This window comes from Streptomyces sp. R35 (assembly GCF_041053035.1).
Classification (GTDB): Bacteria; Actinomycetota; Actinomycetes; order Streptomycetales; family Streptomycetaceae; genus Streptomyces; species Streptomyces lutosisoli.
This window is the reverse complement of sequence record NZ_CP163440.1, coordinates 9541573-9772258: the sequence shown is the minus strand read 5'-3', so window position 1 is coordinate 9772258 and position 230686 is coordinate 9541573. Positions and strand designations below refer to the sequence as shown.

The 230686-nt window shown below is 69.7% G+C and carries 196 protein-coding genes and 10 pseudogenes (2 of these 206 running past the window's edge); 120 read left to right on the top strand and 86 right to left on the bottom strand.

Going from position 1 to position 230686, the window contains the following annotated elements; all coding sequences use genetic code 11:
• Positions 1 to 261, top strand: partial view of a non-reducing end alpha-L-arabinofuranosidase family hydrolase gene (locus AB5J50_RS43890; RefSeq protein WP_369264166.1) — the final stretch only. 1782 nt of this gene lie to the left of the window's left edge; 261 of the gene's 2043 nt are visible here — the last part of the coding sequence; the start codon falls outside the window, past its left edge; it ends in the stop codon at positions 259 to 261.
• A gap of 98 nt (positions 262 to 359) precedes the next feature.
• A complete protein-coding gene (locus tag AB5J50_RS43885) occupies positions 360 to 1325 on the top strand; it encodes a glycoside hydrolase family 6 protein (protein WP_369264165.1) in 966 nt (321 codons plus the stop codon).
• Positions 1326 to 1372: 47 nt separating this feature from the next.
• Here AB5J50_RS43885 and AB5J50_RS43880 read toward each other — a convergent pair whose 3' ends face one another.
• Positions 1373 to 2161 (bottom strand): FadR/GntR family transcriptional regulator, encoded by a 789-nt coding sequence (locus tag AB5J50_RS43880; protein ID WP_369264164.1) that lies wholly within the window; start codon positions 2159 to 2161, stop codon positions 1373 to 1375.
• Between the two features lie 374 nt (positions 2162 to 2535).
• Here AB5J50_RS43880 and AB5J50_RS43875 point away from each other — a divergent pair, with 374 nt between their 5' ends.
• The 15 genes and pseudogenes from AB5J50_RS43875 (at position 2536) to AB5J50_RS43805 (ending at position 16424) form a co-directional block, all read left to right on the top strand.
• Positions 2536 to 3900: an ABC transporter substrate-binding protein gene (locus tag AB5J50_RS43875; RefSeq protein WP_369264163.1), complete on the top strand. Its 1365-nt coding sequence runs from the start codon at positions 2536 to 2538 to the stop codon at positions 3898 to 3900.
• The gene (locus AB5J50_RS43870; protein WP_369264162.1) at positions 3897 to 4811 is read left to right on the top strand and encodes a carbohydrate ABC transporter permease; all 915 of its coding nucleotides are present in this window, start codon (positions 3897 to 3899) and stop codon (positions 4809 to 4811) included. Before AB5J50_RS43875 ends, AB5J50_RS43870 begins: the two co-directional genes overlap by 4 nt.
• Positions 4812 to 4866: 55 nt before the next feature.
• Positions 4867 to 5769, top strand: coding sequence for a carbohydrate ABC transporter permease (locus tag AB5J50_RS43865; protein ID WP_369264161.1), 903 nt, complete (start codon positions 4867 to 4869; stop codon positions 5767 to 5769).
• Between the two features lie 66 nt (positions 5770 to 5835).
• A complete protein-coding gene (locus AB5J50_RS43860; RefSeq protein ID WP_369264160.1) occupies positions 5836 to 7818 on the top strand; it encodes a hypothetical protein in 1983 nt (660 codons plus the stop codon).
• A complete protein-coding gene (locus AB5J50_RS43855; protein ID WP_369264159.1) occupies positions 7818 to 8162 on the top strand; it encodes an L-rhamnose mutarotase in 345 nt (114 codons plus the stop codon). The genes AB5J50_RS43860 and AB5J50_RS43855 overlap by 1 nt, the downstream gene beginning before the upstream one ends.
• A complete protein-coding gene (locus AB5J50_RS43850) occupies positions 8159 to 9061 on the top strand; it encodes an amidohydrolase (protein WP_369264158.1) in 903 nt (300 codons plus the stop codon). The genes AB5J50_RS43855 and AB5J50_RS43850 overlap by 4 nt, the downstream gene beginning before the upstream one ends.
• Positions 9058 to 10101: a zinc-binding dehydrogenase gene (locus AB5J50_RS43845; RefSeq protein WP_369264157.1), complete on the top strand. Its 1044-nt coding sequence runs from the start codon at positions 9058 to 9060 to the stop codon at positions 10099 to 10101. The genes AB5J50_RS43850 and AB5J50_RS43845 overlap by 4 nt, the downstream gene beginning before the upstream one ends.
• A complete protein-coding gene (locus tag AB5J50_RS43840) occupies positions 10098 to 10859 on the top strand; it encodes an SDR family oxidoreductase (RefSeq protein WP_369264156.1) in 762 nt (253 codons plus the stop codon). The genes AB5J50_RS43845 and AB5J50_RS43840 overlap by 4 nt, the downstream gene beginning before the upstream one ends.
• Complete coding sequence (locus AB5J50_RS43835; RefSeq protein ID WP_369264155.1) at positions 10856 to 11488, top strand: bifunctional 4-hydroxy-2-oxoglutarate aldolase/2-dehydro-3-deoxy-phosphogluconate aldolase; 633 nt, start codon at positions 10856 to 10858, stop codon at positions 11486 to 11488. Before AB5J50_RS43840 ends, AB5J50_RS43835 begins: the two co-directional genes overlap by 4 nt.
• Positions 11485 to 12522: a PfkB family carbohydrate kinase gene (locus tag AB5J50_RS43830; RefSeq protein WP_369264154.1), complete on the top strand. Its 1038-nt coding sequence runs from the start codon at positions 11485 to 11487 to the stop codon at positions 12520 to 12522. Before AB5J50_RS43835 ends, AB5J50_RS43830 begins: the two co-directional genes overlap by 4 nt.
• 35 nt (positions 12523 to 12557) lie before the next feature.
• Positions 12558 to 13598 (top strand): aldo/keto reductase, encoded by a 1041-nt coding sequence (locus AB5J50_RS43825; protein WP_369264153.1) that lies wholly within the window; start codon positions 12558 to 12560, stop codon positions 13596 to 13598.
• 11 nt (positions 13599 to 13609) lie between these two features.
• Positions 13610 to 14461 (top strand): fumarylacetoacetate hydrolase family protein, encoded by an 852-nt coding sequence (locus AB5J50_RS43820; RefSeq protein WP_369264152.1) that lies wholly within the window; start codon positions 13610 to 13612, stop codon positions 14459 to 14461.
• A gap of 12 nt (positions 14462 to 14473) precedes the next feature.
• A pseudogene (locus tag AB5J50_RS43815) lies at positions 14474 to 14632 on the top strand (fuconate dehydratase); the annotation flags it as partial.
• Positions 14633 to 14661: 29 nt separating this feature from the next.
• Positions 14662 to 15426 carry an SDR family NAD(P)-dependent oxidoreductase gene (locus AB5J50_RS43810; RefSeq protein ID WP_369264151.1) on the top strand — a complete coding sequence of 255 codons (765 nt, stop codon included), beginning with the start codon at positions 14662 to 14664 and terminating at the stop codon, positions 15424 to 15426.
• Complete coding sequence (locus tag AB5J50_RS43805; protein ID WP_369264150.1) at positions 15423 to 16424, top strand: aldo/keto reductase; 1002 nt, start codon at positions 15423 to 15425, stop codon at positions 16422 to 16424. The genes AB5J50_RS43810 and AB5J50_RS43805 overlap by 4 nt, the downstream gene beginning before the upstream one ends.
• A 148-nt stretch (positions 16425 to 16572) precedes the next feature.
• Here the strand turns inward: AB5J50_RS43805 and AB5J50_RS43800 are convergent, their stop codons facing one another.
• Both AB5J50_RS43800 and AB5J50_RS43795 read right to left on the bottom strand, forming a co-directional pair.
• Entirely contained in the window at positions 16573 to 19263 is a 2691-nt protein-coding gene (locus AB5J50_RS43800; protein ID WP_369264149.1) for an RICIN domain-containing protein, read from the bottom strand.
• A gap of 370 nt (positions 19264 to 19633) precedes the next feature.
• Positions 19634 to 21103: a non-reducing end alpha-L-arabinofuranosidase family hydrolase gene (locus AB5J50_RS43795; protein WP_369264148.1), complete on the bottom strand. Its 1470-nt coding sequence runs from the start codon at positions 21101 to 21103 to the stop codon at positions 19634 to 19636.
• Between the two features lie 480 nt (positions 21104 to 21583).
• Here AB5J50_RS43795 and AB5J50_RS43790 point away from each other — a divergent pair, with 480 nt between their 5' ends.
• Positions 21584 to 23533 carry an alpha-L-fucosidase gene (locus tag AB5J50_RS43790; RefSeq protein WP_369264147.1) on the top strand — a complete coding sequence of 650 codons (1950 nt, stop codon included), beginning with the start codon at positions 21584 to 21586 and terminating at the stop codon, positions 23531 to 23533.
• 66 nt (positions 23534 to 23599) lie between these two features.
• Here the strand turns inward: AB5J50_RS43790 and AB5J50_RS43785 are convergent, their stop codons facing one another.
• The 13 genes from AB5J50_RS43785 to AB5J50_RS43725 all read right to left on the bottom strand — a co-directional run bounded on the left by AB5J50_RS43785 (position 23600) and on the right by AB5J50_RS43725 (position 35075).
• Positions 23600 to 24025 carry a substrate-binding domain-containing protein gene (locus tag AB5J50_RS43785; RefSeq protein ID WP_369264146.1) on the bottom strand — a complete coding sequence of 142 codons (426 nt, stop codon included), beginning with the start codon at positions 24023 to 24025 and terminating at the stop codon, positions 23600 to 23602.
• Positions 23974 to 24165 (bottom strand): hypothetical protein, encoded by a 192-nt coding sequence (locus AB5J50_RS43780; protein WP_369264145.1) that lies wholly within the window; start codon positions 24163 to 24165, stop codon positions 23974 to 23976. The genes AB5J50_RS43785 and AB5J50_RS43780 overlap by 52 nt, the downstream gene beginning before the upstream one ends.
• On the bottom strand, positions 24162 to 24884 hold the full coding sequence (locus AB5J50_RS43775; protein WP_369264144.1) for a FadR/GntR family transcriptional regulator: 723 nt from the start codon (positions 24882 to 24884) through the stop codon (positions 24162 to 24164). Before AB5J50_RS43775 ends, AB5J50_RS43780 begins: the two co-directional genes overlap by 4 nt.
• Positions 24875 to 25888, bottom strand: coding sequence for an aldo/keto reductase (locus AB5J50_RS43770; RefSeq protein WP_369264143.1), 1014 nt, complete (start codon positions 25886 to 25888; stop codon positions 24875 to 24877). Before AB5J50_RS43770 ends, AB5J50_RS43775 begins: the two co-directional genes overlap by 10 nt.
• Positions 25889 to 25923: 35 nt before the next feature.
• Positions 25924 to 26961, bottom strand: coding sequence for a sugar kinase (locus AB5J50_RS43765; RefSeq protein WP_369264142.1), 1038 nt, complete (start codon positions 26959 to 26961; stop codon positions 25924 to 25926).
• On the bottom strand, positions 26958 to 27587 hold the full coding sequence (locus AB5J50_RS43760; RefSeq protein ID WP_369264141.1) for a bifunctional 4-hydroxy-2-oxoglutarate aldolase/2-dehydro-3-deoxy-phosphogluconate aldolase: 630 nt from the start codon (positions 27585 to 27587) through the stop codon (positions 26958 to 26960). The genes AB5J50_RS43765 and AB5J50_RS43760 overlap by 4 nt, the downstream gene beginning before the upstream one ends.
• The gene (locus AB5J50_RS43755; protein ID WP_369264140.1) at positions 27584 to 28345 is read right to left on the bottom strand and encodes an SDR family oxidoreductase; all 762 of its coding nucleotides are present in this window, start codon (positions 28343 to 28345) and stop codon (positions 27584 to 27586) included. Before AB5J50_RS43755 ends, AB5J50_RS43760 begins: the two co-directional genes overlap by 4 nt.
• The gene (locus AB5J50_RS43750; protein WP_369264139.1) at positions 28342 to 29385 is read right to left on the bottom strand and encodes a zinc-binding dehydrogenase; all 1044 of its coding nucleotides are present in this window, start codon (positions 29383 to 29385) and stop codon (positions 28342 to 28344) included. The genes AB5J50_RS43755 and AB5J50_RS43750 overlap by 4 nt, the downstream gene beginning before the upstream one ends.
• Positions 29382 to 29819 (bottom strand): RbsD/FucU domain-containing protein, encoded by a 438-nt coding sequence (locus AB5J50_RS43745; RefSeq protein ID WP_369264138.1) that lies wholly within the window; start codon positions 29817 to 29819, stop codon positions 29382 to 29384. Before AB5J50_RS43745 ends, AB5J50_RS43750 begins: the two co-directional genes overlap by 4 nt.
• Positions 29820 to 29951: 132 nt before the next feature.
• Positions 29952 to 31277, bottom strand: coding sequence for an L-fuconate dehydratase (locus AB5J50_RS43740; RefSeq protein ID WP_369264137.1), 1326 nt, complete (start codon positions 31275 to 31277; stop codon positions 29952 to 29954).
• Between the two features lie 95 nt (positions 31278 to 31372).
• Positions 31373 to 32410, bottom strand: a complete 1038-nt coding sequence (locus AB5J50_RS43735) for an ABC transporter permease (RefSeq protein ID WP_369264136.1) — start codon at positions 32408 to 32410, stop codon at positions 31373 to 31375.
• Positions 32403 to 33965, bottom strand: a complete 1563-nt coding sequence (locus AB5J50_RS43730; protein ID WP_369264135.1) for a sugar ABC transporter ATP-binding protein — start codon at positions 33963 to 33965, stop codon at positions 32403 to 32405. The genes AB5J50_RS43735 and AB5J50_RS43730 overlap by 8 nt, the downstream gene beginning before the upstream one ends.
• Before the next feature lie 45 nt (positions 33966 to 34010).
• The gene (locus tag AB5J50_RS43725) at positions 34011 to 35075 is read right to left on the bottom strand and encodes a sugar ABC transporter substrate-binding protein (RefSeq protein WP_369264134.1); all 1065 of its coding nucleotides are present in this window, start codon (positions 35073 to 35075) and stop codon (positions 34011 to 34013) included.
• Positions 35076 to 35499: 424 nt separating this feature from the next.
• Here AB5J50_RS43725 and AB5J50_RS43720 point away from each other — a divergent pair, with 424 nt between their 5' ends.
• From AB5J50_RS43720 to AB5J50_RS43655, 14 genes and pseudogenes are all read left to right on the top strand, one after another.
• Positions 35500 to 37731 carry an alpha-L-fucosidase gene (locus AB5J50_RS43720; protein ID WP_369264133.1) on the top strand — a complete coding sequence of 744 codons (2232 nt, stop codon included), beginning with the start codon at positions 35500 to 35502 and terminating at the stop codon, positions 37729 to 37731.
• 84 nt (positions 37732 to 37815) lie between these two features.
• Complete coding sequence (locus tag AB5J50_RS43715; protein ID WP_369265676.1) at positions 37816 to 39369, top strand: RICIN domain-containing protein; 1554 nt, start codon at positions 37816 to 37818, stop codon at positions 39367 to 39369.
• A gap of 168 nt (positions 39370 to 39537) precedes the next feature.
• On the top strand, positions 39538 to 40644 hold the full coding sequence (locus AB5J50_RS43710) for a ricin-type beta-trefoil lectin domain protein (RefSeq protein ID WP_369264132.1): 1107 nt from the start codon (positions 39538 to 39540) through the stop codon (positions 40642 to 40644).
• Between the two features lie 514 nt (positions 40645 to 41158).
• A complete protein-coding gene (locus tag AB5J50_RS43705) occupies positions 41159 to 43294 on the top strand; it encodes an alpha-galactosidase (protein ID WP_369265674.1) in 2136 nt (711 codons plus the stop codon).
• Between the two features lie 44 nt (positions 43295 to 43338).
• Positions 43339 to 44853 carry a glycoside hydrolase family 43 protein gene (locus tag AB5J50_RS43700; protein WP_369264131.1) on the top strand — a complete coding sequence of 505 codons (1515 nt, stop codon included), beginning with the start codon at positions 43339 to 43341 and terminating at the stop codon, positions 44851 to 44853.
• Between the two features lie 131 nt (positions 44854 to 44984).
• Entirely contained in the window at positions 44985 to 46754 is a 1770-nt protein-coding gene (locus AB5J50_RS43695; protein WP_369264130.1) for a cellulase family glycosylhydrolase, read from the top strand.
• A gap of 183 nt (positions 46755 to 46937) precedes the next feature.
• Positions 46938 to 47906: an expansin EXLX1 family cellulose-binding protein gene (locus AB5J50_RS43690; RefSeq protein ID WP_369264129.1), complete on the top strand. Its 969-nt coding sequence runs from the start codon at positions 46938 to 46940 to the stop codon at positions 47904 to 47906.
• A gap of 242 nt (positions 47907 to 48148) precedes the next feature.
• A pseudogene (locus AB5J50_RS43685) lies at positions 48149 to 48343 on the top strand (transposase); the annotation flags it as partial.
• A gap of 283 nt (positions 48344 to 48626) precedes the next feature.
• Positions 48627 to 49826, top strand: coding sequence for a serine hydrolase domain-containing protein (locus AB5J50_RS43680; protein ID WP_369264128.1), 1200 nt, complete (start codon positions 48627 to 48629; stop codon positions 49824 to 49826).
• Between the two features lie 422 nt (positions 49827 to 50248).
• Positions 50249 to 51430 (top strand): hypothetical protein, encoded by a 1182-nt coding sequence (locus AB5J50_RS43675; RefSeq protein ID WP_369264127.1) that lies wholly within the window; start codon positions 50249 to 50251, stop codon positions 51428 to 51430.
• A 252-nt stretch (positions 51431 to 51682) separates the two neighbouring features.
• Positions 51683 to 51928: pseudogene (locus tag AB5J50_RS43670) on the top strand (IS256 family transposase); the annotation flags it as partial.
• Positions 51929 to 52077: 149 nt separating this feature from the next.
• Positions 52078 to 52475, top strand: a pseudogene (locus AB5J50_RS43665) (dihydrofolate reductase family protein).
• The gene (locus AB5J50_RS43660) at positions 52472 to 52885 is read left to right on the top strand and encodes a VOC family protein (protein WP_369264126.1); all 414 of its coding nucleotides are present in this window, start codon (positions 52472 to 52474) and stop codon (positions 52883 to 52885) included. Before AB5J50_RS43665 ends, AB5J50_RS43660 begins: the two are co-directional and overlap by 4 nt.
• 107 nt (positions 52886 to 52992) lie before the next feature.
• On the top strand, positions 52993 to 53388 hold the full coding sequence (locus AB5J50_RS43655) for a VOC family protein (protein WP_369264125.1): 396 nt from the start codon (positions 52993 to 52995) through the stop codon (positions 53386 to 53388).
• A gap of 423 nt (positions 53389 to 53811) precedes the next feature.
• Here AB5J50_RS43655 and AB5J50_RS43650 read toward each other — a convergent pair whose 3' ends face one another.
• From AB5J50_RS43650 to AB5J50_RS43640, 3 genes and pseudogenes are all read right to left on the bottom strand, one after another.
• On the bottom strand, positions 53812 to 54678 hold the full coding sequence (locus tag AB5J50_RS43650) for a GNAT family N-acetyltransferase (protein ID WP_369264124.1): 867 nt from the start codon (positions 54676 to 54678) through the stop codon (positions 53812 to 53814).
• Between the two features lie 57 nt (positions 54679 to 54735).
• Positions 54736 to 54891 (bottom strand): annotated as a pseudogene (locus AB5J50_RS43645) (IS630 family transposase); the annotation flags it as partial.
• 116 nt (positions 54892 to 55007) lie between these two features.
• Positions 55008 to 55091: pseudogene (locus AB5J50_RS43640) on the bottom strand (winged helix-turn-helix domain-containing protein); the annotation flags it as partial.
• A 147-nt stretch (positions 55092 to 55238) separates the two neighbouring features.
• Between AB5J50_RS43640 and AB5J50_RS43635 the strand changes: the two are divergent.
• The 6 genes from AB5J50_RS43635 (at position 55239) to AB5J50_RS43610 (ending at position 60788) form a co-directional block, all read left to right on the top strand.
• Positions 55239 to 56258 (top strand): DNA-directed RNA polymerase subunit alpha, encoded by a 1020-nt coding sequence (locus AB5J50_RS43635; protein ID WP_369264123.1) that lies wholly within the window; start codon positions 55239 to 55241, stop codon positions 56256 to 56258.
• 224 nt (positions 56259 to 56482) lie between these two features.
• Entirely contained in the window at positions 56483 to 56749 is a 267-nt protein-coding gene (locus AB5J50_RS43630) for a hypothetical protein (protein ID WP_369264122.1), read from the top strand.
• Positions 56750 to 57596: 847 nt separating this feature from the next.
• On the top strand, positions 57597 to 58364 hold the full coding sequence (locus tag AB5J50_RS43625) for a hypothetical protein (protein WP_369264121.1): 768 nt from the start codon (positions 57597 to 57599) through the stop codon (positions 58362 to 58364).
• Positions 58365 to 58428: 64 nt separating this feature from the next.
• Entirely contained in the window at positions 58429 to 59073 is a 645-nt protein-coding gene (locus AB5J50_RS43620) for a hypothetical protein (RefSeq protein WP_369264120.1), read from the top strand.
• Positions 59070 to 59276 carry a hypothetical protein gene (locus tag AB5J50_RS43615; RefSeq protein ID WP_369264119.1) on the top strand — a complete coding sequence of 69 codons (207 nt, stop codon included), beginning with the start codon at positions 59070 to 59072 and terminating at the stop codon, positions 59274 to 59276. Before AB5J50_RS43620 ends, AB5J50_RS43615 begins: the two co-directional genes overlap by 4 nt.
• A gap of 144 nt (positions 59277 to 59420) precedes the next feature.
• A complete protein-coding gene (locus AB5J50_RS43610; RefSeq protein WP_369264118.1) occupies positions 59421 to 60788 on the top strand; it encodes a ferric reductase-like transmembrane domain-containing protein in 1368 nt (455 codons plus the stop codon).
• Positions 60789 to 61099: 311 nt separating this feature from the next.
• On the opposite strand, the pseudogene AB5J50_RS43605 reads toward AB5J50_RS43610, so the two are convergent.
• The 5 genes and pseudogenes from AB5J50_RS43605 to AB5J50_RS43585 form a co-directional block, all read right to left on the bottom strand.
• A pseudogene (locus AB5J50_RS43605) lies at positions 61100 to 61525 on the bottom strand (family 1 glycosylhydrolase); the annotation flags it as partial.
• Between the two features lie 156 nt (positions 61526 to 61681).
• Positions 61682 to 62281, bottom strand: a complete 600-nt coding sequence (locus AB5J50_RS43600) for a carboxymuconolactone decarboxylase family protein (protein ID WP_369264117.1) — start codon at positions 62279 to 62281, stop codon at positions 61682 to 61684.
• Positions 62282 to 62290: 9 nt separating this feature from the next.
• A complete protein-coding gene (locus tag AB5J50_RS43595) occupies positions 62291 to 62872 on the bottom strand; it encodes a carboxymuconolactone decarboxylase family protein (RefSeq protein WP_369264116.1) in 582 nt (193 codons plus the stop codon).
• A gap of 131 nt (positions 62873 to 63003) precedes the next feature.
• Positions 63004 to 64728, bottom strand: coding sequence for a thiamine pyrophosphate-binding protein (locus AB5J50_RS43590; protein WP_369264115.1), 1725 nt, complete (start codon positions 64726 to 64728; stop codon positions 63004 to 63006).
• Positions 64729 to 65003: 275 nt separating this feature from the next.
• Positions 65004 to 65966, bottom strand: a complete 963-nt coding sequence (locus tag AB5J50_RS43585) for an MBL fold metallo-hydrolase (RefSeq protein WP_369264114.1) — start codon at positions 65964 to 65966, stop codon at positions 65004 to 65006.
• Positions 65967 to 66246: 280 nt separating this feature from the next.
• Here AB5J50_RS43585 and AB5J50_RS43580 point away from each other — a divergent pair, with 280 nt between their 5' ends.
• Both AB5J50_RS43580 and AB5J50_RS43575 read left to right on the top strand, forming a co-directional pair.
• The gene (locus AB5J50_RS43580; protein WP_369264113.1) at positions 66247 to 66885 is read left to right on the top strand and encodes a TetR/AcrR family transcriptional regulator; all 639 of its coding nucleotides are present in this window, start codon (positions 66247 to 66249) and stop codon (positions 66883 to 66885) included.
• A 408-nt stretch (positions 66886 to 67293) separates the two neighbouring features.
• Positions 67294 to 67836: a cupin domain-containing protein gene (locus AB5J50_RS43575; protein WP_369264112.1), complete on the top strand. Its 543-nt coding sequence runs from the start codon at positions 67294 to 67296 to the stop codon at positions 67834 to 67836.
• 194 nt (positions 67837 to 68030) lie between these two features.
• Here AB5J50_RS43575 and AB5J50_RS43570 read toward each other — a convergent pair whose 3' ends face one another.
• Positions 68031 to 69362 (bottom strand): MFS transporter, encoded by a 1332-nt coding sequence (locus AB5J50_RS43570; protein WP_369264111.1) that lies wholly within the window; start codon positions 69360 to 69362, stop codon positions 68031 to 68033.
• 534 nt (positions 69363 to 69896) lie between these two features.
• Here AB5J50_RS43570 and AB5J50_RS43565 point away from each other — a divergent pair.
• From AB5J50_RS43565 to AB5J50_RS43525, 9 genes are all read left to right on the top strand, one after another.
• Complete coding sequence (locus AB5J50_RS43565; protein ID WP_369264110.1) at positions 69897 to 71225, top strand: amidohydrolase family protein; 1329 nt, start codon at positions 69897 to 69899, stop codon at positions 71223 to 71225.
• 203 nt (positions 71226 to 71428) lie between these two features.
• Positions 71429 to 72022 (top strand): TetR/AcrR family transcriptional regulator, encoded by a 594-nt coding sequence (locus tag AB5J50_RS43560; protein WP_369264109.1) that lies wholly within the window; start codon positions 71429 to 71431, stop codon positions 72020 to 72022.
• Positions 72023 to 72161: 139 nt separating this feature from the next.
• Entirely contained in the window at positions 72162 to 72959 is a 798-nt protein-coding gene (locus AB5J50_RS43555) for a TetR/AcrR family transcriptional regulator (protein WP_369264108.1), read from the top strand.
• Between the two features lie 253 nt (positions 72960 to 73212).
• A complete protein-coding gene (locus tag AB5J50_RS43550) occupies positions 73213 to 74715 on the top strand; it encodes an FAD-dependent monooxygenase (RefSeq protein WP_369264107.1) in 1503 nt (500 codons plus the stop codon).
• A 75-nt stretch (positions 74716 to 74790) separates the two neighbouring features.
• Positions 74791 to 75459 carry a TMEM175 family protein gene (locus AB5J50_RS43545; protein WP_369264106.1) on the top strand — a complete coding sequence of 223 codons (669 nt, stop codon included), beginning with the start codon at positions 74791 to 74793 and terminating at the stop codon, positions 75457 to 75459.
• Positions 75460 to 75703: 244 nt separating this feature from the next.
• Positions 75704 to 76636 (top strand): zinc-binding alcohol dehydrogenase family protein, encoded by a 933-nt coding sequence (locus AB5J50_RS43540; RefSeq protein ID WP_369264105.1) that lies wholly within the window; start codon positions 75704 to 75706, stop codon positions 76634 to 76636.
• Between the two features lie 220 nt (positions 76637 to 76856).
• On the top strand, positions 76857 to 78035 hold the full coding sequence (locus AB5J50_RS43535; protein WP_369264104.1) for an alpha/beta hydrolase: 1179 nt from the start codon (positions 76857 to 76859) through the stop codon (positions 78033 to 78035).
• Between the two features lie 11 nt (positions 78036 to 78046).
• Positions 78047 to 78853 carry an amidohydrolase gene (locus AB5J50_RS43530; RefSeq protein ID WP_369264103.1) on the top strand — a complete coding sequence of 269 codons (807 nt, stop codon included), beginning with the start codon at positions 78047 to 78049 and terminating at the stop codon, positions 78851 to 78853.
• Between the two features lie 233 nt (positions 78854 to 79086).
• Complete coding sequence (locus AB5J50_RS43525) at positions 79087 to 79326, top strand: hypothetical protein (RefSeq protein WP_369264102.1); 240 nt, start codon at positions 79087 to 79089, stop codon at positions 79324 to 79326.
• Between the two features lie 155 nt (positions 79327 to 79481).
• Here AB5J50_RS43525 and AB5J50_RS43520 read toward each other — a convergent pair whose 3' ends face one another.
• Entirely contained in the window at positions 79482 to 80147 is a 666-nt protein-coding gene (locus tag AB5J50_RS43520) for a TetR/AcrR family transcriptional regulator (RefSeq protein WP_369264101.1), read from the bottom strand.
• A gap of 325 nt (positions 80148 to 80472) precedes the next feature.
• Between AB5J50_RS43520 and AB5J50_RS43515 the strand changes: the two genes are divergently transcribed.
• Together AB5J50_RS43515 and AB5J50_RS43510 are read left to right on the top strand one after the other, a co-directional pair.
• Complete coding sequence (locus tag AB5J50_RS43515) at positions 80473 to 80688, top strand: hypothetical protein (protein ID WP_369264100.1); 216 nt, start codon at positions 80473 to 80475, stop codon at positions 80686 to 80688.
• Positions 80689 to 80742: 54 nt separating this feature from the next.
• A pseudogene (locus tag AB5J50_RS43510) lies at positions 80743 to 81375 on the top strand (hypothetical protein); the annotation flags it as partial.
• A gap of 250 nt (positions 81376 to 81625) precedes the next feature.
• Here AB5J50_RS43510 and AB5J50_RS43505 read toward each other — a convergent pair.
• Together AB5J50_RS43505 and AB5J50_RS43500 are read right to left on the bottom strand one after the other, a co-directional pair.
• On the bottom strand, positions 81626 to 82744 hold the full coding sequence (locus tag AB5J50_RS43505) for a DUF3500 domain-containing protein (protein ID WP_369265673.1): 1119 nt from the start codon (positions 82742 to 82744) through the stop codon (positions 81626 to 81628).
• Positions 82745 to 82797: 53 nt separating this feature from the next.
• A complete protein-coding gene (locus AB5J50_RS43500; protein ID WP_369264099.1) occupies positions 82798 to 83895 on the bottom strand; it encodes a zinc-binding dehydrogenase in 1098 nt (365 codons plus the stop codon).
• A gap of 239 nt (positions 83896 to 84134) precedes the next feature.
• Here AB5J50_RS43500 and AB5J50_RS43495 point away from each other — a divergent pair, with 239 nt between their 5' ends.
• From AB5J50_RS43495 to AB5J50_RS43475, 5 genes are all read left to right on the top strand, one after another.
• Complete coding sequence (locus AB5J50_RS43495; protein WP_369264098.1) at positions 84135 to 84920, top strand: SDR family oxidoreductase; 786 nt, start codon at positions 84135 to 84137, stop codon at positions 84918 to 84920.
• A gap of 32 nt (positions 84921 to 84952) precedes the next feature.
• On the top strand, positions 84953 to 85888 hold the full coding sequence (locus tag AB5J50_RS43490; RefSeq protein WP_369264097.1) for a dihydrodipicolinate synthase family protein: 936 nt from the start codon (positions 84953 to 84955) through the stop codon (positions 85886 to 85888).
• A gap of 76 nt (positions 85889 to 85964) precedes the next feature.
• On the top strand, positions 85965 to 86870 hold the full coding sequence (locus AB5J50_RS43485; RefSeq protein ID WP_369264096.1) for a LysR family transcriptional regulator: 906 nt from the start codon (positions 85965 to 85967) through the stop codon (positions 86868 to 86870).
• Between the two features lie 51 nt (positions 86871 to 86921).
• A complete protein-coding gene (locus AB5J50_RS43480) occupies positions 86922 to 87185 on the top strand; it encodes a hypothetical protein (RefSeq protein ID WP_369264095.1) in 264 nt (87 codons plus the stop codon).
• Positions 87186 to 87306: 121 nt separating this feature from the next.
• Positions 87307 to 88257 carry an aldo/keto reductase gene (locus tag AB5J50_RS43475; protein WP_369264094.1) on the top strand — a complete coding sequence of 317 codons (951 nt, stop codon included), beginning with the start codon at positions 87307 to 87309 and terminating at the stop codon, positions 88255 to 88257.
• A gap of 621 nt (positions 88258 to 88878) precedes the next feature.
• Here the strand turns inward: AB5J50_RS43475 and AB5J50_RS43470 are convergent.
• The 10 genes from AB5J50_RS43470 to AB5J50_RS43425 all read right to left on the bottom strand — a co-directional run bounded on the left by AB5J50_RS43470 (position 88879) and on the right by AB5J50_RS43425 (position 98677).
• Complete coding sequence (locus AB5J50_RS43470) at positions 88879 to 89223, bottom strand: zinc-binding dehydrogenase (RefSeq protein ID WP_369265672.1); 345 nt, start codon at positions 89221 to 89223, stop codon at positions 88879 to 88881.
• A gap of 199 nt (positions 89224 to 89422) precedes the next feature.
• Positions 89423 to 90190, bottom strand: a complete 768-nt coding sequence (locus AB5J50_RS43465; RefSeq protein ID WP_369264093.1) for an enoyl-CoA hydratase/isomerase family protein — start codon at positions 90188 to 90190, stop codon at positions 89423 to 89425.
• 8 nt (positions 90191 to 90198) lie between these two features.
• Entirely contained in the window at positions 90199 to 91443 is a 1245-nt protein-coding gene (locus AB5J50_RS43460; RefSeq protein WP_369264092.1) for an MFS transporter, read from the bottom strand.
• 155 nt (positions 91444 to 91598) lie between these two features.
• Positions 91599 to 92534 (bottom strand): LysR family transcriptional regulator, encoded by a 936-nt coding sequence (locus tag AB5J50_RS43455; protein ID WP_369264091.1) that lies wholly within the window; start codon positions 92532 to 92534, stop codon positions 91599 to 91601.
• Between the two features lie 10 nt (positions 92535 to 92544).
• Positions 92545 to 93699 carry an FAD-dependent monooxygenase gene (locus tag AB5J50_RS43450; protein ID WP_369264090.1) on the bottom strand — a complete coding sequence of 385 codons (1155 nt, stop codon included), beginning with the start codon at positions 93697 to 93699 and terminating at the stop codon, positions 92545 to 92547.
• A complete protein-coding gene (locus tag AB5J50_RS43445; RefSeq protein ID WP_369264089.1) occupies positions 93696 to 94664 on the bottom strand; it encodes a fumarylacetoacetate hydrolase family protein in 969 nt (322 codons plus the stop codon). The genes AB5J50_RS43450 and AB5J50_RS43445 overlap by 4 nt, the downstream gene beginning before the upstream one ends.
• 34 nt (positions 94665 to 94698) lie before the next feature.
• Positions 94699 to 95691 (bottom strand): cyclase family protein, encoded by a 993-nt coding sequence (locus AB5J50_RS43440; protein ID WP_369264088.1) that lies wholly within the window; start codon positions 95689 to 95691, stop codon positions 94699 to 94701.
• A 9-nt stretch (positions 95692 to 95700) separates the two neighbouring features.
• On the bottom strand, positions 95701 to 96639 hold the full coding sequence (locus AB5J50_RS43435; RefSeq protein ID WP_369264087.1) for a VOC family protein: 939 nt from the start codon (positions 96637 to 96639) through the stop codon (positions 95701 to 95703).
• Positions 96636 to 97691, bottom strand: a complete 1056-nt coding sequence (locus AB5J50_RS43430; protein ID WP_369264086.1) for an amidohydrolase family protein — start codon at positions 97689 to 97691, stop codon at positions 96636 to 96638. The genes AB5J50_RS43435 and AB5J50_RS43430 overlap by 4 nt, the downstream gene beginning before the upstream one ends.
• Positions 97691 to 98677, bottom strand: a complete 987-nt coding sequence (locus tag AB5J50_RS43425) for a fumarylacetoacetate hydrolase family protein (RefSeq protein WP_369264085.1) — start codon at positions 98675 to 98677, stop codon at positions 97691 to 97693. Before AB5J50_RS43425 ends, AB5J50_RS43430 begins: the two co-directional genes overlap by 1 nt.
• Before the next feature lie 153 nt (positions 98678 to 98830).
• Here AB5J50_RS43425 and AB5J50_RS43420 point away from each other — a divergent pair, with 153 nt between their 5' ends.
• Positions 98831 to 99742, top strand: a complete 912-nt coding sequence (locus AB5J50_RS43420; protein WP_369264084.1) for a LysR family transcriptional regulator — start codon at positions 98831 to 98833, stop codon at positions 99740 to 99742.
• 8 nt (positions 99743 to 99750) lie between these two features.
• On the opposite strand, the gene AB5J50_RS43415 is transcribed toward AB5J50_RS43420, so the two are convergent.
• Genes AB5J50_RS43415 through AB5J50_RS43400 form a run of 4 tightly spaced genes read right to left on the bottom strand, consistent with a single transcriptional unit; the run spans position 99751 to position 102455 of the window.
• Positions 99751 to 100368, bottom strand: a complete 618-nt coding sequence (locus tag AB5J50_RS43415) for a TetR/AcrR family transcriptional regulator (protein WP_369264083.1) — start codon at positions 100366 to 100368, stop codon at positions 99751 to 99753.
• A 34-nt stretch (positions 100369 to 100402) separates the two neighbouring features.
• Positions 100403 to 100957 carry a carboxymuconolactone decarboxylase family protein gene (locus AB5J50_RS43410; protein ID WP_369264082.1) on the bottom strand — a complete coding sequence of 185 codons (555 nt, stop codon included), beginning with the start codon at positions 100955 to 100957 and terminating at the stop codon, positions 100403 to 100405.
• Positions 100954 to 101628 (bottom strand): CoA transferase subunit B, encoded by a 675-nt coding sequence (locus AB5J50_RS43405; RefSeq protein WP_369264081.1) that lies wholly within the window; start codon positions 101626 to 101628, stop codon positions 100954 to 100956. Before AB5J50_RS43405 ends, AB5J50_RS43410 begins: the two co-directional genes overlap by 4 nt.
• Complete coding sequence (locus AB5J50_RS43400; protein WP_369264080.1) at positions 101625 to 102455, bottom strand: CoA transferase subunit A; 831 nt, start codon at positions 102453 to 102455, stop codon at positions 101625 to 101627. Before AB5J50_RS43400 ends, AB5J50_RS43405 begins: the two co-directional genes overlap by 4 nt.
• A gap of 74 nt (positions 102456 to 102529) precedes the next feature.
• On the opposite strand from AB5J50_RS43400, the gene AB5J50_RS43395 reads away from it, so the two are divergent.
• The 5 genes from AB5J50_RS43395 (at position 102530) to AB5J50_RS43375 (ending at position 107508) form a co-directional block, all read left to right on the top strand.
• Positions 102530 to 103666, top strand: coding sequence for a 3-hydroxyacyl-CoA dehydrogenase NAD-binding domain-containing protein (locus tag AB5J50_RS43395; RefSeq protein WP_369264079.1), 1137 nt, complete (start codon positions 102530 to 102532; stop codon positions 103664 to 103666).
• Positions 103663 to 105123, top strand: coding sequence for an aldehyde dehydrogenase family protein (locus tag AB5J50_RS43390; protein WP_369264078.1), 1461 nt, complete (start codon positions 103663 to 103665; stop codon positions 105121 to 105123). Before AB5J50_RS43395 ends, AB5J50_RS43390 begins: the two co-directional genes overlap by 4 nt.
• Positions 105120 to 105602: a nuclear transport factor 2 family protein gene (locus AB5J50_RS43385; RefSeq protein WP_369264077.1), complete on the top strand. Its 483-nt coding sequence runs from the start codon at positions 105120 to 105122 to the stop codon at positions 105600 to 105602. Before AB5J50_RS43390 ends, AB5J50_RS43385 begins: the two co-directional genes overlap by 4 nt.
• The gene (locus tag AB5J50_RS43380; RefSeq protein WP_369264076.1) at positions 105599 to 106378 is read left to right on the top strand and encodes an enoyl-CoA hydratase/isomerase family protein; all 780 of its coding nucleotides are present in this window, start codon (positions 105599 to 105601) and stop codon (positions 106376 to 106378) included. Before AB5J50_RS43385 ends, AB5J50_RS43380 begins: the two co-directional genes overlap by 4 nt.
• Positions 106379 to 106812: 434 nt before the next feature.
• Entirely contained in the window at positions 106813 to 107508 is a 696-nt protein-coding gene (locus AB5J50_RS43375) for a prolyl oligopeptidase family serine peptidase (RefSeq protein WP_369264075.1), read from the top strand.
• A 346-nt stretch (positions 107509 to 107854) separates the two neighbouring features.
• Here AB5J50_RS43375 and AB5J50_RS43370 read toward each other — a convergent pair.
• Positions 107855 to 108007 (bottom strand): annotated as a pseudogene (locus AB5J50_RS43370) (IS481 family transposase); the annotation flags it as partial.
• A gap of 178 nt (positions 108008 to 108185) precedes the next feature.
• Positions 108186 to 109208, bottom strand: a complete 1023-nt coding sequence (locus tag AB5J50_RS43365) for a hypothetical protein (RefSeq protein WP_369264074.1) — start codon at positions 109206 to 109208, stop codon at positions 108186 to 108188.
• A gap of 995 nt (positions 109209 to 110203) precedes the next feature.
• Between AB5J50_RS43365 and AB5J50_RS43360 the strand changes: the two genes are divergently transcribed.
• From AB5J50_RS43360 to AB5J50_RS43350, 3 genes are read left to right on the top strand one after another with little or no spacing between them, the layout of a single operon-like run.
• A complete protein-coding gene (locus AB5J50_RS43360; RefSeq protein ID WP_369264073.1) occupies positions 110204 to 111268 on the top strand; it encodes a Rieske 2Fe-2S domain-containing protein in 1065 nt (354 codons plus the stop codon).
• Positions 111265 to 111435: a hypothetical protein gene (locus tag AB5J50_RS43355; protein ID WP_327433522.1), complete on the top strand. Its 171-nt coding sequence runs from the start codon at positions 111265 to 111267 to the stop codon at positions 111433 to 111435. Before AB5J50_RS43360 ends, AB5J50_RS43355 begins: the two co-directional genes overlap by 4 nt.
• The gene (locus AB5J50_RS43350; RefSeq protein ID WP_369264072.1) at positions 111432 to 112367 is read left to right on the top strand and encodes a 2Fe-2S iron-sulfur cluster-binding protein; all 936 of its coding nucleotides are present in this window, start codon (positions 111432 to 111434) and stop codon (positions 112365 to 112367) included. Before AB5J50_RS43355 ends, AB5J50_RS43350 begins: the two co-directional genes overlap by 4 nt.
• On the opposite strand, the pseudogene AB5J50_RS43345 reads toward AB5J50_RS43350, so the two are convergent.
• Positions 112318 to 112593: pseudogene (locus AB5J50_RS43345) on the bottom strand (IclR family transcriptional regulator C-terminal domain-containing protein); the annotation flags it as partial. The gene AB5J50_RS43350 and the pseudogene AB5J50_RS43345 overlap by 50 nt on opposite strands.
• A gap of 209 nt (positions 112594 to 112802) precedes the next feature.
• Between AB5J50_RS43345 and AB5J50_RS43340 the strand changes: the two are divergent.
• From AB5J50_RS43340 to AB5J50_RS43325, 4 genes are read left to right on the top strand one after another with little or no spacing between them, the layout of a single operon-like run.
• A complete protein-coding gene (locus AB5J50_RS43340; protein ID WP_369264071.1) occupies positions 112803 to 113774 on the top strand; it encodes an ABC transporter substrate-binding protein in 972 nt (323 codons plus the stop codon).
• On the top strand, positions 113771 to 114544 hold the full coding sequence (locus AB5J50_RS43335; protein ID WP_369264070.1) for an ABC transporter permease: 774 nt from the start codon (positions 113771 to 113773) through the stop codon (positions 114542 to 114544). Before AB5J50_RS43340 ends, AB5J50_RS43335 begins: the two co-directional genes overlap by 4 nt.
• A complete protein-coding gene (locus AB5J50_RS43330; protein ID WP_369264069.1) occupies positions 114541 to 115320 on the top strand; it encodes an ABC transporter permease in 780 nt (259 codons plus the stop codon). The genes AB5J50_RS43335 and AB5J50_RS43330 overlap by 4 nt, the downstream gene beginning before the upstream one ends.
• Before the next feature lie 20 nt (positions 115321 to 115340).
• Positions 115341 to 116159 carry an ABC transporter ATP-binding protein gene (locus tag AB5J50_RS43325; protein ID WP_369264068.1) on the top strand — a complete coding sequence of 273 codons (819 nt, stop codon included), beginning with the start codon at positions 115341 to 115343 and terminating at the stop codon, positions 116157 to 116159.
• Here AB5J50_RS43325 and AB5J50_RS43320 read toward each other — a convergent pair.
• From AB5J50_RS43320 to AB5J50_RS43265, 12 genes are all read right to left on the bottom strand, one after another.
• On the bottom strand, positions 116128 to 118278 hold the full coding sequence (locus tag AB5J50_RS43320) for a discoidin domain-containing protein (RefSeq protein WP_369265671.1): 2151 nt from the start codon (positions 118276 to 118278) through the stop codon (positions 116128 to 116130). The genes AB5J50_RS43325 and AB5J50_RS43320 overlap by 32 nt on opposite strands.
• A 120-nt stretch (positions 118279 to 118398) precedes the next feature.
• Complete coding sequence (locus AB5J50_RS43315; RefSeq protein WP_369264067.1) at positions 118399 to 119991, bottom strand: glycoside hydrolase family 13 protein; 1593 nt, start codon at positions 119989 to 119991, stop codon at positions 118399 to 118401.
• Positions 119992 to 120021: 30 nt separating this feature from the next.
• Positions 120022 to 120897 (bottom strand): carbohydrate ABC transporter permease, encoded by an 876-nt coding sequence (locus AB5J50_RS43310; RefSeq protein ID WP_369264066.1) that lies wholly within the window; start codon positions 120895 to 120897, stop codon positions 120022 to 120024.
• Positions 120894 to 121862, bottom strand: coding sequence for a sugar ABC transporter permease (locus AB5J50_RS43305; RefSeq protein WP_327433514.1), 969 nt, complete (start codon positions 121860 to 121862; stop codon positions 120894 to 120896). The genes AB5J50_RS43310 and AB5J50_RS43305 overlap by 4 nt, the downstream gene beginning before the upstream one ends.
• An 8-nt stretch (positions 121863 to 121870) precedes the next feature.
• The gene (locus AB5J50_RS43300; RefSeq protein ID WP_369264065.1) at positions 121871 to 123211 is read right to left on the bottom strand and encodes an ABC transporter substrate-binding protein; all 1341 of its coding nucleotides are present in this window, start codon (positions 123209 to 123211) and stop codon (positions 121871 to 121873) included.
• A gap of 152 nt (positions 123212 to 123363) precedes the next feature.
• Positions 123364 to 124374 (bottom strand): LacI family DNA-binding transcriptional regulator, encoded by a 1011-nt coding sequence (locus AB5J50_RS43295; RefSeq protein ID WP_327433512.1) that lies wholly within the window; start codon positions 124372 to 124374, stop codon positions 123364 to 123366.
• A 90-nt stretch (positions 124375 to 124464) separates the two neighbouring features.
• The gene (locus tag AB5J50_RS43290) at positions 124465 to 125154 is read right to left on the bottom strand and encodes a GntR family transcriptional regulator (protein WP_369264064.1); all 690 of its coding nucleotides are present in this window, start codon (positions 125152 to 125154) and stop codon (positions 124465 to 124467) included.
• 201 nt (positions 125155 to 125355) lie between these two features.
• On the bottom strand, positions 125356 to 126357 hold the full coding sequence (locus tag AB5J50_RS43285; RefSeq protein WP_330308842.1) for a proline racemase family protein: 1002 nt from the start codon (positions 126355 to 126357) through the stop codon (positions 125356 to 125358).
• Between the two features lie 31 nt (positions 126358 to 126388).
• Positions 126389 to 127288 (bottom strand): dihydrodipicolinate synthase family protein, encoded by a 900-nt coding sequence (locus tag AB5J50_RS43280; protein ID WP_369264063.1) that lies wholly within the window; start codon positions 127286 to 127288, stop codon positions 126389 to 126391.
• A gap of 119 nt (positions 127289 to 127407) precedes the next feature.
• Positions 127408 to 128820 (bottom strand): FAD-dependent oxidoreductase, encoded by a 1413-nt coding sequence (locus AB5J50_RS43275; RefSeq protein WP_369264062.1) that lies wholly within the window; start codon positions 128818 to 128820, stop codon positions 127408 to 127410.
• Positions 128813 to 129112 (bottom strand): (2Fe-2S)-binding protein, encoded by a 300-nt coding sequence (locus tag AB5J50_RS43270; protein WP_369264061.1) that lies wholly within the window; start codon positions 129110 to 129112, stop codon positions 128813 to 128815. The genes AB5J50_RS43275 and AB5J50_RS43270 overlap by 8 nt, the downstream gene beginning before the upstream one ends.
• Entirely contained in the window at positions 129109 to 130263 is a 1155-nt protein-coding gene (locus AB5J50_RS43265) for an NAD(P)/FAD-dependent oxidoreductase (protein ID WP_369264060.1), read from the bottom strand. The genes AB5J50_RS43270 and AB5J50_RS43265 overlap by 4 nt, the downstream gene beginning before the upstream one ends.
• Before the next feature lie 77 nt (positions 130264 to 130340).
• Here AB5J50_RS43265 and AB5J50_RS43260 point away from each other — a divergent pair, with 77 nt between their 5' ends.
• Positions 130341 to 131750 (top strand): aminopeptidase P family protein, encoded by a 1410-nt coding sequence (locus tag AB5J50_RS43260; protein ID WP_369264059.1) that lies wholly within the window; start codon positions 130341 to 130343, stop codon positions 131748 to 131750.
• A 22-nt stretch (positions 131751 to 131772) separates the two neighbouring features.
• On the opposite strand, the gene AB5J50_RS43255 is transcribed toward AB5J50_RS43260, so the two are convergent.
• From AB5J50_RS43255 to AB5J50_RS43240, 4 genes are read right to left on the bottom strand one after another with little or no spacing between them, the layout of a single operon-like run.
• Complete coding sequence (locus tag AB5J50_RS43255; RefSeq protein WP_369264058.1) at positions 131773 to 132588, bottom strand: ABC transporter permease; 816 nt, start codon at positions 132586 to 132588, stop codon at positions 131773 to 131775.
• 10 nt (positions 132589 to 132598) lie between these two features.
• Positions 132599 to 133489, bottom strand: coding sequence for an ABC transporter permease (locus AB5J50_RS43250; RefSeq protein WP_369264057.1), 891 nt, complete (start codon positions 133487 to 133489; stop codon positions 132599 to 132601).
• A gap of 7 nt (positions 133490 to 133496) precedes the next feature.
• Positions 133497 to 134690: an ABC transporter substrate-binding protein gene (locus AB5J50_RS43245; protein WP_369264056.1), complete on the bottom strand. Its 1194-nt coding sequence runs from the start codon at positions 134688 to 134690 to the stop codon at positions 133497 to 133499.
• Between the two features lie 39 nt (positions 134691 to 134729).
• Positions 134730 to 135767, bottom strand: coding sequence for an ABC transporter ATP-binding protein (locus AB5J50_RS43240; protein WP_369264055.1), 1038 nt, complete (start codon positions 135765 to 135767; stop codon positions 134730 to 134732).
• Between the two features lie 77 nt (positions 135768 to 135844).
• Between AB5J50_RS43240 and AB5J50_RS43235 the strand changes: the two genes are divergently transcribed.
• A complete protein-coding gene (locus tag AB5J50_RS43235; RefSeq protein ID WP_369264054.1) occupies positions 135845 to 136699 on the top strand; it encodes a FadR/GntR family transcriptional regulator in 855 nt (284 codons plus the stop codon).
• A complete protein-coding gene (locus tag AB5J50_RS43230) occupies positions 136656 to 137435 on the top strand; it encodes a cache domain-containing protein (protein WP_327433498.1) in 780 nt (259 codons plus the stop codon). Before AB5J50_RS43235 ends, AB5J50_RS43230 begins: the two co-directional genes overlap by 44 nt.
• Before the next feature lie 78 nt (positions 137436 to 137513).
• Here AB5J50_RS43230 and AB5J50_RS43225 read toward each other — a convergent pair whose 3' ends face one another.
• Positions 137514 to 138170 (bottom strand): hypothetical protein, encoded by a 657-nt coding sequence (locus tag AB5J50_RS43225; RefSeq protein ID WP_369264053.1) that lies wholly within the window; start codon positions 138168 to 138170, stop codon positions 137514 to 137516.
• A 273-nt stretch (positions 138171 to 138443) separates the two neighbouring features.
• Between AB5J50_RS43225 and AB5J50_RS43220 the strand changes: the two genes are divergently transcribed.
• The 4 genes from AB5J50_RS43220 to AB5J50_RS43205 are packed head-to-tail and all read left to right on the top strand — an operon-like array spanning position 138444 to position 142368.
• Entirely contained in the window at positions 138444 to 139100 is a 657-nt protein-coding gene (locus AB5J50_RS43220; RefSeq protein WP_327433496.1) for a helix-turn-helix transcriptional regulator, read from the top strand.
• 32 nt (positions 139101 to 139132) lie between these two features.
• Positions 139133 to 139663: a toxin-antitoxin system, toxin component gene (locus AB5J50_RS43215; protein ID WP_369265670.1), complete on the top strand. Its 531-nt coding sequence runs from the start codon at positions 139133 to 139135 to the stop codon at positions 139661 to 139663.
• Positions 139664 to 139679: 16 nt separating this feature from the next.
• Entirely contained in the window at positions 139680 to 140906 is a 1227-nt protein-coding gene (locus tag AB5J50_RS43210) for an MAB_1171c family putative transporter (RefSeq protein WP_369264052.1), read from the top strand.
• Positions 140890 to 142368, top strand: a complete 1479-nt coding sequence (locus AB5J50_RS43205; RefSeq protein WP_369264051.1) for an FAD-dependent monooxygenase — start codon at positions 140890 to 140892, stop codon at positions 142366 to 142368. The genes AB5J50_RS43210 and AB5J50_RS43205 overlap by 17 nt, the downstream gene beginning before the upstream one ends.
• Before the next feature lie 28 nt (positions 142369 to 142396).
• On the opposite strand, the gene AB5J50_RS43200 is transcribed toward AB5J50_RS43205, so the two are convergent.
• Positions 142397 to 143440 carry an alpha/beta fold hydrolase gene (locus AB5J50_RS43200; protein ID WP_369264050.1) on the bottom strand — a complete coding sequence of 348 codons (1044 nt, stop codon included), beginning with the start codon at positions 143438 to 143440 and terminating at the stop codon, positions 142397 to 142399.
• Positions 143441 to 143701: 261 nt separating this feature from the next.
• Here AB5J50_RS43200 and AB5J50_RS43195 point away from each other — a divergent pair, with 261 nt between their 5' ends.
• A complete protein-coding gene (locus AB5J50_RS43195) occupies positions 143702 to 143938 on the top strand; it encodes a hypothetical protein (RefSeq protein ID WP_327433492.1) in 237 nt (78 codons plus the stop codon).
• An 85-nt stretch (positions 143939 to 144023) separates the two neighbouring features.
• On the opposite strand, the gene AB5J50_RS43190 is transcribed toward AB5J50_RS43195, so the two are convergent.
• Both AB5J50_RS43190 and AB5J50_RS43185 read right to left on the bottom strand, forming a co-directional pair.
• Positions 144024 to 144713, bottom strand: a complete 690-nt coding sequence (locus tag AB5J50_RS43190; protein ID WP_369264049.1) for a 4'-phosphopantetheinyl transferase — start codon at positions 144711 to 144713, stop codon at positions 144024 to 144026.
• On the bottom strand, positions 144661 to 145569 hold the full coding sequence (locus AB5J50_RS43185) for a metallophosphoesterase (RefSeq protein ID WP_369264048.1): 909 nt from the start codon (positions 145567 to 145569) through the stop codon (positions 144661 to 144663). Before AB5J50_RS43185 ends, AB5J50_RS43190 begins: the two co-directional genes overlap by 53 nt.
• 333 nt (positions 145570 to 145902) lie before the next feature.
• Between AB5J50_RS43185 and AB5J50_RS43180 the strand changes: the two genes are divergently transcribed.
• From AB5J50_RS43180 to AB5J50_RS43170, 3 genes are all read left to right on the top strand, one after another.
• Positions 145903 to 147078, top strand: a complete 1176-nt coding sequence (locus AB5J50_RS43180) for an ATP-grasp domain-containing protein (protein ID WP_369264047.1) — start codon at positions 145903 to 145905, stop codon at positions 147076 to 147078.
• 130 nt (positions 147079 to 147208) lie between these two features.
• Positions 147209 to 148891 carry a carbohydrate binding domain-containing protein gene (locus tag AB5J50_RS43175; RefSeq protein ID WP_369264046.1) on the top strand — a complete coding sequence of 561 codons (1683 nt, stop codon included), beginning with the start codon at positions 147209 to 147211 and terminating at the stop codon, positions 148889 to 148891.
• 116 nt (positions 148892 to 149007) lie between these two features.
• Positions 149008 to 149997, top strand: a complete 990-nt coding sequence (locus AB5J50_RS43170) for a D-cysteine desulfhydrase family protein (RefSeq protein ID WP_369264045.1) — start codon at positions 149008 to 149010, stop codon at positions 149995 to 149997.
• 25 nt (positions 149998 to 150022) lie between these two features.
• Here the strand turns inward: AB5J50_RS43170 and AB5J50_RS43165 are convergent, their stop codons facing one another.
• From AB5J50_RS43165 to AB5J50_RS43150, 4 genes are all read right to left on the bottom strand, one after another.
• Complete coding sequence (locus AB5J50_RS43165; RefSeq protein WP_369264044.1) at positions 150023 to 150886, bottom strand: sulfotransferase; 864 nt, start codon at positions 150884 to 150886, stop codon at positions 150023 to 150025.
• Between the two features lie 230 nt (positions 150887 to 151116).
• The gene (locus AB5J50_RS43160; protein WP_369264043.1) at positions 151117 to 154164 is read right to left on the bottom strand and encodes an alpha-mannosidase; all 3048 of its coding nucleotides are present in this window, start codon (positions 154162 to 154164) and stop codon (positions 151117 to 151119) included.
• A 28-nt stretch (positions 154165 to 154192) separates the two neighbouring features.
• A complete protein-coding gene (locus tag AB5J50_RS43155) occupies positions 154193 to 155530 on the bottom strand; it encodes a 6-phospho-beta-glucosidase (protein ID WP_369264042.1) in 1338 nt (445 codons plus the stop codon).
• A 52-nt stretch (positions 155531 to 155582) separates the two neighbouring features.
• The gene (locus AB5J50_RS43150; protein ID WP_369264041.1) at positions 155583 to 156332 is read right to left on the bottom strand and encodes a DeoR/GlpR family DNA-binding transcription regulator; all 750 of its coding nucleotides are present in this window, start codon (positions 156330 to 156332) and stop codon (positions 155583 to 155585) included.
• 126 nt (positions 156333 to 156458) lie between these two features.
• Here AB5J50_RS43150 and AB5J50_RS43145 point away from each other — a divergent pair, with 126 nt between their 5' ends.
• From AB5J50_RS43145 to AB5J50_RS43115, 7 genes are all read left to right on the top strand, one after another.
• Positions 156459 to 157466: a carbohydrate kinase family protein gene (locus AB5J50_RS43145; protein ID WP_369264040.1), complete on the top strand. Its 1008-nt coding sequence runs from the start codon at positions 156459 to 156461 to the stop codon at positions 157464 to 157466.
• A 101-nt stretch (positions 157467 to 157567) separates the two neighbouring features.
• Positions 157568 to 158854 carry an ABC transporter substrate-binding protein gene (locus AB5J50_RS43140; protein ID WP_369264039.1) on the top strand — a complete coding sequence of 429 codons (1287 nt, stop codon included), beginning with the start codon at positions 157568 to 157570 and terminating at the stop codon, positions 158852 to 158854.
• Positions 158854 to 159816, top strand: coding sequence for a carbohydrate ABC transporter permease (locus AB5J50_RS43135; protein ID WP_369264038.1), 963 nt, complete (start codon positions 158854 to 158856; stop codon positions 159814 to 159816). Before AB5J50_RS43140 ends, AB5J50_RS43135 begins: the two co-directional genes overlap by 1 nt.
• Positions 159817 to 159828: 12 nt before the next feature.
• Positions 159829 to 160665, top strand: a complete 837-nt coding sequence (locus AB5J50_RS43130) for a carbohydrate ABC transporter permease (protein ID WP_327433479.1) — start codon at positions 159829 to 159831, stop codon at positions 160663 to 160665.
• On the top strand, positions 160665 to 163616 hold the full coding sequence (locus AB5J50_RS43125; RefSeq protein WP_369264037.1) for a glycoside hydrolase family 2 TIM barrel-domain containing protein: 2952 nt from the start codon (positions 160665 to 160667) through the stop codon (positions 163614 to 163616). The genes AB5J50_RS43130 and AB5J50_RS43125 overlap by 1 nt, the downstream gene beginning before the upstream one ends.
• Before the next feature lie 37 nt (positions 163617 to 163653).
• Positions 163654 to 165498: a LamG-like jellyroll fold domain-containing protein gene (locus tag AB5J50_RS43120; RefSeq protein ID WP_369264036.1), complete on the top strand. Its 1845-nt coding sequence runs from the start codon at positions 163654 to 163656 to the stop codon at positions 165496 to 165498.
• 69 nt (positions 165499 to 165567) lie between these two features.
• Positions 165568 to 167235, top strand: a complete 1668-nt coding sequence (locus AB5J50_RS43115) for a histidinol-phosphatase (RefSeq protein ID WP_369264035.1) — start codon at positions 165568 to 165570, stop codon at positions 167233 to 167235.
• A gap of 90 nt (positions 167236 to 167325) precedes the next feature.
• Here AB5J50_RS43115 and AB5J50_RS43110 read toward each other — a convergent pair whose 3' ends face one another.
• Genes AB5J50_RS43110 through AB5J50_RS43095 form a run of 4 tightly spaced genes read right to left on the bottom strand, consistent with a single transcriptional unit; the run spans position 167326 to position 171148 of the window.
• Positions 167326 to 167781 (bottom strand): MaoC family dehydratase, encoded by a 456-nt coding sequence (locus AB5J50_RS43110; RefSeq protein WP_369264034.1) that lies wholly within the window; start codon positions 167779 to 167781, stop codon positions 167326 to 167328.
• Complete coding sequence (gene menE / locus AB5J50_RS43105; protein WP_369264033.1) at positions 167778 to 169304, bottom strand: o-succinylbenzoate--CoA ligase; 1527 nt, start codon at positions 169302 to 169304, stop codon at positions 167778 to 167780. The genes AB5J50_RS43110 and menE overlap by 4 nt, the downstream gene beginning before the upstream one ends.
• 51 nt (positions 169305 to 169355) lie before the next feature.
• Complete coding sequence (locus tag AB5J50_RS43100) at positions 169356 to 170231, bottom strand: amidohydrolase family protein (protein WP_369264032.1); 876 nt, start codon at positions 170229 to 170231, stop codon at positions 169356 to 169358.
• The gene (locus AB5J50_RS43095; RefSeq protein WP_369264031.1) at positions 170231 to 171148 is read right to left on the bottom strand and encodes an SDR family NAD(P)-dependent oxidoreductase; all 918 of its coding nucleotides are present in this window, start codon (positions 171146 to 171148) and stop codon (positions 170231 to 170233) included. The genes AB5J50_RS43100 and AB5J50_RS43095 overlap by 1 nt, the downstream gene beginning before the upstream one ends.
• 264 nt (positions 171149 to 171412) lie before the next feature.
• On the opposite strand from AB5J50_RS43095, the gene AB5J50_RS43090 reads away from it, so the two are divergent.
• The 8 genes from AB5J50_RS43090 to AB5J50_RS43055 all read left to right on the top strand — a co-directional run bounded on the left by AB5J50_RS43090 (position 171413) and on the right by AB5J50_RS43055 (position 181036).
• On the top strand, positions 171413 to 171841 hold the full coding sequence (locus tag AB5J50_RS43090; RefSeq protein WP_369265669.1) for a MarR family winged helix-turn-helix transcriptional regulator: 429 nt from the start codon (positions 171413 to 171415) through the stop codon (positions 171839 to 171841).
• Positions 171838 to 172605: an IclR family transcriptional regulator gene (locus AB5J50_RS43085; RefSeq protein WP_369264030.1), complete on the top strand. Its 768-nt coding sequence runs from the start codon at positions 171838 to 171840 to the stop codon at positions 172603 to 172605. Before AB5J50_RS43090 ends, AB5J50_RS43085 begins: the two co-directional genes overlap by 4 nt.
• A 182-nt stretch (positions 172606 to 172787) precedes the next feature.
• Positions 172788 to 174029 (top strand): sensor histidine kinase, encoded by a 1242-nt coding sequence (locus AB5J50_RS43080; protein WP_369264029.1) that lies wholly within the window; start codon positions 172788 to 172790, stop codon positions 174027 to 174029.
• Positions 174026 to 174694: a response regulator gene (locus tag AB5J50_RS43075; protein WP_369264028.1), complete on the top strand. Its 669-nt coding sequence runs from the start codon at positions 174026 to 174028 to the stop codon at positions 174692 to 174694. The genes AB5J50_RS43080 and AB5J50_RS43075 overlap by 4 nt, the downstream gene beginning before the upstream one ends.
• 136 nt (positions 174695 to 174830) lie before the next feature.
• Positions 174831 to 177008 carry an MMPL family transporter gene (locus tag AB5J50_RS43070; RefSeq protein ID WP_369264027.1) on the top strand — a complete coding sequence of 726 codons (2178 nt, stop codon included), beginning with the start codon at positions 174831 to 174833 and terminating at the stop codon, positions 177006 to 177008.
• Between the two features lie 291 nt (positions 177009 to 177299).
• Positions 177300 to 179165 (top strand): ABC transporter ATP-binding protein, encoded by a 1866-nt coding sequence (locus tag AB5J50_RS43065; protein ID WP_369264026.1) that lies wholly within the window; start codon positions 177300 to 177302, stop codon positions 179163 to 179165.
• Positions 179162 to 180070 carry a serine/threonine-protein kinase gene (locus tag AB5J50_RS43060; protein WP_369264025.1) on the top strand — a complete coding sequence of 303 codons (909 nt, stop codon included), beginning with the start codon at positions 179162 to 179164 and terminating at the stop codon, positions 180068 to 180070. The genes AB5J50_RS43065 and AB5J50_RS43060 overlap by 4 nt, the downstream gene beginning before the upstream one ends.
• Positions 180071 to 180595: 525 nt before the next feature.
• Positions 180596 to 181036, top strand: a complete 441-nt coding sequence (locus tag AB5J50_RS43055) for a cupredoxin domain-containing protein (protein WP_369264024.1) — start codon at positions 180596 to 180598, stop codon at positions 181034 to 181036.
• Positions 181037 to 181146: 110 nt separating this feature from the next.
• Here the strand turns inward: AB5J50_RS43055 and AB5J50_RS43050 are convergent, their stop codons facing one another.
• Both AB5J50_RS43050 and AB5J50_RS43045 read right to left on the bottom strand, forming a co-directional pair.
• Positions 181147 to 182214, bottom strand: coding sequence for a hypothetical protein (locus AB5J50_RS43050; RefSeq protein WP_369264023.1), 1068 nt, complete (start codon positions 182212 to 182214; stop codon positions 181147 to 181149).
• 85 nt (positions 182215 to 182299) lie between these two features.
• Positions 182300 to 184990 (bottom strand): FAD/NAD(P)-binding protein, encoded by a 2691-nt coding sequence (locus AB5J50_RS43045; RefSeq protein WP_369264022.1) that lies wholly within the window; start codon positions 184988 to 184990, stop codon positions 182300 to 182302.
• Positions 184991 to 185286: 296 nt separating this feature from the next.
• Here AB5J50_RS43045 and AB5J50_RS43040 point away from each other — a divergent pair, with 296 nt between their 5' ends.
• The 8 genes from AB5J50_RS43040 to AB5J50_RS43005 all read left to right on the top strand — a co-directional run bounded on the left by AB5J50_RS43040 (position 185287) and on the right by AB5J50_RS43005 (position 192412).
• Positions 185287 to 186558: an Ig-like domain-containing protein gene (locus tag AB5J50_RS43040; RefSeq protein WP_369264021.1), complete on the top strand. Its 1272-nt coding sequence runs from the start codon at positions 185287 to 185289 to the stop codon at positions 186556 to 186558.
• A 175-nt stretch (positions 186559 to 186733) separates the two neighbouring features.
• Positions 186734 to 188134, top strand: coding sequence for a glycoside hydrolase family 16 protein (locus AB5J50_RS43035; protein ID WP_369264020.1), 1401 nt, complete (start codon positions 186734 to 186736; stop codon positions 188132 to 188134).
• A gap of 15 nt (positions 188135 to 188149) precedes the next feature.
• Positions 188150 to 188596: a hypothetical protein gene (locus tag AB5J50_RS43030; protein ID WP_369264019.1), complete on the top strand. Its 447-nt coding sequence runs from the start codon at positions 188150 to 188152 to the stop codon at positions 188594 to 188596.
• Positions 188597 to 188747: 151 nt separating this feature from the next.
• Entirely contained in the window at positions 188748 to 189074 is a 327-nt protein-coding gene (locus AB5J50_RS43025; RefSeq protein WP_330308792.1) for a hypothetical protein, read from the top strand.
• 5 nt (positions 189075 to 189079) lie between these two features.
• Positions 189080 to 190477, top strand: coding sequence for a putative T7SS-secreted protein (locus AB5J50_RS43020; RefSeq protein WP_369264018.1), 1398 nt, complete (start codon positions 189080 to 189082; stop codon positions 190475 to 190477).
• Entirely contained in the window at positions 190471 to 191067 is a 597-nt protein-coding gene (locus tag AB5J50_RS43015) for a hypothetical protein (RefSeq protein ID WP_369264017.1), read from the top strand. Before AB5J50_RS43020 ends, AB5J50_RS43015 begins: the two co-directional genes overlap by 7 nt.
• On the top strand, positions 191064 to 191711 hold the full coding sequence (locus AB5J50_RS43010) for a hypothetical protein (protein WP_369264016.1): 648 nt from the start codon (positions 191064 to 191066) through the stop codon (positions 191709 to 191711). Before AB5J50_RS43015 ends, AB5J50_RS43010 begins: the two co-directional genes overlap by 4 nt.
• Positions 191708 to 192412 carry a hypothetical protein gene (locus AB5J50_RS43005; protein WP_369264015.1) on the top strand — a complete coding sequence of 235 codons (705 nt, stop codon included), beginning with the start codon at positions 191708 to 191710 and terminating at the stop codon, positions 192410 to 192412. The genes AB5J50_RS43010 and AB5J50_RS43005 overlap by 4 nt, the downstream gene beginning before the upstream one ends.
• Before the next feature lie 146 nt (positions 192413 to 192558).
• Here AB5J50_RS43005 and AB5J50_RS43000 read toward each other — a convergent pair whose 3' ends face one another.
• Positions 192559 to 193470 (bottom strand): AraC family transcriptional regulator, encoded by a 912-nt coding sequence (locus AB5J50_RS43000; protein WP_327433458.1) that lies wholly within the window; start codon positions 193468 to 193470, stop codon positions 192559 to 192561.
• 146 nt (positions 193471 to 193616) lie between these two features.
• Between AB5J50_RS43000 and tkt the strand changes: the two genes are divergently transcribed.
• Genes tkt through AB5J50_RS42965 form a run of 7 tightly spaced genes read left to right on the top strand, consistent with a single transcriptional unit; the run spans position 193617 to position 202608 of the window.
• On the top strand, positions 193617 to 195692 hold the full coding sequence (tkt, locus tag AB5J50_RS42995; RefSeq protein ID WP_369264014.1) for a transketolase: 2076 nt from the start codon (positions 193617 to 193619) through the stop codon (positions 195690 to 195692).
• A 19-nt stretch (positions 195693 to 195711) separates the two neighbouring features.
• Complete coding sequence (gene tal, locus AB5J50_RS42990) at positions 195712 to 196842, top strand: transaldolase (RefSeq protein WP_369264013.1); 1131 nt, start codon at positions 195712 to 195714, stop codon at positions 196840 to 196842.
• Positions 196839 to 198539, top strand: coding sequence for a glucose-6-phosphate dehydrogenase (gene zwf, locus AB5J50_RS42985; protein WP_369264012.1), 1701 nt, complete (start codon positions 196839 to 196841; stop codon positions 198537 to 198539). Before tal ends, zwf begins: the two co-directional genes overlap by 4 nt.
• On the top strand, positions 198536 to 199471 hold the full coding sequence (gene opcA / locus AB5J50_RS42980) for a glucose-6-phosphate dehydrogenase assembly protein OpcA (RefSeq protein WP_327433454.1): 936 nt from the start codon (positions 198536 to 198538) through the stop codon (positions 199469 to 199471). Before zwf ends, opcA begins: the two co-directional genes overlap by 4 nt.
• Positions 199464 to 201113, top strand: coding sequence for a glucose-6-phosphate isomerase (gene pgi / locus AB5J50_RS42975; protein ID WP_369264011.1), 1650 nt, complete (start codon positions 199464 to 199466; stop codon positions 201111 to 201113). The genes opcA and pgi overlap by 8 nt, the downstream gene beginning before the upstream one ends.
• 5 nt (positions 201114 to 201118) lie before the next feature.
• Positions 201119 to 201997, top strand: coding sequence for a phosphogluconate dehydrogenase (NAD(+)-dependent, decarboxylating) (gene gnd / locus AB5J50_RS42970; protein ID WP_369264010.1), 879 nt, complete (start codon positions 201119 to 201121; stop codon positions 201995 to 201997).
• Between the two features lie 5 nt (positions 201998 to 202002).
• Positions 202003 to 202608, top strand: a complete 606-nt coding sequence (locus tag AB5J50_RS42965) for a histidine phosphatase family protein (RefSeq protein WP_369264009.1) — start codon at positions 202003 to 202005, stop codon at positions 202606 to 202608.
• Positions 202609 to 202647: 39 nt separating this feature from the next.
• Here AB5J50_RS42965 and AB5J50_RS42960 read toward each other — a convergent pair whose 3' ends face one another.
• A complete protein-coding gene (locus tag AB5J50_RS42960; RefSeq protein ID WP_369264008.1) occupies positions 202648 to 203940 on the bottom strand; it encodes a lipase family protein in 1293 nt (430 codons plus the stop codon).
• A 375-nt stretch (positions 203941 to 204315) separates the two neighbouring features.
• Between AB5J50_RS42960 and AB5J50_RS42955 the strand changes: the two genes are divergently transcribed.
• On the top strand, positions 204316 to 207183 hold the full coding sequence (locus tag AB5J50_RS42955; protein WP_369264007.1) for a peroxidase family protein: 2868 nt from the start codon (positions 204316 to 204318) through the stop codon (positions 207181 to 207183).
• Complete coding sequence (locus tag AB5J50_RS42950; protein WP_369264006.1) at positions 207180 to 208550, top strand: hypothetical protein; 1371 nt, start codon at positions 207180 to 207182, stop codon at positions 208548 to 208550. The genes AB5J50_RS42955 and AB5J50_RS42950 overlap by 4 nt, the downstream gene beginning before the upstream one ends.
• Before the next feature lie 7 nt (positions 208551 to 208557).
• Here the strand turns inward: AB5J50_RS42950 and AB5J50_RS42945 are convergent, their stop codons facing one another.
• Together AB5J50_RS42945 and AB5J50_RS42940 are read right to left on the bottom strand one after the other, a co-directional pair.
• Complete coding sequence (locus AB5J50_RS42945) at positions 208558 to 209520, bottom strand: hypothetical protein (protein ID WP_369264005.1); 963 nt, start codon at positions 209518 to 209520, stop codon at positions 208558 to 208560.
• A 10-nt stretch (positions 209521 to 209530) separates the two neighbouring features.
• Positions 209531 to 211015: an APC family permease gene (locus AB5J50_RS42940; protein WP_327433447.1), complete on the bottom strand. Its 1485-nt coding sequence runs from the start codon at positions 211013 to 211015 to the stop codon at positions 209531 to 209533.
• A 339-nt stretch (positions 211016 to 211354) separates the two neighbouring features.
• On the opposite strand from AB5J50_RS42940, the gene AB5J50_RS42935 reads away from it, so the two are divergent.
• Positions 211355 to 213973 (top strand): TIM-barrel domain-containing protein, encoded by a 2619-nt coding sequence (locus AB5J50_RS42935; RefSeq protein WP_369264004.1) that lies wholly within the window; start codon positions 211355 to 211357, stop codon positions 213971 to 213973.
• A 9-nt stretch (positions 213974 to 213982) separates the two neighbouring features.
• On the opposite strand, the gene AB5J50_RS42930 is transcribed toward AB5J50_RS42935, so the two are convergent.
• The gene (locus tag AB5J50_RS42930) at positions 213983 to 215776 is read right to left on the bottom strand and encodes a bifunctional sugar phosphate isomerase/epimerase/4-hydroxyphenylpyruvate dioxygenase family protein (RefSeq protein ID WP_369264003.1); all 1794 of its coding nucleotides are present in this window, start codon (positions 215774 to 215776) and stop codon (positions 213983 to 213985) included.
• Between the two features lie 226 nt (positions 215777 to 216002).
• Complete coding sequence (locus AB5J50_RS42925; protein ID WP_369264002.1) at positions 216003 to 216875, bottom strand: shikimate dehydrogenase; 873 nt, start codon at positions 216873 to 216875, stop codon at positions 216003 to 216005.
• Positions 216876 to 217048: 173 nt separating this feature from the next.
• On the opposite strand from AB5J50_RS42925, the gene AB5J50_RS42920 reads away from it, so the two are divergent.
• Positions 217049 to 217714, top strand: a complete 666-nt coding sequence (locus AB5J50_RS42920) for a TetR/AcrR family transcriptional regulator (protein WP_330308771.1) — start codon at positions 217049 to 217051, stop codon at positions 217712 to 217714.
• A 266-nt stretch (positions 217715 to 217980) separates the two neighbouring features.
• Entirely contained in the window at positions 217981 to 219333 is a 1353-nt protein-coding gene (locus AB5J50_RS42915; RefSeq protein ID WP_369264001.1) for an MFS transporter, read from the top strand.
• 225 nt (positions 219334 to 219558) lie between these two features.
• Here AB5J50_RS42915 and AB5J50_RS42910 read toward each other — a convergent pair whose 3' ends face one another.
• Positions 219559 to 219915 (bottom strand): hypothetical protein, encoded by a 357-nt coding sequence (locus tag AB5J50_RS42910; protein WP_369264000.1) that lies wholly within the window; start codon positions 219913 to 219915, stop codon positions 219559 to 219561.
• A 123-nt stretch (positions 219916 to 220038) separates the two neighbouring features.
• Between AB5J50_RS42910 and AB5J50_RS42905 the strand changes: the two genes are divergently transcribed.
• A complete protein-coding gene (locus AB5J50_RS42905) occupies positions 220039 to 221352 on the top strand; it encodes a hypothetical protein (protein ID WP_369263999.1) in 1314 nt (437 codons plus the stop codon).
• A 15-nt stretch (positions 221353 to 221367) separates the two neighbouring features.
• Here AB5J50_RS42905 and AB5J50_RS42900 read toward each other — a convergent pair whose 3' ends face one another.
• Positions 221368 to 223494, bottom strand: a complete 2127-nt coding sequence (locus tag AB5J50_RS42900) for a tetratricopeptide repeat protein (protein ID WP_369263998.1) — start codon at positions 223492 to 223494, stop codon at positions 221368 to 221370.
• Positions 223495 to 223647: 153 nt separating this feature from the next.
• On the opposite strand from AB5J50_RS42900, the gene AB5J50_RS42895 reads away from it, so the two are divergent.
• On the top strand, positions 223648 to 224871 hold the full coding sequence (locus AB5J50_RS42895) for an MFS transporter (RefSeq protein ID WP_369263997.1): 1224 nt from the start codon (positions 223648 to 223650) through the stop codon (positions 224869 to 224871).
• 51 nt (positions 224872 to 224922) lie between these two features.
• Here AB5J50_RS42895 and AB5J50_RS42890 read toward each other — a convergent pair whose 3' ends face one another.
• Positions 224923 to 225360, bottom strand: a complete 438-nt coding sequence (locus AB5J50_RS42890) for a PPOX class F420-dependent oxidoreductase (RefSeq protein WP_369263996.1) — start codon at positions 225358 to 225360, stop codon at positions 224923 to 224925.
• Positions 225361 to 225434: 74 nt separating this feature from the next.
• Here AB5J50_RS42890 and AB5J50_RS42885 point away from each other — a divergent pair, with 74 nt between their 5' ends.
• From AB5J50_RS42885 to AB5J50_RS42875, 3 genes are read left to right on the top strand one after another with little or no spacing between them, the layout of a single operon-like run.
• Positions 225435 to 226013, top strand: a complete 579-nt coding sequence (locus AB5J50_RS42885) for a TetR/AcrR family transcriptional regulator (RefSeq protein ID WP_369263995.1) — start codon at positions 225435 to 225437, stop codon at positions 226011 to 226013.
• Positions 226010 to 227419, top strand: coding sequence for an MFS transporter (locus AB5J50_RS42880; RefSeq protein WP_369263994.1), 1410 nt, complete (start codon positions 226010 to 226012; stop codon positions 227417 to 227419). The genes AB5J50_RS42885 and AB5J50_RS42880 overlap by 4 nt, the downstream gene beginning before the upstream one ends.
• 30 nt (positions 227420 to 227449) lie before the next feature.
• Complete coding sequence (locus AB5J50_RS42875; protein ID WP_369263993.1) at positions 227450 to 228676, top strand: serine hydrolase domain-containing protein; 1227 nt, start codon at positions 227450 to 227452, stop codon at positions 228674 to 228676.
• Between the two features lie 6 nt (positions 228677 to 228682).
• Here the strand turns inward: AB5J50_RS42875 and AB5J50_RS42870 are convergent, their stop codons facing one another.
• A complete protein-coding gene (locus AB5J50_RS42870) occupies positions 228683 to 229828 on the bottom strand; it encodes an NAD(P)/FAD-dependent oxidoreductase (protein ID WP_369263992.1) in 1146 nt (381 codons plus the stop codon).
• Between the two features lie 49 nt (positions 229829 to 229877).
• Positions 229878 to 230686, bottom strand: the 3' portion of a protein-coding gene (locus AB5J50_RS42865) for an ornithine cyclodeaminase family protein (protein ID WP_369263991.1). Its footprint extends 190 nt past the window's final position; 809 of the gene's 999 nt are visible here — the last part of the coding sequence; the start codon falls outside the window, past its right edge; it ends in the stop codon at positions 229878 to 229880.

Here is a 230686-nt window from a genome sequence, read left to right as displayed (position 1 = left end):
CTCGCCGGCTCGTGGACACCCCTGGCCGCCACCGAGAGCAACCCGTTCGCACGGGCGAGCAACGTCACCTTCCCCGCAGGCGCGTGGACCAAGGACATCAGCCACGGCGAAATGATCCGCGCCGGCTACGACCAGACACTCACCATTCCCGCCTGCCGACTCCAGTACCTCTACCAGGGCAAGGACCCCAACGCGAGCGGCGACTACAACAGCCTCCCGTGGCGGCTCGGCCTCCTCACCCAGACCAACTCCACCTGCTGACCGACCGTGCCGTGGGGAGCGCTTCCGGTTTGGGAGCGCTCCCCCATGCTCACCGCCGACCTTCGGACACATCCCTGTCAGAAAGCCGAGGCACTGTCATGCGCCGCAGACTCCTCGCCCTGGTGGCCGCTCTCTCCTCGCTGCCCCTGGCGCTCGCCACCGCACCGTCCGCCCACGCGGCCGACCCGACGACCATGACCAACGGGTTCTACGTGGATCCCGACTCCAGCGCGAAGCGGTGGGTCGCCGCCAACCAAGGTGACGGCCGGGCGCCCGCGATCAACGCCTCCATCGCCAACACCCCGACGGCCCGCTGGTTCGGCTCCTGGAGCGGCACCATCGGCACCGCCACCGGCGCGTACGTGGGCGCCGCCGACTACCGGGACAAGCTGCCCATTCTCGTCGCCTACAACATCTACAACCGCGACTACTGCGGCGGGCACTCCGCGGGCGGAGCCTCTTCGCCGTCCGCCTACGCGAACTGGATCGCCCAGTTCGCGGGCGGGATCGCGGGCCGCCCGGCCGTCGTCGTCCTCGAACCGGACTCCCTCGGGGACTACGGCTGCATGACCCAGGCCCAGATCGACGAACGCGAGGGGATGCTCACCGGCGCGCTCGCCGAGTTCAACCGCCAGGCTCCCAACACCTGGGTCTATCTCGACGCCGGCAACCCGGCCTGGGCGAGCGCGGCGACCATGGCCCAGCGCCTCCACGAAGCCGGCCTCCGGCAGGCCCACGGCTTCTCGCTCAACGTCTCCAACTACCTGACCACGGCCGAGAACACCGCGTACGCCAACGCCATCAACAGTGAACTCAGCGCCCGGTACGGCTACACCAAGCCGTTCGTCGTGGACACCAGCCGCAACGGCAACGGCTCCAACGGCCAGTGGTGCAACCCCTCAGGTCGCCGTATCGGCACCCCCACCCGCCTGGGCGGAGGCGCCGAGATGCTCCTGTGGATCAAGGTCCCGGGCGAGTCCGACGGCAACTGCGGCGCCGGAACCGGCTCCTCGGCCGGACAGTTCCTCCCCGAGGTCGCCTACAAGATGATCTACGGCTACTGAACGGAGGTGTGCTTCCACTACCGGGGCAGGTCGGAGCACTTCTACGTCTATCCGAACAGGCGTCGCTGAATCTCCCGCCGGTAGTCCTCGAGCGTCCTGTCGAGGTGTGTCGCCGTGGCCTCGGCCGCCTCGTCGGGCCGGCCGTCGCGGATGGCCCGGTAGATCACCTCGTGCTCCACGACCGCGGCCTCGGTTCCTTCACCGAGCGTGTCGTGGATCCCGATCGCGCTGGACTGCCGCTGCAGTCGGCGCGCGTCACGGACGGCGCTGACGAGGAAGGTGTTGTGCGAGGCGACGGCAACGCCCATATGGAAGTCCTCGTCCGCCTCGTTGAACACTTCGACCTGACCGTTGACGAACCCGTGGCGGCACTGCTGCATGGCCACCTCGATGGTCCGCAGCTCGGCGGGCGTGGCACGGGTGGCGGCCAGACTGCTCGCGGCCATCTCCTGAACCCTGCGGAACTCGAACAGCATGAGCACGTGATCGAGGTCGACGGGGCGGAAGAAGCCGCCCCAGCGGCTGGTGATGAGCATGCCCTCGTCGTCCGCGACGAACAGCCCGCGCCCCTTGTGCGCGCGGACCCGGCCGAGCGCCGAGAGGATCTTCACGGCCTCCCGCACCACCGCCCTGCTGGTGTTCAGCCTCTGGGCCAGATCGATCTCCGTGGGCAGCCGATCACCTGCCACCAGACGGGCCTCGGCGATGAATTCGAGGATCCGCTCCGCCACGACCTCGTAGCCGGGCCGGTAGTCACGCCGCTCGTCCGCGCCGTTCACCGCTGCCGCCGCAACGGGGCGTGCCTGCGCCGGCTGGGCCGCGGGCGTGTCGTTCATCTGTCCTGCCTCCTGGCTGACGCAACTGGAGCGGCTGATCGCTGTAGTGCCGCGCTCATCGTATCTCAAGCATCAATGAGTCGTACTCATTAAGCAAGTAGATCCACATCATAGAGCGGGGTCTCTAACTGGTGTAAACAGTCTCTTATTGAACATTTCTCGTTCTAAGACACCGCATCGCACGCGATTCACTGAGATGAAGCCCGCACAAACCCTTGACGGAACCCTCGATAGGGCGGCTAATTTCATCCGCGACGGCAAGCGGAACGGCCGTCGCGATCCCCGACGCCCGACCGGTTCGGCCCGGCGTCGACCCATCCACGCGCCACCTGCCCATCTGCTCGGGGCGCCCTGTGAAACCAGTGGAGTCGCACATGACCGTCAACAAGCCTTCGTCCAGCCGGGAGAGTGCGTCCAGCAAGCGGCGCGCGGCGCTGCTGGCCGGCTGCGCGGCCACCGCAGCGCTGGCCCTGACTGCCTGTGGAGGCGGCGGCGCCACGGGTACGACGAACAAGGACGGCTTCGCCCAGGTGTCGCAGAAGGACGGTGCGTTGACCGTCTGGGTGGACGCGACCCGTGTCGAGGCCGCGAAGCTGTACCAGCAGCAGCACCCGGACGTGAAGCTGGACATCGTCACCTACGACGGCGACGCCAACGGCTCGAACTACCTCCAGACCAAGGTCCAGCTCTTCAACCGCACCGGCAAGGGCTGGCCGGACGTCGTGTTCAGCTCCCAGAACAACGAGGCGAGCTGGGCGGTCGACGCGGGCTTCGCCGCTCCGCTCAACAAGGGCCTGATCCCCTCGGCGTCCCTGGGGAAGTTCGCGAGCGGGGCCAACGACGTCTGCACCGTGGGCGGCACCGTCTACTGTCTGCGCAACGACCTCTCCCAGGCGGTGCTCTGGTACAACGCGCCGCTGCTGAAGAAGTTCGGCTACTCGGTGCCGACGACGTGGGAGGAGTACCAGAAGCTCGGCGAGAAGGTGGCCAAGGAGCACCCGGGCTACCTCGTGGGTGACGCCGGCGACTCCTTCACGCCCGAGATCTACCTGTGGGCGAGCAAGTGCGGCGCCAACCACATCACCGGCCCCAAGGCTGTGTCGGTGAACACCTCCAGCGAGGCCTGCACCAAGATGGCCAAGCTCATGGACGTACTGATCAAGAACAAGTCCATGTCCATCAGCGGGGTCTTCAGCACCGACTTCGGCAAGAACAAGGCCGACAAGGTCCTGCTCATGCCGGGTCCGGCCTGGTACGGCGGCGCGCTGTTCGAGGGCACCTTCAAGACGCCGGCCAAGCAGATCGCGGCCGCACCCATCCCCCAGTGGCAGGGGGAGACCTCGCCGTCCACCGGCAACGTCGGCGGCGGCACCTGGCTGCTGTCCAAGCACTCCGCGCACATCAAGGCCGCCACCGACTTCCTGAAGTGGGTCACCACCGACGAGGCCTACCAGGGCAAGAAGGCGCCGGGCTTCCCGGCGTACACGCCGGCGGCCGAGACGTGGCTGAAGGGACAGGACGCCTCCGGCTACTTCGCCAGCGACCTGAGCGCCCTCAAGAACGCCTCCTCCCAGGTCTGGAACGGCTGGGGCTCGGGCCAGTTCAGCCAGGAGGCGATCTGGGCCGCCACCGTCAAGCCCGGCCTGACCCAGGGCAAGAGCGTCGTCTCGCTGCTGCCGGCCTGGCAGGACTCCATCGTCAAGTACGCCAAGTCCAACGGATACAAGGTCGCCCAGTGACCCTCTCCCACTCTCCGGCCGGCTCTGCCAACCGGCGCCGTCGCGGCGCCGGACGGCAGAGCCGGGCCGGTATGGCCTTCGTCGCCGCCTACGTGGTCCTGCTGGTCGCCTTCGGCGTCCTTCCGACCGCTTACGCGATCTACTTCGCCTTCACCGACGCCGGGGGCAAAGTCACCGGCTTCTCCAACTTCGTGACCACGGCGCAGGACTTCCGCTTCATGGACGCCGTGGGCCATGTCGCCGTCTACCTCGCCTTCTGGCTCCTGTCCCTGGTGGTGTTCGTGGTGGCGCTGGCGCTACTGCTGCACCGCCTGGCCTCGGGTGGCGCCAGCAAGGCGCTGCGCTTCTTCTACTACATCCCGGGAGCGCTCGCCGGCGCCGCCAGTGTGCTGGTGTGGCTGTTCATGCTCGACCCGACGGTGAGCCCGGTCAGTTCGCTCCTGGGCGTGCTGGGGTTCCACACCTTCGGCGAGGTGATCGCGCCCGGCCACCTCCCCCTGCTGTTCACGATCATCGCGTTCTGGACCGGCGCGGGAGGCTGGATCGTCGTCATGTACGGCGCGCTCAACAACATCCCCACGGATGTGATGGAAGCCGCGCGCATCGATGGCGCGGGCGCCTGGCAGACCGCCTGGCACGTGCAGATCCCGATGCTCCGCAAGTGGATCGTGTACATGGTGATCCTGGCTTTCGCGGGCGGCGCCCAGTTGTTCGTCGAGCCGCAGTTGCTGTCCCTCGCCAGTGTGGGCGTGGCCGGACGCGACTACTCGCTGAACCAGTTGACATACGACTTCGCCTTCCAGATGAACAACATCAACGGCGCCGCCGCGGTCTCGGTGGAGCTCCTGGTCGTCAGTGTGTCTGCCGCCGCCGTCTTCGTCGCACGGTCGGGGTTCTTCGATGCCGACTAGTACCCCTGTCAGTCGAGTCGCCGCCACGGCGAGCTCGGAACGGGAAGCACCCCTCATGAGCCGATCTCACCACCAGCCGCCGCACCGCCGGACCGTTCGGCACCTGGGCTCCCGGCTGCTGACCGGATCCGTACTGGCCGGCTTCCTCGCCTTCTTCGTGCTGCCGGTGCTGTGGCTCGTCCTCGCGGCGACCAAGACCGACCAACAACTGGTCCACGACAATCCGCTGTCCTTCGGATCCTTCCATGCGCTGAAGACCAACTGGGACGCGCTCACGGCGTTCCAGGACAACGCCGTCATGCAGTGGCTCGGCAACTCCGCGCTCTACGCGGTGATCTCGCTGGTCATCACTCTCGGTGTCGCCATTCCCGCGGGATACGCCCTGGCCATGACGGAGTTCCGCGGCCGGCACACGCTGCTGGTCGCGACGCTGGTCGTGATGCTCATGCCGAACGCCACCCTGGTGGTGCCGTTGTTCCTGGAGATCAACGCGGTGCACCTGATCGGCACGATGTGGTCAATCATCCTGCCGTACTCCTTCTACCCGTTCGGCGTGTACCTGACGTACATCTACTTCACTACCGCCGTACCCAAGGACCTGCTGGCGGCGGCACGGATGGACGGCTGCTCGGAGCTCCGCGTCTTCTGGCACATCGCGCTGCCGCTGGCGACCCCGGTCATCGCGCTCGTGGGCTTCTTCAGCTTCGTCGCCAACTGGACCAACTACTTCCTGCCGTACGTCATGCTCCCCGAGAGCGACCAGATGCCCATCCAGGTGGGCGTCGGATCCCTGCTCAGCAACGTGCCGTCCTTCAATCCGGCCGTCGGCAACCTCGCGATCGAGCGGCCGCAGCTGGCTCTGGCGACGCTCGTGGCCATCATGCCCGTGCTGGTCGTCTTCCTCTTCGCCCAGCGCTTCCTGGTCAGCGGGATGCTCGCGGGCGCCACCAAGGAATAGCGGCCCGTCCCGGCCGTCGTCCCCGGCGCGCGCCGTCCCGCCGCCCGCCCCGAACGGAGATCTCCCATGCCCTTCAGCTCTGCCGACCGCACCACGGCCGAGGACACCCCCGGCGACCGCCCGGTCGCGCCACCCGAGGTCGAGGCGGGGGTGCCGCTGCTGGAACCGCCCGGCTGGGCCGTGGCCCAGCGGTCCCTGTTCGATCTCCTCGACCACGCCTGGCGGCGCTTCGCCCGCGACTTCACCGGTCCGGACGGACGGCTGAACTACTCCGGCCCGCTGACCACTCGTGACGGTGTGGACGACTTCTACGAGGTGTTCTTCAACTGGCCCCAGCTGTATCTCCTCGGCGGCGCCGACGATCTGCTGCCCGCCAGTGAGAAGCACTGGGAGGGCGTGACCCGGCAGCTCACCGAACTGGGCATGCTGCACGACGAGTTCGAGCGCGGATACGACTGGTTCCACCAGGGCGAGAGCCTGCTCCTGCTCTACTTCCTCAGCATGGCCGCCCCCGACCGCTGGTCCGAACGCGCCCTGCGCTTCGCCGAGTTGTACGTCGACCCGGCCAAGGGCAACTACGACCCCGAGCACCGCGTCATCACCCGCGCCCACAACGGCAGCGACCCCGACCGCACGGGCCTGTTCGACGGTGACGTCTATCCCTGGCTGGAGAAGGAAGCGCAGACGTACGGCTTCCCGCTCGACTGGATTCCCGAGGCCGGCGACGGCCCCCACCCCCTCTCCGCGGACCCGCGTCTCGGCGCGCAGATGCGGGACCGGATGGGCGTCGGCGACACCGCGGTCAACCTCGCCGCGGCCGGGCTGGTCCTCAACGCCTGGATCCTGTCCGGCGAGGACCGCTACCGCGACTGGATCGTCGAGTACGTCGGCGCGTGGCGGGAGCGCACCGAGGCGAACGCCGGTCTCATCCCGGACAACGTCGGCCCGGACGGCGTCGTCGGCAGCCTGCTGGAGGGCCGCTGGTACGGCGGCCACTACGGCTGGTCCTGGCCGCACGGCTGGCACAGCGTGGGCCACGCGGCCTGTGTGGCGGCGCTGGCGGCGGCCACGGTCACCGGGGACGACGACTACCTCTCCATGGTCGCGACCTCACTCGACACCCTTATCGGCCGCGGCAAGGTGATGCCACACACCGAAGCGGACTCCAGCCTCCCCTCCAAGTGGACGGCCGAACTCGGGCCCGACATCCACACGCCCACGCTCCACCTCCCCTTCCGCCACAAGGACACGGGCTGGTTCGACTACAACCCGTCCACCCCACCCGTCCCGGTGGCCCTGTGGCACCACACGGCCTCCGACGCCGACCGCGCCCGGCTGGAGGGACTGCGCGAGGCCGACGGCATCGACTGGCGCACCGTCCGGCCGTTCCGCGCCAAGGAGGAGTCCGGGCACGAGAAGGCGTGGTTCGCCTTCCTCGCCGGCGACGACCCCGACTACCCGGAACGCATCCTCGCCACCGCCCAGGCCCAGATCCGCCACCGCATGCGGCGCATCGAGCGCTACCGCGACCTGGACGTGCCCGAGGCCGACATCCACGTGTGGCAGCAGTCCAACCCCGTGGTCACCGAAGCCCTCGTCCAGCTGACCTGGGGCGGCCCCCAGGTGCTCTACAACGGTGGCCTTCAGCAGGCCCGGCTGCGGTACCACGACGCCGAGGCCCGCCGTGCCGGTCTGCCGCCGGACGTGGCCGCCCTGGTCACCTCCATCGACCCCGAAGCGACCACCGTCGAGCTGGTGAACCTCTCCCCCGACTCCCCGCGCACGGTGATCGTCCAGGCGGGCGCCTTCGCCGAGCACACCATCGCCACGGTCCGGTACACGACCTGCGCGGACGACACCTGGATCGGGGACATGTACGACTACGGCCACACCGAGCCCGTCGTCACCGAGTCGGAGCAGGTCTGCGACAGCGCCTTCCTGACGGTCCGGCTGCCCGCCTCCAGCCGCGTCAAGCTCACTCTGCGCCTCCGGCTGCGCGCCAACACACCCAGCTACCGGACACCCTTCACCTCCCAGGAGCGTGTGTGATGAAGCGCATCGCCCAGACCATCGGGCTGCGGCCCGAACACCGCACGGAGTACCTCGAACTCCACTCCGCCGTCTGGCCCGGAGTCGAAGCCGCCCTGCACCGGGCACAGATCCGCAACTACAGCATCTTCCTCCACGGTGACGTCCTGTTCGCCTACTTCGAGTACCACGGCGACGACTTCGAGGCCGACATGGCGGCACTCGAAGCCGACCCCGAAACCCAGGACTGGTGGAAACTCACCGATCCCTGCCAGGAGCCCTTGCCCGACCGGGGCGATTCACGCCAGTGGACGGAACTCCCCGAGATCTGGCACCTGAGCCCGCCCCCTCGGCCCCTGTCATGAACGCCATCACCGCCCCCGTTCTCATCGACGCCCACCACCACCTGTGGGATCTCGGCCGGCGTCCGCAACCCTGGCTCGACGACCCCGCCCTGGCGACGATCCGCCGCACCTTCACCCCCGACCACCTGCGTACCACCGCCACTCACCTCATCGCGGGCCGCGGTCTGCACAGCACGGTGGCCGTGCAGTGCCTTCCGGACGTACCCGAGACGGAGGACCTGCTCGCGCTCGCGGAGCGGGAGCCGCTGATCGGGGCCGTGGTGGGCTGGGCGGACCTGACGTCCCCCGGGATCGGCGACCAGCTCGACGGCTTGCTCGCCGGACCGGGCGGCGCGTATCTGCGGTCCCTGCGCCATCTCGTGCAGGGCGAGACGGATCCGGAATGGCTGCAACGCCCCGATGTCGAACGCGGGTTGGCGGCGGTACGGGACCGCGGGCTCTGCTACGACGTGCTCGTGCGCAGCCACCAGCTCGACGAGGCGATCCGGCTGGCCGAGCGGTTCCCGGGCCTGCCCCAGGTGCTCGACCACGCCGGCAAACCGTCGATCGCCGACGGTGACCTGGCGGGCTGGGAACGCCAGGTGCGTCTGCTGGCCGTACACCCGCACGTGGTCTGCAAGGTGTCGGGGCTGATCACCGAGGCGGACCACGAGAAGTGGACCGCCGACGACATCCGCCCGGTGTGGGACGTCCTGCTCTCCGCCTTCGGCCCCGACCGGTTGATGTTCGGCTCCGACTGGCCGGTCGCGAACCTCGCGGGCGGCTGGAACCGCTGGGCCGCCACGGTGGACGAACTGCTCGACGGATGTTCCGCCGACGAGACCTCGGCGATTCTCGCGGGCACCGCGACCACCTTCTACCGCCTCACTCGTACTGAACGGACCTTGGGATCACGATGACGCTTGCTGTCCGATATATGTCCGCCCGAACGCTGGAGACGGCTCCGGTCGAGTTCTCCGAGCCCGGTCCCGGGGAGGTGTTGCTGGCTCCCGCCTATGTGGGGATCTGCGGTACCGATCTGCACATCTTCCACGGCGACATGGACGCCCGGGTCGATGCGCCGGCCGTTCTGGGACATGAGATGTCCGGCCGCGTGCTGCGGGTCGGCGCCGGGGTGGAGGGCTGGCGGGCCGGGGACGCGGTGACCGTGATGCCGCTGCGCTGGGACGGCACCTGCCCGGCTTGCCTGAGTGGCCATCAGCACATCTGCCAGCGCCTGGACTTCATCGGTATCGACTCCCCGGGTGCGATGCAGCAGCGCTGGACGGTGCCCGCCTCGACGTTGATCAGGCTGCCGGAGTCGCTTGCCCTGGACCGGGCCGCGCTCGTCGAGCCGACCGCGGTCGCCGTACACGACGTGGGCCGCGCCGCCGTGCGGGAGGGCGAGAAGGTCGTGGTGGTCGGTGGCGGGCCGGTCGGGATCCTGATCGCGCTGGTGGCGCGGGCGGCCGGGGCCGAGGTCCGGGTGGTGGAGCTGAGCGCTCACCGGCGGACGCTGGCCGAGGAGTTGGGGCTCGCTGCCTGGGACCCGGCCGCCGAGGACGTGTCCGAGGCGGTGCGGCAGTGGACCGGGGACGCGGGCGCAGACGTCGCGTTCGAGGTGTCAGGTGCGGCGGCCGGCGTGGATACGGCGGTCGACGTGCTGGGAGTGCGCGGCCGGCTGTGCCTCGTCGCCATCCATCCCCGCCCCCGCGAGGTCAACCTGCACCGCTTCTTCTGGCGCGAACTCACCCTGGTGGGAGCCCGGTTGTACGACCGCTCGGACTTCGAGCGGGCGGTGGCGCTGGTGGCGGACGGCACGGTCCCGGCCGAACGGCTGATCAGCAAGGTCGTGCCACTCACCGAGGCGCCCGCCGCGTTCGAGGCCCTGGAGGGCGGCGGCGACGTGATGAAGATCCTCGTGGACTGCACCGACGACGCCCGGGGAGTGGCCGTATGACCGCCTTCGACCTGACGGGCAGGCTCGCCGTCGTCACCGGGGCCCGGCGCGGCATCGGCCGGGCCATGGCCCGCGCGCTCGCCGGGGCCGGCGCGGACGTCATCGGCGTCAGCGCCAACCTGGAGGAGTCCGGCAGCGCGGTCGAGAAGGACGTGCACGCCGCCGGCCGCACGTTCGAGGCGATCCGGACCGACTTCGCCGACCCGGAGGCCGTACGAGCGCTGGGCGCGGACCTGGCCGGGCGGGAGCGGCCGGTGGACATCCTGGTCAACAACGCGGGCACGATCCGCCGCGCCCCAGCCGTCGAACACACCGATGCAGACTGGGAGTTGGTACTCCAGGTCAACCTGAGTGCGCAGTTCGCGCTGACCCGGGCGGTCGGGGCGGCGATGGTGGCCCGAGGCCAGGGGAAGGTCATCTTCACGGCGTCGCTGCTCAGCTTCCAGGGCGGCATCACAGTGCCCGGCTACACCGCCGCCAAGCATGGCATCGCCGGTCTGACCAAGGCCCTGGCCAACGAGTGGGCCGGGCGCGGCGTGAACGTCAACGCGCTTGCGCCGGGCTACATCGCCACCGACAACACCCAGGCCCTGCAGGACGACCCGGTGCGCAGCAGGGCGATCCTGGACCGTATCCCGGCCGGCCGCTGGGGCAACGCCGACGACTTGGCCGGTGCCACCGTCTTCCTGGCCTCCGACGCCGCCGCCTACATCCACGGCACCGTGCTGCCCGTCGACGGCGGATGGCTGGGCCGATGACCGGCACCGACCTGGCCGCCGCACTGGCCGGCGCCCGCGTGATGCCGGTACTGACGGTGCCGTCCACGGCGACCGCAGCCCCGCTGGCCGACGCACTCGCGGCGGGTGGTGCCCGGTGCGCCGAAGTCACCTTCCGCACCCCGGACGCCGAGCAAGTACTCAAAGCGATGGCGGCCCACGGCGGCCTGGCCGTCGGTGCCGGCACGGTCCTCGCGCCCGAACAGGCCGAGCGGGCCGTGGCGGCCGGGGCCCGCTTCGTGGTGTCGCCCGGCTTCGACGAGGAGGTCATCGAGAAGTGCCGGGAACTGGGGGTGCCCGTGGTGCCCGGTATCGCCAACGCCACCGAGTTGATGCGCGCCCAGAAGGCGGGCATCACCACCGTCAAGCTCTTCCCCGCCGAGTCCCTCGGTGGCCTGCGTGCGCTCCGCGCGCTCGCAGCGCCGTTCCCAGGAGTGCGTTTCGTGCCGACCGGTGGGATCGGTGCCGACCAGCTGGCCGGCTACCTCGCCGACCCGGCGGTCCTTGCCGTCGGCGGCAGTTGGATGGCCACCACCGACCACCTTCGGCGGGGCGACTACGACGAGATCCGCCGGCTGACGGCCGCAGCCGTGGAGGTGTGTACGCCGTGACCGATGTGGTGGCCCTCGGCGAGGTCATGCTGCGTTTCGACCCGGGGGAAGGGCGGATCAGCACCGCCCGTACCTTCCGTGTGTGGGAAGGGGGCGGTGAGTACAACGTCGTACGCGGGTTGCGCCGCTGCTTCGGCCTGCGGACGGCTGTCGTCACTTCGCTCGCCGACAACGCGGTGGGCCGGCTCGTCGAGGACCTGATCCTCCAGGGCGGCGTCGACACCTCGCTGATCCGCTGGATACCGGACGACGGCATCGGCCGCACCGCCCGCAACGGCCTCAACTTCGTCGAACGCGGCTACGGCATCCGCGGCGCACTCGGTGTCAGCGACCGCGCCCACACAGCCGCATCCCAGCTGCGGAAGGGGGACGTCGACTGGAACACGGTCTTCGCGGCAGGGGTGCGCTGGTTCCACACCGGCGGCATCTTCGCCGGCCTGTCCGACACCACCGTCGACGTCGCCGACGAGGCGATGGCGGCCGCCCGCCGCCACGGTCTCACCGTCTCCTACGACCCCAATTACCGCCCGAGCCTTTGGGCCGGCCGCGGAGGACCGGAGCGGGCCCGCGAGACCGACCTGCGGCTCGCCCGGCACGCCGACGTCGTCGTAGGCGCACTGGGGATGGCGGGCCGCCATCCCGGCGCCGACCGCATCAGTACCGACGAGGTGCCGGACGCACTCGCCTCGGTGGCCGACCTGCTCCCGGACGCGCGGGTGCTGCCGACGACCCTGCGCGAGGTCCCTTCGGCCGGAGTGAACGACTGGAGCTCAGCCGCGTGGTCGGCGGAGACCGGTTACGTCATCGGCCCCAGGATGCCCGGACTGCACGTCCTGGACCGCATCGGCTCCGGCGACGGCTTCGCCGCCGGCCTGATCCACGGCCTGCTCGCCGGTGCTGATCTGGAGCGCGCCCTCGCTTACGGCACGGCCCTCGGCGCCCTCACCATGACCACGCCCGGAGACGTCGCCATGGCCTCGATCGCCGAGGTCGAGGCACTGATCGCGGGCGCCTCCGCTGCTGTCAGACGCTGACCGGCGTCTCCGCCCGTACCAACAGGGAGCATCACTTGCGCCTCCGGCAGATCCAGAACACTCCGGTCGCGGTCACCGAGCTCGGTTTCGGCGCCTCGGTGATCGGCAACCTGTACCGCGTCACCCCGAGTTCCGACGCGACGGCCGCCATCGACGCGGCCTGGGACGCCGGCATCCGCTACTTCGACACCGCACCGCACTACGGTCTCGGTCTCTCCGAGCTACGCCTCGGTGCCGTTCTGAAAGGCCGTCCCCGAGAGGAGTACGTCGTCTCCTCGAAGGTGGGCCGACTGCTGGTACCCAACGAGCAGCCACGCGGGGTCGACACCGAGGGCTTCGTCGTCCGCGACGACCTGCGCCGCCAATGGGACTTCAGCAGTGACGGGGTGCTCCGCTCCATCGAGCACACGCTCCGGCGCACGGGCCTGGACCGCCTGGACATCGTCTACCTGCACGACCCCGACGACCACTGGCAGCAGGCCGCCCAGGAGGCCATGCCCGCTCTCGCCGACCTGCGTGAGCAGGGAGTGATCGGTGCCATCGGTGTCGGCATGAATCAGTCGGCGATGCCGGCCCGCTTCCTGCGCGAGACCGCCGCCGACGTGGTGATGCTCGCCGGGCGCTACACCCTCCTCGACCAGTCCGCGTTGGACGACGTCCTTCCCGCAGCGCAGGAACTGGGCAAGAGCGTCGTCGCGGTCGGCGTGTTCAACTCCGGACTGCTCTCCCGAGACAGGCCCGTGCCCGGCATGAAGTACGACTACCGGAGCGCCCCGGTCGATCTCGTCCACCGGGCGTCGGCCATCGCCGAAGTCTGCGAGCAGCACGGCACCACCCTGCCCGCCGCCGCCATCGCCTTCCCCTACACCCACCCCGGCGTCGTCAACGTCACCCTGGGCATGCGAACCGCCGAACAGGTCGAACGCAACGCCGAGCTCCATCGCCGACCCGTCCCCGCCGACCTCTGGGACCATCTCCGCGCCGAAGGCCTGATCAGACCGGACGTACCGACCTCGGGCTCTCGGATTGCGCCGTCTCCTACGGTCGGGACGCCGAAATTTCATCCGATGTCTTGATAGGAGTCCCTATGAAACTGCTTCGAATCGGGGCCACGGGAGAGGAGATCCCGGCAGTCCTCGGCGAGGACGGACGCATATTCTCCCTTGCCGAGCTGACGGGCGACATTGACGGGGCGTTCCTCGCCACTGGCGGGACCGACAGAGCCGCGGCAGCGCTGGCCGCCGGACAGCTGCCCGAGGTCGACCCGGCCGGGCTGCGCATCGGCGCGCCGGTCGCCCGCCCGGGCAAGCTGGTGTGCGTCGGCCTCAACTACCGCGACCACGCGGCGGAGACCGGTGCGGTCGTCCCCGAGCGGCCGGTGGTGTTCATGAAGGACCCGGCGACCGTCGTCGGCCCGTACGACCAGGTGCTGATCCCGCGCGGCTCGGTGAAGACCGACTGGGAGGTGGAGCTCGCGGTCGTGATCGGCCGGGAGGCCCGCTACCTGGCGAGCCCGGACGAGGCGGCGGCGCACATCGCCGGATACACCATCAGCAACGACGTCTCCGAGCGCGAGTTCCAGCTGGAGTACTCGTCGCAGTGGGACCTCGGGAAGTCATGCGAGACCTTCAACCCGATGGGGCCCTGGCTGGTCACGCCGGACGAGGTGGCTGACCCGCAGGCGCTCGGCCTGCGGCTGGCCGTCAACGGTGAGACGAGGCAGGCCGGCGACACCAAGAACATGATCTTCGAGGTCGGGTACCTGGTCTGGTACCTCAGCCAGTACATGGTGCTGCGCCCCGGTGACGTCATCAACACCGGCACCCCCGCCGGCGTGGCCCTCGGCCTGCCCGGCACCCCGTACCTGCGCGCGGGCGACACGGTCGAACTGTCCATCGACGGCCTCGGCACCCAGTGCCAGGCGTTCATCAACGCGTGAAAGGCCCCCATGTTGGCAACATCCGCCGCGCGGATCACGGCCGTCGACACCCACGACATCCGTTTCCCCACCTCACGCGAGCTCGACGGGTCGGACGCCATGAACCCCGACCCCGACCACTCCGCCGCCTACGTGATTCCGCGCACCTCGGCCGGCGGGCACGAGGGCCACGCCACCATGCGCCAAGAGGAGTCGCAGGCATGACGACGACAGACCTCGAAGGACTCACGGCGGTGGTCACCGGAGGCGCCTCCGGGATCGGCCTCGCCGCCGCGTCCCTGCTCGCGGAACGCGGCGCGCGGGTCGCCGTCCTCGATCTCGACCCCGCATCGCTGAAAGAACCGCTTCGGGGCTTCACCGCCGACGTCTCCGACGACTCCTCCGTGCGCGCGGCGGTCGACGCCGCGGCCGCGGTACTCGGCGGAATCGACATCCTGGTCAACAGCGCCGGCATCGGTGCGATCGGAAGCATCGAGGACAACCCGGACGAGCAGTGGCACCGCGTCCTGGACGTCAACCTGCTCGGGGTCGTCCGGGCCACCCGGGCCGCCTTGCCGTACCTGCGCCGATCCGCCCACGCCTCGGTGGTCAACATCGGCTCCATCGTCACCACTACCGGTCTGCCGCAGCGTGCGCTGTACTCGGCGAGCAAGGGCGCGGTGCTCTCGCTCACCCTCGCCATGGCAGCTGACCACGTTCGCGAGGGCATCCGGGTCAACTGCGTCAACCCCGGCACCGTCGACACCCCGTGGGTCGGCCGGCTGCTGGAGGCCGCTCCCGACCCGGCCGCCGAACGCGCCGCCCTGAACGCCCGTCAGCCCACCGGCCGCCTGATCACCGCCGAGGAGGTGGCCGCTGCCATCGTCTACCTGGCCTCCCCCACGGCCGCCTCGGTCACCGGCACCGCCCTCGCGGTCGACGGCGGCATGGCGGGCCTGCGCCTGCGATCCGGCGTGAAGCCATGACAACGCGCCAGAGCATGCTCGGGCCCGGGCCGGTGCGGGTCAGTGAACTCGCCTTCGGCGCGGCGGCGATCGGCAATCTGTTCACCCCGGTCACCGACACCGAGGCCGAGGAGGCCGTCATCGCCGCCTGGGAGTGCGGTGTCCGGTACTTCGACACCGCCCCGCACTACGGCCTCGGCCTGTCCGAGCGCCGGCTCGGCACCGTGTTGCGCGGCATGCCCCGCGAGGAGTACACGATCTCCACCAAGGTCGGCCGTCTCCTGGAGCCCACTGGCTCCGGTGACGGGGACGACCTGGCCCACGGCGGCTTCGCGGTCCCTGCGACGCACCGCCGCCGATGGGACTTCAGCGCCGAGGGCGTACGCCGCTCATTGGAGGGCAGTCTCGAGCGCCTGGGCGTGGACCGGATCGACATCGCCTACCTGCACGACCCGGACGACCACGCTGAATGGGCCCTCACCGAGGCCTACCCGGAGCTGGAACGCCTGCGCGCCGAGGGCGTGCTCGGCGCGATCGGCGTCGGCATGAACCAGGCCGAGTTGCCTGCCCGGTTCGTCCGTGAGACGGACATCGACGCCGTGCTGCTGGCCGGCCGCTACAGCCTGCTCGACCAGCGAGGCCTGGCCGAGCTCCTGCCCCTCGCCGCCGAACGCGGCGTCGGCGTGGTGGTCGGCGGTGTCTTCAACTCCGGCCTGCTCGCCGACCCGAAGCCCGGCGCCACCTTCGACTACGCCGCAGCCCCCACCGAACTCCTCATCCGGGCCACGCAGTTGAAAGAAGCGTGCGAGCGGCACGGCGTCCCACTGCGCGCCGCAGCGCTCCGGTTCCCCTTCGGACACCCGGCCGTCGCGTCGGTCCTGGTCGGCACCCGCAGCGCCGACGAGGTGCGGGACGCCGCCGCGATGGTCGACCACCCCATTCCCGGCGCGCTCTGGGCGGAGCTCAAGGAACGCGGACTGCTGCCCGCCCACGCACCGACCCCGGCCGAGGAGGAGTGATGCGGATCGCCCTGTTCATCACCTGCTTCAACGACACCATGACCTTCGCGCTCAGGGGCTGATGCCATGCCGAGGAGTGGGTACGGTGAGGCCGGAAAGCCATCGCTTTCCGGCCTCACCGCCTACTGCCCCGCGTCGGGTCACCCTGTCACTGGATCGTCCAAGCCTGGTTGGACTGGTTCAGGGGCATCCACTGATCGATGGCGGCTCCGTTCGCCGTCGATCCGTTGCTGACTTCCAGGATCTGCCTGTTCTCGAAGTTGCGGATGAGGTACCCACCGCTGGTCGGCTCGAAGTACCACAGCTGGTTGTTGCCGCCGCCGTAGGTGTACTGCTGCAGCGTGGTCCCCCTCCAGTGGCTGGCGGCGTTGATGTCGAGGGCCTTGCCGCTGTTCCTGTTCACGATCTTGTAGAGCTGCCCACTGACCGGAACGATGTTCCACTGCTGGTTGGCGCCACCGGTGCTCGGCCACTGCACGACGCTCGCGCCGTCGGCAGTGGACCACCCGTTGACATCCATCAGCTGCCCGCTGTTGACGTTCTTGATCGTGTAGTACGTCGACGCGTTGGTGTTCGGTGTACCGGTCGCGTCCTCCAGCGCCCCGCCGGCCTGCTGCACGCTGAAGTCCGTGATGAAGAAGTACGCGCCGTCGGTCTTGGCGACCCGCACATAGCGGAACTTCTGGCGGATGTCGACGTTGCTCGTGAGCGTCGCGGCGAGCGGCAGGGTGTCCGTCTGACGTCCCAGGACGGTGTAGCTGCCGAAGGACGGGTCGTTGGAGGCCCGGACCTCGAAGTTACCGCGGGTCTCGGACTGGTCCAAGTCCTGACGGGTCGTGAGGGAGAACTGTCCGAGCTGGTAGGCCTGCCCCAGGTCGACCTGCCACCACGCCGAGGAGTCACTCCCGGTGGGCGACCAGCCGGTCGAGCTGTCGTTGTCGACGGCGTTCGAGGCCGGTGTGAAGGAACCGTAGACCGACGACGAGGACGCCGACTTGTTGTAGGCGAGGTTGAGCTTCGCCGCCAGTCCCTGATGGGAGAACTCAAGACCGGAGGCCTTGATCACCGTGTCGCCGGACGTCGTGTTGTTGGTGAGCGTGACGTTGGAGCCGTTGCGGTTCTGGTTGATGAATCCGTCGGTGTGCGACAACACGTTGTTCGAGACGGTCATGTTGTTCGACCCCTCGTCCAGGTAGATGCCGTGGACGGGCGAGCCGCAGGCGGCCGGACCTCGTATCACGTCGTGGATGTAGTTGCCGTTGAAGACCGTGCCCGGGTCGTTCGAGAGGTGGTAGATACCGGCGGAGTCGCAGAGCCGGTTCATCACGTTGCCGATCCGGTTGTAGCTGACGCTGTTGTTCCCCAGGGCGTTGGCCGCCGACTGCCAGCCCCAGCCGAGCGAGATGCCGGCCCACGGGGTGTCGGAGATGTCGTTGTGGTCGATGGTGGTGCTGTTGACGAAGCCCGCGTTGATGCCCGCGGTTCCCACGTAGTCCTCGCCGATCCGGGTGATCAGGTTGTTCTTGACGGTGACGTTCTTGACCACCTCCCGGGCGTCCTCACCGGACGGTGTGGTGGGCGGGTTGTAGACGGAGTGGTACTCCACGCTCGGGTCGGAGAACTTGCCGACCATGATTCCGTTGCCGGCGATGTCATGGACGAGGTTGCCGGTCACGGTGCTGTCATGCACGCCGTGGTGCAGGTCGAGGGCGGTGGAGCCCATCTGCGTGAAGGTGTTGCCGGTGAAGGAGACGCGGTCGGCGTACGAGGCCTGGACCCCGGCCGGCGGACGGTCGACGTACTGGTTGTTGGAGTTGTCGGCCGAGAGGTTGTAGTTGCCGCCCTGGGCGTTGAGGAGGCCGTTGTCGGTCGCTTCCATCCAGGTGGTCTGGGTGAAGGTGATCCCGGAGAAGCGCAGGTCGTGGGCGGGACTGTCGAGGTTCGTGCCCTTGATGTCGAAAAGCGTCTTGAGCGTCGGCGCCTGCACGGTGGCCGTGGACATGTCCTCGCCGGGGCGGGGCTTGTAGTAGACGCTCTGCGCGGCCGTGTCGACGTAGAACTCGCCCGGTTCGTTGAGGAATTCGTGGGCGTTCTCGAAGTGCAGGGGGGAGCCGTCGGAGAGCTGCGGCCAGGGGCGCTGGAACAGGATGCCCGCCTCATGGTCCTGGATCGACACGTTGGCGGTGCCGTTGCTGGAGTTGATCGACTTCAGCCGCAGGAAGCTCTCGCCCCACTGCGTTTCCAGCATCATCTCGACCTGGTTGAGGTGGTCCCAGTTGGAGACCTGCGAACCGAGCACCTTCAGCAGCTTGTTGGGCTTGTCGCTGCCCTGCAGCTGAAAGTCCGAGCCGACGTCGGGGTAGCGGGCCCGGGTGGCGCGGACCCCGTTGACGTACAGCTGCCGGAAGTTGAAGGTGCCCACGGGTGCCTTGTACTCGCCGCCCGCGGCCGAGGTCCAGCCGGTGACCGCCTTGCCGCTGGTGATCACGGGCGTGTCACCGTTGTACGCCTGGTAGACAACCGTGTGGCCGTTCGTGCCCGAGTCACTGGTGCCGAAGGTGATCGGGGCAGTGAGGGGGTAGGTGCCGCCGCGCAGGTTCACGACGATGTCGTCGGACATGCTCGCGTTGACGGCTCGGACCGCGGCCTTGGCGGCCTGGACAGTCTTGAAGGCCGCGGCGGTGCTGGTTCCTGAGTTGCTGTCACTACCGTTGAGAGGGTCGACGTAGAAGTTCGTCGTGGCCGCGTAGGCGGGTTGAGCGGGCAGCACGGCCGCGAAGACGACGGTTGCCGCTGCGAGCGCCTTGACCGTCCCCGCGCCGATGCGTAGGGGTCTCATCTGTGGTGTCCCTCCTCCAAGCCCCGCTTCTTATGAGTTGCATTTATCGAGGCAAGATGGCGCCACAGTCAAGACGATAGGCATACTTATTTTTCACTGGCGCAACACCGATGACACGCGCATGCGTCAAGGCTCGGCGCCACGCGCACTATCCGCTGCGCAGTAACATCCCAGGTAGAAGCGCAGTTGACCGCAGCGATCGGCATGGCTATCGCCGCCCACCCGGCCTGTTCAGCGAAACTGTTAGCGAAATGAGTAGTACTCATTTCAAGGTGCTCTGCCGCCTTCAATCTCTTACATCACAACGCCGTCACCCCGCCGGGCGAGTTGCCCGGCGGGGTGCGTGGATCCTCGGCGATGGTTCAGTCGGTCAGCAGGGGGAGTTGGTCTGGGTGAGCAGGCCCATCCGCCACGGCAGGCGGATGTAGTCGCCCCCGGCGCCGGGGTCCATGCCCTGGTAGACGTACTGCATTCGACACGGATTGATGGGCAGGGTCTGGTCGTTGCCGGCACGGACCATCTCGCCGTGACTGATGTCCTGGGTCCAGGCGCCGCCGGGGAAGGCGACGTTGTTGCGGCTGGCGAAGGGTTCGTTCTCCGTGGCGGCCAGGGGTGTCCAGTTCCCGGTGAGGCTGCTGGAGGTGAAGGAACGGAAGTAGCGCCGGCCCGAGGTGTTGCTGATGGCCTCCTGGAGGAGCAGGTACTGGTCGCTGCCGGCGACCTTGTACACATTGGTCGCCTCGAACAGGTTGTTCTTGGTGTCCGACATGACCATCTGCGTGTTCCCGAACCCGTTCGGGAAGTTCGCCAGGCTGGTCTGGGCGCGGTAGATGTGGCCGTTGTCGTCACTGAAGAACAGGTGGCAGTTGGCTGTGTCGCAGATGACCCAGAAGTCGATCCAGGTGCCGTTTCCCTTGTTCTGGGTGACGATCGGCGGCTCCTGGGAGATGAGGGTGCGCGGCGCGGACCAGGAGTGCGGGTCGGCGGGGTTGGTGCTGGTGGAGTAGGTGGGCGGGCCGGTCTGGTAGACCATGTACCAGAGGTTCTGCGGCGCGAAGTAGAACACCTGGGGCGCGGCCCGGTAGCCGCCGCCCATGGGCGAGGTGTCGAGGTAGGTGTGCGGCGCGGAAGCGGCTTGGGACCAGTCGTCGAAGTTGAACTGCACCAGACCCCAGCCGGACGGACTGGCGGTGGTCGCGAAGGTCAGCCACTGGTTGTTGTACCGCACGATCGAGAAGTCCTTGATGGCCGCCGCGTCCGGGTGCTGGGCGTCCGGCTTCGGGCCGGCCAGAACGCCGCTGGAGGACCACCGGAACGTCGACGGCAGCGTGCTGGAGTTGTTGCCGACGCGGACCAGTTGCCACTGCTGGTTGGCGCCGCCCCAGTCGGTGTACTGCACGACCTTGGCGCCGTCCGCGGTGGAGGCGTTGTCGACCTCGACGGCCTTGCCGCTGTTGCGGTTGATCAACCGGACGTAACCGTCCGGCGAGTCGGCCAGCCGGAACTGCTGGTTGGTACCGCCCGCGTCGCTCCACTGCGCGATGTCCGCGTGGTCGGCGGTGGAGTAGTTGAGCACGTCCAGCACTTTGCCGGAGTGCTGCGCCCTCAGCCGGTAGTAACCGCCACCCGAGTCGACGAACTGGAACCGCTGGTTGGCACCGTCATGGCGGGTCCACTGCGTGAGACCCGCCCCGTCGGCGGTGCTCGCCCCGGCCACGTCCAGCACCTTGCCGCTGCCCCGGTTGACCAGCACGTACGACGCGTTCGTATCCACCGTGGCCGCCTGCGCCGTCCCGGCGGCGCCAAGTCCGGTCAGTAACGCCGCCAGTAAGGCGGTCACCGCGGTGAGCACTCCCGTACGCCTCCCGCCTGCCCACCACGGGACCCTGCATGCCCTGAACATGCCCTTCATCTGTCTCTCCTTCGCCGGGTGCGGCTGCCCGTCCGCCGGTGCGCGTCCCGAGGCAGGGCAGCCGCGCCAGCATTCGACTCCCAAGGACAGGGCTTCGGATTGTTGGAATCTGTTCGGTTCCGTCGCAGGACACTAGGCACGCGACATGTCCCCGTCAATAGTTACGCTAAGGTAAATACATCCTATGACGAGCGTCCCGGTGACCGGAAGGCAACCTCTCAACTCGCGCGAATCCAGGGATTCACGTCCCACCTATGGACAGCAACCCTCTCTGTACCCGCTAATACATCCCATGTTCTTGGATGGTGCGGTGACATGCGGTTCACCGCGGGGGCGCCCTCCCTGTGCCTGCTCCCACCTACGCCGCACCACCGTCCGTGCTGTTCTGCGAACAGTCAGGAGAGTTCCTTGTCCGAACCGATCAGTCGCCGCACCGTGCTGACCGGCATGGCCGCCCTGACGGTTGCCGCAGCCGTCTCGCCGACGCTGGCGACACCGGCGCACGCCGCCTCCGCCCCCCAGCCGCTGCCCCTTCTCCCGTTGAGGATCCCCAAGTTGGACCTGGGCATCGAGCAGCAGCCCGACGAGAAGATCCAGTGGCTGCAGGACGCCAAGCTCGGCATGTTCATCCACTGGGGCGTCTACTCCGGCCCGGCCAGGGGCGAGTGGTACATGGAGAACTCCGCCGTCACGCCGGAGAACTACCGGAAGTACGTCACTGACGCCACCGGCGAACAGTTCACCGCCACTGCGTACAACCCGGCCGACTGGGCGCAGTTGGCCAAGGACATGGGCGCCAAGTACACGGTACTTACGGCCCGTCACCACGAGGGGTTCGCGCTGTGGCCGTCCACGCACCCGAACGCCTGGCATGCCGGACAGGCGCCCCTGCAGCGCGACTTCATCAGCCAGTACGTCACCGCCGTGCGCAACGCCGGTCTGAAGGTGGGTCTGTACTACTCGCCGCTGAGTTGGCGCTACCCCGGCTATTACGACGTCCGCGGCACCAACTGCCTCCCGAACAAGTGGGGCTACGTCACCGATCCTGCGCACAAGGAGAACGCGCGGATCATGAAGAACGAGGTGTACCAACAGGTCAAGGAGCTGGTCACCCAGTACGGCAAGATCGACGACCTGTGGTGGGACGGCGGCTGGCTCGGCCAGCAGGGCACCGACGCGGACGCCGCCTTCTTCTGGGAGCCCGGCAAGTTCCGCGACCCCTCCAACGAGTGGCCGGTGGACTCCGCCTACAGCGAGACCGACTCCGCCACCGGCAAGCCGTTGGGGCTGACCGGCCTGGTGCGCAAGCACCAGCCCGACATCGTCACCACTCTGCGCTCCGGCTGGATCGGCGATTTCGCCAGCGAGGAGGGCGGTTCCGTGCCGACTGGAGCGATCCGCACCGGCAAGCTGGCGGAGAAGTGCTTCACCATCGGCGGCGCTTGGGGCTACACGGCCGGCGCGCCCGTGATGAGCTTCGGCGACATCATGAACGTCCTGGTCAACGCGTGGGTGCGCAACATGACCGTCCTCCTCAACGTCGGCCCTGACCGTACGGGCGCGGTACCGGCCGAACAGGCAGCAGCTGTGCGCAAGGTCGGCTCCTTCCTGTCCACCTGTGGCCAGGCCGTCTACGGCACGCGCGGCGGACCGTGGCAGCCGGTGGACGGCCAGTACGGCTACACGTACAAGGACAACACCTTCTACGTCCACCTGCTGCCCGGCTACAGCGGCACCTCCTTCGCCACCCCGTCCACCGGAGACGCGCAGGTCACCCGCGTCTTCGACGTCGCCACGGGTGCCGGCCTGCCGTTCACCGTCGGCGCGGACGGCAGGGTGACGATCACCGGCGTCAACCGCACCCGCATCCCCGAGGACAGCATCGTCGGCGTCACGCTGGACCGCCCGGTGCAGCCGGCCGACATCGCCGCCGGCAAGACCGCCACGGCCAGCAGCGAGGAGACCTCCAAGGGCAACATCGCGGCCAAGGCCCTCGACGGCTCCACCGCCACCCGCTGGTGCGCGAACAACGGCAACACGGGCAACTGGCTGAAGGTCGACCTGGGGTCGGAGAAGTCGCTCACCGGCACCCGTATCGCCTGGGAGTTCGCAGCCACGAACTACCGCTACCGGATCGAGGGTTCCACCGACAACAGCACCTGGACCACCCTGGCCGACCTGACCGCCACCACCGGCACCAGCCAGGTGCAGGTGTCCGTCTTCCGCGCGCAGGCACGGTATGTACGGGTGACGGTCACCGGCCTGCCCAGCGGCGCCTGGGCCTCGATCCGCAGCCTGGAGGTCTACGACCGGCCCCTGAGCGCGGATGGCGGCACCTTCGGGCTGGTGAACCGCTAGAGGCGCCAAGTCGGGGTCGGCGAGGGTCCGTACCGCGGTGCGCACGTCTTCGCAGCCCTGCCGGGGTCACGGTGTGCCGTTGCTCCGTCGTACCGCGCGCCGTGTGGACCGGCGAGGCAGCAACACCGGCTGAACGAGCCGGCGCCGGTGCACGCCGCTACGGGCGTTGACGACAGCGATCAGCAGATCGACCGCTTCCGTACCCACCAGGTCCGGGCGGAGGCTGACCGTGGTGACGGGCGGGTTGGTCGTCGCGCAGTCCGGATCCTCGCTGACGCACGCCACCAGCAGGTCCCGCGGCACCCGCAGACCGTGGTGCCGAGCGGCGGCGAGGATGTTGTGACCGGAGTCGGAGTAGACACCGATGACTGCGATCAGGCGCGGGTACGCGTCGTCGTGGAGGGGCAGAAAGAGCCCGATCCGCCGGGCACCGGACTCCGTCAGGTGGCCGAGCAGGAGGCGCGGCCCGAGTCGTGGTCGGAGTCCACCCACGCGTCGCACGCGTGCGGCCTCGGCGGCCGGCCTTCGCTGATCAGGTTCTTCTGGCAGACCATGACCCGGCACCGGACGCCTGCCGCGTCCTGGAAGGCGGGGCGCTCGCCTCCGCCGTGGACGAGCAGCCCGCCCGTCACTTTCGCGCTGTCGTTCCGAAGGGGAGGGGTTCGCCGGAGCGCAGGTGTTCCCTCAGCCACTGCTCGGTGTTGCTCACGTGCAGCAGTGCGGCGGCCTGGCTGAGGGCGGAGTCACGGGTGGACAGCGCGTTGAAGATCGCCTCGTGCTCGGCGAGAGTGCGGCCCGCGGCCTTGTCGTCGACCAGACCGCGCCAGATACGGGCGCGCAGGGTGCGGCCGGAGATCCCTTCCAGGAGGGTGAGGAGGGTCTCGTTGCCCGTGGCCGAGACGACGGCGCGGTGGAAGGCGGCGTCGTGGGCGTTGAGCTGTCCGACATCGTCACGGGCCTCGCGCATGGCGTCCAAGTGCCGCTTCACTTCGGCCAGTTGAGCGTCGGAGATCCGGGTGGCGGCAAGAGCCGTGGCGATCGGTTCGAGGAGCCGCCGTACCTCCATGAGGTCCTGCAGGGCGACCGAGTCGCCCTGCAGCAGTTCCACCGCGCCCCCGAGCCCCTCCAGCAGCAGGCTCGGCTGGAGGCTGGTCACATACGTGCCGTCGCCCCGCCGGACCTCCAGGACCCGCGCGACCGCCAGCGCCTTGACCGCTTCGCGGGCGAGGTTGCGGGACAGTCCCAGCTGGGCGGCCAGGTCCGGCTCCGGTGGAAGCTTCGAGCCCGGAGGCAGGGCACCGGACCGGATCAGCTCACGGATATCCTCAATGGCCTTGTCCGTCAGAGACACCGCTCATCCCTCCCCCCACCGTGCCCCGTAAGCACATCCGATCTGATCAGCCCCTGAGCGCGGAGATCGTCCCAGAGGCCGTCCGGGACCTGCTGATCATGGAGTTGCACGTTTCGTCCGACCTGTTCCGCAGTCCGCATGCCGAGGGTGACGTTGATGATACTGGGATGCGTGTACGGGAAGGCGATCGCGGCGGCGGGCAGAGTGGTCCCGTGGCCTGCGCAGACCTCGGCGATCGCCCGAGCCCGGCTCACCAGGGCCGGCGGGGCGTCCTGGTAGTCGTACTTCATGCCCTCGGCGGGCCGGTCGCCGGAGAGCAGACCCGAGTTGAAGACACCCACCGCGACGACGCTCTTGCCGAGTTCGTACGCGGCGGGCAGGACGTCGTCCAGTGCGGACTGGTCCAGGAGTGTGTAGCGGCCGGCGAGCATGACCACGTCGGCGGCGGTCTCGCGCAGGAAGCGGGCGAGCATCGCCGACTGGTTCATGCCGGCGCCGATCGCGCCGATCAGACCCTGGGCGCGCAACTCCGCGAGCGTGGGCATGGCCTCCTCGGCCGCCTGCCGCCAGTGGGCGTCCGGATCGTGCAGGTAGACGATGTCCAGCCGGTCCAGACCGGTGCGCTCCAGTGTGTCCCCGATGGAGCGGAGCACGCCGTCCCGGCTGAAGTCCCACCGCCGTCGCAGGTCGTCCCGTACGACGAAGCCCTCGGTGTCGACGCCGCGCGGTTCCTCGTTGGGCACCAGCAGCCTGCCCACCTTGGAGGAGATGACGTACTCGTCACGCGGGCGGCCCCGCAGGGCGGCGCCCAGACGACGCTCGGAGAGGCCGAGGCCGTAATGCGGGGCGGTGTCGAAGTACCGGATTCCGGCCTCCCACGCCGCGTCGACAGCGGCTGCCGCCTCACCGGCCGGGGTGACCCGGTGGAGGTTGCCGATCACGGACGCCCCGAAGCCGAGCTCGGTGACGGAGACGGACGTGTTCTGGATCTTCCGGTGGTGCAAGACGTGCTCCTGGGATACGGGCGACGGGGCGCCGGTCAGCGACTGACGTGGGCCGACCCGCCCGCGATGAGCGCCTCGACCTCGGCGAGCGAAGCCATGGAGACGTCGCCGGGCGTGGTCATGGTGAGCGCGCCGTGGGCGGTGCCGTAGGCCAGGGCGCGCTCCAGGCCGGTGTCGCTGAGCAGTCCGTACGTCAGGCCGGCGGCGAAGCCGTCACCGGACCCGATGCGGTCCAGGACATGCAGGCCCGGCATCCGGGGGCCGATGACGAGGCCCGTTTCGGCGGACCAGGCGGCTGAGGACCAGTCGTTGACCCCGGCCGAGGGCACCTCGCGCAGGGTCGTCGCCAGTACTTTCGCCTCGGGGAGCAGGCCGGCCACCTCGGCGAGCGCGTCCGCCACCTCGTCGGCCCCGACACGCGCCTGTCCCGGGTACGTCCCGGCCAGGCCCAGGGCGCCCACCACGACGTCGGCCTGCCGGGCGAGCCGCAGGTCGACCTCGCGCGCGGCCTCGGCGCCGCCCCGGCCTGCCCAGAGGCTGGGACGGTGGTTGGGATCGTAGGAGACGGTGACGCCGTGGCTGCGGGCCGCGGCCATGGCCTCGTCCGCGACGTCCACCGTGGTGTCGGACAGGCCGGCGAAGATGCCGCCGGTGTGGAACCAGCGCACCCCGCCGGAGAACACGGCGTCCCAGTCGACGTCCCCTTTGCGGAGCTGGGACACGGCGGTGTGCGCGCGGTCGCTGACACCGATTGCGCCGCGGATGCCGTAGCCGCGTTCGACGAAGTTGAGGCCATTGCGGGCGGTGCGGCCGATGCCGTCGTCGGGTACCCAGCGGATCAGCGAGGTGTCGACGCCACCCTGAAGGACCAGGTCCTCCACGAGCCGGCCCACCGCGTTGTCGGCGAGGGCGGTCACGACGGCTGTCCGCAGGCCGAAGCAGCGCCGCAGTCCCCGGACGACGTTGTACTCGCCGCCGCCCTCCCACACTTGGAAGGAGCGGGCGGTGCGGATCCGTCCCTCGCCCGGGTCGAAACGCAGCATCACCTCGCCGAGGGCCACCACGTCGATCACGTCGTACTCCTCTCCACCGCATCGGCCGTCAGCCGGCGGATCTCGTCGTAGTCGCCCCGCCGAAGGTGGTCGGTGGTGGCCATCCAGCTGCCGCCGACGGCAAGGACCGCCGGGTCGGCGAGGTAGGCGGCCGTGCGGGAAGCGTCGATCCCGCCGGTCGGTACGAAGCGCATCCCGGGGAAGGGGGCCGCGAGCGCTCGTAGTGTCCGCAGGCCGCCGAGCGGCTCGGCGGGGAAGAACTTGACGGTGTCGAGGCCGGCCCGCAGGGCGCGCATCAGCTCGGTGGCGGTGGCGATGCCGGGCACGACCGGCACGCCCAGCTCGCGGCACTTCACGACGACCTCCTCGTCGAAGCCGGGCAAGACCACGAAGCGGGCCCCGGCCGCCACAGCCCGCTCCGCCTGCTCGGGGGTGAGTACCGTGCCGGCGCCGACGGTGAGCCCACCGTGGGTGGCCATTTCCTTGAGGACCCGCTCGGCGCTCGGGGTGCGGAAGGTGACCTCGGCGCACCGGGCACCGCCCGCGGTGAGTGCGTCGGCCAGTGGGCCGGCCATCGCGGTGGACGCCACGGTCAGCACCGGAAGGAGACGGCACCCGTTCAGCACGGAGTCGAAGCCGGCGGTCATCGGCCGAGCCAGCCGCCGTCGATGGGCAGGATGACGCCGTGGAGGTAGGCGGCGGCGTTCGAGGCGAGGAAGACGGTGGCGCCGGCCAGGTCGTCCGCGGTGCCCCAGCGGCCGGCCGGGATGCGCTCCAGGATCGCTTTGCTGCGCCGCGGGTCGTCCTGGAGGGCCTGGGTGTTGTCGGTGGCGATGTAGCCGGGGGCGAGGGCATTGACGTTGACGCCGTGCGGGGCCCATTCGTTGGCCAGGGCCTTGGTCAGACCGGCGATGCCGTGTTTGGCGGCGGTGTAGCCGGGGACGGTGATGCCGCCCTGGAAGCTGAGCAGAGACGCGGTGAAGATGACCTTGCCCTGGCCGCGGGCCACCATCGCCTGGCCGACCGCCCGGGTCAGCGCGAACTGCGCACTCAGGTTGACTTGGAGGACCAGCGCCCAGTCGGTGTCGGTGTGCTCGGCGGCCGGGGCGCGGCGGATCGTGCCCGCGTTGTTGACCAGGATGTCCACCGGCCGCTCCCGCCCGGCCAGGTCCGCGCCCAGAACGCGTACCGCTTCCGGGTCGGCGAAGTCGGTGCGGATCGCCTCGAACGTGCGGCCGGCGGCGAGGACGTCCTTCTCCACCTGACTGCCGGAGGCCTCCAGCGACGCGCTGACGCCGATGATGTCGGCACCGGCCTCGGCGAGCGCGCGGGCCATGGCCCGGCCGATGCCACGCCGGGCCCCGGTGACCACAGCGAGCTTTCCCGTGAGGTCGAAGAGGGTCATACGACGGCTCCCTCGGTGTCGGTGGTGCAGTCCACGAGGATCTTCATCACGTCGCCGCCGCCCTCCAGGGCCTCGAACGCGGCGGGCGCCTGCGTGAGCGGGACGATCTTGCTGATCAGCCGCTCGACCGGAACAGTGCCCTCCGCGACCAGAGCCACCGCCTGCTCGAAGTCGCCGCGGTCATACAACCGGGCACCCACCAGGGTCAGTTCGCGCCAGAAGAAGCGGTGCAGGTTCACCTCCCGCGGCCGGGGATGAATGGCCACCAGACACAACCGGCCCCGCACCCCAAGCACCTCCACCGCGGTGTCCACGCCGCCCGCCGCGCCGGACACCTCGAACGCGACATCCGCGCCCGCATCCCCCGTCCACTCCCCCACCAGCGCCGGTATGTCGTCATCGGCCGGGTCCCAGGCGGTCAGCCCCAACTCCCCTGCCAGCAGCCGACGGTGGCCGCTCAACTCCACCACCCGCACCTCAGCCCCCCGGGCCTGCGCGACCAGAGCGATCAGGATCCCGACCGGCCCGCCACCGACCACCACCACCCTCTCGCCCTCCCGCACCCCGGCGCGGCCCACGTCGTGCACGGCGACCGCGGTGGGCTCGACGAGCGCGGCCCGGTCCAGGGGAACGGAGTCCGGCAGCCGGATGAGGGTGGCGGCGGGCACAATCCAGCGCTGCTGCATCGCGCCCGGGGAGTCGATGCCGATGAAGTCCAGGTGCTGGCAGACATGCCGGTGGCCCGCGCGGCAGGCCGGACACGTGTCGTCCCAGCGCAACGGCATCACCGTCACCGCGTCCCCGGGCTCCCAGCCCTCCACACCCGGACCCACCCGCACGATCCGGCCGGACATCTCATGCCCCAGAACGGCGGGCGCGGACACCCGGGCATCCATGTCGCCGTGGAAGATATGCAGATCGGTACCGCAGATACCGACAAAGGCCGGGGCCAGCTCCACCTCACCCGCACCGGGCGGCACACCCAGCGCGGGAGCCGTGTCCAGCGTGCGGGCGGAAACGTAACGGACAGCAAGTGTCATCGTGTTGTCAGGGTCCTTTCAGCGCGGACACCGATGGTCAGCAGCAGGTTGGCGTAGGTACGGGTGTCGGCGGTGACGATGGCCAGCGCCAGGTCGGGCGAGCGGGCGGCGTCGTAGAACTCGAAGCGCCCGAGCGTGTCGACCGGGATGGGTGCCAGCATCGAGCGGTACTCGGCGATGGCCGGCGGCTCCGGTTCGCCCTCCGGCGGCACCATCACGTGGGCCGCCTCGACCGGCAGGGCGCGCAGCAGGACGTCGAGCACGGTGGTGACGTCCAACAGGCCGGGCGCAAGGTTGAGGTGGACGGTCCTGGCGCGCTCACCGGTGGCGGTGCCGGCCGGGTAGTGGCCGTCCGCGAGCAGGACGCGGGCGCCGTGACCGGCGCCGGCCAGGGATTCGAGGATGCCGGGATGCAGTAGTTCGGTCAGGAGCACGGGAGTGTCCTCTCGTTCTTGTCAGGCAGCCGGTGGAAGGCGGTCGCTGTACGGCAGCGCTCTGCCTGCTTCGAGCCCTCGGGACAGCCGCCCGGCAACGTTCCGACTGCGGCGGCGCAGCGGTCCGGCACGTCAGACACGGGCGGACCAGACCGGGCCGTCGGGATACGTGAACTCCTTGAGGGATGCGGGGCGCATCTGCGCGCTCAGCCCCGGCAGCGTCGGCGCCCGGTAGTGGCCGTCGACGATGCGCACCGGGTCGACGAAGTGCTCGTGCAGGTGGTCGACGTACTCGATGACGCGGTCCTCGGTCGTACCGGAGACGGCGACGTAGTCGAACATCGACAGGTGCTGGACCATCTCGCACAGGCCGACTCCGCCGGCGTGCGGGCAGACGGGGATGCCGAACTTGGCGGCGAGCAGCAGGATCGCGATGTTCTCATTGACGCCGCCGACCCGTGCGGAGTCGATCTGCACGATGTCCACCGCGCCGGCCTGGAGGAGCTGCTTGAAGACGACCCGGTTGGCGATGTGCTCGCCGGTGGCGACCTTGATGGGGCTGACAGCCTTGCGCACGGCGGCGTGGCCGAGAATGTCGTCGGGTGAGGTGGGCTCCTCGATCCAGTACGGCTGGTAGGGGGCCAGGGCGCGCATCCAGTCGATGGCGGGCTGGACGTCCCAACGCTGGTTGGCGTCGACGGCGATGCGGATGTCGTCGCCGACCGTCTCCCGGGCGGTGCGCATGCGGCGTACGTCGTCCTCCAGGTCTGCGCCGACCTTCAGCTTGATCTGCGTGAAGCCGTCCGCGACCGCCTCGCGGGCCAGGCGGGCCAGCTTCTCGTCGGAGTAGCCGAGCCAGCCGGGGGTGGTCGTGTAGGCGGGGTAGCCCTGGTCGAGCAGCCGGCCGATGCGGTGCTCGCGGCCGGACTCGGCGCGGCGCAGGATGTCCAGCGCCTCCTCGGGGGTGAGGGCATCGCTGAGCCAGCGGAAGTCGACCTGGGCGACCAGCTCCTCCGGCGACATCTCGCCGAGGAACCGCCACACCGGCTTGCCCGCGCGCTTGGCGGCCAGGTCCCAGGCGGCGTTGACGACCGCGCCGGTCGCCATGTGGATGGCGCCCTTCTCCGGCCCCAGCCAGCGCAGTTGGGGGTCGTGGACCAGGGAGCGGGAGAAGGCGCCGAGGTCGGAGCAGACCTCCTCGACGGACAGGCCGACCACGTGCGGGGCGAGGGCCGCGATGGCGGCGGCCTGGACGTCGTTGCCGCGTCCGGTGGTGAAGGCGAGGGCGTGGCCCTCCAGTCCGTCGGTGGAGTCGGTGCGCAGGACGACATAGGCGGCGGAGTAGTCGGGTTCGGGGTTCATCGCGTCCGACCCGTCCAGGTGCTCGGACGTCGGGAAACGTACGTCGAGGACGTCCAGGGCGGTGATGCGGGCGGATGCGGGCACGGCGGAGGACATTGCGGCAACTCCTGAGGAGCAGGCGGGGCACAGGGCCCCGCTGCGACGGAAGGGTGAGGCGGCTGTGGGAGGTCCAGCGGCGACGGCCGCGCGGGTCACTCCTGGACCTTGCCGCCCGTGATGCGCGAGATGGCGAGGGCGACCAGGATGATCAGACCGTTGAGGGCGCCGATCCACTGCGCGGGGACGCCGCCCAGGGTGAGCACGTTCTGGATCATGAAGAGCAGCAGGATGCCGCAGAACGCCCCGAACATGGTGCCCTTGCCGCCGTTGAGGCTGATCCCGCCGATGACGGCGGCGGCGAAGACGGTGAAGATGTAGCCGTTGCCCTGGCCCGAGGCGACGGAGGCCAGCCGTCCGGAGAGCATCAGCCCAGCGAGGGCGGCGAGCACGCTGCCGGTGACGATGACGATCCACAGCACCCGGTCGGTGCGGATGCCGGCCGCCTTCGCCGCGTCGACGTTGCCGCCGATGGCGTACAGCGAGCGGCCGAAGCTGGTCCAGCCGAGGACGACGATGGCGACGGCGAACAGGACCAGGCAGATCCAGATGGAGGCCGGCATCCCGAACCATTCGGCGGTGCCCAGGTAGAGCATCGACTCAGGCAGTTGGAAGAAGGTCTGGCCGCCGGAGATGCCCGTGAGGACACCGCGCAGCACGATCAGCATGCCCAGGGTGACGATGAAGCCGTTGAGACCGAAGCGGATGATCAGCAGGGCGTTGATCACGCCGACCAGCGCGCCCACGGCGAGCGTGACCGGGATCGACCAGGCACCGGGCAGCAGCCCGAGACCGTGTCCCGCGCCGGTCGGCACCACCAGCCAGGCCGCTACACCGGGCGCGAGGCCCATCGTGGACTCAAGGGACAGGTCCATCTTCTTGACGATCAGGATCATCGTCTGGGCGAGGACCAGCAGGGCCATCTCGGACATGGTCTGCAGGACGTTGATGAGGTTGTCGGCCTGCAGGAAGACCGGGTTGACGATCTGGCCGACGATCGCGATGACCACGATGGCAGGGACGAGGGCGAGATCGCGCAGGCGTGCCAGGGGTATCCGGCCGCCGAGCAGCGTGGTCCGCTTCGCTTCCGTTTCCGTGGGGGCGGCGGTGTCCGCGAGGACGGTTTCAGGCATTGAGGTCCACTCCTTCCATCGCGGCCACGAGGTCGTGGTCGTGCCAGCCGCGGGCGATCTCTGAGGTCACACGGCCCTGGAACATCACCAGGACCCGGTCGCACATGCGCAGATCGTCGAGTTCGTCGGAGGCGATGAGCACTCCGGTGCCGGTGTCCGCGGTCTCCTCGACCTTGCCGAGGAGGAACTCCTTGGAGCGCACGTCCACGCCCGCGGTCGGGTTGATCAGGACCAGCAGACGCGGGTCGTTCGCCAGGGCTCGGGCCATGACGACCTTCTGCTGATTGCCTCCGGACAGCGAGGAGACGGGCAGTTCGGGACCGGGGGTCTTGATCGCCAGGTACTCGATCATGCCCTCGGCGAGCCGGTCCCGGCGGCTGCGGCTCAGGAACCCGTTCGAGCCGAGGCGTTTCGGTACGGACAGTGTGGCGTTGTCCGCGATGGACATGTCGGGCACGAAGCCCTGGTGGTGCCGGTCCTGCGGGACGAACCCGGCACCGGCGGCGAGCGCCGCGGGCACACTGCCCGGCCGGGGCCGCCGCCCGGCGATCTCCACCTCGCCCGCCGCTGCCGCCCGAAGCCCTACGACGGTCTCGGCGACCTCGGTACGTCCGCTGCCGGCGGCGCCCGCGAGGCCGACGATCTCACCGGCCCCGACCTGGAAGCTGACGTCGTCGTACGCGTCGCCTCGCAGCGCACGGACGTTCAGTGCGGCCGTGGCGCCGGGGGTGAGGGTGCTCGCCCGTTCCCCTTGCCGGTCGGCCGCCGCCTCACCGGTCATCGCGGCGACCAGATCGGCGCGAGGGAGTTCCGCCACCGGCGCCGTGACGATGTGCCGGGCGTCGCGGAAGACCGTCACCATGTCGCAGATCTCGTAGATCTCCTGGAGATGGTGGCTGATGAACAGGAAGGTCACGCCCTGGCGTTGCAGGTCGCGGATGCGGTCGAAGAGGCGATTGATGGCTGCCCCGTCGAGCTGGGCGGTCGGCTCGTCGAGGATGATGAACCGCGCCCCGAAGGACAGCGCGCGGGCGATCTCGACGAACTGCCGCTGCTCGACGCTCAGTTCGCCCGCCGGGGTGTGCGGGTCGACGTCCACCGACCAGGTCGACAGGAGTTCCTGTGCGCGGTGACGGGTGGCCTGCCAGCTGATGAGCCGGTTTCGTCCGTGGTCGTGCCGGTTCAGGAAGAGGTTCTCGGCGACGGTCAGCGTGGGGATGATCGTGGACTTCTGGTAGACGCAGGCCACGCGTTGCCGCCAGGCGTCCCGGTCGCTGGGCCGGGGGGCAGGCTCGCCGCCGAAGGTGACCGTTCCCTCGTCGGGGACCTGGAGACCGGTGAGAATCGACACCAGGGTCGACTTGCCCGCCCCGTTGCGGCCGACGAGCGCGTGGGTCTCGCCGGGCCTGATGGTGATCCGGGCGCCGTGCAGGGCCACCGTCGGACCGAATCGTTTGACTATGCCCGTCGCCTCGACGACGGGCGGGCCCGCCGGGACCCGTCCGTCGTCCGCCGGGGCGGGCACGGGGGTGACCGCTCGCTCCCCGTCGCTCATCTCAACCGCCTTGTTCTCGTGAGCCGTTGCATGCCGGAGGAGGGATCAGCCGAGGTTGTTGCCCCACAGCGACTTGTCGTCGCTCTTGACACTGGGCACGCCGCCGTAGGCGCCGCCGTCGGCGGTGACGAGCGGGGCGGAGAGCTGGTCCTCCAGCACGCCGTCGCGGACCTTGATGATGGTGCTGTCGTGGTCGGTCTTGCCGGGCTTGAACGTCTTGCCGTCGATCGCGGCCTTGAGGTAGTAGAGGGCGTACTTGGCGTAGAGGTCGGCAGGCTGGGAGACCGTGGCGTCGATCTTCCCGGCGGCGATGGACTTGAGCTCCTCGGGGATGCCGTCGTTGGACACCACGAAGACGTGCTTCTTGTCCTTCGGGTCGACCAACAGGCCCTTCTGCTTGAGGACTTGGAGCGTGCCGGACAGGGCGAAGCTGGCCTCCATGTAGACACCCTTGATGTCCGGGTGGGCGGTCAGGTCGGTCTGCAGCTTCTGCGCGGCGACGGCCCCGTCCCAGTTGGTGGCCTCACCGAACACCTTGATGCCGGGGTAGTTCTCCTTCATGCAGTCGTTGAACGCCTCGGTGCGGTCACGGCCGTTGATGGAGTCGAGACCGCCCTCCAGCATGACGACCTTGCCCTTGCCGTCGAGCTTGGTGCCGAGGTACTGACACGCCTTCTCGCCGTAGGCCCGGTTGTCGGCGCGGACGACCATGTAGACATTGCCGGTGTCGGGACGGGTGTCCACGGTGACGACCGGGATCTTCTTCGCCTCCATCTGCGCCAGGGTCGGCGCGATGGCGGCGGTGTCCTGTGGGGCCATCGCGATGCCCTTGACGCCCTGGCTGATGAACGTCTGTGCGTTGGCGGTCAGTTTGGCGACGTCGTTCTGCGAGTTTGTGGTCTTGAGCGAGAGGCCGAGCTTCTTGCCGTACTCCGGCGTGTACTTGATGTACGAGTTCCAGAAGTCGGTGTCGGAGCGCGGGTAGTCGACGCCGACCAACGGCGCGTCACCCGCCGACGCCGACGGGGTGGAGCCGCTGCCGCACGCGCTGAGCAGCGCCAGTGCGGACAGGGCGGAGACGGCGGAACAGAGGGCGGTTCTCAGTCTCATCGGTGCTTCCTCGCGCCGGTCCCGTAGTGGGAGATATTTCGCTTCGACGACATCCGTGTATCGCCGCGCAGTAGAGATGGGATGTTTATAGAGCGACTTCCGGCCACCTGTCCAGCCCTCTGCACAAGTCACGATGAAATCCCAGCTCGTAGACGTCCCCGAGCACAGGAGAGGCACTCACGGGAGGAGCATCCATCCCATCAATCGCCGTCCCTTGATGGCTCACGGCTAGCCATGAGGCACTGCAAGACATGGCATGTTTACGTGATCGCAATAGACTCCAGATCGAGACAAATCAGTCAACTCACCCGAAGCATTGGGCACTTTCATCCCTGCACGCTGGTTGACATCCCATGGCGGCATGGCCGACCTTCATGCGTGGCCCTGCATTCCCCCTGTCCCCTCACGCATCAGGGATGTGTCCATGTCGAGCTCGATCAACAGACGCCAGTTCCTGGCCTCCGCAACCTGCGTGGCCACGGCGGCCGTTGCCGGAGGTGTGTTCAGTGCCGGCGTCGCCCGGGCGGCGCCCAGCACGTACACGCCCGACTGGAACTCGGTCGACCAGCACCCGCCCGCCCCGGAGTGGTTCCAGGACGCGAAGTTCGGGATCTACTTCCACTGGGGTGTCTTCAGCGTCCCCGCCTACGACAACGAGTGGTACCCGCGCAGCATGTACCAGGCCGGGAGCAACGCGAACCAGCACCACATCGCCACCTATGGCCAGCCCTCGGCATGGCCGTACCACAACTTCATCAACGGAGCGAAGGACCTGGCGGGCAACACCGTGAAGTTCGCGCCGAGGCTGAAGTCGGCCGGCGGGAAGTTCGACCCCGACGAGTGGGTGCAGCTGTTCGTCGACGCCGGCGCCAGGTTCGCCGGCCCGGTCGCCGAGCACCATGACGGTTTCTCCATGTGGGACAGCCAGGTCAACGAGTGGAACTCGGTGGACAAGGGCCCGGGACTGAACCTGCTGCGGCTGTTCTCCACGGCCATCCGCGCCAAGGGCCTGAAGCTACTGGTGGCCATGCACCACGCGTACCACTTCAACGGCTTCTACGAATTCGTCCCCGCCCAGACGGACCCCAGCCTCAAGAAGCTCTACGGGCAGCTGGGTTCATCCGCGGAGAACCAGCTCTGGTACGACAAGCTCAAAGAGGTCATCGACCGCGCCCAACCCGACATCCTGTGGCAGGACTTCAGGATGGACGCCGTCGACGAGACACAGCGCCTGAACTTCCTGGCGTACTACTACAACCAAGCAAACGGCTGGGGCCGTGAAGTCGTCGCCACCTACAAGGACGGCATGAACGGCAAGGGCGAGGTCTTCGACTACGAGCGTGGTGGTCCGGCCGACCTCACCACCCCGTACTGGCTGACCGACGACAGCATCTCCAGCTCCAGTTGGTGCTACACCCAGGGCATCGGCTACTACACCATCCAGCAGATGCTGCACTCGTTCATCGACCGGGTCAGCAAGAACGGCAACGTGCTGCTGAACATCGCGCCGATGGCCGACGGCACCATCCCGCAGGCGCAGAAGGACATCCTGCTCGGTATCGGAGACCACCTGAAGCGCTTCGGCGAGTCGGTGTACGCGACCCGCGCCTGGACGGCGTACGGCGAAGGCCCGACGAAGATGGGCGGCGGTGCGTTCACCACCCCGCACGCCGGCACGCCCCAGGACATCCGCTTCACCCGCAACAAGGCCGACAACGTCCTGTACGCCACCGTCCTGGGCTGGCCCGGCAGCTCCCTGACGATCAAGACCCTCGGCTCGGACCGGATCAACCTCTCCTCGCTCACCTCGGTGAAGCTTCTCGGGAACACCGCCGGCACCTACATCGACCTGCCCACGCCGGCCCAGAACGCCGCCGGCCTCACCGTCACCCTGCCGTCCTCGGCGCCGTACAGCGCGGGCGCCTACGTCCTGAAGCTCACCTTCTCCGGCACGATCCCCGGCCTGCGGCCGCTCGCCGGCGCCATCGCCTTCACGGACGTCAACTACACCGGCAACGCCGCCGTGTTCACCGTCGGCGACTACACCGCGGCCGACCTGACCTCGGCCGGACCGGGCCCGCGCACCCTCTCCTCCCTCCGTCCGGCCCCCGGCTACCAGGTGATCGGCTACTCCGGAGACAACTTCACCGGCACCTCCTGGACCTTCACCGCCGAAAACCCCGACCTGCGCGTCACCGGCAACAACGACCAGATCACCTCGCTGAAGGTCCAGTTCAACCCGGCCACGTACTTCCGGATCACCAACGTCACCAACGGACTCGCCCTGGACAGCGGCGGCAACGTCGCCTCCGGCTCCAACCTCAAGCAGTGGACCTGGGACGGCAGTTCGAACCTGCAGTGGCATGCGGAGGCTGTCGGAGGCGGCTACTACAGGCTGGTCAACCGCACGAACGGCATGGTCGCCGACGGCTGGGGTGCCACCGCCGACGGCTCCGCAGCCAGACAGGCCGCCTGGAACGGTGGCACCAACCAGCAGTGGACGATCACCCACCGCGGCGGCGACCACTATTCGATCGCCAACCGCACCACCGGCCTGGTCCTCGACGGCGGCGGCAACGTCGACTCGGGTTCCATGGCCAAGCAGTGGACCTACGGCAGCAGCACCAACCTGCTGTGGACCTTCACCGCGCTGTAGCCGGTAGAGCCCGCTGCCGCTGACGTGGCGGCGCACATCCGTCGTATGGCGAAGGGGACACGAATGCAGACAGGTGGCATGCATATGACATTAGGCGCGTCGTGGTGGGGCCGCGGGAGGCGTACGGGAGTGCTCACCGCGGTGACCGCCTTACTGGCGGCGCTGCTGACCGGACTTGGCGCCGCCGGGACGGCGCAGGCGGCCACGGTGGATACGAACGCGTCGTACGTGCTGGTCAACCGGGGCAGCGGCAAGGTGCTGGACGTGGCGGGCGCGAGCACCGCCGACGGGGCGGGTCTCACGCAGTGGACGCGCCATGACGGTGCCAACCAGCGGTTCCAGTTCGTCGACTCGGGTGGCGGTTACTACCGGCTGAGGGCGCAGCACTCCGGCAAGGTGCTGGACGTGCTCAACTACTCCACCGCCGACCACGCGGACATCGCGCAGTGGAGCGACGCGGGCGGTACCAACCAGCAGTTCCGGCTGGCCGACTCGCCGGACGGTTACGTCCGGTTGATCAACCGCAACAGCGGCAAGGCCGTCGAGGTCGACAACGCCTCCACCGCGGACGGCGCCAAGGTCGTGCAGTACACCGACTGGGGCGGGGCCAACCAGCAGTGGCAACTGGTCCGCGCGACAGGAGTGCTGGCACAGGTGCACACCGCGGGGCGGGTCAAGGACGCCGGAAACACCGTGCAGTACAGCTGGCCCGGCGTGTACTTCGAGGGCCGCGTCAGCGGCACCGGCGTGGGCATCGTGCTGGGCGACTCGGCCGCCGACTACGACGTCCAGATCGACGGAGCCACCGTCGCCACGCTCGTCACGCCCGGCAACACCACGCACTGGATCAACGGCCTGTCGAACAGCACGCACACCGTCCGGCTCGTCAAGCGCAACGACACCCCGGGGGACACCAGCACCTTCGGAGGCTTCGTCGCCGCGCCCGGCGGTGCCGTACTGAGCAAACCGGCCGCCCGCAACCGCCAGATCGAGTTCATCGGCGACTCCCTCACGGTGGGCTACGGCAACCTCTCGACCTCCCGCACCTGCACCTGGGACCAGGCCAAGCGGAACACCAACTCCGACGTGAGCTACGGCGCCCTCACCGCCCGGCAACTGAACGCCGACTACCAGATCAACGGTTACTCGGGCCTTGGCATGGTGCGCAACTACAACGGAGGCTCGCCGGACGTCACGTACCGGACCTTCTACGACCGTGCCCTGCTGAACGTGTCGGGCGACGTCTGGCAGAACCCGGGCACCTGGCGCCCCCAGGTGGTGGTGATCAACCTCGGCACCAACGACTTCTCGACCGCCATCAACCCCGGTGAGCCATGGACGCCGGACAGCCTCGCGGCCACCTACCGCAGCGCCTACGGCGACTTCATCCAGAAGCTGCGCACGCGCTACGGGGCCGACACGACCATCGTGGCAGTAGGCGCCGGCCAGTACGCCGGCCATGTCCAGCAGGTGGTCAAGGCGCGCAACGACGCCGGCGACAGCCGGGTCCGCTACTGGTCCCTGGACGACTCGGGCCTGGACTTCCTCGGCTGCGACTGGCACTACTCGGCCCATGACGACCGACTGATCGCCGACCGGCTCACCTCGTTCATCGCCGGTCTGCCGACAGGCTGGTGACGGCACCGACCGCCCAGGGACACCACAGGTCCGGCCACGAACGCAGTTCTGACGGTACGTCAGGTAGCCGTACGACGCCAACGGGACGGCACCTCGGCCGAGTTGCTGACTCGAACGACGATTCAGCCCCGTTGATTCAGCACTCACTCGTCATGAGAGGACGCCTGCATGAGAAAGTCCTGGCCTCTATCCCTCATCACTCTCGTCACTGCCGCGCTCGGGGTGACCGCGGCTGCTGTGCCCCCTGCCTCCGCCGCCTCGGCCACGCCCTTACGGGTCATGCCGTTGGGCGACTCGATCACCTGGGGTGAGGGAAGCAGTACGGGCAACGGCTACCGGGGTCCGTTGTGGGACAAGCTTGCGGCGGACGGCCATCCGCTGGACTTCGTCGGCACGTTGCGGGGCGGTTCGATGTCCGACCCCGACAACGAAGGCCACTCCGGATACCGCATCGACCAGATCGCCGCACTCGCCGATGCCTCGCTGACCCGCTACCGGCCCAACGTCGTGACGCTGGAGATCGGCACCAACGACCTCAACGGGAACTACCAACCCTCCACCGCCACCGCCAGGCTGAAGTCGCTGGTCGACCAGATCACCGCCGCCGTCCCCGACGCAACCGTCCTCGTGGCCTCCCTGGTCGTGTCCACCAGCGGCACGGTGGAGCAGTACCGTGCCGCGTACAACCAGGCCATCCCCCAGATCGTGAGCGAGGCACACGCCGCGGGCAAGCACGTCGCATACGTGGACATGAGCAGCCTGACCACGGCCGACCTGGCCGACACCCTGCATCCCAACGACAGGGGCTACCAGAAGATGGCAGACGCCTTCCACCGCGGCATCCAGGCCGCGGACAGCGCCGGCTGGCTGAAGAACCCCGCACCCGCCCCCGCACGCGTGCAGTCCGGCATCGCCGGCAAGTGCCTGGATGTCAACGGCGCCAACACCGCCGACGGCACCGCCGTCCAGATCTGGGGCTGCAGCGACAGCGCCAACCAGCTCTGGTCCGCCTACACCGACGGCACCCTGCGCTCCCTGGGCAAGTGCCTCGACGCCGCCGACGGAGGCACCGCCAACGGCACCAAGGTGCACATCTGGGCCTGCCACGGGGGCGCCAACCAGGTCTGGCAGCCCTACAACGGCGGCTACCGCAACCCCGCCTCCGGCCGTTGCCTCGACGATCCGGGCTTCTCCACGGCCGACGGCACGCAGCTCCAGTTGTGGGACTGCAACGGCGGCTCCAACCAGAAATGGACCACTCTGACGGCCGGATGACCCCCGCTCCCGGGACCCGAACCCTCGCCGCGCTCCGGTCCCGGGAGAACATCGGTGGCGGGCACCGCCAGGAAAGCCGGGTCAGTGGCGGAAAGGACGCCGAGCGCACAGCGCACACCCCTCGGAAGCCGAGTGTGGAGCTGACTCTGACGGATGACTTGTCGAAGCGCTTCGAAGCTGTCATTCTCCCTGACGGACTGCCAATAGACCAGCAGCAGAAAGTGCCTTGCTGGTAGAAGCCCTTGTTTCACATGAGATTTGTCCGTTAACTTGCGGCAAGAGGTGAAGCGCTTCGACAACCGCCGCAAGAAGGCCGTCGGCCTGCCGGCCGGTGTCGAAAGCCGTCACCCGACACACACCCGACGGCCGCCACTGGCAGGTCCTGCTCCACCACATCCCCGAGGCCGTGCCCTTGCCGGACCCCGCCCACGACCTGCTCACCGATGCCCTCGCGCACGAACTACCGCCCGGCGGTGCGCGGTTCTGCGCGGGCACTGACCTAGAAAGGGCCTCCATGACCAAGGAACAAGGAGCTTTCCACTGGGGGCATGAGGCCCTTCACCTCGAGATCGTCCTCGATGACGACGGCAGCCCGCGCCTCACGTACCTCGGACTGCCCGGCGAAGCGCGGAGACTCCCCGGTGCGTCCCTGCCCTTGGTGGAGGTGACGGCCGCGGGTCACGGCCGTGGCTGGTCGGGCAACCACCTCGTGGGCACCGATCTCGGCGGACGTCTGCGCCACCGGACCCACCGCGCGACCCGCGACGGCGACTGGCACACGCTGACCGTGCACCTCCACGATCCGGAGACCGGGCTGGCCGCGGAGGTGACCTACCGATCACCGGACGGCATCCCCGTGCTCCGCAGCGAGGTGACCCTGCGGAACGTTGGGCAGACCACGCTGCACCTGGAGTCGGTCAGCTCGTTCGCGGTGGGCTGCCTCACCCCGCAGGACCCGGCGGCCATCGACGCCGCGGACCTGCTGTGGGCGGAGAACGACTGGCTCGCCGAATGCCGCTGGCAGCGACAGCCGATGCGCCTGACCGCACCGGCCCACAGCGGACGCGTGAGCCACCCGAACCGCAGAGCCGGCTTCGCCCTGAACGGACAGGGCACCTGGTCCAGTTGCGGACGCCTCCCCATGGGCGGCCTGACGGACCGGCGTACCGGCCGCACCTGGGTGTGGCAGATCGAGCACAACGGCGGGGGCTGGCGCTGGGAATGCGGCGAGCAGGACAAGGCGGCCTACGCGGCGCTGTTCGGACCAACCGACACCCACCACGGCTGGCGGCACCCCCTTGAACCCGGCGCCGTCTTCCGCACCGTACCCGCCGCCCTGTCCTTCAGCGACGACGGCGGCCCGGACGAGGCGTTCGCCGCGCTGACCCGCTACCGCCGCGCCCAGCGCCGCCCGCATGCCGACCACCAGCGCCTGCCCGTCATTTTCAACGACTACATGAACTGCCTGATGGGCGACCCCACGACCGAGAAGCTGCTGCCGCACATCGACGCGGCGGCCGACGCGGGCGCGGAGTACTTCGTGATCGACGCCGGCTGGTACGACGGCGAGAACGGCGGCTGGTGGGACAGCGTCGGCGCCTGGGAGCCCGCCGCCTCCCGGTTCCCCGGCACGCGCGGGATCCACGAGGTGCTGGACCGTATCCGGGAGCGCGGCATGGTGCCCGGCCTGTGGCTGGAGCCGGAGGTGATCGGCGTACGCAGCCCCATGGCCAAGTCCCTGCCCGACGAGGCGTTCTTCCGCCGCGACGGCGCCCGCGTCACGGAGGCCGGCCGGCACCACCTGGACCTGCGCCACCCGGCCGCCCGTGCCCACCTGGACCAGGTCGTGGACCGCCTGGCCGGCGAGTGGGGTGTCGGCTACCTCAAGCTCGACCACAACATCGACCCCGGCTCCGGCACCAGCGCCCACCCCGGCGAGACACCGGGCGCCGGCCTGCTCGGCCACAACCGTGCGCACCTCGACTGGCTCGACGGCGTCCTGGACCGCTATCCGCACCTGGTGGTGGAGAACTGCTCCTCGGGCGGCATGCGCTGGGACCATGCCCTGCTGTCCCGGATGCAGCTGCAGTCCACGAGCGATCAGCAGAACCTCCACCTCTACGCGCCCATCGCGGCTTCCGCGCCCACAGCCGTCACCCCCGAACAGGGTGCCGTCTGGGCGTACCCCCAACCGGAGGACTCCCTCGACGAGGTGGCCTTCACGATGGCCAACGCGCTCCTCGGGCGGATCCATCTCTCTGGCCGCATTCCCGAACTCGAGCCGGAGGCCCGCGCCCTGGTCCACGAGGCGGTAGCCGCGTACAAGGCCATCCGCGCGGACCTGCCGCAGGCCGTGCCGTCCTGGCCCCTGGGTCTTCCCGCCTGGGACGACCCCTGGATCGCCCTGGCCCTGCGCACCCCGGCCACCACCTACGTCACCGCCTGGCGCCGCCCCGGAACCGACGCCACGGCGGCGCTTCACCTGCCCCACCTGCGGGACACCGCCGCCCGTGTCGACCTGCTCTACCCCTCGGCCGGCCGGGCCATTTCCGCCTGGCTGCCCGACGCGGCCGAGCTGAGCCTGACCCTGCCCACCGCGCCGTCCGCCGTCCTGCTCCGCATCACCGCCACGGACCGCGGCGCTCCCTGAACCACCTCACACCTGCATCACGAATCGACGAGAGGACCAATCGGGTGCCCCCTCTGCACCAGCCGGACGGACGCTTCGCCAACCCCGTGATCCCCGGCTTCCACCCCGACCCCAGCGTCTGCCGCGTCGGCGACGACTACTACCTGGCCTGCTCCAGCTTCGAGTACTTCCCCGGCGTACCCCTCTTCCACAGCCGCGACCTCGTCCACTGGACGCAGATCGGCAACGCCCTGGACCGGCCCGAGCAGTTGCGCCTGCCGACGGACATGCCGTCCTCCGGCGGGATCTACGCCCCGACCCTGCGCCACCACGACGGCCGCTTCTGGCTGATCGTCACCAACTGCAGTGAGGGCGGCGGCAACCTGATCGTCACGGCCACCGACCCCGCCGGACCGTGGTCGGACCCCATCTGGGCGCCGGGTGTCCCCGGCATCGATCCCGACCTGGTCTGGGACGAGGACGGCACCTGCTGGTGCACGGTCGCCGGGGTCTCGCAGGTCCGTCTCGACCCGTCCACCGGGCAGACGTACGGAACACCGCACAGGCTCTGGTCCGGCGGGCCCGGCGCCAAGGCCCCGGAGGCGCCGCACCTGTACCGGATCGGCGACTACTGGTACCTGCTCATCGCCGAGGGCGGCACCGAGCGCGGCCATGGTGTCTCGATCGCCCGCGGCCGTACGCCCGCGGGCCCGTTCGAGCCGTGCCCGGCCAACCCGATCCTCACCCATCGCGGCACCGACCACCCCGTCCAGAACACCGGGCACGCCGACCTGGTCCAAGGCCCCGACGGCTCCTGGTGGATGGTGCTGCTCGGCGTACGGCCGGGCGGCGGCACGCCGGGCTGGCACGTGCTCGGCCGGGAGACCTTCCTGGCCCCCGTGACCTGGGTGGACGACTGGCCGGTCGTCGGCGAGGTCGCCCTGGACCTGCCCGAGCTCCCGTGGCCGCTCTCCCCCAGCCCTGTCGAGGAGCACCGGGACGACTTCGAGCTCGCCGAACTGCGACCGTCCTGGATCTCCCTGCGGGACCGGCCCGCCGAACACTGCACCACCAAGGAGCGCCCGGGATGGCTGACGCTCCACACGCGGGGCGGCTCCCTGGACGAGCCCGACGTGGTGTTCACCGGCCGCCGCCAGCAGCACCTGTCGTGCCGGGCGCGCACTCTGGTCGATGCCACGGAAGGAGGCGGTGGCCTCGCCGTGCGGCTCGACGAGCGGCACCACTACGAGATCGAGGTGTCCGGCACGCGGGTGCGGGTGGTCACGCGTGTCGGCTCCCTGCGCACGGTCGTGGCCGCACAGTCCGTGCCCGCCGGGCCGGTGGTCCTCGCCGTCACGATCACGCAGCCGCCGTCTCCGCACGGGCCGTGCACGGGACCCGACGTCGTCTCCCTCGGCGTCGAGCAGCCCGACGGCACGTTGACCGAGCTCGCGACCCTCGACGGCCGCTACCTGTCGACCGAGGTCGCCGGCGGCTTCACCGGTCGGGTCATCGGCATGTACGCCGCGGCAGGCACCGTCCACTTCGACTGGTTCGACTACGAGCCCCTCGACGGCTGAACCGGGCCCCTCCCTCTGCATCTCTCTGCATCCCTCCGCCTCCCTCTGCTCACCATGAGCCGACGGTGGCGCCTGATCGCTGCCCGGCCACGGACCGGATCACCCGCACCATCGGCCGAAAGGCATGACACATGAAGGACATACGGAGACCCTCACCCCATCGCAGCCGCGGCCCCGGACGCCTGGCCGGCCTGCTGATGGCGCTGCTCGTCGTCCTGGGGCTGTCCGGCAGCACCGCGCTCGCCGCGACCGACGGGACGGCACAGCAGGCACTCGCCACGGTCAAGGTGCCGGCCGGTGCCAAGGACGCCGTAGCCGCGATGCAGCCCAGTTGGAACCTGGGCAACACCCTGGACGCGATTCCCGACGAGACGTCCTGGGGCAACCCCAAGGCCACCAGGGAGCTGTTCAAGACCATCCGGGCGCAGGGCTTCCGCAGCGTCCGCATCCCGGTGACCTGGAGCGCACACCAGTCCGCCACCGCGCCCTACACCGTCGACGCCGCGTACCTGAGCCGTGTCAAGGAGGTGGTCGACTGGGCACAGGCCGAGAACCTCTACGTCGTGCTCAACGTCCACCACGACTCATGGCAGTGGGTCTCGAAGATCTCCACCGACCACGACAACGTGCTCGCCCGCTACGACGCCCTGTGGACCCAGATCTCCGCGGCGTTCCGGGACGAGCCGCGCACCCTGCTCTTCGAGAGCATCAACGAACCGGGCTTCGACAACGCCACGGCGGCGCAGAAGACCCAGTTCATGAACGAGCTGAACACCTCGTTCCACGAGATCGTCCGCTCTTCGGGCGGCGCGAACAAGGGCCGCCTGCTCGTCCTGACCACACAGGGCGGCACCCCCTCACAGGACCTCATGGACGACCTGTACACGACGATCACCGCGCTGCATGACAGCAACCTGGTCGCCACTGTGCACTACTACAGCTATTACCCGTTCAGCGTGAACGTCGCGGGCGGCACCCGGTACGACACCGCCGCCCAGAACGACCTGACCGACGCCTTCGCCCGCATGCACGACACCTTCGTCGACAGGGGCATCCCCGTCTACCTCGGCGAGTACGGCCTGTTGGCCTGGCCCGACCACAACCATCCCGACCGCGTCGAGCGGGGTGAGGCGCTGAAGTACTTCGAGCACCTCGGATACGCGGCGCGCCAGGCCGGCGTCACCACCGCCCTGTGGGACCCCGGAACCTTCGCCTACCTGAACCGGGACACCCTGAAGTGGCAGGACCCCGCCCTGTTCGCCTGGATCAAGTCGAGCTGGACCACCCGCTCGGGAACCGCCTCCTTCGACAAGGTCTTCGTGGCGAAGTCGAGCCGGATCACGGCCCAGTCGCTCACGCTGAACCCGAACGGCACCAAGTTCCAGAGTCTGTGGAACGGCGACACCAAGCTTGTCGCGGGCAAGGACTACACCGTCTTCAAGGATCGGCTCACCCTCACGGCGCAGGCGCTGACCCGGCTGACCGGCGAGCGGGACTACGGGGTCAACGCGACGCTCCAGGCCCGGTTCTCCCGCGGCCTGCCCTGGAAGATCGACGTGGTTACCTACGACACCCCGGTGCTGTCGAACGCCACGGGCACACCCGATGCGTCCACCCTTCCCACGAAGTTCCAGGGCGACCTGCTGGCGACCATGGAGGCCACGTACGCCGACGGCAGCAACGCCGGCCAGACCAGCTGGACTCCGTACCAGGAGTTCAACGCGGCCTTCTCGCCGGACTACCCGAACGGCACGATCATCCTGACCCCCGATTTCCTGAAGGCACTGCGTGACGGCGAAGCGGCGACGCTGACCTTCCACTTCCACAGCGGCGCCAAGGTGAAGTACAAGGTCACAAAGTCTGGGGACTCCGTCACCGGTACGGCTGTCACGGAATCCTGACCGACCGACCCTCGCCCTGGTTGCCCGCCTCCCGGGCAACCAGGGCACCGACGTCTCTGCGGCGCCGCGGCACACCCGTGCTCGCGCGTGAGCCACTTCCTGTGAGAAATCGTTGGCAACCTTTGCGCTTCCTGTGGCCACTCAGTAGTGCACCATCGGCTCGATCTTGCGAACGGACAGGAAATGAACACATCGAGGCAGGCCGCGCGGCAGCGCAGACAAAGACGCAGGCTCATGCTGGGCGGCACATCGGCACTGATCGCCACGGGCGTTCTCGTCTACCTGGTCATGGCGTTGCTCCCCGACCGCAACGTCGACGCAGGGCCTGCCGCAGCCACACCCCTCGCCAGCACCCAGGTGAAAGCCACCGCCGCCGGCGGCGAGAGGGCCACCCCGGCCGCGACGGCGAGCCCGACCGGCTCGCCCAGCCCGACAGGCTCCCCCACCCCGACGGGTACCGCGACCACCAAGTCGGCGCGACCGTCACCCACTCCCACCCCGGAGCCCAAGCAAAAGCCCGCTACCACAACTGCGCAGGCAGGACGGATTCAGCCGCACACCAGCTACCGGGGCGTCGCCACCGCCTACGAGGCCGCGGACGGAAACGGCGCCTGCCTGTTCGGCCCCAGCCCCGACCTCATGATCGCGGCCATGAACACCACCGACTACGAGACGTCCAGGGCGTGCGGCGCATACGTGCTCGTACACGCGGCCAACGGCAAATCCATCACCGTACGCATCACCAACGAATGCCCCCTGCCCTGCGCACCCGGGCAACTCGACCTCAGCCAACAGGCATTCGCCAAACTCGCCGACCTCAAGGTCGGCCGGATCTCCATCACCTGGAGCCTGGTGAGCCCCAGCATCTCCAACAAGATCTCCATCCGGTACAAGACCGGCTCCAGCCGCTACTGGTGCGGCATCCAGGCGATCGGCCACCGCAACCCGGTCGCCGGGCTGGAAGTCCGTACCGCAGGCGGCTGGCGGCGACTGCCCCGCACCTCCTACAACTACTTCATCTCCGCGGACGGCAGCGGGTGCGGCAGCGCGATCAGACTCACCGACATCTACGGCGAACGGTTGACCATCAACGGAATCGCGGTGCGGCCGAACGTCGTGCAACCCACCCAGGTCCAGTTCGCCCGACACTGATCCCACCGCCCGCCCAAGGCCGACGTCGAGGCCATCTTCGCGGACTGCAACACACTGAGGGCCGAGGTCGACCGCGCCTGAGAAAGGACGCGGACCGACCTCGGCCCTGATGTCACTGCTGTCGGGTCAGCCGCCGCTGACGGTCAGGCCAGGACGAGACAGACTCCGCTGAGTCCCTTGGCCAGGCCGACCGCGGCCTGCCGGTGGCGACGGTGACCGACTCCGGCAGGCCCTGCCAGCCCCGGGAGATCAGACGCCGCACCGACGTCGTGGTCTTCCCCAACCCCGACGCCGTCCTGCGGCTCGCCACCGCCGGCCTCGCCGAGCTACACGACGAATGGATCACCTTCCCCCGCCGCTGCCTCTCCGAAGAGAGCATGGCCGCCGTCTACACCACCACCGACACGGCCACCCTCCCCACCACCACCAACGACTGATCCCCTACACCACACGGTGGACACACGGTGGGACGCCATCGATCACGCATGCCCGGGACTCCACGCGGGCGGCCACCGATCGCGTGTCCGCCCGGGCATCGCCGAGTTGCGGCATCGCACGTAACAGGGGGTTACCCCCACCTCCGATCCGGATGATCACCCCATCGCCGCGCCCCTACCGCTTCGACATGCTGAACCTGCCTGCGCTGAGCGGGGGTTGAAGGCTCAGCGTCACGGGCCACCGTCATCCGCGGTGATCTTGCCGGCTGTCAAGGAGGAACACGTGATCAAGTACAAGCGTTCGCTGGGTGGGGCACTCACGCTGGCCGTGGCAATCGGTGCCGTGGCAGGCGCGCTGCCGGCAGGCGCCGCCACCGCCACGGCCACGGCCACGGCCGAGTCCACCGCCGCACAGCCCGCCACCACCAGCGACGACACGCAGCTGCGTGCGCTCATGCACCGGCTGACCACGGCCGACGGTGCGCCCGGCGCGCTCCTGCAAACGCGGGATCGGCACGGCTTCAGGGTGCTGACCAGCGGCGTCGCGGACGTGAACAGCAACGCTCCGGTGGCGCCCGACAGCAGATTCCGGATCGGCAGCATGACCAAGCCCTTCGTGGCCACGGTCGTGCTCCAGCTGGTGGGAGAACATCGCGTCGCCCTCGACGCGCCCGTAGCGCGCTACCTGCCCGATCTCCTCCGCGGCCACGACAACGACGACCGGAAGATCACCGTCCGTCAGCTGCTCCAGCACACCAGCGGCCTGCCCGACTACCTCACCTTCCTCAGCCCCGCGGAGATCCTCGACGACCCGCTCGCCCACCACGACACCCGCGACCTGGTCAACCTCGCGCTCGCCCAACCCCGGACGTTCAAGCCCGGCGAGGGCTGGCGCTACTCCAACACCAACTATCTGATCGCCGGGATGCTCATCGAAAAGGTGACCGGCCACCCCTACGGCGAGGAAATCCGCCGACGCATCATCGAGCCCCTGCACCTGCGCCAGACATCCGTGCCGGGCGACGCCACCGCGATCAACGGCCCGCACCCGCGCGGCTACGTGCGCCCCGGTGAGGGCGCGCCGCTGATGGACCTCACCGCGATCAACCCGTCGATCGCGGGAGCCTCCGGCGAGATGATCTCCAGCGCCGGCGACCTCAACCGCTTCCTCGGCGCACTGGTTGGCGGCAGGCTGCTGCGCCCGGCCCAGCTCAAGGCGATGATGACGACCCACCCGACCGGCGACAAGGGCCGGGAGTACGGCCTCGGCCTGGAGAGCAAGGAGCTACCCTGCGGCGGCGTGTACTGGGGCCACGGCGGCGACATCTTCGGCTACCAGACCGCGGGCGGCGCCACCACCCACGGCAGGCAGGCCACGGTGATGGCCAACGTCGACCCGGGCGGCACGGACGAGCAGGACGACGACATGGAGGCCGCCGTCCAGACGGCCCTGTGTGAGGGCCGCCCCTCACACCCCCGGTAGCGCAACCCCTCGATGACGGAGGCACCGCCGTCCCGTGTGGGCGGGCGGGATGAGCAGCTGTCATCTGGCCGGAGGGCAGTGCGGCGAGGCGGTGAAAGGCCGTGGCCCGGGGGTACAGCCTGAGACCGGGCTTCGTGAACCTCACGGTTGCGGCGCCTGGCCCGTGCCGCCCCAACTTCCAACCGCTGGACATGATCCGTGAGGTCGACCCTCAGACGTGGGCATGGGTGACGCCCGGCGACTTCTCGTGGCGGCGGCTCAAGACATCCACCGCCGCGGAGCCGGCCGGGATACGACTGGCCGGGATACGACTGGCCGGTCGCCACGCGGTGCGATGCACCACTCGGGTGAAGGCCTTCCCGCCATGATGCCGAACGCGACGAGCACGGTGACCTGTCATATCGACGTGCGTTGAAATCAGCATGGCAAAGCCAGAATCCAACGTACCCAGCACCAGCGGCTCACCAACCAAGAAGCCGACGGTGGAGCCCTTTCTACTGACGGCAGAACAAGGCGAAGCTGCCCGTGCACTTCTCGGCTATGTAAGCTCGCTGCCTCTCAACTCGCCCGACGCGCAACTGCTTGCCGTGGTCGTGGCCATCCGGGCGGCACGGGGCGGCGTCGGCAATCTCACCGGCGGTGACCTCTCCTCGCTGCGTCTGGCCGACCCAGCAGGCGCCATCGGTGAGGTTCGGAAGATCGGTTGGCAGGTGACGGACGAGCTTCTCGTCGGTGACCCGGAGACTCCGGTAGCCGTCACCGTGCCCGACCTCGCCGGAGAGGCGGACCGCAGGCTTCCCTTCGGAAAGCAAAAGCGCTCACGAGTGTCCGGATGGACAACACGAACCCTGGCAGCCAAGCCCGTGAAAAGAGCAACTCCCGCTACGCGCCTGGCTGCCCTGTTCCTTGCCGCACACAGCACATCTCAGTTGCACGGAGATATTCCGTCCGGTCTCCCCGAGGTGTGTCGCACTGCGCTCCCCGAACTTCTACGCAGTGGATTCCTTGCCGAACTAGTCGACGGCCAGTACCGCCTTGCTCCGGCGGTCCGGCACCTCTCGGGGCTACGGCGCGCCGCGACCACTGACGCCCGTAATGTGGCAACCCAGCCCGGTGCCGCAGGCAAGTCTCGGACTGCTGCAGAGGAGGAATTCGACGCGGCTGGTTGGGAGCGGTGGAAAGAACAGGCAAGTCCGGCTCTGCGACGGCATGTTGCAGCCGTGGAGAACTGTGCCTTGTGCGCGCTGCCGGTCGAACGGATCGCGGCAGCGTTCACGGATTCACCTGCTGTGCTTCCCTTCCAGAATGCCGTTCGGGCTGCCTACGGCGCATGGAAGGACGCGCACCCAGATCGCGGCCCCCTGGCAGCAGGGTTCACTGTGACGTTCCGCGCAGAGCATGGGCACGGTCCCTCCTTCACCCAACTCTGCGCGGGCCTGGGCTGGAACCTTCCACGGCCGCTGCGATCCTTCGTCGTTCGCCGCCTCCTCGCCAATGAATGGCTGACCGACACGGCCCCCGTGCCCTGGACGCTTCGCCCGGGACGAACCGCCCAGGCCCAGGACATCACTTTGCCGGGGTCGAAGCCCGTAGCCACCAGTTGAGACCTCGACTGGTGCCTTGACGCCGTACAACCACGGCCAGTTGACCCGACCAGCGCGCTACTCACCGAGGGGCCTCACGAATGGGACGGCAAAGCCAGGAAAACCGCGGCGGCCACGGCACGTACCGGACTACAGCCTCCGCGCATTGCAACCGCCCGGCGCACTCTACGAAGAGTGGATCCGGGTCCCGAGTGGCATGAATCCCGCCGCGGCCCTCGCCGACGAGCGGCTGACCGACGACGCCCGGAAACTCACTGGGTTCACCTGCGCACGACGAATCCCATCGAATCAACCTTCGCGACGGTACGGCTCAGGACCAAGGTCACCAAGGACGCCGGCGGTGCAGCCGCCGCGCTTGCCATGGTCTTCAAGCTCGTCGAGTCCGCCCAGGCCCGCTGGCGGGCCGTGAACGCGCCCCACCTGGTCGCCCTCGTGCGGGCCGGCGCTTGCTTCGAACGCGGTCGGCTTGTCGAACGCCCCGAGGCTCACGCAGCCTGAATGACCGCAACTGATCGACTGCTCTGGATTTACGCCTCGCCAGGGCGATGAGTTTGCCTGGTGCCTGAAGTCTTCCCCTTTGAGACTCCCGCCCTGATGGGGCGAGAAGCGGAGCATCCCCATGCCATGGAGGAGAGATGGAGGCCAGAATGGGCAGTCCGATTCGGCTGTACATGTCGATGTCGCTCGACGGCTACGTCGCCGGTCCGGACGATCCACCGGGCCAGGAGCTCGGACGCGCCGGAGGACGGCTTTTCAACTGGCTCGACGACCGGGAATCCGACGGTCCCAGCGGACAGGTCTATCGCGAGGCGCTGGCGACCGGCCGGTCATGGTCCATGGGGCGGGCGCGGCCCAAGCGCTCCTGCGAGCCGGGCACATCGACGAGATGGAGATCCACCTGGTTCAGGTCCTCCTCGGGGACGGCCGACGACTGTTCGACCACCTGGGCAGTGATCACATCGAACTCGACCTTGTCCGACGGCTCGACGATCGAGACGTTACGCACCTGCGCTACCGGGTGCGTCGACCCGAGGAGGCCGCGTGAAGACGCTCTTCGTCTCCTACCGTGTCACCGACCTGGACCGCTCGCTCGGTTTCTACACCGCCCTGGGCTACGTCGAGCTGGGCAGGGTCCAGGGCGGCGACGCGGGTCACCTCGTGATCCTCAAGTTCCCTGGCGAACCGGCGGCCTCGCTCGAACTGGTCCACCGCCCCGTCGGCGGACGCATCGAGGTGGGCACCGGTTTCGACCACCTCGCGATCCAGGTGGACACGCTGGCCGCCACCCTGGAGCGGCTGACCGACGCCGGCCTGGAGCCGGGACCTGTCCAGTACCCGGGCGGCGCTCGCGGCCCGAAGACGTCGTGGCTCACCGACCCGGATGGCTACCGGATCGAGTTGGTGGAGTGGCCACCTGGACACCCCGACGGCATCACCGCTGCGGACTTCTCCTGACGACTTGGGGATCGATACTGGCGCAGCGGCCTCGCTCCCCCGCAGCGGCCGGGACGTACGGCGCTGGCGATCTCGGGACTGTCAGTGGCGAGCGTTAGCGTGCTGCCATGCAGCCACACTTCACCGGCACCTGTCTGATCAGCGGCGACGTACCCGCTCTCGCAGCGTTCTACGCCACGCTGCTGTCCGCACAGGTCGAGGGCGACGACTCGTTCGCCATCATCTCCGGCCCTGGCGCGGTGCTGTCGGTCTTCTCGACCGCTGGTATGGAAGCAATGGCGCCGGGCTCGATGGCCCACGCAGGCAGCGGGAACTTCACGATCGAGTTCGAGGTCGACGACGTCGATGCGCGCTACGACCGTCTCCGAGTCGGTGGCGTTCGGATCCTCAAGCCGCCCACCACCCAGCCCTGGGGGCGGCGTTCGATGTGGCTGCGCGATCCCGACGGAAATATCGTCAACTTCTACCAGCGCACTCAGACGCCGCCGGCACCTTCTCCGTGACTGAGGCCGGGGGCTGAAGCACCCCGCATGCCCGTCGGCCCGTGTCGTAGGAACGGCCGCACGAGTGGGAGGCCGGGTCGGCGGATCTGCGGGCGTTCAAGCGAGCTCGCCGGCCCGGCCCCCGTGGGTGAGGGGGTGGCGGCCGCGACGTGGAACCGGTTCATCGCGGCGTTGGACAAGTTCGTCGAGTGGGCTCTCGCCGAGGAGCTGCTGGCCGCGGATCCGTTCCGGAGGGTGGACCGGACGGTGTGGAGCCCGCGGGGTGTGCAGGTGGTGCGAGTGAACGCTGAGCGGGAGGTGGACAGAGGATGCAAGCTGCGAGCAGGGGAGCCTTGTGCAACCCTGTTGCTGTAGCTGATTCAGCGGCGTGATCTGGCCATCACAGCGACCACCACCCCGATGGAAGGTCCGCAGGCCCCGACGTCAGACCTTCCGGATCCGGTCGGCGATCTCCGGCCTCGCCGCGAACCCGGCCGCCTTGTACGTGGCGACGCCGCCGACGTTGGAGCTCGGCGTGCACACGCGCACGCTTGACGAGCCCATCTCCCGCAGTGCGGCCGCCCCGGCGACGGTGATCGCCCGGCCATAGCCGCGGCCGCGGTGGTCCGTGTGGACGCCCATCGGCTCGACCAGTCCTGGTTTCCCCGGGCCGGCCGACCAGACCGTCACCACCGCCGCGGGGTTGCCCTGGTCGTCGTAAGCACCCAGGCAGCGGGCGTCGGCGTAGAACGGTGCCGCAGACATCCTGTGCCGGTACTCGCGCGTGGGCTTCGTGGTGTTGAACGCGGACCGCAGGACGTCGGCGAAGTCCTGTGCCTGCTCCAGGCCGATCTCCTTGATCCGCACGCCGGGGTCCTCCACCGCTTCGGCGAGGTCGCGGAAGAGCGGTGTCCACGGCTCGTCGACGCCCCAGCCTTCCTTGCTCAACAGGTCGTGGAGCAGCAGGCCCTGCGGCGCCTCGATGGACACCGCTCCTTCCGGCAGCACGCCGCGCTCGGGCAGCGAGAAATCCTCGACGAGTCGCCGCGCCAAGTCCTCGTCATGGAAAGCGTTGGAAGCGACCGTCATCCGCACGAGCGTCGGTGAATCCAGCATCCCGACGGCGAGAATCCGTCCGTTCCGGCTCCAGGTCCGTACCGCCGCGGCCGTCTCGGCCGTTCCGAACCGGTAGTTCCAGCCGATGTCCCCGGGATGCAGCTGCATCGGCGTTTCGTCGTGCTGCCACTCCCGCAGCGCCGCAATGGCCTCGCGCACTCCGTGGGCCGTCGGCGTCCTCAGCACAATCGTCATAGCCGGGATCAGACATCCCGTCTCGGTGGCGTGCAACCGATTAACTGACCAGGCGCTTCAAGGTGATGGTGGCGGGAGGTCGAGGGCGAGTCCGGTCCCGGCGAGGAAGCCGTCGAGGGCGTCGGGGCGGTACTGGAGGCGCCTGAGTCGGTTGCGCACGAGCGCTGCGAGTCGGTCGAGGGCAGCGCTGGCGAGGTTCGCGAGGCTGTGTTTGAAGCAGATCCAGCCGCCGCAGACCGCCCGAGTGGTTTTACCTCCGCCCGCGTCACCTCCTTCCAGGAGGTGACGGCCTTCTCGTCGCGTTCCGCGGTCCTGCGGGCCGGGACCTGCGGTGTGAACCCGATCCGGCGCATCAGCCTCGCCGCGCCCGAGACGCTGTAGGAGACGTGAAACTTCCTGCCGATCAGCGTCACCGCCCGCGCCCCTCGAAGCCTCCTCGCTGGGTTTTGGGAGACGGGCGGTTCGGCCCCTGCGAAGACCGTATCGCCCGTATCACCCGTACCCTTCGTGGTGTCTACGGCGTCACATAGCGGGCGCCAAACCACTGGAGGCAACACCCCGTGCTGATCGCTCAGCGTCCGTCCCTGACCGAAGAAGTCGTCGACGAGTTCCGCTCCCGGTTCCTGATCGAGCCGCTGGAGCCGGGCTTCGGCTACACCCTCGGCAACTCCCTGCGTCGGACCCTCCTGTCCTCGATCCCCGGTGCGGCTGTCACCAGCATCCGGATCGACGGCGTTCTGCACGAGTTCACCACCGTGCCGGGCGTCAAGGAGGACGTCACCGACCTGATCCTCAACATCAAGCAGCTGGTCGTGAGCAGTGAGCAGGACGAGCCGGTCGTGATGTACCTGCGCAAGCAGGGTCCGGGTCTGGTCACCGCCGCCGACATCGCGCCCCCGGCCGGTGTCGAGGTGCACAACCCCGACCTCGTCCTCGCCACGCTCAACGGCAAGGGCAAGCTGGAGATGGAGCTGACCGTCGAGCGCGGTCGCGGTTACGTCTCCGCCGTTCAGAACAAGCAGGTGGGCCAGGAGATCGGCCGTATCCCGGTCGACTCCATCTACTCACCCGTCCTGAAGGTCACCTACAAGGTCGAGGCCACGCGTGTCGAGCAGCGCACCGACTTCGACAAGCTGATCGTCGACGTCGAGACCAAGCAGGCCATGCGGCCGCGCGACGCCATGGCTTCCGCGGGCAAGACGCTCGTCGAGCTGTTCGGGCTCGCCCGCGAGCTCAACATCGACGCCGAGGGCATCGACATGGGCCCCTCCCCCGTGGACTCCGCCCTGGCCGCCGATCTCGCCCGGCCGATCGAGGAGCTCGAGCTCACGGTCCGCTCCTACAACTGCCTCAAGCGCGAAGGCGTCCACTCCGTGGGTGAGCTCCTGGCGCGTTCCGAGGCCGACCTGATGGACATCCGCAACTTCGGTGCGAAGTCCATCGACGAGGTCAAGGCGAAGCTGGCCGGCATGGGCCTCGGTCTCAAGGACGCCCCGCCCGGATTCAATCCGACCGCCGCCGCCGACACGTTCGGCGCTGACGACGCGGACGCGGGTTTCGTGGAGACCGAGCAATACTGAACGCTGTGCTGCGCCAACCATAGATCCCCAGTCGTCCGACCCTGAGGCAAGAAGTCGGAGCTCACCGGGGCTGGCTCTGGGCGGCCCCGATGCCAGGGACGTACGACCTGACGTGGGTCGAGGACGGCACCGACGAAGAGTGCTCGACCGACGCCTGCCCGTCCGATAGGTCAAGCAACAGGCGTCCCCGACTGACTCGGGCTCGGGGGCGCCTGCGGTCTTCCATGACCGGCGGCCAGCAGCTGCGGAGGGTATCGATCGTCCTTGAAGTCGAACAACGCGATGAGGGCCACGCCGAGCGTTATCAGTACTGCCGCCCACGCGCCGCCGCCGGCCACGACGCTTTCGAGCCGCTCACCGCCGAGCCAGCTGACTACATGGCCACAGACAACGGCAGCAGGGTCCAGGATCAACACAGCACGAAGGCGGCGAGGGCCCTCCAGTTGGGGCTCACCCCGTTCCTCCTTCCCCTTCGGGAGGCGACCGGCTGAGCGCGCGACACACCCGACCGGTCCACCTCAAGGTGACACTCCAGATCGCACGCCCACGAGCGGGCGCCCCGGAACTCCATCGCGAAGACATCGATCACACCTGAACTGCGATGATGCACAAAACTGCAGCTGTACCAGGCCGATGCGATCAGAAAAGCTAGACATAGCCGCCAATTCGCCCATAGTTGTACAAGATCTGAGCACCGAGCGATCCGTTCCGTCTCTGAAGACGCTCATTGCGGCTACCGACCTCATCGGCATCCGACATCGGCCCGCGCGTCCTCATCACTTCTCTGACCAGGCAACTTCCAAAGATGCTTCCGCGAGGCGGAAGCCCCATTGCGCCCCTGCGAGGCCCTTCCCGACGATGTGGCCACCACCCAAAGACGGGAGCCGCATCCATGCCGCACATGACCTCTTTCGCCAGGAACCAGTGGTACAGCTAGCGCATCTTTCTGACCTGCGCTTATGCGAGGCGATGAGGCTGTGACCTGCTAGGACGGGTTGCAGAGGCGAGCGGAGGCAGTCAGAGGAAATCACTCTGATTCGACCCCGGTTCGACCCGGGCCGCTCAGAGGCAGTCAGAGGCATCAGCCTCTGTAACTGGCCTGTGAGGGACACGAGTTGGCCGGTGTGGGTCACGGGTGGGCGACTCTGGCGGTGCTCTGTTTCGACCTCGGTCGAGCTGCGATGGGGACGTCTGCCTCCGCTCGGGGCCAGGCTTGCGAGGGCCTCCAGGACGGCCATCCTGGAGACCTTGCCGGCGCCGATGGAGGTCGGTTCCGGACACCACCCGTGGTTTTAGCGGGCCTGGGTGGCGTCCACGTCTTTGCGAGACGACCCCACCGTGCCAGACAGCACACATCACGCCGTCTCTCAACGAAACTCCACCGAATTCCGCGGAATTCTCAGCCCCGTCCAGCTTCCGTCGGCCGCGACCGATCTCATTCTGCTCGGAGACCTCACCGGCCGCTACGCCACCGGCAGTTACAGCAGGCTCGCCTCCGACGGCCGAAGTCTGGTCCTGCGTGAAAACCGCCAGGGCGCTGCCGAGCACGGGCACCGGATCACCGCGGCCATCGCCTGCCACGTGGCCCGTGCCGGTGGCACCGTCGACCAGCTGACGCAGTTCCTGCTGCACCCGGAGCATGAGGGCGGCAGGCACGCCCGGAGCATCGCGCTGCGTTCCGGGCAGTCGCGTGCCTTGGGCTACATCCGCCGGGTGTGGGCCAGCGCTTCGGAAGCGGTCAGCACCACCAGACTTCTCAGGTCCCGGCACGAGGCGTACGAGGTTCTCGCTGCGCTGCGCGACCGCATCGAGACCACGCCCTGGCGCGGGGAGCGGGGACGTACCGCGTTGCGGGTGCTGCGGGCGCATCTGAACTTCGCCGAGATCGCGGGCGGCCCCCTGCACCACGCCAGCGAACGGCAGACCGCCGAAGAGGCAGGCATCTCCCGCACGACGCTGCGGGCCGTCTACGAGACCGTCCTCAAGCCGCACGGCTGGCTGCGCCGGCTGCGAGTCGGCCACGGTCGCGAAGGCTCGACCTGGTACCTGGACGCTCGGCCGTCTCGTTTCCGGACCACTCAGTACCCCCCCCGACCCGGCACTTGAGGAGTGGACCACCCCTGAGACGGCCACGACCGCCGACATCGAGTCCACCGTCCTCGGCCACCTGATGGGCCACGACGCCTTCGCCCACCACGGCCTCGGCAGCGCCGCCCTCGTGATCATCAGCGCTCTACATGTACGCCAGGATCAGACCGTCGGCGAGCTTGTCGGTACCTCCTCGGTTTCCCGCGCCACCGCCTACCGGTCCCTGCGGCGCCTCGCCGACCACGGCCTCGTGAAGCACACCGGGGAGACCTGGGCCCTCGCGCCACGTGCGCTGGAGGGCTTCGGTATCCGCCTCCCGGACGCCGACAACGGCCACACCGCAGCGCCAGCACAGGGCTGGGACAGGGTCGCCGAGCAACACGGCACCTGGGGTGTCGCGGCCCGGCGCAAGGCCCTGCACGCGGCCGAGCGGGCGGCCTACCAGGAGGCACTGGACCGGCTGGCCCAGCACCGCAGCAGAGCTGTGGCGATCGTCCGCGACGGCCGCCAGGTCCTGGTCCCCGTGCCGCGCCCCGACGAGATCCCGCCCGCGTGGCCCGCCCCGGACGGGCGCGTCCTCGACCCGGTCACCGGTCGTCCGGCCGCCGACTGGCGGGTCGCCACAGATGGCCGACTGATCCTCATCACCCCATCGGACCAGCGCAGTTACGACGAGCTGGCCGCTGCCCATGCCGAAGCCCTCAGCGAATGGGAGTCCGTCGCATGAACGCACATCCCCCACCCGGCCCCGGCACGAGCGAGGCGGTGACGCCCGAGTACCTGCGCAAGCAGTACGAGGCCGGTGCCACCGTCGAGGAACTGGTCACCGCCAGCGGCCTGTCCTACGGCACCGTCTCCCAGTCGCGCGCACCCGATCCGGGCATCGATTGCCCCATCCCACCCGACGTGGCTACACTGCAGCCGAAATAGAAAAGGCTACGATGTAGCCAATAATCCAGTGATCAAAGGTGCGAACCCTCGGCACGCCATCGCCGGAGACGCGGCACTGCCGGGCGGCGACGGCATGCGCCCAGTGCTTCCACGTCCGCACCACCACCGCTCGAGAGGCAGACGATGCCCGTCCTCATCGCGATAGCGATTTACGCGATCCGGCTCGTGCGCGCCCCCATGGACGTGCGGCTGAAGAAGCGCCACGCCGGACCGCTGACAGTGACAGCCGGAGCCGTGGTCCTCTACCTGGCGTGGGACTGGCTCCGCCAAGACGGCATCAGCACCGTGTACTTCGTCGGCGAGTTCGCCGGTGTCGCGGCCGCCTATCTGATGACCTGCACCCTGGTGCTGGCCACCCGGCTCACGTGGCTGGAGCAGTGGTTCGGCGGACTGGACCGCATGTACTTCTGGCACAAGCAGTACGCCCTGGGATCCATGCTCCTGCTCTCGCCCCACCTCCTTCTCCACTTCTTCTCCGGCTTCGACGGCAGCGCGGACCACTACGCCGGCACCCCCCGGGCCGGCCAGCTCGTGGGGATGGGCCACGTCCTCGGCGCCGCGTCCGCCATCGGCCTGCTCGTGCTGGTCCTCATCTCGCTGGGCCAGGTCGGTCGCATCCTCCGGTTGCCCTACGAACGCTGGCTCTTCCTGCACCGCCTCACCGGTCTCCTGCTCCTGTCCGCTCTCGTGCACGGCTGGTTCCTCGACCTCGTCATCAACGGATCCGCGATTCTCCGGGCCCTCTACGTCACCATGGCCACCGTCGGCCTGGCCGCCTACGCCTACGACGAACTGGTGCTACGACGCAGGGAACCCCAGGCCGACTACACCATCCGCCGTGTCTCTCGGCCCGCCACCGACATCGTCGACCTCACTCTGGCCCCCACCGGCTCGCACGCCCTGCCCCTGATCGGCGGCCAGTTCGTCTACCTGCGCGTGGGCGGCCGACGCGCATGGCGCGAACACCCCTTCAGCGTGGCCGGAGTCCAGCCCGACGGCTCGGTCCGGCTCACCGTCCGCGCGCTCGGCCGCGGCACCCAGAAGCTCTACACGGACGTACGCGAAGGACTGCCCGCCACCCTCAACGGCCCGTACGGCATGTTCGACCACACTCTCGGCGGACCCCGCCAGATCTGGATCGCCGGCGGCATCGGCATCGCCCCGTTCCTCGGCTGGCTCACGCACCCGAGCGGCACGCTCCCCCGCGCCGACCTCTTCTACTGCGCTCCGACCGCCGACACCGCACCTTTCCTCGCGGAGCTGACGGAGGCGGCCGAGTGCCTTCCCGGACTCCGCCTCCACCCGACGTTCAGCCGCAGCCAGGGCCATCTCACCGCCGACAGGATCCGGACAACGGCCGGCCCGCTCACGCCCGACACCCACGTCTTTCTCTGCGGCCCCGCGTCCATGGTCGAAGACCTCAGCCGGGACCTCCACCGCCAGGGCATCCCCCGGGACCACGTCCACGCCGAACACTTCGCCTTCCGCTGACGAGCCACCAGTCGGGACCCCCCATAAATGTGGCTCTTCCGGCGCCGTTGACAAAAAAGGCCACGTCGGAAGCCGGGAAGACGATCGTCGTTGCCTTTCCTCCACCGAAGCCGGTCGGTCGACGTCGGCTCCCGTCAACGGGCCAACGGCGGTGGGCCCGGGGGGTTTCTCGTCGGTGTCCACCCGGAGGGTGGTCGCGGTGGGACCGAGGGCGACGGCGTTGGCGCGCGCGTGGAGGCGTCGGGGGCGGACGGGAGGCGCTCATCCGGCCGCCCATCCGGCGAGGGCCCCCTGTCGTGAGCGCCAGCCCCCTAGGCCCCGCCCTCCAAGGCACCGCCCTTGCGGGCGACGCTGCCGAGCCAGGCCAGGCTCGGCTTGGGGGTGCGTTCGAACGTCTCACGGTCGACGGCGATGAGACCGAACGTCGGCGCCCACCGTCCCCATTCGAAGTTGTCGAGCGCGGACCAGTGCAGGTACCCGCGGACGTCGATACCCTCGGCGACCGCGTCGTAGAGGTGCCCCAGCGCCTCCGTCGTGTAGGCGATCCGGCGTGTGTCATCGGCGGTGGCGATGCCGTTCTCGGTGACGAGCAGGGGGATCCCCTCCGTGGCCTCCCAGGCATGTCGCAGCGCGATGCCGAGGGCGTCCGGTCGGTACGCCCAACCGGTAAGCGTGTTGTCGGGACTCTCGGGAGCGGGAACAATGCCGTCCCTGCTCACCAACTGGCTGGTGTACGAGAGCGAAAGAACTGGCCGTCCCTGATCACGGCATGCGTGACGGTCCGCCGAGTCGACGGACCGTCATGCCGTCCCTGCGCTCGACGACCACCAGGACCAGGGCGAGCCCGGCCGGGCAGTACTCGACGAGGCTGCCGGTGAGGCGCTTCGATGTGCCTACTGGTCGAGCCCGACGGCGTTCGAGGGAACATCGAAGGCCATCAGGGTGAGCGACACCGCGCTGAACCAGCCCATCAGGACGGTCACATCCACGATGCCTTCGTCACCGAGCAGTTCCTGCGCCCGCTGGAACATCCCCTGCGGCACGATGCGCGCCGCGGCCAGCGTCGAGGCGAGCTCGTACACCATCTGCTGCCGCGGGTCGTCGAACGCGGTGGGCAGTCCCGCGATCAGCGCCTGCGCCTTCTCCGCGTCGAGCCCTCCGAAGATCACACCGATCTTCTCGTGCTCGTAGCTGGCGTACGCGGCGCCCCAGCGCCCGCAGATCACACAGGTGGCGATCTCGATCTCGGCCTTCGACAACGTCGACTTCGTCTGGAAATACGCCCCGACCGGCGTGACCGTCTTGAGGAGCGTCGGGTTCGCCGCCCAGATCTTGTGCGGACCCGGCACGAGTCCGCGCAGCTTCAGCGTGAAGTCGAACGCCTCGCGCATCTCCGGCGACATCTCGTCGACCGGTGTCTCGGCGAAGCGCCCGAACGTGCCGAAGTCCTCCGGGTTCTCGAGCATGGCCTTGAGTTCGTTGATATCGGGCATGATTCGCTCCTAGTCGGTCTGGGTCACGGCGCGGCCGGCGGGCACGTCATACGCGTTGAGCAGGGTGCCGAGCGCCAGGTAGTGGACGGTGATGAAAGCGACCGCGGCGAAGCCCTGCCGGCCGAGCTTCGCGACCGCGGCGTCGTACAGCGGCCCCGGCACCGCGCCACCGCGGGCCAGGGCGGAGGCGACATCTGCGGCGAGGAGTTCGTCCTCGCCCAGGTCGGCCGGGCGCGAGCCTGCGCTCAGGGCCGCGATCTGGTCCGGGCGCAGCCCGGCGCGCAGGGCCAGCGGGGTGTGCGCGTAGAGCTCGTAGGCGACGTTGAACCTGCCGCCGAGCGTCAGGATGACGACCTGCCGGGCCCGCTCGCTCAGGCCCGGCAGCTTCTGGGCGACGTCGATGAACTGGCCGAGCGGCACCGCGAGGTCGGGGAAGTGGAGCATCACGCCCCACGGCCCGACGAACGCACCGTCGGGGTCGCGGACCTCGAAGCCCTGGTACTCCTCGGCCTGGATCATCTTCTCGAAGGCCTCGTAGAGGGGACGCTGCTCGGCGGTCAGCTCCGTAGGGGGAATCAGTGGCAGTCGCATGGTGATCTCCTTGTGCTCGACAGCCGAACACCGAGCGTTCAGGTGCGTTTCCAGGGCAGTGAGACCCGGTGGACCAGCCGATCAGCACGTCGTCGTGCCGACGATGCCTTGGTCGTGGTCACCGGGCCGGCTCAGACATCGCGCTTGAGCAGCGCGTCGAACGTGGTGACCGGGGCGATCCGTTCCTTGTCGACCACGACGTCGATCAGTGCCGGGCGGGCGCCGGCGATCGCCTGCTTCAGGGCTCCCCTGAAGTCCTGCGCCGAATCGACGCGAGCCGCGAACAGTCCGTACACGGCGGCGACCTTCGCGTGGTCGACGTCGATGAAATCGCAGACCTCGTGCACGACGTCGCCTCCGAGGGCGTGCTGGAAGCCGACGTGCTCGTACCCGAGGCTCGCGTTGTTCAGGACGATGGTCACCGCCGGGATGTCCAGTCGCATCGCGGTCTCGAGGTCGCCGACGTTGTAGCCGAAGCCACCGTCGCCGACCAGCGCGAAGGCACGCTGCCCCGCCGGCGCCGCGAGTTGGGCTCCGAGAACGGCGGGGAAGGCCCAGCCGAGTGTGCCGGCGGCGCGCAGGAACGTCCGGCCGGGCGAGTGGACGGGAAACAGGGCGCCGCCCCAGGCCCCCATGAAGCCCGTGTCCACGACGAGCAGGTCGCGCTCGTGGGTGAGTTCCCGAAGGATCGAGACGATGGCCTCGGGCCGCACGTGCCCGGCGGCAGGTCGGCGTGCCACTGCCTGGAAGTCCTCCTTCCAGGCGGCGCGCCTTTGCTGGACGGACTCGCACCACGTGCGGCGAGCGTCGGTGACCGGCTCCAAGGTCAGCGCCGCGGCGAGTGAGCGGCACAGTTCGCCGGCATCGGCGACCACACCCGCCTGCACGGCGCGCGTCCTGCCGATGGCCTCGGGCGAGAGATCGACCTGGACCACCTCGGTGGTGGCCGAGGGCAGGGTGTATGTGTCGGTCGCGAGACCTCCGAGGTCCGTACCGATGACCAGGACGAGATCCGCCTCACGCGCGATCTCGTTGCTGATCTTGCTTGAGTAGCGTCCCGCGACGCCGACCGACAGCGGATGGTTCTCGGGTATGGCGCCCTTCCCGCCGAGTGTCGTCAGGACGGGCACCGACGCGGTCTCCGCGAGTGCGACCAGGTCGAGCGCGGCATCGGCGAGCAGCACTCCGTTGCCGGCGAGGATCATCGGCCGCTCACTCCGAGCGAGCCTGCTGACGATGTCGTCCACCGCGCTCGCCGACGGGGCCGGCGGCGTGGGCGTGAAGGCAGGCGCGTAGCGGGCGTTCGGCGCGACTTCCATGATCGTGTCGAAGGGGATGTCGAGGTGCACGGGTCGTGGGCATCCCGCGGCCGCGGTGCGCACGGCCTGAGCGACGAGTTCTCCGGCGCGGTCCGCGCGGGTGACACGCGCCTGCCACTTCGTGACCGACTGGAACATCGGCGGCTGATCGAGCTCCTGGTACTCGTTCTTGTACTCGACCCGTGTGGACACCGTGCTGGTGATGGCGACGAGGGGGCTGTGTGCCCACCAGGCGTCCGCGAGCGCTCCGGCGACGTTCGCCGCACCCGGCCCCCACTGCCCGTAGACGACCGCGGGTTTGCCCGTCACCCGGGCGTACGCGTCGGCCATGACGACGGACGCGGCCTCGCTGCGCGCGAGGTGCATGGCGATGCCGTGATCACGCAGCGCCTGCCAGAGGAGCAGATCGCCACCGGTGACCAGGAAGATACGGTCGATCCCGTTGTCTTTCAGGGCCCTGGCCACAGCGTGCGCGACCCGGGGCGCAGCCATCTCGGTCTTGTGTTCCGTTGCGGTGTCACCGCTTGCTTTCGTCACGAGTTTCTCTCTTCATCGGCTCAGAACATGTGGTTGCTTCACCGCTGGGACACGGCACCTTGGCCGCCGTCGAGACCGCAGGGCACAAGAAGGTCGGTACCAGCGGTTTTCGGTGAAGGCTGGGGGCCGGGCCGGGCCGGAAGCCCGAGCGGCAGCGGAACTCGCAGCGCCCAATGGTCGGTCGAAGCTCGGCGTCACCTGCTGTCACGCCCCTCGGACGCCTGCGGTCCGGGACGGGGTGCCGGCGGCCTGCGTCGAGCCACGGCCGAATGCCGTCAGAGGATGAGGCCCTTGGTGATCACGTTGGGCAGGGTCGTCATCTCGGCGAAGGCGCGTTGGTCGTGGGCGGGCACGACGATCATGTCGGGGATGCGCTGGAGGATGGAGGCCATCCGCAGGAGATTGCGTCGGTTGCCGTCCGCGTCCAGATCGGCGAACCTCCGCACCAGCCAGGGACGTTCTTCCAGCCGGGTGAGACCTTCGCGCTGCCACACCAGGTCCCCCACCAGGGCGTACCGCACGTGGTTGGCGAGCGTCACGAACACGATGATGCTGCCCGGGGTGTGCCCCGGGGCGGGGACGCAGACGATCGATCCGTCGCCGTGAACGTCGTGGCTGCGGGGGAAGCCGAGGTAGGGACCGGACTCGAAGCGGATGACGCTCCAGGGGATGCTGGTCTCGCTGAAGGGTGGGCCGAAGTAGCCGTGCATGCCTTCCCTGTCGAAGGCGGCCTTCTCTCGCTCGGTGGCCAGCACCGGTACGTCGGGGAAGTCCGGGAGGCCGCTCACGTGGTCCCAGTGCGCGTGGGTGAGGAGGATGCCTGCGAGTCGACCGAAGTCGTAGCCGGCGGCCTCCAGTTGGTCCCGGGCCGGGTTCCACACCTCGTACTTGGTCATGCGCTGGAACAAGGGCGGCATGGTGGCCATCTGTTGGTCGATACCGCGCCCGAAGCCGGTGTCGACCAGCAGGTCGCCGCTGGGGTGCTTGATGAGGACGGCGCCCATGTTGAAGTCGCGCTTCTCGAAGAACGACCCGCCGCGGTAACCGTAGGCGGCGACGCGCTTGTTGACGCCGGTCGGCACCGCAACGACGTCCAGTTCCGCCGGTGGCCTGGCCTCGGGAATCGGAATCGAGTCGGACAGAGAGGGAGGCACAGGCAGTGGCGACGACGCGAAGCTGCGGGCCAGGCGCGCCACCGGCACCGCGGCAGCCGCGGCGACGATGAACCGCTTCTTCATGATTCCTTCTCCTTCTGGCGGGTCCGCGGTGCCCACGGCTCGGCGGGGGGGTCCAGGAGCAAGGGCACGGGGACGCGAGCGCGCTGAGTGGCCATCCGTGCCTGGCTGATCGGATACGCAGCGCACAGCTGCGTCCTGTGCTTGAGGGAGCCCGGTCGGGGGTTCCGTGGAGGCAGGCCAGGCGTAAAAAAACGAACGCCCGTTGTCTTTGTCAACTGTGCACCGACCGAGGCTCGCCGTCAAGGAGAACGACCGCTCGTTTTTCATGTACGCTGCGAGCATGCCCAAGGTGAGCCAGGAGTACCTAGACGCCCGCCGCGCAGAGATCCTTAGCGGCGCGAGGCGCTGCTTCGTGCGCAACGGCTTCCACGCGACGACCATGCAGGACGTGCTGACGGAGACAGGCCTGTCCACGGGAGCCGTGTACAGGTACTTCGCCGGCAAGCAGGACATGATCGTCGCGATCGCCGAGGAGAACCTGGGCGAGGTGGTCGCCGAAGTCCGCAAACTGGCCGATCAAAGACCCACGGTCGGCATCGGAGAAGCACTCACCGACCTCTTCGAGGTCATCAAGGCGAAGCACGCGGAGAACGGCTTCGCCGCCCTCACGCTGCTGGTGTGGTCCGAATCGCTGTACATCCCGGCACTCACCGAGCGGATCAAAGCCACAATCGTCGAGGCCTGCGGTGAAATCGTCAAGATCGTGCGAGAGCATCAAAGTGCCGGCGCCCTGCCCCAGGGGGCCTCAGCGGACGAACTCGCCCAGTTGATCGCGACGATCATGCCCGGTTTCATCCTCCAGCTGACGGTCCTGGGACCCTCAGGAGTTGACGGGCTGTCGGACGCCGCCCGCGCGCTGTGGCCGGAGGGAGGCACGCACGCGACCACTCCGCACCCCACAGGGCAACTGGGCGAGTAATACGCCCTCAGCATGCACGCGGGCGCGGCTCGGTACCGCGCCTGCACAGTAGGTTCTCCGCCTTCGACTCGGCGGAAGGCATTGACACCGGGAGCAGCGACGATAGCCTCCGCCTCGGTTCCCTTTTCGCACCCAAAACCGCGTACGGAATTACCTACCTCGCGGTTTTTCAACCTGCGAAAAAGCGGACGGGTCAGGTTACCCGGCCGCACCCATCCGCAACCACACGCTATTCATTAGCTGCCTCTTGACGTGACGAATTAATAGTGGCAACAATGTATTCGAAACGCGTGAGCCCCTTCACCGTCGCAGTCGAGGCCACTCTTCCCTCATATCGGCCACCGCTCTGTCCAGCGGATTCTCCGGCGCGTGCTCACCTGCGTTCCGCAATCACTCAAAGGATCACCAATGGCAGACTTGAAGCGTTACGTCGTCGGCCTCGACGACAAGGGCAAATCGGCCGTTCTCCAAACGGGTGTACCCAATCAGCAGGAATTTCCCGGCTTCTTCTGGCGCGCAACGCTGTGGAAGACCCGCGAAACACCGGTCGACAACAGCATCCCCGGAGACCGATCGGTGGAGGGTGGCGCGGCCCGATCCCCGTTCCCGAACGGCATGTTGGTGCGCGCCATGGAGTTCTGGCCGGAGCCCGACCCCGAGACAACCGAGAAGCTGTTCGCCGACCTCAACAAGGTAGCCGCGGAGAACCACCAGCCCGGAGAGGCCGTCAAGCCTCGCCACCCCACGATGCACAAGACCGACACTCTCGATGTCTTCCACATCGTTCGGGGTGAGATATACCTCGTCCTCGACGAGGACGAGATCCTGCTGAAGCCGTCCGACACGGTGGTCATCCAGGGCAGCAATCACGGCTGGAGCAACCGCGGCACCGAGCCGTGCCTGATACTCGGCAGCATGACCGACGCACTGCCGCGGGAATCCTCCGAGTAGGACCCGCGCGCAGGAACCCACATCCGGTGGGACGGTGTCCGGGGCGCCGCGACGTTCGGCAACGCGGTGGCCCGGACCGCCGGCCCCGGATTCGCACTGCGGTCCGAGCAGAGAACGCCCTGCCGCTGCCTCAAGGTCCGAACCTCCGCAGAGGATTCGATAGGACTTCATCATCCACAGCGCCGGGTCGAGGACTACTCCGACGCCGCCCATCCCCCGACCGCATCCAACGGACGGCCGTCGGCGTGCTTGCGAGGAAGTAGCAGGACCAGGACCGCACCCAGCACCGTGGGCACCATGAGGCTGCAGAAGGTCCACCGCAGCGGCAAACCGGCCGCGATGATCCATCCGAGTACCAGCGGCCCGAGGACACTCCCGAGGCGCGACAGCGCAAAGTAGGAACCCACCGCCGAGGCACGGACGGCCGGTGGGAACCATGTGCCGACGAACGCGTTCACGATCGCGGCGGTTCCGCTTCCGCCGACACCGGCGAGGACCACCGCCGCGTAGACGGCTATGGTCGGCGGTCCGACGCTCAACAGTCCCAACGCGATCACGCCGACGCCGAAGCCCACGATCAGGATGTGGCGGGGACCGATGCGATCGGCGAACATCGACATGGCCACGCTGCCGACGATCGCGCCCACGGACATCGTCGCGAGGAAGCCCAGAGAAGAGGCCACCCCGTATCCCGCCGACACCATGATCTGCGGCAACCAGGTGTTGAGGCCGTAGATGAACACCTGACCGACGATCCCCACCGCGCCGAACAGCAAGAGATTCCCGAGCAACGGCCGACGTGCCAGCGCGCGCAGACTCGTCCGTCCGAGCACCTCGGATTCCGACTGGCGAGCCCCTGCATCAGACGAGGGAACCGGCAGGTCGCACCTCCGCGCGACTTCCTGCGCCTCGCGGATCCGCCCCTTGGCCACCAGGAAGTCCACCGACTCGGGCAGCATGACCGCCGCGACCGGGACGAGCAGGAGCGGCAGACCCGCGATCGCGTACATAGGCCGGAACCCGAAGGTCGGTGTGATGGCGATACTGAGCAACGCCGACGCGATCGCCCCCACCGCGAAGCCGGCGTTCCCGATCGCATTGAACAGATAGCGACGCGACTCCGGGGCGAACTCGACCGCCAGCGCGATACAGACGGGTATCACGCCGCCGAGGCCGATCCCACCGAGGAGGCGGAAGAGTCCGAAGGACTCGCTGGTCGGCGCCACGGCACAAGCGAGCATGCACAGGGAGAACCAGCTGGCGCAAAGCATCAACATGCGTTTGCGGCCCAACAGATCCGTGGCAAAACCACACACCAGCGCCCCCAGCAACAAACCGACCAGCCCGAGACTCGCGATCACTCCGACCTCCGCCGCGTCGAGGTCCCATTTCCGATACTTCACCAACTCCGGGATGGTGGCGCCGAAAACCGTGACATCGTAACCGTCGAAGAAGATGATCAGACAGCAAAAAGCGGGTACAAAGGCCCGCAACCTCTTACCCCGCAACGGCCGGAACGGTTTCATTGCATACTCCTCGCCATTGAGGGATTAGCTCGGATAGCAGAATCGGAATGCAATCCGCGCCTTCGCACGCATAATGACCGCAGATCCCATTCCGCTCATGATGCCGCCACCCACAGGCGTAGGTCTAAGTCGAATTTTGAACGTCAGCCATAGGCCTGCCCTATACGAAGGGCGTCGGACCTTCCGGCCAGGGCTCTTGGCCCGTCGGCGAGGACAGCGTCGAGCTCGCGGCTCCCGCCGCGGTCATCGACGACGCTCTACCGGGCAGCAATCGGCCTCGCACGACCGCTGCGCCACGACACCGTTCGTCACAGCCCTCCGCAGCTCAGCCGCGGCATTGACGCGAGCCCTGAATAATGGCAACACTGTACCCGTTACGGCCTCCCGGTCTGCCCACCTCCCGTTTCAGCCGCACGGCTTCACGTAAGGAAGCGGCACCCTGACACGAGCCGCCGATCAGGCAACGACGCCACTGGCAAGGAGCTTCAAGATGTCCGCGATGAGTCGCCCCTCCTCGCATGGGGAGGCAGTTGCATGAGCCGCACACTGCTGCGTGGGGCACGGGTGATCACCCTGGCGCCCGGCCACCCCGATGCCGAGCACATCGACATACTCGTCGACAACGACCGCATCGCCGACATGGGCTGCGGCCTTGACGCCCCCGACGCCGACAGCATCGACTTCTCCGGGCGTATCGTCATGCCAGGCCTGGTCAACGCACACCTGCACACCTGGCAGACCGGGCTGCGGTGCGTGGGCGCCGACTGGACCCTGCTCGAATATCTCACTCACCTGCACGGTGGGCTCGCCGGGCACTACAGTCCCGACGACATGCTCATCGGCAATCTCGCCGGCGCGCTGAACCAGATCAACTGCGGTACCACCACGGTCGGCGACTGGTGTCACAACAACCGGACGCCCCAGCATGCCGATGCCGCAATAGAAGGACTGCTGGAATCCGGGATACGCGCCGTCTTCCTGCATGGCACGCCCTATCGGGCGCCCGATGTCGCCCACCCGTTGCCCGAGATCGACAGACTGCTGGACGGCCCCGTCCGCAGGCACCCCCTGCTCACACTCGGGATGGCCACCCAAGGACCCCAATACTCGACTCCCGACGTCGCGGTGGCCGATTTCAGTGCCGCCAATGAGCGCGGGATCGTCGTGTCCATGCATCAAAGCGGCGGCGAGCCAACGGCCGCATGGGACGCCGTGCGCGCCGCCGGCCTGCTCGGGTCCCGCACCAATGTCGTGCACGGTGCGGGCCTCCCCGACGAGTGGCTCAAGTCGCTGGTCGAGGCCGATGTCACCTTCTCCATCACCCCCGAGAACGAACTCGGTCAAGGCCACGGCACGCCTCTCACCGGGCCGCTGCTGCGGCTCGGCGTGGCCCCCTCACTCGGCACCGATGTCGACAGCGTCGCACCCGGACACCTCCTCACCGCAGCGCGTATCGCTCTGGCCCATCAACGTGCCCTCGACCACGAGCATCATCGGCTATCGACCGGCGCGGCTTCTGAGAATGCATCGGTCACCGGTAAGCAGGCGTTGTCATGGGCGACGGTCGAAGGGGCCAAAGCGCTGGGGCTGGCCGACCAGGTCGGCAGGATCCAGCCGGGTATGCAGGCCGACCTCGTCGTCATCGACACCCGCGCGTTGAACCTCTGGCCCGCCCACGACCCGATCGCTGCGGCGTTGCACGCCGACATTGCCAACATCGAGGCCGTGATGATCGCCGGTCGCTGGCGCAAGCGCGCTCACTCCATGCTCGGTGCAGATCTCCAAGAAGTCATGGGCAAGCTGCTGGAATCCGGCGAGCGGCTTCTGCGCACACTCGGTGCGCCTGCCATCCCGGCGTCCTGACGCGAATGGCACGTACTTCTTCACGAAATACGTATCCAGGGCCGCAGGGCGTTGGGGCCGCCGCGTTGCGGTGACGTTCGCCTTCGCCGTGCCGATGCCGGGCACGACCCCACCGGCGCCGCTGCGCACTCTCTGCCAGAACCGTCTCGCTATCTCGCCCCCAGGTGACCACGGTGCCCCGTCGCCCTGAGAGGGAGACTCGCATGCCACGCAACGCGCTGAGCCGGGAGCAGATCGTCCAGGCCGCCATCGCGCTGCTGGACAGTGAGGGAGCCGACGGCCTGAGCATGCGGCGACTCGGCAGCCGTCTCGGCACGACCGGGGCAGCGGTCTACTGGCACGTCGAGGGCAAGGAGGAAATCCTGCTCCTGGCCACCGACGCGGTCTGGAGAGACATGCCGCTGCCTGACCCTGAAGGCATTGGGTGGCGGACGGCAGCCACGACCATGGCGAACGATCTGTACGCGATGCTCCTGCGGCACCCTTGGCTCGTACGGACCATGCCCCTCCGCTCCCCGTGGGGCCCCGCCAGAACCCACCACGACGACCATCTGCTCTCCGTGTACGAAGCCGCTGGGTTCACCGGAAGCGAAGCGGAGCAGGCCACGAGGACCGTGCTCACCTTCGTGCTCGGCACCGCTCTCGACTCGGCGCCCGACGCCGCGTTGACACGGCGCGCCGTGTGCAAGGACGGCGAGCCCCTCGCGCCGACCGGCCAGGACGTGCATCGAAATCTGGCCTTCGGTCTCGGAGCGATCCTCGACGGCCTCCAAAGCCGGCTGCCAACTCGTTCATGAGCATCGCGGAGGCCATCGCGCCTTGGGCCACGGACAGTCAGGTGCGCGCGACGGCCCGATCCTGGCCGCCGGTCGGCCCCGAAGTTGAGCCTCCCGAGCACACGAGTCCAGAGACCCGTCATTCGAGGGGGACGGCTGCATGACTTCGCAGGCTCAGCCCACTGCGGGCAGTCCCGCCTGGTGGGCGGGCCGGGCACCCGCCCTGACACGTCCACACGGCCGTCCACAGACTGACGTCGGCCGGATCGTCGACACGGCCCTGCAACTCATCGACGATGCGGGGATCCAGGCACTGACCCTCCGCGCCCTCGCCGAGACCCTCGGATCCGGCACGGCGACGCTCTACCGTCGTTTCAACAGCAAGGACGAGCTACTCGCTCTCGTAGCAGAGAGAATCCTGGGCGAAGTGCGCGTCGCACCCGAGGAACTGGAAGGCCTGCCCTGGCGGGAAGCTGTGGCTGTCGCCGCAAACGCCTTTCACGACACCCTTCGTCGGCACCCCCACGCGCTCCCTTTGCTCGCTGCCCAGGTCCCCGTCGGCCCCAACGGCCTGCGCGCCAGAGAATGGCTCGGAAGGCTGCTCCTGCGGCACGGATTCTCGGTCCCCCTGGCCGCCCGCGCGTTCACCGCCATCGGCCACTACGTGATCGGCTTCGCCATCCGACAGCACGATCTCGGAACACCAAGCCCCGAGGACCAAGCCCAGCTGCGGGACTACTACCGCTCACTCGACCCGGCCGTCTATCCGGCGACGACGGCAAGCGCCGACGAGCTGACCTCCGTGCCACTGCACGAGGAATTCTGGTTCGGCCTGGGCCTACTCCTCGATGGCCTGGAGCTGGCCGCACGTGAAGAGCCTCAAGGCTCGACGGGGCCCGGCAGACACCCGCCCTTACGCATCCCGCAAGGCCCCGGGAACGACGAACCGGCCGCGTGACAGGCCAGGTCTCACAGCTTGCCTCCTCCCCCATAAACGGCTACGGTGTATCCGAAAGAGATTGGCTACATCGTAGCCATAATGCGGGAGGCGAGAGGGAGAACAGAACCCCCGACGCCATCCGGGAACTACTCCATCCAGTCGAGTGTCACCCCGCCGCCGAGCGCGGACACATGGTCCAGTTCGAACGCCCCCACAGCACAGCGCGGCCGATCGCCGCCCTGTCCGAGACAAGCAATTGAGGTCGATCACCATGACAGAACTCCACGACATCGACGTCCTCGTCGCCGGGGGCGGCCCGACCGGCTCCACCCTCGCGGCCGACCTGGTCCGGCGCGGTCTTCGCGTCCGTGTGGTCAACAAGGCGCCGCACGCCTTCGAGGGCTCCCGCGCCAAGGGGATCCAGCCCCGCACCCAGGAAGTCCTGGAGGATTTCGGCGTGCTTCAGGAGGCGCACGCGGAGGGCGGGCCCTACCCGCTCGCGGGAATCCACCTCGGGCCTGTCACCGCGCCCTGGAAGATGCAGCAGCGGAGCAAGCCGACCCCGGACGTCCCCTACCCGAACATCCTGCTGCTCCCGCAGCACCGCACCGACGCCATCCTGCACCGGCTGCTCGAACGCCTCGGACTGCACATCGAGTACGGGGTCGCCCTGGAAGGCTTCGAACAGGACACCGACGGCGTCACGTCGACCCTCTCCACCGGCGAGCGGGTGCGCAGCAAGTACCTCGTCGGCGCCGACGGCGGCGCGAGCGCCGTCCGCGTGGCCACCGGTCTCGGCTTCGTCGGGGAGACCGACGACTCCGACAAGACCCTCATCATCGACTGCACGATCGACGGACTGTCCCGCGACCGGTGGCACATGTGGCCCAAGGCATCCGCAGGGGCATGCCCGCTGCCGCACTCCGACCAGTTCCAGGTGATGATCCGGCTGAAGCCGGGCGACACACCGAACCTCGACCACGCCGTCCTGGCCGACCAGTTCCACGCGCTCACCGGCCTCAAGCTCGGCGACATCACCTGGGTCTCTGCGTTCCGGCCCAACGTCCGGCTCGTCGAGCACTACCGCCAAGGCCGGGTCTTCCTGGCGGGCGACGCCGCCCACGTGCACACCCCGGCCGGCGCGCAGGGCCTCAACACCGGTGTGCAGGACGCCTACAACCTGGGCTGGAAGCTCGGCCAGGCGATCGCCGGCGCGCCGGACAGCCTGCTCGACAGCTACGAGGCCGAACGGCTCCCGATCGCCGCAGGCGTCCTCGGCAAGTCCAGCGAGCTCTACCAGAGCCTGAGCAAGCACCGCGTCTCCGGCCTGAAGCGCGGCGACGAAGAGCGTCAGCTCTCCCTCTCCTACCGCGGCGGCCCGCTTGCCCCCGCCGACGCTCCCGCCACCAAGACCCTGCGTGTGGGCGACCGGGCACCGGACGCGCCGTGCACCGCGCCCGGCACCAGCCGCCTGTTCGAGGTCTTCCAAGGACCGCATTTCACCGTCTTGGCATTCGGCCCCAACGCCACCGAGGCCCTGCCCCAACTGACATGGCCGGCCGAGGGTGCCGAACTGCGCCGCTACGCCGTCCGCGGCGGGCGCGGAATCGACAGCGGCTACATCACCGACGCCACCGGCCAACTGGCCAGTGTCTACGGCGTCGACGGCGACGCGTTGATTCTGATCCGGCCCGACGGATACATCGGCGGCATCATCACGAGCGACTGGGCGGCCTCCTTCGCCACCGCGGCCGAGGCGTTCACTCCGAGGTGACAGCGGTCCCGGCGCCGCGAGCGTTGCTCGACGCGCAGTCCGCCCAAACCCACTCGACGACACCAGGAATCGGACATGACCCAGGCGAGCGAGACCACCGACGGCCCTGCCGAAGTCGACAACGAGCGGCTGGTCTTCTTCAGTGACGCGGTCGTCGCGATCGCCCTGACCCTCCTGGCGCTGGAGCTGCCGGTGCCTCACGGGTCAAGCGATGCCGAGGTGTGGCGGGCGTTCCGGGAGCACCTCCCGGACTACGCGATGTTCCTGCTGAGCTTCGCGGTCATCGCCGCGTACTGGGTGGCGCACAAGTGGCTCTTCGGCCGCGTCGGCGGGTTCAGCCCTCGGCTGTTGTGGCTGAACTTCGTCTGGCTGCTGGGGATCATCCTTGTTCCCTTCGCGACGAAGGTCCTCATCGAGGACAGCCCCTACCAGCTCAGCGCCGTCCTGTACGCCGCCGTCGTCGGAGGCACCGGGCTGGCCCTGATCAACTCGCTCCGCCACTGTCGGGCCCGCGGCCTGTTGCGGCCGCACGCCGCGCCCGAGATGATGCGGCGTTTCCAGCTGTTCCTCACGTTCCCGACGGTCGCCTTTCTGCTGTCGATCCCGTTCGCCTTCGTCACCCTGAGCGGCGCCAAGTACAGCTGGGCAGTGGTCTTCGTGCTCTCCGCGCTGGCCGCCCGGTGGGCCACCCGCCCCGGGGCACATCCGGACCGCGAGCAGTCATCAAGCAGTGCGCGTCGCTGAAATCAGCGAGAGCGGGTCCGGGCCGCAGGATGTCGATCCGGCAACCGTCGGCGCTCGAAGGACCAGGCGCCGCCGTTGAGATGGTCCATCTGATTCTTCCCTCGGTTCCCTGCGGGGCATCCGGTCAGCCCCCGTACATCCTCGGTGGACCCACCCCGCCGGCCATTCGGAGAACGGAACCGGACGCAGGGGCCGCCGCTCCTTCCTCGGCGAGCCGAGGCTCTGACTACTGGAGGTTGTTGTCGTGTACGCAGCGGTCGTCACATCGTTCGATACTCCCCCGCAGTACCGTGATCATCCCGATCCCGTCGCCCGTGATACCGACGAGGTCGTCGTCGAGGTCCTCGCGGCCGGCCTCCACCCGCGTGTTCGCTCCCAGGCGTCCGGCTCGCACTACACCAGCACCGACGAGCTCCCGTTCGTCCCCGGCATCGACGGCGTCGTACGCGACCCGAAGGGCCGTATCCGGTACACCGTCCTGGACGACACCGTCCTCGGCACCATGGCCGAGCGCACCGTGATCGACATCCGGCGCAGCGTCGTCCTCCCGGATGGAATCGATCCGGTCCAGATCGCGGCGGCGATGAACCCCGTGATGTCCTCGTGGGTCGCGCTGCGCCGACGCATCGACTTCGGGCGTCGGCAACGCGTCCTCGTTCTGGGCGCGACCGGAAACGCCGGCCGGATGGCGATCCAGGTCGCGAAACGGTTCGGGGCCGCGCAGGTGATCGCAGCCGGACGCGACACGGCTCGCCTGGCCGAACTGCGGGCTCTCGGCGCCGACGAAACCTGCACCTTCGACGAACTCGCCCTGGCGGCCGACGTCGACGTCGTCATCGACTACGTGTGGGGAGAGCCCACGGCCCGAGCCATGGTCGACATGCTCACCGCTCGCGCCGACCGCAGTGCACCGCTGACCTGGATCGAGATCGGCTCGGTCGCCGGCCCGACGGCACCGATCCCCTCCGCGGCGCTGCGCTCGACGCGACTGCAGATCGTCGGTTCCGGCATCGGCTCAGTCCCCGGTCGCGACTTCGTCAAGGAGCTCCCCAAGCTGGTATCCGCCGTCACCCAGGGCGTTTTCGACGTCAGGGCGCGCGCTGTACCCCTTGCGGAGGTCGAGCACGTCTGGACCGCGACCGCCGGCATGTCCGACCGGATCGTCTTGGTGCCCTGAACCGCACCGGACTTTGCACCCGGTGTCCGTTGCGTCGGCGTTTCATTACGGCTACGTTGTAATCGAAAATGCGGCTGTTGGTCATCCCGGACAGGCCGCTTTCCAGCGCTGCACCTTCCCCTACGACGGCTGTTACAAGCGCACCTCACACTGCTGCAGCTCGCCGGACAGCCGCTGGGCGTACCGCCATACGTCAGACCGAACAGGAGGAGCTTCAGGAATGTCAGCACAGCAGGAGGTCGCCGAGGACCGCCCGGCACCGGTCGTGACCCTCGACTTCGTCGGCAGCCGCACGGAGACGGAGGAAGCCACGTCGAAGCTCTCGGTCGAATCGCAGGCCGCGCTGCGCCAGTTCTCGCTGGAGCGCATGACCGGCTACGGCGTCGACTACGCGGACGCCATCGAGGTGCGTGCCCGCGTGGTCGAGGGGCAGGACTGGCGCTCGGCCGCCACGGAGCTCGCGGAGGTGTGCGTGCGTCGCGTCGAGGGCGCCACGGAGGTCGCCGGGAGGCCCACCCGGATCGGGTACCTGCGGCGTGCGTCCGCCCTGCTCCGCATGAGCCAGATGATGATGCTGTCCGACACCGCCGAACGCCGGCAGATCTTCGCGCGGGCCGCGGAGCTCTACGCACAGGCCGCCGTACTGAGCGCCGACCGCGAGCGCGTCACGATCAAAACCGACCGCGGTCCCTTGACGGGGTGGCTGATCCCCGCGTACGACACCGCGGTCGCCTCGGCCATCGTCATCGGGGGCGTCGAGGGCTGGGCCATGGATTTCGACAGCATCGGCGAGGCACTCGCGACGCGTGACGTCGACACACTGATGCTCGACGGGCCGGGGCAGGGCGAAACGCGGCTTACGCACGAGCACTACCTCACGGATCACTGGCGTGACGCTTACCGGCGAGCCCTCGACTTCCTCGCCGAGCGCTCGCCGGGCCGCCCGATCGGCTTCATCGGCAACAGCATGGGCGGCAGCGTCGCCATGGCCGTCGCGTCGCAGGACACCCGGATCCGGGCATGTGTCGACAACGGCGGCATCCACGCCCCGTGGCTCGTGCCGCCAACCATGGGGACCTTCTTCTCGAAGATGGTGGCCGCCTGCGGAACAGAGGACCCGGACCGGGCGATGGACGTGTGGAAGACCATCACCCCGCTCTCCGACGGACCCAACGCCGGCTATCCGCTGCTGGTCGTGCAGGGCGGCAAGGACCCCATGGTCTCGAACGACCTCGCGGAGATCCTCCTGAAAGGCGCCCCCACGGACGACACGCAGATGGTGGTCTTCTCCGACGGCAACCACTGCGTCTACAACCACAAGCACGACCGCGACGCATTCGTCGCCGACTGGATGAGGGCGCGTCTGTGCGGCCGGCCGAGCCCCGCGATCGCGAACTGAGAGGAAAACCCGTGCAGATCATCGACGCACAGATCCACCTCTGGGCCGGCGAGAGCGCGCCGCCCCACCACTGGCGCGCGCCGTACACCGTCGACACCGCCCTGCGTGACATGGACGAGGCCGGCGTGGACCGGGCCGTCAACTGCCCGGCGATCTGGGATGCCGACGCGAACGACTACGCGGTCGAGGCGGCGAAACAACATCCTGAGCGGTTCGCGACCCTCGGCTGGTTCCCCCTCGACGAGGCCGCGGACGAGTCCCTCGTCGATGCATGGCTGGACAAACCCGGCATGTTGGGCCTGCGGTTCATGCTGGCGGCGCCGGAGATGGCTGAAAGCCTTGCGTCGGGCGGGCTCGACTGGCTGTGGGCGGCCGCCGACCGGCGCGGCATCCCCATGGGGCTCATGGTGATGCCCCCGTACCTGCCCGCCGTCGGGGACATCGCCGCGCGGTATCCGCAGATGCGCCTGATGATCGACCACCTCGCGTGCAACCCGTTCGAGAAGCTGCCCGATGCGGCCGCACACCTCGACGCCCTGCTCGCCCTCGCGCGCCACCCCAATATCGCGGTCAAGGCGACGGGCGTACCGAGCATGGCGACGGACCCGTACCCGTTCGCCGGCACCCATGACGTACTGCGGCAGGTCTTCGACGCGTACGGCGCCGAGCGGATGTTCTGGGGCACGGACATCACTCGCCTCCACTGCTCATGGCGCGAGGCGGTGACGATGTTCACCGAGGAGCTGCCCTGGCTGAAGGGGCGCGACCTGGAGCTGGTCATGGGCCGCGCCGTGGCCGACTGGATCGGCTGGCGCTGAGGAGCCGGGCGCCACGGCAGGGCTCGCCGACGTGAATCTGAGCTTTGCCCGAGCAGAAGCCGCTCAGGACCGTCCATGGAGACCGGCTTCCTGCACCCCGGCCTCGTGGCGCGACTTCGCGGTCGAGTCATGGGGGCGGCGGCGTCTCACGGCTCGACGCCCTGATCGCCGGCGCGAAGGGTTCGGAACCCCTGCCCTGCGGCTCCCGATGACTGCTACCGCGCGCTGCGCGGGTGAACGACAACGCCACCAGCCTCGGAGTTGATCCCGCCCATGTCGCCGGCGGGGGGCCAGTCACCACGGTGGTCCAACGCGCGTACGCCACCACTGTCCCGGTCCGCTTGCGACTGCTGCTCCGTCCGATGCTCGACGACCGCACCGTGCTGCATGCCGAGGCGCGCGGCCGAAGGGGCTGTACCGGGGCTTCGCCTGCCTGGATCGGTGTGGGCGACATCGACCTCTTCCATGCCTAAGCCGTCGCATACGCCCGCCGCCTGCCGGTGGGGGCGACGCGTGCGAGCTACACGTCGAACCGGGCATGCACCACGCCGCCGACAAACCGTTCGACCGCAATGCCCCGTCGATGACCGGCCGTTTCCGCAACACCATGTTCGGCGCCCGAGAGCGGCTATCCGGCTGCTCCTGGGCCTTCTTCAGGATCCTGCGACGAGTTGAGACTGGCCTTTTCCAGCCCGTCGAGAAGCAGATCCAAGCCGAACCGGAACTCCTCGTGCAGCGGTACGGAGGTCAACTCCTCGGCCGCCGCCATTGTGGCCGGATAAGCCGTCGGATCAAGCGAGTTGTAATAGTCCCGCAGCTGCAGCTGATCCTCGGGGCGTGGTGTCCCGGGGCCGTGCTGCTGGATGGCGAAGCCGATCACGTAGTGGCCGATGGCCGTGAAGGCCCGCGCGGCCAGGCCGACTGGGAACCCATGGCTCAGGAACAGTGTGATGAGCCGTTCCCGGCCTCGGAGACCGTTGGGACCGACGGGAACCTGGGCCGCCAGCAAAGACAGCGCGTGGGGATGCCGGCACAGGGTGCCGTAGAGAGCCTTCGCCACGACGGTCACGGCTTCCCGCCAGGACAGGCCGTCCAACTCCTCGGACGGGACGTGGACTTCGCCCAGGATTCTGTCCGCGACAAGAGCGAGGAGTTCGTCCTTGCCGTTGAAATGCCGGTAGAGCGTCGCCGTACCCGAGTCCAGGGCATCGGCGAGCATCCGCAGGGTCAGCGCCTGGATCCCGACTTCATCGATGAGCTTCAGGGCCGTGTCGACGATCCGGCCGACGTCCATCGGGGGGCGCCCACGCCGGTACGCAGGGGTGGGTGTCCGGCTCGCCCACCAAGCGGGACTTCCCGGAACCGGCTGGGCCTCCGAAGCCATGACGCGGTCACCCTCTCAGCCAGATCTACTGTCGGCACGTATCCAGAACAGGATTTTCGGCCTTATCGTATCCGTTTTCGACAGCGGCACGACGGATGCCTTCTCGCAAGGGCATCAGGCACCGACGCCGCACGTCCTCGCCCCTCGCTCAACTGCCCTCACATTGACGTCATGAGATCAACCCATCATTACGGATACTACGTAACCATAATGTTCGCCGGAGAGGCAAGAGGCGATGACGCAGGACACAGACTCCACAAGAAGCAGGCTGGGCCCCCGCATGTGGCTCACCCCCTCGATACTCGTCACCATCGTCATGGGGGTGCTGGCCGCGATGTACCTGGGAGGGATGGTCAACTCGTCCGACGACATCGACGACTTCCCGATCGCGATCGTCAACGCCGACACCGGGGGCACCACCTCATCCGGTCAGCACATCGACGTCGGCTGACAGATAGTCGAGAATCTGCGCAAGAACGCCGGCGGCGACAAGTTCGACCTGCGCATGCTCAGCCTCGCCGAGGCGAAGGGCGAAATGGGTAAGGCGAAGATCTACGGCGCCATCGTCCTGCCCGTCGACCTCAGCAAGAAGCTGACGACGCTCACCGCGGAGGCGGCGTCCGTCGGCGCCGTCGAACGGCCCCAGATCACCGTCTACACCAACCAGCTCGCGAGCGCTTCCAGCGCGTCCATCGTCACCTCGTTCGCCGACCGGGCACTGATACAGGCCAACCAGACGGTGGGCGAGCAACTCATCACGGCCGTGACTTCGTCCAAGGCCACCGGCGCGTCTCGCGATCGAAGCCTGCCGGGAACCGCGCGCCTCGTCCTGTCCGCACCCATGGACGTCCAGGTCGCGCCCTTCCAGAGCGTTCCGGACGGCACGGGCAACGGTATGTCGGCGATGTATTACGCCCTTCTCCTCGTTTTGGCCGGCTTCACCGGTTCGCTGATCGCCAGCAACTTCATCGACGCTCACCTCGGTTTCATCCCGACGGAGAGGGGGCCGGTCTACCTGCAGGAGGCCAGCTCGGGATACAGCCGCGTGGCCACCCTCGCGATGAAGTGGGCCCTCATGGCCGGGCTCGCGGTGGTCGTCAGCACGGTCTATCTGGGGGTGGCCTCCTGGGCTGGGATGCCCTTGGAGCATCCATGGACGCTGTGGATGCTCAGTGTGCTGGCGATCACCGCTGTCGCGGTGGTCGTGCGCCGTGATCGCCTCAGTCGCCGCCCTCGTTCTCGGCCTCCTCGTCGACTTCCTCGGCACCCGCTCCTACGACCGCAAGGGCCTGGTCAGACACCACAAGCCGGCTGCGCAGGCATGACCGCCGACCTCGCTGACGGACCCCGTCGCGAACTTCGGACAGAGGGCCCGATCGCGCGGTCCGTCAGTGGGCCGCCCGTGCTCGGTGTTCCGCGAGGACGTCCAGACCGAAGTCGGAGACCGGATCGCGCCACACCGAGTGGGCGTGGTTGGCGCGCCGTTGGGTGTTGTCGTACTCGATGAGGACGCTGGGGCCGTGGAGCCGGTAGTAGTGCGGTTCGCCGGGGTCCAGGCTGCCCGCCCAGCTGAAGTGGACCTCGTCGAGGACGCTGTCGGAGGCGTAGTGGGCTCCGTGTTCCTTGGCAAGGTCCTGCGGCGCCCGGCCGGTGTACAGGGCGAGCAGCCGTCGGAGACCGTGGCGTTGCTCTTCGTCCAGGTCGCGTGCGCTGATGCCTCGAGGAGGGACTGTGATCGCTACGCGCGCGTGGTCGTCCTCGGTGTATCCACTGCCCGCCTCGGCCCGACGGTCGATGTCGTCCACGAGGCGAGCCAGAGCCGGGTCCGTGAAACTCCCCCGCCACAGGTCCTGCATGTGCATCATGGTGTCGCCCTGGCGGACTCGCGGTCTGTTGCCGGAGACGATGTCGGACACGGCTGACGGGTGGAGCAGCGCCTGCCGGAGTTGTGGTGCGCTCAGCGTTCGCGCCAGTTGCCGTGCCTGGTCCTCGATCCCACCCAGTGGGTCCAGGGATCCGCCCAACAGCGCGCTCTTCGCGGGGTCGGCGCCGATGAAACTCGGTGTCGTCGAGACCAGTTGGTCCGCCACGATCAGGTTGTTCAGTGAGATGTGGTGGCCCCCGAACCTCCAGGCCCAGACCGGGGCACCGGGTCGGCCGAAAATCCTCAGCCAGTACAGGCCGGGATCGCGCCCGCGCTCCCGGCCCCAGTCGATCCGCCACCCTTCCACCTGGTCCAGGACGTTCTCCAGACCCATCACCGTGGCGACCGTGGCGTATCCGGCCTGGGACAACCCGCTCGCCACCAACTGCATGACCAGGCTCTGCTGGTAGGCGCTCTGCTCCCGGATGGCCAGTCCGCCGTGATTGGTCGGCGTGTAGTACCACCGCAGCCTCTCCGCCTCGGCTTCGGCGACGAGCGGCGAGTCGTACTGGGCGAGGAGCAGCTGTTCCTGGCTCAACGTGCCCAGCCAGGTGGCGGCGGCTGTCGCCATGGCCGCTGCCACCTGTTCGCGTCCAGGTGCGGAGGCAGTCGGCCGGGCGTTGCGGCCGTCGTTCTTCACCGGCGCACTCCCCCGTCCTCGGACACGTCCAGCATGACTTTGATGGCGTTGCCCCGGCGCTCGGCGTACGTGTCGAAGGCTTCGCCGACATCCTGCAGAGGGAAGTGATGCGTGATCAGTTCAGCGGTACGCAGACGTCCGCGGGCCGCGAGGGAGACCGCCCGGGCCAGCGAGCCGGTGCCCTCCCCGCGGACCGTCTCGATCGAGATGCCGTTCATCACGGCGTGGTTGAGGTCGGCGCGCACCGGCTCCTCGAAGAAGCCCACGAGCACGACCTTGCCGGCCCGCTTTGCCATACGGAGGGCGTCGTCCACCGCGCTGGGAGCGCCCGAGCATTCCAGAACGATGTCGGCGCCCGTACCCTGCGTCGCTTCCCGGACCGCGGCAACGGCGTCCTCGTGCCGGGAATTGAGCACGAGGTCCGCGCCGAATGACTTGCCGATCTCCAGGCGGGCGTCACGTGTGCCGATCAGGGCCACCGTCCGAGCGCCGAGTTCGCGGGCGACCTGGGTGGCGAGCAGTCCGATCGGGCCCGGTCCGATCACCGCGACGCTCGCGCCGACCAACAGGGAGTCGAGTATGTCGAAGGCGTGCATGACCGTGCCCACGGTCGTGAGAACGACAGCGGCCTCGAAGTCGACCGAGTCCGGAAGCCGATGAAGGGTGGAGACATGATTGACCGCGTACTCGGCGAATCCCCCGTTCACGGTCATCCCCTGCACACGGTGGCCCTTGTCCCGGTGACCGTAGTTGAGGCAGTCGGTATAGCCCCCGGCCAGGCAGTTGGCACAGCGCATGCAGCCGCGGTGCGCTTCGGTCACGACCCGGTCGCCGACGCGGAACTCGTCGACGGTATCCCCGACAGCCGCGACGACTCCCGCGTACTCGTGGCCTGGGACGAACACGTCGGGGGCCGGCCCGCCGTCGGGGAAGAAGTGACGGCTGCGGACCTTGAGGTCCGTGCCGCACAAGGATGCTCTCCGGACCTGCACCAGGACGTCTTCCGGGCCCACGTCGGGCACGGGCAGCGTTGCCGTCCTGATGACGCCGGGCCCGCCCAGCACTGCCGCCTGCATGGTCTCCGGCAAGGACATATCGCGTCTCCAACTGCGGGCCATGACGCCACGCGTCAACCTGGGTGAACGGGACGTTCACGACTCGCCACCATCCTTGCCATATTCATGCCGCCTGCCTACCGGTGTCGCATAGGGGTTACCTATAGGGCACGAGGTGAATTCCTATTGGTGACGGCTTGCTCCGCGTGCCACAGTCGTCGGGATATGGCGACTCACCGTATTACCGGTGGGGCAAGGTGCCTTTGAGGAGCGGAACCATGGATCTGGGAATTGCCGGGAAAACTGCGCTTGTGCTGGGGGGAGGCGGAGGTATCGGCGGCGCTGTCGCACAGACGCTGGCAGAAGAGGGTGCCGACATGGCCATTGCCGATATCGATCCGCAGACCGCACAAAAGCGTGCAGAGGCGGTACGGAATGTCGGCGGAAAAGCCTTGGCAGTGGAATGGGATCTCAGCGACCTGGGCGCGATCGACGCGCATGTCGCACTCGTTGAGGATTCTCTGGGCCCGGTCGACATTCTCGTCAACAACACCGGCGGACCTCCCCCCTCCCCCGTGCTGGGTCAGGACCACGAGGTCTGGTTGAGCTACTTCCAGTCCATGGTGCTGTCGGTGATGGCGATCACCGACAAGGTGGCGCCGTCGATGAGGAGTCGCGGCTGGGGCCGGATCATCACCAGCACCAGCTCCGGCGTGGTATCCCCCATCCCCAATCTGGGTCTCTCGAACACGCTGCGCACCGCTCTCCTCGGCTGGTCGAAGACATTGGCACGGGAGGTCGCGGGCGACGGAGTCACCTGCAACGTGGTGGTTCCCGGTCGGATCCGGACGGAGCGAGTGCGGTTTCTGGACCGGTCGAGAGCCGAACGGGAGGGAAAGACCCCGGAGCAGGCATCCGCGGAGAGTGTCGGGTCGATCCCCGTGGGCCGCTACGGCGAGCCGCGCGAGTACGCGTCCACGGTCGCCTTCCTGGCGAGCGTACAGGCCGCCTATATCACCGGCTCTGTCGTCCGGGTCGACGGCGGCCTCATTGCGGGCATCTGAACGTGAAGAGCTGACACGAAGAAGGTTGCGGCATGGCACTGCTGACGCGCACGACCGAAGGTGTTTTCGCTATCGCCCCGACTCCGTTCGACGATGACGGGGCCGTCGATTTCGACTCGCTCAGCCGGCTCACGGAGTTCTATTCACGTGCCGGTGTCACGGGACTGACACTGCTCGGTCAGCTGGGCGAGGCCCCCAAGCTGTCCCACGACGAGAGCGTGGGCATCGTCAGGCATGTGCTCAAGCGGACCGACGTGCCGATCGTCGTGGGAGTGTCGGCGCCCGGCTATGCCGCCTTGCGGGCACTGTCCACGGAGGTCATGTCCGCCGGCGCGTCCGGCGTCATGATCGCACCGCCCAACACACTGCGCACCGACGACCGGATCGTGGCGTACTACGAGGGAGCCGCCGCAGCCATCGGCGAGGATGTGCCCTTCGTGATCCAGGACTACCCGCTGTCGTTCTCCGTGGAGATGTCCCCGTCCGTCATCGCCCGCATCGCGCGCACCCTCCCCGGGTGCGTGATGCTCAAGCACGAGGACTGGCCGGGCCTGGAGAAGATCAGCAGCCTGCGGCAGATGGAGGCGGCCGGTGACATGCCGCGTCTGTCGATCCTGTGCGGAAACGGCGGCCTCTTCCTCGACTTCGAGACGGAACGTGGAGCCGACGGCGCCATGACCGGGTACTGCGTTCCGGAACTGCTGGTGGACGTGGTCCGTCACACGGCGGCCGGTCACCGTGACGCCGCCCATGACGTCTTCGACGCCCACTTGCCCCTGTTGCGGTACGAGCAGCAACCGGGCACCGGTCTGGCCGTGCGCAAGTACGTCATGATGCGGCGAGGGCTGCTGACGTCGGACGCGCAGCGCAGGCCCGGGGCCAGGCTCTCCGCCACGGCCCGCGCCGAGGTCGACTACCTGCTGACGCGGCTGACACGCAGGGACAGTAGGGTCACTCTCGTGGCCTGACGAGCCCGGACCAGCCCCAAGCCGGTAGTACCGAAGCGCAGGCCGACGCCCTGATGAGGCAGGAGAGCTCGATCGCATGCAGCTGCGTCAGCTGGAGTACTTCATCGGCATCTGCGAGGCCGGCTCCTTCAGCGCAGCCGCTGTCCGGCTGTATGTCACACAGCCCTCGCTGTCCCAGCAGATCCGCGCTCTCGAGAAGGAGCTCGGGGCGGATCTACTCGAACGCGGCCGTCACGGCATCACGTTGACCCCCGCCGGCCGGGTCTTCCTGCCGCAGGCCCAACGCGCTGTCCAGGCCGTGCGCGACGCCCAGGACTCCGTTCGCCAGGTTGTCGAGGGCCGCAAGGGTGACGTCCACGTGCTGACGGTGAGATCCGTGGCATCGGGCATCCTGCCGTCGTCCGCCGCACGTTGGCACGCCCTGTTCCCCTCCACCGTCCTGCGCCTGCACGACTTCTCGCACCGCCGCGCCCTGGAGGACGCCGTACGGAGCGGCCAGGGTGACATCGCCGTCGGGCCGCGGCCGTCCTCATGGGAGGGGCCCGTGGTCTCACTCGGCTACGAGGAGATGGTGGTCGTCGGTCCAGTCGGGCACGAGGCGGAAGAGGTTGCCGAGCCCGCCGAACTGGCGGGGACCGACTGGGTGCTCTACGAACCGGAGCAGGGCATGAGCGAGGTGGTGGACTGGGTGGCGGCGCATCTGGGGTTCACGCCACGCGCCGTAGCGCGTACGGGCCAGGTGGCGGCGGCTCTCCTGTTCGCGGTCGAGGGCCTCGGAATGACGGTGGCACCGCAGAACGCGGTGCCTCTCGGGTGGGCCAGGCACGCACGGAGAATCGGCTCCGGGTTCTACCGGGAGCTCGTGGCGTACAGCAGAAGACATCCCTCGCAGCTGGCGGAACGCTATCGGGACATGCTCACCTCTCTCGAGCTGCCACTGACAGCACAGGAAGACCTGCCCGAGGATGCCGTCCGCTGCTGAGGCGCCGCGGTTGTGTGCCGACATGGAGCCGGCCACGGCGCACATCGGCCGGTGCGATCGCACGTCTGCCTGATCGTCTTCGGTGATCAGGCAACGTATCTCCTGGGCGGCGACTCCACTTACGACCAGGATCTCCTCGACGCCGAACTCACAGACGGCGTCAACAACAGTCCGCGCCAGGCCATCGAATCCCTCCGCAAGATCAAGGAATTCGCCCGGCAGCACGACGTCGTCGTCCTGCCCGCCCACGACCCCCGAGCGGCCAGACGCCTGGCCGACTCCGAGACCTTCCGCCCGAGCCCCGGCAGGGCCTGAACAACCGGTGTCCTTTGCGGGGCAGGCACCCTCGCACTCCGCACGCACACCCGAGGAACCATGAGGACACGAAAACGGCTCCGTCTTCCCCACCGGACGCCGACGCGATGACCAGGAAAGGGTGCGCGTAGTGAACCAAGCAGAACAATCGGACGGTCATGGCGAACCTGCGATACGAGAAATAGCCGGACACCGCGTCTGGCCGATCGCTCTCGGAGGAGCGGCGCTGTCCCTTCGACCAGACCTGAGCCGAACAGCGGCCGTATCCACGATCAACGCTGCGATCGACAGCGGAGTGAACCTCATCGACACTGCTCGCGCCTACACGACCGTCGACGAGGAAGCGCACAACGAGCGTCTCATCGGCGACGTACTGACCGCCCGCCAGGACGGAAGCACCGTGATGGTCGCAACCAAGGGCGGCCACTTCAGGGCAGGACCGGCGGAATGGAAGAACGACGCCCGGCCCGCCGCGCTGAGAGCGGACCTCGAAAGCAGCCTTCGGGCGCTGAAGCGTGAGACGGTCGATCTGTACTTTCTGCACTGGCCGGATCCCGACGTACCGTTCACCGAGAGCGTCGGTGCTCTCAGCGAGATGCGCTCGGAGGGGAAGATCCGAGCCATCGGCATCTCCAACGTCGACCCTGCCCTCCTGGCTCTCGCACGCACCGTCACATCGGTCGACGCCGTGGAAAACCCGTATTCCGCGCTCGGCGGAGGCGACGACACGCTCCTTCGTGAATGCGAACGCCAGGGCATTCCGTTTCTGGCCTACTCACCGCTGCGAGGGTGGACCGCAAGCGATGCTTCGCCGCGCCTCCTGGATCTCGCGGCACATCGAAGTGTCTCGCCCCAGCAGTTGCTTCTCGCCTGTCTGCTGCACCGGTCCGACACACTCCTGCCGATCAGCGGCGCCGGACGCCCTGAGACGGCGGTGGATTCGGCCTCCTCGGCCCGGCTCTCTCTGAGCCCGGACGAGCTGCGGATCATTGATGCTGTAGCCGGCGGCCGCCGGGAACCGGCCGTCGAAGAGACGGCCGCTCCGGACGCCGCAGCATCCCCGCAGCCCTGACGATCCCACTGCCGACTGCCCGCCTGCCCACGTTGCCTCGTACCCGCGGGCTGAACTCTCGCGTCCCAACATCACCGCAGAACGGCGACGAGCGACTCCGTGGCCGCCCATCGTGCGTGTACCGGCTCCTGGGTGCCGGGGGCGTGCAGCAACCGGCTCCCCGGTAGCCGGATTTAGCCAGGATGTCCGCCTGTCGCTCCTGAAGATCTCGCCACCGTTCGCTGTCAGCGGCGTGATGATCGTGCGCGCGCCCTGGCGGACTCGGACGTCACGCGCCTCCCAGGACCGGCTGGACACCGCCTCAGGAACTTGGCGGGGTGGACCGCGTGTTCACCCGTGCGCGGCGGCCGTCACCGAGACCGCCACTGTCGTCCTGGCCGGCGGCCCGACCATGTCGCCTCCTCAGTCGCCCAGGCCCACGAACGCCTCGCTCCCACCCGGCCGGTGAGCCGGATCTCCGGTCCCCACGCGACCAACGACATCGAACTCGCCCTCAGGCTGCGCGGACGTGAATGAGTCTGACCACGGAGGGCGGCTCTCACCGCGTGACCCGGCTGCCTGCCTGTTGGGTGGTGCGACCTGCGGAACGCGTGTCCGTGTGGTGCTGACGCGAGGTGATGGTCAGGGGATGAGAGCGAGCTTGCCGCCGGGGTGCCCGGTGGCCAGCCGGGCGATGGCAGCCTGCGCGTCGGCCAAGGAGTACGTCGCGGCCACCGGAACCACCAGTGTGCCGTCGGCTGCCATGTCGATGACTTCCTGCCGAACGACGTTTCGGTAGGCCATGCTCTCAGGCAGCACGCCGATGAGAGCCCGAAGTCCATCCTTCTGGGCCCGGGCGATCGCCGCGATGGTGGCGAACCTGGCGCCGTCCCCGCCCAGTAGACCGAGCGAGGTGTCCACGGCCTCGTCCGTTCCCACGCAGTCGACCGCCGCGTCGACGCCGTGCGGGGCCGCCGCGCGCTCCAGGGTCCAGGGCCGCCAGCAGCATGCCCAGCATGATCGCGACGAAGGCGATGTTGGTCTGTCTGCGGTTGAGAGCCGTCGGCGGGCTCTCCACGGGCGCTTCAGTCAAGTATGTCAGCATTCATGTACGTAAGGCCCTCGCAACCGGACAGCACGAGCGACCTCACCACAGGCCGCCGATGAGCCATCTGGGTGAATCGCCTCAGCGGAACTGGGCCTTGCCCGGCCCTTCCTCGACGAAGCTGCGCATGCCGGTCTCGCGGTCCGCCGTCGCGAACAGCCCAGCGAACCAGTTGCGTTCGAGGGCGAGGCCGGTGTCGATGTCCGTCTCCAGCCCGCCGTCCACCGCTTCCTTCGCCGCCCTCAACGCCAGGGCGGGACCGCTCGCAAGCCGCGCCGCCCACGCGTGCGCCTCTTCGTATACCTCGTCGGCCGGTACCACACGGTCCACCAGACCGAGGACGAGCGCCTCACCGGCCCGCACGTGCCTGCCGGTGAAGATGAGGTCCTTGGCCTTGGAAGGGCCGATCAGACGGGCCAGGCGCTGGGTGCCACCCGCGCCGGGGATGAGGCCGAGCAGGATCTCCGGCTGGCCGAGCTTCGCGTTGTCGGCAGCGATACGGTAATCGGCGCACAGAGCCAACTCGCAGCCGCCGCCCAGCGCGTAGCCGGTGACGGCCGCGACGACCGGCTTGGGGATGCGGGCCACGGCGGTGTAGGCGGCGTGCAGGTCACGGACTCGGAGCACCATGTCCGCGTGGGTCATGTGCTGCATTTCCTTGATGTCCGCGCCGGCCGCGAACACCTTGTCGCCGCCCCACAGGACCACCGCCCGTATGTCGTCCCGACGGGTGCACTCGGCGGCGAGTTCGCCCAGCCGGTCCTGGAGGGCGATGTCCAGGGCGTTCATGGGTGGGCGGTCGAGTCGGACGGCGGCGACGCCGTCAGCCACTTCGAGATGTGCGGTCATGGTGGATCTCAATCGTTCGGTTCGGCGGTGAGAGCGGGGGCGGGGCGGGTGCCGGGGCGTCCCAGGAGGGCGCGCACGGTGCCTGCCGTGGCGAGTGACACCACGCCCACGGCGACGATCGCGCCCGACAGACCGCCCAGCAGGGCCGAAAGGCCGAGCACGGCGAGCGGGCAGAAAAAGTTGCCGATGTTGAAGGCAGCGGTCCACAGGCCCGTACCGCGTCCACGCTCCGCATAGTCCAGGGAGTTGATGGCCCAGGTGAGCATGGTCGGCAGGAGCAGTCCGGTGCCGCCGCAGGCGACCACGGCGCCGACGGTGACCATGGCGATACCGGAACCCAGGGCCATGACGACGAGTCCGACGCCGGCCAGGGTGAAGCCGATCGGGAGCAGGGTGCGGGGGCCCGAGCGGGAGACCCTGCCGAAGAGGAATCCACCGATGGCCGTGGCGACGCCGGTGCCGGCGCTGACCTGCCCGATCGTGGCCGTGGACTCGACGCCGATGTCGTCGAGGACGTACGACAGCTCCACGATCGGGGTGTAGAAGACCATTCCGCCGATGAGCGTGACGACGGACGGCATCCGCAAGGTTCGCCACGGCACGGGGGCCAGCACGGCGGGGCGATCGTTCGCAGCGCGGGGCTGCCAGATGAACACGGCCGCGAGGACGACGAGCAGGAGGCTCATGGCGTACAGCCAGAACGGGGTGCGCCAGCCCGAGTCTCCCAGCGCGCCGCCGAGCCCGAAGAACACGATCGACGCGACGTTCGTGAACACCACCTGCAGACCGAGGTATTTGTCGCGTCTGGCGCCGTCGAAGTAGTCGGCGATCAGCGTCGTGCAGCAGGTCATGATGGCCGCCTCGCACACGCCGACCAGCGCTCGGCTCACCACGATCAGCGGCAGGGAGTCCAGCCAGAGCGGTGCGGTGCCGACCACGGCGTAGGCGGCGAGCGCCCACACCAGCAGCCGTTTCCGGCCGACGCGGTCCACCACCGAGCCGGCCACGAGCGAGAGCAGGCCGATCATGAGGCCGGGGACGGTGACGACGACCGGCACCAGGATCCCGGCACCGGCCGTGCCGGCGAACGCGTCCTCCATCTTGGGCAGAACCGGCGTCAGCAGGACCGCGCCGAGCACGCCCAGACAACTGGCCAGCAGAAGGATCAGAGCCTGCGGGAATCCCGCGGTACGTGTGCCATTGGATGCGGCGGGCTTTTCGCTGCCGATTCCTACAAGGGCCGACTCGGACATGTCCGCTCCCGATGAAGTGATGATGACGGGTGTTAACCAAACTGGTGAGAGAAGTGCAGCAACACCCTGCGACGGGCGGAAATCGTTTCTCTTTCAGGTGCCTATCGACAGCACCTATGTGCAGGCCTATTGACAGGAATTGCGTGGGGCGTGGATCAGAAAGCAATGGGCGGCAGCGTGCTCGCCGCGTCCGCCAGAAGGCCCCGTAGCCACCGGTGTGCGGGATCATCGCGGTATCGGGGGTGCCACCACAGGGTTTCCTTGAGTGGCACCGGGTCGAAGGGGCACGGCAGCACCCGCAGATCGAGCAGGCGGGAAATCCGGGTGGAGATGCGGCTCTGCAGGAGGGCGACACGGCTACTGCCCGCCACCATGGGTGCCAACCCGAAATAGCTGCCGACGACGACCTGGACCCGCGGCTCGATGCCGAGCCTCCCGAATTGACCGAGAGCGGAGGGTCCTGCGGTCGGGTGGGGATAGCAGAGGACCCACGGCAGCTCCGTCAGCTGCGGGAGGGTGAGCACGTCACCGACCGCCGGATTGTCGCGCGCCACCACACAGACCCAGGTGTCGTCGAACAGGTCGAGATGGGGCAGGTCCTCGAGCAGATCGCCCGGCAGAACCATCCCGTCGACCGTGCTCAGCGTCTCGGTGACCTGACGGACGGCTGCCTCCACCACGGGTGGTCGGAAGCACAGCCGTACACCGGGTGCCCGCTCGGCGAGGGCGGTGGAGATCGCCTCGCCGAGCACGGCGGTGGCGTAGTCGGAGAGGATGAGCATGAACTCTCGGTCCGAGGTGGCCGGGTCGAACTCCGCCTCGGCGCCGAACACTCGCCCGACGGCCGCCACGGCGGCCGCGACATCGTCGCTCAACCGGTTGGCGAGCGGCGTGAGTTCATAGCGGTTGCCGACCCGGACCAGCAGTTCGTCGCCGAAGTGCCGGCGAAGCTTGCCGAGGGCCGCGCTGACCGTGGGCTGGGTCAGGCTCAGCCGGAGCCCGGCCCGGGTGACGTTGCGCTCGCTGAGGAGCGCGTCGAGCACGAGCAGCAGGTTGAGGTCGAGGCTCGCGAGCCGGGCGCCGGTCTTCATGGGGCCCGTGTCAGTAGGGCTCGGCGAGTCTCGCCTGAGCCGCCGGGATCGGCAGCTTGAGCAGCTTCTCGTCCTCCGGTGTCGGCACGCCCGACTCGCTGCGCAGCAGTGCGGCCGAATACTCCTGGACGAAGCCCGCCCGCCGCATGCGCCGTTCCCACCAGGTCTGCAGCGCCTTGTCCAGGGGTTCCGCCGAGTCCAGGCACTGGGCGAGGACGACGGCGTCCTCCGCTGCCATCGCAGCGCCCTGAGCCATGTGCGGACTGCTCGCGTGCGCGGCGTCACCGGCCACCGCGATCCGCCCCTGGAACCACGGCTCGCGGACCGTCACCTGTTCGATGGGGCTGTACGCGGCCGATGCCGACTCCTCGGACACCAAGCCGGCCAGTCCGCCGAGCCAGCCGGTGAACTCGCCGAGTAGCGCCCGGATCCGGTCCGCGATCTCCTCGGCGCTGTACCGCGCCCGGAGGTGCTCCTGCGGAACGACCAGGGCCACGTAGCAGTCGTCGTCGCTCAGCGGGATGAGGGTGGCCTTGATCTGGCCGGAGACCGCGTAGACGACCCGGTCGAGCTGCTCGGGCCGGGGCAGACTGATGCGCCAGCACGCGAAGCCGGTGTACTCGGCGGGGTAGCGGTCACCGAACAGATGGCGGCGCACCTGCGAGCGGATGCCGTCGAACCCGAGCAGCAGGTCATACCGGCCGGGGGCAGGCAGGGCGGCACCGTCGGCCGTGACCGCGAAGGCCGCGTCCACGCCGTCCGCGTCCTCCCGGATGGAGGAGATGGTGACGCCGTGGTGGAGGTGGGCACCGGCGTCCCGCGCGGCGCCCAACAGGATCCGGCACAGTTCGCGGCGCTGGATGCCGTTGTTCGGCGGCACCCCGGGGTGGGCCGGCGGCGGCATGTCCACGATGACGCCGCTGTCGGGGGCGACCATCCGTAGATCGCGGTACTGGTAGCCGGCCTCCAGGCAGTCGTCGAGGAGACCGATCTCCTGCATGACACGCAGGGCGTTGCCGGGCTGGTTGAGACCGACGCCGAGGACGGAGCCGGACGCGCGGTGCTCCACGACGTCGACATGGACGCCCCGCTGGGCCAGGGCGGTGGCGGCGACGAGTCCGCCGATGCCGGCACCCTGGATGAGGACTCGGGAAACCTGGCTCATGACGTGCTCCTGATACGACTGGTACGACGGCTGCGGGCAGGCGGCAGAGAGACGGGCGCCGCACCCGGGACGATGCGGTTCTCGATGTGTCCGATGCGTTCGATGGCGATGCGGACGGTGTCGCCCGGCGTGAGCGGCCCGGGTGCAGTGTCGGGGCTGGACACCCACAGCTCGGCCAGGCAGCCGGTGCCGCAGGTGCCGGAGCCGAGCACGTCGCCGGGCCGGACGACAGTGCCGCGCGAGGCGTAGGCGAGGAGCTCGGGGAAGGTCCACGACATGTTCGCGGTCGTGTCGCCGCCGGTGCGGCCACCGTTCAGCCGTACCTCGGTGGTGAGCGAGAGGGTTCCCTCGTCGTCCCACACGTCGGCGAACTCGTCGGCGGTGACCAGCCACGGACCGAGGGTGGTGGCTGCGTCCTTGGACTTCGACGGGCCCAGCGGCAGGGTCAGCTCGCGGCGCTGGAGATCGCGTGCGGACCAGTCGTTCATGACGGTGAAGCCGACGATGTGCTCACGGGCCTGCGCGGGCGTCAGATCAGATCCGGCACGACCGACGACCGCGGCGATCTCCAGTTCGTAGTCGAACCGCTGCGAGCCCGGGGGCACCGGGACAGGATCGTACGGTGCGACGACTGCCACGGGGTTGGAGAAGTAGAAGCCGGGTTCCGCGTACCAGCCTTCGGGGATGGCGCCGTCGGCTGCGTCCTTCGACATCAGGACGGCGATGTGGTTCTCGAAGGTCAGGTAGTCACGAATGGTAGGCGGCTCCAGAAGCGGGGCGAACTGCGCTTCCGCCAGGGGCAGGGCCTCGGCGCCGCGGGCTCGGCGGGCCACGTCGTCCAGGGCCTCCTGGCCTCCCCGGATCACCTGGAGCAGGGTTTCGGGCGTCGGGAGTACGCGGACGGCGTCGCCGTCCGCGACGCCGAGCCGAAGGCCCGCGTCGGTGCGGAGGGTGGTGAGTTTCAACGGGCTGTGTCCTTGCGGCTCGGAGAGGATGCGGTCATTTCACGGCGACGGGGTTCACCGGAGAGCCCACGGCCCCGGTGAAGGGCAGCGGCTGAGCGGCGAGCAGGAACTCGTAGGTGCCGTCCAAGGCGCAGTCCTCAGCCAGCGCGTCGAGGTCCCACATCTCCCCCACCAGCAGCCCGATGTGGGGCAGGGCCACCTGGTGCAGCGGCTGGAAGGACCCGGGAAACTCGTTCGGCCGTACCTCGAAGCCCCAAGTGTCGGTGGCGATGGCGGCGATCTCGGAGCCATACAGCCAGTCCGCGGTGCCGAACGACAGGCCCGGGGCGGGGCCGCCGGCATACGTGCCCCAGCCCTCGCCGTGGTCCATGCCGCGCCTGACCCGGGACAGCTGGCCGGTGCGGACGAGCACGATGTCGCCCCGGCGCACGTCACTCGTAGCGCCCTGTCGTTCGATGGTGGTCCGCAGATCGTCGGCGGTGATGGGGTAGGCGTCGTCGAGTTCGCCGGTCTCACCCGCCAGCGCTCGGCCCACGTCGAGCAGGACGCCGCGGCCGACCAGGGGCGCCGCCAGGTTCTCGATGCCGGTCGCCGAGTCGCCCTCGCTGGTGACGATCTCGGCGCCGCGCCGCCCGTTCCAGCCGATGCCATGGTCGAAGACATGGCCGAGGCCGTCCCACTGGGTGCCGCACTGCAGCGGCATGTAGACGGCGTCGTCGGCCGCGGTCAGGCCGTGCGGTGTGCCCATCTGGGCGGCGGTGTCCTGACCGGTGGACATCATCGTGTGCACCGGGTTGACCCGGCGCTTCCACCCGTTCTGCGGGCCGTTCTCGTCAAGTGGCAGGGACAGGGAGTACGTCGCTCCCTTGCGGACCAGCGTCGCGGCGTGCGCCCTGACCTTGTCGTCGAGGAAGTTGACGGTGCCGAGGGCGTCGTCGGCACCCCAGCGGTTCCAGTTGCTGCAGCGGGCTGCGGCCTGGGCGATCGCCGCCTCCGGGTCGCTGCCGTACTCGTCGATGACGTTCATCGGGTCACCTCACACCGGGGGTGCGACGAAGCAGCCGCGGTCGACGTCGTTGTAGCTCTCCTTGGCCACCAGTTCGTTGAACGGGTTGGCGGTGCCCCACTGGTCCTGGGTCTCCGGGTTGGTCACGTCGTAGTGGCTGGGGTGCCAGTGGTCCTCTTCGAGCAGTTCCAGCTCCGTCGTGTACTCGATGGTGTTGCCGTGGGGGTCGAGGAAGTAGGAGAAGGTGTTGTTGCCGGCCATGTGGCGCCCGGGACCCCACACCTTGGTCACCCCGGCGCGCAGGAGCCGTCCGGAGCCGCGCATGTACTCGTCGACGCCGCGCATCTCGAACGAGACGTGGTGCAGGGAGGTGTGCGGGCCGCGGGCGATGGCCATGCTGTGGTGCTGTGGATTGCAGCGCATGAAGTACATGAGGTCGCCCAGGTGCGGCAGCGTGAGCGCGTCCGACAGGGCGAAGCTGAGGTGCCTCTCGTACCAGGCGCGGGTGGCCTCGGGGTTGGCGGAGTTGACCACGACGTGGGAGATGCGGACCGGGATCGCCTCCTTCTCCTCGATCTTGCGGTGCCGGCGGGTCTCCACGTCGGAGCTGACCTCGATGGTCCGTCCGTCGCCGTCGAAGAACCGGAAGCCGTAGCCGCCGCCGGGCGTGTCCACGTCCCGGGGTTCGTGCACCAACTGCACACCGTTCGCCGCCAGTTGCTCGGCGAGCGTGTCGACGGCGGCACGGTCGTGGGCACCGTAGGAGATGAGGTCGAGTCGCTTCTCGGCATCCTTGCGGAGCCGCACGATGTACTGCTCCGGTGAACCCTCGGCGGCCAGGAACGCGATCCCGTTGTCCTCGGCGACCTGGGTCAGGCCCCAGAGGTTGGTGTAGAACTCGCGCTGCTTCTCGAAGTCGGGTACGGCGAGGTCGACATGGCGCAGATGGGTGATCAGACGGCCCGTCATTGGACACCTCCGATGGACGCGATGGACGGTTCGTGCGGGAAGCCGGGCAGGCGGCCGAGCAGGCGCTGGGCGTTGCCGCCACGGATGGCGGTGACGGTCTCGGCGTCGAGACCGGCGGCGAGCAGCCGGTCGACGGGGTCCTCGACCCCCATATCGAACGGGTAGTCGCTGCCGAGGGTGACCTGGGTGGGCCCCAGTGCCGCGACGAGGTGGCGCAGCTGGTGCGGGGCGTAGACGAGGGAGTCGACCCAGATGCGGCCCAGCTGTGCGCTGGGGGGGGCGGCGGTGGTGCGGGCGTCGGGGCGGTGGTGCCAGGCGTGGTCGGCGCGCCCCAGGTAGGTGGGCAGGTAGCCGCCGCCGTGAGCTGCCCAGATCCGCAGGGCGGGGTGGCGTTCGAGGAGCCCGGAGAAGGCGATGCGAGACAGGGCGAGGGCCGTCTCGACGGGGTTGCCGACCGTGTTGAACAGGTAGTAGGAGTTCAGCCGTTCACCGAGGGTGCATCCCCATGGGTGGATGAGGACTGCGGCCCCCAGTTCCTCGGCCGTCGCCCAGAAGTCGGCCAGAGAAGGATCGTCCAGTTCGACACCGGGCGCGGCGGAGGTGGAAATCTGCACCCCGCGCATACCGAAGTCGAGGACGGCGCTGCGCAGTTGGCGTACCGCCAGGTCGGGATGCTGAAGCGCGACGGCCCCGATGGGCACCAGGCGGTCGGGCCGCTTGGCGCAGTAGCCGGCGACGGCTTCGTTGGACGCCGCGGCTATCCGCGCGGCGAGCTCGCGCCCCGCCCAGGAGTGCGGGAGGGGGACCGCACTGACGGCCTGGATGTCCACGCCGGCGCGGTCCATGGCCTCGATGCGCAGGTCCAGGTCGGTGAGGCGGGCGGCCAGCGCACCGATCTGTGCCACGTTCACGGCCTGCGATTCCGGACCGAGCGCGGCGGCGTCGATCTGACGCTGGCGGGCCAGTCTGGGTTCATTGGCGATGAGTTGGTCGACGGCGGGCACGCCGAGGTGGGCGTGGACGTCCACCGCGGGGGCGTAGGAGGCAGTCATCACGCCTCCGCGACGCACGCGTTGCGCTGGGCGCCGAGGCCGGTGATGGCAGCGTCCATGACGTCACCGGGCCGCAGGAGGCGCCCATGGACGAGCCCGTTGCCGGCCGGGCTGCCGGTCAGCACCAGGTCACCCGGGAGCAGCGTGGCGACCTTGGAGCAGTGGGCGACGATGCGCGCCACGTCGAAGATCATGTCCTTGGCGGACTCGTTCTGCATGACCTGGCCGTTCAGCTTCAGCGTCAGTTGGAAGTCCGCGGGCTCCGGTGCGGCGGACCGGGGGACGATCACCGGTCCGGTAGGCAGAAAGGTCGGGGCGTTCTTGCTGGCCAGCCAGTCCGCACCGAGCTCGGGCATGTCGCGGCGCAGGACGAGCTCGCGCAGTGTGAGGTCGTTGACAATCGTCCAGCCGGCGACCGCGTCGAGCGCCTCGGAGGGGTCGAGGTTGCGAGCGGGACGGCCGATGACCGCGGCCAACTCCAGCTCCCAGTCCGGCTTCTCGCCATGAGCGGGCAGGACGACGTCGTCGTACGGGCCGCAGATCGCGCTCGGCAGGCCGGTGAACACGTACGGCGGGTGCTCCAGACGGCTGTCCATCTGGGCCGCCGCGTCCGCGCGCACCTGCTCGGGTGTACGCCCGTCGGACGGGTCGTGGTGCTTGACCGCGAGGTCGATGACGTGGGTGCGGTAGTTGGCACCGGCCTGGAAGATCTGGCGAGGAGCGACAGGGGCGGCCACCTCCAGCCCGTCCAGAGCGATCCAGTCCGACTCCGGCGCGTCCGCGGCAAGCGTGTCGAGTACGGCGCGGGCGGCGTCCCAGTCCTCCAGCAGCCGCAGGACGGAGTCGGGGCGGCCGACCCGATCGTTCGCGGAGAGGTCGAGGACTCTGTCCCGGCACACCAGCGCCGGAAAAACCGGCTGGTCATCGCGGGAGAAACTGCCGAGCGCCCACGTCCCGGCGTGGTCGATCGAGGACCCCATGCGCATGCTCCTTCGCAAGGCTGTGCAACATCGACATCCGTGTAACGTCGATGTGAACAGCAGCATGCTGTCCGGCCCCTGCGGTGGGCCAACAAATGATCCGTATGGTGCGCCATCCACCCAGCCAATACCTGCCGATTCCCGTTCCTGGAGGGCGAGTTGGAGCTTCCTGCACTCGATCTGAACCTGATCGTGGTCCTGCATGCGCTCCTGGAAGAACGCAACGTGACCCGGGCCGGCGAGCGGGTGGGGCTGAGCCAGCCCGCGGCCAGCGCTGCGCTGGGCCGGCTGCGCAGGCATTTCGACGATCCGCTGCTGGAGCGGAAGGGCACGCACTACGAGCTCACGCCGGTGGCCCAGGGGTTGCGGGCAGAACTGGGCGACACGGTGGAGCGGGTTTCCCGGCTGCTGACCGCGCGCCCACGCTTCGAGCCTGAGAGTTCCAGCCGGCGCTTCCGCGTCCACTGCTCGGACTCGGTCCTCACCGTTCTCGGCCCCGCCCTGGTCACCGCCGTCCAGTCAGCCGCGCCGGACGTCCGCCTCGACTTCGAGCCCGTCGACCCCGGCGTCATCCACGATCCGCTCACCAGGCTCGCTGAGACCGACGTCCTGGTCCTGGCGCGCGGTCTGCTCAGCGATCTGCCCAGCAGCGATCTGTACACCGACGGGTGGGTGTGCGTGGCCTGGGAGGGCAACACGGTGACTCCGGGCATGCTGTCCTTCGAGGACGCCCCCAAGGCCCGCTGGGTGGTGCCGTACGCTCCGTCGCCGCTCGCCTCACCGGCCGATGCCCATCTGGCAGCGCTCGGTGTGGACCGGCGCGCCACGGTGACCGTGCAGAGTTTCACAGCGCTGGGCCGCCTGGTCGTCGGCAGTGACCTGCTGGCCCTGGTCCACGAGCGAGTGCTGCGGGCGTCCCCGGGCCTGCCGCTGCGCCGGGTGATCCTTCCCGTGCCGCTGCCCGCGGTGAGCCAGGCCGCCTGGTGGCATCCGAGCCATCAGCTGGATCCGGGGCACCGGTGGCTGCTCGGGATCATGGCCGAGGTGGCCGGCGGCCTGAAGCAGCTGTGAACGGCTGATCAGGCGTGCTGCCCGTCGCCGATGCCGCCGAGCAGCGTGTCGTAGAAGTAGCGTGCGACCTCGGCGGCGTCGCGTTCGCCGCCGGGCCGGAACCACTGGTAGGTCCAGTTGCACATGCCGAGGACGGCCAGGGCGGTCAGGCGGGGGTCGGCGACCCGGAACTCGTCCTCGGCGACCCCGCGATCGAGGACGTCCACGAGCATCTGCAGATAGCGGTCGCGCTTCCCGGCGATCTCGTCCCGGACCGTATCCGGAAGCTCGCGGAAGTGCTCGAAGAACACCCGCAGATGTCCCGGGTGGGTCTCCATCAACGACACCAGGTCGGTCATGATCGCGAGCAGCAGCTCGCGCGGTCCCATCCCGCCCTCGTCGAGGCGGTGCTGCTGGGCGTCGATGATCAGGTCGATCATCTCCTGGTGCATCTGCACCAGGAGGGCGTCCTTGCTCGGGAAGTAGTAGTAGAGCGAGGCCTTGCGGATGCCGACCTGCTGGGCGATGGCCTCCATGGGGGCGTCCGAGTAACCGCGTGTGTCGAACAGCTCGGCCGCGACCTTCATGATCAATGCCTTGCGCTGTTCCCCGGACATCCGCAGGCCCGCGCTCCGTGCGTCCGCCACCGGCACCTCTCCCGTTTCCGCTGCCAACCGCCGGTCACTCTATGTCACGCGGCAGGGCGGGCAGCCCCTCGGGCGCCCGCAGGCCGAGCGCGTTCGTCAGACAGGCCACCTTGAGGTACTGGGTGACGACCAGCAGGAGTTCGACGATCTCCTGCGGAGCGTACGTGCGCGCCAAGCCGATCCACAGCTCGTCCGAGACGGTGCAGCCGTCGTGGATCTCGTCGGCCAGTCGGATCACCAGCGCGTCCCGGACGGGCCACAGGTCCTGGACGCCCGGCGCCGCCGTCGCCCGTACTTCGTCCACGCCCAGCCCGGCCTGTTCGGCGAACATCTCCACGTGCACCGCCCACTCCGCCTCCGCCCCTGCCCGGGCGCACACACGCAGGACGGCGATCTCGCGGGTGCGGGGAGGGAGCGCGGTGCCCTGCAGACAGGCGGCCGTCGCCCGGCGCAAGTCGTCGAGCGCGGCACGGCTGTGGGCGAGGGCCTGGAAGATGGGCAGCGGGCGGCCGTCCGGGAGTCGATAGGGCTCCAGGAGGCGTCGGGTTTCCTCGTCGGCCGGTGCGGGGCCGGGAAGGCGGCCGGTCATCGCATGCCCACTTCTCCGAGGTCCATCTCCGTGACGTCGTCCAGGACTTCGATGGAGCAGGCCGTGTTCGCCCGCACGTCCGCCGCGCTCACACCGGGGGCCGTCTCGCGCAGCACGAGTCCGTCGTTGCTGACGTCGAGCACGGCCAGGTCCGTGATCACTCGGTGCACGACGCGGGTTCCGGTGAGCGGGAGCGTGCAGCGGTCCAGGATCTTCGGCTCCCCCTTGCGCGTGACATGCTCCATGGCGACGATCACCCGCCGGGCGCCGTGCACCAGGTCCATGGCACCACCCATGCCCTTGATCATCTTTCCGGGAATCGCCCAGCTCGCCAGGTCGCCATGGGCCGACACCTGCATGGCGCCGAGTACGGCGACGTCCACGTGGCCGCCACGGATCATGGCGAAGGAGATGGCAGAGTCGAAGAAGGAGGCGCCCGGCAGCACGGTCACGGTCTCCTTCCCCGCGTTGATCAGGTCCGGGTCGGCCTCGCCCGGCAGCGGGTAGTCACCGGTACCGAGGATCCCGTTCTCGCTGTGCAGCCGGACCCGCACGCCCGGCGGAAGCAACCCGGGGATCAGCGTGGGCAGGCCGATGCCCAGGTTCACGTACTGACCCGAACTCAGCTCCTGGGCGGCTCGGGCGGCGATCTGCTCGCGGGTCAGGCTCATCGGGTCGTCTCCTCGTGCTGCGTGCCGGCTCGGCGTTCGGTCAGTTTCTCGATGCGCTTCTCGGCGCCCGGACCCTCGGGGTCGATCGGCACGACGCGCTGGACGAAGATGCCCGGCAGCTGGATCTCGTCGGGGTCGAGGTCGCCCGGCTCGTAGAGTTCCTCAACCTCGGCGACGGTCACACGTCCCGCCATCGCGCACAGTGGGTTGAAGTTGCGGGCGGCTTGACGGAAGACGAGATTGCCGTCCGTGTCGCCCTTCCAGGCGCGTACGAGGCCGAAGTCGGCTCTGACGGCGCGCTCCAGGACGTACTCGCGTCCGTCGAAGACCTCGGTGCGGCGCGGGGGCGAGGCTACCGAGACGGAACCGTCGGGGGCGTAGCGCCATGGCAGGCCGCCCTCGGCGATCTGGGTGCCGACGCCGGCGGGGGTGAAGAACGCGGGGATGCCCGAGCCGCCGGCGCGCAGTCGTTCCGCGAGGGTGCCCTGCGGGATGAGTTCCACCTCCAGCTCGCCGGAGAGGTAGCGGCGGGCGAAGTCCTTGTTGTCGCCGACGTAGGAGGCGGTGACGCGGTCGATCTGGCCGGCCTCCAGCAAGATGCCGAGGCCCCAGCCATCGATGCCGCAGTTGTTCGACACGACGTGCAGGCCGCGCGGCCGCGCCGTGTGGAGGGCGTCGATCAGCAGGCTCGGTATGCCGCAGGAGCCGAAGCCGCCGACCGCGAGCGTGACGCCGTCGCGGATGTCGGCGACGGCCTGGCCCGGGTCGCTGACGACCTTGCTCAGGGACGCGGACTCCGCGGTATCGGGGTGGAGATGTGCCGCCATGGCCCGTCCTTTCGGTTCTGTTGACACCGTGGCGCGGTCACTTTACGTTATCTACCGTCCGGAAGGTAGATAGCATGAGTCAAGACATGAAATCCGGCGAGCCGGCCAACGAGGCCGCCTTGTCCCTGTTCAGCGGGCTGCTGCGGGACGCGGTCGCCCTGGCCGGCTCCGGGCTGGCCTCCCCCGCTGACATCGATACCGCCATGCGGCTGGGTGCCGGGCACCCGGTCGGACCGCTCACCCTGCTCCGGCACCTGGATCCGGCCGTACGGGCCGCTGCCGGGCTGCCCGAGCCACCCGAAGCGGTCGTCGAGCCCGACCGCAGCGAGCAGGAGACGGCCGCCGAAGTCTGGGAACACCCGGTGGGCGTCGCCGGCACGGGCACCATGGCGTCCGGCATCGCCGAGGCACTGGTGCGCGCCGATGTGCCCGCCATCGTCCTGGGCCGCACGCGGGCGTCGGCCGAACGCCTTCACGACGCGGTCGCCACGAGTCTGGGAAAGGCTGTCGCCAGAGGCCGCCTCACCGATGATCTACATCAACGCGCGCTGGCCCACCTGCACTTGACGACCGACCCGGGCGACCTGGCCGACTGCGGTCATGTCATCGAGGCCGTCGCCGAGGACCTCGCCGTCAAGCAGGAACTGCTCAGGCTCCTGGACGACGCGCTGCCGGTGGACACCGTCCTTGCCACCAACACCTCCTCCCTCACGGTCGCCGAGATCCGTGCCGGGCTCCCGGCCTGGCGCACCGTGATCGCGCTGCACTTCTTCAACCCCGCCAAGGCGATGAAGCTGGTCGAGGTCACCGGCCCCGACGAGGACGTGGTGAACGCGGCCTGCGCCTGGGTCCGAAGGATCGGCAAGGTGCCGGTGCGCTGCGGCGACGAACGCGGTTTCGTCGTCAACCGCCTGCTCATCCCCTACCTGAACGACGCCGTACGCGCCCTCGACGCCGGAGCGTTCACGGCCATCGAGACCGACGCGCTGATGTGTGAGGCGTTCGGGCACCCGATGGGCCCCTTCGAGCTGATCGATCTGATCGGCACCGATGTCACCGCCGCCGCCCAGTCGATGCTCCACCAGGCATCGGGCGACGCGCGCCTCAAGCCCGCCGACGGCCTGCTCTCCCTCGTCGCCGAGGGACGGTTCGGCCGCAAGAGCGGCGCCGGCTTCCACGACCACTCCTCCCCCACCCGGAGCACGACATGAGCGAGTACCCCTCCCCCGACCCCGCCCTGACCGAGCGCAACGCCCTCTACATCGACGGCGATTGGCGCTACTCCGCCTCCGACGCGACCGACACGGTGATCAACGTCGCCGACGGTTCCGAGCTGGGCTTCGTACCGCGCGGCAGCGCCGAGGATGTCGACGCGGCGGTGATCGCCGCACGGGCCGCCTCCGACGCCTGGGCCACGAGCAGCGTCGCCGAGCGTGTCGAGGCGCTGCGTGCACTGAGCGCGGGGCTCGCCGAGCGGCAGGACTCGATCGCCCGCCTGATCAGCCTCGAGGTCGGCACACCGCTCAAGATCTCCCGGATCGTCCAGGTCGGGCTGCCGTCAGCGGTGCTGAGCGCCTTCGCGGACACGCTCACCTCGTACGAGTGGGAGCACGAAGTCGGAAACTCCCTCGTCGTGCGTGAGCCGGCCGGTGTCGTCGGCGCGATCACGCCCTGGAACTACCCGTTGCACCAGCTCGTCGCGAAGGTCGGCGGCGCGGTCGCGGCTGGGTGCTCGGTGGTGGCCAAGCCCGCCGGCGTCGCCCCGCTCGCCGCGTTCGCCTTCGCCGACGTCTTCGCCGAGGTGGCGGACCGGCTCGGCCTGCCCTCCGGGCTGTTCAACCTGGTGTCCGGCCCCGGCTCCGAGGTGGGCGAGGCGATCGCCGGGCACCCCGGCGTCGACGTCGTCTCCTTCACCGGGTCGACGGAAGCCGGAGCGAAGGTCATGCGTTCCGCGGCCGCGAACATCACCCGCGTCTCCCTCGAACTGGGCGGCAAGTCCGCCAATGTGATCCTGCCCGACGCCGACCTGGGCCGCGCCGTGAAGACGGGCGTGAACAACGCCTTCCTCAACTCCGGCCAGACCTGCTCCGCCTGGACCCGCATGCTGGTCCCGCGCGACAAGCAGGACGAGGCAGTCGACCTCGCCCGTGCCGCCGCCGCTCGACTCACCCTCGGCCACCCACTCGACCCAGCCACCCGCCTCGGCCCGCTGGCCTCCGCCCAGCAGCAGGTGACCGTCCGCGACTACATCCGCCTCGGCGAGAGCGAGGGCGCCAAACTCGTCCTCGGCGGTGCCGCCGCCCCGGACGGACTCGACAAGGGCTTCTACGTACAGCCGACGATTTTCGCCGGGGTCGACAACACCTCCCGTCTCGCGCAGGAGGAGATCTTCGGCCCGGTCCTCGTCATCGTCCCCTTCGACAGCGAGGACGAGGCCGTGTCCATCGCCAACGACAGCCCGTACGGCCTGGCCGGCGGCGTGTGGAGCGCCGACGAGGAGCGCGCGCTGACCGTGGCCCGCCGCATCCGTACCGGGCAGGTCGACATCAACGGGGCTGCCTTCAACCCGGCCGCACCCTTCGGCGGCTACAAGAAGTCCGGCCTGGGGCGGGAGTTCGGCACACACGGCATCGACGAGTTCACCGAGACGAAGGCGATCCAGCGATGACCGCGGGCGCACACCTGAAGACGATCAGCCGTTACTACGACGGCTGCAGCACCGGCGATGTCGAGTTGATGCGCGAGACGCTGGCCGAGGACGTCGTGCACTACTTCCTCGCTCCCAACCCCGGCTCCGCGCCGGTGCGCGGCGGTGAACACCTGGCCCGCTACTGGCGCAAGGTGCACCGCCTCATCGACGCGGTCTGGGTCATCGACCACATCCTCGACGGCGACGGTGAGGCGGTCATCGAGTGGACGATGTACTGGACTCCTCAAGACACCGAACGGCGGGTCGCCACCCGCGGGGCGGAGTGGTTCACCTTCGGCCCCGACGGCCGGATCACCGAGATCCGCTCCTACTACCGGCAGCACGCGGACGGGGACACCGAGTTGGACGCCTTCCCGTATGTCGACCGCGGCTACTCCGGTCACGGTACGGAGAACAGCAATCTGCACACCCCTCCCGTCGAGGAGGCCCGTGCATGAACACGGTGACCACTGCCCGCAAGGGCCCGGTCGAATGGATCACCCTGGACCGCCCGGACCGGCTCAACGCCCTGGACGAGCCCACTCGCCGCTCCCTCCTGGCCGCCCTGCGCCGGGCCGACGAGGATCCGGACGTGCGCTGCGTCGTCCTGACCGGCTCCGGGCGCGCCTTCTGTGTCGGCCAGGATCTGTCCGCGCGGCACGAACTCGTCGACGCGGGCGCGACCGTACGGGACACCTACAACCCGCTGGTCACCGCGATCACGGGGATGGACACACCGGTGATCGCGGCGGTCAATGGCCTCGCTGTCGGAGCGGGTATGGGCCTGGCCCTGGTCTGCGATCTGGTGGTGGCCGCGGACACCGCGAGCTTCGCCTGCGCATTCGGGAAGGTGGGGCTGGTCCCCGACACAGGCGTCTCGAGTGTCCTGGTACGTGCGCTCGGTCACATCCGCGCCTTCGAACTGGCCACCACCGGCCGCTCGTTGAGCGCGCGGGAAGTTCATGGTCTCGGCCTCATCAACACGGTCGTCCCGGCCGAAGGTCTCGAAGCCGAGGCCCAGGCCCGCGCCGACGCCCTGGCGGCCGGTCCCGCCCGTGCCTTCGCCCTCACCAAGCGCGTCTTCCGCCTCGCCGCCCAGGCCCCCATCGCCGAGGTGGTGGCCGCCGAAGCCGACGGCCAGGGCATCGCGGCCCGCAGCCCGGAACACGCCGAGGGCATGGCCGCTTTCACGGAGAAGCGAGCTCCGCGCTTCGCTGACGCGCGTCACCCCTGAGCCGGGGCTGAAGCGCTCTCCCGTCGTGAAGGGGAGACCTCAACGAACCGCCCCTTCACGACGGATCGAAAACTTCGACAGCACAGAGCCGGCAGCAGCAGGCTCACAAGCCCGATCCCGCTGTCCGTGCCGCCTCACAGGGCTACCTCGCCGATCGCATCAACGCACGCCCCCGACGGCTCCGTATGATCAACTCCGGCATCGTGTAAATCAACGACTGGTCCGTGGCCGCCGAGCCGCAGGTGCCGTGTGGTGGCACCGAGGGCCTCGGCCTACGGCCGGTCCGGCGGACGGTGGTGCCTCGAGGCGTTCTCCAACACTCGTTGGGTGACCATCGCGACCCAGCAGGCCCATTGCCCGTTCTGACCAACCGCCGACGACGTGTCAGAGCGCCACCGCTGGCCGGGCCGCGTCGATCCTCGCCGCGCCCGCGCATGGCCTTGCCGTTGCGTCAAAACGTCCCCGGAGCATGGCTGGCGTGGCCGCCGGGTATGCCTCGACTTCCGCACTCAGGGCGAGGACGTCACCCGAAGCGTGATCGGACCTGCCCACGGGCCCGGCCCGAAAAGGACCGACCGGATCACCCAAGGGTTCGACGCCGACGGCGACGTCATACGAGGGCCGTCGGCGCGCCGCGCGAACACGCCAGGCGCGGCTTCGACGCCGGCCGGATCGTCCTGTGGGGTTCGTCCGCCGGGGCGCATCTCTCGGCCTTGCTGGCCCTGAAGCCCGGCATGAGCAACATCGTGGGGGTGATCGACTGGTTCGGCCCCGCGGACCTCCTCGCTCTCGGCTCGCAGTCCGATCCGCACAACGAAGCCGCCGAAGACTCGTGCGAGGCCCGGCTGTTGGGCGCTCGACCCGCTGCCGTCCCAGAGATGGCCCGGGCGGCCAGCCCGATCAACCATGTGCACGGTGCGTCCCCGCCCTTCCTCATCGCGCACGGTACGGCCGACCGCCACGTTCCCTTCCAGCAGAGCGCAGACCTGGCACACGCCCTCGAAAAGGCAGGCGCCACCGTGCGGTTCGACTCGGTCGAGGGCGCCGACCACATGTGGGCCAACGTTGCCGACCCCGAGCCCCTGTTCCGCACGGCCCTGCGGTTCGCCGCCGAAGTGACCGGCCTGTAGGCGCGTGCGGATGACACACTCAGAGGCGCCCGCCTTCTGGGCCAAGCACCCCTGGTTCGGTCCGGCAAGCCAACGAGGCGGCACCGTACACAGTGCATCGGGTGGGGCGGCGGTTCGCTCGAACAACAGGACTCGGCCAGGCGCGCACCCGCCACCGTCCCCATGGATGTACGCGCGTCCGGCCGGGCCTGATGGCCCGTCAGCCGCTCACTGACGGGCGCCCTCGATGGCGGGCCACGACGTACGCCGATCGCCGCGATCGTGCCGAGCCCGCGCACGGAACGGCCGGCGCCGTCGAGCTGTACGGCATCATCGCCCACCAGGACATCCACCCGTCTGCGGTCAGGATCAGCTTGCCTGGGCGGTCACGTTCGCAGCAACGGACTACGGTGCCGGTGGGCCCGTCGAGCCACGCGAGCCGGTTGAGGTCGTGGCGGGTCAGGATCCGGGGCACAGTCTAGGCGGGCAGGCCCAGCACCGGACCGATCTACCCCGGCCCGCCCGGGCGCGAGTGGTATCTGCCCTGAACGTGGACGAGTTCGTGCGTGTCACAGTCATCTGCCCGTACTTCGGTGACGCGCCATCGGACTGGTCTGCCCACCTCCGGCATGCGGCCGGTAGGGGAGCCACCCAGGCGAGGTCGACCAGCAGGCGCGATAGCACCTGCGTCGACGGCGTCAGAATCGTGCGTCCCTGACACCCCACGGCGGCATTGCACCCGGCAGCGAAGCGCTTACAGGCAGCGGCAAGTTGGTCACGACGAACTGGTTCAAGATGTCGTCGCGATCCATGAACATGATCTGGCTTCGCTTCGCCGCGTCCAAAGCGTTGCCCAGCCAGTTGCGGGCAGCCTTGGTGATCTCCCCGCCAGCCACGATAAATGCATGGTCGACGAGGACACGTCGGTTGGTCTCGGGGTCAAAGATCTCGTGCGCCAGCATCATCAGCGCCTGATTATGGATCTCAGCGATGTTGGCATTGCCCGCCCTGGACCTTCCAGTCGCATCCAGCTTGCCGCGCTTCACCTGGATGCCGAAGTACAGAAAGTGCTGGGTCGGCAGGGTGTAGCGCATCCAGATGTCCTTGCCATACTCCAGCGCCTTGTCCCGGTGCCCGGCCACGGTGATCCGGTGAAACCCCAGTTGTCGGAACAACGGCAGCAGCACCTCTTCGATGAGCGCGTCCTCACTACATGTGTCCAAGAACGCAGCAAGGGCCGCACGTCTCCGCGTCTCGGCCAGGCTCAGAGGACGATGCGGACTCTTGGCCAATGCTGAGACGGTGTTCGTTCCGATGTGCCGTAGGTAGCAGTGCTGATCCTCCCCGTAGAAGGCTTCAAACCCCTCGCGGGACAGCACGTTGTTCAGCAAGCGCAAGGCATTGGGGCGCTCGCGCCCCTCGTTGAGAGCGTCCGCCGGACTCATCAGGTGGTCGATCACCCTGGAGAATGACTCCGGTGGATGCGCAAGCCCCTCGTGCGGCTCCGCCAGCAGCTGCTCCAGCACATCCGCGACCCAACGATGACGCGTCGAACCGTCATGTTCCCAGTCCATGTCGAGTTCCCCGAAGAACTCTGTGATGTACGTGCTCGACCGGTACGGGAAGTACCGAGGCTCGGCATCGCCCTGAGGAATGTCCGCACCGAGGTTCCCGCAAATGAGGTCGCCGAGCATCTCCAGCGTTCTCCTTCTGAACTTCACGACGCCCTCCCCCGGACCGCCCGCGTACCTGCGGCGCGCGAACTATTCTGCCCCGCGGTGGCAGATCATCCGGCACGTACGATCAAGTCGCACGGCTGCGCGAAAGATCAATGCCGGGACGCGACCACCTCGTAGAGCCCAGGACCACGAAGCCCATGGGCCGTGAGCAGTCGAGCATCCAGACCTCGCCGAAACGGCGCTGCGCGATGCAAAACCGAAGCCACACCACTGTCGTCAGCCGACGAGGCCTCCTCGCCTCCCACCAACAGGGGCAACGCGCCTGGGCCACAGGGATCTGACCTGCGCGTATCTCCCCGACGTGGACCACCTGGACCGCACAGGACTGGATCTACGCCCTGTGCCATGTCGCACCGGGGACGCTCCCCGCGCCGATGCCCGACACCCGGATCCCGCCTCGCAAGATCCGGACCAGGCGCGGCCCAACTCTGCTTCTCACCAAGACATTTCATTCATTTTTGCAGGTCAGAAGTACACGTGGACGTGTACCACCAGCAGACCAAGAATCTGCTCGCGTACATCCTTCAGGACCACACGCTCAGCAATTGCTCTCACGCCGCCTGACACCACGCCACCTCAACGTACTCCTGACCTGCAACTACGCGCTGGAGAGGCGAAAGTTTGGCAAGTTCGACCCGGATTCGACCCCAGGACCTATCAACGCGGAAGTGATCATGCCTGATCTGCAGTGATGCAACTTCTGCCGGTGTACCGACAGTTTGCGGCGCAACAATCGATAGAAAATGCTCAAACTTCCTATACATCGAAAAGCGGAAGCACCAAGCTGACGCAAACCACCGGCGGAAACGCTCAGCGATGTCGCCGGCTCAGCGCACCCCTGATTTCACTCCCGCAGACGATCCCCCGCCCTGATCAGGCAGTCTTCCCAGTCCCTTCCGTGAGGCGGAAGAGGTCTTGCGGTGCCGCGACGCCCTTCCGGACGATGTCGCCATCGCCCAACGACGGGAGCCGCAGCCATGCCGCACATGACCGCCTTCGCCAGGAACCAGTGGTACGTAGCCGCCTACACGCACGAGGTGGGTCGCGAGCTGCTCGGCCGGACCATCCTCGGTGAGCCGCTCGTCTTCTACCGTGCCGAGGAGGACGGGACGGCCGTCGCCCTGTCCGACCGTTGTGTGCACCGCCGCTTCCCCCTCTCGGAGAGCCGGCTCGACGGCGACAGGATCGTGTGCGGGTATCACGGGTTCACGTATGACACGACGGGTGCCTGCGTGTACGTGCCCGGGCAGAAGCGCATTCCGCGCACGGCCCGGGTCGCCTCGTACCCGGTCGTCGAGCAGGACTCGTTCGTCTGGGTGTGGATAGGCGACCCGGCGCTCGCCGACCCGCTCACCATCCCGCGCGCCCGGCACATGGACTCCCCGGACTGGACCACGGTCTGCGGCATGGAACCCATCGACGCCGACTACGGGCTGCTCGTCGACAACCTCCTCGACCTCTCCCACGAGACCTATCTGCACGGCGGCTACATCGGCACCCCCGAGGTCGCCGAGACACCGATCTCCACCGAGGTCGACGAGGGCGCGGGGATCGTGCGGGTCAGCCGGCACATGGCCGACGCCGAGTGTCCGCCGTTCTACGCCCGCTCGACCGGCATCGAGGGCCGCATCACGCGCTGGCAGGACATCGAGTACCACGCACCGTGTCTGTACCTGCTGCACAGCCGGATCGCGCCGGTCGGCGTGCTGCCCGAGGCGGACGGCAGCGACCCGAACGCCTTCCACACCGAGATCACGTACGCCATCACGCCGTCCGCCGACGGCAAGGTGTACGACTTCTGGGCGGTCTCCCGGGACTTCGCCCGCGACGACGACGAAGTCACCACGTTCCTGCGGGACTTCAACCACACGGTCGTGATGCAGGACGTGGACGCGCTCAACCTGCTGCAGAAGACGCTCGGTTCGGAGCGGGCCGGGTACCAGGAGCTGAGCATCAACATCGACACCGGTGGTCTCGCCGCCCGCCGTATCCTCGCCCGGCTGGTCGAGGAGGGCGACAAGCCGATGGAGAAGGTCCAGTGACCAGCCGCACCGGCGAGATCTACCGCGTCGACTGGCTCCCCGGCACGGACGTCCTGCACGGCACCTGCCACTGCGGCGCCGAGCACACAGCCCAGGACCCGATCGAGATGTGGGAGTGGATGCTCGCCCACCCCGACGGACACGCACCACGAGGAAACGGGTCATGACCTTGTACGAAGCCGAACTCGTCGTCGAGCGACGGGAGTCCGTGGCCGACGGCGTGCTCGCGCTCACCCTGCGCCACCCGCTGGGCGAGGAACTCCCCTGCTGGGAACCGGGCGCCCACATCGACGTCGTCCTCGGGCCGGACCTGGAGCGGCAGTACTCGCTGTGCGGTGATCCGGCGGACCGGCGGGCGTGGCGCGTCGCGGTACTCCGGGAGCCCGACGGGCGCGGCGGATCGGCTTACGTCCATGGGCAGTTGGGGCAGGGCGACAAGGTGCGCGTCCGAGGGCCGCGCAACCACTTCGCCCTCAAGCCCGCCCCGCGGTACCGGTTCGTCGCGGGCGGTATCGGCATCACCCCGATCCTGCCGATGCTGGCCGCCGCGGAGGAGGCCGGCGCCGAGTGGACGCTGCTGTACGGCGGGCGGACACGTGAATCCATGGCGTTCACCGAGGAATTGGGCCGGTACGGGGACAGGGTGCGGATCGCTCCGCAGGACGAGACGGGGCTGCTGGACCTGGCTTCCGTGCTCGACGGGGTCCCCGAGGGCACCCTCGTCTACTGCTGCGGCCCCGGGGCGCTCCTCGACGCGGTGGAGGAACGCTGCCCCGCCGGGGTGCTGCACGTCGAGCGCTTCCAGCCGAAGTCTCAAGAGGCGGGGGGGAACACCGAGTTCGAGGTGGTCCTGGACCGCTCGGGGCAGACGCTGACCGTTCCGTCGGACGCCTCCGTCCTCGACACCGTGCGGGCCGCCGGTGTCGAGGTGCTCTTCTCCTGCACCGAGGGCACCTGCGGGACCTGCGAGACCGACGTACTCGAAGGGACCCCGGACCACCGGGACTCGGTACTCACGGAGGAGGAGCGGGAGGCCGGTGAGACCATGCTCATCTGTGTCTCGCGGTGTCTCGGGAAGCGGCTCGTGCTCGACCTGTGAGCCGCAGGTCCTGAAGGTCCGCCTCGACGCGGGCCACGGTCGCCGGCGGGTGGGGCGGCAGATCGCGGCATAAGGAGTCCACGGAGTTGCGGCTCGCGCGTACCGGGATGTTCACCGCCGCCACCACCTCGCCGCCCCGGTCCCGCACCGGGGCGGCGACCGAGCGCAGCCCCTCCTCCAGTTCCTGGTCGACGATGGCGTAGCCCGCGCGCGCGGACTGCCTCAGGCATCGTCGCCTCCCGCTGGGCTGCCGATGGACTCCCGATGGGCACAACCCGCTCTCGGCACACGTCAAGAGCGCACTTCGATAACTGTCAACAATATTGTTAGCCAAAGCCATTGACCCCCGCCGTACGGGGGTTCTACCTTCCGCTGAGCACCATGTGCGGTGTGCGCACAACCTGTCGGAACACTGAAGTCTGCACAGGAGGAGCCATGCGTCGTCTGCTCGCCGGTCTCGCGGTCGGAGCCTTCCTGGTCGCCACCTCGGCCTGCGGTTCGTCCGACGGCGGTGGCGCCTCGGACAAGAACTCGTCGTCCGGCGGTATCACCACTGTCAAGGTGGGGGTCATCCCCATCGTCGATGTCGCCCCCCTCTATCTCGGCCAGAAAGAGGGCTTCTACAGCAAGCGCGGCCTGAAACTGTCCATGACGACCGCACAGGGCGGCGCAGCCATCGTGCCGGGTGTCGTCAGCGGCCAGTTCCAGTTCGGCTTCTCCAACGTGACCTCGCTGATGCTCGCCCAGTCCCAGAACGTACAGGTGAAGGCCATCGCCAACGGCGTCGCCTCAACCGGCGTCTCGGGCAAGGACTTCGGGGCCGTGGTGGTCAAGAAGGGCAGTTCCCTCAAGTCGGCGAAGGATCTGGAGGGCAAGAAGGTCGCGGTCAACACGCTCAAGAACATCAACGAGACCGCGGTGCGCGAGTCGGTGCGCAAGGCGGGCGGCGACCCGGACAAGGTGAAGTTCGTCGAGCTCGCCTTCGACCAGATGCCCGCCGCACTCGACAAGGGCCAGATCGACGCGGCCATGGCCGTCGAACCCGCGCTCACCACCATGCTGGGCCAGGGGGCCACCCAGATCGCCTGGCCGCTGGTCGACGCCGCGCCGGACCTCACCGTCGCCATGTACTTCACGTCGACGTCGTACGCGTCGAAGAACCCGGACGTGGTCAAGAAGTTCCAGGAGGCCACCGCCGAGTCCCTGGCCTACGCCGACGCCCACCCGGACGAGGTCCGCCAGATCGTCTCCACCTACACGCAGGTCCCGTCGACGGTTCTGGCCAAGGTGATTCTGCCGAAGTGGCCGGCCGAGGCGAACCGTTCCTCGATCGAGGCGCTGGAGAAGCTGAGCGAGACGGACGGCCTCTTCAAGACGGCCCCCGACCTGGACAAGCTGCTCCCGTGAAAGGACTGAACACCGCACTCGGTGCGGCCGGGCTCGCGGCCTTCCTCGCCCTCGGCGAGGTCGTGCCGCGCGTCGGCATCGTCAAGGAGGCGTACTTCCCGCCGACCAGCCGTATCGCGTCCGCGTTCTGGGACGAGATCACGGACGGCGCGTTCTGGTCGGCGCTCGGCGACACGCTCACCGGCTGGGCCCTGGGCCTGGCGATCGCGGTCGGCGCGGGCATCGTCGTGGGTGTGCTGGTCTCCGTCGTCCCGTATCTGCGCGAGGCGACGGCCTCGACGATCGAGTTCCTGCGCCCGATCCCGTCGGTCGCCCTCATCCCGCTGGCGGTCCTGCTGTACGGCACCGAACTCCGCTCGGTCCTCCTTCTCGTCGTGTACGCCTCCTTCTGGCAGATCCTGATCCAGGTCCTGTACGGCGTCCAGGACGTCGACCCGGTCGCCGAGGAGACGGCACGGTCGTACGGCCTCGGCACCTGGGCGCGGGTCCGGCACGTACTGTGGCCGACCGCGCTGCCGTACGTCATGACGGGGGTGCGGCTGGCCGCGTCCGTCGCGCTGATCCTCGCCATCACCGCCGAACTGGTCATCGGGGCACCGGGGTTGGGCGCGCGGATCGCCGTCGCGCAGACCTCGCAGGCGGTGCCCGAGATGTACGCCCTGATCGTGGTGACCGGTCTGCTGGGGCTGCTCATCAACGTGGGCGCGCGTACGGTGGAACGGCGGGCGCTGGCCTGGCACCAGTCGGTGCGCGGGGAGGTGGCGGTGTGAGGCGGGCTCTGATCCGGCTGCTGTTCGTGGTCGCGCTGCCGGCCGTGCTGCTCGCCGTCTGGTGGCTGGCGTCGGACGGCAGCACCAATCCATTCTGGCCACCGCTGCGGACGATCCTCAAGACCTTCCCGGACGTCTGGACCGCCGACCGGCTGAAGACCGATGTGCTGCCCAGCGTCCTGCGGCTGACGGCGGGTTACGCCACGGCGGCCGTCGTCGGGGTCGCGCTCGGCACCGTGATCGGCTCGTACCGGCGGGTGCGGGCGGTGTGCGAGCCGGTCCTTGAGTTCCTGCGGGCCGTGCCGCCGCCGGTGCTGGTTCCGGTCATCATGCTGTTCGCGGGCATCGGCGACACGATGAAGATCGTGGTCATCGCGAGCGGCTGTGTGTGGCCCGTCCTGCTCAACACGGTCGAAGGCGTGCGCGCGGTCGACCCGGTGATGACGGAGACGGCCCGCTCGTACGGCATCACGGGGGTCGCACGGCTGCGGAGCCTGGTGCTGCGCTCGGCGAGCCCGCAGATCTTCGCGGGACTGCGCCAGGCACTGTCCATCGGGATCATCCTGATGGTCATCAGCGAGATGTTCGCGGCCAGCGACGGACTGGGCTTCACCATCGTCCAGTTCCAGCGCGGTTTCGCGATCCCCGACATGTGGACCGGCATCCTCGTCCTCGGGCTGCTGGGCTTCCTGCTCTCCGTCGTCTTCCAAGTGGTCGAGCGGCGGGTGCTCGGCTGGTACCACGGTCTGCGCGCCGCCACCCGCCGGTCCCCGTGAACATCGTGAAAGGGCGGTCCATGCTCGACGTACGAGGCCTGAACAAGGTCTACGAGGGTTCCGGACGCCGGGTGGAGGCGGTGCGGGACCTCACCTTCACCGTCGAAGCCGGCGAACTCGTCTGTCTCGTCGGCCCGTCGGGCTGCGGCAAGACGACCCTGCTGAAGTGCATGGGCGGACTGCTCACACCGACGGCCGGCGAAGTACTGCTGGCGGGGCGCAAGGTGAGCGGACCGCCGCCCGGGATGGCGTTCGTGTTCCAGGAGTACGGGCGCAGCCTCTTCCCCTGGATGCGGGTCGGCGCGAACGTCGAACTGCCGCTGAAACAGAAGAACTTGAGCAAGGCACGGCGGCGCGAGCTGGTCGCCGACGCGCTGGAGTCGGTCGGGCTCACGGATGCCGCCGGGGCGTATCCGTGGCAGCTGTCCGGCGGTATGCAGCAGCGGGTCGCGATCGCCCGCGCACTGGCGTACGAGCCCGATGTCCTGCTGATGGACGAGCCGTTCGCGGCGGTCGACGCGCAGACCCGTGCCGATCTGGAAGATCTCGTACGGGGCCTGTGGCGGCAGCGCGGGATCACGATCCTGTTCGTGACGCACGACATCGACGAGGCCGTGTACCTGGGCGAGCGGGTCGTCGTCCTGTCCGCCTCCCCGACCGTCGTGCAGGAGCAGCTGAAGGTCGATCTGCCGGACGATCGGGACCAGTTGCACACCCGGGTGGCCCCGCGCTTCGCCGAGCTGCGGACCCATGTGTACGAGCAGATCCAGGCGGCGAAGCGCGGGACTCTCCCGGTTCAGGGCCGGCTCATGAAGTCAGATACGCCTCCACCTCACTGAACTGGCCTGCGGGCCAGCCCGTGTTGGCGGTGACGTCGAGCCTCAGATAGCGCAGGCTCGTGCTGCTCGGCAGGGTCACGGTGACCGTGTTGCCGGTCGCCGGGTCGAAGCGGTAGCCCTGGGAGGCGACCACCGTCGAGTACGCCGAGCCGTCCGAGCTGCCCAGCACGGACAGGGTCTGCGTGCGCGCACCCCAGGCCGAGGAGGGCGGCAGCTTCAGCACGAGCCGGCGTACGGCCAGGGTCGAGCCCAGGTCGACCGTCCAGGCCTGCGGGAAGGCGTTGTTGGTGGACTCCCAGTAGGTGTTGGCGTCGCCGTCGACCGCCTTGCCGGGCGTGTAGACGTCCTGCGAGCCGGTGGCGGAGGCCGGGCGGCCCTTGGCGAGGTTGCGGGCCGGGTCGGGGTCCGGGTTTCCGGCGCCGGGCTGCGGCCAGGTCGAGCAGTCGGCCCAGGTGGTGTCCCAGCCGGAGTTGCCGCCGCCGTTGGTGAGGGTGAAGGTGCCCGAGCCGGTCGGATACGGGCAGTTGTAGATGCCCGCCGAACCGACCCCGGTGGCCTGGACGTTGCTGAACTTGGCAGCGCCCTGCGACTCGGCCTGGACGACGACCGTGCCGGCCTTGTTGACCGTGGCGCCGTCGACCGTGATGTTCTTGGTCGCGTATCCGTGGCCGCCGCCCGACACGAACTCGAAGGCGCTGTACGGGCTGTCCGTGATCGTCGTCCCCGTGATGTCGACGGTCGCCTCGATGGCGCTGTCGTACGAGTCGACGCGCAACGCGCCCATCGGATGGTTCCAGTTGGGGTTCATCGCGCCCGCGCGGACGAGGGTGTTCCCGGAGACGGTGATGGTCCCGGCGAGCGGGGAGAAGGGGTCGAGGAACTTCTGGTTGGAGATCGCGATGCCGCTGCCGAGGGCGTTGGTGTCGGAGACCAGGTTGTTCTTGACCGCGATGTCGGTGCCGCCGTAGATCGCGATGCCGTTGGCCAGGTTCGGCTGGGTGATGGTGTTGTTCTCGAAGCTGCTGTTGGTGTCGGGCGAGTAGAGCGACCACATGGCGAGCGCGTCGTCGCCGTTGTTGCGCAGGAAGTTGTTCCGCACGCGGACACCGCGGGCGTTGCCGTTGAGGTTGAGGCCGTCGGCGGTGGTGTCGAGGATGCGGTTGTTCTCGACGACGAGGTTGTCGTTGTTGCCGGTCAGCCACAGTCCGACCTTGAGGTGCTGGAGCCACATTCCGGAGACCGAACTCCCCGGTCCCAGCGATCCGTTGACGAAGTTGTCCGGGTTGGAGTCGACGCGCTCGGTGACCTCCCCGATGACCGCGAAGTCCTTGAGGTGGACGCCGCCGGACGAGCTGGTCTGGTCGATGAAGCGCGAGGTGTGCACGACGGAGTACCAGCTGCCGGCGCCTTGGAGGGTGACGTTCTGGACGCCGTTCAGTGAGGAGGTGACGCGGTAGTCGCCCGGCGGGATCCACACCACTCCCCCTTGTGCGGCGGAGATCGCGTCGCGGAAGGCCTGCGTGGAGTCGCCCTGGCCGCTGGGGTCGGCTCCCTTGTCGGTGACGGACACCGACCCGGCGGGCCGGGCGGCGGCACCGGCGACCTGCTCGAAGTCGGCGACATCGACGGTGACTTGGGTGGAGGTGGCCTGGAAGGCGACCTTGTCGCCCGCCTGCACACTCTGGCCGAGCAGCAGCCGGGCGTTGTCGAAGAGGTGATGGGTCTTGGCTCCGGCGATCCAGGAGGTGTCGACATACGAGTACTTGGAGGTCACGGCAAGCGTCTTGGCGAGCCTGGTGCCGTTGACGTAGACGTCGAGCGTGCCCGACTGGCCGTCGGGGACGCTGTACGACACGTTCACCGCGTTGGCCGCGCGCGGCACGGTGAACTCGACGCGCTGGCCGGCGGCCAGCCGTACGGCTTGCCGCCCGGAGGCCTCCGAGGCGAGGGTGCCCTGGGTGTAGTCGGGGCCGATCTTCGTGCCCGTGGAGGTGGCGGACTCGGCCTCGACCGAGGTGAAGGGCAGGTCGGCGCCCGCGGCCGTCACGGCGGAGTGGGCGGGGGCGGCGCCGAGCATCCCGGCGGCGAGGGCGACGGCGGCAGCGCAGGCGAGTGGCATGCGCCGGGTGGACGGCCGGGTGAGCCCGGCGAGTGGCATGCGCCTGACAGATCTGGTGCTGTGCATGTGCTGATCCCTTCGTGGTGGGGGTGCGGGGATAGCGGTTGCGGTGCGGCGGTCTCAGGCGCGCAGCCAGACCGCCGTGTCCTGCGGGAGCAGCCCGTCGGCGTCCAACGGGCCACTGCTGAGCAGAAGTCGGGTGTGTTCCGGGAGTCCGGCCGGACGGTCGGCGAGATTGACGGCACAGAGCAGACCGTCCGTGCGGCTGAAGGCGAGGACGCCGTCCGGTGCGGGCAGCCAGGTGAGCGGACCGTCGCCGAAGCCCGGTTCGGTACGGCGGATGCGGAGCGCCGCACGGTAGAGGCTGAGCATCGAGTGGGGGTCCTCTGCCTGGCGGTCGGCCGCGTACGCGGGCCAGTCGGCGGGCTGGGGAAGCCAGGGCTCGCCGCCGAATCCGGCGTACGGGGCGTCGGCGGCCCACGGCAGCGGGACCCGGCACCCGTCGCGGCCCGGGTCCGTGCCGCCGGAGCGGAAGTGCATCGGGTCCTGGATGCTCCGGAGTGGCAACTCCACCTCGGGCAGGCCGAGTTCCTCGCCTTGATAGACATAGACGGAACCGGGCAGCGCGAGCGAGAGCAGGGCGGCGGCGCGCGCCCGCCGGGTGCCGAGGGCGAGGTCGGTCGGGGTGCCGAAGGCCTTGGCGGCGAAGTCGAAGCCGGTGTCCGTGCGGCCGTAGCGGGTGACGGTGCGGGTCACGTCGTGGTTGCACAGCACCCAGGTGGCGGGCGCACCCACCGGAGCGTGCTCGGCGAGGGTCTCGTCGATCGACGTACGCAGTCGCCGCGCGTCCCAAGGGCAGGACAGGAAGGAGAAGTTGAAGGCGGTGTGCAGTTCGTCGGGGCGCAGATAGCGGGCGAAGCGTTCGGTGTCCGGGAGCCAGACCTCGCCGACGAAGATGCCGTCGTAGGCGTCGGCGACCGCGCGCCATGAGCGGTAGATGTCGTGGAGTTCGTCGCGGTCGACATACGGGTGCGGGTCGCGGCCCTCGGCGAAGTCCGGCAGGTCCGGGTCCTTGGCGAGCAGCGCGGCCGAGTCGATGCGGACGCCCGCGACGCCCCGCTCGAACCAGAAGCGCAGGACGTCCTCGTGTTCCTGCCCGACTGCCGGGTGCGCCCAGTTGAGGTCGGGCTGCTCGGGGGTGAAGAGGTGGAGGTACCAGTCGCCGTCGGGGAGCCGGGTCCAGACCGGTTCGGCGGAGCCCGCGAACTGGGACGGCCAGTCGTTGGGCGGGAGTTCGCCGTGTTCGCCGCGTCCGGGGCGGAAGTGGAAGAGCTCGCGCTCGGGGCCTCCGGCCAAGGCGGCCTGGAACCAGGGGTGTTGTTCGGAGACATGGTTCGGCACGATGTCGACGAGGGTGCGGATGCCCAGCTCCCGGGCCTCGGCGATGAGTTTCTCCGCCTCGGCGAGCGTCCCGAAGGCCGGGTCGATCGCGCGGTAGTCGGCGACGTCGTAGCCGCCGTCGGCCATGGGCGAGAGGTACCAGGGGTTGAACCACAGGGCGTCCACGCCGAGTTCGGCGAGGTACGGGAGTCTGGCGCGGACGCCCGCGAGGTCGCCGGTGCCGTCGCCGTCGCCGTCCGCGAAGCTGCGGACGTACACCTGGTAGATGACGGCGGAGCGCCACCAGTTCTGGGCATGGGTGGGCTGTCCCACGGTTCCTGCCTTTCTGTTGCGGGGCCGGCGTCAGCCCTTGGTGCTGCCCGTGCTGATCCCGGCGATGATGTGCCGCTGGAACACCAGGAACATCACGACCATGGGGATGCTCGCGATCACCATCGCGGCGATGAGCACGGTCAGCGGGATGTTCTGGGACAGCTGGACGAGTGCCACACTGATGGGCTGCTTGTCGGTGTCGGAGAAGACCATCAGCGGCCAGAGGAAGTCCTGCCAGACGGCGACCAGGGCGAAGATCGACACGACTCCCAGGACGGGCCGGGACATCGGCAGCACGATCGACCACAAGGTGCGCAGCCGTCCGGCGCCGTCGATCTCGGCGGCCTCCAGGACATCGCGGGGGATCTGGTCGAAGAACCGCTTGAGCAGATAGAGGTTGAAGGCGTTGGCCACGGCGGGCAGCCAGATGCCGAGCGGGTCGTTGAGCAGACTGGTGTGGATCAGCGGCAGATCGGCGACGGTCAGGTACTTGGGTACGACCAGGGCCTGGGCCGGGACCATCAGCGTGGCGAGGATGCCGCCGAGGATCACCTTGCCGAAGGCGGGCTTCAGCTTGGAGAGGGCGTACGCGGCTGCCGTGCAGAACACGAGTTGCAGCAGCCAGGCTCCGGTGGCCTGCACCACGGTGTTCCACAAGTGGGTGGGCAGGTCCATCAGGTCCCACGCGTCGGTGTAGCCGCCGAGGCTCCAGTGCTGGGGAACCAGCGTCGGGGGTGTGCGGGCGACCTCGTCCGGCGACTTCATGGCGCCGGTCACCATCCAGTAGACGGGGAAGAGGAAGGCGAGCGCGAAGAGCAGGACGACGCCCGCGAAGACGGTCCAGTAGAGGGCCTTGCCACGGGGGCTGGCTAGGGCCAGCGGCGAGACCAGGGTGCGCGTGCTCATACGTCCTCCCCTGCCGATCGGGTCAGCCGCAGATAGACCGCCGAGAACGCGCTGAGCAGGACGAGCAGCATGACGCTCAAGGCACACGCCCCTCCGAAGTCGTTGTAGAGGAAGGCGTACTTGTAGATCAGGTAGAGGACCGTCACGGTCGCGTTCTCGGGTCCGCCGCCCGTGATCACGAACGGCTCCGTGAACACCTGCATGGTGGCGATGATCTGAAGGAGCATCAGCATGAGGATGATGAACCGGGTCTGCGGGATCGTCACATGGCGGATGCGCTGCCAGATGTTCGCGCCGTCCAGCTCGGCCGCCTCGTACAGCTCGCCGGGAATGCTCTGCAGGGCGGCCAGGTAGATGAGGACGGTGCCGCCGAGATTGGCCCAGGTGGCGACGACGACCAGCGAGACGAGGGCGGTGTCGGCGCCGTTGGACCAGTTCGAGGTGGGCAGGTGCAGGAAGCGCAGCGCCTCGTTGGCGAGGCCCGCTCCGGGGTCGTAGAACCACTTCCACAGCAGGGCGCTGACCACCGGCGGGATCATCACCGGCAGATAGACCACGACCCTGAAGAAGGCTTTGGCGTGCCGGAGTTCATTGAGCACCAGCGCCATCACGAAGGGGACGGCGAAGCCGATGAGCAGGGCGAGGAGCGTGAAGGTGAGGGTGTTGCGCCAGGCGGCGGTGAACTCCGGGTCGTGGAAGACGCGGGTGAAGTTGGCGGTGCCGGCCCACTCGGCGCCGGAGCCGGGCGTGTACTTCTGGAAGGCGATCACGACCGCGCGGATCGCCGGGTACCAGGAGAACAGCGCGAAGCAGAGCAGGCCGCCGGTCAGGAAGGCGTAGGCGCGGGACTGGTCGGCCAGGCGCCGGCGCCACGGACCCCCGGTCCGGCGCCCGGCCGACCGCGGCACCTCCGGCGCGCCGAGGGCGGCCGGAGGGAGCGCTACGGGCTTCGATGCGGTCTTCATACCCGGTGTCAGGCCCGGGCCAGGATCGAGTCGATCTTGCCGGAAGCGTCCTTCAGCAGCTGGTCGATGTCGGCGTCCTTCTTGGTGAGGACCGCGGAGACGGCGCTGTCGAGGACGGAGTAGATCTGCTGGGCCTGCGGCGGCTCGATCTTCATCTGGAGGCTCTGGTTGCCGTCGAGGAAGGCCTGGTAGTTCTCGACGGGCACATTGGCGTTGGCCTTCTTGACCTGCTGGTCCTTGGCGTCGGCGGCGCCGGTGAACAGGCGCGGCTCGGGCAGGCCCACGGGCGCGTTGTTCTGCTTGGCGCGGGCGTAGTCACCGAGGAAGCCGTCGCCGGGCGTCAGGAACATGCTGTCGAGCCACTTGAGGCCGGCTTTGATCTGCGCCGGGCTGTCCTTCTTGTTGAACATGTAGCCGTCGCCGCCGATGAGTGTGCCCTTGCCGCCGGGCATCGGCGCCAGTGCAAGGTCCTTGTAGTTGCCGCCCTTCTCCTTGACGAGGATCGGGATGTTGTCGGGCGCGGAGAGGTACATGCCGAGCTTGCCGGAGCCCATCATCTGCTGGACGTCGTTGATGACGAGGAGCTGTTTGCTGCCCATGGAGTTGTCGCTCCAGCGCATGTCCTTGAGGTTCTGCAGGACGGCCTTGCCCTCGGGGGTGTCGACGGTGGCCTTCTTGCCGTCCTCGCTCACCACGTTGCCGCCCTGCGAGTACATCTCGGCGGTGAAGTGCCAGCCGCCCTGGTTCTGGGCGCTGTAGTCGGCGTATCCCACGGTGCCGTTGCCGAGCGCGGCTATCTTCTTGGCGTCCGCGCGCAGCTCCTCCCAGGTCGCCGGGGGCTTGTCCGGGTCGAGGCCGGCCTTCTCGAAGAGCTTCTTGTTGTAGATCAGGCCCATCGAGTAGCCGGTGCGCGGGACGCCGTAGATCTTGCCGTCGACGGTGTAGATGTCGCGCAGTTGCTGCTGGATGGTGCCGTAGCTCTTGAGGTCCTTGACGTAAGCGGTGATGTCGGCGGCCTGGTTGACGTCGACGACGTGCCCCGCGTCGGTGAAGTACGTGTAGAAGACGTCCTCCATCTGACCGCCGGCGAGTTTGGCGTCGAACGTCTTGGGGTCCTGACACGGGAACGCGTCGTGGGCGACGACGTCGATGTCCGGGTTGGCCTGCTCGAACGCCTTGATGTCGGCCTCGAAGAACGAACGGTCGACCTTGGCGCTCTTGGGCGGCATGCAGTTGACGGTGATACGGGTCTTTCCGTCGGCCGTGTCGTCGCTCGAACCGCAGGCGGTGAGCGCGAGCGAGGACGCCATGAGCATGACGAAGGTACGGCGGAACCCGGTGCTTCTCATCGGTGGACCCCTTTGGGCAGGAGCGAGGAAGGCCCACGGCAGCACGCGGGGAGCGCACGCCGCCGTGTCTGGCGCCGCACACTCAAGCACCGCCGACATCTGTCCGCAAGATGTCGCGCAGAATCTGTAATTATTTGACAGCCGACCGGATCTCAGTGGCGGGGAGCTTGCGCGGTGGACCCCCGCACCACCAACTCCGGCTCGAACAGCAGCTCTTCGGCGGTGACACTGCTCCCGCCGATCTGCGCGTTGAGCAACTCCACCGCGGCGCGCCCCATGGCCTCGATGGGCTGACGGACCGTGGTGAGCGGGGGTTCGGTGCAGTTCATGAAGGCGGAGTCGTCGTAGCCGACGACCGACACATCGGCCGGCACCACTAGCCCCTTGCGCCGGGCCGCGCGTACCGCGCCGAGCGCCAGGGGGTCGCTGGCACAGATGATGCCCGTGACGCCCCGCTCCAGCAGCCGCGTCGCGGCCGCCTGGCCGCCCTCCAGGGAGAACATCGAGCGCGCCACGTGATCGTCGGGCAGCTCGGCACCGCCGGCCGAGGCCAGCGCACGCGCCGCCGCCAGCTTCCGCTGCGAGGGCATGTGGTCGCCCGGGCCGAGGACGAGACCGATGCGCTCGTGGCCGAGCGAGACCAGATGGCGCCAGGCCTGTTCGACCGCCACGGCGTCGTCGCAGGAGACGCACGGGAAGCCCAGGTGCTCGATCGCCGCGTTGACCAGCACCACCGGGATATTGCGGTCCGCGAGCCGCCGGTAGTGGTCGTGCGGCGCGTCGGCCTGCGCGTACAGGCCGCCCGCGAACACCACACCGGAGACCTGCTGCTGGAGCAACAGGTCGACATAGTCCGCCTCGGAGACACCGCCCTTGGTCTGTGTGCACAGGACCGGGGTGAGCCCGAGCTGCGCGAGCGCCCCGCCGATCACCTCGGCGAACGCCGGGAAGATCGGGTTTTGCAGCTCGGGCAGCACGAGGCCCACGAGCCGCGCGCGTTCACCGCGCAGTTGCGTGGGCCTCTCGTAGCCGAGGACGTCGAGGGCGGAGAGCACCGCCTGCCGGGTGGCGTCGGAGACTCCGGGCTTGCCGTTGAGCACCCGGCTGACCGTGGCCTCACTGACTCCGACCTTCTTGGCCACCTGAGCAAGTCGTCGCGTCATGCGCGCAAGAATAGCGCAAGAAATGCAAGCGGCTTGCGTAACGGAACAAGGGTCAGAAGGACTCCCCCACCGCGATCTGCGGCGCAGGATCTAACGAGCGGCCCAGAGACCGCGGACGTGACCGAGGTGGCGGGTCATCACTTCGCGTACGGCGGCCTCGTCACGGTCCAGGAGCGCGTCGAGGAGTTCGAGGTGCTCCTCCGCGGAGGACTCCAAGCGGCCCGCCTCGACCAGGGCGTTGAGCCCGTAGAGGCGGGACCGCTTGCGCAGGTCGCCGACGACCTCGACCAGGTGGGCGTTGCCCGCGAGGGCGAGCAGGCCGAGGTGGAAGCGGATGTCGGCCTCGACGTAGGCGATGAGGTCGCCGGCGGCCGCCGCGGTCACGATCTCCCGGGCGGCCGGGCGCAGCGCCTCCAGGGAGACGGCGTCAGCGGTGGTCGCCAGCTCCACCACGGTGGGAATCTCGATGAGCGCACGGATGTGGGTGTACTCGTCGAGTTGCTTCTCGGAGACCGCGGTGACCCGGAACCCCTTGTTGGGCACCGTGTCGACCAGGCCCTCCTTGGCGAGGTCGAGCATGGCCTCGCGCACCGGGGTCGCCGAGACGCCGAAGCGGGCGGCGAGTGTCGGCGCGGAGTAGACCTCGCCGGCGCGCAGCTCGCCCGCGATCAGCGCGGCCCGCAGCGCGTCGGCGACACGCTCGCGGTAGCTGCTCTTCTTTCCCCCCAGCGTGGGCAGGGCGGGAGCGGCGGAGGGTGCGCTGCTGCGCTGGGCGGCCATGGGGAGTCTCCTCGTACGGGCCGATGCGTCGTCTCTTCGTACCGGCCATGTGCAATATCACGTGCTACCAGTATCTACGCGGCGGAGAGCATCGTGACAGTGCGGGTCCTGGTAGGGAAGTCCGGGGCCGCCTTCCCCGGGAGCTCCTGGGCCCGGCCGACGGGGGTGAGGGACTGGGAGGATCGGCCGGGGCCTGCGGGTCTAGAGGACGAATCCGGCCGGGAACGGGTCGGTCGGATCGAGCAGGTACTGGGCGGTGCCGGTGATCCAGGCGCGGCCGGTGAAGCTGGGCAGCACGGCGGGGATTCCGGCGACCTCGGTGGTGCCGAGCAGCCGTCCGGTGAACTGGGTCCCGATGAAGGACTCGTTGACGAACTCGGTGTGCAGCGGGAGTTCGCCGCGGGCGTGCAGCTGGGCCATGCGCGCGCTGGTGCCCGTACCGCAGGGTGAGCGGTCGAACCAGCCGGGGTGGATCGCCATCGCGTGCCGCGAGTAGCGGGCGGTGGCGCCGGGCGCGTACAGGTGGACGTGGTGGCAGCCGCGGATCGACGGGTCCTCGGGGTGGACGGGCTCGTCGTCGGCGTTGATGGCGTCCATCAGCGACAGACCGGCGGCGAGGATGTCGTCCTTGCGGGAGCGGTCGAAGGGCAGCCCGAACTGCTCCAGCGGCAGGATCGCGTAGAAGTTGCCGCCGTACGCGAGGTCGTAGGTCACCGTCCGGCCATCGGCGAGCGTGGCCTTGCGGTCGAGGCCCACGGAGAAGGACGGCACGTTCTTCAGGGTCACCGCCTTGGCGGCGCCGTCCTCGACCGCGACCTCGGCGACGACCAGGCCCGCCGGGGTGTCGAGCCGGATGGTGGTGACCGGCTCGACGACCTCGACCATGCCGGTCTCCACGAGCACGGTCGCGACACCGATGGTGCCGTGCCCGCACATCGGGAGGTAGCCCGAGACCTCGATGTAGATCACGCCGTAGTCGCAGTCGGGGCGGGTGGGCGGCTGGAGGATGGCGCCGCTCATCGCCGCGTGGCCGCGCGGCTCGTTCATCAGGAGCTGTTTGATGTCGTCGCGGTGCTCACGGAAGTACAGCCGGCGCTCGTTCATGGTCGCGCCGGGGATCGTGCCGATGCCGCCGGTGATCACCCGGGTGGGCATGCCCTCGGTGTGCGAGTCGACGGCGTGCAGGACGAGTTTGCTACGCATGACACTCCTGATGGATCGAGAGCGGTGGGGATCAGGCGAGACCGGCGGCGACGGCCCGCTCGGTGGCTTCGCGGACGGCGGCCTCCTGCCCGGGCAGCAGCGGGACGCGCGGCGGGCGGACCGGACCGCCGTGCCGGCCGACGATGTCCATGGACAGCTTGATGGCCTGCACGAACTCGACCTTGGAGTCCCAGCGCAGCAACGGGTGCAGCTGACGGTAGAGCTTGCCCGCCGTGTCGAGGTCGCCGTCGACGGCGGCGCGGTACAGCTCGACGCTCGCGCCGGGCAGTGCGTTCGGGTATCCGGCCACCCAGCCCTTGGCGCCCGCGACGGCGAGCTCCAGCAGGACGTCGTCGGCGCCGATCAACAGGTCGAGTCCCGGGGCGAGTTCGGCGAGCTGGTAGGCCCGGCGGACATCGCCGGAGAACTCCTTGACGGCGTGGATGTATCCCTCCCCGTGCAGCTTGGCGAGGAGTTCGGGCACCAGGTCGACCTTGGTGTCGATCGGGTTGTTGTACGCGACGACCGGGACGCCCGCCTTGGCGACCTCCTCGTAGTGGGCGAGGACGGAACGCTCGTCGGCACGGTAGGCGTTCGGCGGCAGCAGCATCACGGCCCCGCAGCCCGCGTCCTTGGCCTGCTCGGCCCAGCGGCGGGCCTCGGCGGAGCCATAGGCGGCGACACCGGGCATCACACGCGAACCGCCGATGGCGGCGACCGCCGTCTCCACGACCTTCGCGCGCTCCTCCGGCGTGAGCACCTGGTACTCACCGAGCGAGCCGTTGGGTACGACGCCGTCGCAGCCGTTCTCCACGAGCCAGGCGCAGTGTTCGGCGAACTCGTCGTAGTTGACGGAGAGGTCGTCGTTCAGCGGGAGCGCGGTGGCGACGAGGACTCCGCGCCAGGGGCGGTTCTCGGTGGTGGCGGTCATAAGAGAGATCCCATCTCAATAGGGTGTGACATTTTACTGGTGGGTAAGGGGTGTCGGCGAGAGGCAGTACGGCTGTTGTAGCCGTTGCGGCTGCTGCGACTACGGCCGCACGACGGAGGTCAGTCGGCTTCGGGCTCCCCGGAAGGCTCCGGGGACGACTCCCCGGCCCGCGCGAGGACTCCGAGCGGCACCGGGCGGGCCAACAGCCGCCGTGCGGCCTTCTGTTCGCACCCGGCGAGTCCCGCGACCGCGGGCTCGCACATCCGGCCCTGGCACCAGCCCATCCCGGCGCGGGTGAGCAGCTTCACGGTCCGTACATCGCCCGCACCGAGCTCGGCGACGGCCGCGCGGATCTCGCCGCCGGTGACCTCCTCGCAGCGGCACACGACGGTGTCGTCGGTGACCTGGTCCGTCCAGTGCGCGGGCGGCGCGTACACGGTGTCGAGCGCGGCGATGAACTCCCGCGTCCTCGTACGGGACCTGTCGACCGCAGCCCATGCGCGCGGGTCGGGTTCCGTGCCGGTGAGCCGGGCGGCGATGGAGCGGCCGGCGATATGGCCCTCGGCGAGCGACAGCGCGGAGCCGCCGATGCCGGTGGTCTCGCCGGCGGCCCAGACGCCGGGCACGTCGGTGCGCTGCTCGTCGTCGACGTACACCTTCAGTCCGTCGATACGGCAGCCGAGCGACTCGGCGAGATCGGTGTGCGGGAGCATGCCGTGCCCGACGGCGAGCGTGTCGCAGGGGATGCGCCGGGCGGTGCCGGGCCGGACGCGCCCGCCGGTGTCGAGCGCGGCGACGGTCACGGCGTCGAGCCGTGCGTCGCCGTGCGCCTCGACGACGGTGTGCCGGGGGATGAACCTGATGCGGTGGCGCAGGAGTTGGGCGGCGTACTGGGCGCCCTCGGCGACCTTGCCGGGCTGGGCGGCCAGCGCTGTCGCCTTCCGCGCGAACGCCTTCGGGTCGGCGGACTCGACGAGCGCGGCCACCTCGACGCCCGCCGCGGCCAGGCCGGTCGCCACGGGCAGCAGCAACGGCCCGGTCCCGGCCACCACGGCGGTCCGCCCCGGCACGACGAGCCCGCCCTTGAGCATGGCCTGGGCCCCGCCCGCGGTGACGACACCGGGGAGGGTCCAGCCGGGGAAGGGCAGCACCTTCTCGTAGCCACCGGTGGCGAGGAGGACGGCGTCGGCGTGGACGATGGCCGGCTCCTCCTGCTCGGGGCCCAGCAGCGCGTGCACGGCAAAGCCCTCGGACCGCCGTTCCACACACCAGACATGATGGTCCGTCAATTGGTGGATCGTGTCCGCCGCGGCGAGCCCGTCCCGCAGCCGCTCCCACGTCCGCCACTGGTGGTGCAGCGCCTTCGGGCGGCGCGCCCCCAACCCGCTCGCGGGCTGGCGGTAGAACTGGCCCCCCGCCTGTGCCGCCGAGTCGATCAGTGTGACGCGAATGCCGCGCGCGGCCGCCGCCAGGGACGCGGCGAGCCCCGCCGGACCCGCGCCGATCACCGCGAGGTGCGGTCGCTCAGTCATGGTGGCCCGTGCCTTCCTGCGTGCGGATCGCGTCGCCCGGCCGCACCGGGACCAGGCAAGCCCGTTGATTGGGGCGGTCGTTGACGGTGACGAGGCAGTCGAAGCAGACGCCGATGCCACAGAAGACGCCACGCGGGCGGCCCTCGTCGCGGGTGGTCCGCCAGGACGTGACGCCCGCGGCCCACAGCGCGGCGGCGACGGTCTGGCCAGGCAGCGCCGCGATCTCGCGGTCGTCGAGGGTGACGGTGAACGCGGGGCCCGGCTGAGCCTGGACCAGTTCCCGGGGGTTCACGCGGCCTCCTGGACGAAGCGGTCGGGCCGGAACGGCGCGAGGTCGAGGTCGGTGGTCTTGCCGGCCAGGACCTGCGCGAGCAGCTGCCCGGTACCGGTGGCGAGCCCGATGCCCGCACCCTCGTGCCCGCAGGCGTGGAAGAGACCGGGCACCCGGGGGTCCGGGCCGATCGCGGGAAGGTGATCCGGCATGTACGGGCGGAAGCCCAGATACGTACGGAGGGCGCGCACCTCCGACAGGAACGGGAACAGCCGGGTCGCCCCGGCGGCCAGCGCCCGGACGACCGGCAGCGAGAAGGAGCGGTCGAAGCCGACCCGCTCCCGGCTCGCGCCGATCAGGATCGGCCCCGCGGCCGTCCCTTCCACGACGGGCGACGTCTGGAGCGCCGCCGAGTCACTGGCCACGTCGGCGACGTAGTCCGCGGCGTACACCTTGTGCCGCACCATCCGCGGCAGCGGCTCGGTCACGAGGACGAAGCCGCGGCGGGGCAGGACGGGGAGCGGGACGCCGGCCAGCTCGGCCACCGCCGAGCCCCACGTACCGGCCGCGTTGACGACGGCCGGGGCATGGAGGTCGCCCCGGTCGGTCCGCACGCCGCGCACCGCTCCGTCCGCCGTGCGCAGCACCTCCGTCACGGTCCGCCCGGTCAGCAGCCGGGCCCCCGACGCCCGCACCAGATGGGCGGCGGCCAGGGCAGGCATCACCTGGGTGTCCTGCGGATAGTGCACGGCGCCCGCGAGGCCGGGCGCCAAGTGCGGTTCCAGGTCATGGAGTTGGCCGGCGGCGACCGATGACGTCAGGACCCCGGCCGCGCGCTGGCCCGCCGCGAAGGTCTCCAGCGCGGCGAGGCCCTCGGGGGTGGAGGCGACGACGACACCGCCCTTGGCCTCGTATTCGATCGCCGCTCCGAGACCCTCCTCCGCGAGGTCGGCCCACAGGCGCCCCGACAGCAGGGCGAGGTCGAGCTCGGGCCCGGGCTCCTTGTCGGAGACGAGCAGGTTTCCCTCGCCCGCGCCGGTCGTCCCGCCGGCCACCGGACCGCGGTCCACCAGGGCGACGTCGAGGCCCGCCCGGGCCGCGTACAGGGCGCAGGCCGCGCCGACCATACCGGCCCCGACGACTACAACATCGCAGGTAAATGCCTTGCTCACATCAGTACTATGTCACATGCTTCTCTTGCTGGGAACAGCCCGGGAACAGCCGACAACACACAGAAGAGGTGCCTGACGTGGCAAAGGGCCGAAAGAACGGTCTGTATCAAGGAGTCTCCGACGAGCTGTCCGCGCTGATGCGGACGGGCTGGGCCGACACCGAGCAGCGCGATCTGCGGCCCATCGAGCAGGCGCCGTACGCGGCCCGCCGACGCGCCGCCCTCTCCGCCCTCTTCCCGGGCGAGCGGCTCGTCATCCCCTCCGGAAGTCTCAAGACACGCTCGAACGACACCCCCTACGCGTTCCGCCCGTACTCAGGCTACGTCCATCTGACGGGCGATCAAGCCCGTGACGGCGCCCTGGTGCTGGAGCCCCGCGCGGACGGCGGCCACGACGCGCACTGCTACCAGCTCCCCCGCGACACCCGGGACAGCGACGAGTTCTGGACGGGCAAGACGGCCGAGCTGTGGATGGGCCGCCGCCGTTCCCTCGCCGAGTCGGAGTCGGTGCTCGGCCTGCCGTGCCGTGACATCCGCACGATCGTCGAGGACCTGTCGGGCACCGGCGTACCGACGCGTGTCGTGCGCGGCCATGCCCCCGAGATCGAAGCGGCGCTCACCACGGACGAGGACCGCGACGCCGACCTCGAGACGGCGGTGTCCGGGCTGCGGCTGGTCAAGGACGCGTGGGAGATCGGTGAGATGCGCCGGGCCGTGGACTCCACAGTCCGTGGATTCACCGACGTGGTACGGGAGTTGTCGCAGGCGGTCGCCACCTCGGAGCGGTGGATCGAGGGCACCTTCTTCCGCCGCGCCCGCGTCGAGGGCAACGACGTCGGCTACGGCTCCATCTGCGCGGCCGGCGAGCACGCCACGATCATGCACTGGACGGAGAACGACGGCCCGGTCCGCCCGGGCGAGCTGCTCCTGCTCGACGCGGGCGTGGAGACCCGCACGCTCTACACCGCCGACGTCACCCGCACCCTCCCAATCAGCGGGACGTTCACCCCGCTCCAGCGGGAGATATACGACGCGGTGTACGAGGCCCAGGAGGCCGGTATGGCCGCGGTGAAGCCGGGTGCCCGGTACCGCGACTTCCACGAGGCCGCCCAGCGGTCGATGACCGAGCGGCTCGTGAAGTGGGGCTTCATCGAGGGCCCGGCCGAGCGCGCGTACGAGCTCGGTCTGCAGCGCCGGTTCACCATGGCGGGCACCGGTCACATGCTCGGGATCGACGTCCACGACTGCGCCACGGCCCGCAACGAGGAGTACGTCGACGGGGTCCTGGAGCCGGGCATGGTGCTCACCGTCGAGCCCGGCCTCTACTTCCAGCCGGACGACCTGACCGTGCCCGAACCCTGGCGCGGCATCGGCGTCCGGATCGAGGACGACCTGCTGGTGACGGCGGACGGGTACGAGAACCTGTCGGCCGGGCTGCCCCGCTCGGCCGACGAAGTCGAGGCGTGGATGCGGGAGTTCGCCGGATAGCCGGGTCCCGCCAGGGCCTTCGCTAGATCCTGCTCTCGGTAGCCGTGTCGGCGGACAGCCGCTGCGCCACGTAGATCGGAACCACCGAGAGCAGGACGAGCACCGCCGCCACGACGTTCACGACCGGTGCCTGCTGGGGCCGGGTCATGTTGTTGAAGATCCAGATCGGCAGGGTCTCGATCCCGGGCCCGGCCGTGAACGTCGTCACCACGATCTCGTCGAAGGAGAGCGCGAAGGCGAGCAGCGCGCCCGCGAGGAGCGCCGAGCGGATGAGCGGGAAGGTGACGTCGACGAAGGCCCGGAAGGTGTCCGCGCCCAGGTCCATCGCGGCTTCCTCGTAGGTGCCGGACGTACGGCGCAGTCTGGCGACGACGTTGTTGAAGACGACGACGATGCAGAAGGTGGCGTGGCCGACGATCACGGTGAACATGCCGAGGCCGACGCCGAGCGGCTCAAGTACCGTGCTGAAGGCCGAGTTGAGCGCGATGCCCGTGACGATGCCGGGCAGCGCGATCGGCAGGACGACCACGAAGGAGATGGCGTCGCGGCCGAAGAAGCGGTGCCGGCCGACCGCGAAGGCGACCAGCGTGCCGAGCACCAGGGCGATGGCGGTGGCGCCGAGCCCCGCCTTGACGGAGGTCCAGAGCGCCGCGCGGGCGCCCTCGTTCTCCCAGGCGACCGACCACCAGTGGAAGGTCAGGCTGGAGGGCGGCCAGCTCGCGCTGCGGTCCGGATTGAAGGAGTTGACCAGGACCAGCGCGAGCGGCACGTAGATGATCGCGAAGCCGAGCCCGGCGGCGAAGCGCAGCGCGATGCGCGCGGAACGGGAGAGTTGCACAGCGGGCTCCTCAGAGGCTGCTCAGGGCGCCCGTGCGGCGCATCGCGAGCAGGTACAGCACGATGACGACGACGGGGACCGTGCCGAGCGCGGCGGCCATGGGCAGGTTCAGTTCGATGTTGGAGTAGACGAGGTTGCCGATGAGCTGGGTCTTGCCGCCGACGATCTGCACGGTGATGTAGTCGCCGAGGCTGAGCGAGAAGGTGAAGACCGAGCCCGCGGCGACGGCCGGCAGGACCATCGGCAGCACCACCGAACGGAAGGTGCGCACGGGCCGCCCGCCCAAGTCCGCCGACGCGTCGAGCAGGTTGGCGGGCAGCTGCTCCAGCGCCGCGTGGATCGGCAGGATCATGTACGGCAGCCACAGGTACGTCAGCGCGATGACCGCCGCGGGCAGTCCGAACCCGGGTCCGCTCAGTCCGAAGGGCTCCAGCATCCAGTCGGCGAGGCCTCCCTGAGAGAGGATCAGCCGCCAGGCGTACACCTTGACGAGGTAACTCGCCCACAACGGGGTGAGGATGGCGACCACGAGCAGCGGGCGCCACGTGGGCTGGGCGATGCGGGCCGTGTAGAAGGCGACCGGGAAGGCGATCACCGCGCACAGGGCGGTGACCGCGAGGGCGACGCCGATGCTGCGCAGGATCACCTGCCGGAAGACCGGGGTCGTGAACAGCGCGTGGAAGTTGTCGGTCGACCAGACCTTCACCACCTCGGAGGTGAAGGAGTTGGTCGTCCAGAACGCCGAGACGAACAGCACGGCCAGTGAGCCGAGGTAGAGCACCGCCAGCCAGAGCAGCGGCGCGGTGAGGAGCAGGGACAGCCGCAACCGGGAGTGCCGGTGCAGGGTCCCGGCGAGCCGCCGGACGGGGGAGCGTCCGGCGGCCTGCGCGGTGGAGGTCATCTCTCGCTCAGCCCTTGATCTCGGTCCAGGCCTGGACCCACTTGGCGTACGGCACGCACTTCACGTCGGTGCGTCCGTCGAGGCACTGCTCGATGGGCGTGTTCCAGAAGGCGATGTTCTTCCAGTAGCTCTCGTCGGAGGCGTGGTAGATGTCGCAGAAGGACTTGTCGCTGGTCTCGGCGCAGGCCTTGGAGTTGGCGGGTGCCTCACCGAAGTACTCGGCGACCTGGGCGTTCACCTTCGGGGAGATGATCCAGTCCGCCCACTTATAGGCGCAGTTGGGGTGCTTGGCCTTGGCGGAGATCATCCAGGTGTCCGACCATCCCGTGGAGCCCTCCTTGGGCACGAAGGCCTTCACCTTGGCGCCCTCGTCGGCGGCGAGGTTGGCGATGACCTGCCAGGTGGTGCCGACCACGGAGTCACCGCTCTTGAAGGCGGAGATCTCCTTGAGGTAGTCGCTCCAGTACTCCCCCACGTTCGCGCCCTGCTTCTTCAGCAGGGCGACGGCCGCGTCGAACTGCGTCTGGTCCAGCGCGTAGGGGTCCTTGATCTTCAACTCCGGCTTGGTCGCCTTGAGATACAGCGCCGCGTCGGCGATGTAGATCGGCGAGTCGTACGCCGTCACATGGCCCTTGTACTTCGAGGCGTCGTCGAAGACCGCCGACCAGGAGGTGGGGGCGGGCGTGACCTTCTGCGTGTTGTACATCAGCAGGTTGGCGCCGCGGCCGTGCGGGATGCCGTACATCTGGCCGTCGACGGAGTTCCAGGCGCCGTTCTTCAGGCCGCTGAAGACGTCCTTGTAGTTCGGTACGAGGGCGGTGTTGACCGGGGCCGCGTCGCCGGAGGCGATGAGGCGCAGGGACGCGTCGCCGGACGCGGACACGGCGTCGTACTGGCCGGTCTTCATCAACTTGACCATCTCGTCGGAGCTGGCGGCGACCTTGGAGTTGACCTGACAGCCGGTCTGCTTCTCGAAGTCGCTGACCCAGTCGACCTTGGGGTCGTTCGAGCCGTCCTCGACATAGCCGGCCCAGGCGATGAGGTTGACCTGGCCCTCGGTCTTGCCGAGCTTCGACTGCGCCTTCAGGTCTGGGGGGTTGAGCCCGCTCGACGAGGGGCCCGTGTTGGACGATCCGCAGGCGGAGGCCGCGAGGAGCACCGCAACTGCGGCGGCGGCCTGGAGGGTTCGGGTGAGGCGCACGACGTACTCCATACGTGATGGGGACTGAGCGTGGGGGGGTCAGCGGGGGTCGGAGACCTTGAAGGTGTGGCCGCGGTGCCACTGGAGGCGGACCCGGGTGCCGCGGTAGGCGGCGACGTCCTCGGAGGTGGTCTCCAGGTTCTGCTGGAGCGCGGTGAGGCGTCCGCCGGCGTCGAGGTCCACCAGGAAGCGGGTGGAGTCACCCAGATAGACGACCTCGACGACGGTGCCGACGGCGGTGGAGTGCTCCGGCTCGTCGGCCTCGGCGGACTCCTTCAGAACCCGGATCTTCTCGGGCCTGATGCTGTACGTGCCCGGGGCGCCGACGACCTGCTGCGCGGACTGGCCTTCGAGCAGGTTGGACGTGCCGACGAAGCCGGCGACGAAGGCCGAGGCGGGGCGCTCGTAGATCTCGGCCGGGGTGCCGACCTGCTCGATGCGGCCCTGGTTGAAGACGGCGATGCGGTCGCTCATCGTCAGGGCCTCCTCCTGGTCGTGGGTGACGAAGACGAAGGTGATGCCGACCTCGCGCTGGATCGCCTTGAGCTCGACCTGCATCTGCTCGCGCAGCTTGAGGTCGAGGGCGCCGAGCGGTTCGTCGAGCAGCAGCACCCGGGGGCGGCCGACGAGGGCGCGGGCGAGTGCGACGCGCTGGCGCTGGCCGCCGGAGAGCTGGCTCGGGCGCCGCCTGCCGAACCCTTCGAGGCGTACGTCGGCGAGCGCCTTGCGGGCCCGCACCAGCCGCTCGGCCTTGGGCACCTTGCGGACCTTGAGGCCGTAGGCGACGTTCTGTTCCACGGTCATGTGCGGGAACAGCGCGTAGTCCTGGAAGACGGTGTGCACATCCCGTTCGAAGGGGGCGAGCCCGGTGACCTCCTGGCCTGCCAGCTCGATCCGCCCGGAGGTGGGGGTCTCGAAGCCCGCGATCATGCGCAGGACGGTCGTCTTTCCGGAGCCGGACGGGCCGAGCATCGAGAAGAACTCGCCGTCGGATATCTCCAGGTCGACTCCGGCCACCGCGGTCGTCTCGCCGAACGACTTCCGCAGATCCTGCAGCCGGATCGTGCTTCCCTCCATGGGCGGGAACCTTTCTGGTGCACTCTTACGTTGACCGGAAAGATATGAAGTCATAGTTCAAAGCTCAAGACCCCCTTATGGTAAAGGTTGAGTCAACGCACAAGGTGGTGGTCGTGAAGCAATACGTGGGCAGTGACGCTCGGAGCGCCGTTTTCACCCCGGTGGACAACCGGGCGCGAGTGGAGACGGTCATCCGCAGGCTCAGCGACGCCATAGAGCTCGGGCTGCTCGCCGACGGGGAGCAGCTGCCCGGCGAGATGGAGCTGGCCGGGCAGCTGGGCGTGTCCACGGTGACCCTGCGCGAGGCGCTCATGGCGCTCCGGCAGCAGGGACTGGTCACCACGCGCAGGGGGCGTGGCGGCGGAAGCTTCGTGTCCCTCCCCGAGGACCCCGGCGAGGAGCGGCTGAGGGCCCGGCTCGCCGGCTGGAGCACCGAGGAGCTGCGCGACCTGGGCGACCACTGGGCCGCCCTGTCGGGAACGGCCGCACGACTGGCCGCTGAGCGCACCGAGCCGGACGATCTCCAGCAGCTGCGGCGCACCCTCGACGAGCTGTCGGCCGCCGGGGAGGCGGCGGCGCGCAGCCGTGTCTACGGCCGGTTCCATGTCGAGCTCGCCGCGGCGGCGCAGTCGGCCCGGCTGACCCGTGAACAGGTCGCGCTCCAGACGGAAGTGGGCGCGCTGCTGTGTCTTGTGCTCGGGGACGACGAATACCGTGAAGAAGTGGCCGACCGTCACCGCTCCGTAATCTCGGCGGTGCAAGATGGGGCCCACGATTCGGCCAGAGCCCTGGCCGAGCGGTGCGTGCAGGATTCGACGGCGCGGCTCATCGCCCTGCGCCTGTCGATGCCGCGCGCCGCGTCCGGTCCCCGTCCGCTGGAGGGCACCCATGAGCAGGAGCCCCGGCCTGGCGGGCGCCGCGGCGACGCTTGACGCGTCGCCCGAGGCGGCCGTCGCCGCCCAGGTCCGCTCCACGCTGGAGGCCGTGTTCGAGGCGGTGGCCGAGACCCGTACCGATACGGCGAGGCTGCTCGCCCGGGTCGCCGCGCAGAGCCGTCGACCCGCGACCGTGGATCTGGCCGCACTGCGCCCGGGGCTCCATCTCCGGCTCACCCGGCAGGAGTTGGTGTCGGGCGCCGGGTTCGTCGCGGCGCCGGGGCTGCTGAGTGACGTACCGGCGTGGCTGGAGTGGTGGCAGCAGGGCTCCGACGGGGACGTACGGCCGCTGCTGCTCGACCTCGATCCGGAGCACTCCGCGTACTCCGACTACACGCACTGGGACTGGTTCGCCCTCCCCCGCGACACCGGGCAGCGCGCGGTCGCCGGGCCCTATGTGGACTACCTGTGCTCCGACGAGTACAGCCTGACGCTGTCCGCGCCCGTGCAGGTGGAGGGACGGTTCGTCGGGGTCGCCGCGGCCGACGTGTATCTGCGGCACTTCGAGAACGCCGTCGTCCCGCTGCTCCAACGGCTGCCGGGGGCGGCCCACTTGGTGAACGCGCGGGGCCGGGTGGCCGCGTCCGCCGATCCCGCGCATCTGGCCGGATCGCTCACCAAGGGCCCGGACTTCGGTGCCGTGCTGGCGTCTGCGCGCACCGCGCGCTTCGACGGGATGCGGCTGGTGCCGTGCGACGGCGTTCCGCTCGTGCTCGTGGTGCTGGACGACTGAGCCCCGCCGTACGGCACGGCCGAGGAGACCCGGCCGTGCGCACCGCCGCAAAGACGCGAACCTCCCGCCCCCACGGGCTCACACCGCCCGCAGCTCCGCCGCTCCGTTGCGCGTCTTGCGGGCCTTGCGCGGTACGGCCGCCGCCTGCCGCGTCTCGCGCAGGACCAGCGTCATCCGCGTATAGCCCATGTCCCGGAGGGTCTTGGGCGTGTCGTCAACGATCCGGCACTCCGTGCTGCCCCAGCGCGGGTCCGGGTGCACCAGCGGGCGCACGGCGCCGTCGTGCTCGACGGCGCCCGGGCCGACCGCGCGGATCCAGTGCGCCAGCCCGTGCCGGTAGGCGGCGTCCATGATCGGGTCCTGGGCGATGTCCCGGCGGATCGACTGGAGTCCGCGGTCCTGGCCGTGGAGCTCCACGGCGGCCGCGAAATGGGCCAGCATCGGCAGGCACCAGCTCGACTCGTGGTCGCCGAGGACCGTGGCCGCGTCCGGGTGGAAGAGCACGAACCGAAGGAAGTTGTCGCCGGGCATGGCCGTCGGATGGGGGTCGACGCCGTCGAAAAGTGTCTCGAACGCGGCGTTGGACAGCACGACGTCCCAGCGGTGGTCGAAGACGACGGAGGGGAACGGGACGGCTTCTAAGAGGGCGGCGTAGTCCTGGAGATACGCCTGAGCTTCGAGACTCTCGGGGACAGGTCGCGGCTGGGACCGCTGCCTTCCTGCCTGGTACGCCATCGGGAGGTCACCCCTCTTGCCTCTGCGGCCTTCACGCGGCGCCCCGATCCTGCTGCCCAGGGCACAGGCGTGTCAACTATCGTGGCATTTGGCGCCTGTTGACGGCTGAATCTCGCCACAGTTGTGGCGAGACCTGGATGTGAGTTCGAGCAAGCCGCTAGTCTCCGGATGGTTCCTGACCTTCACGTCCGGATGGTCGAATCCCGACCCTCACTTCCGGACGGTTCCTGACTTTCGTGAGAGAGACCTGAGAGAGACGTAGGAGATCTGTCGGTGACGGATGGCTTCGAAGTTCCGGGCGCCACGGCGACGGTTCTGCTGCAGGCCGTCGTGGCCCGGGTCACCGCACTCGCCGACCGGCTCGGTGTGCAGCACGCCGAGGTCTTCGACGTGAGGCGCCTGTCGGCCGAGTCCGGCGTCCCCGAACCCGTGGTGAAGGCCCTGCTGAGCGGCCGCCCCGCCGGGGAGCCCGACCTGCAGGCCCGCTTCCTGCAACGCCTGGACCTGCTGCGCCGCACCCGGCTCAAGCCCAACGGACGCCGGTACACCCAGCAGGAGATCGCCGACGGCGCCGGCATGTCGCGCCAGCAGGCGGGCGCCCTCATCAACGGCGACCGGCGCCCCACCATGGAGCACTGCGACGCCATCCAGCGCTTCTTCCGGGTCCATGCCGGGTTCCTTACGGCCGAGGACTCCGAGGCGCTCGTGGGCGCCCTCCAGCGCTCGGAGCAGGAGCTCCTGCAGCGACTCGCCGACCGCGAGCGCGCGGCGGCCTCCGTCGCGAACGACCCGCTGGAACGGCTGCTCCTGGACCACGGCGTCCGCGGAATCGCCTGGCGGGCCGCGCAGTTGCCCACCGACCAGCACCGGGACAAGGTCGCCGAGTGGCTGGACATGCTCTTGGAGAGCGTCAAGCGGCCCGAGTCGTGAGCCGGGGGAGAACTGTGGCCATCGGAAGGGAAATGCGCCGCCTGTGCGGCGAGTTGGTCGCGGAGCTCTCGCTCCCGGCACCGGCGGAACCCGCCGAGCTGTACGCGGCGCTGTGCGACGCGATGAGCAGACGCCGCGGCCGTCCCGTCCAGTTCCGTACGGCCGCGTTCCCGCCCGGCACCGCCAGCGGGCTGTGGCTCGACATGGCCGAGCAGGACCTCGTCGTCATCGAGGAACGCACCGCGCCCGACCACCAGTTGGTGATCCTCGGACATGAGCTGTGGCACATGCAGGCCGGTCACTGCAGTCACCACGTCGAGGGCGCAGCCGTCGCGGCCCGCTTACTCAGCGACCACGCGGACCTCCAGGCGACCGTCCTGAAGGTGGCCGCGCGCACCCGCTTCGACCTCGACAACGAGAAGGAGGCCGAGAGCTTCGGTCTGCTGCTCGCCAGCAAGTGCCGTACATGGCTGGCCGGTTCGTCGTTGCGTCAGCCGGTGAGCCGGGACGGTCTGGCCGGCCGGATCGAGGCGTCCCTGGGCTACCGCGGCCCGCAGGGCTGAGGACGTTTCCGAGGACATGGACGCATCCAGCTATTACGTCCCCGCCGCCGCCATGGGGGTCGCTCTCGCCGCCAAGGCGCCCGCGCTGATCAGGGGCTGGCGTGACCCGCTCCAACGGTCCGTCGGCGTACTCATGGCACTGGCGGGCCTGGTGTTCGTCTTCGCGGCCCCGCCGACGATCGCCGGGGTCAATGACCTCACCGGCGTCCCCAACATCTCGGCGCCCCTGGTCTATTGCCTGCTGAGCGCCTTCTGCGCCTCCTGCCTGGTGCTGATCATCAACTGGCGCGGCGGACCGCCGGAGGTGACCCGTCGCCTCGCACGCCGCTGGATCACCGGGTACGGCGTGGTCAGCGCGGCGCTGGTCGTGCTGTTCGCCCTCGGGGACGCCCCCGTGGAGCGGCTGCGGGATCTCGACACCTACTACGCCAACACCCCGTTCATCCGCGAGATGATCGTGCTCTACCTCCTCGCGCTGACCGTCGCGGGCGTCGCGATGAACATCATGTGCTGGCGCTGGGCGCTCCAGGTGCACGGCTGGCTGCGGGCCGGGCTGCTGATCATCGCGGTCGGCTTCCTGTTCAACGTCCCTTACGCGGCGACCAAGTTCACCGCCGTGGTCGCCCGCTGGAACGGTGCGAACCTGGACGGCCTGAGCACCGATGTAGCCCCCATGCTCGCCTCCGTGGGAGAGCAGGTCAGCGCGGTCGGCTTCCTGCTGCCACTGGCCTGCCAGCGCATCGGGGACTGCTGGACGACCTGGTCGACGTACCGCCGGCTCGGGCCCCTGTGGCGCGAGCTGAAGTCGGTCTCCGCGCACGAGGACCACGCGGTGCGGATCTCCTGGTGGTCCCCCGCCGAACTCCAGGTCACCCAGCGGGAGTCCGACATCCACGACGGCATGCTCAGCCTGTACCCCTACTTCGACTCCGAGGTGCGCTCCCACGCCTACGACGCGGCCCTGACCGCGGGTTCCTCGCCCGCCCAGGCGCAGGCCGAGGCGGACGCGGCGATGGTGACGGCGGCGGTGCGGGCCAGGGCCGCCGACCCGGAGGGCAGGGTCATCAGCTCGGCGGAGGCGGCCGACGGTCCCCCGGCGGCCGGATCCGCGTACGCGTACACCGATGGCCCCCGCGACCTCGTGCGGATGTCCATCGCGCTGCGTCAGTCACCCGTCGTCGCGGCCGCCCGAGGGCGGGCCCCGACCAGCTCAGAGAGCGACTTCCATGAGCGAACCAGCTAGCGCCTCCCGGGGCGCGGCCGAACCGAGCAGACCCGCCGACACCGCCCGCCGTCTGCCGCCGGGTGCGGCTTCCCGTCGGGCCGTCGTCGTCGGCGGCGGGCTGGCCGGTCTGCTGACCGCCGCCGCCCTGCACGACTACGCCGAGGTCACCGTCGTCGAGCGCGACGCACTGCCCGAGGGGCCCGAGCCGCGCAAAGGTCTCCCGCAGGCCCGCCACGCCCACCTCCTGTGGTCCGGCGGCGCCCGTGCGATGGAGGACCTGCTGCCCGGGGTGACCGACGCCTGGCTCGCCGCCGGCGCCCGCCGCATCCCGCTGCCGACCGGTCTCGTCTCCCTGTCGGCGCAGGGCTGGCTGCGGCGCTGGCCCGAGATGGAGTTCATGATCGCGTGCAGCCGGGATCTGCTCGACTCCGTGCTGCGCGCGCGGCTCGCCAAGAAGGAGCGCGTCACCTTCCTGCAGCGCACCGAGCTCCTCGGCCTGGAGGGCGGCGCCTCCCGGGTGACAGGTGTGCGGGTGCGCACGCCCGAGGGCGAGGAGCGCGTCCTCGCGGCCGATCTGGTGGTGGACGCCTCGGGGCGCGGCTCACGGGCCAGCACCTGGCTCGACGCGCTGGGCGTGCCCGAGGCGCCGATGGACGAGGTGGACTCCGGACTCGCGTACGCCAGCCGGATCTTCCGCGCGCCCGCGGGCACCGAGGACTTCCCGGTGGTCAACGTACAGCCGGACGCGGCGCAGCCGGTGCCGGGCCAGTCGTCGACCATCGTGCCCATCGAGGGCGGCCGCTGGCTGGTGACGCTGTCCGGCACACGCGGCGGCCAGCCGACCGACTCCACCGAGGAGTTCGAGGCGTTCGCTCGCGGGGTCAGACATCCTGTCGTGGGCGAGCTGATCGCGCACGCGGAGCCGCTGACGGACGTCTTCCTCACCCGCTCCACGGTCAACAGGCGGCGCTTCTTCGAGAAGGTACGGGACTGGCCCGAGGGGTTCGTCGTGATCGGTGACGCCGTCGCCACCTACAACCCGGTCTACGGGCACGGCATGTCGGTGGCCGCTCAGGGCGCCGTGGCGCTGCGCGGGCTGGTGGCCGAGCACGGGCTGACGGAGCCGGGGCTCGCGCGGCGGGTGCAGCGGGCCGTGTCCCGTCCGGTGGCGACCGCCTGGGACCTGGCCACGGGCACGGACATCCGCTACCCGGAGGCGATCGGCAAGCAGCCCGGGGGCGCGCAGAATCTGCTCGGCCGCTATGTGAACCGGCTCATGCTGACGGCGACCGGTCGTCCGCTGGTCACCCAGGCGCTGCTCAGTGTGATGACGCTGTCGGGACCGCTGCCCACCCTCTTCAAGCCCGAGGTCGCCTTCGCGGTGCTGCGCGGCCCGCGTCGGCCTCCGCTGGCCGAGCCGCCGTTCACGGACCAGGAACGGGAGTCGGTCCGCACGGCCGGGGCGCCCACCCCGGGCTGATCCCCCGGCCTGCCGGGGCGGGCGGGCGTCAGGTCGCGCTGCGTTCGCTCGCCTCCCGCAGGTCCCGTTCCGCCGCGCGGTTCTGGGCCGTGTCGGGCTGTCCGGCCGTCGTGCCCGGGCGGCCCGCGCGCAGCAGCTCCCGCCAGTGCTCGCGGCTCCAGTCGGCCGGGCTCGTGGTGCTGGTGAACTCCTCGACGAGGGCCAGGAAGCGCGCCGGATCGCTGTGGAAGGGGAAGTGGCCCGCCCCCTCGAAGATCTCCAGACGGCTGCCCGGCATCGCCTTGTGTGCCCCGTACGCGTGCCGTACCGGCACCACGCTGTCCCGGTCGCCCCAGAGCAGCATCGTGGGCATGCCCTCGGTGAGATAGCAGCGGTCGAGCATGGTGACCGCCTGGCCGCGCCAGTCGACCACGGCGCGCAGGGTGCGGATGAAGGCGCTGCGGGAGGTCGCGTCGGGCAGCGCGTCCACGAGGTTCAGCAACTCCGGTGCGTCCTGGCCCAGATCGGTGTCGAGGAGTCTCATCAGACGGAGGAACAGGCCTACTTGGAGGCGCATACCGGGTAGTCGCAGCGTGGAGAGCATGAGGTGCGCACCGGGCAGCGAGACGGCCCGCAGTACGGGGTTGACCTCGCCCCCGACGCCACCGGCGCTGACCAGGATGAGCCGCTCGGTGCGTTCGGGGAACTGGTAGGCGAACTGCATCGCGACGCCGCCGCCGAGCGAGTGCCCGACCAGGGTGGCGGACTCGATGTCGAGCGTGGTGAGCAGATCGCGCACCCCGTTGGCATACGCGGCCACCGAGTAGTCGGCCCGCGGTTTGTCGGACGCCCCGTGGCCGAGCAGGTCGGGCGCGATCACCGTGTGGGTGCGGGCGAGGTCGGGGATCAGATCCGCCCAGGTCGCCGAGGAGTCGCCTATGCCGTGGATCAGGACGAGCACCGGGCCCTCGCCCGCCATCCGGTAGGCGCGTCGGTAGCCGTGCACGACGCGGTGGCGCAGGCGCAGTTCCCCGTCGCCCACCGAGCGCAGCCGCAGGGTGCGCCGCGGACGCCGAGGCGGTACGTCGACCACGGGCCGACCTCCTGTTCCAGGCCGCCGTGAGGCAGCTTCCAGGCCGCCGTGAAGGCAGCTCCCGGGCCGCCGTGAAGGCGGCCGCCGGCTCTCCTCTCCAGCCTAGGGCTCCTGTTCCACCAGGGATTTCCGTGAGGTTTCGCCTCCGCTAAGCGGGCGAACCCCCGCGTACCCAAACGGGATTGTCAGTGCCGGACGGCAAGCTGGAGTGACGTACCGCCATGTACCGCTTCGACAAGCCGACCCGGGGAGAGCCGTCCGATGCCGACCGCCGTACTGACCGACCGCGAACGCGCCGCCGTGCAGGCCTATCTGCGGCTCCTGCAGACCGTACGAGCCGCCTTCGACGGTCCGCCCGACGGGCGCCGACCACCCGTGGTGCCCCCGTCCGCGCTCGCCGAGGCGGAGCGGGCGCTGGCGGCTGCCGGGCTCGCGGGCAACGAGGAGGCGTTCTTCCGGCTGCTGCACACCTGGTGCCCGGAGCCGGCTCCAAGGTGAGGGACAGTGCCCACGGCCGGCTCAGCCGTGATCCACGGTGACCTGGGCCGGGCTCAGGCGCCGGGGACGGTGACTGCGGCCCGGCTCAGGCGCGGGGCACGGTGACCGCCGTCGCGACCAGGCCCCGCTGGAGGGTCCAGCGCCCGTCGAAGGCCCCGACGCGCTCACCGCCGACCAGCGGGCCCGGCACGAGGAGTTGGGCGCGGAATCGCCCTGCCAGGACGGGGCCGCCGGACGCGGGGCCCTGGACGATGTCGATGTCCGCCTCGGAGAAGTCCAGCCACTGCCGGGTGAGCGGGAACCACGCCTTGTAGACCGACTCCTTGGCGCTGAACAGCAGCCGGTCCCAGTGGACGGCCGGGGTCCGCGCGCCCAGCCGGTCGAGGCGGTCCACCTCGGTGGGCAGGGCCACGGCGTCGAAGACCCCCGCCGGGAGCGGCAGGTGGGGTTCGGCGTCGATGCCGAGGGAGACCAGATCGGTGGCGCGGGCGAGCGCGGCGGCGCTGTAGCCGTCGCAGTGCGTCATGCTGCCGATCAGGCCCGACGGCCACTGCGGCGCGCCGCGTTCGCCGGGCAGGACCGGCCCCGGGGGCACGCCGAGCTTCTCCATGGCGCGCCGGGCGCAGGAGCGCACGGCGGTGAACTCGCGGCGCCGCTTCTCCACGGCCCGTGTCAGGAGCGCCTGCTCCTCGGGGTACAGGGTCGCGCCCGCGGCCTCGTCGTCACCGTAGCTCTCCACGGCCACGACCGACTCCGGGAGCAGCTCCTCCATCACCGGCTCCGACCTCCATCGGCAGAATGCGGCGCAGTGTGCCGGGCGTTCCCGGCCGTTTGCGCCATTCGCGGGGGTAGCCCACGGACACTTCTTCGAAGCGGACACCCTCGTGCCAGGTGGTCCGCGGGATGTGGAGATGACCGTAGACCATGGCCTCGACACGGAACCTGCGGTGCCAGTCCGCGGTCAGCCGGGTGCCGCACCACATCGCGAACTCGGGATAGCGCAGGATGTCCGTCGGATGGCGGTCCAGCGGGTAGTGGTTGACCGGGATCACGGGCAGATCGTCGGGCAGCTCGGCGAGCCGGTGCTCGGTCTCGGCGACCCGGGCCCGGCACCAGGCCTCGCGGCTCGGGTAGGGGTCGGGGTGGAGCAGGTGCTCGTCGGAGCAGATCACCCCGGTGCCCTGGGCATAGGCCAGCCCCTGGTCCTTGGTCACGCACCCCTGCGGCAGGAACGAGTAGTCGTAGAGCAGGAAGAGCGGCGCGACGACCGCGGGGCCGCCGGGACCGTCCCACACCGGGTACGGATCCTCGGGGGTGATCACGCCCAACTCCCGGCACAGGGCGACCAGATGCTCGTAGCGGGCGACGCCGCGCAGCTGTACCTCGTCCTTCGGGTGGGTCCACAGCTCATGGTTGCCGGGCACCCAGATCACCTTGCGGAAACGGCTGCTGAGCATCTCCAGGGCCCACCGGATGTCGGCGACGATCTCTCCGATGTCACCGGCCACCAGCAGCCAGTCGTCGTCCGTCTCGGGGCGCATCTTCTCGACGAGGGCGCGGTTCTCGGCGTATCCGATGTGCAGATCGCTGATGGCCAGCAGGTTCCCATGACCGCCGTCTGTCGACCGCACCCGCGACACCCCCCAAGGAAGACGAATGGGAACACAAGAACACATCCGCCCCCCACGGGACAAGAAGGGCCCGCCGCTGTCCCGCGCCCGGTCCGCCCCGGCCCACGCCCCTGTCCCTGTGGGCCGTTCCCCGGGCTTCCGTACCCCCTCGCCGGGCCTTTCAGGGAATCCGTAACACGCCCGTAGCAGCACAGGGGCCCCACGCCCCTTATGATCGCCCCAACACGGCCGCCACGAACCTGCTTTGGCGTACGGCGGCTTGGTGTTCCTCCCACTCCCCTGGCCGGGCACGGCCTGCTCCGCCGTGCCCGCGAACCGTGAAAGGTGGCCTGTATGGGCTCTCGCGTACGCGTCTGGCTCAACCGCACGTACGCGGAGAACGTGTTCTTCATGGATCAGCTGCGAAGTAATCCGCAGCATCGCGCAGTCGAGATCCATGCGACACACGGCGATGCCGACTCCCCCGTCCTGGCCGCCGCCGACGTGGCCTCCATGGAGCCCGAGGGCCTGTCCCCGCGCGCGTATGTCGAGTACGCCCTCGACCACTGCGCCCGCCACTCCATCGACGTGTTCGTGCCCGTCCTGCACCAGGCCGCGATCGTGGCGCAGCGCGCGGAGTTCGCCGCGCTCGGTACGGCCCTGCTGGCGCCGCCCGCCGAGGCCGTGGCCATCTTCCAGGACAAGGTCACCGCCTATGAGGCGGTCCAGAAGGTGGGTGTGCCGGTACCGCCGTGGTGGCGGGTGCGCACCGAGGAAGAGCTGGTCACGGCGGTCGAGGCGCTGGAGGCCGCGGGCCACAAGGCGTGCTTCAAGCCGGCGTCGGGGGCGGGCGGGGTGGGCTTCCGCGTCATCACGCGCGCCCCCTTCTCACTCAATCACCTCAACGGATTTCCCAGCCCGTACGTGCCGCTCGATCTGGTCGTGGAGGCGCTGCGCGCGGCCGACCAGCCCGTCGACTGGCTGGTGATGCCGCGCCTGGAGCAGCCGGAGGTGTCCGTCGACTGCCTGACCGGGCCCGACGGCCGGATCCGCATGGCGGTGGGCCGCACCAAGAACGGGCGCCGCCGCGGGTTCACCCTTCACCCGTCCTGGATCGAGCCCGCGCGTCTGCTCGCGGAGAAGTTCGCACTGCACTACCTGACGAACATCCAGTTCCGCATGTTCGGAGACGAGCCGGTCCTCATGGACGTCAACACCCGTCCGGCCGGCGGACTGCACCAGCTCGCCCAGTGCGGCGTCAACGCCCCTTGGACGGCAGTGCAGTTGGCGCTCGGCGAGGAGACGGGCGACGTGGTCCCGCCGTTCCTCGGGCAGGACTACACGGTGGTCTCGGGCCCGCGCCCGGTGCGCGCGGTGTCGCTGCCGCACCAGCGGGCCGACACTCCCGCGCCGGCACTGCCCGCCGTGCACGCGCCCGTCACGGAACCCTCGCCCGCCCCCGTCACGGAGCCCGAGCCCGCCCCCGCGACGGAGAACGCCTCCGCCACCGCCGCCATCGCACCCGCCTAGCCCCGCCCCCACCCGACTACCGGTCTGGACCAATTTCCGCTCAGCGTCTTGACAGCGGGATTGGTCCATACCAACTTGGTTGCGCACCTCTCAGCACTCCCGAACACCCCCATTTCTTCAGGGAGATCGCGTGCGCATCACATATCTCAGACGTTCCAGACATCGTTTCCTCGCTCTGCTCGGCACCGCCGCCCTGGCCCTGGCCGGGGCGGTCGCCCTCCCCGGTACGGCCCAGGCGGCCAACATCCTGACCAACCCCGGCTTCGAGTCGGGCAGCCTCTCCCCCTGGACGTGCACCGGGAACCTGGGCTCGGTCGTCTCCAGTCCCGTGCACGGCGGCTCCAAGGCCCTTGCGGGGGCGGTGAGTTCGAGTGACAACGCCCAGTGCAGCCAGACCGTCGCGGTGCAGCCGAACACGGCGTACACCCTCTCGGGCTGGGTGCGCGGCAGCTATGTGTACCTGGGCGTGGACGGCGGTGCCTCGAACTGGACGACGTCCCCGTCGGCGTACAGCCAGCTCAGCGTGTCCTTCACGACCGGTGCCTCGCAGACCAGCGCCAAGATCTACGTCCACGGCTGGTACGCGCAGGGCACCTACTACGCCGACGACATCAGCCTGGACGGGCCCGGCGGCAGCTCCGACACCCAGGCTCCCACCACACCCACGAACCTGACCTCCACCGGCAAGACCTCCTCCAGCGTGTCGCTGTCGTGGGGCGCGTCGAGCGACAACGTCGGCGTGAGCGCGTACGACATCTACAGCGGCTCGAACCAGGTGCTCAGTGTGTCGGGCACGAGCGCGACGGTCAGTGGGCTGTCGGCCAGCACCGCCTACACGTTCACCGTCAAGGCGCGCGACGCGGCCGGGAACACCTCGGCGGCCTCGAACTCCGTGAGCGTCACGACGGACGCGGGCAGCGGGGGCGGCACCGGCTTCAAGCAGGCCGCGCCCTATCTCTACGAAGGCTGGGGCGACCCGCCGAGCCCGACCACCGTGATGAGCTCGACCGGCATCAAGTGGTTCACGATGGCGTTCATGCTGGACTCCGGCGGCTGCACCCCCGCCTGGGACGGCAGCCGCGCGCTCACCGGCGGCGTCGACCAGACCGCCATCAACCAGATCCGCTCCGCGGGCGGTGACATCGTCCCGTCGTTCGGCGGCTGGCAGGGCAGCAAGCTCGGCGCCAACTGCTCCTCGGCGAGCGCTCTCGCCGGTGCGCTGCAGAAGGTGATCGACGCCTACGGCCTCAAGGCGATCGACATGGACATCGAGAACACGGACGAGTTCGAGAACGAGGCCATCCAGGCGAAGATCCTGACCGCGCTGAAGACCGTCAAGGCCAACAACCCGGGCCTGAAGACGATCGTCACCTTCGGCACCTCGACGACCGGCCCGACCTACTACGGCAACCGTCTCATCGAGCAGGCGCAGTCGCTGAACGCGGGCATCGACGTCTTCACGATCATGCCGTTCGACTTCGGCGGCGGCTCCGACATGTACGGCAACACCGTCAACGCCGCCGAGGGCCTGAAGACCAAGCTGAAGTCGACCTTCGGGTGGGACGACGCCACGGCCTACTCCCACATCGGCATCTCCGGGATGAACGGTCTCAGCGACCAGCAGGAGAACACCACTCCGGCCATCTGGACTTCGATCCGCGACTGGTCGAACTCGCACCACATCGCACGGCTCGCCTTCTGGTCGGTCAACCGCGACCGGCCCTGCCCGGGCGGCGGCGTGGTGAGCAACTGCTCCGGCATCAGCCAGAACAATTGGCAGTTCACGTCCATCAACGCCGGCTTCACCGGCTGACGGACGACCGAAACGGAGTGCGTCGGTGCGGTGGGCCGTCCGGGACATCCGGGCGGCCCACCGCACCCTCGCGCCCGGCGCCGCCGGCCGGCGCCGGGCCAGCTACGCTGCCGACGGTGACGACTCCCTCCACCGGCAGCACCCCGCCCCGCGCCCGCCTGGGCACCTGGCCCACCCCGCTCGAACCCGCTCCCCGGCTGGCCGGTGCGCTCGGTCTGGGCCCGGACGACCTGTGGGTCAAGCGCGACGACCTCATCGGCCTGGGCGGCGGCGGCAACAAGGTACGCAAGCTGGAGTGGACCTGCGGGGCGGCCCTGGCCGAGGGCGCCACCACCCTGGTGACCACCGGCGCGCCGCAGAGCAACCACGCACGGCTGACCGCGGCGGCGGGCGCCCGGCTGGGGCTCCGCGTCGTCCTCGTGCTCGCCGGACAGCCGGGAGCCTCCGCGTCCGGCAACCTCGCGCTGGACGGGCTCTTCGGCGCCGGCGTCGTCTGGGCGGGCGACGGCGGCGGCGAGCAGCTGGCGTCGCGGGCCCGGGAGGTGGTCGAGGAGCTGAGGGAGCGGGGCGAGGTTCCGGCGCTCATCCCGTTCGGGGGATCCAGCGCGCTCGGCGCCCGCGGCTATGTCGAGTGCGCACGCGAACTCGACCACCAGGTACCCGACTTGGCGACCGTCGTCGTCGCGCTCGGCTCGGGCGGCACCATGGCGGGACTCGTCGCGCACCTCGGCGGCTCCCGCGTGCTGGGCGTGCACGTCGGCGCCGTCGCCGAACCCGCGCGGACCGTGTCCGAGCTGACCTCCGAGCTGTCCGGCAAGCCCTGCGCTCCGGAGGAACTGCGGGTCCGGCTCGACCAGGTCGGCGACGGCTACGGCACGCTCACCGAACCCGTCATGAGCGCCCTGACCCTCGCGGCCCGCACCGAGGGCATCGTCCTCGACCCGATCTACACCGGGCGGGCGATGGCGGGGCTGGTCGCGGCCGTCGAGGACGGCGACATCCCCCCCGGGCAGCGCACCGTCTTCCTGCACACCGGCGGTCTGCCCGGACTCTTCGGCCACCCCGCGACGCTCGCACGAGCGGAGGCCGGCCTCCTCGGCGGGTGACGCCGCCGGCCGGACCGCCCGCCGGTCAGACCGCCGGGTACCCCCAGACGCGCGCCAACTCGGCGAGCCTGGGCGGCAGTTCAACCGTGGGATCGGCGCTGCGGGCGGGCTGCACGCGCCCCGATTTGATGGTGTCGCTCCAGTCGCCGAGCTGGGGACGGAAGGTGCCGTGGTCCTGGGAGCCGTAGTCGAGCATGGCGGGCTCCCAGGGGACGCCGAGGTGGTCACAGATGCCGCGGGTGGTCGTCTCCGGGTCGGCGGTGAGCTGTTCGTACGTGATCACGTGGGCGTCGAGGTTCTGGCGGGCCTCTTCGAGCTTCTCGCTGTAGTCGAGGACCTCGGCACGGATGGCGTCGTGGTCGGGGTCCGTACGCCGGTTCGTCAGCGAGTCGATGACCGCGCCAGGGTGGCGCAGCAGCACGATGTAGCGGGCGCCCGGCCAACATCGGTGCAGACGGGGCCAGACAAGGGTGTTCGGCGGGGTCTTGTCGACGATGATCCGCTTACCGCTGCGGGTGAGTTCGAGATGCAGCAGCCGGTCCCACAGGGCGTGTTCCAGCTCGTCCTTGTCGAGTTCGAGCGCCCGCATGGCGTCGGCCGTGAAGTCGCGCGACAAGTGCACGTGGACGGTGCGCAGATGCATCTCGTGCGGGGCGCGGATCTGGCTGTGGCTGTTGAGCAGGACCCGCAGCAAGGTCGAGCCGGAGCGCACGGAGGAGAGCACGAAGACGGGCGACTCCACCAGACGCGGGGCGCGCGGCGCGACGTACAGCCGCTCGGCGGAGGTTTCGGGAGTACCCGGAGTTCCAGGAGTTCCGGCGGTTCCGGGGTTCCTGGGTGACGGCACGGCGTCCAGCGTGCGCCGCGGCGGACGCACCGCCTCCGTCATCAGCCTCCCCCGACGCCTCAGCCCCTTGCCGATCGCGGACATACGCGGGTCTCGCACCGTGACACCTCTTTCTCGTCGTTCCCCCGCATCACAAAGGGGAACGGCGAACTCCAGGTGTCACGCAGAAGACGGGCCGTGGTCACGACGGGCGCCAAACCCGCCGTGACCAGGCCTCTTACCGCTTCCTTAATTCTTCATGGGAAGTGCGGTCACCCTCCTGCGCGGGAGGGTCACTTCTTCGCCACTGCCAGCCGCAGCGTCTGCACCTCGAAGGGCCGCAGCGTCACCGGGACCGCGTTCCCGTCCGTCTCCGCCTCCGCGAGCGGGCGCTCCAGGAGGTCGGTCACCTGGGCCCCGGCGAGCGGGAAGCCGGTGAGGAGGGTGCCCTCCGCGCGGCCGCCCCGGGACTCGTAGAGGCGTACGACGACATCGCCCGAGGCGTCGTCGGCGAGCTTGACCGCCTCGATGGTCACGCCCTCGCCGTCGACGGAGACGACGGGCTCGACCGGACCGGCCGAATCGGCCACCCGCAGCGGCAGGTTGAGCGCGTAACCCTCCGCGACCGCGTCCTCGATGGTCGCCCCCGGCAGGAGGGAGTAGGTGAAGCGGTGCTTGCCCTGGTCGGCCTCGGGGTCGGGCACGCGCGGGGCGCGCACCAGGGAGAGCCGGACGGTCGTCGTCGTACCGCCGTCCTCACGGACCGTGCGGGAGACGTCGTGGCCGTACGTCGAGTCGTTGATGACCGCGACGCCGTAGCCCGGTTCGCCGATGTGCACCCAGCGGTGGCCGTACACCTCGAAGCGGGCCGCCTCCCAGCTGGTGTTGGTGTGGGTGGGCCGCTGGACATGGCCGAACTGGATCTCGGCGGAGGAGTGCGGGGCCCGGACGTCCACCGGGAAGGCGGCCTTGAGGAACTTCTCGGCCTCGTGCCAGTCGATGTCGGTCTCGACGTCGATACGGGGGCTTCCGGCCCGGACGGTGATCGTCTGGACGATCTTCGATCCCTTGCCGAACGACCGCTCCACGCGGATCGCGCCGAGCAGGGGGTCCTGGTCGACGACCGTGATCGAGTCGGCGTCCAAGAGGTCCGTGTAGCGGTTCTTGTAGTGCTTGTCGACGTCCCAGGCGTCCCAGTAGTTGGGCAGGTCGGTGTGCAGACGGAGCAAGTTGCCCTTGTCGGCGAGGACTTCGCGGTTCGCCTTGAGGTCACGTACGGAGGCCAGGGTCCCGTCCTCGGCCAACTCCACGCGGACGAGACCGTTTTCGAGGACGCGGCCGGTCACGGTCACCGCTTGCGGCGGTTCGGCGACGCCCAGAAGCGCGCTGCCGTTCGCCGGGACCTCGGTGTACATGGGAACGCCCACCGAAGTCCGTACCACCTCGGCCCGGTCGCACGGGCTGGTGTTGAAGACCCGCGTCTCCCCGGAGCCCAGCGCGGCCACGGCCTCGGCGGTGAGCGCCTCGACCTCCTCGGCGACGCGCGCGTACTCCGCCTCGGCCTCCCGGTGCACCCAGGCGATCGAGGACCCCGGCAGGATGTCGTGGAACTGGTGGAGCAGAACCGTCTTCCAGAGCCGGTCGAGCTTCTCGTACGGGTAGGTGTAGCCCGGCGCGTGCAGCGCGGCCGTCGTGGCCCACAACTCGGCCTCGCGGAGCTTGTGTTCGCTGCGCCGGTTGCCCTGCTTGGTGCGGGCCTGCGAAGTGTAGGTCGCCCGGTGCAGCTCCAGGTAGAGCTCGCCGACCCAGACCGGGGCGTCCGGGTACTCCGCGCGGGCGGCCTTGAAGAAGTCGTCGGGGTGTTCGATGACGACCTTCGCCGAACCCTCCAAGTCCGCGAGCCTGCGCGCCCGTTCCATGATCTCGCGGGTGGGACCGCCACCGCCGTCGCCCCAGCCGAAGGGGGCGAGCGAGCGGGTGCCACGGCCCTTGTCGGCGTAGTTCTTCACGGCGCGGGCCATCTCGACGCCGCTGAAACGGGCGTTGTAGGTGTCGACGGGCGGGAAGTGCGTGAAGATGCGGGTTCCGTCGATGCCCTCCCACCAGAAGGTGTGGTGGGGCAGCTTGTTGGTCTGGTTCCAGGACAGCTTCTGGGTCAGGAACCACTCGTTGCCGGCGAGCTTGGCGAGCTGCGGGTAGGCGGCGTTGTAGCCGAAGGAGTCCGGCAGCCAGACGCCCTTGGTCTCGATGCCGAAGTGCTCGATGAAGAAGCGCTTGCCGTGGATGAGCTGGCGGGCGAGCGCCTCGCCGCCGGGCAGGTTGCCGTCGGCCTCGACCCACATGCCGCCGACCGGCGCCCACTGGCCCTTCTTCACGGACTCCTGGATACGGGCCCACACCTGCGGGTAGTTGTCGCGCACCCACTCGTACTGCTGGGCCTGCGAGCAGGCGAAGATGAACTCCTCGTACTCCTCCGCGAGCGCGGTGACGTTCGAGAACGTGCGAGACGTCTTGCGCTTGGTCTCACGGATCGGCCACAGCCAGGCGGAGTCGATGTGCGCGTGACCGACGCCGGAGAGGGTGTGGGCGCTGGCGTGGGCGGGCTTGGCGAGGGCGGGGGCGAGCGCCGAGCGGACGTCCGCGGCCGAGCCGGAGATGTCGTCGAGGTCGAGCAGATCCAGCGCCCGGTCGAGTGCGTGCATGATCTCGTGGCGGCGCGGGTCGTGCTCCGCCAGCTCGACCATCAGCTCGCGCAGCACCTCGATGTCCAGGGCGAGGTGCCAGACCTCCTCGTCGAGGACGGCGATGTCGGCGCGGCGGAAGGTGTAGAGCGGCTTGTCGCCGGCGGTCAGGACGTCGCCGAGCGGGGTCGGACGCGCGAAGTCATTGGCGAGGATGTCCGGGTTGGAGGCCGCCTCGACGAGGTAGTCGATCTGCTCGCCGCCCGTCGCCGGGTTGCCGATCGGCACGTACTGGTTGAGCGGGTTGACGGCCTTGAGCGGGGTGCCGTCGGTCAGGTGGACGAGTGCCTCGGCCTGGTTGCCGGGCCAGTCGCCGGTGAAGCCGAGGTCGATGACGGCCTCGACGCGCTTGCCCGCCCACTCGGCCGGGACCTGCCCGCGCATACGGAACCAGGTGGTGCCCCACGGCGGACCCCAGGGGGTGTCCATCGTGAAGGGCTCGTACGAGGCGGCCGCGGCCTCCTCGAAGGGGACGGGTTCGCCCGGCGCCTGCCAGGCCTCCACGGCGAAGGGGACGGAAGCGGCGTACATCGCGGGCTTGATGCGCTGGTCGTGGACGCGCTCTACGCGCTCCTCGATCCGGCGGCGTTCGTCGTGCATGAGAAGTCTCCAGGAAGGTGGAAAGCGCTTACTTAAGATACGCCAGGCCGGGATGGACCGAGGTGTAGCCCTCGACCAGCCTGCGGGCCACGTTCACGGAGTCCACGAGCGGGTGCAGGGCGAAGGCCTTCACGGCCGTCGTACGGGAGCCGGACTCGGCCGCGGACAGCACCTCACGCTCGACCGCCTTCACCGCGCAGACGAGACCCGTCGCATGGTCGGGCAGCGGGTCGACGGCGACGGGATGCGCGCCATTGGCGTCGACGAGGCAGGGCACCTCGATGACGGCTTCCTCGTCGAGCACGCTCAGCGTGGAGCGGTTGCGGACGTTGAGGATCAGGGTGGTGCGCTCGTCGCGGGCGATGGCCCGCATCAGGGCGAGGGCCACCTTCTCGTAGCCGCCGGAGAGGTCGTCGGCGTCGCGTTCCCCGGCGCCGGCCGCGTCCCGGTTCTCGGCCATGTAGGTGGCCTCGCGCTCGGCGCGGGTGCGGTCCCAGGCGGCCAGCGCGGCGGCGTCCGGCGCCTTCATCTCGTCGTAGAAGTGCGCCTGCTGGTCGCGGAGGAAGGCGCCGCGCGTCTTCTCCGCCTCCTGGTAGGCGCGGACCGCTTCGCGGTTGAAGTAGTAGTAGTGCAGGTATTCGTTCGGAACGGCGCCCAGGGACTGGAGCCATTCCGGGCCGAAGAGCTTGCCCTCCTCGAAGGAGCCGAGCAGGTCGGGGTCGGCGAGCAGGCGCGGGAGTTCGTCGCGGCCCGCGACGCGCAGGCCGCGTACCCAGCCGAGGTGGTTGAGGCCGACGTAGTCGATCCAGGCCTCGCGCGGGTTGGCGCCCAGGACCTTGGCGATACGGCGGCCGAGGCCGACCGGTGAGTCGCAGATACCGATCACGCGGTCGCCCAGGTGCCGGGACATGGCCTCGGTGACCAGGCCCGCGGGGTTGGTGAAGTTGATGACCCAGGCGTCGGGGGCGAGCCGGGCGACGCGTTGCGCGATGTCGACGGCGACAGGCACCGTGCGCAGGCCGTAGGCGATGCCGCCCGCGCCGACCGTCTCCTGGCCGAGGACGCCCTGGTCCAGGGCGACCCGTTCGTCCGCCGCACGTCCTTCGAGGCCGCCGACGCGGATCGCGGAGAAGACGAAGTCGGCGCCGCGCAGGGCCTCGTCGAGGTCGGTGGTGACGGTCACCTCGGGCGCGTCCGGCACACCCGCCGCCTGCTCGGCCAGGACGCGGGCCACGGCCGAGAGCCGTCCCGCGTCCAGGTCGTGCAGCACGACGTGGGTGACGCGGCCCTCGGCGCGGTCCCCGAGGAGCGCGCCGTACACGAGCGGGACGCGGAATCCGCCGCCGCCCAGAATGGTCAGCCTCACGCAACTACCACCTTTGCAGTTCGTGCAGGGACGCAGGTCACGCGGCTGGGGATCACGCCACGACCACCTGTACGCCCGCTTCTTCCAACGAGGACCGCGTCGCCGCGTCCACCGGCGCGTTCGTCACCACCACGTCGAGCTCCTCGGGGCCGCAGACCTTCGCCATGCCCGTGCCCGGGAACTTCGCCCGGTCGGCGAGCAGGACCACCCGCTCCCCGGCCTTGATCATGGCGCGCTTGACCGGCACCTCGACGACGGTGGTGTCCATGACCTGGCCGGCGGGGCGGATGCCGCTGGTGCCGAGGAAGAGCCAGTCGGCGTGCAGCTGGCGCAGATTGTCCTCGGTGAGGAAGCCGACCAGGGAGCGGTACTCGCGGCGGACCATGCCGCCGAGCAGCACCAGCTCGATGTCCTCGTCGTCCACCAGCTCCTCGTAGACCACCAGGTTGCTGGTGATCACGGTGATCCGGCGGCCGTGCAGCTGTCTGGCGAGCCGGTACGCGGTGGTGCCGATGTCCAGGAGGACGGACTGGCCGTCCTGGACCATCGACGCGGCCTTCGCGGCTATGGCGTCCTTCTCGGGCACGCGGACCTCGGCGACCTCGGCGAAGGGCTGGTCGCCCTCGTCCGCGACCGCGCCGCCGTGCACCCGCGTGAGCAGGCCCTCCTCCTCCAGTTTCAGGAGGTCACGGCGGACCGTGGCCGGGCTCACGCCCAGCTGTTCGGAGAGATCGGTCACGGCCGCGGGACCGCCGGAGCGCAGGGCCCGCAGGATGAGTTGATGTCGTCGTTCTGCCAGCACGGAATGAACAGTACTCGTCATTCCCCATCATTTCTATGCTCAGTTCTGCTCGACTCTTGCCAAATTGGCTCGATGCGCGCACGATCCTGTGCACCGCTTGCAGACTTTTGACGAGAGGATGCGCCCGTGGGCGACGAACGGCCCGATGTCCTGCTGACCGGGCTGCTCTTCTACGACCTCGTCCTCACCGGACTGGGCAAGCCGCCGACGCCGGGTGAGGAGATCTGGACCGACGGCATGGGCGTCAGCCCCGGCGGCATCGCCAACCTGGCCGTGGCAGCGTCGCGTTACGGCCTGCGCACCTCCCTCGCCACGGTCTTCGGCGACGACTCCTACGGCGCGTACTGCCGCGGTGTCCTCACCGGCCAGGAGGGCGTCGACCTCTCGCTCTCCCGTACCGCGGACGGCTGGCACACCCCGGTCACCGTCTCCCTCGCGTACGGCCACGACCGTGCCCTGGTCACCCACGGCCAGGAACCCCCGTACTCGCAGGACGAGCTCATGGGTGACCCGCCCGAGGCGCGCACGGCCCTCGTGCACATCGAGGCCGAGCCGCGCGGCTGGATCGCCAAGGCCGCCGCGAACGGCACACAGATCTACGCCGACGTCGGCTGGGACCCCACCCAGCAGTGGTCCCGCGACCTCCTCGACCAGCTCTCCCTGTGCCACGCCTTCCTCCCCAACGAGGCCGAGGCGATGGCCTACACCCGTACCGACAGCGCGATGGGGGCGCTCGGCACGCTCACCGAACTGGTGCCGGTGGCGGTGGTCACGCGGGGCGGCGACGGCGCGGTCGCCGTGGACCAGACGACGGGCGAGTACGCGGACGTCCCGGCCCTTGACATCGATGTCCTGGACGCGACGGGCGCCGGTGACGTCTTCGGCGCGAGCTTCGTCGCGGCCTCGCTCGGCGGCTGGCCGCTGGAGGAGCGGCTGCGCTTCGCGGTCCTCGCCGCCGGGCTGTCGGTGCGCAGGCACGGCGGTGCCCTCGCGGCGCCCGGCTGGTACGGCGTCCACCGCTGGTGGCACACCCTCGAAGATCCCGAACTGCGGCGCGCGTACGGCTTTCTGGCCGACCGGATCCCGGCGGACCCCGGACCGCCGGTCCGGTACGCGCCCGTCACCCCCCACTGATTCCTGATCGGTACCTCGCGCAGTCGAAGAACTTCACAGAGCTTCAACGAGCTTCAAAGAACTTCAGAGAACGTCAAAGAAACCGAAAGGCGGTGGGAGCTGTGCGGCTCTCACGAAGAGGCCTGCTGCGTGCGGGTCTGGCCGGTACGGCCGGCGCGGCGCTCGGCGGCCTGGCGACCGGCTGTGCCGTTCCGACCGGATCCACCGGCCGGAACATGGTCATGTGGTACTGGAGCGGCGGGCTGAGCCCGAAAGTCGTCCAGGACGCCAAGACCCGCTACGACAGCACGGTGAACCTCCAGGCCATCCAGATCGGCGGCTACTACCGCTCGAAGCTGATGACCACGATGACCGGACGCGCCCATGTCCCGGACATCGCCGGGCTCAAGGGCGAGGACATGGCCTCGTACCTGCCGAACTCCGACCAGTTCGTGGATCTGCGCACGCTCGGCGCCGACAGGCTCAAGGACCAGTACCTGCCGTGGAAGTGGGACGAGGGCATCGCCGAGGACGGCTCGATGGTGGGCTTCCCCATCGACTGCGGTCCGGTCGCCCACTACTACCAGCCGGCCGTCTTCGAGAAGGCCGGACTGCCCCACGAGCCGGCCGACGTCTCCAGGGAGCTGGACACCTGGGAGAAGTTCCTCGCGGCCGGTGAGCAGCTCAGGAAGCGTATCCCCGGCACGTTCATCCTGACCGACGCGCTCAGCATCTACGGCATCTCGATCAACCAGACGACCAAGCGGTTCGTCGACAAGGACCGGCACTTCATCGGCGACCAGGAGCATGTGCGCACCGCCTGGGACCGTGCCGTCGAGGCCACCCGCCGCGGACTGGTCTCGAAGATCGTCAACGGCACGCCGGACAACATATCGGCGACGGAGCGTGGCCTGCTGCCCAGTCAGCTGAATGCCTCCTGGGCGGCCGGCGACATCAAGCTCAACACCCCGAAGACCAAGGGCAAGTGGCGGGTGGCGGCCTGTCCGGGCGGTCCGTCGAACATCGGCGGCTCGTTCCTGGCCATCACCAAGGCGTGCCGGGAGCCGGAGAAGGCCTTCGAGATGATCACCTGGATGCTCGACGCGGGCAACCAGGCCCAGGGCTTCGTCGACTCGGTGCTCTTCCCCTCCACCCCGGCGTCGTACGGCATGAAGAAGCTGCGCGAACCCGACGCGTTCTTCGGCAACCAGATCACCATGGACGTCTTCGGCCCGGCGGCGGAGAAGATCCCGGTCGCCTACAACAGCCCGTACGACATCGCGCTCAAGACCCCGATCGACGACGAGCTGCGGAACTTCTCCGTCCTCGGCAAGGACGAGAAGCAGGCCTGGAAGGACGCCATGAGCAAGTGCCGGCGCATCGCGGACCACCTGGGGGTGAGTTACTGATGGCTACCGCACCCGTGGTCGAGACACCCCCGGCGGCAGTGGCCGCCACCCCCGTCGTCCATGCCAAGAAGGGCATCCTGAGCCACTGGCGGCTGTACGCCGCGATCTCCCCCTTCTATCTGCTCTTCCTCGCCTTCGGTCTGATACCGGTCGGCTTCTCGCTCTATCTGTCGTTCCACCGCTGGGACGGGCTCGGCTCGATGGAGTTCGCGGGACTGTCGCAGTACCGCTATCTCCTGGACGACAGCCAGTTCTGGAGCGCGATCGGGAACACGATCATCATCTGGGCGCTGGCCACCTTCCCCATGATCTTCCTGGCGATGGTCACGGCCGTGATGCTCAACTCGGCGGTCCGCTTCAAGAACGTCTACCGCTTCGCGTTCTTCCTGCCGAACGTCACCTCGATCGTGGCCGTCGCCATCATCTTCGGCTCGGTCTTCTCCACCAACTTCGGCCTGGTCAACGCGCTCTTGCAGGCGGTCGGTCTTGACCAGGTGGCGTGGCTGAACACTCCCTGGGGCATCAAGGTCGCCATCGCGACGCTGATGACCTGGCAGTGGACCGGCTACAACGCGATCATCTTCCTCGCCGGGCTCCAGACGATCCCGGGCGAGCTGTACGAGGCGGCGCGCATGGACGGCGCCGGACCCGTGCAGACCTTCTTCCGTGTCACGCTGCCGCTGCTGCGCCCGGTCCTGCTCTTCGTCCTCGTCATCTCGACGGTCACCGGGCTGCAGTCCTTCTCCGAACCGCAGGTGCTGCTCCAGACGACGGACAACAACTCGTCGTTCGCGGGCGGCCCGGGCCACGCGGGCCAGACGATGGTCCTCTACTTCTTCCAGCAGACCTTCGACAACAACGACTTCGGCTACGGCGCCGCCGTGGCCTGGGGCATCTTCCTCGTCGTCGTCCTCTTCTCGATCATCAACTGGCGCCTGGTGCAGCGCCGGGGCGAAGAATAGGAGCCCGCAACCATGGCATCCATCAAGGGTTCACGGCAGCGGGGCATCATGCTCCACCTGGTCCTGATCGTCGGCCTGCTGCTCTCGGTCTTCCCGTTCTACTGGGCCGTGATCATGTCGACGCACTCGTCGACCGAGATCTTCTCCTACCCGCCGAAGCTGCTGCCCGGCTCGCACTTCCTGGAGAACGTCCGCCATCTCTTCGACAACGTCGACTTCTTCGGGTCGATGTTCAACTCCCTCCTCGTCGCGGGTTCGGTGACGGTCCTCGTCCTGTTCTTCGACTCCCTCGCCGCGTTCGTCTTCGCCAAGTTCCAGTTCCCGGGGCGGCGGGTGCTCTTCGCGCTGATGATGGCGATCTTCATGGTCCCGGCGCAGCTCCAGGCCATCCCGCAGTTCGTGATCATGGCGAAGCTGGGCTGGATCGGCTCGATGACCGCGCTGGTCGTCCCGGCGGCGGCCAACGCGTTCGGCATCTTCTGGATGCGCCAGTACATGAAGAGCGCGATCCACGACGAGCTCCTCGACGCCTCGAAGCTCGACGGCGCCGGATTCCTGCGCCAGTACTGGCATGTGGCGCTCCCGGTGGTCCGGCCCGGCCTCGCCTTCCTCGGCATCTTCACCTTCATGGGCCAGTGGAACGACTACGCCTGGCCGCTGATCGCCCTCACCAACCCGGACAACGTGACCCTCCAGGTCGCCCTGTCCCAGCTCAACGGCGTGCACGGCACGACCGACTACGGAATGGTCATGACGGGCGCGCTGCTCGCCCTCGTCCCGCTGCTGATCGTCTTCGCGATCGGTGCCAAGCAGATCATCGGCGACCTGGGCAAGGGGGCCATCCGCTGATGACCGATCCGTCGATCCGCGGTCCGCTGTCCGCCGATCCCCTGATCGTCCTGCGCCCCTGGGAGGCACCTGAGGTGACCTCCTGGGGGCGGTTGCCGATGAACGCCGTGGACCGGCGGGCGGGTGCGTTGTCGCTCGACGGCGACTGGCGGTTCCAGCTGCTGCCGGCGCCCTCGGTGGAGCCCGGCCCCGAGTGGTCCTCGTCGCACGTCCCCGGCGCCTGGACCATGCAGGGCACCGACGACCTGCCGCAGTACACCAACTTCCGCATGCCCTGGGGCGAGTTCCCGCCCGCGTCGCCCGCCGCCAACCCGACGGGCGTCTACGAGCGTGAGGTGGACGTGCCCGCCGAGTGGGCCGGACGCCGGATCGTGCTCCAAGTCGGCGCCGCCGAGAGCGTGCTGCTGGTCCATGTCGACGGGCGTGCGGTCGGGATCTCCAAGGACTCGCATCTCGCCGCCGAGTTCGACCTGTCCGACGTCGTACGTCCCGGAGTGCGCGCCCGGCTCAGGCTCACCGTCGTCAAATGGTCGGACGCCTCGCACATCGAGGACCAGGACCAGTGGTGGCACGGCGGGATCACCCGCTCGGTGCTGCTGTACGCCACCGATCCGCTGCATCTGGCCGACGTGACCGTGCGGACGCGGCCAGCCGGGGAGCTGCGGGTGGAGTGCCAGGTGCGGAACGCTTCCGGCGCGCTGCCGGAGGGCTGGTACGTCACCGGAGAGCTGGACGGCCACCTCCTCGCACAGGACGCGGAGTTCGACCGATTCAAGGAGGAGGACGGCCGGGTCTCCGACTTCCTGGGCGAGGCACGGCTCAACACGGTCGTCCACGACGTCCGCGCGTGGACGGCGGAGACACCCGAGCTGTACGAACTGGCCGTGCGGCTGCACCGCGCCGACGGTTCGGTCGCCGACACCTCGCACCACCGGGTGGGCTTCCGCGAGGTCGAGATCCGCGGCCGGGACCTGCTCCTCAACGGTGAGCGGGTCTACATCCGGGGCGTCAACCGGCACGACTTCCATCCGCTGACGGGACGGACGGTGTCGTACGAGGACATGCGGGCCGACCTGACGCTGCTGAAGCGCTTCGGCTTCAACGCGATCCGCACCGCCCACTATCCCAATGACCCGTCCCTGCTCGACCTCGCCGACGAGCTGGGCTTCTACGTCGTCGACGAGGCGAACATCGAGGCGCACGACCACGCCCACGAGATCGCCGACGATCCGCGCTACACGGCCGCCTTCGTGGACCGCGTCGCGCGGATGGTGCTCCGCGACAAGAACCACCCCTGCGTGATCATCTGGTCGCTGGGCAACGAGTCCGACTACGGCGCGAACCACGACGCGGCGGCGGGGTGGCTGCGCCGCCACGACCCGACCCGGCCCCTGCAGTACGAGGGCGCCGCCAAGCTCGACTGGGCGGATCCCGCGCTCGCGTCCGACATCGCCTGCCCCATGTACGCGCCCATCGAGGACTGCGTCGCGCACGCCCTGTCCGGGAAGCAGACCAAGCCGCTCATCCAGTGCGAGTACTCCCACGCCATGGGCAACAGCAATGGCACGCTCGCCGACCACTGGGCCGCCATCGAGTCAACCCCGGGGCTTCAGGGCGGTTTCATCTGGGAGTTCTGGGACCACGGCATTCTGCAACGCGTGAACGACGGAAGACCGGCCGGGCGCGGTGGCGCCGGACTGTATGACAACGGTGTCACGGCACCGGGCCATCGCTGGGCGTACGGCGGCGACTTCGGCGAGACGATCCACGACGGCGCGTTCATCGCCGACGGGGTGGTCTTCCCCGACCGCACGCCGAAGCCGGTGATGTACGAGCACCGGGAGATCGCGGCGCCGGTGCGGCTGGAGTACGCGGGCGGTGAGCTCCGGATCGTCAACCGCCAGCACTTCCGCGGGCTGGAGTGGCTGACCGCCGAGTGGTCGCTCGCCCTCGCGGACGGCGGCGCTCTCACGGCTCCGGCCGACGAGCTGCCCGACGTACGCCCTGGCGAGACCGCGTCCCTGCCGCTCCCCTTCGAGGTGCCGGAGGACGGCGGCGAGGCCTGGCTGACGCTGCGGGTGACGACGGCGGAGGACGAGGCATGGGCACCGCGGGGCACGGAGGTGTGTCTGCCGCAGGTCCGGCTGCGGTCGGCTGCCGCGGCTCCGGTGCCGGCCGACGGCGGGCCGCCCGTCGAGGTCGACGACAGCGGGCTCCTCGTCCATCCCCTGCTGACCGCCGCCCCCGTGCTCTCGCTGTGGCGGGCGCCGACCGACAACGACGAGCTGGGCGGCGCCGCGGTGCGCTGGCGGGCCTGGGGCCTCGACACTCTCGTACGCAAGGTCGTCGGCGTACGCCGTGAAGGCGGGAGTGTCACCGTGCTCGCCGAGTACGACACCTGGGCGGGCGTCGTACGCCATGAGCAGGTGTTCACGCGTGTCGCGGGCGGCGTACGGATCGAGGAGACCGCCGAACTGCCGGACCGGCTCGACGATGTGGCGCGGGTGGGCTCCGTGTTCGAGACCGTGGCCGGGCTCGATGTCCTGGAGTGGTACGGGCAGGGCCCCTGGGAGTCCTATCCGGACCGCTGCTACGGCGCGCCCGTGGGACACCACTCCGTCCCCGTCGACGCGTTGTTCACCCCTTATCTGCGGCCGCAGGAGAGCGGCGGGCGGCACGGCGTACGGCAGTTCACGCTGTCGGCGCCGGACGCCACCGGACTCTCCGTCGCGCTGGACGGGCCGCGCCAGGTCTCCGTGACCCGGTACCGGGCCGAGGACCTGACCGCCGCCGCGCACCACGACGAACTGGTGCCGCGGCCCGGCTGCGTCGTGCACATCGACGCCGCGCACCGGGGGCTGGGCACCGCGTCGTGCGGGCCCGACACCTCCCCCGCCCACCTCATCGAGCCCGGCACCCACAGCTGGTCCTGGACCCTGCGCGTGCTCTGACCCTTCTCGCATCCCCGCTTTCTCCCATGGAGCAGACGTGTGTACTTCGCATGACCAGGCGACGGAGGCCGAGCAGGCCGGCGTCGGCAGACGCAACTTCCTGCGGGCCACGGCGCTGATCGGCGCGGCGGCCACCACGACGATCGCGCTCCCCGCGACCGCCAGGGCGGTGACCACGCAGGACAAGAGCCGGCGGCCCGACCCCGAAAGCCGCCGCTTCACGCTCGCCGTCATGCCGGACACCCAGTACCTCTTCGACGGGCCGAGCATCAACCCGGCGCCGATCGAGGCGTCGCTCCGCTATCTCCTGGAGCACGGCAGGGACGAGAACATCGTCTTCCTCTCGCACCTGGGCGACCTCACGGAGAACGGCGCGCAGGCCGAATTCGACGCTGCGGGCAAGGCGTTCGAGCTCCTCGACCGGCACGGCGTGGGCTACAGCGTGCTGGCGGGCAACCACGACGTCCGGTCGTCCACCGACGACCAGCGCGGCGCCACTGCCTACCTCGACGTCTTCGGACCGCGGCGCTTCGCGGGCAAGCGCACCTTCGGGGGTGCCTCGCCGGACGGCTACAACACCTTCCACCTGTTCACGGCGGCCGGCCGGGAGTGGCTGGTCCTCGCGCTGGACTGGCGGCTTTCGGCGAAGGGGTACGCGTGGGCGAAGGACGTCATCGCCCAGCATCCGCACACGCCCGTCATCCTGACCACGCACGAGCTCGTCGTCGAGGACGACACCCTTTCCTCGTACGGTCAGCGGCTCTGGGACGAGCTGGTCCACGACCACGACCAGATCTTCCTCACGCTCAACGGGCACTACTGGCCCGCGGCCCGTGCCACCCGCGAGAACGGGGCCGGGAACGACGTCCATCTGCACCTGACGAACTATCAGAACCGTTACTACGGCGGTGCGGCGATGATCCGCCTCTACCGCTTCGACCTCGACCGGAACACCATCGACGTCGAGACGATCTCGCCGTGGATACTGGGCCGGGCGGCCGAGGGCCTCAACGAGCTGGAGCGGCAGGAGATCGAACTCAGCGGCGACGCCGACCGGTTCTCCGTCGCCGTCGATTTCGAGAAGCGCTTCTCGGGTTTCGCACCCGTGCCCGCGCGCCCGTCCAGGCCCGCCGCGCAGATGCTGGTCCGGGGCACGGTGGCGTACTGGCGGTTCGACGGGCACGAGGAGGGTACGGCGGTCGACGGCACGGTCCGCGACCTTTCGGGGCGCGGCAACGACCTGACCGTGGTCAAGGTCGCCGACGGCACCCTCACCTGGTCGTCGGCGCACCACCCGGACCAGCCGGGGCACGGCAGCCTCGTCTTCCAGGGCGGCAAGCCTCCGCTGAAGGGCGCGTATCTGCGCACGGTCGACGGCGCGCCCCTCAACTCGGCGACCTTCCAGCGCGGTTACACCATCGAGGCCTTCTACCAGCTCCCCGCCGACTGGGACCCCTCCCACCACGCCTGGGCCTCGCTGGTCAGCCGTACCGGCACGGGCGGCGGCGCGGGCAAGACCGACGACGACCCGGACGAGCCGCTCGCCACGCTCTCCCTCTCCGACGGACCCGGCCCGCAGTGGGCGGTCCGGCCGCTCAACCAACAGGGCATCGCCACCAACTGGGGCGACGAGACGGCCCGCGAGCAGTGGTGGCACGTCGCCGTCGTCAACGACGGCTCGCACACCACGATGTACGTCCAGGGCTGTCCGGTCGCCCGCAATCCGCATGCCTCCGCCGTCGGACTCGCTTCCCTGGGCCTGCCGTGGCTGCTCGGCGGTTACGAGTACGCGGGGAAGATCGACCAGATTCTGCACGGACGGCTCGGCGATGTGCGCATCGTCGAACGAGCGCTGTCCGTCGCACAGTTCATGAACCACTGAGCCGCAGCAGTCGGCCGGCAGCCCCCTCCCCCCCCAAGACTTTCCGACTCCCCGAGGGAGAACGTCCGCATGTCCGAGCAGCAACTGCCCGCCTGGGCCGACCCATCCGTATCCCCCGCCTCGCTGGACCCGCAGGGCATGTCACGGCGCGGGCTGCTGAGCCGTGCGGGCCTGTTCGGGGCGGCCTTCGCGGTCGGCTCGCTCGCGACGCCCGCGGCGGCCACCACGGGACGCTACGGCGGTGACGACCCGCGTCTCGCCTATCTCGTGGGCGACCACCACATCCACTCCGTCTACAGCCACGACGCGAAGTACACGTTCTCCCAACTCGCCCAGGCGGGCGCCCGGTACGGCCTCGACTGGATGGTGTTCAACGAGCACTCCAACTTCGGGCACGCGAACTACGGCGCCCAGCTGGAGCACCAGGAGATCCTGAAGGCGCGTGCCGACAACCCGCGCCAGCTGATCTTCCAGGGCCTGGAGTGGTACATCCCGGCCGCCGAGCACGCCACGGTCTTCGCGGCGCCCGGCCCGCACGAGGTGGACCTGCTCACCCAGTTCGAACTCGCCTACGACGGCAAGCTGTTGGGCTACACGGCGGGCTCCCCCACCAGCCCCGACACGGCGCGCAACGAGGCCCACGCGGTCAAGGCGATCCAGTGGCTCGCCGAACAGCGCCGCACCGGATACGTCGACGACGTCCTCGTCCTCGCCAACCACCCCCTGCGCCTCGGCATCGACTCCCCGCACGAGATGCGGGGCTGGCGTGACGCGGCACCCGAGATCATGATCGGCATGGAGGGCGCGCCCGGCGCGCAGGGCGGCGGTATCCCCGGCTGGGTCGGCTCGGGCCAGCAGCGCGGCGAGTACGTCAACAAGCCGTCCGAGAACTCCTTCGCCGGTTACCCGGCGGACGCCTACGTCCTGTACGGCGGGTTCGACTGGATGACGGCGACCGTCGGCGGCATGTGGGACGCGATGCTCGCCGAGGGCAGGCTCTTCACGATCACCACCAACTCCGATGTGCACCGCGTGGTCTTCGACACCTGGAAGAACGGCGACTGGGCGCCCGGGCAGAACTTCGACAACACCGGGCACATCCCCGACCCGGTGAACACCGACACCCAGCAGCCGGGCGGGGACTTCTGGCCCGGCCAGTTCAGCCGTACGCATGTGGGTGTGACCCGCTACGGCTACCGCTCGGTGATGGCGGGCCTGCGCGCGGGCCGGGTCTGGCTCGACCACGGGCACCTGCTGGACGGGCTCGACGTCCGGCTGAAGCGGGACTGCGACCACGGTCCGGGCGTCACCATGGGTGGCCGACTGCGGGTCCGCAAGGGCGAGAAGCTCACCCTGTCGGTCACCGTGACGACCGCCTCCCGCCCCAACCCCCAGGGAATTCTCCCCGAGTTGGCACATGTCGACGTGATCCGTGGCGCGGTGCACGGCCCGGCGGCCGACCGCGACGACTGGCGGGCGCCCGACACCAGGGTCGCCCACACGCAGGACGTGAGCGGCCGGAAGGGCACGTACACCCTGCGCATCCCGCTGGTCGCCGGCGACGAGTCCTTCTACGTCCGGCTGCGCGGCAGCGACGGCAACCGCCATGGCGCGGGGTATCTCGGCGCGTCGGTCGACCCGCACGGCCCGATACCGCACGTGCCCGGGAACGGTGACCCGTGGGTCGATACGTGGTTCTATGCGAACCCGGTCTTCGTCGATGTGGCAGGCGCTTGACGTAGCGTCAGCGCGGCACGCTCCGGGCCGAGGCGTTTCCGCCCGGAGCGTGCGTCCCGGCCACGGCTGCGTACCGCCAGCGGTAACCCGTCAGGCGTAGAACCGCGACAGACTCTGCAGGACGGCGGCGGGCTTCTGGCCGCCGTCGATCTCTACCGTCCCGTCGACGGCGATCTGCACCCCGCCGGGCACGTCCTCGACGGAGGCGAGCTTCGCGACCAGCCGGATCCGGGAGCCGGCCTTCACCGGGGAGGGGAAACGCACCTTGTTCAGGCCGTAGTTGACCTTCGTCGACACGCCCTCGACGTCCAGCAGTTCGGTGAAGAGCGGGATGAAGAGGGAGAGGGTCAGATAGCCGTGCGCGATGGGCGCGCCGAAGGGGCCCTCGGCCGCCTTCTCCGGGTCGACGTGGATCCACTGGTGGTCGCCGGTGGCGTCGGCGAAGGTGTTGATGCGTTCCTGGGTGATCTCGATCCACTCGCTGGTGCCGAGGTCGCTGCCCGCGAGCTTCTTGAGTTCGTCGAGGCCGTTCACGGTGATGCTCATATGTGCTTCCCTGTCGAGGAGTTGGTGGTGCCGTACCGCGTACGGACACGGGCTTTGAGGAGCTTTCCGGAGGCGGTGCGCGGGAGTTCGTCCGCGATGACGACCGACTTCGGGATCTTGTACTTGGCGAGGCGTCCGGCGAGCGACGCGAGGACGGCGTCCGGGTCCAGGTCGATCCCCTCGCGGGCGACGACGACCGCGCGCGGCACCTCGCCCCACTTGTCGTCGGCGACACCGATGACCGCGCACTCGACGATGTCGGGGTGGCCGAGGAGCAGGTCCTCGATCTCGGCGGGGTAGATGTTCTCGCCGCCCGAGATGATCATGTCCTTGATGCGGTCGACGATGAAGACATAGCCGTCCTCGTCGATCCGGGCGGCGTCTCCGCTGCGGAACCAGCCGTCGGTGAAGACGGCGGCCGTCTCGTCGGGCAGGCCCCAGTAGCCGGGCATGACGTGCGGGCCGCGGACGACCACCTCGCCCGTCTCCCCGACGTCGGCCGGCGTGAAGTCGGGCCGTACGACCCGGACATCGCTGAAGAAGTGCGGCACGCCCGCCGAACCCGCCTTGCTCTCGGCGTGTTCCGCGTCCAGGAAGAGGGTGCCGGGTGCGGCCTCGGTCATGCCGTAGCCCTGGAGGAAGGTGAGGCCGCGCTCCTGGTAGGCGGCGATCAGCGGGGTCGGCACCGGCGAGCCGCCGCAGGTGAGGATGCGCAGCGAGGACAGGTCGGCGTCGGCCCAGCGCGGATGCCGGGCCACCTGGTCGAACATGGTCGGCACGCCGAACATGAAGGTGATCCGGTGCCGTTCGATCAGGTCGAGGGTGGCCGCCGGGTCGAAGGACTCGACCAGGACGCAGGTGCCGCCCTTGAGCAGTACCGGCAGGGTGAGCATGTTCAGCCCGGCCGTGTGGAACAACGGGGCGGAGACCAGGGCGCGTTCGTCGGCGATCAGGTCGTGGTCGACGAGGACGTTCACCGCGTTCCAGGTCAGATTGCCGTGGGTGAGCATGGCGCCCTTGGGGCGGCCCGTCGTGCCCGAGGTGTACATGATGATGCAGGTGTCGTCGGCGGTGACGGGCTGGTCGACCGGCTCGTCGGTGGCCCCGGCGATCAACTCCTCGTAGCGCTCGCCCACTTCGAGGAACGTACGGACGTCGGTGTGGCCCGGCAGCCCCGCGACCAGCCCGGCGAGCGACGGTGCGTACACCAGGACCTTGGCGCCCGAATCGCCCAGCTGGTAGGCAATCTCGGGTCCGGCGAGCCGGGGGTTGAGCGGTACGAACACCGCGCCCAGGGCACCCGCGGCGAAGAGGGTTTCGAGGTACGCGGGGTGGTTGGGGCCGAGATAGGCGATCCGGTCGCCGCGGCGCAGGCCCAGGGCGCGCAGGGCCTGCGCGAGCCGGGTCGTGCGCGTGTACAGCTCGGCGTAGCTGACGCCGCGGTCGCCGTGGATCAGGGCGGTGCGGTGCGGGGTCTTGCGGGCCCGGCGTGCGGGCCATGACCCCAGTCCCTCATTGCGCATCTGTCTGCCCCTGTCCGTCGTCGCACATGGGATGGCACATGGGGTGGCCCCTTACGGTGTGCTCAGCCCGAGCAGTCGGGCGGCGTTCTCCTTGAGGATCTTCGGCTTGACCTCGTCCTTGATCGGCAGCTTCTCGAAGTCGGCGAGCCAGCGGTCGGGGGTGAGGACGGGGAAGTCGGAGCCGAACAGGACCTTGTCCTTCAGCAGCGTGTTGGCGTACTGCACCAGCTGCGGCGGGAAGTACTTCGGCGACCAGCCGGACAGGTCGATGTGCACGCCCGGCTTGTGTGTGGCCACCGCGAGCGCCTCGTCCTGCCAGGGGAAGGACGGATGCGCCAGGATGATCTTCAGATGCGGGAAGTCGGCGGCCACGTCGTCCACGTGCAGCGGGTTCGAGTACTTGAGCCGGATCCCGCCTCCGCCGGGCACTCCGGCGCCGATCCCCGTCTGCCCGGTGTGGAAGAGGGCGATCGTGCCGGTCTCCTCGATCACCTCGTAGAGCTCGTACGCCACCGAGCGGTCGTTGGGGAAGAAGCCCTGGATGCTGGGGTGGAACTTGAACCCCTTCACCCCGTACTCCTCGACCAGCCGGCGGGCCTGCTTGACCCCCGCCCTGCCGCGGAAGGGGTCGATGGAGGCGAAGGGGATCAGCACGTCCGCGTTGGCGGCGGCCGCCTCCGCGACCTCTTCGTTGGGGACGGGCGCGGTGCCGGTGGCGGACTCGGCGTCCACCGTGAAGATCACGGCGGCCATCTTCCGCTCGCGGTAGTAGGCGGCCGTCTCCTCCAGGGTCGGCTTCCGCTTGCCCTCGACCTTGAAGTAGGCGCTGGAGGCGGCGTGCAGATCGTCGTCGAGCGAGGAGTGGCCCTTCGACGACACCTCGGCATGGGTGTGGACGTCGATCGCGACCAGTTCGTTCAGGTCCATCACGCCTCCGGCAGCTTCGGCGCGGGGATCCCGACGGTCTGCGGCTCGGCGCCGACAGAGGTGGCCCAGGCGTCGGCCAGGGTGTCCGGGGTCCAGCCGCCGTCCGCGTACGCCGCCTTGATCTCCTGCGGATGCGACCAGAGTGCCACCTTGTCGCCGCCGATGCCGATGGCCTGGCCGGTGACGCCGCGGGCGGCCTCGGAGGCGAGGAAGGGGACGAGGGCGGCGCAGTCCTCGGGGGTGCCGAAGCCCTCGCCCTTGCGGAGGAAGTCGGGCAGCGGCGCGCCCTTCCGCATGGCCTCGATGTAGGGCGCGAACGCCGGGATGGTCTCGGTCATCGCGGTCGCGGCGACCGGCACGATCGCGTTCACGGTGATGCCCGCACGGCCCAGCTCCATCGACCAGGTACGGGCCATGGCGGCGATGCCCGCCTTCGCGGCGGCGTAGTTCGTCTGGCCGAAGTTTCCGCGCTGCCCGGCCGGCGAGCCGACCAGGATCAGGCTGCCGCCCTCGCCCTGCTCGCGCATGCGCACGGCGGCGGCGCGGGCGCAGGTGAAGGTGCCCTTGAGGTGGGTGGTGATCACCGCGTCGAAGTCCTCGTCGGTCATCTTCCACAGGACCTTGTCGCGCAGGATGCCCGCGTTGGTCACCAGGATGTCGAGCCGTCCGTACTCCTCCACGGCACGGTTGACCAGGCGGTCGGCGGCCTCGCTGGTGCCGACCGGGACCACCTCGGCCACGGCGGTGCCGCCCGCCTCGGTGATCGCCTTGACGGCCTGCTCGGCGACGGCCTCGTCCACGTCGTTGACGACCACGGAGGCGCCGGCGGCGGCGAGAGCGTGCGCGTAGGCCAGGCCGAGGCCACGGCCCGAGCCGGTGACGACGGCGACCTTGCCGGTGAGATCGATGCTGGGCACGACGGTGTCCCTTCGGGAAACAGATGCAGAAGCAGATGCGGCTACGAGATCGAAGCTAAGGACAATAATTGTTGACGTCAATAGTTGTTGCCGTTCGACTTGTGCGCCATGCTGTTCCCGTACGGACGTCACGCGGTACGAACGTCACGCCGTACCGGAGAAGCACGCAGGACCGCCCCGCCCGGGGCCACGACCAGGGAGTCCGCCATCGCCCGCCAGCCGCACGCCGCCACCCCCGCCTCCATCGACGCGCAGGAGCCGTGGATGCGCGGGCTGCACGCGGACACCGGATATCTCCTGTACCGGCTGGGTCTGCGCTCGGGTCAGTTGTTCAACACGTTTCTGCAGGAGTCGGGGCTGCGCCTGCGCCACTACGCGCTGCTGCGCTTCCTGGCCACCTCCGAGGGCGCGCTCCAACGGGAGCTGAGCACCCGGCTCGGCTATGACCCGAGCGCGATCGTCGGCCTGGTCGACGACCTGGAGAAGCTCGGTTTCGCCGAGCGCCGCCCCTCGCCGGACGACCGCCGCAGCCGGATCGTCGTCCTGACGCAGGACGGCCGGTCCTTCCTGCGCGACACCGACGAAGCGGGCCTGCGCGTCACCAACGATCTGCTCCAGCCCCTCGACCCCGCCGAGCGCGAGACCCTGCACGGGCTCCTGCAACGGATCGCCGAGACCGAACTCGACTCATGACCACCCTGTCCGCACCCGACCGTCTGCTCGCCGTGCTCGCCGCCTTCGACCACGAGCACCCGGCGCTGTGCCTGACGGACATCAGCCGCCGGGCCGGGCTCACCCTCACCACGGCCCACCGGCTGGCCGGCGCCCTCACCGAGTGGGGCGCGCTGGAGCGGGACGAAGAGGGCCTCTACCACGTGGGCCTGCGCCTCTGGGAGATCGCGGCACTCGCCCCACGCGGCCTGGCACTGCGGCAGATCGCGCTCCCGTACCTGGAGGACCTGTACGAAGCCACGCACGAGAACGTGCAGCTTGCCGTCCGCGACGGCTCCGAGGTCGTCTACATCGAGTGGATCTCCGGGCGCTCCGCGGTCGGCGTCCGCATCCAGGTGGGCGCCCGCTGGCCGCTGCACGCCACCGGCGTGGGGCTCGCGCTGCTCGCCCACGGCGACCCGGCGTTCCAGGACGCGTACTGCGACCGCCCGCTCGCCTCCTTCACCCCGCACACCGTCACGGATCCGGCCCGGCTGCGCCGCCTGCTCGCCGAAGTACGGCGCACGGGAGTGGCGGTGAGCAGCCGTCAGGTCACCGATGACGCCCTGTCGGTGGCCGCTCCGGTGCGCGGAACGGGCGGGACGGTCATCGCTGCCGTCTCGGTCGTGGTGCCCCAAGTCGACGCACAGATACCGGCGTTGATCCCCGCGGTACGGCTGGCGGCGCGCGGGATATCGCGGGCGCTGGGGTGGCAGCCGCAGACCCCGGTCACGCCGGGCTCGTAGGGCGTCGGATGCCTTTCAGAGTCTCCTCGTAAGGCATCGGACACGTTGTAGAGCTTGCCCGTAGGGCATCGGACACCTTGGGGAGCTTGCTCGCAGGGCGCCGGTATATCCCTCTCACCGGTGAGGACTTCGCCGTGGCCCAGTCGGGATACTGGGACGGCCCTTGCCCCGAGGAGCCGCACATGTCCGCCCAGTCCTGGTTCACGCCCGCCGTCTCGCGCTGGCGGGCGGTCGTCTCACGTGCACGGACGACCCATCCGTACGTCGTCGACACCGCGCTCGCCGCGCTCGTCCTGTTCGCCGCCTCACTGCAGTGGATGTTCCCCGACGAGGGCGACGACCGGCTGTCGTGGCAGGGGTTCCTGCTGGCGGTCGGCACGGCGATGCCGCTGGTGTGGCGGCGGCGGGCGCCCTTCCTGTCCGCCTGCGCGGTGTCGGTGTTCACGCCCGCCATGGCGCTCTACCACGCGCCGCCGCCGAACGTCGCCTACGGCGGACTGGTCGCGCTCTACACCGTGGCCGCGCTGTGCCCGCCCGCGCAGCGCCGCGTCATGCTGGTGGGCTGGCTGGTCGGTGCCGCGCTGACGATGATGGCCAAGGAGCACGCCCAGCCCTTCGAGTACGCCTTCCATCTGACGAGCTACCTCGGCGCGTACGCGCTCGGGATCCTCACCCGTGTCCAGAGCGCGTACACCGCCGCGCTGGAGGACCGGGCCCGCCGCCTGGAGCGGGAGCGCGCCTCCGACACGGCGCGGGCGACGGCGCAGGAACGGGCCCGGATCGCCCGGGACATGCACGACATCCTGGCCCACGCGGTGAGCCTGATGGTGGTGCAGGCCGAGGCCGGTCCCGTGGTGGTCCGCAGCGATCCGGAACGCGCCGAGGCGGCCTTCGACGCGATCGCGACGAGCGGACGCGACGCGATGAGACAGCTGCGACGCATCCTCGGAGTACTCAAGGAGGAGCAGGCGAACGGGACTTCGTCCCGGCTGCCGCAGCCCGGCATCGCCGCGCTCGCCGAACTCGTCGGCCAGGTGGCGCAGTCCACCGGACTGCGCGTGGACCTGCGCACGACCGGCACGCCCCGCCCGCTGCCCCCGGACACCGAGGTTGCCGCCTACCGGGTGGTCCAGGAGGCCCTCACCAACACCGTGAAGCATGCGTACGCTTCCTCGGCACGGGTCGAACTGGAGTGGACGGAGGACGCGTTGACGCTCACGGTGACGGACGACGGGCGGGGGCCGGTGCGTTCACCGGGCGACCCGGGAGCGGTGGCCGCGCCCGGCGGTCACGGGCTCATCGGCATCCGCGAGCGGGCCGCCGCCTGCGGAGGCAGCGCGCGGTCCGGTCGCGGTCCGGGCGGCGGCTTCCAGGTCGCCGTACGCCTCCCGGCAGCCGCCGACCGGCAGGCGGCCCTGGGGTGAGCATCCGCGTCGTGGTCGCCGACGACCAGGAGCTGGTCCGCAGCGGCTTCAGCATGATCCTCGAAGCACAGCAGGACATCGAGGTGGTCGCGGAAGCAGGGGACGGCATCGAAGCCGTGGCCGCGGTACGGCGGCACACACCCGACGTCCTGCTGCTGGACATCCGCATGCCGCACATGGACGGCCTGGAGGCGGCCCGCCTGGTGTGCGCGGAGTCCGGCTGCAAGGTCGTCATGCTGACCACGTTCGACCTCGACGAGTACGTGTACGAGGCGCTGTACGCGGGAGCGAGCGGCTTTCTGCTCAAGGACGTCCGCCGGGACGACCTGGTGCACGCGGTCCGTGTCGTCGCGGCGGGCGACTCGCTTCTCGCACCCTCGGTGACCCGCCGCCTGGTCGCCGACATGATCCGGCGCCGCCGCGCCGAGGCCGCCCCGGAACCCGCGCCGGCCCGCCTCGCTGCCCTCACCGCCCGCGAGGAGGAGACCCTGCGGCTGCTCGCCCGCGGTCTGTCCAACGCGGAGATCGCGACGACGCTCTTCGTGAGCGAACACACCGTCAAAACCCATGTCAGCAACGTGCTGAGCAAGCTGGGACTGCGGGACCGGGTGCAGGCGGTCATCTGCGCGTACGAGACAGGGCTCGTCACACCCGGCTCCCCCTAGCGAGTGAGTCACGGGGACGCCTCCCCCGTACGACGGAGTCCCCGAAACCGCTCCCCCCGGCGATCCGGTGGCCCCCCGCCCGGCACGACGCTGAGTGGCGATGTCACCGACCGCCCCAATCGCCGGGAGGCGTACCGTGCTCGCCACGATCTCCCGGGCGGCGACCCGCCGCCCGCTCACTGTCATCCTCGTCTGGCTGCTCATGCTGCTGATCGGCTTCGGCCTCGGCACGGGTGTCTTCGGGCGGCTCGTCGACTCGGTGCCCGATGTCCCGGGCACCGAGTCGGAGCGGGCCGCCGCCTACCTCGACCGCGTCGACCCGGACGGTGAGTCGATCACCGCCGTCGTCGCGGGCACCTCGGTCTCCGACCCCGGCCTGCGGTCCCAAGTGGAGCGCACCGTGGCCGACTTGCGTACGGTCGCGGGTGTCGCCGACGTGCCCGACCCGTACACCACCCACGGCCTCACCTCCGAGGACGGCAAGGCCCTCGTCATTCCGGTGTCGCTCAAGGGCGGCATGAAGGACGAGGACGAGAAGAAGGCCGTGGACACGGCTGCCGAACACATCCGGCGGATCGACGCGCCCGAAGTCCACGTCAGTGGCGGCGTGTTGCTCGGACAGCAGATGTCCGGCCGTGCCCAGGAGGACGTACAGCGGGCCGAGTTGATCTCGCTGCCGGTGGTCCTGGCGCTGCTGCTCGTCGTCTTCGGCGGGCTGCGGACCGCCGGGCTGCCGCTGCTGATCGCGATCAGCGGAGTCGCGGGCGCGTTCCTGGCGCTCTTCGCCTTCAGCCAGTTCACCGACATCTCGGTGTACGCGATCCAGGTCACCTCCATGCTCGGGCTCGGACTCGCCGTGGACTACGCGCTGTTGATGGTGGTCCGCTTCCGCGAGGAGCGGCGGCACACCGACGACGTCATCGAGGCCGTACACCGCACCGTCGCCGGCGCCGGGCGAACCGTCCTGTTCTCCGGACTCACCGTGGCGGTCAGCCTCACCGGGCTGCTGGTGTTCCCCAGCCCGTTCCTGCGCAGCATGGGTCTGGCCGTGGCCGCCGTGGTCGTCGTCGACATGCTCGCCGCGGTCACTCTGCTGCCGGCGCTGCTGGCACGCTTCGGAGCGCGTATCGCACCGGCCCGCGCACGTCGCGAGGACGCCGGTTCCAAGGCCGGTTCCAGGTTCGGTTCCAAGGCCGGCTCCAGGTTCGGCTTCACGTCCGGCGCCGACCCCGAGACCGAAGGCCGCTTCTTCGCCCGCCTCGCCCGCTTCGCCATCCGCCGCCCCGTCGTCGTCCTGGCCACCCTCGTCCCGGCCCTGCTCGTCCTCGCGCTGCCCGTCGCGGGCATGAAGATCAGCATCGGAGACGCGAAGCAACTGCCCTCCACCTCCGAGGCACGGCAGTTGTACGACACCGTGGACGCCCACTTCCCGCCCGGCACCGGAGTCTCGCCGGTGACCGTGGTGGTGCGCCCCGGCGCCGCCCCGGACACCGTGGCCCGGATCCGCGCCCTCTCGGACATCAGCGACTCCCGCGCCCTTCCCGGCGGCGCCACCCTGGTGCACCTCCAGCCGACCGGCAGCGTCGACGGCAAGGCGGCGACCGACCTGGTCGAGCGCGTACGAGAGGTACGCGGGAACGAGCCCGTCGAGGTCACCGGTGTCGCGGCCCGGCTGGTCGACTTCCGGGAGATGCTCGCCGAGCGGGCGCCCTGGGCGGCCGTCATCGTTCTCGTCGGTATTCTCGCGCTGCTCTTCGCCTTCACCGGCTCGGTGCTGATCCCGCTGCGGACGATCGCGACCACGCTGCTCAGCCTGGGCGCCGCGCTGGGTGCGGTGGTCTGGGTCTTCCAGGACGGCCATCTGGCCGGGGCGCTGGGCGCCGAAGGCCTCGGCTCGCTCAGCCTGACGGCTCCGCCGCTGATCATCGCGATCGCCTTCGGACTCGCCATGGACTACGAGCTGTTCATCCTCGCCCGGATGCGCGAGACCTGGCTGAAGACCGGCGACCACCACGAGGCCGTCGTGACCGGCCTGCGCCGCTCCGGGCGTGTGGTCAGCTGCGCCGCGCTGCTCCTCGCGATCGTCTTCGGCGCGTTCATGACCGGCGGGTTCTCCCCCATCCTGCAGATCGGCCTCGGGCTGACCCTGGCCGTCCTGATCGACGCGACCGTCGTCCGGATGCTCCTCGTACCGGCGACGATGGCGCTGCTCGGGAAGCGTGCGTGGTGGGCGCCGGGGGCGCTGCGGCGGGCGCACGACCGGTTCGGGGTGAGCGAGGAAGCAACGGCCCGGCCCCAGATGACCAGCGTCTGACAAGAAATTTCCTGGAGGCGCCATCCATTTCGCGCTCTCGGACGTATCCCCTTTGGGGGATGGATGCAGGAGGGAAACTTATGGCGATCTTCAGTCACCTCATTCCCGCAAAGCGCCGTGACCACAAGATGGACACGACCTCAAGGCGCGACGACACCAGCGGCAAGCGCCGTCATCGTCGTCACCGCCGCCGTACCAGTGACCATCGTCACTGGTAACCGCACACGGCTGAGTGGGCCGGAGCCGGCAACTCCGGTCCGCTGAGTCCGCGATCTTCCAGGAACCCATGCCATGGCGCGTGTCCCCCGGCGTGTCCTGCGGCGTCTGCTGTCGGTGGGTGAGGATTCCGATGCCGTCGTCGCTGCCGCCCCACCGGTGCCCCTGAGCGGGGTCTTCCGGCGTTTCTGGCCGTATACGCGCGGGGGCAGGCGCTGGCTGGTCGTCCTCCTGTGCTTCAGCCTGATCGGGCCCGTGCTCGACGGGGCCGAGGTCTGGATCTTCAAGATCGTGGTGGACGACGTGCTCGTCCCGCGCGATCTGAGCCCGTTCCCCTGGATCGCGCTCGCCTACCTGGGACTGATCATCGGTTCCGGCGTGCTGGGCTTCGCCGACGACGTGACGTCCACCTGGGTCAGTGAGCGATTCCTGCTGGCTCTGCGGGCGGACGTGTTCCGGCATGTCCAGAGCCTCTCTCTGGGGTTCTTCGAACGACGGCGGCTGGGGGATGTGCTGGCGCGTGTCACGGGCGATGTCGACGCGGTCGAGACGTTCCTCCTGTCGGGCGTGGCGAACGCCCTCTATTACGTGGTCGAGGTGGGCGTCTTCCTCGGCCTGCTCTTCTACCTGCAGTGGGATCTGACCCTCCTCGCGCTCGTCATCGTGCCGCTGTTCTGGAGTGCGGCCCGCCACTTCTCCCGGCTGATCAAGGACGCGTCACGGGAGCGCAGACGCCGGAGCGGTTCGCTCAGCGCGATCGCCGAGGAGTCGCTCGGCAACGTCGCATTGGTGCAGGCGTACAACCGGCAGGGCTGGGAGGAGCGCCGGTTCGAGCGCGAGAGCCTGGGCAAGTTCCGGGCGGCGATGACGTCGGCACGGATCCGCGCCGTCTACGGGCCGATCGTCGAGATCATCGAGGTGACCGGCGCACTGGCCGTCATGGCGCTGGGTACGTGGAAGCTGGCGCAGGGGCAGCTCACGCTGGGCGGCTTGCTGGTCTTCCTCGCGCTGATCAGCAAGCTCTACGGTCCGCTCCGCGACCTGTCCCAGCTCAGCAACACGTTCTACGCGGCGTCCGCCTCCGCCGAGCGGATCATCGAGTTGCTCGACCAGCGCCCCCAGGTCGTCGAGGCCGCCGGAGCACGGCGGCTCGGGCGTGCCCGCGGAGATGTGGAGTTCGAGGGCGTCTCCTTCCGCTATCCGGGCACATCGCGGTGGGCACTCGCAGGCGTGTCGTTCCGAGCGGCGCCCGGCGAGACGCTGGCTCTGGTCGGGGCGAGCGGCGCCGGCAAGTCCACCGTCGCGAAGCTGCAGCTGCGCTTCTACGACCCGGATCAGGGCACGGTCCGCATCGACAGAACCGACCTGAGGGACCTGCGACTGTCCGAGGTGCGGGACAGCGTAGCGGTGGTCCTCCAGGAGACGCTGGTCTTCCACGGCACCGTGGGGGAGAACATCGCCTACGGCCGCCCGGAGGCGACGGAGGCGGACATCGTCGCCGCGGCCCGCGCCGCCGACGCCCACGAGTTCATCCGGCTGCTTCCGGAGGGCTACGACACCGTGGTGGGCCAGCACGGCCGGACGCTGTCCGGTGGGCAGCGCCAGCGCCTCGCGATCGCCCGCGCGATGATCAGGAACGCTCCCGTGCTCCTGCTCGACGAACCGACCACCGGGCTGGACGCCCGGTCGGGTCGACGGATCATGGAACCGCTGCGCCGGCTCATGGCCGGGCGGACCACCATCGTCATCTCGCACAATCTGCTCACCGTGCGCGACGCCACCCGCATCGTCGTGCTCGACCACGGCCGGGTCGTCGAGCGCGGCACACACGAAGACCTGCTGGCGCACGGCGGGACCTACGCCCAGTTGCACCGCCTGCACGCGGTGACCGACCACAGCTCCCTCGCCGCCTCCCCGTCCAACGGGAAGGTGCGGTCATGAGCCGGGCCACCGCATCACCGCCTCCGCCCCTGACACCCGGAACGAAACCCGCGCCGGGCTACGAGATCCTGGCGCACCTGGCGCGGACCGGCTGGCTCGACCTGTACGACGCCTGGAGCGAGGAACGGGACTGCCGGTGCGTCGTCAAGGTCGTCCGCCCCGACCGCAGCCACGAGGAACGACTGCGTGACCGGCTGCTGCGTGAGGGCCGCTGGCTTCGGGCCTTCACCCATCCGCACCTGGTCCGCGCGTACGACACCTTCGAGTTCCCCGAGCCACTCGTCGTACTGGAAACCCTGACCGGTGAGACGCTGTCCCACCTCATCCACCGGTTGCGGCGCCGGCCGGCCGCCCAGGACGTGGCCCTCCTCGGCGTGCACCTGTGCTCCGCGATGCACTACCTCCATGGTCAGGGCCTGCTGCACCTCGACCTCAAGCCGTCCAACGTCGTGGTCGACTGCGGGCACGCCAAGGTGCTCGATCTGAGCGTCGCACGGCCGCCCGGGATCGCTCCCGCGGGCGTCGGCACGTTCTGCTATCTCGCACCCGAGCAGGCGCGCGGCGGGCCGCTGACGGCCGCCGCCGACGCATGGGGCATCGGTGTCACGTTGTACGAGGTCGCCACCGGCGACCTGCCGTACGACTGCGGTGAGACCGTGGACGAGGAGGGGGCAGCGGCTGGAAACGGGAGCGGAGACGACACGACCGGCCGGGACGACTGGTATCCGCAGCTCGAAGAACCTGTCCTGCCGATCGGGTCCCGCCGACGCCTGCCGCGGGACCTCGCCACGGCCATCGACGGCTGCCTGCGGCCCGATCCGGCAGCCCGGCCCACCATCTGGGAGCTCACCGCCGCCTTCGACGCGGCTCTGCCGTGGCAGCGGCGCCATGTGCCACAGGCGTGACGGATCTGTGGGGGCGCGCCGGGGGCCGTAACGTCACCGGTCCGACGGGGGCGCAGCCAGGACCATGTCGCCTCTTCGACGTGCGCGATGGCCAGGACGGTGCAGTCGGCGGAGGTCAGACGAGCGCCGGACAGCGTGGACGGCTCCACCGGTATCGGGACTTCCCAGGAGCCGTAGCCGTCGCGCAGGGAGAAAGTGCCCACGCGCACGGTTGTGCCGTCCGTCCGCTCCAGCAGACAGGTGACCTTCCTGCTGTACGTAGATGCCCGCCATCACCGGGGCACGGCCCTGTTCGCCGAGGACAGCGATGGCGACGCCGAAGACCTGGTGGTATGCGGGTCATTCCGGTCAGGGGATTGCCTGGCGGCGACGGAAGACCGCCTTCCCATTGCCCTCCAGCTCCACCGCCCAATCCATCGGGCCCGGTGGCCCGTACCCCATACGAGCCCTACGAGCCCCTCGCGGGACGCAACGCCTTGGGGGTCACAGATGCCAAGAACAACAGCCCGATACCGGACACGCCTCATGACGGGACTGGCCGCCGGTGTCCTCACGAGCGTGCTCGCCGCCTGCGGCGGCGGGGCTTCGACCGGGAGCGGGACGGGAAGTCACACAACGCCGAAGGCCGGCGGTCAGCCAGGAGTGACCAAGGTCGACGTCACACTGGTCGACTTCCGCATCACGCTGTCGAAGTCGACCTTCACGGCCGGACGCTATGACTTCGTCGCCAACAACAACGGTCACCAAGTGCACGCACTCGAGATCGAAGGCCCCGGCGGTGAGCACCGCACTCGGACCCTCGCGCCGGGTGAGTCCGCGAGCCTCGCTGTGACCCTCAAGCCGGGCACGTACGAGGTGTACTGCCCCGTGGACGGGCACAAGGACCTGGGCATGGAGACGGAGATCACGACGGTTGGTGGCGGCGCGTCACCGAGCAACAGCACGAACAGCGGCGGCGGTTACTGAGCTTGGAGACCCCGGCCGCCGGTACTGCAGCCGAAAATCTGGAGTCACCATGAACCCACCGAGACCACCCTGACAGGACTGGGAGTGTGCTGGCCTGCCGGACAGCTCCTTCAGCCCAAGCAGTCCTTCTCCGCCGCCGGCCGGCGGGTGACGGACTGCTTCGCGAGGTGCGCGCGGAACTCGTAGCAGCCCGTGCTCGTGTGGTTGATGTCCAGGGCGTTGACCTTGGCGACGACGTCCACCTCGGACGGTGACCGCCGCACGCGGACGGACACGGCGACCGGGGCGTCGAACGAGACTTCGCGCCCCTCGTCCGTCTGTTGCAGGGCGAGCGCCCGCTTCAGCTCCGCGTCGGTCAGGGTCCCGTCCGCGACCGCCCGTTCGAGCCGGTGCTCGATCTGCCGGGAGCCGGCGTCGAGTTCGGCCCGCAGGGCGGCCGCCGCCCGGGCCTGTTGCTCGCGCCGGATGCGATCGCAGCCGTCCGGCCCGAGCTTCCTGGTGGTGACGGTGACGGGCTTCTCCCCGGCGCGGAACTCGTAGCAGTCACGGTCCGCCGGGTCGAGCCCCCTGGACAGCAGGGCAAGGGTGATCAGTTGGCCGTGCTTCGTCTCCTGGCCCGTCCGCACGATTCCGCCGGTCTGCCAGACGGAGGCGTTCTGGAAGCCGGTGAGCCCGCCGCGGGTCACGGCCGCGCGCAGTTCCACGACCACGTCCGCGGCGACCGCGGCGGGGTCCCGGTAGCGGGTGGTCGCCGACCGGTCCCGGCAGTGGGCGTCGGACAGTTCGTGGACGGAGACGGGAGGCGGGGAGGAGGCCGGAACGAGGTCGAACCGGTAGCAGCCCGAGGCCGAGCCGCTGTACCAGCCGCCCTCCACGATCGCGAACGACTCGGTCACCGTGACCCGTCGGCCGTGCCGCTGGACCTCGGCCCTGTCCGCCTTCCCGTTGCCGCCGCGCATCGACCGGTCGATCTCGGTCCCGAGCAGGGAACCGTCCGAGGCCGCCTGCGACAACAGGTCCCGGGTCTGTTCCACGGACTCCTTCATCCGCTCCCGCGCCCGGCCATCGGCTCGTCCGGACGCCGTACTGAGCCGCCACATCCCGAACAGCACCAGGACCAGGGCGGTCATCAGCACGGCCAGACAGCCGTTCAGCACGCATCCCCCGCGTCTCGCCATGCCCGCAGGGTGCCCGCCCCGCGCCCCGCCGACGGGACCCGTGTCCGACACGTGATCGAACGGGGCCCCGCCCGAGACAGCCGGCTCAGCCGGGCAGCGCGGCAAGCAACCGCCGGTCCCGAGGCGCCGCCCCGCGGTCGAGGCGGGCGTCGAGGAGCCGCCGGGCCGCGTCGCAACGCCCCGCCGCGACAAGGGCGTAGAGCAGGGTCTCCTCCACGACTTCGCGCTGGGCCGCGCTGCCGCCGACCTTGCGGAGCACCGGCAGGAGTGCGTCGAGGCCGCGGGCGGCTTCCTGGAAGCGTTCCTCGACGAGGGCGGCGAAGGCCTCGCAGAGCGGGACGATGACCTCGCGCTGTACGGGGTCGGCGCCCGCGGCGTGGTCGCGCAGCCGGCGCAGGGCCGCGAGATCCCCGGCGGCGGCGAGGGCGACCGCCGCGTGCAGCGCGGTGAACGCGGTGGCGGGCCGCTCCACGACCTCGCGCGCGACCGAGCCGAGGACGTCCGCCGCGGGCACCTGCCCCCGCCAGCTGTCGCTCAGCCGGGCCCGCCACAGCAGCGACCCCGAGTCCACCAGGGCCCGCACCCCGCTCACCCTCCCGGGCCCGAGCTGCGCGAACCACCGCTTGCGTACGGCGGCGGGGTCGTCCAGGGCGAGTTCGTGCAGCGCGATGTGCCAGGAGAAGTGCGCCCGGTGGACGGCGCCCCGGCCCTGCCCGGACACCCACGCGTCGAGCCAGTCGCGGCCCGCCTCATGGGCGCCGGACTCGTAGTGGACGTGGGCGAGTGCGTGCACGGCGTGTCCGGAGGCGGGCTCGGCGGCCAGCGCGCGATGGGCCAGTTCGGCGGCCTCGTGGAAGCGGCCCTGTTCCTGGCGCAGGAAGGCGAGGAGCGAGGTGTGGAACCAGTGCCCGTCGTACGCGGGCGAGGTGCCCTCGACCAGGCGCAGCGCATAGCTGTTGTCCAGGTCGTTGATGCCGGAGAAGGCGATGGTGGGCACGGCGGTGGCGAGCGCGAGCGCGTCGGCGGGGTGCGCGTCGAGGTGCCCGAGCAGGGCGCCGGCACCCGCGTCCGCCGAATCGCCGTGCACACGGCGCGTGACGACGTCCACGAAGGAGCGCTCGCGCTCGTCGGCCCGTTCGCGCGCGGAGCGCTGCGCGTCGGCGAGGGCCCTCGGTACGTCGACGGAGGCGCCGCACTCATGACCGAGCAGGGCGAGCGCGGCGTGCCCGAGCGCGAAGCCGGGGTCGAGGGCGACCGCGCGCCCGAAGGCGTCCTCGGCTCCGGACCTGACCTTGAGGACGCGGTCGAGTCCGGTGCGGTAGGCGGCGGCCGCCTCGGCGTGGGTGGACAGCGCGAGGCCGTGCGCGTCGACGGGCCGGCGGGGCGCACGGCGGGTCGTGCGCGCGGGCCGGGCGAGCGGTTCGAGCAACTCCTGGGCGAGCGCCGCCGCTTGGACCCGGATCTCCGGGACGGCCGTGGTCTCCCACAGCTCGCCGCGGCGCGGGGCCCCGAGCGTGAACAGCGGGCGCTCGGCGCGGCCCTCGGCGTCGAGGAGCCGGCCGTCGCGGGTGGCGACGCCCATGCCGAGGGGGCCGGGCACCGCGGCACCCGCGTCGAACAGCGAGCGCCACAGGGGGTCTTCGGGGCGCGGCCCGGGTCCGGTGCAGTCGATGACCCAGCCGGCCCGTATCTCCCGGCCGTCGGACAGCGCGACCGTCAGCGAGCCGTCGTCCTGGACGGCGGCGTCGGTCACGGCCCCCGCGTGCACCTTGAGTCGGCGGGCCGTACGGGCACGGGACACGGACTCGGCCGTCGCGGGCGCCATCCGATGACGGTGGGTGTTCCACAGCGCGCCCTCCCGCTCCAGGAACGCGGCCCGCTCCTGCGGGGTGAGGCTGTGCCACAGCCGCGCGGTGTGCGGACGCAGACTGTCGAGCGCGGGCCGCCAGTCGCCGTGGGTGCGGACGGCCCGGCCGATGTGCCGGTAGACGGTCCTGCGCAGCGCGGTCAGCGACGGCGCGTCGAGCCCGTCGGGGGCGGCCATCGCCGCGGCGGGGCTGAGCGCGTGCGGCTGCGGCAGCAGGCCGCCCCGGGAGACGGCGTGCACGGTGCGCCCGGGCCGGTCGAGGCTGAGCGCCAGGTCGACCGCCGTGAGCCCCGTGCCGACGAGCAGCACATCGGCGGTGTCGGCGAGCGGACCGTCGAGGGCGCCGGACGCCCAGGGGGACCGTATGAAGCGCGCGGACGTACGCAGCCCCTGTGGGGCCCAGTCGCCCCGCGCGGCGGCCGGCCCGGTGGCGAGCACCGCGCTGTCGGCCGTCAGGTGTCCCCCGTCGGCGAGTTGGAGCTCCACCCCGCCGTCGGGGGTGCCGGTACAGCTCTCCGCCCGCGTCCGCAGCCGGCGTACGGCGACCGTGCCGTGCGCGCGGACGATGGCCTGGGCCAGCGTGTCGGCGAGGTAGGCGCCGTACCGGTACCGGGTGGCGAAGTCGGCGCCCTTGACGGTGGGTTCGCCGTGCCGGCAGAGCCAGCGGGTGAAGTGTCCGGGGTCGTCCGGGTAGCAACTCATGCCGCTCGCGGGCACGTTGAGCCGATGCCGTGGGTCGGGCGTGGCGTACGCGGTGCCGCGTCCGGCCTCCGGCGCCGGGTCGACCAGGACGAGGTCGAGGGACACCCGGCGGCGCGCGGCCGTCTCGCACAGCTGGACCGCCGTCAGCGCGCCGGCGGCGCCCGCTCCGACGATGGCCACGGTGTGCCGCTTGCGGGCTGGAATCACGAATACCTCCGGCGGGGGTCTGCTGCGGGACCAGTAAGCGGATCTCCTTGTTCACTATTCCGACCGGAGAGGTGGGGAAAGGCGGGCGGGACGGAGATCTCACCGGAAACTCAGGGCGCCGGTCGGCTGTTCATACTCTGTTCACAAACCGGGGCGGCCCGGCAACCGTGGTTTCAGGACGTCTCACAGCGTCTCTTCACAGGAATCTCAGGTGGGGCCCCACGGATTCAAAGGATCAACCCATGAAAGTGGCACAAGATGCACCCCCAGTGGTGGTGATCTAAGAAAGGCGTGCCGTGGGCGTCCCTGAGATATCGAACCGGTCCGAGCAGAGCGCGAACCGGTCCGGCCGGCCCGCGTGGTCGCGGCGCGGGATCCTCGCCGTCCTCGGCACCGTGCCGGCGGTGGCCCTGACGGGTTGCAGCGGCTCCGCCGACGCCTCGGAGGGGCCGAACGCGTCGGAGGGGCCGAACGCGTCGGCGAAGGCCGCCGCGAGCACCAAGGCCAAGACGCCGACCGTCAGCGTCACCCCCGCCGACGGCACGAAGAAGGCCGATTTCAGCAGCCCGGTCGAGGTGACCGTGGCGAACGGCACCCTGTCGACCGTCAAGGTCACCGGGAACGACGGTTCCACCCTGGCCGGGTCCTTCAACGACGCCCGTACGAAATGGACCTCCACCAAGAATCCGTACTCCGGCACCAAATACACGGTCACAGCGAAGCCACAGGGTGCCGACGCGCACACCGCGAGCTTCGTCACGAAGTCGCCCGGCGAGACCTTCGTGGGCTACTTCACCCCCGAGGCGAACTCGACCTCCGGTGTCGGTATGCCCGTGTCGATCAACTTCACCGAGGCCGTCAAGGACCGCGCCGCCGTGGAGAAGGCGATCACCGTGACGGCGGAGCCCGCGGTCGAGGTGGTCGGCCACTGGTTCAGTGACACCCGGCTCGACTTCCGGCCCGAGGAGTACTGGGCCGCGGGCACGAAGATCACACTGAGCCTGCGCCTGAAGGACGTCGAGGGCACGGACGGCGTCTACGGCACGCAGTCCAAGGACGTCGTCTTCCACATCGGCCGCCGCCAGGTCAGCACGGTCGACCTGGCGAAGAAGACGATGACGGTCGAGCGCAGCGGCTCGACCCTCGCCACCTACCCGGTGAGCGGCGGCGCCGCCGACCACACCACCTGGTCCGGGATCATGGTGATCAGCGAGCGGTTCAAGCAGACCCGGATGGAGTCCTCGACGGTCGGTCTCGGCGACGAGTACGACATCTCGGACGTCCCGCACGCCCAGCGCCTGACCACCTCCGGCACCTTCATCCACGGCAACTACTGGGCCTCGACCTCGGTCTTCGGAAGCACCAACACCAGTCATGGCTGCGTCGGTCTGCACGACGCGAAGGGCGCGAACGACAGCTCCGTGGCGGGCTACAAGTTCTACAACAGCTCGATGCTCGGTGACGTGGTGGTCGTCAAGAACTCGGGCGAGAAGACCGTCGAGGCGTCCAACGGCCTCAACGGGTGGAACCTGTCATGGGCGGACTGGACGGCGGGGAGCGCTCTCTAGCGGCACATCCCGGGAAGTCCTTCCTTCACATCGTGAACTCCCTTCTACGGAAGGGAGTTTCTTTGCTTTACCTCTTGACGACCGGAGTGACAGAGAGCACATTGGCCGCGCAGCTGCCTTTGAGAGCGCTCTCAACAACACCCGCGCACCCCACTCCGTACCCAAAGAGGCACTCATGCGTGAAACTTCCGGCACACCTGTCAGACGCGGCTCCCTGAAACGCGTGCTCATCGCCATGCTCAGCACGCTCAGCCTGGCCGCGGCCGCCGCGACCGTCGCCACTCTCCCCGCGAACGCGTCCGCCCCCACACCCCCGGCCGGCTGGTCCCAGGTCTTCCTCGACGACTTCAACGGGGCCGCCGGAACCGGCGTGAGCACCACCAACTGGCAGTACGACACCGGGACTTCCTACCCGGGCGGCGCCGCCAACTGGGGCACCGGCGAGGTCGAGACGATGACCTCCAGCACCAACAACGTGGCGCTCGACGGCAGCGGCAACCTGCTGATCACCCCGCGACGCGACTCCGCGGGCAACTGGACCTCGGGCCGCATCGAGACCAACCGCACCGACTTCCAGCCGCCCGCCGGCGGCAAACTCCGTGTCGAGTCGCGGATCCAGATGCCGAACGTGACCGGCGCCGCCGCCAAGGGCTACTGGCCCGCGTTCTGGATGCTGGGCGCGCCCTACCGCGGCAACTACCAGAACTGGCCGAGCGTCGGCGAGCTGGACATCATGGAGAACGTCCAGGGCCTCAACACCGACTGGGCCACCGTGCACTGCGGCACCAACCCGGGCGGCCCCTGCAACGAGACATCGGGCATCGGCGGCAACACGCCCTGCGCCGGCACTACCTGTCAGGCCGGCTTCCACACGTACGCGATGGAGTGGGACAAGTCGACGAGCCCCGAGGAGATCCGCTTCTACCTCGACGGCGTCAACTTCCATACGGTGAAGGCGAATCAGGTCGACGCGACGACTTGGGCGAACGCCACGAACCACGGCTTCTTCATCATCCTGAACGTGGCGATGGGCGGCGGCTTCCCCGACGCCTTCGGCGGTGGCCCGGACAGCGGCACCGACCCCGGCCACCCGCTGGTCGTGGACTACGTCCAGGTGCTTCAGTCCAGTGGGAGCGGTTCCACGACACCTCCGCCGACCGGCAACCGTGACGCCTACAGCGCGATCCAGGCCGAGTCGTACGACAGCCAGTCGGGCACCAGCACCGAGACCACCACGGACGCCGGCGGCGGCCAGGACATCGGCTCGCTGGCGAACGGCGACTACGCGCTCTACAAGGGCGTCAACTTCGGTTCCACCGCGGCCAAACAGTTCTACGGCCGGGTCGCCAGCGGCGCGGCGGGCGGCGTCAGCGGGCTGGTCGAGGTGCGCCTCGACAGCCGGACGAGCACACCGGTCGGCAGCTTCTCGGTGGCCAACACCGGTGGCTGGCAGTCCTGGAAGACGGTGCCCGCCAACATCAGCTCGGTCACCGGAACCCATGACGTCTATCTGACCTTCACCAGCGGCCAGTCGGCGGACTTCGTGAACGTCAACTGGTTCGACTTCGGTCACTGAGAGGTGAGCTGACCGATGACCCCACACTCCCCGGCCAGGCCGGCCGTGCCACGCTCCGAGGCCAGGCGGCTCGTGACAGCCGTCCTGACCGCCCTCCTCACGGTGCTGGCGCTCGGCCTGGCCGGGGCGGTGCCCGCGAGGGCCGCCGCCGACTACGCCCAGGGCGTCGACGCGACGGGGTCCGGCTCGGTCCGCGTCTGGTTCACACCGAGCACGCCCGCGTCGCTGGTCGACGTGCACTATCTGTCGTCCGGCGCCGGCGGGCAGAACTTCCGGATGACGGAAAGGCGGCCCGCTCTACGACACCCCGCACTTCACCTACACCGTCGGCAGCGGCGGAGGGGTGGCGGCGGGGGCGGCACCGGCAGCTTCCCGATCGCGTTCCAGAACAACACCCGGGGCACGTACACCAACCCGGTCAGCCACACCCCCAACCCCTACGGGCAGCCCCCGCAGCAATAGCCCCAGCAGTAACCGCAGCGGTAGCCGTCAGCACGGCGTCAGAGTTTGGTCAATGCACGGCCAAAAGGCGGTCGAAACCTGTCCCGGCCCGGCTCCGCCGTGATCGCTTTGGTAAACACCAACCGATCACAGCGGGAGCCGGGCCGAACCCATGAGTGACAGTGATCTGGTCGTCGACGACACGCTGTTGGTCAAGACCGCCAAGAGTTTGAAGAAGATCCAGTACGAGTTCGAGCACACCGAGGAACACCAGAACGACCTCAAGGGCGTCTGGGGGTCCGGTGACATCGCGGGCGCCATGGACGACTTCGCCGACAACTGGGACTACCACCGCAAGCAGCTCCTCGAGTCCGTCAAGTCGGTCGGAGAGCTGGCGGAGAAGTGCCATCAGGCCTTCCGCGACCTGGACCAGAAGCTGGCGAAGTCCACCCAGGGCAAGGGCGGCAAGGGCGGCACTGGCAACGGCGGGGGGAAGTAGCCAAGATGGCGCGGCCAACCGACTGGAGTCCGCTCGCCGAGCAGGACCCCATGCCCGGAGATGTGCACGACATACGGGGCGAGTCCCAGCGACTCGGCAAGCTGGCGAAGATGATCAGCGAACAGGTCGAGCGACTGAACGCCATCGGGCGGGACACGACCGCGCTCAAAGGCCAGTACGCGGGCGCCATGCGCGACAAGGCCGAAGAGCTGTCAGGGCGGCTCGGCAAGACGCATCACCGGTACGACCACGTGTCGGGGTATCTCGGGCACTGGGCGGACGACCTGGAGGACTGCCAGAAGCAGGCCGACGACGCGTTGAGCGACGCGAAGGAGGCGCAGGGGCGTGTCGACGCGCACCAGCCGCCCGACGGGCCGAAGAAGCCGAACAACGAGATGTCCGAGGCGGAGAAGACCGCCGAAACGACGCGGCAGCATGCCCTCTCCCGCGCCGAGGACGCCCTGGGGGCCGCCCGGAACAAGCTCGACAAGGCCATCGGTCACCGGGACGAGCGGGCCGGCCACTGGGCCGGCAAGATCAAGCGGGCCATCAGCAAGGACGGGCTGCACGACAAGGGCTGGGACAAGTTCAAGAACTGGGTCAGTGATCATGCCCGGCTGCTCAACGACCTTGCGAACGTGTTGGTCTGGGTGGCGACCGCCTGCGCGATCGTGGCGCTCTTCATCCCCGGGCTGAACATCATCGCGATGATCGCGCTCGGGGCGACCATCGGCTCGTTGCTGCTGCATACGACCACCGCGCTCGCGGGCGCGGGCAGTTGGATCGACGTGGGGCTCGATGTCTTCGCCCTGGCCACATTCGGGCTCGGGCGGCTGGCGGCGCCCGGGATGCGGGCCGCCGAGGACGGCGTGCGGGGTGCGATGCGCGGCGCCGGGGCGGTGGGCCTGGGGAAGGCCGCCTTCAAGGCCGCCGTGACCGACGGGATGAGAAACGCCGGGCGGGTCTTCAAACTCGGGGTGAAGGGCAGCAAGGAATGGGAGGCGGCCCGCGTGGCCATGAGTGACGGAGCCAAAGGCATGTATGCGGCCAAGAATGCCGCGCTGACCAGTGCGAAGGAGCTGTCCGGGCAGGCACTGCCGAAGCTCGGTGCCCTCAAGAACCTTCTCGGGGGCGGTGCCGACGCTGCCCCCCTCAAGGCCTTCCTCGGCCAGGCGGCTGAGCGGTTCCCCGACTCGGCGCGCATCGCGTCGTCGGTCGAGAAGGGGGTGGGCGCGATACGGCTCAGCCAGGGGGCCTTCGCGGCGGGTATGGGCGTGGACTCGTTCGACAAGGCGTTCGGGATGACGGGGCCCTACTTTTCCGACGGTTCAGTGGTCGGCTCGAACAACCCCTGGATACAGGCCAAGACGTGGGCCACACAGCCAGTGGGGTCGTCATGGTGACCAACTCCGGCGGGCCGACGCGCGAGAACGGCACCGCATCGGACGGCCCGCCCCGGGTCCTCCCGCCGCTGACCCGCCTGAACGGCTACATCCTGCTGATCGTCAGCTTCTTCGGGTTCTGGGTCTGGATCGGCCTGAACGCGCTGGTGCTGTTGTTGCTGGGTCTGGACCAGAAGAGTCACGCCAACCAGGGGCCGCTCTTCGTGGGCCTGACGGTCTTCTGGGTGCTGCTGCCGGCGGCGACATCCCTGTGGCAAGCGCCCGAACTTCTGAACCGTCCGCTCGGGCCCCCCAGGAGGGACGCGAAAGGCCTTGCGGGCTATCTGCTGCGGCACTCCGATGAAGGGGTGCTGGGCGGACCCCTGGAGCTGGCGGGCGCGGCGCCGCCGCTCCAGTTCTGGTTCGTCACCGTGCTGTTCGTCCTCGCTTCCGGTGGCGCGGGCGCCGAGGCCTTCTCCGTGGTGGACGGCCCGGTCTGGAAAGCCCTCGTCTGGCTCGGCTTCCTGGCCTCTCTCCTCTCCCTCACCCTCCTCATCCAGGGCGCCCTCTCCCGCCGCCGCTCGGCCCGCAGAAAGAGTGCCGCCTCATGACCACCCCCGGATCCACCCCCACACCGACGCCCCAGCCCCAGGAATCCTCCGCGCCCCCCAACTCGTACTCCCTCGTCCTCCCGCCCGGCTGGGCCCGCATACCCCTGCGCTACGGCACCGACGGCGCCGTCCAGCGAATCCTGGACCGGTCCTTCGACGGCATGCCCCGCGACGAGGTGTTCACGTATCGCAGGGACCTCGAAAGCGGGCTCCGGCGGCGTATTCGTGAGGCGCGTGAGGCGAACGGGCTCGACCTCTACCTTCCCGTCGAGCTGATGCACGGCATGTCCGTGCCCGCCTCGTTCCTGGTCTCCGAGACCCGTACACCCGAGTCGGGCGACGACCTCGACCCCGCCGAGCTCGCCCTTTTCCTGGCCGCGTCCGAGACCGGCCGCGAGGTTGTCGAGCTCGACGGCTCGACCGCCGTACGGACGGAACGGACCGCCCCCGCCGATCCGGCCCGCGGCATCGACTTCCCCTCGCGGCGCGTCGACTATCAGGTCCCCGTACCGCAGGACTCCCGGCGATGGCTGACCATCGCCTTCTCGGCCGTCGGCGCGCAGGACGCGGACGGCGAGCTGTCCCTGCTCCTCGTCGACCTCTTCGACGCCGTCATGACGACCCTCCGCTGGAGCACCCGATGAGCAGTGAGTCTCCCGTGCGGGCCATGTCCTTCCCGCCCGACAACGACGGCTGGACCATGGCCCCCGCCCCCTACGGTTCACTCGCCGGGGATCCCGGCCCGGAGTGGGTCGCCCTCCCCGCCGAGTTCACGGCGACGAGGTGGGCGGACTCCTCGGCATACGCGAAAGACATCGCCACCGCACTCGTCATCCGGCAGCGGGAACTCCTCGGTGACCGGAACATCGCGGACGACCTGCACACTCGCGTCGCCGATCAGATCCGGGACAGCTACGCCCAGCTGTTCGACCTGGTGCCCGCGCACTTCCACCTCCTCTACTGGCCCGACCTGCGCAAGCCGCCCGTGCCCGTCTTCGTCGGTTTCTGGCAGCCGGAGCACGACGCCGGCTCGGCCGCCCTGCATTACTCAGGGTCCGTCGAGTACGAGGAGGCGACCGGAGAGACGCCGATCAGGGAGGGGTTCACCACCGACCGCCTGGGCGACGGGGTGCGCGTCCTCCGGCTCGTACCGCTGAAGCCGGACGACCCACGGGACCCCGACTTCGTCCTGGGAGTCCTGGCCTACCACTGGCGTACGCGGGATCCGGCCGTCGACGTCCAGCTCCTCGCCTTCACCAACGAGCTGGGGCAGCTCTACGCCGCTCTCCCCGACCTCGACGCCTTCGCCCACTCCCTCGTCCTCACGGACGAGCCGGTGGGCTGACCGTCACGGACAGACCACCGGCCGACATCCCCAGAGAAGGCCGGTTCACGCGGGGCATCACACTGACCCGCGCTCCAGCCGTACCTCGACCAAACCTGGTCCTACTACTCCCCCGTGGCCCGCGCGGGCCCGACGGCCCGCCCCTCTCAGCGCAGCTCCGCCCGGAACGCCACCGGAGTGGTCCCCGTGTGCTGGTGGAAGAACTTGGAGAAGTTGGCGGAGTCGGGAAAGCCCACGGCGGCGCCGATGCGACCGATGGGCATGTCCGTGTGCGCGAGGAGGCGTTTGGCCTCCAGGATGACCCGTTTGCCGATGAAGCCCTTCGGGGTCTCGCCGGTGGCCGCGCGCACCGCGCGGACCAGGGTGCGGCGGGAGTAGCCGAGGGCGTCGGCGTACGCGCTGACGCTGTGGTTGGTGGCGAAGCCCTTCTCGACCGCGTCCCGGAAGCGGGTGAAGGTGGTGTCGGTCTGTTCGCGCGCCGCCTCGGCGGAGCTCGCCGCGAGATGGGCGAGGCGCAGCAGGAACGCGGTCAGGGAGTGCCGCAGCACCGCGGTGTGCAGGCTGAGCGGCAGCGTGGTCGTGTCGACGTACTCGCGTTCCAGCTGGGCCAGCGAGTGCTCCAGGGCGGCCAGCTGGTCGGCGTCGGGGCGCAGCAGCGGGGGCAGGTCGTAGCGGTAGAGGCCGGTCGCCTCGACGGTCGCCCGCGGCAGGAAGCCGGGCTGCATGATCAGGACGGTGCCGCGGTAGCGGTCGGTGCTGGAGAAGCGGTGCACCTGGCCGGGGCGGATCCACAGGATGTCGCCGGCCGAGACCTCGTACTCGGCGAAGTCGACCATGTGCTTGACGGGGCCCTCGTGGAAGAGCATCACGACGTGGAAGTCGATGCGGTGCACGCGCTCCAGGGGCGCGTCCGCGTGCCAGACGCGGCCCGTCCCCATCGCGCCGACCTGCACACCGACTCCGGAGAGGCTCAGGTCGACGGGGAAGGGGAAGGTCTTGATCCCGTCCACGGTCCCCCCTTCGCCCCCTGCACCGCCTTGGGTGGTTCTGTCTGCCATGTCCTTCTCACGTCGGCTCGGTACGGCACTCCGTGTCCCACTTTCACCGAAGGCTGACACACGGGCACCTTCCCCAGCAAAAGTCAGACTTTTAGGTTTGAAGGCGTTCCACCAGAGATTGCCCATCCAGTGAGGACTTCTTGAAGATGAGTACGCAGACCCCTGACGGCTTCGAATGGACCGAGCTCGACCGCCGAGCCGTCGATACCGCGCGCATTCTGGCCGCTGACGCCGTTCAGAAGGTCGGCAACGGCCACCCGGGCACGGCGATGAGCCTGGCCCCGGCCGCGTACACGATCTTTCAGAAGGTGATGCGTCACGACCCCGCCGACCCGGAGTGGACCGGCCGCGACCGCTTTGTCCTCTCCCCCGGTCACACCTCGCTGACCCTTTACACCCAGCTCTTCCTCTCCGGCTACGAGCTCGAACTCGACGATCTCAAGGCGTTCCGTACGCACGGGTCCAAGACGCCGGGCCACCCCGAGTACGGGCACACGGCGGGCGTCGAGACGACGACCGGGCCGCTCGGCCAGGGTGTCGCCAACGCCGTGGGCATGGCGATGGCCGCCCGCTACGAGCGCGGCCTCTTCGACCCCGAGGCTCCGGAGGGTGAGTCCCCCTTCGACCACACGATCTGGGCGATCGTCTCGGACGGCGACCTGGAGGAGGGCATCTCCGCCGAGGCATCCTCGCTGGCCGGGCACCAGAAGCTCGGCAACCTCGTCTTCGTCTACGACGACAACCACATCTCCATCGAGGGCGACACCGCCACCGCGTTCTCCGAGGACGTCCTGAAGCGGTACGAGGCGTACGGCTGGCACGTGCAGCGGATCGAGCCCTCCGCCGACGGCGACATCGACGTGCACGCGCTGTACGCGGCGCTCACGGCGGCGCAGGCCGAGACCGGGCGCCCCTCCATCATCGCGATGCGCACGATCATCGCCTGGCCCGCGCCGAACGCGCAGAACACCGAGGCCTCGCACGGCTCGGCGCTCGGTGCCGAGGAGATCGCCGCCACCAAGCGCGTCCTCGGCTTCGACCCGGAGAAGTCCTTCGAGGTCGCGGGCGAGGTGCTCGCCCACGCCCGCCAGGCCCTCGACCGCGGTGCCGAGGCGCACGCCGCCTGGGACAAGCGGATCGGCGAGTGGCGCACCGCCCAGCCCGAGCGCGCGCAGCTCTTCGACCGTGTCGTCGCCGGTCAGCTGCCCGAGGGCTGGGAGTCGGCGCTGCCGGTCTTCGAGGAGGGCACGTCCGTCGCGACCCGTGCCGCCTCCGGCAAGGTCCTCCAGTCGCTCGGCGGTGTCCTCCCCGAGCTGTGGGGCGGCTCCGCCGACCTCGCCGGTTCGAACAACACCACCATCGACAAGACGTCCTCGTTCCTGCCCAAGGGCAACCCGTTGCCGGAGGCGGACCCGTACGGCCGCACCGTCCACTTCGGCATCCGTGAGCACTCGATGGCCGCCGAGATGAACGGCATCGCGCTGCACGGCAACACCCGTATCTACGGCGGTACGTTCCTGGTCTTCTCGGACTACATGCGCAACGCCGTGCGCCTGTCCGCGCTGATGCAGCTCCCGGTGACGTACGTCTGGACGCACGACTCGATCGGCCTCGGCGAGGACGGTCCCACCCACCAGCCGGTCGAACACCTCGCCTCACTGCGCGCCATCCCCGGCCTGAACATCGTCCGCCCGGCCGACGCCAACGAGACGGCGATCGCCTGGGCCGAGATCCTCAAGCGGCACGCGACCAACCCGGCCCCGCACGGTCTGGCGCTGACCCGCCAGGGTGTGCCGACGTACGCGCCCAACGAGGATGCCGCGAAGGGCGGTTACGTCCTGCGCGACTCCTCCACCGGGACCCCGGACGTCGTGCTCATCGCCACCGGCTCCGAAGTGCAGCTCGCCGTCGCCGCGCGCGAGCGGCTGGAGGCCGAGGGGGTCGGCACCCGGGTGGTGTCGATGCCGTCCGTCGAGTGGTTCGAGGAGCAGTCCGCCGAGTACCGCGCAAGCGTGCTTCCGCCGTCCGTGAAGGCCCGCGTGGCGGTCGAGGCGGGCATCGGTCTGACCTGGTACCGCTACGTCGGTGACCACGGACGCATCGTTTCGCTGGAGCACTTCGGTGCCTCCGCCGACGGCAACACCCTGTTCGCCGAGTTCGGTTTCACCGCCGAGAACGTCGCCGCCGCCGCGCGGGAATCCCTCACCGCCGCCCGCGGTTGATCCGTTCGCACGAAGGAAGATGATCACTGTGACCGAAGCAACCCTGAAGCGCCTCTCCGACGAAGGCGTCTCCATCTGGCTGGACGACCTCTCCCGCAAGCGGATCGAGTCCGGCAACCTGGCCGAACTCATCGCCACCCGCCACGTGGTGGGCGTCACCACCAACCCGTCCATCTTCCAGGCCGCCATCGGCTCCGGAGAGGGCTACGAGGAGCAGCTGGCCGACCTCGCCGAGCGCGGCGTGACGGTCGACGAGGCCGTCCGCATGATGACGACCCAGGACGTGCGCGCCGCCGCCGACATCCTGCGCCCGGTGTACGACGCGACCGGCGGCCAGGACGGCCGGGTCTCCATCGAGGTCGACCCCCGCCTGGCCCACAACACGGCCGCCACGATCGCCGAGGCCAAGCAGCTCTCCTGGCTGGTCGACCGCCCGAACGTGATGATCAAGATCCCGGCGACGAAGGCCGGACTCCCGGCGATCACCGAGGTCATCGGCCTCGGCATCAGCGTCAACGTCACGCTGATCTTCTCGCTGGAGCGCTACCGCGAGGTCATGGACGCCTACCTGGCGGGCCTGGAGAAGGCGAAGGCCGCGGGCATCGACCTCGCCGGCATCCACTCCGTCGCCTCCTTCTTCGTCTCCCGCGTCGACAGCGAGATCGACAAGCGTCTCGCCAAGGCCGGCACGGACGAGGCGCTCGCACTCAAGGGCAAGGCGGCGCTCGCCAACGCGCGGCTCGCCTACGAGGCGTACGAGGAGGTCTTCGGCACGGACCGCTGGGCCGCCCTCGACACTGCGCGGGCCAACAAGCAGCGTCCGCTGTGGGCCTCGACCGGCGTGAAGGACCCCGCGTACAAGGACACGCTGTACGTCGACGAGCTGGTCGCGCCGGGCACGGTCAACACCATGCCGGAGGCGACCCTGAACGCCACCGCCGACCACGGCGACATCCACGGCGACTCGGTGACCGGCGGCTACGCCGGGGCCCGCGCCGACCTGGCGGCCGTCGAGGCGCTCGGGATCTCGTACGACGAGGTCGTGAAGCAGCTGGAGGACGAGGGCGTCTCGAAGTTCGAGGCAGCCTGGGGAGATCTGCTCGACGCGGTGGCGGCCTCGCTGCGCGGCAAGGGAGTTGAGGGGGAATGACCAAGCGTGAGGCGCTTCCGGACAGTGCCGCGAAGAATGCGGCCGCCGCGCCGGAGGGATCTGGTGACGCGGCCGTGGAACCGACCGTGGTGACGGCGGACGCCGGTGCCGCGAGCGCCGGACCCGCGGACGCGGCACAGCGGGCGCTCGCCGAGGCACTCGGTCTCGCCGCGTCCGACTGGGACAACCCGCTCCGCGACCCCCGCGACCGCCGGCTCCCCCGTATCGCGGGCCCGTCGGGCCTGGTCATCTTCGGTGTCACCGGCGACCTGTCCCGCAAGAAGCTGATGCCGGCCGTGTACGACCTGGCCAACCGGGGTCTGCTCCCGCCGGGCTTCTCGCTCCTCGGGTTCGCCCGCCGCGAGTGGGCGGACCAGGACTTCGCGCAGGTCGTCCACGACTCGGTGCGCGAGCACTCCCGTACGGAGTTCCGTGAGGAGGTCTGGCAGCAGCTCGCCGAGGGCATGCGGTTCATCCCGGGCGACTTCGACGACGACACGGCGTTCAAGCAACTGCGCTCCGCCGTCGACGAGTTGGACTCCTCCCGGGGCACCAGCGGCAACTACGCCTTCTACCTCTCCGTACCGCCGAAGTTCTTCCCGAAGGTCGTCCAGCAGCTCAAGAAGCACGGCCTCGCGGACGCGCCGGAGGGTTCCTGGCGGCGCGCGGTGATCGAAAAGCCGTTCGGCCACGACCTGGTGAGCGCGCGGGAGCTGAACGCGATCGTGCACGAGGTGTTCGACCCGGACCAGGTGTTCCGGATCGACCACTACCTCGGCAAGGAGACCGTCCAGAACATCCTGGCGCTCCGCTTCGCCAACCAGATGTACGAGCCCATCTGGAACCGGTCGTACGTCGACCACGTCCAGATCACCATGGCCGAGGACATCGGCATCGGTGGCCGCGCCGGTTACTACGACGGCATCGGCTCCGCCCGGGATGTGATCCAGAATCACCTCCTCCAGCTGATGGCGCTGACCGCCATGGAGGAGCCGGCCGCCTTCGACGCCGAGTCGCTGCTCACCGAGAAGCTCAAGGTCCTCCGGGCCGTGAAGGTGCCGGAGAAGCTGGGCGAGCACACCGTGCGCGGGCAGTACGCGGCGAGCTGGCAGGGTGGCGAGAAGGTGCGCGGCTACCTCCAGGAGGACGGCATCGACCGCGCCTCGACGACCGACACCTACGCGGCCGTCAAGCTGGAGGTCGACAACCGCCGTTGGGCGGGCGTCCCCTTCTACCTGCGCACCGGCAAGCGGCTGGGCCGCCGGGTGACGGAGATCGCGGTGGTCTTCCAGCGCGCACCGCACTCCCCGTTCGACTCCACGGCCACCGAGGAGCTCGGGGCGAACGCGATCGTCATCCGCGTCCAGCCCGACGAGGGCATGACGGTGCGCTTCGGATCCAAGGTCCCGGGTACGTCGATGGAGATCCGGGACGTCACGATGGACTTCGCGTACGGCGAGTCGTTCACCGAGTCCAGCCCGGAGGCGTACGAACGGCTGATCCTGGATGTCCTGCTCGGCGACGCCAATCTCTTCCCCCGTCACCAAGAGGTGGAAGAGTCCTGGAAGATCCTCGACCCGATCGAGGGGTACTGGGAGAACCACGGCAAGCCCGCGCAGTACCCCTCGGGCAGCTGGGGTCCGAAGGAAGCCGACGAGATGCTCGCAAGAGACGGACGGAGCTGGCGCAGGCCATGAAGATCGACCTGACCGACACCACGGCAAGCAAGATCAACAAGGCGCTCGTGCAGGGGCGCCGTGCCATCGGCACTCCTGCCGTGGGCATGGTCCTGACGATGGTCATCGTCACCGACGAAGAGAACGCGTACGACTCGATCAAGGCGGCCGAGGAGGCCTCGCGCGAGCACCCCTCGCGCACCCTGGTCGTCATCAAGCGGGTCGCCCGCACCCCGCGCGACCGCACCAACTCCCGTCTGGACGCCGAAGTGCGCGTCGGCTCGGACGCGGGCACCGGTGAGACGGTCGTCCTGCGGACGTACGGCGAGGTGTCCGACCACGCCGACTCCGTGGTCCTGCCGCTGCTGCTGCCGGACGCGCCCGTCGTCGTCTGGTGGCCGGTGGACGCGCCCGACGTCCCGGCCAAGGACCCGCTGGGCGCCCTCGCACAGCGCCGGATCACCGACATGTACGCCGTCGAGCGCCCGCTCCAGGCCCTGGAGGCCCGCGCTTCCTCGTACGCGCCCGGCGACACCGACCTGGCGTGGACCCGGCTGACGCCGTGGCGCTCGATGCTGGCCGCCGCGCTCGACCAGGCCCGGACGAAGGTGACGTCGGCGGCCGTCGAGAGCGAGGCCGAGAACCCGAGCGCCGAGCTGCTGGCCCGCTGGCTGGAAGCCCGGCTCCGGGTCCCGGTCGAGCGGGTCGAGACCGCGGGGCCCGTCGTGACCGCCGTACGGCTCGGCACCGCGGGCGGCGAGATCGTGATCGACCGCCCCGAGGGCCCGCTCGCCACGCTGTCCCTGCCCGGACAGCCCTCCCGCACCCTCGCGCTGAAGGTGCGCTCCACCTCCGAGCTGATCTCGGAGGAGCTGCGCCGCCTCGACGCGGACGAGATGTACGCCGTCGCCCTGCGGGGCGAGGGCACCAAGGAGACCCCCAGTCATGCCTGACTCCCCCAAGCTCACGCGGCGCCCCGAGTGGGTGGCCCTGGAGGACCACCGCGCGGGCGCGCTGCTCCACCCGCGGCTGCGTGAGCTGTTCGCCGCCGACCCCGCTCGCGCGGAGCGTTACGTCGTACGGGTCGGCGACCTGCGGATCGACTACTCCAAGCATCTGATCACCGACGAGACCCTCGCCCTGCTCCAGGAACTGGCCACCGCCACCGATGTGTTCGGGCTGCGGGACGCCATGTTCCGGGGCGAGAAGATCAACGTCACCGAGGACCGCGCGGTGCTGCACACCGCGCTGCGCGCCCCGCGCGACGCCGTGATCGAGGTCGACGGGGAGAACGTCGTCCCCGCCGTGCACGACGTGCTGGACAAGATGGCCGACTTCGCCGGGCGGGTCCGCTCGGGCGAGTGGACCGGGCACACCGGCAAGCGCATCAAGAACGTCGTCAACATCGGCATCGGCGGTTCCGACCTCGGTCCGGCGATGGCGTACGAGGCCCTGCGGGCCTTCTCGGACCGCGAGCTGACGGTCCGCTTCGTGTCGAACGTCGACGGTGCCGATCTCCACGAGGCCGTCCGCGACCTCGACCCGGCCGAGACGCTGTTCATCATCGCCTCGAAGACGTTCACCACGATCGAGACGATCACCAACGCCACCTCGGCCCGCTCGTGGCTGCTGGGCGGGCTGGGCGGCGACGAGAAGGCGGTCGCCAAGCACTTCGTGGCGCTGTCGACGAACGCCGGGAAGGTGTCGGACTTCGGTATCGACACGGCCAACATGTTCGGGTTCTGGGACTGGGTCGGCGGGCGCTACTCCTTCGACTCGGCGATCGGCCTGTCGCTGGTGATCGCGATCGGCCCGGACCGGTTCCGGGAGCTGCTCGACGGGTTCAGGATCGTCGACGAGCACTTCAAGACCGCTCCCGCCGAGGCCAATGCCCCCTTGCTGCTCGGCCTGTTGGGCGTCTGGTACGGCAACTTCCACGACGCCCAGTCGCACGCCGTACTGCCCTACTCGCACTACCTGTCCAAGTTCACGGCGTACTTGCAGCAGCTGGACATGGAGTCCAACGGCAAGTCGGTGGACCGCGATGGCCACCCCGTGGGATGGCAGACCGGGCCGGTCGTGTGGGGCACGCCCGGCACCAACGGGCAGCACGCGTACTACCAGCTCATCCACCAGGGCACCAAGTTGATCCCGGCCGACTTCATCGGCTTCGTCAACCCGGTCGCCGAGCTGAGCGACGAGCTCAAGGACCAGCACGACCTGCTGATGGCGAACTTCTTCGCACAGACGCAGGCGCTGGCCTTCGGCAAGACGCCGGACGAGGTGCGCGCCGAGGGCGTGGCCGAGGAGCTGGTGCCGCACAAGACGTTCCAGGGCGACCACCCGACGACCACGATCCTCGCGAGCGAACTGACGCCCTCGGTCCTCGGCCAGCTGATCGCGCTGTACGAGCACAAGGTGTTCGTCCAGGGCGCGATCTGGAACATCGACTCGTTCGACCAGTGGGGTGTCGAGCTGGGCAAGGTCCTCGCCAAGCGCGTGGAGCCCGCCCTCACCGAAGGCGCCGACGTGCCCGGTCTCGACCCCTCCACCGCCGCCCTCGTGGCCGCCTACCGCACTCTCCGAAAGAAGTGAACGACATGCAGCTCGGACTCATCGGCCTCGGCAAGATGGGCGGCAACATGCGCGAGCGGATACGCCGCGCGGGTCACACCGTCATCGGCTACGACCGCAATCCCGACCTCGCCGACGTGAGCAGCCTCGCCGAACTCGTGGGCAAGCTCGAAGGCCCCCGCGTGGTCTGGGTGATGGTGCCCGCCGGTGCCGCCACCCAGTCCGTCATCGACGAGCTCGGTGACCTCCTGGAGCCCGGCGACACCGTCGTCGACGGCGGCAACTCCCGCTGGACGGACGACGAGAAGCACGCCGAGGAGCTGGCGGCCAAGGGCATCGGCTTCGTCGACGCGGGCGTCTCGGGTGGCGTGTGGGGCCTGCAGAACGGCTATGCGCTGATGGTCGGCGGCGACGCGGAGCACATCGCGAAGGTCCAGCCGGTCTTCGACGCGCTCAAGCCCGAGGGCGACTTCGGCTTCGTGCACGCCGGCAAGGTCGGCGCGGGCCACTTCTCGAAGATGGTCCACAACGGCATCGAGTACGCGATGATGCAGGCCTATGCCGAGGGCTGGGAGCTGCTGGAGAAGGTCGACTCCGTCACGGACGTGCGCGAGGTCTTCCGCTCCTGGCAGGAGGGCACCGTCATCCGCTCCTGGCTGCTCGACCTCGCGGTCAACGCCCTGGCCGACGACGAGCACCTCGACAAGCTGCGCGGCTACGCGGAGGACTCGGGCGAGGGCCGCTGGACCGTCGAGGCGGCCATCGACAACTCCGTCCCGCTCCCGGCGATCACCGCCTCCCTCTTCGCGCGGTTCGCGTCCCGCCAGGACGACTCCCCGCAGATGAAGATGATCGCGGCGCTGCGCAACCAGTTCGGCGGCCACGCCGTCGAGTCCGCGAAGTAATGGCCATGGGCGACCTCCTGCTGGTCCGCCACGGCGAGACCGAGTGGAGTGTGTCGGGCCGGCACACCAGCTGGACCGACCTGCCCCTCACCCAGCGCGGCGAGGAACAGGCCAAGTCCCTCGCCCCGCTGCTCGCCGGCCGGACCTTCGCCCTCGCCCTCACCAGCCCGCTGGGCCGTGCGGTCCGCACCGCGGAACTCGCGGGCCTGTACGGGGCCGTGACCGATCCCGAACTGCACGAGTGGGACTACGGCGCGTACGAGGGTGTCACGACGGTCGAGATACACCGCACCCGGCCGGACTGGTACCTGTGGAACGACGGGGTCGCGCCCGGTCCGGCGGATCATCCGGGCGAGTCACCCGCGCAGGTGGGCCTGCGGGCCGACCGCGTGCTCGCCCGGATCGGGCCGGCGCTCGCCGAAGGTGATGTGGTCCTCGTGGCGCACGCCCACTTCCTGCGGGTGCTCGCGGCCCGCCGGCTCGGGCTTCCCCCGGCCGACGGGCGGCTGTTCCAGCTCGCCACGGGCACGGTCAGCCGGCTCTCCATGGAGCACGGGCGCCCCGTGATCGCCGAGTGGAATGCCGCGGGAGCTTCGGCGCCGGCTCACTAGTGGCCGGTCTCCACGCTGCGGACATCCGTAAGGCCCCGGCTACAGCACGTCGCCGAACTCGCTCAACACCCCTGGCGGGGCGAGCGCGTTGACGTAGTGGCCGGGGCCGTGGTCGTCGAAGGAGTACGTGAACGGGAGGGTGCGGGTCAGCGCGAGCCGGGTGGCGAAGAAGGCGAGGGGTGCCACGACCGCGAGGCCGGCGAGGCTGTCCATCTGCGGGTAGTGCAGGCCCGGTTCGGTGTTCTCGCTCCAGCCGTCCTCGTGTGCGCCGAGCAGCGGGCGCAGGGACCGGCGGACCGACTCGGTGACGCGGACGCCCAGTTCGCCCCAGCCCGCCGTCGGCCGGCTCGTCAGGGTCCGCAGCAGGTCGCCGGGGAGCGACACCGCCTCGATCGCCGTTCCGGCCGCGAAGGCGAGGGCCATGTCCATCGGCCCGCGCGGCCTGCGGTAGTGGAACTCCCGGCCGAACGGCGCGTAGGGGCCGACGGGCCGGGGCGGCAGTGCGGGGACGACATCGCGGTCGAAGATGTAGCGGATCAGCCGGTCGCGCAGCAGATGCACGCCCTGGGGGTCTATCGACTCCTCGCACGCCCGGGCGAAGTCGGGGCCGCCGACCATGGGCTGGCCGAAGGTGTAGACGGCCTTCAGCTTCTCGGCGATGGGCCGGTAGCGGGGTTCGTGGGCCAGGACGACGCCCATCAGGGCGGCCATCGCTCCGCCCAGGCTGTGCCCGGTGATGTACAGGGCCTCCAGGCCGTCGCCGCGGGTGCCCTCCTCGCCGGGAATCACCGACTCGCCGCGCAGGGCGCGTTCCAGGGCCGCGACGATCGGATGGCGGGTGGCGCGGACATTGCGGTAGAAGCCCGCGTGGACCTCGTAGCGCCGTCCTTCCAGCTCGACGGAGAGCGTTTCGGGCCGTACGTCGGCGTCGGTCAGGATGCTGATGATGTCCTCGGGCTGGGTGCCCCGGTAGCAGAGGATCGCGATCCGGCGGTCCTTGTCCTGGATCAGATAGGCGGCCGAGGCGATGTACATCGCGTCCACGCGCTGCTCGAACACCCGGCAGTTGTTCTCCTCCAGGCCGAGCCTCGCCATGATCATGGCGACGGTCCGTGGGTCACTCCGCTGGCCGAATCCGGCGTACGAGTACGCCGCGCAGGTCGCCAGGGTGTGCGGGACGATGCCGTCGGGGTCGGGCTGGGCCTTGTCCTCGACCAGGCGTTCCACCAGGTCGGGGTAGACCGGGAAGCCGGTCGGACCCGGCTCGGTGCCTGCCTTCAACGGGCGCAGCTCGGCGAAGCCGGGCCCCTTGGCGTAGTCGTCGTCGCGCATGGGCGACCTCCCCCGGATCACAGCGGACGCCCCGGCGCGCTCCGAGGCGGGCCGGGTGGGTGTCCAGACTGTCGGGCGCACCGCCGCCCTGTGAATCCGTCGACCGACGTAACCCCCGGTCACACGTCGTTCACCGGCCATCCCGCGAGCCGCCGGGTGGGGTCGCTGGGAAGCGGGGGCGTTCACGGGGCAGGCACCCCGGTCGGGCGAATGCGCGTTCGCGGCCTTGACGTGCACTCACCGCACCTTTCGTCTCATGGTTCGTAGAGGTGACAAGGACGCGCACATCGGCGGGAACCCCCGCTGTGGGCGCTCAGGGCCGCCGGTAGCGTGCTGGCCCCTGTCCCGTACACACTCGTACGAAGGAAACGACCGATGGCCGAGACCGGGCAGCACAAACAGCAGTACGAGCAGTACGAAGGTGGCAGCCCCGAGGCGGAACGGCTGGTGTTCGAGCGGCTGGCCCGGGAGCTGATGGACGTGCAGGTCAAGAACCGGCGGGCGGGCGGCGGCGGGATCTCCCGCACCTTCCACGCCAAGGCGCCGGTGGCCGTGGAGAACGCGCGGCTGCGCTTCCACGACGACCTGCCCGTAGCCCTGCGCAGCGGTTTCGCCCAGCCCGGCGCCGAGTATCCCGCGACGGTACGGCTGTCCAACGCGAGCGGCGTACGGCAGGGCGACGGAGCGCCTGACCTGCGGGGCGCGGCCGTGCGGGTGCGGGTGTCGGAGGGCGAGAGCCACGACCTGCTCGCGACCAGCTATCCGGTCTCGCACGCCCGCAACGCACGCGAGTTCGTGGCCTTCGCCAAGGCGATGGCGGGCGCCCGCAATCCGGTCCAGAAGGCCTTCGGGCTGTTCGTGAAGCTGCCGCTGGCCGTGGGGCTCGCCGCCGCGAACCGGATGCGGCGCAATGTCCAGGCGGCGACGCGGCACACCGTCAACTCCCTGGCCAGTGAGACGTACTGGAGCCGGGGCGCGATCCTGTGGGGCGAGGCGGGTCCGGTGCGCTATCTGCTGCGGCCGGCTCCCGGGAGTCCTCCGTCGGCCGCCGCGGACCGGAGCGACCCGGAGTTCCTGCACCGTGAGATCGCCGGGCGGCTCGCCAAGACGGACGTCGTCTTCGAGCTGTGCGTGCAGCGGTACGTCGACGAGCGGCACACGCCGGTCGAGGACGCCTCCGTGGAGTGGAAGGACACCATGGCGCCCGCGGTGCCGGTGGCCCGGCTGACCATCCCCAGCCAGGACCTGAGCACCGCCGAGGCCCGCGCGGCGGCCCGGCGCATCGAGGATCTCGCGTTCAACCCCTGGTACACGACCGACGGCTTCCGTCCGCTCGGCAATATCAACCGGGCGAGGAAGGCCGCCTACCACGCGAGCAGCGCACACCGGCTGGGGCTGCGGTTCGTCACGGAGGAGCCGCTGCAGAACAGGCTGCTCGGCCCTCCGACGGGCGCGGCCTTCTCGCTGCTGAACCGGTTCGTGCCCTGGCACCGGCTGCCGTTGCAGCTGAGCCTGCTGAACCTGGTGTTCCTGCGCAAGGTGCTGCGCCGGTTCAATCTGATCGACACCGAGGTGCGCGAGGCGCCGCCGCAGGCGCAGCCCGTGCCGGAGCCCATCCCCGAGCGGCTGCGCACGGAGCGGTCCTACGACGGGACGTACAACGATCTGTCCGCACCGAAGATGGGCGCTGTGGGCTCCGCCTTCGGACGGAACCTCAAGCCGGAGTACCGCCCCGACCTGTTCGACTCGCCCAACCCGGTCACGGTCAGCCGCCGGCTCCTGTACCGCGAGAGCTTCGTGCCCGCGACCTCGCTCAACATCCTGGCCGCCGCGTGGATCCAGTTCCAGGTGCACGACTGGGTCAACCACCGCCGCTACAAGCCCGGCGAGCGCACCGTCGAGGTGCCGCTGCCGCCCGGCAGCGGGGGCTGGCACAACACGCCCGGCGGTCCTCCCGAGAACGTGATGCGGTTCGCCGAGAACGAGGGCCTCGAACAGCCCGGCAACCGGCCGCCGATCCTCTTCGGCAATGTCGCCTCGCACTGGTGGGACGGCTCCGAGGTGTACGGCGAGGACGAGCAGACCGCGCGGTTCCTGCGGGAGCCGGACGGCGGCGCCAAACTCCGCCTGGAGGACGGCCACCTGCCGTCGGGCCCGAACGGCATTCCGCTCACCGGCTTCAACGAGAGCTGGTGGATGGGGCTCAGCGCGATGCACACGCTGTTCGCACGCGAGCACAACGCCGTGTGCGACGCGCTGCGCGCCGAGTACCCCTCGATGAGCGAGGAGCGGATCTACCACACGGCACGGCTGGTCGTCTCCGCGCTGATCGCGAAGATCCACACGGTGGAGTGGACACCCGCGATCCTCGCCACCAAGGCGATCGACATCGGTCTGAAGACCAACTGGCAGGGCCCGCCGAAGAACTGGCTGAACCAGCTGGGCCTGTGGCTCTTCGAAGCCCACTCCCTGACCGGGATCCCGAAGACACTGCCCGACCACCACACGGCGCCGTACTCCCTCACCGAGGACTTCGTCACCGTCTACCGCATGCACCCGCTGATCCCCGACGACTTCGAGCTGCGCGAGCACCACTTCGGGCAGCGCCAGGAGACGGTCGGCTTCATGGACATCCAGGGCGCCGCGGCCGAGTCGCAGATCCGCAAGACGGGGCTCGCGAACACGCTGTACTCGTTCGGGATCGCCCACCCGGGCGCCATCACGCTGCACAACTTCCCGCGCTCGCTCCAGCAGTTCGAGCGGGACGGCGAGATCATCGACCTGTCGGTCGTGGACCTCGTACGCACCAGGCGGCGGGGTGTCCCGCGCTACAACGACTTCCGCGCGGGGCTGCACAAACCGCGCATCCGCTCCTTCGAGGAGCTGACGCAGAACGCGGAGACACTGGCGCGGCTCAAGGAGGTCTACCGCTCGGTCGACGAGATCGACACGGTGGTCGGGCTGTTCGCGGAGAACCCGCCCGAGGGCTTCGGCTTCAGCGACACCGCGTTCCGGATCTTCATCCTGATGGCCACCCGGCGCCTGCAGAGCGACCGCTTCCTGAATGTCGACTACCGGCCCGAGGTCTACACGCCGCTCGGCATCGACTGGGTCGAGAAGGGCGGCATGAACTCGGTCATCCTGCGCCACTGCCCGGAGCTGGCGGCGCTGATGCCGCGCGGGGCGAGCGCGTTCGCCCCGTGGCGGGCGGTGCGGCCGACCACCGACGGAGGTGCGGGATGACACCGGCCGACGATCACCCCGGGCTGCGTGACCTCTTCGCGCGGCCCCTGCTGGAGACCGTCTGGCACCGCCGCACCCACCGCGTCAGCCGGGGCGCGTCCGTGTCCGCCGGATCCATGAGCTACCGCTCCACGCACACCCAACAGCCCCTGTCGGAGCTGGAGGAGGCGGTGCTCATCGCGCTCACCGGTTCCACGGGACTGACGATGCCCGACCGGCCCTTCGAGGACCCGCGGAACGGCAAACCCATCATGGCCAAGCCCAACATGACCATGACGGGCCGGACCGCGGGCAGCCCGGACAACGCGCAGGGCACGCACTTCTTCCTCATCAACGACTCGGGCACGTACTTCCTGCGCAAGCTGCCGCCCGCACCCCACGAGCCGTTCGACGCCCAGACACTGGTCGCGCGGGCCCGCGAGTCGAAGGTACGGGTCCTCGACCAGCGCCTCGACGTCGCCCAGGGGCTGCGGGACTTCCCGGCGTACCTCGACTCGAACCGGTTCCTGTCCAACCTCCCCGGAACCACCCTGTTCCTGCCGGTGGTCGACCTGTCCCACCAGTACATCAACGCCCTGATGTACTTGCTGACGCAGCCGGACGGGGCACGCCCGACCCTGGTCGACGACCGGAACCTGTACCGCCCGGCCGGGGTGAAGAAGTGGATCAAGAACGGCTTCCTGAACAAGGACCTCAAGCTCCCCCTCGGCGCGCTCGGCCCCATGCGCACCCAGATCGAGGCGGACCTCCTCCTGCAGAACCTGATGCTCACGGCCGAGGCGATGGGTCTGGGCGCCTGGATCCACGCCTCGATCAACCCGCAGATCGCCCTGGGCGACCCCAAGTTCTCCCGCACCTACGGCAGGATGCTCGGCTTCACCTTCGTCACCCCGCGCTGGCGCCTCGCCGACCTGTGGCGCTGGCACGTCCCGCTGCCCAAGTACGCGACGCTGCGCTCGCATCCGGTGGGGCTCACCTCGCGCGAGGGCGAGCCGCTCATCGCCGCCGCCTGCCCGCCCACGCACCAGTCGATGTCGGACGCGGTGGACGCGGTCATCGCCGCCAAGTTCGGCACGGGCGGGACGTACTCGGACAAGGACGTCTTCGCCCGTATCTACAAGGAGGACTACGGGCAGCGCTATCTCGCCGAGGCCAGCGAGTACGACGAGCGGGTCATCGACTGCGCCCGGGACATCTGCGAGTACATCATCGGCACGCACCGCCGTTTCCCGGCGCACACGGACGCGATCCATGTCCCGGGCATCTGGCTCCAGACGCACCATGTCGAGAGCGAGTACTACGACCGGTTCTTCGTGAACGGACTGACCCCGGCGCACCGCGCGCACGCCGGGCTCTGGGACACCTGACCCCGGCTCACGCCCTGTGCGAGGGCTTCTTCCGCCACTTCACGAACTCCTTCTCCGGGTCGCCTGTGTACGACCACGGCGTCCGGCTGGCCCGCCGCCCCAGCATCGTGAACAGCGCGGCGGCGATGTCCGTCGTTCCGGCGTAGCTGGCGGCATGCGTCAGATAGTTGAGGTCACGGACCTCCCAGGGCGCCACGGGGCCGTCCGGGCGGTCCGAGATCCAGCGCTGCCAGGTGCGTCGTACGTCGCTGACGGCGGCGTCGTGGTTCCAGTGCTGGCCGAGCCCGACGACCGCGTCCCGCTGTCCCTTCGCCCCGTCGAGGATGTAGCGGTACTCCTCGACACGGGCGAACTGCACCAGGACCGGGAGCGCGTAGCCGGCCGGTGCCACGCCGGCCGCGTCGCGGGCGAAGTCGTACATCAGGCCGTGTGTGCCATGCCAGCGTGACGAGTAGTAGTGCAGGATCTGGAGATGGCCCTCCATGCTGTACGGGTCGCGGCCGTGCAGTTCGTCCCACCAGCGGCCCAGTTCCTGGCGGCGCACCCCGGCGGGATAGAGCCGTGCGACGGAGATCAGGTAGATCCAGGGCGTGGGGTCCTCGGGGTAGGCCTCGGCGGCCTGGAGACAGGCCATCACCGCGCGGTCGATGCGCTTCTGGTCGATGGGCACCCCCCGGCCCGCGGCTATGGCCAGGTTGAAGGCCCTGGCCACGTCGGTGGCGGCCCGCAGCACCAGGGCGTCGGCGCTGCGGGGTTCGGCGGCGAGCCAGGACTCGACCGTCGAGCTGCCCGCGCAGGCCGGCGCGAGCAGCCGGATCCGGTGACTGCGCACTGACCAGTCGGTGCTCGTGGCCCGCAGCAGCTCGCGCAGGCCCTGCCAGCGGCCGATGACGATGTCCTGGCGGGCGGAGGTGAGGGGTCTGTCCCCGCAGTCGGGGTCGAAGTCGGGGGTGAAGCGGTCTCCCGCCATCGGGTCCCTCTCAGAAGTCGGTGGGGAGACCCTCGTGGACGCGGGACCGTTCGGTCGCCGCCGCGGTGGAGTAGCCGTCGGGGATGTAGTCGGTCTCGACGACCTGGGTGGCGTCCAGCTTGGCGGGCCGGTAGTAGTCGCTGCCCTGCTTCCAGTACCAGAGCATCGGGATCAGGCCGACGGCGATGCCGCCGATGCCGATCGCGATCGACGCGTCGCTCAGGTCGCCCAGCGACTCGACGAAGATCCAGAACATGAACAGGGCGCCGAGGAACGGCCACAGCCCGCCGAAGAGGAAGTTGGCTGGGGACTTCAGCAGCATCTTGCGGTAGGCGACGACCACCGCGAGGCCGGCGAGGCCGTAGTAGACGGCGATCTGCAGGCCGATCGCGGCGATGGCGTCGGAGAGGATGTCACCGACCGAGCCGAGGGCGTTGGACGTCACGAACATCACCAGGGCCACCGCGCCGACCACGACGATGGCGACCCAGGGGGTGTTCCACTTGCGGTGCACGCGGCCCAGCGCCTCGGGCATCGTACGGTCGCGGCCCATCGCGAACAGTGAGCGGGTGACCTGGATGAGCGTGGTCTCCAGGGTGGCGATGGTGGACAGCATCACGGCGACGATGAGCAGCTTGCCGCCCCAGCCCGGCCAGATCTCCTCGCCGAGCACACCCAGGACGTTGGCGCCGTTGTCCTGGATCTGCCGGTCGGTGAGGATCACGTTCACCGCGATGGTGAACACCTCGAAGAGGAGGAAGACAATGCCGACGCCGATCAGGCCCGCGAGGCCCGTGGTGCGGCGGCTGTCCCTCGTCTCCTCGCTGAGGTTGCTGGTGACGTCCCAGCCCCAATAGTAGAAGGCGGCGATGAGCGCGCCGGACGCGAAGCCGCTCACCCCGTCGAAGTGACTGAAGCCGAGCCAGGACCACTCGAAGGACCGCGCGTTGTGGCTGTGCAACAGGGCGCCGACCGCGAAGACGGCCAGGATCGCGAGCTCCACACCGGACATCACGAGCTGCGCGCGTACGGTGAGCCGGGCGCCGCCGAGCACCACCAGCAGCATGACCAGGAACCAGCCGGCGCCGACCGCGGTGGCCAACGCGGTGTTGTCGGCGAGCCCTTCGTCGAAGAGGGACAGCGTCATCGCGCCCGCGGGCAGCGAACCGGCCACCATGAAGATGGTCGCGGAGATGACCAGCGCCCAGCCGCTGATGAAGCCGAGGAACGGGTGGAGCGTGCGGCCGACCCAGGAGTAACTGGCGCCCGCGTTGACATCGATCCGGCCGAGGTAGCTGAAGGCCAGCGCGATGCCCAGCATGGGTATCGCGCAGTACAGGAGCGCCGCGGGGCTGGCGAGGCCCACCGCCCCGACGAGGACCGCGGTCGTCGCGGCCAGCGAGTACGCGGGGGCGCTGCCCGCGACCGCCATCACGACCGTGTCGAACGTACCGAGGGCGTTGGCCTGAAGCCCTCTGCCCCTGTTGTTGCTCATGCTCGCGCTGCTTTCCGTCCTGCACGGCGCGCGGGCAGGCAGGCCCGACAACGCCGTGTTGCAAGTGGGGGGTGTGAAGGTCGATGCCGTACAACCGCCGTCATCGGGCAGAGGGTCGCTCCGCAGGTGAGGTGATGATAGCCGTGGTGATTCACCTTTCAATGTCAACTGGCCGGTAATTTACGGCCGCTCGCGCGGCACCGACCTCCGCGCCTTTCACACGATCCATTGACATGAACCTGCAAGCACGGCCACTCTTCATGCTTGAACCTGCACGATCGGACGTTGTTTCAAGCATCAGTAAACATCATGCCGTTGGTTTGAGTGGAGATGCGTACCGTGCGAAGACTCCGACACCGTTCCTGGGCCATGGCGGGGCTCGCCACCGCCCTGGCCGTCACCGCGCTGAGCGCCCCGGCGCGGCCCGCGCTCGCGGCGACCCCGGCGAGCGCCGTCCTCGACGAAACCCACCAGAGCGTCAGCTGGCAGAGTCCCGTCTACGCCAAGGGCACGTCCGGCGGCCCCGAGAGCTGTCCGTCCGCCGCCGACGACCCGGACAACAAGGTCTGCGACCGCTTCGACGTGAACGTGTCGGTGCCGCAGGGATATTGGGCGGACAACCCCGAGGGCGGCGTACCGGTCTCGATCGACTGGCAGCACCCCACCGACGACTTCGACCTGTACATCTACGACGACACGGGCAAGCAGGTCGCCTCCAGCGCGGGCACCGCCGACCCCGAGGCCACCGTGATCCCGAACGCCTCGGGGACCTACCATGTGCTGGTCGTGCCGTACGACGTGCACGACAACGCGTACACCGGAAAGGCGTATCTGCCGCGGACGACGGACGCGGGCGATCTCACGTCCTTCAGCGGGAGCGACGGCAGCTACACCATCAAAGCCGGACAACTCGCGGCGAGGGCCGACTTCCTGGCGGGTGGCCAACTGCGCCTCCAGGCCGACCCGTCCGGTTCACTCACCGACCCGGCGGGCACGGCCATCGTCCGCGAGCAGCCGGCGCCGCAGAAGCACACGACGTCCTTCGACGCGGGCGCGTACTACGGCATCCGCTCCCCGGACGCCGTCCTCCGCGTCTACAAGACGCCACTGCGCTTCGGTCTCTACAAGCCCGACAACCGCACCCCCATCTGGCAGGAGGACAAACCGCTGCGCTGGTCCACCAGCGGAATGCGGCAGAGCCTGACGCGCGGCACGGACGAGCAGTTCTTCGGGGGCGGCGAGCAGAACGGATCGTTCTCCCACCGCGACCGGACGATGTACGTGGCGAACAACTTCAACTGGAACGAGGGCGGCTACAACAACTCCCAGCCCTTCTACCTCTCCAGCGCGGGCTACGGCGTCTTCCGCAACACCTTCGCGCCGGGCGTGTACGACTTCGGCTCACCCGTGCGGACCGGGCAGCAGGAACGGCGTCTGGACGCCTACTACTTCCTCGGTGACGCGAAGAAGGTGATCGGCAAGTACACCGCGCTGGTGGGCAAGCCGTTCATGCCGCCGGTGTACGGGCTCGAACCGGGCGACTCCGACTGCTACCTGCACAACGCCAACCGGGGCGAACGGCACACTCTCGACGCGCTGAAGATCGCCGACGGCTACACGGCGAACGACATGCCGCTGGGCTGGATGCTCGTCAACGACGGCTACGGCTGCGGTTACGAGAACCTGGCCGAGACCGCGAAGGGCCTCCAGGACCACCACGCCCGGCTCGGCCTGTGGACCCAGGACGGCATCGACAAACTCGCCGACCAGGTGAAGGCGGGCCAGCGGGTGGCCAAGCTGGACGTGGCCTGGGTCGGCAACGGCTATGGCTTCGCCCTCGACGCCTGCGACAAGGCCAAGGCGGGCATCGAGGAGAACAGCGACGCGCGCGGCTTCGTCTGGCTGCCCGTCTCCTGGGCCGGAGCCCAGCGCTGCGGTGTCCTGTGGAGCGGCGACCAGAAGCTGTCCTGGGACTACATCCGCTGGCAGATCCCGACGTATGCCGGGGCCACCATGTCCGGCATCGCGTACAACACCGGTGACGTGGGCTCGATCTACCGCCACGACCCCAAGATGTACACCCGCGACCTCCAGTGGAAGGCGTTCCTGCCCGCCATCATGACCATGGACGGATGGGCCTCCGACCTCACCACCGGCAAGCCCGCCGACCAGCAGCCCTGGCTGGACGGCGAGCCGTACACCTCCATCAACCGCACGTACCTCCAGCTGAAGGAGCGCCTGCTCCCCTACATGTACACGCTTTCGGCGGAGGCGACGAAGACCGGAGTGGGAGCGGTCCGTCCGTTGTGGCTCGAATACCCTGACGACCCCGGGACGTTGGGCGCGAACGCGAAGTACGAGTTCCTCGCCGGCTCCGACTTCCTGGTCGCCCCGGTCTACCAGGACTCCGAGACCCGCGACGGCATCTACCTCCCCCAGGGCACCTGGACCGACTACTGGACAGGCCGCACCTACCAGGGCCCGACCACCGTCAACGGCTACCACGCTCCGCTCGACACCCTGCCCCTCTTCGTGAAGAGCGGCGCGATCGTCCCCATGTGGCCCAAGGGAACGACCAGTTGGCAGACCCGTGACCGGCACGAACTGGACTGGGACCTGTACCCGCGGGGAAACAGCGGCTACACGCTGTACGAGGACGACGGCGTGACCCGGAACTTCACCCAGGGCGCGTCGGCGACCCAGCGGGTGACGGTCCACGCCTCCACCGACGCGACCGCCGTGAACGTCGGTGCGAGCAACGGCAGTTATCAGGACAAGCCCGAGGCGCGCTCGTACCGCTTCACCGTGCACGGCGAGTCGGCGCCACGGCAGGTGCTCCTCAACGGGCGCCCGCTGCCCCGCACTTCCTGGTCGTACGACACCGACAAGGGGGTGACGACGGTCGAGACGCCGAGTCTGCCGTTGGACCGGGCGTTCTCGGTACGGCTCCTGCGGTAGACGGAGGCGTCAACGCCCCGGTCGTCCCACCGCGTGCTGCGCGGCGAGGCGCACCGGGGCGTTCTGCGCGCCGTAGCCGCGGTAGCCGCCGTCGCGCTGGACGAGTTCGAAGAAGACGCGGCCGACGGTCTCCGTGTAGCAGTGGCGGAACTCGCCGTCCTGGTCACAGTCGTAGAGGATGCCGAGTTCGCGGTACGTCTCCAGCTCGCCGTCGGCGAACTCATGCCGTGCGGCCAGGTCGTCGTAGTAGTTCGCGGGCATCGGCAGCAGGCGCCCGCCGGCGTCGCGGAACCGGCGGGCGGCGGCGACCACGTCATCGGTGGCGAGCGCGATGTGCTGGGCGCGGGCGCCGTCGTCCGTGGGCGCGGGGCCGACGCCGAGGGCGATGCGGACACTGCCGTCGGCGTTGGTGACGGCGCGGCTGCGATGCAGGCCGTACGGGTCGGCGACGTCGACGCTGTCCTGCGCGCTCAGCCCGAGCACGCTGCTGTGGAAGAGGGCGGCCTCATCGAACTGGTGCCAGGGCTGGGTGAGCGCCACATGGTCGATGCGGGTCGTGGAGGGGGTGTCCGCCTGGTGCTCGACGGGCTCGAAGTCACCCGTCCAGCTGGGGAGTTCGGGGCGGTCGGTGGCGCAGAAGAACAGTTCGGTGCCGTCGGGGGCCGCCACCGCGTCGAGGGGCGCGTCTTCGAGCGCGCGGCGGCGCGGCAGGACGGGGGCGAGGAGGGATTCGGCGCGCCGGGCCGCGGCCGCCGGGTCCGGTGACTCCAGGCCGATGGCGGCGAGCGCGGTGCCGTCGCGGCGGGCGGCCGGTCCCGTGTTGACCAGGACGCGGGCCTCGCCCTGCTGCCAGAGGTCGACCGGCTTGCTGCGGTGCCGGGCCGTGCGGGTGAAGCCGAGGGCGCCGAGGACCGTGGTGACGGGCGCGACGTCGGGCGTGACGAGTTCGGCGAAGGCCACGCCGGTCGGCACCACGGGGGCGGGCGGCGTCGCGAGCCCGGTCGCCTCCTGAAGGACGAGGAGGGAGCGCCGGGCATCGACGGCGGTCGGCCCGGCCTCGGCCTGACGGAAGACGTCGTTGAAAACTTCGAGGGAGAGCGGCCCCCGGTATCCGGCGCTCATCACATGCCCGAGCAGTCCGGCGATGTCGAAGCCGCCCTGGCCCGGGAAGCAGCGGTAGTGGCGGCTCCACTGCAGCACGTCCATCGCCATCAGCGGGGCGTCGGCGAGCTGCAGGAAGAAGATCTTCTCGCCGGGGATGTCCTCGATGCCCTTGGGATCCGAGCCACGGGCGAGGATGTGGAAACTGTCCAGACAGGTACCGAGACAGGGGTGGTCCGCGGCCTCGACGATGCTCCACGCATGGTCGTACGTACTCACGTGCCGCCCCCAGGCCAGCGCCTCATAGGCCACCCGAACACCGAACTCCCCGGCCACGTCCGCCAGTCGGCACAGCTGGTCCGCCGCGAGCGCGTCGTCGTCCACGGCGAGCGGGGAGACACTGGAGCACACGAGCACGGTGTCCGCGCCGAGGCGCCGCATCAGCTCGAACTTGTGCCGCGCCCGCCGCAGATTGCGCGCGAACTCCTCCTCCGGCACGGCCTCGACGTCACGCATCGGCTGATACAAGTCGATACTCAAACCGAGGTCCGCCGTGCGCGCACGAATCTCCTCCGGCGTGAGAGGGCTCGCCAGCAGATCATTCTCAAAGACCTCCACCCCATCGAAGCCCGCCCGAGCCGCAGCCGTGAGCTTCTCGGTCAGGGATCCACTGAGCGAGACAGTGGCGATGGACGTACGCACGTTTGATGCTCCTTAGATGTAACTGCCGAGAACGAGCAACGAGGCACGGGCCCCGGGCCCCGTAAGGGGCGCGAGGAACTGCGCGATCAACCCCCACAGACGGGCACCCGCCCAACAGCCGAGCCACCCCGCCCCGTAAGGGGCGCGAGGAACTGCGCGACCAGCCCCCACGGACGCGCAGCCGCCAATACACCGCAGCCACCCCACCCATAAGGCGCCCTAAAGCTCAGGGCACCCGCACCGCACCAGCCAGCTCAGCAATGTCGGCCAGCATCCGCCCACTGTCAGGCTCCCGCCCGGTGAACAACCGAAACGCATCCACGGCCTGGAACACCGCCATGCCACCACCATCAAGCACGGCGCAGCCCACCGCACGGGCAGCACGCAGCAGCTCCGTCTCCAACGGCCGATAGACCACCTCCGCAACCCACAGCCCCGGATGCAGCAACTCGGCGGCGAACGGCAACCCGGGATGCGCGGCCATCCCCGTAGGCGTGGCATGCACGACCCCGTCGGCACGACCGAGCAACACCCCGAGCGCATCCGGCGTCGCAGCAGCCGCCCGCCCCTCCCCGAAGTGCCGATTCAGCCCGGCGGCAAGATCGGCGGCCCGGTCGGGCATCGCGTCGACGACGGTGACATGCCCGGCGCCCAGCGTGAGCACCGCATGCGCGACAGCCGCCCCCGCACCCCCCGCCCCCAGCTGCACCACCCGCTCCAGGGAGACATCGGGCAGCCCGCGCGCGAAGGACGCCGCGAACCCGGTGACATCCGTGTTGTGCCCGATCGCCCGGCCACCGTCGAACACGACGGTGTTGACCGCACCGAGCGCCGCGGCCTGCGGAGCGAGCTCGTCGAGGTGCTCGATGACCAGCTGCTTGCAGGGGTGCGTGATGTTCAGCCCGTCGAAGCCGAGGTCCCGTGCGGCGCGTACGAGGTCGCCCACCGCCTCCGGACCGACGCCGAGCCTGTCGATGTCGATCAGCCGGTACAGATAGCGCAGGCCCTGCCGGTCGGCCTCCCGCTCGTGCAGCGCGGGGCTGAGCGAGGGGCCGATGCCGGATCCGATGAGGCCGACGAGATACGAGTTCTGGGGCACGGCGGGCCTCCGGTCGATAGCTAATGTACGAACTGGTTCGTTAGTAAGTGATACCAGGATGTCGGGCCGCCGGGAAGACCCGGACAGGAAAGCCCGCAGCGGGACCCTGCTTCTACAATCGCGGCACCGGCCCCTCCACCGCGCCCGCCAGGCCCCACGCCCCAAGGAACCCGATGACCAGCGTCGAAGAACCGGCACGACCCAACGGGCGCATCCGTGACGCCGCCCGCACCAAGGCCGAGATTCTCGACGTGGCGACCCAGGAGTTCTCGCGTGCCGGTTTCGCCGGTGCCCGGGTCGACGAGATCGCCGCCCGCACCCGCACCACCAAGCGGATGATCTACTACTACTTCGGCGGCAAGGAGCAGCTGTTCACGGCGGTTCTGGAACGCGCGTACTCGGTGATCCGGCAGGCCGAGCAGGAGCTGGACGTCGAGCATCTGGACCCGGTCGCGGCCATCCGCCGGCTCGCCGAACTGACCTTCGACCACCATGAGGCGCACCCCGACTTCATCCGGCTGGTGAGCATCGAGAACATCCACGAGGCGGAGCACATCGCGGCCTCGGAGGAGCTCGGCAGGATCGGCTCGCCCGCGCTCGACGTGATCTCCCGGATCCTTGAGACCGGCCGGAAGTCGGGCCTGTTCACCGCCGACGTCGACGCCATCGACCTGCACGCGATGATCAGCGCGTTCTGCTTCTTCCGGGTCTCCAACCGGCACACTTTCGGCGCCCTCTTCGGCCGTGACCTGGTCGCCCCCGACCAGCGGGAGCACTACCGCACCATGCTCGGCGACATGGTCATCGCCTACCTGACGGCGGACCGCGCGACGGACTGAGGACCCCCGCCGGGGACCGTTCCGCGGACCAGGACCGCGAAGATCCTTCGGCACGACCTCTTGACACCGGGGAAACGTCGGCGCAACATCCGTAGCCATCCGCTACTAACTATCCAGTGGGTTAATTAGCCGGGCATCGTCGTCACGCAGAGACGCCCCCGGCAACGGCCGACCCGTACACCCCCAGGGCCCCGGCACCTCCCCCCTCCGCCACTCCCGTCCCCGGAGTTCCCTCCGTCCTCGGAGTTCCCTCGAAGGAGCACGCCGTGTCCGTCCCCGCCGCCCCGCTCGACGCACCTCCCGGCCAGCCACGGAAGGCCGCCATGGCCGCCTGGATAGGCAGCGCGCTGGAGTACTACGACTTCTTCATCTACGGCAGCGCGGCCGCCCTGATCTTCCCGAAGGTCTTCTTCGACGAGTCGGACCCGGCCACCGCGACCCTGCTGTCGCTGGCCACATTCGGCGTCGCCTACGCCGCCCGCCCGATCGGTGCGCTGTTCCTCGGCCACTTCGGCGACCGGCTCGGCCGGAAGAAGATCATGGTCTTCACGCTGATCCTGATGGGTCTGTCGACGTTCCTCATCGGCTGTCTGCCGACCCGCGCGCAGGTCGGCGGCCTCGCGCCCGTCCTGCTGGTCCTCTGCCGCGTCCTGCAGGGCATCTCCGCGGCCGGCGAGCAGGCGAGCGCCAATTCGATGACGCTGGAACACGCGCCACCGAACCGCCGGGGCTTCTTCACCAGCTTCACCCTCAGCGGCACCCAGGGCGGCCAGCTCCTCGCGACACTCGTCTTCCTCCCGGTCGCCGCACTGCCCGAGGACCAGTTGCTCTCCTGGGGCTGGCGCGTTCCGTTCTGGCTGAGCGTCGTGGTCGCCGTCGTCGGCTATGTCATCCGCCGCACGCTTCAGGAGACCCCGGCCTTCACCCAGCAGGCCGCGACCGAGGGCGTCGCCAAGCTGCCCCTCGCCATCCTGCTCCGCGAGCACTGGGCGGATGTCCTGCGGGTCGTGGCCGGTGCCCTGATCGCCTCGGTCAGCACGATCTTCACGGTGTGGGCGCTGGCGTACGGGACCAGCGACTCGGTCGGCATGTCCCGTTCGCAGATGCTATGGGTGGGTGCGCTGGCCAACCTCGTAGCCCTCGCCGCGATCCCCGCGTGGGCCACGCTCTCCGACCGCATCGGCCGCCGCCCGGTCTACCTGATCGGGGCCGCGGGCAGCGGCATCCTGATGTTCGCCTACCTGTGGGCCATCTCCACGGGCTCGTACCCCCTGATCCTCCTCTTCGGCATCCTCACCTTCGGGGTCGTCTACAGCGCCGCGAACGGTGTCTGGCCGTCCTTCTACGGCGAGATGTTCTCCACCCGTGTCCGGCTCTCCGGCATGGCGATCGGCACCCAGATCGGCTTCGCCGTCGCCGGGTTCGCGGTCACCTTCGCCGCGCAGATCGCGGGGCCGGGCGGCGACGACTGGTCGTCCGTGGCGCTGTTCACCGCGGCCCTGTGCGTCCCGCCGGTGATCGCCGCGCTCACCGCCCGCGAGACGCACAAGGTGCCGAGCGAGCGACTGGGCGAGCGTGCGGCGGGGGAAGCCGCGCAGCGTGAGGCCGTGACGGCCTGACGCCCACCCCCAGGATCGCCCAAGTCCCCGACTGCACAGGGCTGTTCGGGGACTTGGGCATGCGGACGCCCTGTTGACAGGTGACATTTTCAGCAAGAACATCGGCCGGAACATGCAGGAAAGAACAGCACGGCTGCACGGCAACCCATGACTCTCTCCTCGAGAGCCGCTCCGCGCACCCCGGCCGGGTTCAGGGGCGGCCGGTGTGCGCGGAGCGCTCGTTGACTATCGTTGCCCGATGGGCGGGATGCGGGACGTGGGGCGGGACGGCTGGATACGGGTGCCGGTCGGGGACGACGCGGCTCGCTGGGCCACGCGCGGGGACAGCTCCCCTGTCCTGTTCGTCGTCCACAACGTCACCTCCGCCACCCGGCTCCTCGATGTACTCCCGCTGTTCCACGACGACTTCCGGGTGCAGCTGCTGGTGACCTGCACCGGTTCGTCGGTCTTCCGGTCCGGGATCGCCGAGCTGCTCGCCGACACGGGAGTGCCGGTGCTGCCCTGGGAGCAGGCGGTGACGACCCCGGCCTCACTGGTCGTCTCCGCCAGCTTCGGGGGCCAACTCCAGGCCCTTTCAGGCAAATTGACCGTATTGTCCCACGGTATTGGCTACACTAAAACGCTGGCGACACCGGGAGCCGGGAGCCGGGAGCCGGGAGCCGGGAGCCGGGAGCCGGGAGCCGGGAGCCGGTTCCCGTGTTCGGGATGTCGCGCGCGTGGTTGCTGGACGAGGGCGGGGCGCCGATCGCCGACGCGCTGGTGCTGTCGCATCCGGAGCAGTACGAGCGACTGCGCGCCGCCTGTCCCGAGGCGGCGCCCACGGCCGTCCTCGCAGGGGATCCATGCTTCGACCGCATGCTGGCGGCCCGCCCGTACCGCGACCGCTACCGCCGCGCCCTCGGCGTACGGACCGGCCAGCGGCTGATCCTGCTCAACTCCACCTGGAACCCGGAGTCGCTGTTCGGCGACGGCGGCGGCGATGACGTACTGCCGTCGCTGCTGCCCCGGCTGACCTCGGAGTTCCCGGCCGACGAGTACCGTCTCGCGGCCGTGCTCCACCCCAACATCTGGCACGGCCACGGCCCCGGCCAGATCCGCGCCTGGCTCGACCGGGCCCGGCGCGCGGGGCTGACGCCGGTCGACCCGCTGGAGGGCTGGCGGCAGGCCCTGCTCGCGGCGGACGCCGTCATCGGCGACCACGGCTCGGTCACCTACTACGCCGCCGCACTCGGCACCCCCGTACTCCTCGGCGCCGCGCCTCTGGACGGTCTCGATCCGGACGCGCCGATCTCGGACTTCGTACGGGAGGCTCCCCGGCTCGACCCGGAGGCCCCGCTCCGCCCCCAGGTGGATTCCCTGCTCGCCACCCACCGTCCGCTGCCGGGCCCGGCCGAGTTCACCAGCTCCGTGCCGGGCGAGTCGGCGGCCCGGCTGCGCCGCCTCTTCTACGGGATCATCGGCATCCCCGAGCCCGACGGACCCGCGCTGCTCGAACCGCTCCCGCTCCCGCCGTACGAGCCCCCGGCGCGCACCGCGCCGTTGCGTGTGCTGACGCGTCTTCTCGGCTCGGGCGAGGTCTCGGTCGTGCGGCATGCCGACCCGCGCTCCGAGCCGGACGGCATCGGCGAGGCGCACACAGCGGTGCACGAGGACACCCGCGACCCCGGCCAACTCACCCTCGCGGACGTCGTGTTCAGGTACGGCGAGGGAACCGATCCGCGCTTCGGCTCTCCGGCACTGTGGACCCGCGAGGTGCTCGCCCGCCATCCGCAGTGCGCGCTCGCCGCCTATGTCACGGGCGGTGCGGAGTGCGAGGTCCGCACCCGCGCCGGGGACTTCCTCCGGCTGACCGCCGTGCCGTCGGCGGCCGACGCCGATCCGGCCGCGTACGCCTCCGCCCTGCACGCCTGGCTGGCGGCGGGCAAGTCGCTCGACGAGCTGATCGCCCAGGGACTGGCCGTGCGCACCGGGCCGACACTCCACCGCGTACGCATCACCCGTGAGGGCGACCGGAGTTGAGGCTCCACGTGCGCGTCATCCCTGAGGCCCGTCGGCGTTGAGGCACCGCTCGCGCAACGCCCGCAGATGCGCGAGCTGATACGCGGCCTTCTCCTTCGCGAGGGCGGCGATCGCCTCGTCGATCAGCGGCAGCGCCTGCGCGAACTCGCCCCCGTCGAGTCTGGTTTCGGCGAGGTCGGTGAGGGCGCGTGCCGTGTTGTACGCCTCGCCGCTCTCCCGGAAGAAGCGCAGCGCGCGCCCCAGCCGTTCCCGTGCCTCGTCGCGGCGGCCGAGACCGCGCAGGGCGCGGCCCCGGTGGCGTTCCAACAGGGCGCGGGCTCGCGGCAGATCACCGGCGCCCTCGTCCTCGGGACCGATGCCGTCGAGGATGCCGTACGCCTCCTCGAAGCAGTCGTACGCCTCCTGCCAGCGCCACTGCCGCAGGCGCAGCAGCCCGAGGAACTCGACGGCGGAGGCGTGCCCGCGTACATGTCCGGCGGCGCGTTCGTCCCGCGCGGCCGCGAGCGCCTCGGGCTCGGCCTCGTCCCAGCGGCGCAACTCGGTGAGGGTGTGCGCGAGTTGGGCGTGCAGCGCGCCGGCGGCCCGGGTGCCGGGGAGATGGGTGTCGGCCGTGCGCACGCCGATCCGCAGGGCGGGCAGCAGGACGTCGTGGTGGCCCGCCTTGAGCTGGAGCGGCCACAGGGCCTGGCAGAGCCGCACGACCGCGTTCCACTCGCGGAACTCCTCGGCGGCGTGGACCGCCTGGACCAGGTTGCGCGCTTCGGTGGCGAGCGCGGACACGGCCTCGCCCCGGTCCGCGTACGCGACCGGCGAGGTACCGGAGGGGACCCGCCAGCTCTCGGGGAGGGCCGCCTGCGCGGCACCGACCGCCAGGTGCAGATATCCCTCGATGGTCCGGGACACCGCGGCCGAACAGGCGGCGATGCCGTCGGTGGCGGCCGCGGCGGCTTCCGCGTGCACGCGGACCACGGGCCGGTAGTGGTAGCGGCCGGTGTCCGTGCGCTCCAGGAGCAGCGCGTCGGCGAGCTCCTCCAGGAGCCGGGCCGCCTCGCTCTCCTCGATGTCCGCGGCGCGGGCGGCGGCCGCGGCACCGAAGGCGGGCCAGTCGTAGAGGCCGTTCAGCCGGTAGAGCCGGGCCGCCTCAGGTGGCAGCAGGCGGTAGGAATCGTCCGCCGCGGCACGCACCGGATCACGGTCGGGCACCGGCCGCACCTCCACGGCTCGTACGGAGAGGCGGGGCGCCGCGGCCCGCAGGGCGTACGGCGAGCCGCCGCACCGCTCCAGCACCGAGGGCAGCGCGGCCTTCGCCGCGGTGATCGCGGGCTTGCCGACCAGGTCGGTGAGCAGCCGCACGGCATCCCGTTTGGCGAGTGGGCCGACCTGGACCGGCAGGGCGTCGACACCGGTGAACGGGCGCCGGGTGACGACGACCGTGAACACGCCGGACGCGGAGGTCAGCAGGGGGCGGATCTGCGCGGCGGACTGGGCGTGGTCGAGCACGAGCAGCAGTCGCCGATCGGCCACGTGCCGCCGGAAGCGGTCGATACGGTCCTCGGCCGAGGGCGGTATCTCCTCGTCGGGCAGGCCGAGTTGACGCAGCAGCGAGCTCAGGACGGCGCCCGAGTCGATCGCGCCGGGGCCGCGCAGATCGGCGTAGAGCTGTCCGTCCGGGAAACGGTCCGCCTGGCGCCAGCCCCAGTGCACGGCCAGCGTGCTGGTGCCCATGCCTTCCCGGCCGTGCAGGAGTGCCACCCGGGGGCTTCCGTCGAACGTGCGCGAGGCCTCCTTGTCGAGGAGCTTCAGCGCGTCCTGACGGTCCGTGAAAAACCGTGTGGACGCGGGGAGACGGGGACGCCCCGAGCGGGATCCGACGCCGGTATCGGCACCGGACATCCGCACCCCCTGGGCGAACAGGCTCCAGGCGTGGGCGAGTTGCGGATCGCTGCGCACACGCTCGTGGACCAGTTGCGCGACGGCGGTCAGCTGCTCGGCGGTCGTCGGCGCGGCGACCTCGCGGCCCGCGATCCGGCGTACCAGTCCCCCGGCCGACTCCCAGGCCCACTTGCCCGCTTCATTGGCCATCCCCGATCCGACGGCTCCGAGCACCGTCGTGATGGCCGCCAACGAGATGGGATCCAGCATGCCCCCGCACCCCCGCGTCCGACGTGTCGCGGTGCGTCCACGCCACACCGTTTCGATCAACGATAACGGCAGTGCGGGAACCTTCCCCCGCAACTCGGCCAGGGACAAGGCAACTTGAACCTGACACCAGTGTCAGGGTCGACGCTACGCGGCATGCGAAGCGAAACGACGACACAACCAGCCCTTTCGCACCCTCTGGTCGACGAGCGCGGGCTCCCCCTGAGGGCCCTCCTCGCGCTGGCCACCGCCGTGTTCATCACGAGCCTGACCGAGACACTGCCCGCGGGGGTGCTGCCCGCGATGAGTGCCGACCTCGGTGTCGGGGAGTCCGCCTCGGGGCAGTCGGTCACGATCTACGCGGTCGGGACCGCGCTCACGGCGATCCCCCTGTCGGCGGCCACGGCGGGCCTGCGGCGCAAGCGGCTGCTGCTCGCGGCGATGGCGGGGTTCGCGGCGGCCAACAGCGTCACGGCGGCGTCGACGGCGTACCCGTTGACCATGGTGGCCCGGTTCGTCGCCGGGGTGGCCGCGGGTCTGGCCTGGGCGCTGCTGGCCGGGTACGCGCGTCGGCTGGCACCAACTCACTTGCAGGGCAAGGCGATCGCGATCGTCATGACCGGCGTTCCGGTGGCGCTGTCACTGGGGGTGCCCGCGGGGACGTTCCTCGGGGACGCGCTGGGCTGGCGGGTGACGTTCTCCCTGATGACCGTGGTCGCCGTCGCGCTGATCGGGTGGATCGCCGTGGTCGTCCCGGAGCAACCGGGGCAGTCCCGGCAGCGGCGGGGCGACCGGGCACCGATGCTCCGGGCGCTCCGGGTCCCGGGCGTCGTCCCGGTGCTGTTCGTGACGCTGGTCTTCGTCCTGGCCCACACGATTCTGTACACGTACATCGCCACGTTCCTGCGCCACCTGGGCATGGGCGGCTCGACCGATCTCGTGCTGCTGGTCTTCGGCGGTGCGTCCATGGTGAGCATCTGGATCGTGGGCGCGCACATCGACCGGCGGCTGCGCGCACTCACCGTCGCGAGCACGCTGCTCGTCGCCGTGGCGGCCGGTCTCCTGGCGCTCCTCGCGGACAGTCCCGCGCTCGTGTGGGTCGCGGTGGCTCTGTGGGGGCTCGGCTGGGGCGGCGTGCCCACCCTGCTGCAGACGGCCGTGGCCGACGCGGGCGGCGACACCGCCGACGCCGCGCAGGCCATGCTCGTCACCTTGTGGAACGCGGCCATGGCCGGCGGCGGTGTCGCGGGCGGTTTCCTCCTCGACCTCTTCGGCCCCACGTCCTTCCCGTGGACGGTCCTTGGGCTCCTGCTGCCCGTGGCGGCCGTGGTGATCGCGGCCCGCGCCCACGGTTTTCCCGTACGCCGCGTGAGCTCCTGAGACGGGCGGCAGGGGCCTGGGCCGCATCACACCTGCTGGACCGGCAGCGGCTCAGCCCCGGGGAATCCCGTACGCCCGCTCCACATGGAGCCGTAGCACGAGCCGGCGGTCGCGGACCATGGCCGCCCGGTAGTCGTCCCAGTCGGGGTGCTCGCCGAGGACGTCACGGTAGACCCGGATCAGCTCCTCGACGGTGTCGTCGTGCGGGTCCTGGGCGACGGGCGTCAGCTCGGCCGTGCCCTCGGCGACCGTGTACGCCCACCGGTCCTCGCTGGTCACGTGGTACGAGGCCCGTGGGTCCCGGCGCAGATTGCGGGTCTTGGCGCGGTCGTCGGTGAGTGAGACCCGGATGATCCGCTCGTCGGGGTAATAGACATGGCTCACGTTCGACAGCTGGGGCCGTCCGTCCTTCTTGAGGGTGACGAGCACCCCTCCTTTGTACTCGGAGAGCAGCTTGAGCAGTGCGTCCTGCGTAGCGTCCTGAGTCATGCCCGCATCAACGCTGGGGACCTCGGACAGCATTCCGCGTAGACACTGTCTACTCGGACTGGTAGACAGTGTCTATGAGCGAGCAGGAGGCAGGACTGAAGAGCCGGCTGATCGAGGTCGGCGTCGATCTCGTGACCACGGAAGGCGCACAGGCACTGTCCCTCCGGGAGATCGCCCGGCGGGCCGGGGTCTCGCACGGCGCCCCCCGCCGCTACTTCCCCACCCACCTGGAACTGCTGTCCGCCATCGCCCGCCGGGGCTTCGCCGACCTTCAGGACCGTGCGACGGCGGCGGTCGGGGACAGCGAGGCCGGTCCCCGCGCTCAACTCACCACACTCGCACGGGTCTACCTCGACTTCGCGCTGGCCCACCGCGGAATGTACGAGCTGATGTTCCGTCATGACCTGTTGGAGAGCAATCGGCTGGGGCTACGGGAGACGAGCCTGCCGATGTTCGGTGCGCTGGTCGACCTCGTCGGCCGGGCGCGCCCCGAGGCCGACGCCCCGGTCGTCGCGGGCGCCCTGTGGGCCAACCTGCACGGGATCGCCCAGCTGTGGGGCTGGGGCAGCCTCCAACTCACCACGGGCACCGACGACTTCGTACCCCTGCTGCACGCCGCGCTGGACGCGCACCTCGGGCCGGAGGAACGGTGAACTCCCCCGGCTCTGCGGTCCACCGGCGTCTCACCCTCGCGAGCAGCGTCGTCGGCGCCGTGATCGTGGCCCTGGACGGAACCGTGCTCACCGTCGCGCAGCCCACGCTGCAACGCGATCTGCACGCCTCGTTCGCACAGATCCAGTGGACCAGCACCGGGTATCTCATCGCGGTGGCCGGCCTGTTGGTGTTCGCGGGGCGTCTCGGGGACCGGTACGGCCACCAACAGGTCTTCGCCATAGGGATCCTGGGCTTCGGCGCGACGTCGGCGGGGATCGGTCTGGCACCCGGCATCGGCTGGGTGACCGGGCTGCGGGTCGCGCAGGGCGTCTTCGGAGCGCTGCTGCAACCGGCCACACTCGGGATGCTGCGCGCCGCGTACCCTGCCGACCGGCTCGGGATGCCCATCGCGCTGCGTACGAGCGCCATCGGTCTCGCGGCCGCCACCGGTCCGCTGGTCGGCGGGGCGCTGGTCACCCATATCGGATGGCGGGCCGTCTTCTTCGTCAACGTGGTGCCGTCGCTGGTGATGGGCGTCCTGGCGCTCGCCGTGCGGGGCCCGGCCCGGGACAAGGTCCGGGCCCAGGGACTCGACGTGCCCGGCGCCTGTCTGCTCGCGGTGGCCCTGGTCGCTCTGGTGCGGACGCTGGTCGCGCTGCCGGAGGCGGGCTGGACGACGACGACCGTGCTCGGCCTGATCGTGGTCGCCGCCGCGGGAGCCGTGTTCGTACGCCATGAACGCCGTACCGCGAGCCCGCTGCTCCCCTCCGAAGTCCTCGGCTCCGCGACCATCGGTGCAGCGCTCGGCATCCTGGTGGCGGCGTCGGCGTCGATGCTCGGCGCGCTGTTCGTCGGCAGCTACTTCCTCCAGGAGACCCTGGGCCTGGACCCGTTGCAGACCAGTCTGAGGGCGCTGCCCGGCGCCGTGGTGATCGTGCTCGTCGCCCCCGTCGCCGCCGTACTCCTGCGCAGGTTCGGTGCGCGGCGGACGACACTGGCAGGGACGGCCGTCCTCACGCTGGGCGTCCTTGCGCTGTCCCGGCTCGACGAGGCGTCGACGGTTGTCGCGATCGGCGGTGGCTTCCTGCTGCTGGGCGCCGGTTTCGGGACGGTGATGGTCACCGCGACGGCGGTCCTCGTGCGGCACGCCTCGGTGGAGTCGGCCGGTGTGGCGGGCGGGCTCCAGCAGACGGCGATGAATGTCGGGCCCACGCTCGGAGTCGCGACGGCGGCCACGCTGATGACGCTCACGACCGGTGTCGCGACGGGTCCCCCGCTGACCGCGCTCGCGGCGGTGTCCGCGGCCGGCGTGCCGCTCGCCCTGCGGCTTCCGGGTCGTACAGGCGTCGCAGCAGCCGCCCAGGGTCCCCCGAAGGACGCCGCGCCCGTCCGTACGAGACCATGAAGGACAAGAGCCGCAGCCCGGAGGAGAGTCATGGGACACCTGCGACAGGAGGTCGAGCCGCGCGAGGCCGGCCTTGATCCGAAGGCGCTGGCCCGCCTGGACCAGCACTTCGCCCATCTCGTCGACGACGGCCGGCTGCCCGGCTACCTCGTGTCCGTGTCCCGGCACGGCCGCGTCGCGCACCTCACCACGTACGGCTGTCGTGACCGTGCGGCCCGATTGCCGGTGGAGACCGACACCTTGTGGCGGCTCTACTCCATGACCAAGCCGGTCACCTCGGTCGCCGCGCTGATGCTCCTCGAAGAGGGGCGCTTCCAACTCGACGACCCGGTGGCCGACTTCCTCCCCGCCTTCACCGAACCGCGGGTATACGTCAGCGGATCCGGGCCCGGCACGAAGACCCGCCCGGCCGGACAACCCCTCCTGCTCCGCCACCTGTTGACCCACACCGCGGGCCTCACCTTCGGCTTCTACTACTCCCACCCCGTCGACGCGCTCTACCGGGACGCCGGTCTGGAGTCCTCGGTGCCGCCGGGCGCGAACCTGGCCGAGACCATCGACGTGTACGCCGGGCTGCCGCTCCAGTTCGAGCCGGGCACCCAGTGGAACTACTCGGTCGCCACCAACGTCCTCGGCCGCGTCCTCGAAGTGGTGTCCGGCCAGGACCTCGACGAATTCCTCGCCGAGCGGATCTTCGGCCCGCTCGGGATGACCGACGCCGGGTTCTGTGTCACGGACGAGCAGGCCGGCCGGCTCGCCGAGTTGTACGGGGAGGACGACGGGGGCCGGATCACCCCGATCGCCGGGCTCCCGCTGCACGGCCGCCCCCGCTTCCTGTCCGGCAGCGGCGGCATGGTGGGCAGCGCCCACGACTACCACCGGTTCATGGAGATGCTCCGCCGCCGCGGCGAACTCGACGGCACCCGCCTGCTGACCCCCGAGACGGTGGACCTGATGGTCTCCAACCACCTCCCCGGCGGCGCCGACCGCCGTACCTTCGGCAGCCCCGTCCACCAGGAACCCGGCAACGCGGGCCTCGGCTTCGGCCTCGGCGTCTCCGTCGTCGTGGACCCGGAGATCACCCGGTCCCCGTCCAGCCGGGGCGCGTTCGGCTGGAGCGGCGTGGCCAGTACGACGTTCTGGGTCGACCCGCGCCGCGACATGACCGTGCAGTTCTTCACCCAGGTCCGCCCGACGGCCTCGCACTCCCTCTTTCCTGAGCTGAAGCGGCTGGTCCACGAGGCGGTGCTGGACTGAGTCCGGTCACACGAGATTGACCTCGGGGCGCAGGGCGTCGGTGGCGAAGCGGTCGGCGCTCAGCGGGCCGATGTCGACGAACGGCGCCCGCCCCAGGTAGAGGTCGCGGACGACCTCGCCGACGGCCGGGCCCTGGAGGAAGCCATGGCCCGAGAACCCGGTCGCGTACAGGAAGCGGGAGCACGAACTCGCCTCGCCGATCAGGGCGTTGTGGTCCGGGGTGATCTCGTACAGGCCCGCCCAGCCGCCTGTCCTGCGCAGGTCGAGCAGGGCGGGGGCGCGGCGCTCCATCGCGGCGTAGAGGTGCGGGATCCAGCGGTCGTGCGTCTCCGTGGAGAAGCCGGGCCTCTCGTCGGGGTCGGACATGCCGACGAGGAGGCCGGGGCCCTCGGCGTGGAAGTAGAGGCTGGTCGTGAAGTCGATGGTCATGGGCAGGTCGGGCGGTAGCCCCGGGACGGGTTCGGTGACGGCGACCTGTCGGCGCAGCGGCTCCACCGGGAGGTCCACGCCGACCAGCGCGCCGATGGCCCGGGACCAGGCGCCGGCCGCGCAGACGACCGTGTCGGTGGCGATCCGTCCCTGCTGGGTGACCACGGCCGTGATGGCGTCGCCGTGCGTCTCGATGCCGGTGACCTCGCAGTGCCGCAGTACGGTCGCGCCATGGCGGCGGGCCCCGGCCGCATAGCCCTGGACCACGGATTCGGGCGTGCAGTGCCCGTCGTCCGGGGAGAAGGCCGCGGCCAGCAGCCCGTCGGTGGTGATCAGCGGCGACAGCCGGCGCGCCTCGGCCGGGCCGATCATGCGGCTGGGCACGCCGAGCCCGTTCTGCAGCCGCACTCCCGCCTCGAACGCGGCGACCTCCTCGGGCGTGGAGAGCAGGAACAGATAGCCGACCCGGTGCAGCCCGATGTCCTGGCCCAGTTCCTCGCCGAAGCGGGCGAACGCCTCCAGGCTCCGGGCGCCGAGCTGGATGTTGAGCTCGTCGGAGAACTGCGCCCGGACCCCGCCGGCCGCGCGTGAGGTCGACCCGGAGGCGAGTTCGTCGCGCTCGACGAGCACCACGTCGGGCACCCCGGCGCGGGCCAGGTGGTAGGCGATGCTCGTGCCCATCACACCGCCGCCGATGACGACGACCCGCGCGGTCCTCTTCATCGGCACGCCTCCCTGGCTGGGTTCACCGGCACGCTCCTCCCGTACGCATTCATCGGCGCGCCCCCTTCGCCCGGGCCGCGTCGATCACGGCCCAGGCCGCGGCGGCGTCCTGGATGCCGAGCCCGACGCTGTTGTAGAAGACGATGTCCTCGGGACGCGTACGCGCCGTGTGCCGGCCGGTGAGGACACCGCCGAGCGGGATCAGGTCCTCCCGGGTGAGCCGGCCGTCCCGCAGCGCCTCGACCACCGGACCGGCGTGCTCCGCCGCGGTCTCCGGATCGTCGACGACCACCGCGGCGGCCCGCCGCACGACCTCCGCGTCGACCTCGCTGCGGGTGGGTTCGAAGGACCCGACGCTCACCACCGTGCAGCCCGGCGCCAGCCACTCGCCCCGCACGACGGGGGTGGCGCTGAGGGTGCAGGCCGCGACCATCGGGAGCCCGGCCACGGCTTCCTCGGGCGTGTCGACGGCCTTGACGGCGACACCGAGTTCGGCGGCGAGGCGCTGCGCCGCGTGCGCCCGTCGTCCCGGGTCCGGGCTCCACACCCGTACGGACCGCAGCTCGCGGACCCGGGCGACGGCCCGCGCGTGGGCGAGAGCCTGGGTGCCGGAGCCGAGGAGGCCGAGTTCGGCGCTGTCGGCGGTGGCCAGCGCGTCGAAGGCGACGGCGCTGGCGGCGGCCGTACGCAGGGTCGTCACCGCGGTGCCGTCCATGACGGCGGCGAGCTGCCCGGTGACCGGGTCGAGCGCGTTGATCACCGCGTGGATCGTGGGCAGTCCGGCCGCCGCGTTGCCCGGGTTGACGCTGCCGATCTTGGCGACCGCCCCGGTGTCCGCGGACAGCCGCGCCAGATACG

What these genes read in the sequence shown, in the direction of transcription:
- AB5J50_RS43885 (WP_369264165.1), top strand. Translation starts at nt 360, where the DNA reads ATGCGCCGCAGACTCCTCGCCCTGGTGGCCGCTCTCTCCTCGCTGCCC.
- AB5J50_RS43880 (WP_369264164.1), bottom strand. Translation starts at nt 2,161, where the DNA reads ATGAACGACACGCCCGCGGCCCAGCCGGCGCAGGCACGCCCCGTTGCG.
- AB5J50_RS43875 (WP_369264163.1), top strand. Translation starts at nt 2,536, where the DNA reads ATGACCGTCAACAAGCCTTCGTCCAGCCGGGAGAGTGCGTCCAGCAAG.
- AB5J50_RS43865 (WP_369264161.1), top strand. Translation starts at nt 4,867, where the DNA reads ATGAGCCGATCTCACCACCAGCCGCCGCACCGCCGGACCGTTCGGCAC.
- AB5J50_RS43860 (WP_369264160.1), top strand. Translation starts at nt 5,836, where the DNA reads ATGCCCTTCAGCTCTGCCGACCGCACCACGGCCGAGGACACCCCCGGC.
- AB5J50_RS43855 (WP_369264159.1), top strand. Translation starts at nt 7,818, where the DNA reads ATGAAGCGCATCGCCCAGACCATCGGGCTGCGGCCCGAACACCGCACG.
- AB5J50_RS43850 (WP_369264158.1), top strand. Translation starts at nt 8,159, where the DNA reads ATGAACGCCATCACCGCCCCCGTTCTCATCGACGCCCACCACCACCTG.
- AB5J50_RS43845 (WP_369264157.1), top strand. Translation starts at nt 9,058, where the DNA reads ATGACGCTTGCTGTCCGATATATGTCCGCCCGAACGCTGGAGACGGCT.
- AB5J50_RS43840 (WP_369264156.1), top strand. Translation starts at nt 10,098, where the DNA reads ATGACCGCCTTCGACCTGACGGGCAGGCTCGCCGTCGTCACCGGGGCC.
- AB5J50_RS43835 (WP_369264155.1), top strand. Translation starts at nt 10,856, where the DNA reads ATGACCGGCACCGACCTGGCCGCCGCACTGGCCGGCGCCCGCGTGATG.
- AB5J50_RS43820 (WP_369264152.1), top strand. Translation starts at nt 13,610, where the DNA reads ATGAAACTGCTTCGAATCGGGGCCACGGGAGAGGAGATCCCGGCAGTC.
- AB5J50_RS43810 (WP_369264151.1), top strand. Translation starts at nt 14,662, where the DNA reads ATGACGACGACAGACCTCGAAGGACTCACGGCGGTGGTCACCGGAGGC.
- AB5J50_RS43805 (WP_369264150.1), top strand. Translation starts at nt 15,423, where the DNA reads ATGACAACGCGCCAGAGCATGCTCGGGCCCGGGCCGGTGCGGGTCAGT.
- AB5J50_RS43800 (WP_369264149.1), bottom strand. Translation starts at nt 19,263, where the DNA reads ATGAGACCCCTACGCATCGGCGCGGGGACGGTCAAGGCGCTCGCAGCG.
- AB5J50_RS43760 (WP_369264141.1), bottom strand. Translation starts at nt 27,587, where the DNA reads ATGACCGCCGGCTTCGACTCCGTGCTGAACGGGTGCCGTCTCCTTCCG.
- AB5J50_RS43755 (WP_369264140.1), bottom strand. Translation starts at nt 28,345, where the DNA reads ATGACCCTCTTCGACCTCACGGGAAAGCTCGCTGTGGTCACCGGGGCC.
- AB5J50_RS43750 (WP_369264139.1), bottom strand. Translation starts at nt 29,385, where the DNA reads ATGACACTTGCTGTCCGTTACGTTTCCGCCCGCACGCTGGACACGGCT.
- AB5J50_RS43740 (WP_369264137.1), bottom strand. Translation starts at nt 31,277, where the DNA reads ATGTCCTCCGCCGTGCCCGCATCCGCCCGCATCACCGCCCTGGACGTC.
- AB5J50_RS43735 (WP_369264136.1), bottom strand. Translation starts at nt 32,410, where the DNA reads ATGCCTGAAACCGTCCTCGCGGACACCGCCGCCCCCACGGAAACGGAA.
- AB5J50_RS43730 (WP_369264135.1), bottom strand. Translation starts at nt 33,965, where the DNA reads ATGAGCGACGGGGAGCGAGCGGTCACCCCCGTGCCCGCCCCGGCGGAC.
- AB5J50_RS43725 (WP_369264134.1), bottom strand. Translation starts at nt 35,075, where the DNA reads ATGAGACTGAGAACCGCCCTCTGTTCCGCCGTCTCCGCCCTGTCCGCA.
- AB5J50_RS43720 (WP_369264133.1), top strand. Translation starts at nt 35,500, where the DNA reads ATGTCGAGCTCGATCAACAGACGCCAGTTCCTGGCCTCCGCAACCTGC.
- AB5J50_RS43715 (WP_369265676.1), top strand. Translation starts at nt 37,816, where the DNA reads ATGACATTAGGCGCGTCGTGGTGGGGCCGCGGGAGGCGTACGGGAGTG.
- AB5J50_RS43710 (WP_369264132.1), top strand. Translation starts at nt 39,538, where the DNA reads ATGAGAAAGTCCTGGCCTCTATCCCTCATCACTCTCGTCACTGCCGCG.
- AB5J50_RS43705 (WP_369265674.1), top strand. Translation starts at nt 41,159, where the DNA reads ATGACCAAGGAACAAGGAGCTTTCCACTGGGGGCATGAGGCCCTTCAC.
- AB5J50_RS43695 (WP_369264130.1), top strand. Translation starts at nt 44,985, where the DNA reads ATGAAGGACATACGGAGACCCTCACCCCATCGCAGCCGCGGCCCCGGA.
- AB5J50_RS43690 (WP_369264129.1), top strand. Translation starts at nt 46,938, where the DNA reads ATGAACACATCGAGGCAGGCCGCGCGGCAGCGCAGACAAAGACGCAGG.
- AB5J50_RS43675 (WP_369264127.1), top strand. Translation starts at nt 50,249, where the DNA reads ATGGCAAAGCCAGAATCCAACGTACCCAGCACCAGCGGCTCACCAACC.
- AB5J50_RS43655 (WP_369264125.1), top strand. Translation starts at nt 52,993, where the DNA reads ATGCAGCCACACTTCACCGGCACCTGTCTGATCAGCGGCGACGTACCC.
- AB5J50_RS43650 (WP_369264124.1), bottom strand. Translation starts at nt 54,678, where the DNA reads ATGACGATTGTGCTGAGGACGCCGACGGCCCACGGAGTGCGCGAGGCC.
- AB5J50_RS43630 (WP_369264122.1), top strand. Translation starts at nt 56,483, where the DNA reads ATGACCGGCGGCCAGCAGCTGCGGAGGGTATCGATCGTCCTTGAAGTC.
- AB5J50_RS43620 (WP_369264120.1), top strand. Translation starts at nt 58,429, where the DNA reads ATGGGCCACGACGCCTTCGCCCACCACGGCCTCGGCAGCGCCGCCCTC.
- AB5J50_RS43615 (WP_369264119.1), top strand. Translation starts at nt 59,070, where the DNA reads ATGAACGCACATCCCCCACCCGGCCCCGGCACGAGCGAGGCGGTGACG.
- AB5J50_RS43610 (WP_369264118.1), top strand. Translation starts at nt 59,421, where the DNA reads ATGCCCGTCCTCATCGCGATAGCGATTTACGCGATCCGGCTCGTGCGC.
- AB5J50_RS43600 (WP_369264117.1), bottom strand. Translation starts at nt 62,281, where the DNA reads ATGCCCGATATCAACGAACTCAAGGCCATGCTCGAGAACCCGGAGGAC.
- AB5J50_RS43595 (WP_369264116.1), bottom strand. Translation starts at nt 62,872, where the DNA reads ATGCGACTGCCACTGATTCCCCCTACGGAGCTGACCGCCGAGCAGCGT.
- AB5J50_RS43585 (WP_369264114.1), bottom strand. Translation starts at nt 65,966, where the DNA reads ATGAAGAAGCGGTTCATCGTCGCCGCGGCTGCCGCGGTGCCGGTGGCG.
- AB5J50_RS43580 (WP_369264113.1), top strand. Translation starts at nt 66,247, where the DNA reads ATGCCCAAGGTGAGCCAGGAGTACCTAGACGCCCGCCGCGCAGAGATC.
- AB5J50_RS43575 (WP_369264112.1), top strand. Translation starts at nt 67,294, where the DNA reads ATGGCAGACTTGAAGCGTTACGTCGTCGGCCTCGACGACAAGGGCAAA.
- AB5J50_RS43570 (WP_369264111.1), bottom strand. Translation starts at nt 69,362, where the DNA reads ATGAAACCGTTCCGGCCGTTGCGGGGTAAGAGGTTGCGGGCCTTTGTA.
- AB5J50_RS43565 (WP_369264110.1), top strand. Translation starts at nt 69,897, where the DNA reads ATGAGCCGCACACTGCTGCGTGGGGCACGGGTGATCACCCTGGCGCCC.
- AB5J50_RS43560 (WP_369264109.1), top strand. Translation starts at nt 71,429, where the DNA reads ATGCCACGCAACGCGCTGAGCCGGGAGCAGATCGTCCAGGCCGCCATC.
- AB5J50_RS43555 (WP_369264108.1), top strand. Translation starts at nt 72,162, where the DNA reads ATGACTTCGCAGGCTCAGCCCACTGCGGGCAGTCCCGCCTGGTGGGCG.
- AB5J50_RS43550 (WP_369264107.1), top strand. Translation starts at nt 73,213, where the DNA reads ATGACAGAACTCCACGACATCGACGTCCTCGTCGCCGGGGGCGGCCCG.
- AB5J50_RS43545 (WP_369264106.1), top strand. Translation starts at nt 74,791, where the DNA reads ATGACCCAGGCGAGCGAGACCACCGACGGCCCTGCCGAAGTCGACAAC.
- AB5J50_RS43535 (WP_369264104.1), top strand. Translation starts at nt 76,857, where the DNA reads ATGTCAGCACAGCAGGAGGTCGCCGAGGACCGCCCGGCACCGGTCGTG.
- AB5J50_RS43520 (WP_369264101.1), bottom strand. Translation starts at nt 80,147, where the DNA reads ATGGACGTCGGCCGGATCGTCGACACGGCCCTGAAGCTCATCGATGAA.
- AB5J50_RS43515 (WP_369264100.1), top strand. Translation starts at nt 80,473, where the DNA reads ATGACGCAGGACACAGACTCCACAAGAAGCAGGCTGGGCCCCCGCATG.
- AB5J50_RS43500 (WP_369264099.1), bottom strand. Translation starts at nt 83,895, where the DNA reads ATGTCCTTGCCGGAGACCATGCAGGCGGCAGTGCTGGGCGGGCCCGGC.
- AB5J50_RS43495 (WP_369264098.1), top strand. Translation starts at nt 84,135, where the DNA reads ATGGATCTGGGAATTGCCGGGAAAACTGCGCTTGTGCTGGGGGGAGGC.
- AB5J50_RS43490 (WP_369264097.1), top strand. Translation starts at nt 84,953, where the DNA reads ATGGCACTGCTGACGCGCACGACCGAAGGTGTTTTCGCTATCGCCCCG.
- AB5J50_RS43485 (WP_369264096.1), top strand. Translation starts at nt 85,965, where the DNA reads ATGCAGCTGCGTCAGCTGGAGTACTTCATCGGCATCTGCGAGGCCGGC.
- AB5J50_RS43465 (WP_369264093.1), bottom strand. Translation starts at nt 90,190, where the DNA reads ATGACCGCACATCTCGAAGTGGCTGACGGCGTCGCCGCCGTCCGACTC.
- AB5J50_RS43460 (WP_369264092.1), bottom strand. Translation starts at nt 91,443, where the DNA reads ATGTCCGAGTCGGCCCTTGTAGGAATCGGCAGCGAAAAGCCCGCCGCA.
- AB5J50_RS43455 (WP_369264091.1), bottom strand. Translation starts at nt 92,534, where the DNA reads ATGAAGACCGGCGCCCGGCTCGCGAGCCTCGACCTCAACCTGCTGCTC.
- AB5J50_RS43450 (WP_369264090.1), bottom strand. Translation starts at nt 93,699, where the DNA reads ATGAGCCAGGTTTCCCGAGTCCTCATCCAGGGTGCCGGCATCGGCGGA.
- AB5J50_RS43440 (WP_369264088.1), bottom strand. Translation starts at nt 95,691, where the DNA reads ATGAACGTCATCGACGAGTACGGCAGCGACCCGGAGGCGGCGATCGCC.
- AB5J50_RS43435 (WP_369264087.1), bottom strand. Translation starts at nt 96,639, where the DNA reads ATGACGGGCCGTCTGATCACCCATCTGCGCCATGTCGACCTCGCCGTA.
- AB5J50_RS43430 (WP_369264086.1), bottom strand. Translation starts at nt 97,691, where the DNA reads ATGACTGCCTCCTACGCCCCCGCGGTGGACGTCCACGCCCACCTCGGC.
- AB5J50_RS43425 (WP_369264085.1), bottom strand. Translation starts at nt 98,677, where the DNA reads ATGCGCATGGGGTCCTCGATCGACCACGCCGGGACGTGGGCGCTCGGC.
- AB5J50_RS43410 (WP_369264082.1), bottom strand. Translation starts at nt 100,957, where the DNA reads ATGACCGGCCGCCTTCCCGGCCCCGCACCGGCCGACGAGGAAACCCGA.
- AB5J50_RS43405 (WP_369264081.1), bottom strand. Translation starts at nt 101,628, where the DNA reads ATGAGCCTGACCCGCGAGCAGATCGCCGCCCGAGCCGCCCAGGAGCTG.
- AB5J50_RS43400 (WP_369264080.1), bottom strand. Translation starts at nt 102,455, where the DNA reads ATGGCGGCACATCTCCACCCCGATACCGCGGAGTCCGCGTCCCTGAGC.
- AB5J50_RS43395 (WP_369264079.1), top strand. Translation starts at nt 102,530, where the DNA reads ATGAGTCAAGACATGAAATCCGGCGAGCCGGCCAACGAGGCCGCCTTG.
- AB5J50_RS43390 (WP_369264078.1), top strand. Translation starts at nt 103,663, where the DNA reads ATGAGCGAGTACCCCTCCCCCGACCCCGCCCTGACCGAGCGCAACGCC.
- AB5J50_RS43385 (WP_369264077.1), top strand. Translation starts at nt 105,120, where the DNA reads ATGACCGCGGGCGCACACCTGAAGACGATCAGCCGTTACTACGACGGC.
- AB5J50_RS43380 (WP_369264076.1), top strand. Translation starts at nt 105,599, where the DNA reads ATGAACACGGTGACCACTGCCCGCAAGGGCCCGGTCGAATGGATCACC.
- AB5J50_RS43375 (WP_369264075.1), top strand. Translation starts at nt 106,813, where the DNA reads ATGGCCTTGCCGTTGCGTCAAAACGTCCCCGGAGCATGGCTGGCGTGG.
- AB5J50_RS43360 (WP_369264073.1), top strand. Translation starts at nt 110,204, where the DNA reads ATGCCGCACATGACCGCCTTCGCCAGGAACCAGTGGTACGTAGCCGCC.
- AB5J50_RS43350 (WP_369264072.1), top strand. Translation starts at nt 111,432, where the DNA reads ATGACCTTGTACGAAGCCGAACTCGTCGTCGAGCGACGGGAGTCCGTG.
- AB5J50_RS43340 (WP_369264071.1), top strand. Translation starts at nt 112,803, where the DNA reads ATGCGTCGTCTGCTCGCCGGTCTCGCGGTCGGAGCCTTCCTGGTCGCC.
- AB5J50_RS43325 (WP_369264068.1), top strand. Translation starts at nt 115,341, where the DNA reads ATGCTCGACGTACGAGGCCTGAACAAGGTCTACGAGGGTTCCGGACGC.
- AB5J50_RS43320 (WP_369265671.1), bottom strand. Translation starts at nt 118,278, where the DNA reads ATGCCACTCGCCTGCGCTGCCGCCGTCGCCCTCGCCGCCGGGATGCTC.
- AB5J50_RS43310 (WP_369264066.1), bottom strand. Translation starts at nt 120,897, where the DNA reads ATGAGCACGCGCACCCTGGTCTCGCCGCTGGCCCTAGCCAGCCCCCGT.
- AB5J50_RS43305 (WP_327433514.1), bottom strand. Translation starts at nt 121,862, where the DNA reads ATGAAGACCGCATCGAAGCCCGTAGCGCTCCCTCCGGCCGCCCTCGGC.
- AB5J50_RS43300 (WP_369264065.1), bottom strand. Translation starts at nt 123,211, where the DNA reads ATGAGAAGCACCGGGTTCCGCCGTACCTTCGTCATGCTCATGGCGTCC.
- AB5J50_RS43295 (WP_327433512.1), bottom strand. Translation starts at nt 124,374, where the DNA reads ATGACGCGACGACTTGCTCAGGTGGCCAAGAAGGTCGGAGTCAGTGAG.
- AB5J50_RS43290 (WP_369264064.1), bottom strand. Translation starts at nt 125,154, where the DNA reads ATGGCCGCCCAGCGCAGCAGCGCACCCTCCGCCGCTCCCGCCCTGCCC.
- AB5J50_RS43285 (WP_330308842.1), bottom strand. Translation starts at nt 126,357, where the DNA reads ATGCGTAGCAAACTCGTCCTGCACGCCGTCGACTCGCACACCGAGGGC.
- AB5J50_RS43280 (WP_369264063.1), bottom strand. Translation starts at nt 127,288, where the DNA reads ATGACCGCCACCACCGAGAACCGCCCCTGGCGCGGAGTCCTCGTCGCC.
- AB5J50_RS43275 (WP_369264062.1), bottom strand. Translation starts at nt 128,820, where the DNA reads ATGACTGAGCGACCGCACCTCGCGGTGATCGGCGCGGGTCCGGCGGGG.
- AB5J50_RS43250 (WP_369264057.1), bottom strand. Translation starts at nt 133,489, where the DNA reads ATGACCTCCACCGCGCAGGCCGCCGGACGCTCCCCCGTCCGGCGGCTC.
- AB5J50_RS43240 (WP_369264055.1), bottom strand. Translation starts at nt 135,767, where the DNA reads ATGGAGGGAAGCACGATCCGGCTGCAGGATCTGCGGAAGTCGTTCGGC.
- AB5J50_RS43235 (WP_369264054.1), top strand. Translation starts at nt 135,845, where the DNA reads ATGGTAAAGGTTGAGTCAACGCACAAGGTGGTGGTCGTGAAGCAATAC.
- AB5J50_RS43230 (WP_327433498.1), top strand. Translation starts at nt 136,656, where the DNA reads ATGAGCAGGAGCCCCGGCCTGGCGGGCGCCGCGGCGACGCTTGACGCG.
- AB5J50_RS43225 (WP_369264053.1), bottom strand. Translation starts at nt 138,170, where the DNA reads ATGGCGTACCAGGCAGGAAGGCAGCGGTCCCAGCCGCGACCTGTCCCC.
- AB5J50_RS43215 (WP_369265670.1), top strand. Translation starts at nt 139,133, where the DNA reads ATGCGCCGCCTGTGCGGCGAGTTGGTCGCGGAGCTCTCGCTCCCGGCA.
- AB5J50_RS43210 (WP_369264052.1), top strand. Translation starts at nt 139,680, where the DNA reads ATGGACGCATCCAGCTATTACGTCCCCGCCGCCGCCATGGGGGTCGCT.
- AB5J50_RS43205 (WP_369264051.1), top strand. Translation starts at nt 140,890, where the DNA reads ATGAGCGAACCAGCTAGCGCCTCCCGGGGCGCGGCCGAACCGAGCAGA.
- AB5J50_RS43195 (WP_327433492.1), top strand. Translation starts at nt 143,702, where the DNA reads ATGCCGACCGCCGTACTGACCGACCGCGAACGCGCCGCCGTGCAGGCC.
- AB5J50_RS43180 (WP_369264047.1), top strand. Translation starts at nt 145,903, where the DNA reads ATGGGCTCTCGCGTACGCGTCTGGCTCAACCGCACGTACGCGGAGAAC.
- AB5J50_RS43165 (WP_369264044.1), bottom strand. Translation starts at nt 150,886, where the DNA reads ATGACGGAGGCGGTGCGTCCGCCGCGGCGCACGCTGGACGCCGTGCCG.
- AB5J50_RS43160 (WP_369264043.1), bottom strand. Translation starts at nt 154,164, where the DNA reads ATGCACGACGAACGCCGCCGGATCGAGGAGCGCGTAGAGCGCGTCCAC.
- AB5J50_RS43135 (WP_369264038.1), top strand. Translation starts at nt 158,854, where the DNA reads ATGGCTACCGCACCCGTGGTCGAGACACCCCCGGCGGCAGTGGCCGCC.
- AB5J50_RS43130 (WP_327433479.1), top strand. Translation starts at nt 159,829, where the DNA reads ATGGCATCCATCAAGGGTTCACGGCAGCGGGGCATCATGCTCCACCTG.
- AB5J50_RS43125 (WP_369264037.1), top strand. Translation starts at nt 160,665, where the DNA reads ATGACCGATCCGTCGATCCGCGGTCCGCTGTCCGCCGATCCCCTGATC.
- AB5J50_RS43115 (WP_369264035.1), top strand. Translation starts at nt 165,568, where the DNA reads ATGTCCGAGCAGCAACTGCCCGCCTGGGCCGACCCATCCGTATCCCCC.
- AB5J50_RS43110 (WP_369264034.1), bottom strand. Translation starts at nt 167,781, where the DNA reads ATGAGCATCACCGTGAACGGCCTCGACGAACTCAAGAAGCTCGCGGGC.
- menE (WP_369264033.1), bottom strand. Translation starts at nt 169,304, where the DNA reads ATGCGCAATGAGGGACTGGGGTCATGGCCCGCACGCCGGGCCCGCAAG.
- AB5J50_RS43100 (WP_369264032.1), bottom strand. Translation starts at nt 170,231, where the DNA reads ATGGACCTGAACGAACTGGTCGCGATCGACGTCCACACCCATGCCGAG.
- AB5J50_RS43090 (WP_369265669.1), top strand. Translation starts at nt 171,413, where the DNA reads ATGCGCGGGCTGCACGCGGACACCGGATATCTCCTGTACCGGCTGGGT.
- AB5J50_RS43085 (WP_369264030.1), top strand. Translation starts at nt 171,838, where the DNA reads ATGACCACCCTGTCCGCACCCGACCGTCTGCTCGCCGTGCTCGCCGCC.
- AB5J50_RS43080 (WP_369264029.1), top strand. Translation starts at nt 172,788, where the DNA reads ATGTCCGCCCAGTCCTGGTTCACGCCCGCCGTCTCGCGCTGGCGGGCG.
- AB5J50_RS43065 (WP_369264026.1), top strand. Translation starts at nt 177,300, where the DNA reads ATGGCGCGTGTCCCCCGGCGTGTCCTGCGGCGTCTGCTGTCGGTGGGT.
- AB5J50_RS43060 (WP_369264025.1), top strand. Translation starts at nt 179,162, where the DNA reads ATGAGCCGGGCCACCGCATCACCGCCTCCGCCCCTGACACCCGGAACG.
- AB5J50_RS43055 (WP_369264024.1), top strand. Translation starts at nt 180,596, where the DNA reads ATGACGGGACTGGCCGCCGGTGTCCTCACGAGCGTGCTCGCCGCCTGC.
- AB5J50_RS43050 (WP_369264023.1), bottom strand. Translation starts at nt 182,214, where the DNA reads ATGGCGAGACGCGGGGGATGCGTGCTGAACGGCTGTCTGGCCGTGCTG.
- AB5J50_RS43035 (WP_369264020.1), top strand. Translation starts at nt 186,734, where the DNA reads ATGCGTGAAACTTCCGGCACACCTGTCAGACGCGGCTCCCTGAAACGC.
- AB5J50_RS43030 (WP_369264019.1), top strand. Translation starts at nt 188,150, where the DNA reads ATGACCCCACACTCCCCGGCCAGGCCGGCCGTGCCACGCTCCGAGGCC.
- AB5J50_RS43025 (WP_330308792.1), top strand. Translation starts at nt 188,748, where the DNA reads ATGAGTGACAGTGATCTGGTCGTCGACGACACGCTGTTGGTCAAGACC.
- AB5J50_RS43020 (WP_369264018.1), top strand. Translation starts at nt 189,080, where the DNA reads ATGGCGCGGCCAACCGACTGGAGTCCGCTCGCCGAGCAGGACCCCATG.
- AB5J50_RS43015 (WP_369264017.1), top strand. Translation starts at nt 190,471, where the DNA reads ATGGTGACCAACTCCGGCGGGCCGACGCGCGAGAACGGCACCGCATCG.
- AB5J50_RS43010 (WP_369264016.1), top strand. Translation starts at nt 191,064, where the DNA reads ATGACCACCCCCGGATCCACCCCCACACCGACGCCCCAGCCCCAGGAA.
- AB5J50_RS43005 (WP_369264015.1), top strand. Translation starts at nt 191,708, where the DNA reads ATGAGCAGTGAGTCTCCCGTGCGGGCCATGTCCTTCCCGCCCGACAAC.
- AB5J50_RS43000 (WP_327433458.1), bottom strand. Translation starts at nt 193,470, where the DNA reads ATGGCAGACAGAACCACCCAAGGCGGTGCAGGGGGCGAAGGGGGGACC.
- tkt (WP_369264014.1), top strand. Translation starts at nt 193,617, where the DNA reads ATGAGTACGCAGACCCCTGACGGCTTCGAATGGACCGAGCTCGACCGC.
- tal (WP_369264013.1), top strand. Translation starts at nt 195,712, where the DNA reads ATGATCACTGTGACCGAAGCAACCCTGAAGCGCCTCTCCGACGAAGGC.
- zwf (WP_369264012.1), top strand. Translation starts at nt 196,839, where the DNA reads ATGACCAAGCGTGAGGCGCTTCCGGACAGTGCCGCGAAGAATGCGGCC.
- opcA (WP_327433454.1), top strand. Translation starts at nt 198,536, where the DNA reads ATGAAGATCGACCTGACCGACACCACGGCAAGCAAGATCAACAAGGCG.
- pgi (WP_369264011.1), top strand. Translation starts at nt 199,464, where the DNA reads ATGCCTGACTCCCCCAAGCTCACGCGGCGCCCCGAGTGGGTGGCCCTG.
- gnd (WP_369264010.1), top strand. Translation starts at nt 201,119, where the DNA reads ATGCAGCTCGGACTCATCGGCCTCGGCAAGATGGGCGGCAACATGCGC.
- AB5J50_RS42965 (WP_369264009.1), top strand. Translation starts at nt 202,003, where the DNA reads ATGGGCGACCTCCTGCTGGTCCGCCACGGCGAGACCGAGTGGAGTGTG.
- AB5J50_RS42960 (WP_369264008.1), bottom strand. Translation starts at nt 203,940, where the DNA reads ATGCGCGACGACGACTACGCCAAGGGGCCCGGCTTCGCCGAGCTGCGC.
- AB5J50_RS42955 (WP_369264007.1), top strand. Translation starts at nt 204,316, where the DNA reads ATGGCCGAGACCGGGCAGCACAAACAGCAGTACGAGCAGTACGAAGGT.
- AB5J50_RS42950 (WP_369264006.1), top strand. Translation starts at nt 207,180, where the DNA reads ATGACACCGGCCGACGATCACCCCGGGCTGCGTGACCTCTTCGCGCGG.
- AB5J50_RS42945 (WP_369264005.1), bottom strand. Translation starts at nt 209,520, where the DNA reads ATGGCGGGAGACCGCTTCACCCCCGACTTCGACCCCGACTGCGGGGAC.
- AB5J50_RS42940 (WP_327433447.1), bottom strand. Translation starts at nt 211,015, where the DNA reads ATGAGCAACAACAGGGGCAGAGGGCTTCAGGCCAACGCCCTCGGTACG.
- AB5J50_RS42920 (WP_330308771.1), top strand. Translation starts at nt 217,049, where the DNA reads ATGACCAGCGTCGAAGAACCGGCACGACCCAACGGGCGCATCCGTGAC.
- AB5J50_RS42905 (WP_369263999.1), top strand. Translation starts at nt 220,039, where the DNA reads ATGTCGCGCGCGTGGTTGCTGGACGAGGGCGGGGCGCCGATCGCCGAC.
- AB5J50_RS42900 (WP_369263998.1), bottom strand. Translation starts at nt 223,494, where the DNA reads ATGCTGGATCCCATCTCGTTGGCGGCCATCACGACGGTGCTCGGAGCC.
- AB5J50_RS42895 (WP_369263997.1), top strand. Translation starts at nt 223,648, where the DNA reads ATGCGAAGCGAAACGACGACACAACCAGCCCTTTCGCACCCTCTGGTC.
- AB5J50_RS42890 (WP_369263996.1), bottom strand. Translation starts at nt 225,360, where the DNA reads ATGACTCAGGACGCTACGCAGGACGCACTGCTCAAGCTGCTCTCCGAG.
- AB5J50_RS42885 (WP_369263995.1), top strand. Translation starts at nt 225,435, where the DNA reads ATGAGCGAGCAGGAGGCAGGACTGAAGAGCCGGCTGATCGAGGTCGGC.
- AB5J50_RS42875 (WP_369263993.1), top strand. Translation starts at nt 227,450, where the DNA reads ATGGGACACCTGCGACAGGAGGTCGAGCCGCGCGAGGCCGGCCTTGAT.
- AB5J50_RS42870 (WP_369263992.1), bottom strand. Translation starts at nt 229,828, where the DNA reads ATGAAGAGGACCGCGCGGGTCGTCGTCATCGGCGGCGGTGTGATGGGC.